Below are 230,686 nucleotides of genomic sequence, written 5' to 3'. Positions count from 1 at the left end.
CATCTGCTTACCCACACCTCCGGCTTCACCTATTCGATCTGGAGCGAGGCGCTGAGCCGCTACGAGCAGGTCACCGGCATGCCCGACATCGCCACCTGCAAGAATGCCGCCTTCACGGCGCCGCTCGAATTCGATCCCGGCGAACGCTGGGAATACGGCATCAGCATGGATTGGGTCGGCAAGCTGGTGGAAGCCGTCTCGGACCAGTCGCTGGAAGTCTATTTCCGCGAAAACATCTTCGCGCCGCTCGGCATGCGGAACTCCGGTTTCCTGATCGGGAGCGAACAGAAGAAGCATGTCGCCACCTTCCAGAACCGGCGCGCAGATGGCGGGTTGGAGCCGGCGCCGTTTGAGATGCCGCAGCGGCCGGAATTCTTCATGGGCGGCGGCGGCGCCTTCTCGACCCCGCGCGACTACATGACGTTCCTGCAGGCCCTGTTGAACGGCGGGACGCTAAATGGCGCGCGTATCCTCCGTCCGGAGACGGTCTCGCTGATGATGCAGAACCAGATCAGCGAACTGAACGTCCACGAGATGCGCTCGGCGCATCCGTCCTATTCGCGCAGCTTCGACCAATTCCCCGGCCAGCCGCACAAATGGGGCCTCTCCTTCGACATCAACACGCAGCCTGGGCCGAACGGCCGCTCTGCGGGCAGCATCTCATGGGCGGGCCTGCTCAACTGCTATTTCTGGCTCGACCCGGTCAAGCATGTCACCGGCGCGCTCTTCACACAGATCCTGCCCTTTTACGACGAGCGGGTCGTCGCCCTCTACGGTGCCTTCGAGCGCGAGCTCTATGCCGGACTCGCCTGAGTCGGCGCGATCCCAACCAAAGGAGAACCGATATGTTTGCAATCACCGGAATCACCGGCAAAGTCGGCGGCGCCTTGGCGCGCAGTTTGCTTGCCGACGGGCTTTCCGTCCGCGCCGTCTTGCGCGACGAGGCTAAGTCTGGGCCATGGATCAGACAGGGCTGTGAGGTCGCCCTTGCCGAGATGAATGATGCGGAGGGTCTCGCAGCTGCCTTCCGCAGTGTCGAGGGCGTCTTCATCCTGCCGCCGTCGGAATTCGATCCCGAGCCAGGCTTTCCCGAGGCGCGGCGCGTGATCGCGGCGCTGGTGGCGGCCCTCATCGCGGCCCGTCCCGGCAAGGTGGTGTGCCTGTCGACCATCGGCGCCGACGCTGCGCACGAGAACCTGCTGACCCAGCGCACCCTGCTTGAGGAAGCGCTCGGCGAGCTCGACTTGCCGGTAACCTTCCTTCGGCCCGCCTGGTTCATGGAGAATGCGCTGTGGGACGTTGCCGCCGCGCGTGATGAAAGCGTGCTGCGCAGCTGCCTGCAGCCAGCCGACAAGGCCTTCCCGATGGTCGCGACGCAGGATGTCGGGCGCACCGCAGCTGCGCTCTTGCGCGAGGACTGGACCGGAACGCGGATCGTCGAGCTGGAAGGGCCTCAGCGCGTGTCGCCAAACGACCTCGCCCATGCCTTCGCCAAGGCGCTGGACCATCCGGTGCGGGTCGAGATCGTGACGCGCGACAGTTGGGAAGCGCTCTTCCGCGGGCAAGGCACGCGCAATCCGCTGCCCCGAATTCGCATGATCGACGGCTTCAACGAGGGTTGGATCGCGTTCCGCGACGACGGCAGGTCGGCGATGAAAGGTACCGTGACACTCGAAGACGTTGTCACGGACCTCGTCGGCCAGAACTGCTCCGAGGCGGCTGGCTGAGATCGATAGCTGCGGGCACGAAACACCGGCGGTGCAGCGTCTCCCCGAAGCATCAACTCAGAAAAGCGAGTTCATGGACACCATCATCACAAGGGGCGTCGCAATCCCTCGGCTCGGCTTCGGTACTTTCCGCGTGCCGGGGGCAGACGCCCAGCCGGTCGTCGAGAGCGTCTCCTTCTCGGGCGGCCCGTCGGTGACAATCAAGTCGCACCACAATGTCGGCGGCCTGCATGGACGTCGGCCCCCGATCGTTGAAGCCGACGAGGGCGCCAACGTCGAGCTTGGGCGAAGCAGACACCCGACTTGCGTTGTCGGGTGCAAAGCCGTAAGACCTGCACGTCGCGAAAAACGACGCCCGCATCACTGGGCTTCGCGCATACGCCGACCGTTTCGCGGTCGGCCAGCGGCTCCAACAGCACGAGCCTGACGACAGATTGGGCTCCCGATTTCGTGCTCCGTCGGCACGGATCGCAAGACATGGAGCGCGCTATGCAGTATCCCATCACGATTGTGGGCGCAGGTTTGGGTGGCCTCACCCTGGCCCGCATTCTCAATCTCAATGGCATCGCTGCCGTGATCTACGAGGCAGAGGCATCGCCCAGCGCCCGCGTGCAGGGCGGGCTGCTCGACATGCATGAAGCTACCGGCCAGCATGCTCTGAGGGTGGCCGGTCTGTTCGAGCAGTTCGAGCGGCTGGTGCGTCCCAGCGAGGACGCGAAGCGCGTCGTCGATCGAGATGGCACAGTGCTGCTCGACAAGCCCGGTAATCCCTTCAGCAAGCGCCCGGAGGTGGACCGCGGTGAGCTGCGGAAGATGCTGATCGATGCCCTGCCGCAGGGCACGATCCATTGGGGACACAAGGTCGCGTCGGTGTCGTCGAGAGGCGACGGCCGAAACGAGCTCCGATTCGTCGACGGCACTGGCACGACGACGTCGCTGCTCGTAGGCGCCGATGGCGCATGGTCGAGGGTGCGGCCGCTCTTGTCCCAGACGAAGCCTGAATATACCGGGACCTGCTTCATCGAGACGCATCTGTCGGCGGACGATCCGCGCAGCGTCGCAAACGCTGAGATCATCGGCACAGGTACGCTGATGGCAGTGGCGTCGGGTAAGGGCATTCTTGCCCATCGCAACGCGGACGGCAGTGTTCACGTCTATGTTGCGATCAACAAGCCGGAAAGCTGGGCATCAAGCATCGACTTCACGGAGGCGCGCGCCGGTCTCGCCCGGGTCGCCGAGCAGTTCGACGGTTGGGCCGCACCGCTGGTCGCGCTGATCACAAACACCGATATCTCGCCCGTGATACGGCCGATCTACGCGCTGCCGGTCGACCATCGCTGGCGCCACGTACCAGGCGCGACGCTGCTCGGCGATGCCGCGCACCTAATGTCTCCCTTCGCTGGTGAAGGCGCCAACTTGGCGATGTATGACGCCGCTGAGCTGGCTGTTGCGATCGCCGTCAAAAACGACAACGAAGCCGCCATCGCCGAATACGAACAGCGTCTGTTCCCTCGCAGCACCAGCGTTGCGCAAGCCAGCGCGCAGAACCTCACTCGGTTCTTCGGACCCGAGGCTCCTCAGAGCGTCGCCGACCTCTTCAGCGCCTTGGGCTGAGAGATATGGCCCAAAACGTTGGCTCGACCCCCCCTCGATCGCCGCTTCGGAAGTTTGGTCGGCACAGCACCTTTCGAGACAATAGGCTGTTTCGATCTTTCCAGCGAATTTCGAGGAGCTGATGTTGGAGCGCGACCTGTCACGAGTGTCTTGATGGTCAATTGGTCTTCAATTGACCGACACGGTTCTCCGCAATCCAGCGGGCAGCCAGCACCAGCGCGCCCATGCTGAAATCCTTACCGTGCCTAGCGACCATTTCTTCCGACAGTTTGGCGAGCCGTTCGAAGAATTCATCCTTGCTCTTGTCCTCAGGGGTAAGTTCGGTCTGCATCCTTCTTCTCCTGTCGCTTGCGGCCCGCATTGGCCTATTTGAACATCTGGGCGGGAAAGGTGATGATCGCGGCGGTACCGTCGACGGCGCCTAGCGCCAGGTGCCGTCCGTCGCCGGACCAAGCAAGCGCGGTCACCGCGCTGCCCAGGGGTCTGACGAGGAGTTCGTCCCGCGTTCCGATCTGGGCGACGGTGATCCGACCGTTGGCATAGCCGGCCGCAATCAGTTTCTTCTGCGGATGGGCGGCCACGGCCTCGACCGGAACCAACCCGGCGCGGCCCGTCTCCAGAGCGCCGGAGGTTTCGCCGTCAAGTGGCGGCGCGGTCATCGACCAGCCGGCAATCCGGAATGCGCCCGACGCAAACAGCGCGTCCCCCGGCGCGCTCCAGCATACCGTCCGGACTGACGATGGAAATCCCGCCACGATTGCAGTTCGGTCATCACTTGCGCTGACCAGAGCAAGGCCTCCGGTTTCGAGCCCACAGGCCAGCCAGGCGCCGTCGCCACTCCAGCAAATTGACATCGGGTGCGCTGAAAAGGCGAAATCGCGCATCGGGGTGGGCTCGCCTTCGACTATCCAGGTCGACAACCCGTGCTCCTGACCACAGGCAAGCCTCCTCCCGGCTGGTGAGAAGGCAAGCGCGTCCGTGGATGGTGGCGCGTCGCGTTGCAGCCTCACTGGCTCGATCCCGCCGCGCGCCAAAAAGATGTCCTGCCCGCTGCTGACGGCCACCATGCCCGTCCGAGGACTATAGTCGATTGCGACGGCAGGTCCGGCGATCTTGACCAGCGTCTCCATCACAGAGCCGTCCGCGTTCAGCCGGGCCACATCGCCGGCCGCCGTCCCGACGAGAAAGTCGGACCCAAGGTAGCTTGCGAGCGGAACATCGCCATCAGCCAGAACGGCGGTCGCTACCAGTGGCACCGGCGGCTTTTCCCTTGGGCGGATCGTCGTTTGGCCGAGATCGCCGCTCACCCTGATCCGCTGCTCCGGCGGTTCCTGGTCCGCGACTGCCGCTATGGCAACCGTTCCGTCGATGCACGTGAAGGCGACGGTCGAGCCATCGGCGCTGAAGCGCAGATCGGCGATCGCCGATGGACGGCACCAGCTTCTCGCCAGCAGGTCGAACAAGGTGAGGTTCTGTATCGCGTGCTGGTTCATGGCCACTCCCTTCGTCAGTTCACGGTCTTCGCCAGGCGACGGTCGACATCGTCAATATCACCTTCGGCGGCCGCGATACGTTCCTCGCACGCCGTGCATGCGTTCCTGAATGCCGCGGCACTCTCCTCGGCTTCATGCAAGTCCTGCACCAGTTGCGCGTTCGTGCCGCGTCTGCCGATCTCGAGTTCCAGGCGCAGCACATCCATCTCGACGCCGGCAAGTTTCTGGTTGAGACGCTGCGCCTCGGCGGTGAGCGCGCAGACGCTCGCGACGAGATCGAGGCGGCGGGCGAGCAGCGCGTCACGGCTTTCGATTTGCCCCATCGGACCCTCCTGTCACTTTTCGTTTCCAGGCACCGGACCTGGCGGTTGCTCGAATGCCGCCAGCAGCCCGGGCAGTGTGCCGGCCTGTGACTGGAACTGCTTTTCGGCCGTCTCGATGTGGCTCTTGAGCTGGTCCCAGATGTCGACGCGCATCATCGCAGTCGTGTCCCCGGTGAGGCGCTCGATTTCTTCGACGCGGAACTGGCGCGACAGCGAAACGCCGGAAAATACGAAGTCGCGCAGCAGGATGGCGTGGCTCTCGATGAACAGATGGATCATCGGATGCGTTTCGGCGGTGACGCCGCCGGCCGCAAGTTCGGCCCGGATGAAGCTCTGGAAGTGGCTCTGCAGGCGCAATTGGCTCTCGCCCATGAAGCGCATGACAAACACCAGATCACGGGGCATCAGCCTTACCAGATCGCCGGCAACGCCGTTGGACAGATCGGATGTTGGCGGCGGACGGCTCCGGTTGTCCCTGTCGTTCGGCATAGCCTCTCTCCTGCTGAGCCGCATGGGCCGTCACGTTGAAATAATAGAGAGACCAGAAGAATTGAATAGATGGCGTGTATTTTTCTGCATGCTGCAGGTGCTAAGTAAATATATTGCGATTGCGAATAGAAGAAAATCATTACAGCCGTAAGTTACAATTGTAAAATAACGTTACAGTTGATGGCGATCTCCGCCGTCGAAATGCGCGTGGGTTGTTCCCAGCGGCCGGATGCGCCCTTATTTCCAGACTGGCACGGCGCTTGCTTTGTCTATTTCCATAAGAAGCCCATCGCGCTCTCGTCGCGGTGCTAAAAGAACGAAGGAACGGAGGAAGCAGGTCCGCTTCGATACGCCATCGCAAGTGCGGTTGGCGTAGCGAGCCGCGCCAGACCCCTCACAAACCTTTGCCGCGATCCACTTGAACAGCCGGCCGTCGGTCGCGCCTGAATGCGCAACCCTTTGTCGTGCCGTTCGCACTCTCACTGGCGGCGCTGTTTGCCGTCTCACGCCCGGATCAAGGGATCCGCGGCTCAAACCTGGTGGAGGCTTATGACGATGTCGTCTTTGACGCTCAACAAGATTACCTCGCAACGCGGCATTTCCGTAGGCGAGGCGACGAAGAAGATTTCCGACCTCGGTTGGAACCCGACCTATGTCCAGGAAGCGATGACGTTTCCGACCGACTACAAGATCGCCAAGGCGCCGCGCGATCCGATGAAGCAGGTGCTGCGCTCTTACTTCCCCATGCAGGAGGAGAAGGACAACCGCGTCTATGGCGCGCTCGATGCCGCTCTTCGCGGCGACATGTTCCGCAATGTCGAGCCGCGCTGGGTGGAATGGATGAAGCTCTTCCTCGCCATCATTCCCTTCCCGGAAATCTCCGCCGCCCGTTCGATGGCGATGGTGGCGCGGCTGGCGCCGGGCGAGGATCTCAGGACCGGCTTCACCATGCAGATGGTCGACGAGTTCCGCCACTCCACGATCCAGATGAACCTGAAGAAGTGGTACATGGAGAACTACATCGATCCGGCGGGCTTCGACATCACCGAGGAAGCCTTCGGCAAGTGCTATGCGACGACCATCGGCCGCCAGTTCGGCGAAGGCTTCATCACCGGCGACACGATGACGGCCGCGTGCATGTACCTGACCGTCGTGGCCGAGACGGCGTTCACCAACACGCTCTTCGTCGCCATGCCCTCGGAGGCCGCCCGCAACGGCGATTACGCGCTGCCGACCGTGTTCCTTTCGGTGCAGTCCGACGAGAGCCGGCACATCGGCAACGGCCACTCGCTGCTGATGGCCGCGCTGAAGGAGCCTGAGAACCACCTGCTGCTCGAGCGCGACATGCGCTACGCCTTCTGGCAGAACCACGCTATCGTCGATGCCGCAATCGGCACCTTCATCGAATACGGCACCACCAATCGCGACAAGTCGAAGGAATCCTATGCGGAGATGTGGCACCGCTGGATCTACGAAGACTACTATCGCACCTACATGCTGCCGCTCGAGAAGTACGGCATCAAGATCCACCATGACGATATCCAGGCAGCCTGGGAGCGCATCACCAAGAAGAACTACGTCCACAAGGTCGGCCAGTTCTTCGCGGTTGGCTGGCCGGTGAACTTCTGGCGCATCGAGGCTCAGACCGACAAGGACTTCGAGTGGTTCGAGCACAAATATCCGGGCTGGTACGCCGAGTTCGGCGACTTCTGGAAATGGTATGCCAAGCTCAGCCACAAGGGCGAGAAGGTGCTCTTGTTCAACAGCGATGTCGGTTACGTCTATCCGCACCGCTGCTGGTCCTGCCTCGTGCCTTGCCTGATCCGCGAGGACATCGTGGTCGACGAGATCGACGGGCAGCTGCATACCTTCGCCCACGAGCTCGACCGCTGGACCGCTGTCGAAGCCTTTGCCGACGAGTATCAAGGCCGTCCGACGCCCGCGATGGGCCGCTTCAGCGGCAAGCGCGAGTGGGAGACGCTCTATGACGGCTGGGATCTCGCCGATGCGATCAAGGACCTCAACTTCGTCCGTTCCGACGGCAAGACGCTGATCCCGCAGCCGCATTTGCGCTTCGGCGCTGACGAGCAGTGGACGCTCGACGACGTGCGCGGCAACATCCTCGGATCGCCGCTCAAGGCGCTTCGCGGCATGTCGCCGGCCGATCGTGAAAAGCACCTGGCCGAGTATCGGGCCGGCTTCACGATCACGCCCTTCAACTGACCATACGAGCGCGGGGGCCGGGTTCCGACCCCCGCGACATTCCAGAGGAAGGCCATCTCCTGTCCTGCGGACGGGCCGGAGAGGAATTGGGAGGTTATCGATGACTGGTGCTCACACCGTGCGCCTGGAGCCGGTCGGCGTCGAGTTCGAGGTCGAAAACGGCGAGACGGTCCTGAACGCGGCATTCCGCCAAGGCATTGCGCTGCCGCATGGCTGCAAGGAAGGGCAATGCTCGGCCTGCAAATGCGTGCTGCTCGAAGGCGAGGTCGACATGCTGAAATACTCGACCTTCGCCCTCAACGACACGGAGAAGGATACCGGGCACATCCTGTTGTGCCGGTCCATCGCCTATTCCGACATGCATGTCGAGCTTCTCAACTACGACGAGGAGGTGCTGGCGAAATCAATCGCGGTGAAGACATTCAAAGGCCGGATCTCAAAATTCGAACATCTGACCCATGACATCCGCGGCATCGAGATCGAGCTCGGCTCGCCGATAAAATTCTGGGCTGGGCAATATGTCGACATCACGGTCACCACGCAAAAAGGGGAGACGATTACGCGCTCGTTCTCCATGGCAAATACGCCGGACCAAACCCAAAAACTTTCCTTCATCATCAAGAAATATCCCGAAGGAAAGTTCTCCGGAGAGCTTGATTCCGGAGGCATCCGCGTCGGAGCCGAAGTCACTGTCGCCGGACCCTATGGAACCTGCTTCCGGCGGGAGGAACGGCAAGGCCCCCTGATCCTGGTCGGCGCCGGCTCCGGCATGTCGCCGGTTTGGTCGATCCTCAACGATCACCTGAAGAGCGGCGAGAAGCGGGACGTGTTCTTCTTCTACGGCGCGCGGACCCCGACCGACCTGTTCTATCTTGACAGGATCGCCGAGCTTGCCGGCCGCCATCCGGAGCTGAACTTCATCCCGGTGCTGTCGCATGTGAATGGCGAGGCGTGGGACGGCGAGCGCGGCTTCGTCCACCAGAGCGTCGATGCCAAGCTCAAGCAACTGGCGGTCGACGGGCAGGGCGACGTCTACGCCTGCGGTCCGCCGCCAATGATCGATGCGCTGCAGCCGGTCCTGTTCATGAATGGCTTCGAGAGCGAACGCATCTTCTTCGACCGGTTCACCACGTCGTCCAGCGCCACCCCGGGCCATTGAGACGGCCCGGAGCCAGCGACACCAAAGCAACTGCAACAAGGGAGTGAAGACAATGGTAGCAACGTCGAGTTCAGTCGGATCGGGAGCCGCGGGAGCCGCGATCTTCGCCGATTCCGACAGCCGCAAATATCGGTATTTCGATCCGAAAGGCCAGCGCGCCACCCATTACGAGGATGTCACGGTCGACGTGCAGCCCGACCCCGAGCGCTACCTGATCCAGGACTGGATCATCTCCTTCTCGAACGGCAAGGGCGCCTACATCAAGGACAATACGGCTGCCAAGAGCTCGAACTGGCATGCCTTCCGGGCTCCCGACCAGGAGTGGGAGCGCACGCATTATCAGCGCCAGTCGAAAATCGAGACGATGGTGCAGAGCGTGATCACCAATGCCCGCCGCGCCGGCGCGCCGAAGACCTTCGACAAGGTGTGGGCCAAGCTCCTGCAGGCGCATCTCGGAGCGTGGAAACATGCCGAGTTCGGCCTAGGCACTTCGCTGATGCAGGCGCAGCGCTACGGCTACACGCAGATGATCAACAACGCCACGCTGACCAATTCGTCCTACAAGCTGAGGCTCGCCCAGGACATCACGCTCTATCTCGCTGAGATCGGCATGGACATCGCCGGCTGGGACGACGAACTCGGCAAGAAGCACTGGCTGGAGGACGGTGTCTGGCAGGGCACCCGCGAGGCGGTCGAAACCATCATGGGCACGACCGACTATCTGGAACAGTACTTCGCCATCAACATCGTGTTCGAACCGCTGGTCGGCGAACTGTTCCGCTCCGGCTTCCTGATGCAGGCCGCGGCCGCCAACCACGACTTCATCACACCGCCGGTGATCTCGGCGGCCGAAGCCGACTACGAGCGCAACCTCGCCAACACCATCGACCTGGCCTACCTGCTTGCCAATGACGAGAAGCATGGCGCGGCGAACAGGAAGCTCTTCCAGGGCTGGGTGAACAAGCACGGCGCGCTTGCCGACAAGGCAGCCACCGGCCTTCAGCCGATCTGGTCGATGCCGCATTCCAAGCCGATTTCCTTCACCGACGTTCGCGCCCAATCCGAGGAACGGATCGGCCAGATCCTCGGCGAACTCGGCCTCAAGCGCTGAACAGGGAGAAGACCAACATGTCAGTAGCAGCACGCGACGCCTCGCAGTCCAACATCTTCAAATCGATGAAGGACATCACCTTTGAGCAGACGATTTCGCACCAGTGCGGCGTCACCATGAACGACTCGGTCGAGGCGCGCGCCATCGCCGAATTCATGGGCAAGAAGCCGGGGGTTATCGTCACCTACCAGCCGGCCATGATCCGCATCGACGGCAATGGCAAGCTGATCTTCAAGATGGACGAAATCAGCGAATATCTCGGCCGCGACATGACCGCCGAGATCTTCGAGGTCAACACCTCCACCCACTACGGCCGCATGGTGCGCGTCGACGACAACACCGTGATCCTGTTCGGAAACATGGACGAGGTCTTCGAATACATCTGAGGAAGCCGGGCACCGGCGCGCCGCCCGATCGCGGCGCGCCCGCTCCATCAACAGGACGGCATCAACGCGACGATTGCGGAGGCAAGAATGTACAGGACACCTGAAGGCAAAGACATTTTCGTGGTCGATGGCCACACCCATTTCTGGGACGGCAGCCCGGAGAATCAGAGGAACATCCACGGCAAGCAGTTCATCGACTGCTTCTACGCCTATCATACGGGGCTGAGCCCGAAGGAGCAGCTTTGGGAGAAGGGCAAGTTCGAGAAATACAGCGCCGACGATCTCTATCGCGACCTGTTCATAGACGGTCCGGACGACGTGGCGATCGTCCAGTCGACCTATCTGAAGGATTTCTACAAGAACGGGTTCAACACGATCGAGCGCAACGCGGAGGTCGCCAAGCGCTACCCGGAGCGCTTCATCATCAATGGGTCCTTCGATCCGCGCGACGGCGAGAAGGCGCTGGAATACATTCACTTCATGAAGGAGACTTATGACGTCAAGGGCGTGAAGATGTACACCGCCGAGTGGAATGGCGCCTCCAAGGGCTGGAAGCTCACCGATCCCGATGCCTACAGGTGCTTCGAGCTCTGTGAAAAACTCGGCATCAAAAACATTCACGTCCACAAGGGCCCGACAATCATCCCGCTCAGCAAGGACGCGTTCGACGTGCATGACGTCGACCACGCAGCGACGGATTTCCAGGGCTTGAACTGGATCATCGAGCATTGCGGCCTGCCGCGCCTCGACGATTTCTGCTGGATCGCGACGCAGGAAACCAATGTCTATGGCGGCCTTGCCGTGGCGCTGCCCTTCATCCATTCGCGCCCGCGCTATTTCGGCGAGGTCATTGCCGAGCTGCTGTTCTGGATCGGGCCGGAAAAGATCCTGTTCGGCTCCGACTATGCGATCTGGACGCCGCGCTGGCTCGTCGAGAAATTCTGGGCGTATCAGATCCCCGAGGACATCGCCGCGGAACGCGGCGTGCAGCTGACCGACGAGATCAAGGAGAAGATCCTCGGGCTGAATGCCGCGCGCCTCTACGAGATCGACGTCGAAGCGAAGAAGAAGGCGCTCGCAAGTTCGCCCTTCAGCATCGCGGCGGAGTAGGGCCATGGCAACCGCCAGCGTTTCTGACAGCCGCGAGAAGGAACTCTGGCGGCGCCTTGGCGAGGTCAATGACCCGGAACTCGACGAACCGATCACCGAGATGGGTTTCGTCGAGCGCGCCGAGATGACGGGCGACGGCAGCGTGGAGGTCGATTTCCGCCTGCCGACCTACTGGTGCTCGCCCAACTTCGCTTTCCTCATGCTCGACGGCGTCCGCAAGGCGCTCGACCAGCTTTCCTGGTCGCCCGCCTATCGCGTGAAACTGCACGATCATATGTTCGCGGAGGAGGTCAATCGCGGCATCGAAGCCGGCAAGGCATTCGGCGACATATTCGCCGAGTTAGCCGCAGACGCGGATCTCGGCGCCGTGCGCGAAACCTTCAGGATGAAGGCATTCAAGCGCCGCCAGGAAGCGGTCCTGCGCGGTCTGCGCCAGCACGGCCTGACGGATGTCGAAATCCTCGGCATGGACCTGCCGTCATACGATGCCGCCAGCTTCGAGCCGGGCGAGGCGGCCATGCAGAAGCCACGGTACCGGGCAGCGCTGCTGCAGCGGTTTCCCGATCGCCGTATGGACGATCCCGTCTTCGTCACCTGGGAAGGGCGGCAAATTCCGCCTGCCGCGCTCAGTGCCCATCTCGCCGAGTTACGCGGCGTGCGTGTCAACATGGAGTTCAACGGTGCGCTTTGCCGTGGGCTCAAGCAGACAAGATACAAGGAACTGAGCGTGGTCGAAGGCGAGCCGACGCTGGTCGACTTCATCATGGATCGCGTGCCGGCGCGAAACGCGCCGGCCGTCTAAGCAGCGTCGAAAGCAACGGCCTCCCTCGCACGAGGCCCCCAACCAACAACCCGCCCGTAAGGCGGAAGGAGGAATCATGCCTAAAATTATGCTTCACAATTCCGAGGCCCGCCGGGCCCTTGCCCGTGGCGTCTTTAGGCTGGCGGCGGCAGTTGAACCGACGCTCGGTCCCAAAGGCATGAACGCCATGATCGACCGGCCGATCGGAACGCCGATGGTGACCCGCGACGGCGTCAGCATCGCTTCCGAGATCGAGCTGCATGACCGTTTCGAGAACATGGGCGCGCAGGTCGTCCGCGAGGTGTCGATGCAGACCAACGAGGTCGCCGGCGACGGCACGACGACCGCCATCGTGCTCGCCAACGCGCTGATCCAGGGCGGCATCGAGGCCAATGAGCGCGGCGCCAAATCAGTCGATCTCTGCAAGGGCATCAACCTTGCCGTGGCGGCGGTCGTGACGGCCCTCAAGGCATCGGCCAAGCCCGCCAAGGGCAATGGCGTCCTCGCCTCGGTTGCCAACATCGCCGCAACCGATGCCAAGCTTGGCGCGCTGGTGGCCCAAGCGCATGAGCGCGTCGGCGCGGAAGGTGTCATTACCACCGATTTCAGCGTGACCACCGAGACCACGCTGGACGTGGTCGAGGGCATGTCCTTCGACCGCGGCTACCTCTCGCATCACATGGTGACGGACCAGGAGAAGATGGAGGCCGTGCTCGAGCGGCCCTTCATCCTGATGACCGATCTCAAGATCAAGGAGCCCACGGCGCTCGAGACTGCGCGCCGTATCGCCGACGAGGCGGGGCGCCCGTTGCTGATCGTGTCCGAGGAAGTGTCGCCGGAAGTTGTGGTCACACTGCTCGGCAAGCAGGGGCCAGGCAAATACCTCGTCGTCCATCCGCCGGAGTATGGCCATTGGCGAAAGGCCATGATGGAGGACCTGGCGATCATCACCGGCGGTAGGGTGATAGCCCGCGACCTCGGCGGCCGGCTGGAGGACATCACAGTCGACGATCTTGGGACCGCTGACCGGGTGAAAACCAGCTCATCCTACACCTCGATCATTCGCGGCGGCGGCGACCATGACGCGATCGCGGCGCGCCGCGCCCAGGTGCAGCGGCAGTATGAGGCCGCGCCGCCGAACATCGAGCAGGACAAGCTGCGCGAGCGCCTGGCCAAGCTCTCCGGCGGTACCGCGATCCTCTATGCCGGCGGCGTCACGCCGGTCGAGCAGAAGCGGACCATCCAGCTGATCGAGGATTCGCTGAATGCGGTGCGCGCGGCGTCCGAGGAGGGCGTGGTTGCCGGTGGCGGCTCGGCGTTGGCCCAGATCGCGCCTCTGCTCGACAAGGTGGCGACCGGTGTCGACGGCGATGTCGCCGAAGGCGTGCGCCTGGTCCGGTCGGTGCTGACACGGCCGCTCTGGCGCATCGCCGCCAATGCCGGCGCCGATCCCGAAGCCGTGGTGGCCGAGGTGACGCGCATCAACGGCGGCTACGGCTATAACGCATCCGCCGGCAGCTACCAGAACATGTTCGAAGCCGGGATCATCGATCCTGTCCGCGTCACCTACACCGCGCTGGCCAATGCCGCCTCCGTGGCGACGCTGATCCTGACCACCGAGACACTCATCGGCGATCTTGCCGAGGATGAGGACCCGACGGCCGGGCCGGCGCTCGGCGGCGGCGCGGAAAAGCTTGGCCGCGCCTGAAACAATTCCGGACCTGAAAGGACACGACGATGAAAGCCGCAAGACTTTACGAATACGACCCGCACATGAACGTCAAGCTCAAGATCGAGGAGGTCAAGGCGCCGACGATCACGGCCCCGGACGAGGTCATCGTGCGGGTAGGTGCCGCCGGCCTCTGCCGCACCGACCTCCATATCATTGAAGGTGTGTGGAAACCGACCATGGACCCCGACGGCAGCCTTCTGCCTTACATCATGGGTCATGAGAACGCCGGCTGGGTCGAGGAGGTCGGCAGCGGCGTCAGATCGGTCAAGCGCGGCGATGCCGTGATCTGCCATCCGTTCCGCTCTTGCGGCATTTGCCTCAACTGCCGGCACGGCGAGGATATGTACTGCGACAATGGCCAGTTCCCTGGGCTGGGCATGAATGGCGGCTTCGCCGAATATTTCATCACTAGTGAACGTTCGCTGATCAAGCTCAATGCCAATGTCACGCCGATCGAAGTGGCGCCGCTGGCAGATGCCGGCATCACCGCTTATCGCGCCGCCAAACGAGCGGCGAAGCTTTTGCGGCCGGGGAGCTACTGCGTCCTGCTCGGCATCGGCGGGCTCGGACACATCGCGCTGCAGTCGCTGCATGCGATTTCAGGCTGCCGGATAATCGCCGTCGATCGTGAGCCTGCCGCGCGCGTGCTGGCCAAGGATCTCGGTGCCGACTTCGTCCTCGATGGCGGGCCGAACGTCGTCGAAGAAGTAAAGGCGATCACCGGCGGCGGCGCCCATGTGGTCATCGATTTCGTCGGCGAGCTTGGCGTGGAAAACATCTGCTGGAAGATGGTGCGCAAGGGCGGCCAGCTGTTCGTGGTAGGCTATGGCGGCGCCGTCAACGTGCCGACCGCGCATCTGGTCATCGAGGAAATCAACATCGGCGGCAGCCTGGTCGGCAATTTCACCGAGCTCGTCGAGCTGATGGAGCTCAACGCCGACGGCAAGGTCAAGATGCACTACACCGAATACAATCTCGCCAGCATCAACACCGCGCTCGATGACTTCAAGAACCGGCGCTTCACCGGCCGCGGCGTCATCGTTCCCTGAAAGCCTTGGGCCCGGATGGCGCGCGGAAAGCTGCGGTATCCGGTCCAGGCGTCACAATCCGGAGAGGAAAAAATGAACAAATACATCTGTGAATTCGTCGGAACCTTCGCGCTGGTCTTCTTCGGCTGCGCTACGGTTCTGTTCATGCGTTCCGAGGTCGGACTGCTCGGTGTTGCAATGGCCTTCGGCCTGTCGGTGATTGCGATGGCCTATTCGATCGGGCCGATTTCCGGCGCGCATCTTAACCCGGCGGTAAGCCTTGGCGTCTTTGTTTCCGGCCGGATGAAGTCCAACGATCTCGCCGGCTACGTGGTCGCGCAATGTCTGGGGGCGATCGCTGCCTCGGCGGTGCTCTACGTGATGGCGCAAGGCAAAGGCGGCGGCTATGACGTCGCGGCGAATGGTTTTGCCCAGAACGGCTGGTCGGCCTATTCGGCGACTTCGGCGTTCTTGTTCGAGGCAGTCGCCACATTCCTCTTTCTGCTCGTCATCTTGCGTGCCACCGCGGAGGACGGCGCGGGTGCTCTGGCCGGCCTGGCGATCGGTTTGACGCTGGTCATGATCCACCTCGCCGGCATTGCCGTGTCAGGGTCTTCGGTCAATCCGGCTCGCTCGCTAGGGCCCGCGTTGTTTGCCGGCGGAAGCGCGCTGTCGCAGCTCTGGCTCTATATCGTGGCGCCTTGCCTGGGCGCTGCCGCGGCCGGACTGGTGCTGCGCACCGGGATGATCGGCGCCGGCGAACCGGCACCGCAGCTCGCCTGATCGGCCGCTGCCTTTTTGTCGGTAAGATTCCCAAGCCCATGGCGGAACGCCATGGGTTTCTTTTTTACTGCGTGTTCAGACGAAGCCGCGCCGGATGCCATATTGCTCGAGCTTGCGGTAGAGCGTTGGCCTGGAAATGCCCAGCCGCTGCGCCACCCGGCTGAGATTGCCGCCCTCCGCGGTCAGCGCATTCTTCAACGCTTGGTGTTCCGCCTCGGCTAGCGTGCCAGCGGGCTCTTCGGGGGAGACTGCCGTGTTGCTGCCCGGCTGCGGCTCGGAACCGCCATCCGTGATTTCCTCGGGAAGGTCGTGCAGTCCGATACCACGGCCGCGCGCCAGGACGTGCAGCCGTCCGACGAGGTTCTTCAGCTCACGCACATTGCCCGGCCACCGATAGGCGAGCAATGCAGCGACAGCTTCCTGCGAGAATTCCAGCGGCTCGTCGCCTGATGCAGCGGCGATCTTCCGGTTGAAATGTTCGATCAGCAGCAGCACGTCCTCGCCGCGATCGCGCAGCGGCGGCACAGTGATCGAGACGGCGCCGATCCGATAATAGAGGTCGCGGCGGAAACGACCCGCAGCGACTTCCTGCTTGAGGTCTCGATTGGTCGAGGCGACGAGCCGGACGTCGACTGGCCGGCCTCGGTTGTCGCCGATACGGTGGACCACGCGCTCTTCAAGGACACGCAACAGAAACGGCTGGATCTCGAGCGGCATCTCGCCGATCTCGTCGAGGCTGAGCACGCCGCCATTGGCAAGCTCGAAGACACCCGGTTTGCCGTCGCGTGATGCGCCGGTGAAGGCGCCGGCGACATGGCCGAACAGCTCGCTGCCGAACAAGTCCTTTGTGATAGCGCCGCAATTCATCGCGATGAACGGGTCGTTGTCCGTACGCCGGCTGCCGGCATGGACGAGCCGCGCGAACAGCTCCTTGCCGACGCCGGTCTCGCCTTCGACCAGCAGCGAGGCGACGCTTTTCGATCGCGCGACGCGGCAGGCGACATCGACTGCGGCAAGCAGTGCCTCGCTCTCGCCGACTATCATTGCGGCTGCGTCTTGAAGATGCTTGTCCGCCTCCCGCTTGATCACGGTCGAAACTGTCGGCGCCGACGGGAACACCAGCGCAGCGCCGCGCAAGTCGCCATCGAGCTTGAGCGGTGTGATGTGGCAGGAACGCAGATGAGCCGGCAGAGCCCTGGCGATATCGGCCTCCGAACCGGACGACGGAAGGTTCATCAGCCAGCGGCCGCGACCCGCGTCTATCGGGCCGCTGGTCATTTCGGCGGCTTCGCCGTCGGGCAGGTTGTTTCGGTAGATCGCGCGCCCGCGATGATCGACGATCACCAGTCCATCTTTTCGGCGATAGCCGGGAGCCGAGGAAATGAAAGCTTCGAGCAGGCGTGTGCGCTGCTCCTGTTGCTGCTCTGCCAATGCTTTTTCGATCTGGCGGGCCGTGGCGGCGACAAGCGCGGTGTTGTGGGGTCGGAAGATCGGCGAGTAGCCTGACAAGTCGACGACCCCGACTATCTTGCCGTCCAGCGGATCGCGGATCGGCGCCCCGGCGCAGGTCCAGGACTTGATGCCGGCGCAGAAGTGCTCCGCCGCATGGACGAAAGTCGGTTCCCCGGTCCACAGCGCCGTGCCGATGCCGTTGGTCCCGACGGCGCCCTCATTCCATTTGCCGCCGATGGCCAGATGAATATCCATGCCGTCATGCAGGGTCTTCTTGTCGCCGATGGCATCGATCAGCACGCCGTCGCTGTCGGCAAGAACCAGCATCGCGCCGGTGCCCTCCAGCAACTGACCGATGGAAGCGAAGGATCGGCGCGCCGCCGAGAGCAGTTCGGCATTGGCCCGGGTCAGGTACTCGATTTCGTCGCGATCGCTGCTCAGCGGCGCTTCGATCCCCTGAGCGTTGATGCCGCCGGTGGCGCTGCGATACCAAGAGTCGTGAATGAGGGAGCGGACGTGGCTTGGGCGGATCGGATCGCGGACACATTTGGGCTCGTCCGCCAGAAAATCTTCCCAAGCGCGCATGGTGGCGCGCTCGTCATAGTCGATGCTGCCCAGAGCGATTTGATTGCTGGCCAACGACGCACGCGTCGGAAGAGCATCGATCTTCATCTGATTAGGTCCAGGATCGCGTTTCATTCAGTCATTACGGAACCTTCGAGGCATGCCAATGCTGTATGCTGTCTTGGATCGGACGTGCCGAAGCCGGTCCAATCGCTTACCGGTCAATTGATGCCTAGTTTCGCGCCGATGTCGGTGGCGAGCTGTTCTTCGGAGTAGGTGGCGGTGAGGCGACGCCCGTCCATTTCGGCAAGCTTCGCGGCGACGGCTTCGTCGACCGGCGCGAAGTAGCCGTTCTGCTTGGTGGCCAATACGAAAATGTGCTCGCCGCCGCGATCGCGGATATCGCCGATATGATGAAGCTGACGGCCTGTGTCTTGATCCTTCGAGATCACACGCCCATTGAGGCTGACATGCACGGACGGGTTGGCCTCGGCCACAGATCCGGTTGCGCCGCCAACGTGAAAGATAAGGCCTTGAGCTTTCGGTTTCTGACGTGGCTGTTTCGAAGCTGAATAACCGCCGGCGCTGAGCTGGTCGGCAAGGCGCACGATGGTTGAGCGGTTCTGCTCAATCAGCCTTTTGACTTGAGCATCCTCGCGCCGCGGGCCATCCCGCTTGGAGATGATCTCGACCATGAATCCTCCCAGATTCGTCGGCAGTGCCGGTATGGCAATTTTTCTTGCTTGCAGCGGACCTTACACTGCCACAGTCGAGTCCGCCATTCATATTAGCTAGTGCCGAAATGGATGTCGTTGGTAGCAGGTGGCTGCTACACCGGGGTATTCGTAGGTTGAGCAATGCCCGTGTCATGCCGCCTTGCTCTTCGATTCCGAGGGCTCGCTGTTGAATGCGTGTGCTGTTGCAGGAGACATTCTATTTCCCGTATCGCTGCTCCAGCGCTTCGGCAATATGCTCGCAAAGCAACTCCCCGGTGACGATGGTGACGTGGAGACGGATGCGTGCGCCCCGCGGATCGACCATCGTGACCACCGCGCCGCGGTCGGAGTATTCGAACGTGTCCAGAACCTTGTGAATGACAAAGTCAGCTACATTGGGTGCCGAGCCGGCGTGATTTTCCACGGCTTTCCTCCATCCCGAAATCAGCGGGTCCCTTTGGCAGCAGTCGCGTGCCTAGGCGGTCTCCTTCGACAGCTGCCCGATCGTTAAATATGTAGCGGATTACCTCAGCGTCCAGAAGAGTATTGACCCGCCATCCCTGTTGAGCGGCGAATATCTCTTTGTTCACAAGCGCAAAGGATAAGTGCCCCGGTCGTCATATCGTTGAAGCAGACAACGACGAAGTGCAGATTACGCTGAACGCCATCTTAAGTCAGCCTTAATACATTTCAGCGCGAGATTGGCGAGGCGCTTCCAATCAGTCCCGCTATTGGCGCCTGCGGGCGGGACTGACCTCATCAGGTCAGCGTTAACATGAAACGGTTCAAGGACATAAGTGTCGGCAGCAAGCTCACGCTGGGCTTTGGATTGGCACTGCTTTGCACCGTGACGGTCGGGGTATTTGGGGTCGCACAGCTGCGGTCGCTCAATAAGGTCACGAGCGAGATCACCGGAGTTTGGTTGCCCCAGGTGCAGATCGTCGACGAGATGAAGCGCAACCTTGCGGAGCACCGGCTCTACGCGACGCTGCGCATGCGTGCCGAAAACTCTCAGCAAATCGCTGACATCGACAAGGAGATGGCGAGAGAGAGCGAAGAAATGCTCCAAGATCGGCGCGCCTACCGCAGGAGCGCCGGATCACCCGCCGAGCAGGAGCTGTTCGATCAATTCGTCAACCTCTGGACGGCGTATCAAGATTCTCTGTCGTCGATCATTCCACTTCTCGATACCGCGGAGCGAACGAAGGCAGCTAACGAGTTCGAGGCGGTGTCGCTCCCCACGATTGCGGCGGCGGCTCAGCGGCTGGATGGCCTCTTGGCACTCACCAATCAGCGCAGCAAGGCTGCCGCAGCCATGGCGGACCGCACCTACACCATCGCGCAGCGGCTCGTTTGGGCCGCGATCGCCTTTGCTGCCGTGTGCCTTGGCGTGCTTGTCGCCTGGATTCGCCATAATGTCAGCAAGCCGATCCTGGCCGTGAGCGAAGCGATGCACCGGTTGACGCGAGGGGAACACCGCTCGACGCTGGTTGCGCTCAGAAAGGATCGGCGCGACGAGGTCGGAATATTGTTCACGGCCTTTGCCGGCTACCGTGCCAGCCTGGAGCGCAGCATCGCCCTGGCTCGTGATGCCGAGTTGGAGCGGCAGAATCTGGCTGCCGCTGCCGCGAACATGCCTGTGGGCCTGTGTATGTTCGATGCCGGCCGACGGCTGGTTTTCTGCAATCAGGCCTATGCCGACTTCTATCGCCTGCCGGAGGCCCTGACCCACCCTGGTTCCCGGTGGGACGATTTGATGCGTTTCCGGATTGCGGCGGGACTTTATGTAGGCCACGACCCGGACAGATATCTGGAAGAGCTCTCGGCGACCATCGACCGCGCCGAGCGCGTCGTGAGCCTGGTGGAGCTCAGGGACGGGCGCACCATCGACCTCATTCATCAGCCGCTGCCGGGCGGCGGATGGCTCGCCACGCATCACGACGTGACCGACTTGCGGCGCAGCGAGGCTCGCATATCGCACATGGCTCGCCATGACGGGCTTACCGATCTTCCAAACCGGATATTGTTTCGCGAACGCGCCGAGGACGCCTTGGCCGAGATGGCTCGCAGAGATGGCAAGGTCGCCTTCCTTTGCCTCGATCTCGATCATTTCAAGACTGTCAACGACACGCTAGGGCATCCGGTCGGCGACGCCTTGCTCAAGGAGGTCGCCGCAAGGCTGAAGTCGATCGTGCGCGAGGACGACACTGTTGCCAGACTAGGTGGCGACGAGTTCGTGATCATTCAAAATGGGGTCGATCAGCCGGTCGAGGCCACCGCCCTTGCGCAACGCGTCATTGATGCGCTGAGCGCGCCTTATATCGCCGACGGCCATGGCGTCACCGTCAGCGCCAGCGTCGGCATCTCGATTGCGCCTGACGACGGCACAAACGCCGACCAGTTGCTCAAGAACGGCGACATGGCGCTCTATCGGGCAAAGGCGGAGGGTCGCAGAACATACAGGTTCTTCGAGCCGGACATGGATGCCCGCATGCAGGCGCGGCGGGTTCTCGAACTCGATCTGCGCGACGCGTTGGGACGGCAGCAGTTCGAGATCTACTACCAGCCGCTCCTCAATCTCGAAAGCGGCGAGGTCAGCTGTTTCGAGGCGCTGTTGCGCTGGCATCACCCGACGCGGGGTATCGTTTCGCCGTCCGAGTTCATCCCCTTGGCCGAAGAGATCGGCTTGATTGTTCCGATTGGGGAATGGGTGATCAAGCAAGCCTGTCTCGACGCAGCAAGCTGGCCCGAAGGCATCAGGGTTGCCGTCAACCTGTCGCCGACGCAGTTTCGCAATGCCCGCTTGCTCTCGACGATTGTCGCAGCGTTGGATGCCTCGGGATTGCTCGCGAGCCGTCTCGAGCTTGAAATCACCGAGACCGTGCTGCTGGCCAACACCCAGGCCACTCTCGCGATGCTGCAACAGATCCACTTGCTGGGTGTCCATATCGCGATGGACGACTTCGGGACCGGATATTCGAGTTTGAGCTATCTGCGCTCGTTTCCGTTCGACAAGATCAAGATTGACCAGTCCTTCGTAAAGGACGCCGAGGATATCGACAGCTCCGTCGCCATCATCCGGGCCGTCACCAGCCTTGGCAACAGCCTTGGGATGCAGACCACCGCCGAAGGGATAGAGACGGCCGAGCAACTGGAACGGGTGCGAAGAGAAGGCTGCACGGAAGCGCAAGGCTTCCTGTTCAGTCGGCCACTACCGGCTCGGGAGATCCCCGCGATGCTGGAGCGCACACGTTCCGTCGTGGCCGGCGACATCAGCGAGCTTGCGCCCGAAACGACAGGCGAGCGGAAGAAAGAACGGGTCTCCGCTGGCCGGCTTGGCAGGAGTGCGTCTGCCCGGGGTTGACTGAAGTCGGCAAGATGACCCGCGCAGAGAACAAACCTGCTCGCGGTACTTGCATAGCCAACGCACTGGCTCATATCGGCGGGTCCTAATGAACGCGCCGGCGCGGCCGTGAGGTCGAAGCCGACGGTGTCATCCGGAATAGGCTCTGACGGGCTGCGGTTCGCAGGTCAGAGGGAAACCGATAGTCCGCCGTCAACCGCCAGCACATGTCCATTGACGTAACCGGCAGCGTCAGAGGCGAGAAACACCACGGCTCCGCCGAGTTCCTCAGGCTTGGCCCAGCGGCCTGCAGGGGTTCGTGCCTCGACCCATTTGGTGAAAGCCTCGTCGTTGATAAGCGCAGTATTGAGCTCGGTGGCGAAATAGCCGGGGGCGATCGCGTTGATTGTTATGCCGTGACGGCCCATCTCGGCGGCGGCGGAGCGCGTCAGCCCATGCAGGCCGGCCTTTGCCGCCACATAGGCGTGAATGGTGGGACGGCCAAGGATCGCCGCAACCGATCCAGTGTTTATGATGCGCCCGAATTTGTTCGGCAGCATCAGACGCACTGCATCACGCATCATGCGAAAGCAGGCCGAAAGATTGACGGCAATCACATGGTCGAAATCCTCGTCCTCCCATTCGACCAAAGGCCTGCGATGCTGGATGCCGGCGTTGTTGATCAGGATATCGAGGCGGCTGTGGCGTTCGACGATTCCTTGGAGCGCCGCCCTTGAGACCGCCGCGTCGGCAACGTCGAACGGCAGGGCTTCGGCCCCGATGCTTTCCGCCGCCGTGGAGAGGGCGTTCGTGCCGCGGGCGTTGACGATTACCGTCGCACCGTTTTCCGCAAGTGCTTTGGCCATGGCAAAGCCGAGGCCGCGCGAAGCACCCGTGACCAATGCGACACGGCCCTTGAGCGAGAACAATTCCGACATTGAAGCCTCTGGAGCGAGATGAGAATGCTTCAATCTAGCCGCATCTCGCTTCAACGAACGGGCGGGAGTTACCTCCCGCCCAAAAAACCCTATTTGGCGACGCAGGTATCCGCCGTCTGCGGAGTGCAGACGTCGAGGCCGGTGTAGGTCGGGTCAGCCGGCGGAGCCTTGCCGTCCTTCATGTCCTTCAATGCCATCATCGTCTTGTAGCCCATTTCGAACGGCCGCTGGCCGACCTGGCCAAGGGAAAGACCTTCCTTCATCTGATCGATCTGGACGGGAAGCGTGTCGGCGACGACAAGGGCCAGGGCCTTCGAGGCGATCTTGTCCTTGTACGGGGCTACCGCAGCTCGGTTGGCATCTGGGATGAACTGCGGGAAGCCACCGGTTGGGATGAATGCGTCGAGGTTCGGGTTTTTCCCCATGATGTCCTCGAATTGCTGCACCGAAAGCGGGAAATCATCGTTGGTATAGAGCGGACAGCCTTCGATTTCGGTCCAGCCATTCTGGCCCGTCAGCCGATCCCCGGGCGAGGCTGCCGATTTGGTGCCCGAAAGCGTATCGCGAATGCCCTGCATGCGCTCGTTGTGGTTGGCCGCCGCCGCGCCGCCCGACTGGATACAGATCGTGCCGCCCTTGGGCTTAATCTGCATGGCAAGCTTGGCAAGGTTCACGCCGATCTCATAATTGTGGGTCCCGATATAGGCGGCGCGAAGATCCTTGTTCTCGGGCAGGAGGTCGGAATCCCAGGTGAGGACCGGGATGCCGGCTTCCTTGGCGGCCTGCAGCGCGACTGCCATCGCCGCGGCATTCGATGGCGACACGGCGATGCCGTCCACCTTCTTGGCAACGAGGTCCTGCACGATCTGTACCTGCTCGTCGCCGCCGCCATGCTCTCCGGGGCCAATATACATGCACTCCAGGGCCCCATTCGATTCGGCTTCGGCTTTCTTGCAGCCGTCGCGTGCCTGGTCGAAGAAAGGATTGTTCATGTTCTTCGGCACCAGGGCGAAGGTGTATTTCGCCTGGGCGCCGGAAACGGCGAGCACCATTGCGCCAAGCGCCACGGCCGCCGTCAACAGATGTTTTCTCATGGGACGTTCTCCTCCTTGGTGTGATCCCGCAGGCCTCCCGCCGGCGGGTTTCTAACGGCTTCGTTTGGGCATCAAGGCTGCCAGCGACGCTGCGAGCATCGATCTGCCGCCGGTTTGCATGCCCAAAAGAACCGCAAGAACGATGAAGGCGCCCACGAAGGCACCCTGCCAATTTGAATCGATGCCGGCCATCAGCAGTGCATTCCTGATCACCTCGAGGAAGGCCGAACCGATTATCGCGCCGAACGCCGTGCCGGCGCCGCCCATGAGGCTGGCTCCGCCGATGACTGTCGCGGCGATCACGCGCAGCTCATAACCTTGGCCCATGGCGTTGATGGCCGAGCCGTTGTAACCAAGCAGCAGCAGCGAGGCGAGCGAGGCGGTGAAAGCCGAGAAGACATAGGCCTGGAATTTGATCCAGTCGACCGGCACGCCGGTAAGCCGGGCGGCCTCCTCGTTACCACCGATGGCGAAGAGATGTCGGGCCCAGGCGGTGAAATTGAACACGAAGCCGACGATCAGGGCCAGAATCACCATAGTCCAAAACTGCGATGACAGTCCCGGTATCCAGTGGGGTGCCCAGTCCTGCGGCCCATGCAGCGGCCATCTCGCCTGACCGATCGCCTTCACGATCGGAGCATCGGGCCCGAACTGGTAGAGCATCTGGTTGGCCGAGAACACGACCGCCAGCGAACGCGCCACGGACAGCATCCCGAGGGTGACCACGAAGGACGGCATTCCGACATAAGCAACAAAGAACCCGTTGACCGCGCCGCAGGCCAGACCGGAGAAAAGGCCGATGGCGAAGGCGACGTACCAAGGATAGTGCCAGGTCAGGAACAGGCCGGCGACGATGGCCACCAGGCCCATGATCGAGCCGACCGACAGATCGATGCCACCGGTGATGATCACCACCGTCATGCCGAGCGCCATGAGGCCGAAAGGTGCGAAGTTGCGCGTGACGTTGGCGACGTTTTCGGAGGTGCCGAAGCTCGGCTCGATGGCTGTCATCAACATGACGAGAGCAATGAGCGCGATTGTCACCCAGAATGGCTGACTTGAAACCACACGCTGCAGCGCCGTCTTCTCCTTGGTCGGGATGAAGTCCGCCATGGCCGGGCGGCCGGTTTCCACGAGCGACTCCCTGACACTAACCGACTGCCGAGCACTATTCGCCACGGATGGCCCCCGTTATTAGTCCGGTGATTTCCTCGGGCGAGGTGTTGTCGACCTGCTTGTCGGCAACCTTCGAACCTCGCCTCAGCACGATGATACGGTCTGCGACGGCGAAAACGTCAGGCATGCGGTGGCTGATCAACATGACCCCGACCCCTTGCGCCTTGAGGCGTCGGATCAGTTCGAGCACTTCCGCCACCTGGCGTACGGAGATTGCGGCGGTCGGCTCGTCCATCAACACCAGCTTGGCGTTCGAAAGCCGGGTTCGTGCGATGGCTACCGCTTGGCGCTGCCCACCCGACATCTTCCTGACCAGGTCGCGCGGTCGGGTTTCCGATTTGAGTTCTTCGAACAGCGCTGCCGAGCGGTCGATCATCGCCTGCTTATTGAGCACCCTGATCGGCCAGAAGCCCTTCTTGATCTCACGGCCAAGAAAGACGTTCTGCGCGGCCGTTAGATTGTCGGCGAGCGCCAGGTCCTGATAGACGACTTCGATTCCTTTGGCACGCGCCTGGACGGGTTTGTGGAATTGACAAACCTCGCCGTCCACTACGATTTCGCCGTCGTTCGGCGGGAAGTTCCCGGCCACTGTCTTGACTATCGTCGACTTGCCGGCGCCGTTGTCCCCCATGAGACCCACGACTTCGCCCCGCTCTACCTGGAAGCTGACGTCGGTCAGGGCCTGAATGGCTCCAAAGTTCTTGGAAACATGGCGAACTTCAAGCACCGGCATCGCGGTCCTCCCCGGACAACATTGCCAACCTTGTCCCGGACTTATGCAAGACAGCTAATCAGCGAAACGCATTCAACACAATCATTATTAGATCAGGATTTTGGGGGGCGTTGGAGCAAGGGTGCGACTTGCGGCGCAATAGGATCTTTGATACCGCCGGCTCGACTCTGCTTTGTGCGCAACGAACGGACTCCGGGCGTGCACCGGCCAGCATGCCGTTGAGAATAGCGCAACCGATGGCAATCTTGGCTTTCGGGCGACAAGGCGCGGACTCGTAGACGTCGGCCGACGTGTCCCTTATAGCGCCGAAGACGAGCACGTCTTCAATCTGCTCGCCTTTTCTTATCTCGAAGGTCGAATGAGCAGTTTTACAACGGTTGCCTGTGTTTGGCGCCCAGCTTTGCGCCTGATGCCGGCCATTCAAGCAGAGCTTTTTGCCTTCGCCCGGAAGCGGGCATCGCAGGGTGAAAATGCCGGATGTCGTACGCCAGAGGCAGACGACGCGAAATCGAATCCGCCACCCTCAGTGCGCTTGGTTCGGCGCCTCCCTACTGGTGACGCGGAGACGGATGCGTGCGCCCTGCGGATCGACCCTCAGGACGGCTTGTCGTCAGGGTGGCCAAGCTCGCAGAACCAGCCTCCGAGATACTTCACCGACGGTTTGGTTGGATCGGGAACTGGTGTCTTCGCCTCGACGGCGGCACGAAATGGTTCGGCGCTGTCCTGCGGGATAAATCCCAGGTGATTGGCGCCGCTGTTGTCGACCATCTTCAGCTTGTTGTTGGAAATGCCGAACGAAATCGTGTGGCCGACGCGCGGCGCGGTCAGCGATGCCTCGACCAGGCGCACGCAGTCGGCGAAGGAGAGATACGACCACAGCATGCGGCGGTCGGCCGGCTCGGGGAAGGACGAGAAGATGCGCAGGCATACCGTCTCGATGCCGAACTTGTCCCAATAGAGCCGGCTGAGACTCTCGACAAAGTTTTTCGACACGCCGTAGAGGCTGTCGGGACGCACCGGCGCGTCGACGCCGATATGCGCCTCGACCTCGTGATAGCCGATAGCATGCACCGATGAGGCATAGATGACACGCTTGACGCCGTGTTTCCGCGCGCCTTCGTAAATGTGGTAGGAGCCCCGGATGCTGGAATCGAGGATGATCTGCCATTCGCATTCGAGCGGCGCGCCGCCGAAATGCACGATCGCGTCGCAGTCTTTGGTCGCCGCGATCGTGGCTTCCATGTCGGCGAGATCGAAAACCGCTTCCTCTTCGTGAGGCGCGAGATCGCCGAACGGGTGGCGCCCCGCCAGGCGAATCGTCTTGGCCAGCGGCACCAGCCCCTTGCGCAGCTCCGATCCAAGCCGGCCGGCGGCGCCGGTGATCAGGATACGTTCGTAATGCGGCATCGTTTACTCCACTTGCGCTACGGCGGTATTGATCCGCGAGATCGCGTCGGCCAGCACCTCTTCGTTGGTCGCGGTCGAGATGCGGAAATAGGGTGACAGTCCGTAGGCGACGCCGGGCACCGACGCCACCCGGCCTTCACTCAGCAGGTAATTCGCAACCGCGGTATCGTCTTCCAGCACGACGCCCTTCGGGGTCTTGCGGCCGATCAGGCTGGCGCAGCCGATATAGGCATAGAAGGCACCTTCCGGCGGCGACAGCGTCAGCCCGTTGATCTTCCCGATGCCGTCCACGACCAGATCGCGGCGCCTCTCGAAAGCCTGGCGGAAGCGCGCGACTTCGTCCTGCGGACCGTTGAGCGCGGCTACGGTCGCGGCCTGCGCGATCGAGCACACCGAGGTGCAGGACTGGCTCTGGATCGTCGACATCGCCTTGACGAGCGGCGCGGGTCCCGCCGCGTAACCGACGCGCCACCCGGTCATCGCGTAGGATTTCGAGACGCCGTTGACGATCAGCGTGCGGTCCTTGAGCTCGGGGCAGGCCTTGCCGAAGGAAACGAACTCGCGCCCGTCGAACAGGATGTGCTCGTAGATCTCGTCGGAGAGGACGAGCACTTGCGGGTGCATGGCTAGAATGGCGCCGAGTGCGCGCAAATCCGACTCCGAATAGACCGCGCCGGATGGATTACCCGGCATGTTGAGGAAGAGCCATTTCGTCCTCGGCGTGATTGCCTTTTCCAAGAGCGCTGGCGTCAGCCGGAAACCGGTGGTCTCCGGGCATTCGACGACGACCGGCGTGCCGCCGAGCAGCTTCACCATTTCGGGATAGGAGACGAAGTAGGGCGCCGGCAGGATTGCTTCGCCGCCCGTCTCCAGCGTTGCCATCAGCGCGTTGAAGATGATCTGCTTGGCGCCGTTGGCCACCACGATGTCATCGGCCGTGTAGTCCAGGCCGTTCTCGCGTCGGAATTTGCCGGCCACAGCCTGGCGTACCTCGGCCGTGCCGGCAGCGGCGGTGTAGAGGGTTTGTCCCGCTTTCGCCGCGAAATGCGCGGCATCGATGATGTGGAGGGGCGTCGGAAAATCGGGCTCGCCCAGGCCGAGATCGATCACGTCCACGCCCCTGGCGCGTAGCGCCTTGGCGGCCTGCGAAGCGGCCATCGAGGCCGAAGGCTTCACCACCGAAAGGCGCGAGGCAATATAGCTCATCAGTCGTTCTCCGTGATGTAACCCTTGGACCGATCATTGGCTCGTGCGGCCGCACGGCGTTTGGCCGGATCGCCATAGCCGCCGCCGCCTGGCAGTTCGAGGATCAGCCGGCGTCCCGCCGGCACATGCTGCCAGCCCTTGGGCCGCATCTTCGTGCCGTCGTCGAGCTTGACCACGCCGGCAGTGCCCGGCTTGCCGCCGTTACGGCCGTGGGCCGGATGATTGACGCGGTCGAACATGGCCGAGAAGTCGAATTCGTGGCCGTCGGTCGCTGCGATCTCGATGATCTGGCCGAGGCCGCCGCGGAATTCGCCGTCGCCGCCGGAGTTCGGCCGCAGCTCCTTGCGCCAGATGACGATCGGGCCGGTATGCTCGGTGGCCTCGATCGGCATGGTGTGGACGCCGGACGGAAAGGCCGTCGCCGATAAGCCGTCGAGTTCGGGGCGGGCGCCCATGCCGCCGGAGTTGAACATCAGCACTTCCGCCCGGCGACCGGACGCGCTTGCGACAGGACGCGCAGAAATGTGGATGTTCCAGAGAGCACCGGCGCCTTCAGCGAGGATCTTGCCAGGCAGCGCCTTGGCGAAGGCGCCCAGCACCAGATCGGGGACCATGTGGCCGAAAATATGCCTGAGGGCCACCGGCGCCGGTCGCACGGCGTTCAGGATGTTGATCGGTGAGGATACGGTGAAGAAGGCGAGCGAGGCGGCATTGTTGGGAATGTCGGGCGCCACCATGCATTTCAGCGCATAGCAGGCATAGGCCTTGCTGTAGATAATCGGGCAGTTGATGCCCCAGCGGCTCATCGGATCTGTGCCGGTGAAATCGACTTCGACATGGTCGTCGCGGACCGAGACGGTGGCCGCGAGCTTGACCGGCTCGTCATAACCGTCGGTCACCAGCTCGTTCGACCAGCTTCCCTTGGGTAGCGCCTCGATGCGCTCGAGCATCGCGTCGCGGGTGCGCGAGAAGATGAAGTCGCCGAGCCCGTCGAGGGAGGTGAGGCCGATCTCCTTCATCATATCGACGAGGCGGCGATGGCCGACCTCGTTGCAGGCTGCAAGCGAATAGAAATCGCCGACCACCTGGTTGGGCTCGCGGACATTGGCGCGCAGGATGCGGACCAAGTCAAGGTTGACCTTGCCCTTCTCGGCAAACTTCATGATCGGGATCTGGATGCCTTCCTCATAGACCGATTTGCCGTCGGCGCCGAAGCCGCGGCCGCCGACATCGACGACATGTGCGGTACAGGCGAAGAAGGCGACGAGCTTGCCATTGAGGAAGGACGGCGAGACCATGGTGATGTCGTGCAGGTGGCCGGTGCCGAGCCAGGGATCGTTGGTGACGTAAGTGTCGCCCTCGAACATTTGATCGCGCGGGATCTCGTTCATGAAATGCAGCACGGCTTCGGCCATGGTGTTGACGTGGCCGGGCGTGCCGGTCACCGCCTGCGCCAGCATCTGGCCGCGCGGATCGAACACGCCGGCCGATAGGTCGCCGGATTCGCGCACCGAGGTCGAGAAGGCGGTGCGCAAAAGCGTGAGCGCCTGCTCCTCGACCACCGAGATCAACCGGTTCCACATGACCTGCATGCGGATTTCGCCAATATCGCTCATGCCTGGCTGCCTTTGCGGGTCAGGAGGATCGCGCCGTCGCTCTGGATGACGGCGTCGAAGCTGGTGGTGACAACGGTCGATGTCTCGCGCTCGACGATGACGGCCGGGCCAGCGATGCGATCGCCGGGGCACAGCGCCTCGCGTTCGACGATGCCGTAGCTCTGCGGCGCCCCCGTTGCCGGATCGAAGACCGCGCGGGTCGTCGTCGGTTGGCTGGTCTTCTTGCCTGCGGCGAGCTCGTGCCTGGTGCCGGCCGGACGAATATCGGTCGCCTTCACCGACCAGGTGACGATCTCAATCTCCAGCCCGTCAAGCCCGTCGATGGCGCGGCCGAAGAAGCGCTGATAGCTGGTCTCGAACAGCGCCTTGAGCTTGGCGGCCGCATCGTCGCCGAACGGCTCGTCCGATACCGGCACGGGGATTTCCCAGCCCTGGCCGGCATAGCGCATGAAGGCGGTGATCTCGCAGACGATCTGGCCACTGGCGCCGGTGCGGACAAAGCCTTCGGCGGAGGCTTTGAGATCGGAGAGCAGGGCGTTGACTTCGGCCGGCTTGAAGCGCGAAAGGCGCGTCAGTTTCGAGGCCAGCGCCTCGTAGCCGAACGGCGCCTTGAGGAAGCCGATCGCCGATCCAACGCCGGCGCCGCGCGGCACGATGCACTGATCGATGCCGAGCTTTTCGCAAAGCCTTGCCGCATGCAGAGGCGCTGCGCCGCCAAAGGCGATCATCAGATTGTCGGAAATGTTCTTGCCGTTCTCAACGGCGTGTACGCGGGCGGCGTTGGCCATGTTCTCGTCCACCACCTCGCAGATGCCGAAGGCGGTCGACATGGCATTCAACGACAGGCGCTCGCCGACATCGCGCAGGATCGCTTGTTCCGATGCGCCCGTATCGAGCTTGATCGCGCCGCCAGCGAAATTGTGCGGATCAAGCTTGCCGAGCACCAAGTCGGCGTCGGTGATCGCCGGGCGTTTGCCGCCGCGGCCGTAGCAGGCCGGGCCGGGTTCCGAGCCCGCGCTTTCCGGCCCGGTCTGGATACGGCCCATAGCGTCCACCCACGCGATCGAGCCGCCGCCGGCGCCGATCTCGATCATCTCGATCACGGGGATCGAGATCGGCATGCCGGAGCCCTTGGAGAAGCGATAGGTGCGCGCCACTTCGAAGGTTCTCGCCGTGCGCGGCGCAAAATCCTCGATCAGGCAGATCTTGGCGGTGGTTCCGCCCATGTCATAGGAGACGACCTTCTCCAGGCCGAAGCGCCGAGCGATGTCGGCGGCAAAAATGGCGCCGCCCGCGGGACCGGACTCGACCAGCCGGACAGGGAATTCAGAAGCAGTTTCCACCGAGATCAGGCCGCCGCCGGAATGGATCATGAAGACCGGGCACTCGGCGCCCATGTCCTTGAGGCGCGTCTGCAGGCGGGCGAGATAGTCGGCCATCTGCGGCCGCACATAGGCGTTGGCGCAGACCGTGTTGAAGCGCTCGAACTCGCGCATCTGCGGCGAGACCTCGGCGCTGATCGAGATCGGGATGGTGAGCTTGCGAGCGAGGATCTGGCGCGCCCGGCGCTCGTGCTCGGGGTTGGCGTAAGCGTGGATGAAGCCGATCGCCACCGAGCCGAAATTGCCGGCCAAGATCCGCTCGGCGATTGCTTCCAGCGCCGCTTCGTCGAGCGGCTGCAGTTCCTGGCCCTCGGCGCCGATGCGGCCCTTGATGGTGAAACGATCTTCACGCGGGATCAGCGGCGTCGGCAGCTGCAGGTTCAGATCGTACTGCTCGAACCGGTTCTCCGTCCGCATCTCGATCACATCGCGAAAGCCTTCCGTCGTGACGAGCGCGGTCCTGGCGCCGCGCCGCTCGATCAGCGCATTGGTGGCGAGCGTGGTGCCGTGGATGATGATGCCGATCTCGGCTGCCGAAATTCCAGCATCGCGGACGACGACGTCGATGCCGTCGAGGATCGCCTGCTCGGGCGCCGAATAATTGGTCAGCACCTTGGTCGAAAACATCGTTCCCCTGACATCGAGGGCGATGTCGGTGAAGGTGCCACCGATGTCCGCGCCGAGGCGGATGTCGTCTGATCTGGAGGTCATGCCGTGGCCTTCTGCGAAGCGAGTGCTGCGTCGCGCATCTGGGAAAGGGTTTGCCGGGGCGTGAGCGCTTCGGGCGAGATGGCGATGTCGAGAACGGCGCCGGTCGCAGACTGCTGGGCCCGCCGGAACGCCGCCGCGAAATGCCCGGTGCTTTCGACGCGCTCGGCGTGAAAACCATAGGCCCTTGCCAGCGCCACGAAGTCCGGGTTTTCCAGCGAGGTGCCGGAGACGCGGGCCGGATAGTTGCGTTCCTGATGCGCGCGGATCGTGCCGTATATGCCGTTGTTGATGATGAGCACGATTGGCTGCGCGCCTGCCTGCATAGCCGTGCCGAGCTCCTGGCAGTTCATCTGGAAGTCGCCGTCGCCGGCAAAGCATACGACGGTGCGCTGCGGAAACGCGACTTTCGCGGCGATGGCTGCAGGCAGGCCATAGCCCATGGCACCGGATTGCGGGGCAAGCAGCCGCGCGTCCGGCCCGAACTTGAAGAACTTGTTCGGCCAGACCGTGAAATTGCCGGCGCCGTTGGTGAGGATGACGTCGGCCGGCAAGGTCTCGCGCAACCAGGCGGTGACCGCGACCATGTCGACCGGGCCGGGCTGGACGGGTGCCGCGAATGTGGCTTCATAGGCCTTGCGCGCCGCCGCGCGCCAGTCGGCCCAGCCACCTTTCACCGGCGTCAGCGCCTTGGCGAAAGCGTTCGGGCCGGCATGGACGCCGATCGCGGGCACGTAGATCTTGCCGATTTCGCGGTCGGAGCCGTGCACGTGGATCAGCTTCTGGCGCGGCACGGGCACGGAGAGAAGCGTGTAGCCGTCGGTGGTCATTTCGCCGAAGCGGACATTGACAGCCAAGATCACGTCAGCATCGCGGATCAGCGTCTTGACATGCGCCACCATGCCGACGCCGGCTTCGCCAACGAAGACTGGCGAATGGTTGTCGAACTGGTCCTGGTAGCGGAAGGCGGCAATGACGGGGATGTCGGAAGCCTCGGCGAAGGCCTGGAGCGCGGCGCGTCCATTTGCCGTCCAGTTGGCCCCGCCTATCAGCAGCACCGGCCTCTCGGCCGCAACCAGCATCTCAAGCGCCGACGAAAGGGCATCCTGCGACGGAGCGGCTTCGAAAATCGAAGCAGGGCCGCTGAGCGGCGCGGCCTCGGTCGCGGTCGTCAGCATGTCTTCGGGCAGCGCGACGACGACGGGGCCGGGCCGGCCGGTCAAGGCGGTGGTCCAAGCGCGCGCCAAGATTTCAGGCAGGCGCTCAACGTCGTCGATCTCGACCGCCCATTTGGCGACGGTGCCGTAGACGGCGCGGTAGTCGATCTCCTGGAAGGCCTCGCGGCCCTTCATATCGGTGCCGACCTGGCCGACGAAGAGGATCATCGGCGAACTATCCTGCATCGCGGTGTGGATGCCGATGCTGGCATTGGTCACGCCTGGGCCGCGGGTCACTAAGCAGATGCCGGGCGATCCCGTCAGCTTGCCGTAGGCCGAGGCCATGAACGCCGCGCCGCCTTCATTGCGGCAAAGCACATAGTCCAGCCTGCCCTTGGTATCGTGCAGCGCGTCGAGAACGGCGAGATAGCTTTCGCCGGGCACGCCAAAGCTCTTGGTCGCGCCCAAGGCGATCAGGCATTCGACAAGAAGGCGACCGCCATTGCGGACCATGCTTCGACATCCTCTTAAGCCGGTGGCAAGCGGACCGAGCCTGCCTTTCGGATTTATACCTGCACTGCGGCCGGTCGACGCGAAATCAAGAAATGCGATCCATACGAAAGTTTTTCTTTCGCTATGAAATCCGTACCAAAACACTGGGGTTCATGATGCCCGACGGATCGAATGCATCCTTCAGCCGTGCCATGAGCTCCCGCTCCACCGGACTTCTATTCCGGTCGGCCATGGCGATCTTGGCGCGGCCGAGCCCATGCTCGGCGGCGAAGCTCCCGCCCATGTCGGTGGCTGAAGCGGCCAGCGCCTCAGCGAATACCGCGGCCTTCCCATCGAAATCGGCGCGGCCCGCCGGCGGCGACAGATTGTAGTGGATGTTGCCGTCGCCGAGATGGCCGAACGGGTTGATCCGCACGCCCGGAAGAATCTCGTGGCATAGTTTCGCGCCCGCCTCGATGAAGCGCGCGATCGCGCCCGGCGGCACGGAGATGTCGTGCTTGAGCTGCTCGCCCTCCAGCCGCTGGCCTTCCGGCTGCTCCTCGCGCAGGCGCCAGAACTGCGCCCGCTGCGCGCCCGAATTGGCCAGCGCGCCATCGACGACCAGGCCTTGCTCCATGCCCCATTCCAGCGCCGAACCCAGGATGTCGTCGAGGGGAACGCGCGTCGAGCCCGACGCCATCTCGACGAGCAGATAGACGTCGCCCCGCGTCTCCAGCTGATAGGCGAGGTCTGGAAGATGCTTGAGCGCGAGCGTCAGGCCGACATCCGAAAAGAACTCAAGGCCGGCCAGGAACTCTCCGGCCTCGCCACGCAGAAACGCACCGAACGACACGGCGGCGGCGAAGTCGGACATCACCAGCAGCGCGCTCGCCCGCTGCTTTGGCGAGGGATAGAGCCTGAGGATTGCTCGCGTCACGATGCCGAGCGTGCCTTCCGAACCGCAGAACAGCTTGCGCAGCTGATAGCCTGCATTGTCCTTCTGTACCGCGCGCATTCCGTCCCACACCGTGCCGTCCGCCATGACGACCTCGAGGCCGAGGACCAGATCCTGCATCATGCCGAAGCGGAAGGCTTGGCTGCCGCCGGCGTTGGTGCCGATCAGACCGCCGATCCTGGCGCTGCCTTCGGCCCCAAGATGCACTGGGAACATCAGGCCATGCGGCTCCAGCGCCTCGTGCAGCGCGGCGAGCACGACGCCTGCCTCAACCGCGATCGAGCCGCTCTCCGGATCCGGCTCGCCGATTGCCGTCATGCGCGACAGCGAGACGATAACCGCGTCGGGCTGCTCGGCGACGGCCCCACCGCACAGGCCGGTATTGCCGCCTTGCGGCACGACTGCCAATCCTGCCTGCCGGCAAGCCTTGACGACCGCGGCCACCTCCGCGGTGTTGGCGGGGCGGGCGACGCCCACGGGCCGGACGCCGTAGCGGTTGAGCCAATCGCGCTGGTAAGGTTGGGCATCATCGCCCGAAAGCCAGCCTTTCGGTCCGAGTATCCCGCGCAGGGCGACTATGGGATCGGTCATTGAAATTCCTGCTGATGTGCGCGCGAACGTTGCATCTCCCGGGATGCTGTTCAATGACCCAGCACCTGCGACAGAAACTGACGAGTTCGCTCATTTCGGGAGGACGTGAAGAACGCCTCCGGCGGCGCCTCTTCCACGATCTCGCCGCCGTCCATGAAGATGACCCGGTCGGCGACGCGACGGGCGAAGCCCATTTCGTGGGTCACGCAGATCATCGTCATGCCTTCGGAAGCGAGCGTCACCATGACATCCAGCACCTCGGCGATCATCTCCGGGTCGAGCGCCGAGGTCGGCTCGTCGAACAGCATGATCTGCGGCTGCATGCAGAGCGCGCGGGCGATCGCGACGCGCTGCTGCTGGCCGCCGGAAAGCTGGCTCGGAAACTTCATCGCCTGCTCAGGGATTCGCACCTTCTCCAGAAAGCGCCTGGCCGTCGTCTCGGCTTCCGCGCGCGGCCGCTTGCGGACGATCATTGGCGCGATCATGCAGTTCTCCAGCACCGTCATGTGCGGGAACAGATTGAAGTGCTGGAACACCATGCCGACTTCGCGCCTGATCCCGTCGATATTGCCGACGTCGTCGTTGAGCTCGGTGCCGAGTACGGCGATGCGGCCGCCGTCATGCTGTTCGAGCCGGTTGATGCAGCGGATCAGGGTGGATTTGCCGGAGCCTGACGGACCGCAGATGACGATCCTTTCGCCGCGCCCGACGGAGAGGTTTATCTTTCGCAGCGCGTGGAACGACCCGTAATGTTTGTCGAGGCCTTCGATATGCACGGCCGGGCCGGACGGGAGCGTGGAATCCATGCGCGCCTCCTACCGCTCGCCGACCGCCATGCGGCGCTCGAGGTAAGCGCCGTAGCGGGACAGGCTGAAGACGAAGACGAAATAGATGAAGGCAATGAAGGCATAGACCTCGACATATGCGAAGCGCCATTCGCCGGTGCCATAGGCGGCGTTGCCGGAGGCCAGGATCTCGAAGAAGCCGACGATGACCACCAGCGAGGTCTCCTTGAACGAGATGACGAACTGGTTGATCGTGGCCGGCAGCGCGTTGCGCATCGCCTGCGGCAGAAGGATGCGGCCGATACGCTGCCAGTAGCTCATGCCGAGCGCCATGGCGGCTTCTTCCTGCCCGGCCGGGACGCCCTGCATGCCGCCTCTGACGATCTCGGCCTGATAGGCGGAGAAGAACAAGGCGGAACCCAGGATCACCCGGTAGAGCTTGTCGCCCGCCAGCCACTGCGGCAAGGCGAAAGGCAGGACGATGGCGAAGGTGAACAGGATCGAGATCAGCGGCAACGACCGGACCCCATCGATGATGAGACCGGTGGTCCTGGATATCCATGGCAGCTCGGAGCGGCGCAGCAGCGCCAGGCAGACCGCCAGTGGAAAGCCGATCAGGCAGGTGGTCACGAAGATGAAGAGGGTGAGCGCCAGCCCGCCCCAGGCTTCCTCGCCGACATAGGAAAGGCCGAGCACGCCGCCCTTCATCAGCACGTAGTACGACGCTGCTCCTGCTCCCCACACCAGCGCGATCCGGCGTCCGGTCCAGAAGGCCGGAATACAGCTCAGCACCGTCATCACCACCACGGTCAGGCAGGCGAGCGCGGAGCGCCATTGCTCCTCGAAGGGATAGAGGCCGAACAGGATGATCCGCCACCGGGCAGCGATGACCGACCAGCAGGCTCCTGCCGCCGCCTGGCACGCCTCTGGCCCGCCACTCGTGGTGAAGACGGCAGAAAAGACTGCCCAGTTGAGCAGTTTCCAGACGATAGAGACCATGATCGCCAGGGAGATCAGCGACAGCAGCGCCTGGAGCGGCGTCGCGAAGAAGCGGCGCTTCAGGTCTTCGAGCCTGCCCGGGGCAGGGGGGGCGACAATGACCATCTCCATCTCTGTCATCCCCTCAGTTGATTGCCCTTGAGGGCAATGGCCTTGTTGATGCGGTTGAAGACGGCGGCGAGGCTGAGATTGATGGCGAGGAAGCCTCCCATCAGGATGCCGATCACTTCCAGGGTCTGGCCGGAATGATTGATGGTCAACGCCACGATCATGAAGAAGTCGGTGAAGCCGACGGCAATGCCCATGGTCGTGGCCTTCATCAGCCAGACATACTGGTTGGCAAGGATCGGCAGCATGGCCCGCAACGCCAGCGGCAGACGCACCAGCGTGAAGACGCGCCATGGGCTCAAACCGAGCGAGCGTGCAGCTTCCATCTGGCCCATGCCGACAGATTTGAAGCCGCCGCGCACGATTTCTGCGATGTAGGAGCCGCCATAGATGGCGATCGCGATAGCCAAGGCGGAGAATTCCGGCGGAACGCGCAGGCCGCCCCTCAGGTTGAGGCCTTCCAGGGCCGGGAAATCGAGCAGCGGTGCGTCAGGCAGACGTCCTACCACCAAAACGATGGCCGCGCAGGCCAGCGCCGCAGCAGCACCGGCAAGCTGAATGGTGGCACGCTGGCCGAACGGCTGGCTGAGCCGTGACGTCCTGCCCAGCCAGACCGGCAGCGCGATGGCGGCGATCACGGCCGATGTGGCCAGCGCCATTGCCATCCCGCCGACATTCGGCGCCGGCACGTAGAGGCCGCGGCTGGTCAGCAGAAAGCCCCAGGCTTCGTGCGCAGCGCGCGGCGTCGGCAGGTGCGTGATCAAAGCGTACCAGAAGAAGACCTGGAGGATCAGCGGGATGTTGCGGAAGATGTCGACATAGGTGCGGCCGAGCAATCGCGCCAGTTCGTTGGATGAGGTCCGCGCCAGGCCGACGATCGTCCCGACGAGCGTTGCCAGGATCAGCCCGGTGCAGCCCAGGAACAGCGTGTTGATGATGCCGATGAGGAAGAACCACCAATAGGGATCGTTGGCCGTGGCCGGCAGCAACGAGAAGTTCACGTCCCAGCCCGTCGACTTGTAGAGGAAATCGAATCCCGAGGTGATCCCTTGCTCCGCGAGATTCCGCCGCGCGATGATGATGCCTGCGAGCACCAGGGCCGCAAGCGAACCGACATAGACGACCTGCAACAGCGCGCTGCGGACCTTCTGATTTCTCAGCAGGCTGACCATTGACCAATCCTTCTCGAATTGCCGCCGGCTCCGCCCGGCCGAAGCCAGGCGGGAGCCTTGAGCGGTAACACCGTCAGACGTGGATCAGTCGATCACCAGCGGGAACAGGACGCCGCCATTGTTCCACAAATTGGTCAGCTCGCGATCCATCTTGTAGGGCGAGTCCTTGCCTAGGTCGCGATCGAAGATCTCGCCGTAATTGCCGACCTTCTTGATCACGTTGTAGGCCCAATCGTCGGAGAGTCCGAGGCCCTTGCCCATGCCGGGCGTCACGCCAAGGAACTTCGCCACCTGCGGCGAGGTCGGCTTGGCCTTGATCTCGTCGACGTTCTTGGAGGTGATGCCTTCCTGCTCGGCGAAGATCAGTGTGCTCAGCGTCCAGTTGGCGATGTCGACCCAATTGTCGTCGCCCTGGCGCATGATCATGACTTCCGGCTCTACCGCGAGCACGTCGGGCAGGATGACATGGTCTTCGACCTTGCTCTTGGCGATGCGGGCGATGGCCAATGTCGGACCCCACTGCGCATAAAGATCGCAACGGCCGGAGAAGTAGGCCTGCTCCAACTCTTCCGTCTTTTCGATCAGCACCGGCTCGAGCTTGATGCCGAGCTTCTGGGCGTAGGCGGCGACCTGCTGTTCCTGCGAGGTGCCGGCGGGAATGCAGATCGTGCCGCCATTGGCATCCTTGAGCGACTTCAGGTTGAGCTCCTTATGCGCCATCACCTTGGTGGTGCCGAGGTAGTAGGACATCGAGAATTGCAGACCGAGCTCGGTGTCACGGCTGAGCGTGCCGCCCGAGGCCTTGATGATGATGTCGACATCGCCCGACTGAAGCGAGGGCCAGCGCTGCGCCCAGCTGATCGGCACGATCTTCAGTTTCGCCGGGTCGCCGAACACAGCGGTCGCCACCGCCTTGCAGAGGTCGATGTCCATGCCCTTCCAGTTGCCCTTGTCGTCCACCTCTGCGAAGCCGAGATAGGAGCCGTCATGGCCGGTGCAGTTGAGCACGCCGCGGGCCTTCACGGTCTCCAGCGTCTTGCCGCCGGCGGCTTCAGCCGGCGCCGCCAGATGCGCGAGGCCCAGGGCCATGGCGGCGGCCCCCCATTTGATCATTTTCATAGTTGTTGTCTCCACTGTTGAGGTTGTTCCGTTTCTTGTTGTTGGAGCCCTGCAAGATGTCTTCGGGACTCGGTCTCGAAGCCGCCTCTCAGTCGGAAAGCGGGGTCGGTTTCGGCAAGGAGAGTTTCAGGTCGCTCCGCCAATCCTCCTGGGCCAGCCACCGATGGAGCGCCGCCACTGCCTTCACGCGCAGATGCCCGCGCGGGACGACGAGATAGAAACCAGGCACTTCCTCCGGCTTCATATCGGCAATAGCGTCGCGGCCGATCGGCGCCACCAGCGCGCCGGAGCGGAAATCTTCCTCGGCATCGATCACGGAAACCAGGCCGACGCCGATGCCTTGCAGGGTCGCCCGGCGCATGGTCGCGGCATCGTCGAAGCTGATGCTGCGGTCTCCATCCGTCAGCTCGACGCCAAGGTGCCGCAGAATATCCGGCCACAGGCGCTTCGACTTGACGGTGTCGAGCAGCGTGAACTTCGTGAGATCGTGCGCCGACTTGATCTTTTCGCCGATCGCCGGCGTGCAGCAAATGATCTTCGGATCCGGCACCAAGAGCGTGGTTTCATAGTCCGGCCAGTTGCCGTAGCCCCACTGCACGGTCATATCGATGTCGTCGCGCCCGAAGTCAGGCAGGTCGACCATCGTCGTCAGGCGCAGATCGGCGCCCGGCAGCATCTCGCGGAAGAGCGAGAGCCTGGGCAGCAAATAGTGCGTGGCGAAGTAGGGGCTGGCATTGAGGTTGATGCGGTCGCGGTAGTTCGACTTGGTGACGCGGCGGACACCTTCGGAAAACTCCTCGAAGCCGGCCTTGACGTAGTGCGAGAGCAAAATGGCGGATTCGGTCAGCTCGATCGAACGACCCTTGCGCTCGAACAGCGTCACCTGGAGCGTGTCCTCCAGCAGCTTGATCTGCTGCCCGACCGCTTGCGGCGTGACCAGCAATTCGTCGGCTGCCTGCCTAAAACTCTTGTGCTGCGCGACGGCGTGGAAAACGCGCAGCGCATTGAGCGATGGGAGGCGAAGCTTGCCGGTCATGGGAATTCCGCCTCCTTTCGTTCGAGACTCCGTCGATCATGCACTGCTGAATGTCAGCCGGGCCGGGCTGATGAAATTGGTTCAGGCGTAGATGTAACCACCTGAGACAATGACGTTTTCACCGGTCATGTAGGTATTCTTGGGTCCGCCCGTCATGAGTACCCACTCGGCGATTTCCGCCGGCTCGGCGCCGCGGCCGAGAGGGCTTGCCTTAGCCAGCTCCTCGAGGAAACCGAGCGCCTTTGCCTTCTCCGTGGCCATGCCGGCGGGTGCGACGGAATTCACCAGGATGCCGTCCTTGGCGACGTGATGGGCAAAGGAGCGCGTCAGGCTGACGACGGCTGCCTTCGTCGCTGCATAATGGGCGTTCTGCGGATGCGCCTTGAAGGCATCGACCGAGGTGAGGTTCACAATCCGCCCGCGGACATGGTTCTTCGGCTCTTGCGCCTGCATGTGGCGAACCGCGGCCACCATCATGTGATAGGTGCCCTTGATGTTGATGCCGTTGGAGGCGTCCCAATCGGCGTCGGTGATTTCGAGCAGCGGACGGCGCGGATAGATGGCGGCGCAATTGATCAGCGTGTCGATGCGCCCGAGCTTCGAAACGATGGCGTCGAAAGCGGCATGGCACTGTGGGCCGACCTGGATGTCGCAAGTCGCCGCTGCGGTCGGCAGGCTCTTGGCCTTTGCCGGATCGAGCGCGCTCTGCGCTGCTTCCTGGTTGATGTCGATGATACCGATCTTTGTCGCTCCGGCCTCCACGGCCATGCGGGCGAGAAGAGCGCCGAGGCCTGCGCCGCCGCCAACGATCAGAACGGAAAGGTCTTTCATCCTGTTTCCCTTACTTGGTGCCGCTCGGCGAGGTTGGCCAGGTCGGCATGATGTCAAAACGGGTAACGTCGGCCCATGCGGGGAGCGCGAGAACCGCGGTCACCATCTTGGCCACGTCATCCGGCTGCACCACTTTGCTGGCGTACATGGCCTCGCGCGCCTTGGCGTCGAGGATGTCTTCATAGAGCTGCGTCTCGACACGGCCGGCGACGATCTCGGTGACGCGTATGCCGGACGCAGAGAGGTCAGCGCGCAGCGCGCCGGCAAAGCCGGAGATCGCCGCCTTGGTGGCCGCGTAGACGGCGATGTTGGAGAATGCCGTGTGGCCGGCGACGGAACCGGTGAACAAGATATGGCCCGACTGCCGCTCGCGCATCTGCGGCACGACGAGGCGGGTGAGCAGGATCGCAGCACTGAGGTTCACCTCGAGCGTGGTGTCGATGTCGGCGATGTTCATATCGGCGAAATTGCCGAGCGGCGGCATGATGCCGGCATTGTTGATCAAGACGTCGACGGTGAGATCGGCCAGCACCGATTCCAGCGCCTCGCGGTCGGTAACGTCGACGGCGATCGGCACGATGCCCGGACGCTCGGCCTGTAGCTCCTTGAGCGCGGCCTGGCTGCGGCCGACGGCATAGACGTCGTAGCCGGCGTCGCTCAGCGCAATTGCCATCGCCCGCCCTATGCCGCTCGTCGCTCCTGTTATGAAGGCTGTCGTCACCTGGGCTTCCCCGATTGCTTGGATTTCAGTTTGCGGCCTGGGCCGATGCCGCGAAACCAAGAAAAGCAGCAAAAAGGAAAGATAAACTTTCGAACGCCTTTCGGCGGCTGGAATATTCCGGCGTGCCTATGCGGCGACAAACGCTGCTATCCCAAGGAAAACAATGTCCTCAACCCGCGAAGGCGGATTTCCGATCGCCAGCTGAAAAAAACATGGCTTTCGTAAACAACCGGCCGCCCGCGCGGCGACAGAGGCAAACGACGTCGAAGTCGGTGAACCTACCCGGCGGTCGGCAAAGGCTTTTTCAGCTTGGTGAAAAGCGAGGCCGCCGCGGCCTTCTGCTCGGCCTCGGTTGCCTCGACGCCCGAGGCTTTGGCAAGTGCGCGCACACGTCCCAAACTGTTCTGCAGATGCTTGCGCATCGCCTGTCGGGCTTTGCTTCCGTCCTGCCTTTCGATGGCATCGACGATGGCTTTGTGCTCGCTGTGGATGCGCGCGTAGTAGCTGTCCTTGAGGGCAGGCTCGACGACATAACCGAGCTGGAATCTCGGCACGATCATCGGCCCGAGATAGGCAAGGAAGCCGTAGATGAATTCGTTGCGCGCCGCCTTGGCGATCGCGAGGTGGAAGTCGTAATCGTAATGGATCTGGACCGCGGCGGGGTCGGCCTGCTGCGCGTCGATGTCATCCATTATGGCGCGGATGCCGCTTGCTTCCTTGTCGGTGCGGCGTTCCGCGCAGAGCCCGGCGGATTCCACCTCGACGCTCAGTCTGAGTTCAAGCAAGGAGATGGTTTCCGGCAGGGTCCTGAGTGCCTCGTCCGGGATCGAGAAACTGCGCGGGGTCGGCGTCTCGCTGACGAACATGCCGCGCCCCTGCTGCGGCACAACCATACCCTCGGAGCGCAGCCGCGCCACTGCTTCGCGCACGACGGTGCGGCTGACGTCGTATTCGGCGCAAAGCTCCGCCTCGGTCGGCAGTTGCGCGCCGGGCTGCAACTGACCGGAGCGGATCTTTTCGGCCAGGCTCTCCGCCACCAGGGTGGAAAGCGGCTTGCGTTTCGTCATTGAGGTCCTTCCGTTCAAGTTCAGATTCGGGATGATGCCCGAACCGGCAGGACCATTCAAACCGCGGCTGTCACGATCAGCTCGACCAGCATGCCGGGCTTGGCCATGCGGCCCTCGCCGGAGGAGCGGGCCGGCGCGTGCTCCTTCGGCATCCAGGCATCCCAGACCGTGTTGACCTCGTCGAAATCGCGCACGTCGTCCAGCCACATTTGCACGTGAAGGATGCGGGTCTTGTCGGTGCCGGCCGTGGCGAGCAAGGCATCGATCTTGCCGAGCACCTCGCGCATCTGGTCGGACGCGGATTGACCCGGTTTGGCGACTTGGCCGGTCAGGTAAAGCGTGCCGTTGTGGATGACGCCGTGATGAACGCGGGTGTCGAAGTCGAAGCGCTGGATGTCGGTCACGGGTTCTCTCTCAGGTAGCCGGCGTCAGCCGGATGGGATTGCCTTGCAGATACTGCGCGTAGGGCGCCTGGACGAGCCAGCCGGCATCGACGGGCAGGGTCACGCCGGTTATCGAGGCGGCGCGGTCGGAGCACAGGAACAGCGCGGCCTCGGCAACGTCGCGCGGCTCGACGAAGCGGCGCAGCGCCGTGGTCGCCTGGATGGCTTCGGGGTTGCGCTCGCCCTTGGCGATCTTTGCTTTCAGCCCGTCCGACAGCGTGTAACCCGGAGCCACGGCATTGACGCGTACCCCATGCGGGCCGAGCTCGGCGGCCAACATCTGGGTGAGGGCCAGCACCGCATGTTTTCCCGGCGTATAGGCCGGCAGCGACAGCGGCGCGAAAGAGGCAAGCGAGCCGACATTGAGGATCGCCCCGCGCCCGGCCGCCGACATCAGCCGGCCGAACACCTGGCAGCCGAGCAGGGTGCCGCGATAGTTGATGCGCCACATCCGCTCGTCTTCGTCGAGATCCTGGTCGAGCACATGCTTGCCGCTCTGCAGGATGCCGGCGCAGTTGACCAGGATGTGCGGCGTGCCGAACGCGCTCACGACTTCCGTCGCCAGAGCCTCGACCGAGGAGGGGTCAGCGACGTCGGTCTGCACGAAGAGCGCACGCGGCGCGCCGGCGCTCTCGCTGGCGCCGGCCACTTCCTTGCCCCGGATGGCATCGCGGCCGGCCACCACCACCCGAAAGCCGTCCTCGGCGAAGCGCTCCGCGATGGCGCGGCCGATGCCGGACGTACCGCCGATTACGACGGCGGTCAGCGCGTCAGCCATGGTGGCGGTCCTTCCGCTCGATGTCGAAGAACGCGGCCATGGCCTCGACCTGGAAATCCATCATCGGGCGTCCGGGTTGGATGCGGCAGCCGATTGCCTTCGCCGCCTTGAGCAGGGCGGTCTCGGCCGGCTCCATGATGATGTCGACCACTGTCATGTTCGGGGTCAGCTTGCTAACATCCATCGGCAGCGGGTCGCCGGCTTTCAGGCCGGACGGCGTCGCGTTGATCGCCATGTCCATGCCGGACGGGTCGGGATCTGCGACCTCGATGCGGCAATCGGGGAAGGACTTGTTGACCAGCAAAGCGAGCTTTTGGGCGCGGACGTTGTCGACATCGGTGAGACGGATCTCGGCCGCGCCTTCTTCAGCAAGGCAATAGGTCAGCGACGACCCCGCGCCGCCGGCGCCGACCTGCAGGATGCGCTTGCCGGCGATCTGGTGTCCGCCTGCCTTCAAGCCATCGATGAAGCCGACGCCGTCGAAATTGTCGGCATACCAGCTGCCGTCCGCCTGCCGGCGCACCGAGTTGGCGCTCTGCACGCGCGCGGCGCGGTCGTGAGCGGCCGCGCATTTGTGGTAGACCGGGACCTTATAGGGCACGGAGATGATCACACCCCTGATGTTCTCGGCCGCCGTGATGCCGGCCCAGAAAGTGTCGAAATCTTCCGGACGGCAGCTCAGCGGCACCATCAGGCTGTCGAGCCCCTTCTGCTCGAAGATCTCGTTGAATATGCCGGGGCTCTTCGCATGGCCCACGGGATGGGCCAGCATGACGAAGATGTCGGCCTTGCCGGTTCCGCGCATCGGTTATTCCTTTCCGTTTGACAGTTCGTGATCACTCAGGATTTCGAGCGCCCGCACGAGTGAAGAATGGTCGGCGTCCGCGCCGGCGGTTCGCGCTGAGCAGGCGTTCATCAGCTGCTGCGCCGTTGCCGTGCCCGGCAATGCAACGCCAAGCGCGCGAGCACTTTCGAGCGCAAGACCGAGATCCTTCTGGTGCAGCCGAATGCGGAAACCCGGGGCGAAGGCGCGGGCGATCATGCGCTCGCCATGCACTTCAAGCACGCGCGATGAGGCGAAGCCGCCCATCAGGGCAGTACGCACCTTCGCCGGATCGCAGCCGGCCTTGCCGGCAAAGACCAGCGCTTCGGCAACCGCCTCGATGTTGAGCGCGACGATGATCTGGTTCGCGATCTTGCAGGTCTGGCCGGCGCCGTTCTTTTCGCCGATCAGCGTGATGTTGTTGCCGAGCTTCTCAAAGATCGGCAGCGCGCGCTCGAACTCAGCCGCCGGTCCGCCGACCATGATGGTAAGCGTGGCCGCCTTGGCGCCGACCTCGCCGCCGGAGACCGGCGCGTCGAGAAAACCCGCTCCGACTTCTCGTAGCTTCGTCGCGAATTCGGCTGTGGCGATCGGGCTGATCGAGCTCATGTCGATCACCAGCTTGCCGGCGGATATCCCTTCAAGCACGCCGTTTTGGCCAAACAGGACGCGCTCCACGTCAGGCGTGTCGGGCAGCATCGTGATGACGATCTCGGCGGTCCGCGCCACCTCAGCGGCGGAGGCGACGACCGATGCTCGCAGATCTGCAGGCAGAGGCGAGCGGTTGAGCACCGTGACGACCTCGTGCCCCGCGTCCGCGAGATGCCCTGCCATCGGCGCCCCCATGACGCCCAGTCCGATAAAGCCAATCTTCATTTGCAACTCCGTTGCGGCCAGAGCCATCTTGCAGGCCAAGCTTGCCATATGATATAGGACATCATATAAATTTCAATGCACCTTCTTCTCATTGGAGACCGATCGCAAAATGCAGGAGCGTGTCAATTCGCTAAAGGCTGCTGTGCAGGCGGGCAAACCCCACATCGGTATCTGGTGCTCGCTGGCTTCGGCGCTGACCACCGAGGTCGTCGCCGGCTCCGGGACGGGCTGGCTGCTGATCGACGGCGAACACAGCCCGAACGATCTGCGCAGCATCATGGCGCAGCTTCAGGTCGCGGCAGCGTTTCCTTGCGAGGCAGTGGTGCGCCTACCGGCGGATGATGCAATTCTCATGAAGCAGGCATTGGATGTCGGCGCCCGCAGTCTGATGATCCCCAATGTGCGCACGGCCGATCAGGCACGCGCCATCGTCGCAGCCATGACCTATGCGCCAGGCGGCTTCCGCGGCTTTTCCGTCGGTCATCGTGCCAATGCGTTTGGCCGCATCGCCAGCTACCACGCCAAGGCACGCGAGCAGCAGCTGCTGGCCGTCCAGATCGAGGACGAATCGGGCGTCGCCAATGCGGGCGAGATCGCCGCTGTCGCGGGCGTCGATGTGCTCTTCGTCGGCCCCGGCGATCTCTCCACCAATATGGGCGCGATGGGCAATCCAGGCGCTGCACATGTGCAGGAGGCGATCGCTTCGGTGCGCAAGGCCGCGGCCGCCGCTGGCAAGGCCAGCGGCATCCTGGCGCCGGTCAAGGCCGACGCCGACCGCTATGTCGCCGACGGCTTCACCATGATTGCGGTGGGCTCGGATCTCGGTTTGCTGGCGCGGGGCTCGGATGCCCTGATCGCTTCGTTCAGGCAGTAGGAAAAGCCATGGCAATTCCTCCTTACAAGGCGCCTTCCCGGAACGCCTACGACATCGTCATCGTCGGTGGCGCGGTGATCGGTTCGTCGACCGCTTACTGGCTGAGCCAGGCGCTGGGCAGCGGCGCGTCGATCCTCGTGGTCGAACGCGACTCAAGCTACGAGTTCTCCTCGACGGCGCTCTCCACCAGCGCAATCCGCCAGCAGTATTCCAACCCGATCAATGTGAAGATCAGCCAGTTCGGCATCGAGATCATCCGCACCTTCCAGGAGCGGATGGCCCCATTCTACCCAAATGAGCAGGCGCCGGATCTCGGCTTCAAGGAACACGGATATCTCTACTGCTGCTCGCCCGAAGGCGTGGACGCGGCGCGTGAGCGGGTTGAGCTGCAGCGCAGCCTCGGGGCTCACACAGTCTTCCTCGGACCGGGCGCGTTGAAAGAACGTTTTCCCTGGCTGAATGTCGACGACCTCGGCGGCGGTTCGTGGGGTTCGCGCGAAGAGGGCTGGTTCGATTCGATGGGCATGCTCAACGGCTTCCGCCGCGCGGCGCGCGCGAGCGGCGTCGAATATATCGACAATGCCGTGACGGCGCTGGACGTCCTTGATGGTCGGGTCGTCGCGGCGCGACTTGCGACCGGCGAGACGGTTGCCTGCGGAACGCTGGTCAATGCGGCCGGCCCACGCGCGCAGCAGGTCGCAGCCATGGCAGGCCTTTCCATCCCGGTCGCGCCCTACAAGCGGTACAGTTTCGTCTTCGCCAGCGCCAATCCGATTCCGGGCAGGATGCCCAATGTCATTGACCTTTCCGGCACCTTCGTGCGTCCGGAAGGCGAGCTCTTCCTCACCGGCAACACGCCGCAGGGCGACGGGCCGGCCGACTATGACGACTTCGAGATGCATTTTGAAGAGTTCGACGACTACATCTGGCCGGCGCTCTGGCACCGCATTCCAGCCTTCGACGCGTTGAAGGTGCAGACCAGTTGGACCGGCCATTACGAATACAACATGCTCGATCACAACGGTATCGTCGGCTTCCACCCGGAGGTGACCAACTTCATGTTCGCCAACGGTTTCTCCGGTCATGGCCTGCAGCAGTCGCCTGCGGTCGGCCGGGCGGTCTCGGAGCTGATTGTCCACGGGGCTTTTCAGACGCTCGACCTGTCGCCGTTCAGCTACGAACGCATACCGCGGAATGAACCGTTTCTCGAAGAAGCGGTGATTTGAGCCGTGTCAAACTGAGCCGACCGGCGCTCCCAATTTGATTTTAGAGAAAACGGAAATGAAGATCCTTGCCCGTGAAGCGGGTTGTGGACGCCAACGTCAAGGTCCGAGTGAAAGCCGACGGACTGGGCGTCGAGCTTGCCAATGTCAAGATGGCGGTGAACCCGTTCGACGAGATCGCGGTCGAAGAAGCCATCCGCATCAAGGAAGCCGGCAAGGCTGAAGAGATCATCGTCGTGTCGATCGGCCCGCAACAGCCGCAGGAGACGCTGCGCACCGCGCTCGCCATGGGCGCCGAACGCGCCATCCTGGTCAAGACCGACGAGCAGACCGAGCCGCTGGGCGTCTTAGCTCCCTTCGATTAGCTCCAAAGAGCGTCGAACAGCTCGAAAAATGGCTTCAATGACAGCGCGGGGCCGATCTGCGTCGACATGTTCCATCGGTGTGTCGCGTCAGGTCAGAGGGTACTCTGGGTCGACCTTCAGGCTTAGAAATCGTTCGATCGATCATGCATTCTTCTGTTGCGTCGCACTGTCAAAGTCGAGCCACCCCATCGTGTCCTCAAGCCGTCTCGCTGCATGAGAAAAGGTCTTCGCCAGCGCTCGAGCTGGCAGGTCGATGACTACAGCTTTCGAAGCGAAGTTGAGCAACTCATCAGTAGACGAGTTGCCGGAACTGCGCCAACGGACACTGCCGTCCAAGTGAGTGGAACCTTCCGATCGATGCTGCCTTATCTTCATGTTTGAAGAAGCAGCGAGAGGAAGCAATTGAGCAGCATTGCCTGGCGGAGTCTGCTTTTACTACCGGTGCTTGCACTGGCGCTTGCCTCCTGCTCCTCATCTGAAACCGTCGAACAGCAATCGAAGCTTGCCGCCTCGACGGGGGAGGCGGCGGTATTGGTGATCAATGCCTGGCTTTCCGGCGCCGCACCGCCGCACTATGCATCTGCGGCCCTGCAATCCTTTGCCGGCACGCTTGGTGACGCCGACCGGCAAGTTCAATCGGCCCCCTCATCCGATATCGCAAAGCGGGACGCGCTGAAGTCGGCGGTCGGCCGGCTGACGATCGCAGCAGCCGCGGCCGAGCGCGCCGTTAAGGCTGAACAGCAGATCCAGGCCAGACAGGCGCGGCAGGATCTTCGCGCCGCGCAAGCGGATCTCGCCGCGGCCTATCGCCAGTATTTTGCGCAGCAGCAATGAAGAAGCTGCTTGAAATTTCACTCGGTGTCGTGACCAGCGTCGGCGGCTTCCTGGAGGTCGGCTCGATGGCGACGGCGGCGCAGGCCGGTGCATTGTTCGGCTACCAGCTCATCTGGGCGGTGGTGCTCGGTACCATCTGCATCATCTTCCTGGTCGAGATGGCCGGCCGCTTCGCCGCGGTCAGCCATCACACCATTGCTGACGGCATCCGCGAGAGGTTCGGCTTCAATGCGTTCATCTGGCCGCTGCTTGCAGTCTTGCTGGTCAACTTCCTGGTGCTTTCCGCCGAGATAGGCGGTGTTGCCGTCGCTGCCGAGCTTGCCACGGGGATCAGCTTCCAGTGGTGGGCCTTGCCGGTCGCTTTCCTGGCGTGGCTGCTGCTGTGGAAGGGCACGTTCGGCCTCATAGAGAAAGGGGTGTCGATGCTTGGCCTCGTCACCCTCTGTTTCGTCGTCGCGGCCTTGATGCTGCGCCCTGAATGGAAAGAGGTGGCGGTCGGGGCCGTGCCCAGCCTGCCGCAGCACGACACGGCGACCTACTGGTTCATGGCCGTCAGCATTCTCGGCGCATCGATCTCGCCTTACCTTTTCATGTTCTATTCGTCGGGCGCGATCGAGGACCAATGGGACAAGAGTTACCTCGGCACCAATCGAGCGATTGCCGGCCTCGGCATGAGCTTCGGTGGCACGATCTCCGTGGGCGTGCTCATCGTGGCCGCGCTCGTGCTGGGCGCTCATGGCGTGAACCAGGTGGATGACTATAACCAGCTTCCGCTGATGCTGATCCCGATATTCGGGTTCTGGGGTTTTGTCCTCTTCGTTGCTTCGCTGGCCATCGCCTGCTTCGGCGCCGCCCTCGAAGTGGCTCTGCAGCAAGCCTATCTCGTCGCCCAGGGGTTCGGCTGGAACTGGGGTGAGGATCTCAAGCCGCGCGACGATCCTGGCTTCAGCCTCGTCTACACGCTGACGCTCTTCCTCGCCGCCGTTCCGATAGCGTTCGGCCTCGACCCGTTGAAGCTCACCATCTTCTCGATGGCGCTGACCGCGGCCAGCCTGCCGCTGACGGTCGTTCCGTTCCTTTTCCTGCTGAACGACGACCGCTATGTCGGCAAGCATCGCAACGGTGTCATTTCGAACGCGGCCGTGATCTTCGTCATCGCGCTCGGCTTCGTGCTGGCGGTGGTGACCATTCCGCTGCAGATATTCGGAGGCACATGATGCAGCTGCTGCGCGATATATTGGACAAGCAGGTCGTCGATCGCGAGCAGGTCAAGATCGGCAAGGTTGATGGCCTGGTCGCCGAGCTGAGGCAAGGCAAGCCGCCCAGGGTCATTGCGATCGAGCTTGGCTCGATCGCGCTGGCGCGTCGGCTTGGCGCGCAGCCAGGCCGATGGACCGCGCGGCTCGCGGCAAAGCTTGGCGGCAAGCGCCAGGCACGGCCGCACCGGATCGCGTGGCACAAGGTGCGCGACATCGGCGTCGACATCGAATTCGATATCGACGTTCGCAGGACGAAGATCTTTGCCTGGCAGCACTGGTTGCGCGATCACGTCGTCGGCCGGATCCCGGGAGCCTGACGATGACGAATGTAAACCTCGAGCATCTGGCCGGTCGGCGCGTGTGCTCAGAAAGCGGCAAGAGCATCGGCTACATCGAGGAGATCATCGCCGAGCAGGATGGTGACGATCTCGTCGTCACCGAATTCCATATCGGCATCTTCGCGGCGTTCGAACGTCTGTCCGCGTCGACCGTCGGCACCGCATTGCTCGATTTTTTCAAGCTGCGTCGCAGGTCGGGCCTCTATCGCATACCTTGGGACAAGCTCGACATTACCGATCCGGCGCACCCGCGGCTGCTCTGCTCCGATAACGAGCTTTCGGGATTAGAAGATATTGGCAATTCTCGCACAAGTCCCGCTCCCCTCCATCAGCGCGACAGTTGAGGCAGCGGTCTCCCGATGTCCTCCGAGACGCTTTGCACCGATCCGCGGGCGCGCCGTCTGTCCAGATGAGCCCGGACTTGCCGACGCCAAGGCCGCTACTCTTGCCATATTGCATTTATGCCCAAGGAAACTCCTCGTATGCGGAACGATCGAGTCCAACTGCCGTTACCGTCAAAAAGACAGGAGCGAGCAATGACTGGACGCACCACCCACGATCAGCAGATACGTGTCATCGAGAAGCGTGAGAATACGAAGAACGCGCCCAAGGAATTCGAGGCCAAAGCGGAGCTGAAGCGGTCGGCGGCGGAGCGCGAGGCACGGCGGAAGGGGTCGAGCCTCAGGGGCGATACGCCTGACCTGGTCGATCCAGACGATCGCAATATCCTTCGCGGCAAAAATCAAGAAAGTGCCCATAACAAGAATCGAGATTCCAAGTAGGACCGCCTTCCGCGGCAACCCCAGGGCCTCCCGGCCGCAATCGGTGCCTTCTCGATAATCTGTGGCAGCAGTCTTTTGCGCAACTTGCCCGGGTCCTTAGAAGGATTCTCGACGAATAACTATGATCGGCTTCGACGTGTTCGACGTGTTCGACTGGAAAAGGTCCCCAGGCTGAATCACCGCCTTCGCTAGCGGTTGGCCACCAAAAGACCGCAGCCCCGGCGCCCGCGGGAATGGAACCTCGCCCATCCTGCAAAGTTAAAGCGCGGGAGCGGTTGTCATGTCAGCAAACGCCGGCCTTCTGGTAGGCTTCGCATTTTGGTTTCTTGCCTATGCCAGCAACTGGGTCGCAGCCGAGGAACTCGGGCATCAACAAGCGAAGGTCGTCAAACCTCCGATCGAGCCCGCGACTTCGGCTGCGCCGCAATTCTCGAACCTAACCGCATCCCAAGACCCGCCGGGCAGCGGGCTGTCGCTGTTCCTGAGCAACGGTTGTGGTGCATGCCATACAATAAGAGGCACCGAGGCCCGCGGGACGATTGGCCCGGACCTTTCCCATGTCGGATCGCGATCAGCGATTGGCGCCGGGGTCCTGCCTAACACCGAGGAAGCCATTGCACGTTTTGTCGCTCGCCCTGATCTGTTTAAGCGAGGCGTGAAAATGCCGGCGTTCGACATGCTGCCGCAAACCGAAATCCAGACGATCGCGCGATATTTGAAAGCCTTGCAATGACGCCTGGTTCTCGTACCGAATTCGGGACAGCGTCGTCCAATGCTACTGCCGAAGAAGACGCCGTTCGCGTGGCGAACCAGCCGATGATGATCCGCGTGAAGCATGTCGTATTCGGCGCCATCGGTTTGCCTGTCGTCTTGTTGCTTGGGGCATGGATCGGCTTTTTCAACGTCGGCGCCAGCAGCGGCCATTGGAAGGTGACGGCCTGGTTCCTTCAACTCGCCATGCGCTCGGCCGTACGCACCTATGCATTGGCCGTGGACGCACCGAAAACGCTCGACCGGCGGGGGCTCCCGGCGGCAGCCGGACATTTCGCGCGAGGCTGCGCGATCTGCCACGGCGCACCTGGCGAGCTCCGCTCGCCGGCAGTGCTGCGGATGCTTCCGCAACCACCGGATCTTGCGCTCACGGTCGGAGATTGGACCGACGCCCAGCTTTTTCGGATCGTCAAGCATGGAATACGGTTCACCGGCATGCCCGCCTGGCCGGCCCGCGACCGCGATGACGAGGTCTGGGCAATGGTTGCTTTCCTGCGGGAACTTCCAAAGCTCAATCCGAATGAATTTCGAGCGCTTGCCTTCAATGGCAGCGATGCTACCAGCAGCGATCGGCAACCCGCCACCCCGGATGTTCTCTCCGACTGCATGCGCTGCCACGCAGGCGACGGCGAGGGCAGGGGTGACGCCGTGCCCGTGCTGGCCGGGCAGAAAGAAGCTTACCTGCTCGCCAGCCTTCAGGCCTATGCCAAAGGCGATCGCACGAGCGGCTTCATGGCTCTGCCGGTGACTGGTGTCGACCCCGCCGATCTGGCTGCGCTTGCCCGGTATTTCGCGGCGCAGCCGCCGGTATCAGCGGACCGCGATCAAGTTTCGGCGGAGGTGATCAACAAGGGACAGCAAATCGCTGAGGCCGGAATTCCGGAGCGGAACGTGCCTGCCTGTTCCGGCTGCCATCTCGGCTCCGACAAAAATCCGATCTATCCGCGCCTCGACGGTCAGCGTGCTGCTTACCTGGAGCGGCAGCTGAAGCTGTTCCGGTCCGAGGACCGAGGCGGCACGCCGTTCTGGCATATCATGGCTACCGCAGCCCAACGCCTCACGGACGACGATATACAAGCGGTATCGGCCTATTTTTCCAGACGTGCTGAAGGTCCTCGGTGAGCACAATGCGCCTGCTGTACAAGGCGCCTCGAAATCGGTTCAAGGAACTTTATCCCATCCTGCCAGTTCCAACTCCGCACAGACGGCCTGAGCAGACAGCCGGCTGAAGCATCCTTTGCGGGTGAACCAGGCTGAATGCACTTCCGGCGGCCTTACGAGACATGGAATTTCGGGACTGCAGCCTGTCCCGGCCTCCTGTCGCAGCTATGGCGCGTAGATGCCGCAGAACAGAAGAACGCCGCCGATCAGGCAGAAGGCGAGGAGTGTCGCAACGTAGAACCCGTGTTCGCGGAAAATCCTGATATCGCGTTTCAGACTCACGGCTCAGCCTCTTCGGCACTTTACGAAGCCCACAACACGGAACGGGACCGGCGAGTTCCGGATCTTGTGTTTCGTCTGTTTCGGAGAGCCTCCAATTGGCGGGCGTTGGCCAGCCTTCCGGCTGCAGCCGGCGCTCTCGCCTCTGGCTGCACCGGTGTGCAGTCGGCCCTCAATCCGCACGGCGAGCAGGCCGACGCTCTTGCTGTTCTGTTCTGGATATTCACGGCCGTGCTCGGACTTGTCTGGCTGGTCACCATGGCCGGGTTGTTCTTCGCGCTGACACGCCGGCGAGATAGTCGCGGCGAACCGGCGCAAGCGCGTCCAGCCGTCAAACGGCAGGTGCGTATCGCCTTTGCTGCGATGCTGGCATCGACAGTCATCATTCTCTCGGGCCTGACCGTGCTCAGCTTCGACGGACAAAGGATGGTTTTCAGGGATGAGGCCGGGGCGGCCGTAACAATATCCGTCATAGGGCACCAATGGTGGTGGCAGGTCCGCTACGAAGGAAAGAATGGTTTCGAGACGGCAAACGAGATTCGCATTCCGGTAGGCAGCGCGGTCGATATCAAGCTCGCCACAGGTGACGTGATCCACTCGTTCTGGATACCGAGCCTTGCCGGCAAGCTCGATCTCATTCCAGGCAAAAGCAATGAACTCCGTATCCAAGCGGATAAGCCCGGCGTGTACCGCGGCCAATGTGCCGAATTCTGCGGTCAGCAGCATGCGCATATGGCGATCTTCGTGGTGGCGCTGGAGCCGAGCGAATTCGAACGCTGGCGCGCAAAACAGGCCGCGCCGGCAAGGCCGATGGCTCATCTTACGAAGCAACAAAATGTCTTTGCTTCCGCTGCATCGTCTCCATCCCCCGCCCTTTCGGAGCATTCGCGATGAGCCAGACGGTCGAAGAACGTCACGAAACCCGTGACACCGATCTGGGTGACGAGGAGCTGCGCGCAAGGCTGAGCAAGACCTGGGGCACGGCGCGTGGTCTGATAGGCATTCTTTCGACAGTCGATCACAAGATCATCGGCATCCGCTATGCCGTCACTGCCTTCGTCTTCCTGTTGGCCGGCGGCATCATGGCGATCATCATGCGGCTGCAGCTCGCACGGCCGGACAGCCACTTCGTCGACGCCGAGCTCTACAACCAGCTTTTCACCATGCATGGCACGACGATGATGTTCCTGTTCGGGGTGCCGGTCGGCGAGGCGTTCGCCGTCTATCTGGTGCCGCTCATGGTCGGCACCCGCAACATCGCCTTTCCGCGTCTCAATGCCTTCTCCTACTACGTCTATCTGTTCGGCGGCCTGATGTTGTGGGGCGCTTTCGCGTTGAGCATCCGCCCTGATGTCGGCTGGTTCTCCTATGTGCCCCTCGCAAATCTGAATTTCACTCCAGGCAAGGGGCCGGACTACTGGGCGCAGATGATCACTTTTACCGAAGTCGCGGCGCTCGCAGTCTCGGTGGAGATCGTCGTCACAGTCCTGAAGCAGCGCGCGCCGGGCATGACGCTCGACCGCATTCCACTCTTCGTATGGACGATGCTCGTCCATTCCTTCATCATCATCTTCGCCATGCCGGCGATCATGCTCGCCTCGTCTATGCTGATCATGGAGCGGCTGGTCGGCACGCAGTTTTTCAATCCGGACGCGGGCGGCGATCCGCTGCTTTGGCAGCACCTTTTCTGGTTCTTTGGTCACCCCGAAGTCTACATCATCTTCCTGCCTGGAACCGCTTTCGTGTCGGCGATCGTGGCGACATTCTCCCGGCGGCCGGTCTTCGGCTATTTGCCGATGGTGCTGTCGCTGATCGCGATCGGCTTTTTGTCCTTTGGCTTGTGGGTTCACCACATGTTCGTGACCGGCCTGCCTGAAATCGGCGCCGCATTCTTCACCGCCTCCAGCATGGCTATAGCCATTCCAAACGGGGTCCAGATATTCTGCTGGATCGCGACGCTGTGGGACGGCAAGCCGGTGCTCAAGACGCCGTTGATCTTCGTGCTCGGTTTCTTCTTCATCTTTGTCGCCGGCGGGCTCTCCGGCGTGATGCTGGCGTCGGTGCCAATCGATACGCAGGTGCACGACACCTATTTCGTCGTCGCTCATTTCCATTACGTGCTTATAGGCGGCACCGTCTTTCCGCTTGTCGCGGCCGTCTACTACTGGTTCCCGAAAGTGACGGGCCGGCTCATGGATGAGCGGCTTGGCAAATGGCAGTTCGTCCTCGCCTTCACTGGTTTCAACGTCACGTTTTTTCCGATGCACCTGCTCGGCCTGCATGGCATGCCGCGCAGGGTCTACACTTACCCTGCGGAGATGGGCTGGGGCGGGCTCAACCTGCTCGCCAGCGCCGGCGCGCTGCTGTTCTTCGCAAGCTTTCTGCTCATGCTCTACAACATGATTGCCAGCGCCCGCTCGGGCGCCCTTGCCGGCGACAATCCTTGGGGTGCCGACACGTTGGAGTGGGCGACCAGCTCGCCACCCCAGCCGCAGAACTTCGATCGCATTCCCTGCGTCACAAGCGGCTCGCCGCTATGGGATCAGGGCGACGACAAGGCGGTGGTCGGCGGCCTCAAGGTTGATGAGCGCGAACTGCTCGTGACGAGCGTCACGGAGGCCCGGCCTGACATTCGCGAGGAATCGCCGGCGCCCTCGATCTGGCCCTTTCTGGCGGCGTTTGCCACAGCCGTCGCGTTCATCGGCTCGATCTACACGCCCTGGGCGGTTACTTGGGGTTCGCCCGTCGTCGCCATCGTGCTGGTCGCCTGGTTCTGGCCGAAAACCATCGAGGAGAATGTCTAGATGGCCCGCAGCGTCATCGATGTCTCGGGTTTGCCGACCTATGCCTTCGGTTCGCGTGTCACCCCCTGGTGGGGGACCTTCTCGTTCTGCCTGCTGGAGGGAACTGGCTTCGCCCTCGGCATCGGAGGCTATCTCTACCTGGCCGTCACCAACAAGGACTGGGCGAAGGACGCGGTGCCTTTGAGCCTGCTCTGGTCGGCGCTCTTCACGCTCGTCCTTGTCGTCAGCGCACTGCCGAATTTCCTGATCAAGCGAGCAGCGATGCGGGAGAGCTTGCGCTCGGTCCGTCTGCTGCTGCTGATCATGAGCGCGATTGGGCTGGTGCTTATCGGGCTGCGCATCATGGAATTCTCGGCCTTGCCGGTACGCTGGAGCGACAATGCCTATGGCTCCTTTGTCTGGCTCCTTCTCGGCCTGCATGGCGTGCACGTGCTCACTGACGTCGCCGACACGTTGGTCCTGGCCGTGCTGATGTTTACGCGGCACGGAACGGGCAAACGCTTCAGCGATGCCGAAGACAATGCTTTCTACTGGTATTTCGTCGTGCTCTCATGGCTGCCCCTCTATGCCGTGCTCTATTGGCTGCCGAGGTTGTGATACGGCCGGGATCGCGCAGTTCTTCCGACGCCACGCGCGACGCCTGATGACCGTCTACCTCCAGCGCTTCGCGCAACAAGTCGAGACCGTCGACATGGAGACGTTTCTCTCGGCCTGGACCTGAAGCTATGCGACGATCCTCACCGGCACCGACTTCGCCGCCGGGACGTGCGCTTTATGAGCCCTGTGCCACAGCGGAATCAAAGGATTGAGTTCGGGATAATAACCGGCGCAGTTGCCGCTTGGTATGGAGTAAGGCGTGACCCGCAGGCCTCCCACCCGCCGCTCGACGCCATCATCGGCATGCGCCTCGAGAGCGACTTCCTGCCCGGCGCTGAGCCCCATCCGTCGGATGTCTTCCTCGTTCATCAGCAGGACCATTCGCGTTCCGATGATGCCGCGCAACCGATCGCGATAACCATACACGGTCGTGTTGAACTGGTCGTTCGACCGTACTGTGATCAGCGTCAGTACGTCCTCGCCCGACACATCGATGTCGGGGTCGGTTTCTAGCGTGGTGGGCAGCTTGAAATTCGCCTTTTTGTTCGGCGTTTCCCAGACGCGCTTCGACGCCTTGATGTCGCGATGGAATCCACCCGGCGTGAGGAAGCGTTTGTTGAAATCCTTGAAATGTGCCGGGAAGCAGCGCTCGATCTCGTCGCGGATGCGGGAATAGTCAGCGACCCAGTCGTCCCAGGGAACCGAACTCATGCCGGCGACGGTCGCCTTGGCGAGTTCCGCCACAATGCTCGGCTCGGACATGAGATGCTCGCTCGGTTTTCGCCGCGACCCGAAGGAGCCGTGAATGCAGGCGGTCGAATCCTCCATCGAGACCCATTGCGGCCCGCTGGCCTGAATGTCCTTCTCCAGCCGAGACAGGCATGGCAGCAGATACGTGGCTTTCCCGGCGATCAAATGGCTGCGGTTGAGCTTGGTCGCGATCTCGACGTGCAGGTCGAGGTTCCGCCAGGCCTTCTCGACCAATCCGGTTTCCGGAACGGCCCGCACGAAATTACCGCCGAGTCCGACAAAACCGCGAACCCGCCCGTCGATCACGCCCTCGCACGTCTCGACGGTATCGAGCCCCTTATCCCGCGGCGGCTCGAAGCCGTAGAAGTCGCGAAATTTGTCGAGCGGAACAAGCTCCGGCTTTTCGGAAATGCCGACCGTTCGCTGTCCCTGCACGTTGGAGTGTCCGCGCAACGGCGATATGCCGGCTCCGGGCTTGCCGACATTGCCGCGCATGAGCAGCAGGTTGCACAGCATCTGCACATTCTCGGTGCCGTGGCGATGCTGAGTGAGCCCCATGCCGTAATTGCCGATGACCGCATTGGCCGAACTGTATATTTCAGCGACATGTTCGAGATCAGCCCGCGAGATGCCGGAACGTCGAACGATGTCTTCCCAATCGGTCGCGCGCAGATAGGCTTCGAAGTCGGCAAAGCCGTATGTATGCTCCTCGATGAAAGCGGTATCGAGGACGCGTTTTCCGCCTCGCTCTCGGGCTGCGTCATCGAGCGCCAGCACAGCCTTGGCGATACCAGTCATGGCCGCAATATCCCCGCCCGCCCGGATCTGGAAGAAATCGCTCGACATCTTCGTCCCTGGCCCTGGCGACAGCATCTCGACCGGGTTCTGTGGGTTCTTGAATCTCACCAAGCCCCGCTCCCGCAGAGGGTTGAAGGTGATCACCGGGACACCGCGCTGGCGAGCGTCCTCGATGGGGTGTAACAGGCGCGGCGCGGTGACACCGGTATTGTGGCCGAAGAAGAACATCATGTCGGATTTGGCGAAGTCCTCCAATTGCACCGTGCCGACAGGAGAGCCGATCGATTCCGGTAGGCCGACCGACGTCGACTCGTGACACATGTTCGAGGAATCGGGCAGGTTCGAAGAGCCGTAGATGCGGGCGAAGAGCTGATACATGAACGAGGCCTCGAGCGAGGCGCGTCCGGACGTGTAGAAGACCACGGACTTCGGGTCGAGGCGCCTAAGTTGAGCGCCCATATCGCTGAACGCGTCCGGCCACGCCACAGGCTCGTATTTGTCGGTGGCGCGGTTATAGCGCATCGGCTCCGTCAGGCGTCCCTGTTTCTCAAGATCGTGATCCGGCCAATCCAGGAGTTCGGTCACTCGATGGGTGGAAAAGAAGGACGGCTCGCAGCGCCTGCTGGTCTGCTCCCACATCGTTGCCTTGGCGCCGTTCTCGCAGAACTCGAAAGGCCGCGGCTCGGCCGGCTTCGCCCATGAGCAGGAGACGCACATGTAGCCGTCCGCCTTGTTCTGCTTCAGCAACGTGCTCCATATGTCGGACAGCAGCAGCCCCTGGTCCCGCGCGTTGCGGATCAGAGACTTGAGCGAGCCCCATCCGCCGGTCGGATGATTGTATTTCTTGATCTCGACGCGATCGGTGACAGCAGGTTCCATGTGAGTCGTCCAAAAAAGAGGAAAGCAAAGAGAAAACCAAAGCGGGCCTCAGTTGTTCCAGCTTGCCTCGTCAGTGACTCATCGTAGGCCGCCAGTGCTCAGGCTCGCTAACGGTAGCGCACGGTCGTGTCGGGTGGCTCAATTGTGTCCACAGAGGCGCTGCCGATCTCCACCAAGAGGGCCGAAGGGCGATTCCAGACAGCCTTGAACCGAGCGGACGATTGAGGTGGTGCCCGTCTATCATCAGCTTCGCGCTGCCCAGGGCAACCGTGGACGTCCGGCCGCCGCTGCGCTGCGCTCGTTGATAGGAGAGATCGTGCTCACGCCCGGCGACAAGCGCGGCGAGGTCCATGCCGAGCTATGCGGCGAGCTGCTCGGCATTCTCAAACTCGTCAACCCTTCATGCGCCAGGGGTATGGTGCGACCTGAGCTCAGATGTCGGGTTATAGCGCCCGGGCGGCGAGCGACACTATGGTTCGAAAGGCTCTCCCAGCGAAGCCACGCCGTTGAGCTTGAGCAGACGCCGGTTCGAAGAAATGATGCCCAGCACGACGATTGTCACGAGATAAGGTAGGCTCGATAGAAGTTGCGAGGAAACGTCGAGCCCAGTTGTCTGGGCCGCGAGGCTTGCGAGGGACACGGCGCCGAAGAGGCAAGCACCAAGGAAGATACGGCTGGCAAGCCAAGTGCCGAAGACGACGAGCGCGATCGCTATCCAGCCGCGCCCGGCGATCATGCCATCGGCCCAGAGCGGAGTGTAGACCACGGCCGCGTAGGCACCGGCAAAACCCGCCAACGCGCCGCCGAAAGCGACCGCGGCGAAGCGCACGGCGATTACCGGATAGCCGAGCGCACGGGCCGCCTTGGGATTCTCGCCAACGGCGCGGATGACGAGGCCGGTCTTGGTGTAGGCGAACACCGCCCAAATGGCGACGGTCGCAGCGAGCGAAAGCCACACGACAATGTCTTGGCTGAACAGGCCGCCGATGACCGGGATATCTGAAAGCCAGGGCAATGAGAGCTTCGGAAGCCCTTTGACCGTGAGGCTCTCAAAACTCTTGCCGAACAGCGCCGACAGGCCCTGGCCGAGGATGCCTATGGCGAGGCCCGTCGCAACCTGGTTCGCCCGGAATCCCAGCGCCACGACCGCAAAGACAAGGGAAAGAGCGGCGCTGGCGATACCAGCGGCGAGGAAACCCAGGAGATGCCCGCCGCCTTGATAGACGATGATGAAGGCGATGACTGCGCCGAGGGCCATCAGGCCCTCCACACCGAGATTGAGGACCCCGGCGCGCTCTGCCACCAGTTCGCCGAGCGCCGCCAGAAGGAACGGCGTAGCCGCCGCCAACATCCCGGCGATGATGAACTCCACGGCGTTCATGGCGTGCTTGCGTGGGCGGCATGGCGCCATTCGAGCCGATAGCGGACGAAGGCGATGGCGACAAGATAGGCAAGCAGCAGGCTGCCCTGGAAGACCCTGACCGCAGCGACCGGCAGATTTGCCGAGACCATGGCGTTATCGCCACCGATATAGAGGGCCGCCATGAGCAACGCGGAAAAGACGATACCGACGGGGTGAAGGCCTCCGAGATAGGCGACGATGATGGCGGCATAGCCGTAGCCGGTCGAGATGGAGCGCTGCAACTGTCCGAGCGGCCCGGCGACCTCGGCCGCTCCGGCGAGGCCTGCCGCGAAGCCACCGACGAGGAGCGAAAGCCAGATCGCGCGTCCTTCGTTGAAGCCAGCGTATCCGGCGGCGCGCGGCGCGAGGCCGCCGACCTGCAGCTTGTACCCCGCGAAACTCCTCTGCATGAACACCCAGGCGCCGAGGGAGAAGGCGCAGGCGACAAGCAGCGAGACGTTGACGCGGGTGCCGGGGATCAGGATCGGCACCATCGCGTCGTACTGGAACATCACCGATTGCGGGAAGTTGAAGCCATTCGGATCCTTCCAGGGGCCGAGAAGCAGATAATTGAGCAATTGCGCGGCAACGAGCGCCAGCATGAGCGACACGAGAATCTCGTTTGCGTTGAGCTTCACGCGCCAGAAGGCCGTTAGCGACGCCCACAGCGCGCCGCCCAGCGCGCCGATGACCAGCATCGATGGCCAGATCCACTGGCCCGTTGCCTGCGGGAACCAGACGGGAATGGCGGATGCGAAGATCGCGCCGAGGATGAACTGGCCCTCGGCGCCGATGTTGAAGACCTTCGCGCGAAAGCCGATCGCAAGCCCCTGCGCGATCAGCAGGAGCGGCCCCGTCTTCAGCAGAACTTCCGAGAACGAGGCCCAGGACAGGAACGGCTCCAGAAGCATCGCGTGGAAAACAGCGACCGGATCGCGGCCCATCAGGAGGTAGAGGCCGAGATTAAGCAGCGTCGCCAGGGCGAGCGCGACCGGCGGGGCGATCAGTTTGACGGGAAGCGAGGCATGCTCCCGGCGAACCAGAAGGGGAAGGAACGGACCGGAGAGAGCGCTCATGCCGGGACCTTCCTGACCATCGAATGCGCGCCGATCATGTAGCGGCCGATCTCCTCGGGTCTGGTATCGCGCGTCACCAGCGGCGGGCTCAGCCGGCCCTGATGGATCACCTGGATCGAATCGCAGAGTTCGAACAGTTCCTCCAGCTCCTCCGAGATGACGAGGATGCCCATGCCTTCGTTGCGCAGGGCGACAAGGCGCCGGCGGATGGCGGAGGCCGCGCCGATGTCCACGCCCCAGGTGGGTTGCGCCACGAACAGCAATTTCGGGGACAGCATGATCTCGCGGCCGACGATGAACTTTTGCAGATTGCCCCCCGAAAGCGCGCCGGCCTCCGCTTCGGAACCGGGCGTGCGCACGTCGTATTGCCGGATGCAGTCCTCGGTGAAAGCCTTCGCCCGGGCTGTGTCGACAAGGCCGCGTTTCAGCAGGCCGAATGGATGGGCGGTCAGAAGGCTGTTGAGGACGAGCGACATTTCCGGCACCGCGCCGCGGCCGAGCCGTTCCTCCGGTACGAAAGCGAAGCCCAGCCGGCGGCGGGCGGCCGTATCGAGCGCGCCGACATCCTTTCCCATCATGTAGATGCAATCGGACTTTTGGCGCGGCAGCACCGTTTCGCCAGAGATCAGCGCCGCGAGTTCGCTCTGCCCGTTGCCCGATATGCCCGCTATCCCGAGGATCTCACCGGCACGCACCGTCAGATTGACGTCGCAAAGCGGCACGGCGAAGGGATCATCGGGCTGATGGTCCAGGCCCACGATTTCGAGGCGCTGTTCGCCGCCGGAATGCGCCAACGCCGGCATGGGCTGCGGCATGTCGCGGCCGATCATCATGCGGGCGAGGTCGTGCGCGTCATGGTCGCGCGGGTCCACGTGGCCGGTGACGCGCCCGCCGCGCAGGATGGTCGCTCGGTCGCAGACCGCCCGGATCTCCTCCAGCTTGTGCGAGATGAACAGGATCGAAACGCCGCCGTCGCGCAGCCGCCGCAAAGTCTCGAACAGCTTGTCCACCGATTGCGGCGGCAGGACAGAGGTCGGTTCGTCGAGGATCAGGAGCTGGGGTTCGGTCATCAGACAGCGAATGATCTCCACCCGCTGCCGTTCTCCTACCGAGAGCGCGTGCACATGGGCAAGCGGATCGATCTCGAGTCCGAAGTCGCGGCCGAGCGCACGGATGTGTTCCGCGAGATCCGATTTGCCCTTGGGCACGACCAGGCGGATGTTCTCCACCACCGTCAGTGTTTCGAACAGGGAGAAATGCTGGAAGACCATGCCGATCCCCTTGCGCCTCGCATCCGCGGGGGAAACGAGGGCCAGGGGGTCTCCTTTCCAGGTCGCCATTCCGGCGTCCGGCTGCTCGACGCCGTAGATCAGCTTCATCAGCGTCGACTTGCCCGCTCCATTTTCCCCGAGGATCGCATGGATCGAGCGTGGAGCCACATCCAGATCGATGTCTCGATTGGCATGGATCTGGCCGTAGCTCTTGGAGATGCCGCGCAGCGACAGGAGCGGGACGGTCACGGTCACTTGGGCAGCGGCGTGGTGACACCCTTGACGTGCCAGTCCATGGCAACGATCTCGGCCCCGGTCATCGTCTTGCCGGCGGGCACGCCCTCGCTGCCGTCGGCCTTGACGATCGGACCGGTAAAGGGCGAGAAGCTGCCGTCGGCGATCTTGGCTTCAACGTCCTTGATTCTGGCCATCATGTCGGCCGGGATTCCCGGGTTCCAGTCAACAACCTCGACCACCTTGTCGCCCACACCCAGGAAAGCGTTTGCGCCCTTGAAGGTGCCGGCGATGTGGGCGTCGACCGAGGCCTTGAAGAAGGGCGACCAGTCGGTCGCCACGCAGCCGAGATAGGTTTTGGGCGCGTATTTCTTCATCGACGAGTTGAGGTTGAAGGCGGGGACGCCGGCCTCTTCGCAGGCCGAGACGACGGAGGGCGTGTCCTGCGCGTTAGAGAAGATCACGTCGCATTTCTGAGCGAGCAGCGCCTTGGCGGCCTCCTGCTCCTTGGCCGGATCGAACCAGGAGTTCACCCATACGACCGAAACCTCGACATCGGGCTTTACCGCCTGCGCTCCCAGCGTGAAAGCGTTGATGGAGGTGATCAGCTCGGGAATGGCGAAGGCAGAGACCGAGCCGAGCTTGCCAGTCTTCGAAAGCGCGGCTGCCGCCATGCCCATAAGGTAGGTACCCTGGGAATATTGGGCCGCGAAGGGCGAGAAGTTCGGCGCCACCTGGAAACCGGAAGCGTGCAGCACGGTTACGTCGGGGTTGCGGCGCGCGATCTGCAGGGCGCCGTTCTGATAGCCGAAGGAGCCGGCGACCAGGAACTTGTTCCCGTCGGCGACCGCCTTGTTCATGATCCGGTCGGCATCGGGTCCTTCCTGTATGTTCTCGATGATGGTCACCTTCACCTTGTCGCCGTAGGCTGCCTTCACAGGCTCAAGCCCGTCGGCGAGCGCACGGCCCCAGCCGACATCGCCGACCGGCGACGGGACCACGAGCACGATGCCCAGAGGCTCGTCGGCGGCAAGCGCGCGACCGCCCATTGCCACGACGAGCCCAGAGGCGGCCGCGCCTTTCATCAATGTTCTGCGGGTAAGATTTGTCAGCATGTCGGTTCCCCTTGTTTTTGGTTTCTAAAATTCCACCGTCGCAAGCGCCGCCTCGGCTTGCGCGAACAGCCTGGCCTCGTCGAGCCCCGGGAATTCGCCTTTGGCCCAGACGATGCGGCCGTTGATCATGGTCATGTCCGTCGGCGCGCCGATGCCCACCTTGGCCAGCAGGCTCAGCGGATCGTGCCGTGTGCCGACATAGTCCATGCGCCGCGTGTCGATGGCGAAAAGGTCGGCGGCCATGCGGGGCGCCAGCCTGCCGATGTCGCCGCGTCCGAGCAATGCCGCGCCTCCGGTCGTCGCATAACCGAGAAAATCGGCCGGCGGCGGCACCGGATGGTCGCGCGTCGACGCCGACAGGCACTGCAGCATGTAGGCGGAATGGATGCAGTGCATCAGGTTGGAATTGTCGTTTGAGGCGGCCCCGTCGCAGCCCAGACCCACACGGAGGCCGAAGGCCGACATCGCCGGAATGTCGGTGATTTCGGCGCCGACGAGATAGACCGGTTCCGGGCAGTGGGCGACGCCGGTGCCGCTCGCGGCCATCTTGCGCAGCTCGTCGTGGGTCAGTTCCCAGCAATGGGCATAGAAGGTATCCGGCCCGCAGAAGCCGATGTCCGCGCAATAGTCCACCGTGCGCATGCCGTGACGGGCCTCGATTACCGGGCTTTCGCCCTCGCCGACATGGGTATGCATGCGCACCCCACGGTCGCGCGCCAGCGCCACCGATTCCACGAAGGTGTCGCGATAGCAGTTGACCGGCTGGCAAGGCGCGACGACGACCTGCCGCATGCCGAAGGGACCGGCCTCATGGTAGGCGTCGATCAGCCGGGCGCAGTCGGCGATGAATTCGTCGGTCGTTTCCAGCATGGCGTCGGGGATGGTCGAGCCTTCCGATTTGGGCAGCGTGTTGCCGCCACGTCCTGCATGGAAGCGCATGCCGAGCAGTTCGGCTGCTTGGAACTGCCGGTCGATCAGCCGCTTGCCCGCCTGCCGCGGAAAGCAATACTGATGGTCGAATGCCGTCGTGCAGCCGTGCTTTATCAGCTCGGCCATCGCCGTGACCGATGCGTGGTAGAAGCATTCCTCAGTCAGCCGCGAGAAAATGGGATAGATGCGGTCGAGCCATTCGATGACCGACAGCTTCGTCCAGTCCAGATCGGCGCGGTTGCGCACGAAGCATTGAAAGAAGTGGTGGTGGGTGTTGACGAGGCCGGGATAGACGAACCAGCCAGCGGCGTCCTGCGTGATTGTTCCAACGGGCAGCTCTGCCTTGTCCAGGCCTGCGCCGATGGCCCGTATTGCCGGGCCGTCGGTCAAGACATCGACATTGCGTCGGATGTCCGGACCGTTGCCCTCGTCCACGATGGCCGCAGCGCAGCCCTTCAGCAAATAGCCCGCCACGTCAGGCCTCGCCGACTTCGAGGACGGGCGCGGGTGTCAGTTCGTGCAGCCGGTGGATGCCCGGCATCTCGATGAAACCCTCGAGACTGCGGACCGCCCGTGACCAGAGCCGGATTGCCGGATAAGGGTCGAGCGAAACGCCGCCGTCCGGCGCCAGCGCAACATAGGGAAAGCAGGCAATGTCTGCGATCGTCGGTCGATCCGACGCGAGGAAGCGCTGGCCGCGGATATGCTGTTCGACGAGGCCGGCTTCCAGCTCCCGCAGGGCCGCTATTCCCTGCTCCCGAAGGGCGGCGATATTGCCCGGACGCAGCAGCATCTCGTGCAAGCGCGCCGCCCCAAGGCTCGCGGTCAGCCGATGCGAGAAGGAGAGCCATTGCTGGACGCGCGCCGCCCGCCCGACCGTATCATTGCCCAGCCATTGGGGTGCCGCCTTCGCGGCGAGATAGACCAGCATGGCCGAGGATTCGGTCAGCACGAGGTCGCCATCCTCCAGGATCGGGATCGAACCGGCCGGATTGAGCGCCATGAGCTCAGGACCGCGATGCTCGCGACCGGGATGGAAGTCGACAGGACGGATGTCGAGCGTCACCCCGATCAGCGCAGCCATGAGGCGCACCTTGTAGCAGCTCGGCGACAGCACGTAGTCGTAGAGCTTCATTGCGCCACCAGTTGCGCGCCGTAGGTGTAGCCGTGGCGTTTCAGCCAGCGCCGGTAGGCAACCGAGGTAACGTCGGCGCGCGTGGGAATCTCCATGCCGGGATCGAGCGGGAGCAGCGTCGGAATTTGGTTTTCGAGGATCGATCGGTCCTGAACGAAGATCGTCTGCTGGAAATGGATCAGGTCGGCCATCGGTGTTTCGTCATCGAACAGCGCCATCCATGGCCAGACGTCGCACAGGTCCTCGGCAAGTGGCTGCACGAAAAGTGTGATGATGTCCCATTCCGCCGGGCGAGGCGGGCAGGTCTTGTAGAGCACCGAGCAGGTCGGCGCGGGCACGCGGTACATGTATTCCGTGGTGATGCCACCTTCCGCCGACTTGGCGGCCTGCGGCTGGTAGAACTTCACCTGAGTGGCCCAAACCTCGTCTTCGTCCTCTCGGATCTCGACCTTATAGTTCTGCACCTCCGTATGCGGCTCGGCCCCCAGTATGTCGGTGTGCACGAAAGGAAAATGCGCGATGTCCAGGAAATTCTCCACCGCACGCAATGGCGAGCAGCGCACGCGTACCACCCCGACATCGACGAGCCGGCGGCCCGGCTGATCGGCCTCGGGGATCGCAAACAGCGGCTTTTGTGGATTACCGAGCGACGACCAGACATGGCCATAGCGGATGCAGGCCGGCAGGTCACGTCCGTTGCCGCCCGTGACCTTCGCGTTTCCATCTTCGCCGCGCCTCACCGCGATCGGCTCGCCCATCAGGGCCGTCCTGCGCCCATGCGCATCGAGCTGGCTAGCAAGGCCGACAGGGTACCATCCGTCGATCATCGTGTTGCGGGTCATCGGGCGATCCCGGCGCGTGCAATATCCTCGGCCGCCCGCCGCAGCGCCTCGGCGGCCCTCGACGCGGCGATACGCTCGTCCGGATTGCTGTCCTCGTCCACCAAAACATGCATCAACGTGCGCGCCTGCCCATCGGGAGCAAGCAGCAGCCGGACGGTCCGGTCATCATAGGTGTAGTCGAGCAGGTCTCCAGCGGCCGTCGTGCCCGCGGCCGCCTCCAGCGCCACGATGCCCGCTTCCACCACCATGGAGCGGAGCGGCGCAAGGCCCTCGAACCGCGGCGGCCCGGCGGCGGGTTCGCCAACCGAAATCCATATGATGCCGCCGCCATCCTCGACGTGCTGCGTTGCGACACGAATCGTGTCCGGCGGCGTCAATGCCGGATGGGCCGGAATGCGCTGGCAGTTTCCCGCCTTGGCGTAGCTCCAGCCGTGATAGATGCAGGCCAGGGTCTCACCGCGTACGAAGCCGTGGGAAAGGCGCATGCCGCGATGAGGGCATCTGTCGGCGAAGGCCGCCGCACGGCCGGAGCGGGTTCGCCAAAGGGCAACCGGTCCGGCCGGGGATTGCGCCGGCATAACGGTTCCCGCCGGCAAGTCCGCGGAGAGGGCAACAGGCATCCATGAGCCGGTGGGATAAGACGGCATGCATCAACTTTCAAAACGGCACCAGCATCTTCCCGAGCGAAGCTTCGCGGTCAAGGATATGCCGATACGCCGGGTTAGGTTTGCACAACATTTCCTCACTGGCAATAATGCCTAAAAAAGGTGCATGACACCTCGGCAAGCAGAGGGCCGCAGGCCCAGAAACCTAGCCCGATTCGCTCTCGATCGGCGCCCGGCGGATGGTCTCGACCCAGACATCGATTGGTCCAAGAGAGCACCCCATCTCCATCATGTCGATGAGTTCGGCCGGACCGGCAATATCGAGTTCAATGCGGTCGGGACCGGCAAAGCATATTTCCTGCGCGAGCCCGAGCTTGGCGGCATGGCGCTCGATCCACGGAAGAAAGGATGCCACCTGGACATCGCCGAGGATCGTCATGCGCTCCCGCCAGGAACATCGATTTTGCTCGCTCATAGAAAACCTCGGCATGAAGCTGATCTGTCTATCTATCTACATCGTGCTCAATCGCTGAAGCATCTGCTTTTGAGAGCGTCGTCAGGCCAGACCGTCGGAGTTGGCCTCCTGCTTTGCAATGCGAGAGACGGTTGAGCAGGTTGAGGGTGATCCTCCCCACGTCGTTCATTGCTTTGCCGGCAGGCAGCGCGCCGCACCAGGCGACCGAACTTGCTGAAAAGATCAGGCCGCCCGCAGCAAGATTTCGTAAGGTCATTTCGGCGCAGCGACGGCCGACGCGTTCTTCATCCCCGCCCGCGTACCAGCGCGAGGGATCCTGGAAGAAGCCGGCCGGAAAGTCCGTCGCGCGGGCGATCACGACGGTGTCGGCCGACGTGCCCAGGGCCGGGTTCGTCGCATCCACCTCGTAACCCGCGGCGGCACCCAATACGATGCCTTCCGAACCGAAGGTTTTGTCCTCGATGCCTTCAAACAGCCATGCGCATTCCGGCGCGTGGCTTTCGGGCGTTCGCGTGAACGGGCGCGCGCCGTCGAAACCCATCAGCGAAATCGCGCCGCCGACCAGTGAAAACTCGCCGCGGCCCCGGGAGCGAAGGTGGCCGCCAGGCTCGTTGGTTATCGACAGATATTGTTCGCTGACCGGACCATCCCAAGTGCGGCCAGGTTCCAGGGGCGAGCGGCGCAATTCCATCAGGTCGTCCTTGAAGGCGACCGTTCCGGCAAAGCCGTTTCCGCCGAGATAGGCGATGCTGCCGCCCTCGGCCGCGAATTGCCGCAGTGCCCCTTCCATCTCGGTCGACATGTATTCCGGATGGCTTCCGGTCACGACGGCCCGATGCCCGCAGAGAACCTCGATCCCCTGCCGATGCAGATCGTGATCGGTGACGATGTCGAGCGCTATGCCGTTCTCGTTGCAGAATCTGAGGAAATGCAGATCGACCGGCAAGTTGTGAGGGCAGCCGCATAGCGGGTAGTTGTAGTCGTCCCGCAATGTCGCCTTGGGTTTGCGATAGGAGCAGATCGACACGCCACTGAGATCGGAGTGATAGTCGTAGAGCGACTTGAGGCTGTTTGCGATGGCAAAGCGGTGTCCGCGATCGTCGCACTTCCATTCATAGAGATGGTCGGGGAGATACTCGTCCGCGTAAGCAAGATAGGTCGCGGTCGGCAGCAGATAAAGCAGCGGTGAGGAAGCACGCGCGGTGGTGACGAAAAACACGATGCGCTCGTAGCCGCCGTCCCATTCCACCTGGAAAGCGTATACGCCCGGCTTCGCATTCTCGGGCACCGCGGCGCGGTGGGAAGCAGGCCAATCGAGCGGTCCCATGTCATCGTCATGGCAATGGACGGCATCGTAGTGCGAAGGCACGAGCCGGGGGTCGAAGCTCGATCCGTCCCAGCGCGCCGATGTCACGCAGAATGTAGGCTGATTTATCACATCGAGCGCCAGCGGAACCGGTCCGCCTGACGACAGGATCGGTCCCGTCGGCAGCAGAGTCGGGAAATTCCAGGCGATTGGCCCCTGAGAAGTCTCCAGCCGAATAGCTGCAAATCTCGCATTGAGAGTCAGCTCGCTTCGAGAGCCGCTCGCGCCGAAGAGGATGTCGCGCCCTTGTGGATGCCATTCGGCGTCGTGCAGGCGCCGCTTGAATTCGTAAGGGGCGAGGAGGTCGTGAGATTTCAGCTTGAAGAACGGCTCGTCCTCATGCAGGCCGAGCTCGACGGTGAGCCAAACCCCTTGCGGAACCGGCGCAGACAACAGACGATCATTCCGCATCTCCAAGGCGATCGCCCCATCGCGAAGGCTCAGCAGAAAGGACCCCGCTTCCAGGATCGTGCGCGGCCCCGTATTGCGGGTGAGAAACAGCTCAAAGCGGATGCCCTTGACGGCAGGCGCTTTTGCAAGCTCCTCGGCACGCAGGCGAAGGTACGATCCATGATCGAAGCTGCGATGCGCGTCGGGCTCGGATGTCGCCTCGATCGGCCAATCCACAAAATCCGCGGCGTGCGTGTCCAGCCGGCATATCCGCACGCTCTCCACCGGCCGGCTGCAGGAGAGGCCAAGCTCCACCCGCTGGCCGGGCCTTACGCTCCAGGGCGTGGCATAACCGGCAGCACTCATCGCTCCATGGTCAACCAAGCGGCGCATCGATCGTGCCTCTCAAATCCATGAATAACGGAGCGACTTCGCGGCCTCGGTTCCAGATCGACCGGTTGTCGCGCATGCCCCTCAACCACTACCGCAACCCAGTTGATTTGTATATGCTTGTATAGGTAAGTTCGATCCATTAGGCTCAAGGCGAGATCGCTAAGCCGGCCGTGCCAAGGAGGATCGCATGCGCAACGCTCCGCTCTTCGACCTGTCGGGCCGGAAAGCGCTTGTCACCGGCGCAAGCCGCGGCATCGGGCGTTCCATTGCCGAGGCGCTGAGCGCGGCCGGCGCCGATGTCGCCGTCACGGCACGCAGCCTTGCCTCGCTTGGGGAGACGACGGCCACCATCCGCGCCGCCGGCGGGGTGGCGCACGCCATCGCCCTGGACGTCACCGATGTCGGCCGCTGCAGGGCGGCGACGGCCGAGGCCGCCGGCCTGCTCGGCGGTCTCGATATTCTCGTCAACAATGCCGGGATGGAGGAAGTCCGCCCCTCGCTCGATGTCGACGAAGCGCTTTGGGACAGGATCGTCGACACGAATCTCAAAGGCGCATTCTTCTGCGCCCAGGCCGCCGCGCAGCACATGAAGGACGCCGGCCGGCCCGGCGTCATCATCAATCTTTGCTCGCTCACCTCCGAAGTCGGGATTCCGACGGCTGTGCCCTATGGCTCGTCGAAGTCGGGCCTGCTCGGCATGACGCGCGCTCTGGCGGCCGAGTGGGCGGATCTGGGGATCAGGGTCAACGCCATCGCCCCCGGCTATTTCAGGACGGCAATGACGGAAGTGTTCTACGGCAATGAGGCATGGCGGCAATCGATGCTCGCCAAAATCCCGCAGCATCGCTTCGGCGACCTGTCGGACCTGTACGGGATTGCGGTATTCCTCGCCTCCGATGCCTCGGCCTACATCACCGGTCAGTCCATCCCGGTCGATGGCGGCTTTCTCGCGTCGATCTGAAGATGGCCTCTCATCAGCTGAGCTCGAGTTGGCGGGACGCAGAAAATGCTGGCAGCCGTTATGTGTACATGTATATACTTTTGCAGGCTGGCAATGTTCCACCTGCGGCCCTTGCCTCGTATTGCCGGTCTCAAAGGTCTTCCAGGCGTGTGACCGGCCATCGCCAACCGCCACTGCGTTCCGGGAGAAGGAGCAGCCATGTCCGATATCAGCTTCCACGACCTGTCGACCCTCGACGCCGACCGGCGGGCCAGCTTGCTGAGGCGCGCCGAAGCCGATCTTTCGGTCTTCGTCGAAAAAGCCCGTCCGATCATCGAGGCGGTCAGGACCGAAGGTGACGCCGCCCTGCTTCGGTTCGCGCGCGAGCTCGACAAGGCCGATGTGGCCGATGGCGGGCTCAAGGTCTCGGAAGCGGAGTTCGACGCGGCATTCGACAAGGTCGAAAAGGATGTCGTGGAGAGCATCCGGTTCGGTATCGAGAACATCCGGCATTTCCACGAGGAGCAGCGTCCGGAAACGATGTGGCTGAAGGAAGTCCGGCCGGGCGCCTATGCAGGTGACAGATACACCCCGATCGCCTCCGTGGCGCTTTACGTTCCGCGCGGCAAGGGCGCCTTCCCGTCGGTGACGATGATGACCTCGGTCCCGGCTGTGATTGCCGGCGTGCCCCAGATAGCGATCGTGACGCCGCCGACTTCCGATGGATCCGTCGATGCCGCGACCCTGGTTGCCGCACGCCTCGCCGGAGTCGAGACTGTATACAAATGCGGTGGCGCCCAGGCGGTCGCTGCTGTCGCCTATGGCACCGAGACAGTGAAGCCCGCCGTCAAGATCGTCGGGCCGGGCAGTCCCTGGGTGGTGGCGGCAAAGAGCCTGCTGTCCTCGGTCATCAACACCGGCCTTCCGGCCGGCCCTTCCGAAGCCATCATCTTTGCCGATGACAGCGTCGATGGCGGCCTTGCCGCGCTGGACCTTTTGATCGAAGCCGAGCACGGACCGGATTCCTCGGCCTATCTGGTGACGCATAGCCGCAAGGTCGCCGAGGCCGCGCTTGCCGCGCTGCCGCAGCATTGGTCCCGCATGAGCGAACAGCGCGTCGAATTCTCGCGCGCTGTGCTGACCGGAACGCGCGGCGGCATCGTGCTGACCGCGTCCCTGGAGGACAGCTATCGCTTCATCAACGACTACGCTCCGGAGCATCTCGAGATCCTGTCGAAGGAACCGTTCGCGCATCTCGGGCACATCACCGAAGCGGCCGAGATCCTCATGGGTCCGCATACGCCGGTGACGCTCGCCAACTTTGTCCTCGGGCCCAATGCCGTGTTGCCGACCAGCCGGTGGGCGCGCACGTATGGGCCGCTGTCGGTCACGGATTTCGTCAAGCGCTCGTCAGTCGGTTATGTGACGTCGGCGGCCTATCCGGAACTCGCCGGGCATGCGCGCAGGCTCGCCCGCTACGAAGGCTTCAGCTCGCATGAAAACGCGGTCTCGGAAATCCGCAGCCGCTATCTCTCGGTCTGAGCGGAAGCGAAGACGATGAAGGCCGCGCGACTTTACGGACCCGGCGACTTGCGCGTTGAGGATATCGCCGCCCCGGGCGTCCCCGATGCGGGCTGGGTGAAGCTCAAGGTGGACGCCGCGGGCATCTGCGGTTCCGACCTGCACAATTTCCGCACCGGTCAATGGATAAGCCGCTCGCCTTCGACGGCCGGCCATGAATTGACGGGCACGGTGGTTGCCGTGGGTGAGGGCGTCGACACCATCGCCATTGGCGACCGGGTGGTCGCCGATTCACGCTTCTGGTGCGGAGAGTGCGCGCAATGCCGTGCCGGCAGGCGCCATCTCTGCACGTCGCTAGGCTTCGTCGGCGAAATATGCGACGGCGGATTTGCCGAACAGGCCGTGCTCCCCGCGCGCCTGTTGCATAGCGTCGATGCCGCGCTTGATGTGCGGGTGGCGGCGATGGCCGAGCCGCTCGCGGTTGCGCTGCATGCGGTGCGACGCCTGCCGAAAGCGGCGGCCTCGGTGCTTGTTCTCGGCTGCGGGACCATCGGCGGCCTTGCCGCGTTGCTGCTGTCGCGGACGCTCGCGGGCACCGTGCTGATCGCCGACCGCAACCAGGCTCGCTGCGCTCGCGTCGCGCGCGTGACCGGCGCCACGATCGTCGATCTAGACCCGCACGCCATCGCCTCAGCGACTGCGAATACCCCCTTGCTCGCGGCCGTCGAGGCGACAGGCAGCGTCGCCGCGCTCAGTCAGTTGCTGGGTGTTCTCGGCCCGGGCGGCACCATTGCGATGGTCGGCATCTTCCACGGCCGGCTCGACATCGACCCCAACATGCTGGTCGAGCGGGAGATCGCGTTGCTGGGCTGCCACGCCTTCGCCGACGAGCTTCCCGATGCCATCCGGATGCTGGGTGAGCTGAGCGAGCCGCTGATCAGCCTGATCGACCGCGAGATCGGCCTGGATGACGTCCCCGCAGCCTATCGGCGGCTGCTGGAAGGCCAGGGCGACGGCTTGAAAACAATCATCCGGATGCGGCAATCCCTTGAGCATTCCTGATTTCCGTGCTTGCCGGAAAGGACATCTGAAATGAACACTCTGCCCGATACGGCCAGCCCCCTCTACGAGAAGGTCAAGGACTACATCCTGACGAACATCGGGACCGGCCGGTGGAGCAAGGACCGCAAGCTGCCGTCCGAAAATGAATTCGTGGCAGCGCTTGGTGTGTCCAGGATGACGATCCACCGCGCCTTGCGGGAACTGACCTCGGCGGGATTTCTGATCCGGCTGCAGGGCGTGGGAACATTCATCGCGCCGCCGCGGCCGCAATCGGCCCTGATCGAGATCAACAATATCGCGGCCGAGATCCTGGCACGCGGCAACAAGCATCGTTCCGAGGTTCTCGTCCTCGAAAAAATCATGCCGGAGAAGGAGCTTGCGCTGTCCTTCGAGTTCGCCAGGCGTTCGTCGGTCTACCACTCCGTCGTCGTCAATTTTGAGAACGATCTGCCTGTGCAACTGGAAGAGCGCTTCGTCAATCCGAGCCTGATACCCGACTACGACAAGCAGGATTTTTCCAAGACCGCGACCTACGACTATCTGATGCAGAAAACACCGGTGACCGAGGTCGAGCACATCATCTCGGCAATCCCGGCCGATGCCGAGACGGCGCGGCATCTGGGCATCGATGCCGGCAGCTGCTGCCTGCTTCTGCACCGCCGGACGTGGACGGGAGCGATCGTCGCCACCATCAGCAAGCTGACCTATGTCGGCAGCCGCTATTCGCTCGGCAGCCGGTACTCTCCTTCCAAAAGCGGCTGATCGCGGCAAGGCCCTGTTCCGGCGCAAATCGCGTGACGGATTCCTGGATGCGATCGGCCCTAACGCTATGCGGCAAACGAATGCGGTCTGATGTTCCGAAAGTTGCGAACCCAACCTGTCCAACTTGTATATGCATGTATGTATTTTAGTCTTGACATTCACCGCCGCCGACGTCGAGTATCCTTGCGCTTCCGTTGAAGCGGCAGGTAAGACGCCGAGGCACAGTGCCGCAAGAGCATAAGCCCGCATTCTCATCCAGGCCGGATATGCAGTTCAAAGAGCGGCGCGATCATAAAGGGGAACAGAGATGATGCGTAACCTAGCAGGACAATTTCGTGCACTCGTCGCGGCTGCTGTCATCGGGTTCGCCCCGGCGGCCTTTGCCGCCGACGCGGCCATTCCCGCGACGCCTGAAGCGGGCACCTTCAAGATCGGCATCGAGCCATGGCTCGGCTATGGCCAGTGGCACGTCGCCGAGGCCAAGGGCCTGTTCAAGGCAAGCGGGTTGTCGGACGTCCAAATCGTCAACTTCGCGGAAGACAAGGACATCAATGCCGCGCTCGCGAGCGGCCAGCTCGATGCCGCCAACATCGCGACCCATACCGCGATGGGTATGGTTGCGGCGGGCCTGCCGGTGAAAATCGTGCTGCTGCTCGATGTCAGCATGACGGCCGACGCCATGATCGCCGGCAAGGATATTTCCTCCGTCGCCGACCTCAAGGGCAAGCAGGTCGCGTTCGAGGAGGGCACGACCAGCGACATCCTGCTCAAATACGCCCTTGCCAAGAACGGCATGTCCATCGCCGATGTGCAGCCGGTGCCGATGCCGGCGGCCGACGCCGGCAGCGCGCTGATTGCCGGACAGGTCCCGGTCGCGGTCACCTACGAACCTTATCTCACCGCGGCCACGGCGCAGAACAAGGACGTCAAGCTGCTCTTCACCGCCGGCGAGGATCCCGGCCTGATCAGCGACGTGCTTGTGGTGCGCGACGAGGTGATCAAGTCGCGACCCGGCCAGGTGCTTGCCATGATCAAGACCTGGGATGCGGCCCTGAAGGACTACAACGGCGATACCGCGGGTGGCCGCGCCATCATTTCCAAGGCCGTCGGTTCCAGTGTCGAGGACCTCAACACGGCCTTCGACGGCGTGCGCTATTATTCTCTCGCCGAGAACAAGAGCGCTCTGACCGGCGAGTTCTCCACCAAGACATTCGCCGATGTCGAAGCCGCCGCCAAGAATGCCGGGCTGCTCCAGGCCGACGTGACACCGGAGCAGATGATAGACCCGTCATTCGTCAAGGCCGCGGAATGATGAAGACTGCCTCTCGGTGGTAGCGCGGATGTCCGAGCAGCGTGCCGCCAAAACGAGCCAGTCCGGCCCCGCGCAAGGACCGGCTGCGCGACCGGTGCCGCGCCGCCGATCCTCCGGAATCGGCGCGCCCATCACGCGGTCGCGTTTCCTGATGATCGCCGTGGCCGTTTTTGCCGGCCTCGGCCTTGCCTGGTGGGCGGCAACGGGCCTGGAGCTGGTGAAGCCCATCTTCCTGCCTTCGCCGGAAAGCGTGGCGGGACAGCTCGGCAAGCTCTGGAGCGACGGCACGCTGTGGCTGGACCTCAAGGCCTCGATATACCGCATCTCCATCGGCTTCCTGATCGCCTCCGCACTGGCGATTCCGATCGGCGTGCTGATCGGCAGCTTCAGGGTCTGGGAAGCCGCCGTCGAGCCGCTGGTGGATTTCATCCGCTATATGCCGGTGGTCGCCTTCGTGCCGCTTTCCATCCTCTGGTCGGGCACCGGCGACGCCCAGAAGTTCCTGATCATCTTCATCGGGACCTTCTTTCAGCAGGTCCTGATGATCATGGACAATGTGAAGCGGGTGCCGACGGATTTCGTCGGCCTCGGCAGGACGCTCGGCCTGCCGGACCGCAAGATCCTGACGCGTATTGTGGTGCCCAGCGCCCTGCCGGGCATCTGGGACACGCTGCGCATCAGCCTGGGCTGGGCGTGGACCTGGCTCGTGCTGGCTGAGCTCGTCGCGGCGACCTCCGGCCTCGGCTACCGCATCACCGTGTCGCAGCGCTATTTCCAGACCAACACCATCATCGGCTACATCCTGCTGTTGGGTGTGCTCGGTCTCATCACCGACCAGGTGATGAAGGCGCTGGGAAAGGTGCTGTTCCGGCAGGAAGGCCACGCGCAATGAGGTTCGGCCGATGAGTTTGCCCAAACTGCGCATCGAAGGCCTGCACAAGAGCTTTGGCACCGGGGAGCGGCGCACCCAGGTGCTGCGTGACATCAATCTCGACCTTGCCGACAACGAGTTCGTCTCGCTGGTGGGCACGTCGGGTTGCGGCAAGAGCACGCTGCTGTCGATCGTGGCTGGGCTGCAGGATTTCGACGCGGGCGAGCTCGACATCGACGGCTCGCCGATCCTCAAGCCCGGCCTCGACCGCGGCGTCGTCTTCCAGTCCTACACGCTGCTGCCTTGGCTGACGGCGCAGCAGAACATAGAATTTGCCCTCAAGGCCGCCGGCTATGATCGCTCGACCTGCCGCAGGATCGCGCGCGAGCACCTCGACCTCGTCAAGCTTCCGCACTGTGCCGACCTCTATCCGTCGGAACTGTCGGGCGGCATGAAGCAGCGCGTCGCCATCGCGCGGGCGCTGTCCTATCGGCCCAAGATGCTGCTCATGGACGAGCCCTTCGGCGCGCTCGACGCCTTGACCAGGCACCAGATGCAGGAGCTGCTGACGCAGATCTGGGAGGAGCACCGGCTGACCGTGCTCTTCGTCACCCATGACGTGGAGGAGGCCGTCTATCTGTCCGACCGCATCGTCGTCATGGGGATCGGCCCGGGACGCATCATGCGAACCTTCAACGTCGACATAGAGCGCCCGCGCCGGGAAGAGGTCATGGAAAGCGCGGAGTTCATGGACCTGCAGCGCAATGTCCACAAGGCGATCCGCGAAGCTTCAAGACGTCCAGAGATGGCATGAGGCGAGCCGGCCTTGCCGGGCCGCCTGCGGAATCGCCCCTCTGCGACTAACATAATCCTTATCCGTCAAAAGCTTACGAAGCGGTTCGCCAAGTTGAAAAGAGCCTGCGGGCGGCGGTGTCGCAGCTTCCGATTGGGCTGAATACGCCAAGCAATTCCAAGGCAAAGCAAGCCAAATAACGGGCGAGCCTTCGCGCTTTTTTAAGCGTTTGCCGGCGTGCGGATGAGATTCGATCTGCGCGTCGGAACAAATTGGCGCCTACCACGTTGTGGAGCTTGCGGTGAATTGTATACCTCGCCGCGAGGGCGGGACTTCATCTGATCATCAGTTCTTCACAAACAGGTGGATTGGGGAGTGGCACTGTGAGCGTGCAGGCATCAAGGGCGCAACTAGATCGTCGTCAAATTCTCAATTCCTTAAAGGCCTTCAGGCGAGGCGACTTTTCCATCCGGATCGACAACATCTATGAGGGAATCGATTCCGATATTGCCGATGCCTTCAATCAGATCGTCGAACTCAACGATCAGGTGACGAAGGAGTTTGAGCGGCTGAGCAGGGTCGTCGGCAAGGACGGCAGAATTGGCGAGCGGGGTCATGTCCGCAATGCTACCGGCAGCTGGGAATCAAGCGTCAGGTCGGTCAACGACCTGATCGAAGACATGGTTCAACCGACCGCCGAAGTGGCCCGCGTCATCGGGGCAGTGGCCAAAGGCGACCTTTCCCAGACAATGATGGTCGAAATCGACGGCCGCCCGCTGCGCGGGGAGTTCCTGCGCATAGGCAAGATCGTCAACACGATGGTGGGGCAACTGGCTTCCTTTGCCTCCGAAGTGACACGTGTCGCGCGTGAGGTTGGAACGGAGGGAAAGCTCGGCGGACAAGCGCGGGTGAAGGGCGTGGCCGGCACGTGGAAGGACCTGACCGACAACGTCAACGCCATGGCCACCAACCTTACCGGCCAGGTGCGCAACATCGCCGAGGTGACCACTGCGGTGGCGTCAGGCGATTTGTCTAAGAAGATCACTGTCGATGTGAAGGGCGAGATACTCGAGCTCAAGAACACCATCAACACGATGGTCGATCAGTTGAACTCGTTCGCATCGGAAGTGACGCGCGTCGCGCGCGAGGTCGGCACGGAAGGCAAGCTCGGGGGCCAGGCGCGGGTCGAAGGCGTCGGCGGCACGTGGAAGGACCTCACCGACAATGTGAACTCGATGGCCGAGAATCTGACCGGCCAGGTTCGCAACATTGCCGAGGTGACGACGGCGGTCGCGCTGGGCGATCTCTCCAAGAAGATCACCGTCGACGTGAAGGGCGAGATCCTGGAACTCAAGAACACCATCAACACGATGGTCGATCAGTTGAACTCGTTCGCATCCGAGGTCACGCGCGTCGCGCGCGAGGTCGGCACCGAGGGCAAGCTCGGCGGCCAGGCCCAGGTTCGCGGCGTCGCCGGCACCTGGAAAGACCTGACCGACAACGTCAATTCCATGGCCGAGAACCTCACCGGCCAAGTGCGCAACATTGCCGAGGTCACGACGGCGGTTGCTTCGGGTGACCTGTCGAAAAAGATCACGGTGGCAGTGCAGGGGGAGATACTCGAGCTCAAGGATACCATCAATACGATGGTCGATCAGCTGAACTCCTTCGCCTCCGAAGTCACGCGCGTTGCGCGCGAAGTGGGCACGGAAGGCAAGCTCGGCGGGCAGGCAGAGGTGAGGGGCGTCGGGGGCACCTGGAAAGACCTGACCGACAACGTCAATCTGATGGCGGCCAACCTGACTGGCCAGGTTCGAAACATCGCCGAGGTTACGACAGCCGTCGCCCGCGGCGACCTTTCCAAGAAGATCACCGTGGACGTCAAAGGCGAGATCCTCGAGCTCAAGGATACCGTCAACACGATGGTCGACCAGCTGAACTCCTTCGCCTCCGAAGTCACGCGCGTGGCGCGCGAGGTCGGTTCGGAAGGCAAGCTCGGCGGCCAGGCCCATGTGGAAGGTGTCGGCGGCACGTGGAAAGACCTGACCGACAACGTCAACGCCATGGCCGGCAATCTGACCGTGCAGTTGCGCGACGTGTCCAAGGTCGCGACCGCGATCGCGACCGGCGATCTGACGCAGAAGATCACCGTCGATGCCTTGGGAGAGATCCTGCAGATCAAGGATGTGATCAACACGATGGTTGATCAGCTGAATTCCTTTGCCTCGGAGGTGACGCGCGTGGCGCGCGAGGTCGGTTCGGACGGCAAGCTCGGCGGCCAAGCGCAGGTCAGAGGCGTGGGCGGCACCTGGAAGGACCTGACCGACAATGTGAATGCGATGGCGGCCAACCTGACGGGCCAGGTGCGCAACATCGCGGAAGTGACCACGGCCGTGGCGCTCGGCGACCTTTCCAAGAAGATCACCGTGGACGTCAAGGGCGAGATCCTTGAGCTCAAGTCGACCATCAACACCATGGTCGATCAGCTGAACTCCTTCGCCGGCGAGGTGACTCGCGTGGCGCGCGAAGTCGGCACCGAAGGAAAGCTCGGCGGCCAAGCCCAGGTGCGAGGCGTGGCCGGTACATGGAAGGATTTGACCGACAACGTGAATTCCATGGCCGAGAATCTGACCGGTCAGGTTCGCAACATCGCCGAAGTGACGACGGCGGTCGCGCGAGGCGATCTTTCGAAGAAGATCACCGTCGACGTGAAGGGCGAAATCCTCGAGCTCAAGTCGACCATCAACACCATGGTCGACCAGCTGAACTCCTTCGCCGGCGAGGTGACACGCGTCGCACGTGAAGTCGGCACGGAAGGAAAGCTTGGCGGTCAGGCCGAAGTGCGCGGCGTGGCCGGCACCTGGAAGGATCTGACCGACAACGTCAACCTGATGGCCACCAATCTGACCAACCAGGTGCGCGGCATCGCCGACGTCGTGACTGCGGTTGCGCAAGGCAATCTCAAACGCAAGTTGACTGTGGACGCGAAGGGCGAAATCGCCTCCCTGGCGGACACCATCAACGGGATGATCGAAACGCTCGCCACCTTTGCCGACCAGGTGACCAATGTCGCGCGCGAAGTCGGCATCGAAGGCAAGCTTGGAGGCCAGGCACGCGTGCCTGGCGCCGCCGGTCTGTGGCGCGATCTTACGGACAACGTCAATCAGTTGGCGGCCAATCTGACCACCCAGGTCCGCGCAATCGCCGAGGTCTCGACAGCGGTGACGAAGGGTGATCTGACGCGCTCGATCAGCGTCGAGGCTTCCGGAGAGGTCGCCGCGCTCAAGGACAACATCAACGAGATGATCCGCAATCTCAAGGATCAGACGTTGAAAAACGCCGAGCAAGATTGGCTGAAGACAAATCTCGCGCGTTTCTCCCGCATGCTGCAGGGAGAGCGCGATCTCGCCACGGTGTCGCGTCTCATCATGTCCGAGCTCGCTCCGCTTGTGAACGCGCAATACGGCGTCTTTTATGTGACCAATCGGGACGAGGAGGAGTCCTATCTGGAACTGGCGGCGTCCTATGGTGCCGAGAGCAAGGCGGCAATCAAGCAACGCCTCGATCTGCGTGAGGGTCTCGTCGGACAAAGTGCTGCCGACAAGCGAGCCATTATGCTCGACAATGTTCCGCCGGACTTTTTGCGCGTCACATCGGGGCTTGGCAGCGCCTCGCCGGCAAACGTCATCATTCTACCTGCCTTGTTCGAAGATGAGGTCAAGGCTGTCATCGAGCTCGCATCTTTCAGCGAGTTCCGCGACACGCACCAATCGTTTCTCAATCAGCTGATGGAATCGGTCGGCATCGTCCTCAACACGATCGCGGCGACGATGCGCACCGAGGGCCTGCTCAAGCAATCGCAATTGCTGACATCCGAGCTGCAGGCGCGTCAGACCGAACTGACGAAAAAGCAGGAGGAACTGCACGCCACGAACGAGGAACTCCAGGAGAAGGCTCAACTTCTGGAGAATGAGAAGAAGCAGGTCGAAAACAAAAATCTCGAAATCGAGATGGCGCGCCGGGCGCTTGAGGAGAAAGCCGAGCAGCTGGCGCTTACCTCCAAGTACAAATCCGAGTTCCTCGCCAACATGAGTCATGAGCTCAGAACCCCGCTCAATTCGCTTCTCATTCTTTCAAATCTGCTTGCCACGAACCAGCAGGGCAACCTCAACGAAAAGCAGGTCGAGTTTGCTCGCACCATCAATTCGGCCGGCACGGATCTTCTCAGCCTGATCAACGACATTCTCGATTTGTCGAAGATCGAGTCCGGCACGGTCTCGATCGACATCAACGATATGCCAGTCGCCCATTTGCGACAGCATATGGAGCGCACGTTCCGCCAGCTTGCAGCCGACAAGGGTCTGGGCTTTACCATCAATGTCGATCCCGCTCTTCCGGAAACCGTGCGTACGGACGAGAAGCGGTTGCAGCAGATCGTGCTCAACCTGCTGTCGAATGCCTTCAAGTTCACCTCCGAAGGCAAGGTCAGCCTGAGTTTCAGAATGGAAAAGGCGGGACGCCGCAACGGCGCCAAGCTGCCCAGGAAAGCACTTGCCATAGCGGTGACCGACACCGGTATCGGCATCCCGGAAGACAAGCAGAAACTGATTTTCGAGGCGTTCCAGCAGGCCGACGGCACGACCAGCCGCAAATATGGAGGAACCGGACTTGGGCTCTCGATCAGCCGTGAGATCGCCCGTTTGCTCGGCGGTGAGCTAAGAGTTGAAAGCATTCCCGGCAAAGGATCGACGTTCACGCTCGTCATTCCGATCGATGGTCCCAGGGTTGCCGCTGCCAGCCAGCCGGAACTGCTTCCGGCCACCGAGGCAATCGCGACGACAGCGGCGCCCAGCGGTTTGCCGTCGGCGGAATTGATGGACGATCGCGACGCTATATCGGCGCAAGATAGGGTCGTTCTGATCGTCGAGGACGACCCGACCTTTGGCGGTCTGCTGCTGGGCCTGGCACGGTCTGCCGGGTTGAAAGGCGTCCTGTCGACCGCAGGCTCCGGAACCTTGGCGCTGGCCCGCAAACTGGTGCCGGACGCGATCACGCTGGACCTCGGCCTTGCGGACATCGATGGATGGGTGCTCTTCGACCTGCTGCGCCATGATCCGAAGACCGCCGGCATTCCCATTCATGTGATTTCCGGAGCGGAAGACATCGATAGCCTGGCTCGCAAAGGGGCATCGAGCATCTCGACCAAACCGGTGTCATCCGAGGAGCTGGTGAAGGTGTTCCAGGAAATTCATTCGAGGAACCTGCGCGTCCAGCGCCGGGTGCTCGTGGCTGACTCCGATCCCGAGCGCCGACTTTCCCTGGTCGAGACGATCCGGGACGGCGTCACCTCGGTCACCGCAATCAGTCGCGCGGCAACCGCGGAGGACATCGACCTCGCCTCATTCGATGCGGTTGTCCTTGGGCTTGGAAAGTCTGCGAGGGATAATGCGCGGGCCCTTGACGAACTCACCAACCAGTTTTCAGACGGCCTTCCGCCGCTGCTGTTTTTTGCCCCTCATTCAGAGGCAGTTGAACAGGTGCTGGCGTTGAATCCCGCTTTGTCCTCAGTCCCGCGAGCTGAGAATTTTGCTCAATTGGCTCTCCATATATCTGCGACGCTTCCGGGAGGATTGCGCGAGGAAAGCGGGGCAGGTGCCGAACGAGCTGACAACAGGTCGAATCTTGCGGGCGCGAAAGTCCTGATCGTCGATGACGATATTCGAAACATCTATTCGCTGACGAGCGTCCTTGAGACCTACGATATCGAAGTCCTTCACGCTGAGCGCGGTCGCGATGGGATAGCGTTGCTGGAGGAGAATGCCGACGTCGACGCAGCCTTGATCGACATCATGATGCCGGAGATGGACGGCTACGAGACGATGAGGAGTATCCGCAACACACCCTCCATCGCGCATATTCCGTTGATATCGGTGACAGCAAAGGCGATGAAAGGCGACCGGCAGAAATGCCTGGAAGCCGGGGCTTCCGACTATATTGCCAAGCCTGTCGATCTCGACCTGCTGTTGGCACTGCTGCGGGTCTGGATCGGTCGCTCTCGGGATCGGGTCGAGACATCCCAAAATCTGCTTAGGTCAGTCAGCTGACGGGATGCCCGATGCAAAGGCTGTCGCGAATCCGTTCGAAGAAACTGGAGATTGTGCAGTTGGCGGACAATCAGTCAAAGGCACGCATCCTGGCAGTCGATGATGACGAACGAAACCTGTTGGCGATCGAAGAAGTTCTCACTCCACTCGCGGAAGTCGTCGCTGTGCAATCCGGCGAGGAGGCTCTGCGCTGCCTCCTAAAGGAGGATTTCGCCGTTATCTTGCTGGATGTTTTGATGCCGGGCCTCGACGGCTACGAAACAGCCGCGTTGATCCGCCAGCGCGAACAGTCCAGACGAACCCCTCTCATCTTCCTCACGGCCATCAATAAGGAAGATGCTCATATGCTGCGTGGCTACGACGCCGGCGCAGTGGACTATATGTTCAAGCCTTTCGACCCCGCCATGCTGCGATCCAAGGTGGCTGTATTCGTCGAGCTTCACGAAAAGACGCTCGAGATCCAGCGCAATGCGGTCGCCGAACAGGCACTTCTGGCGAAAGCCTTGCAGGCCGAAAAACAAAAGCTCGAGGCCGAACGATCGCTGCGCGGCGCCGAAGAACGGCAGGAGGCCATTCTAGGATCCTTGCCCGTCTGTTTTCACGCCAGGGTCGCCGAGCCGCCCTTTGCAGCACGTTTTGTTTCAAAAGGTGTCGAACGTCTGACGGGATTCCCACCTGAGCGACTGACGTCCGAGCCGCGGTTTGGGCTGAGCCGGGTGCATCCGGAAGATCTACCCAGGGTGCGGGAAGCTTTATTGGCGGCAAAGGTGACAGGCTCCTACACATGCGAGTTCCGCTGGCAGTGTGCCGATGGCAAATATCGTATCTTTCTCGACCAAGGAATCCTGTCGAAAGGTGTCGACGGACGCCGACCTGAAATCCTCGGCACTTTGCTTGACGTGACCGAGCGGCGTGAGCTCGAAAATCAACTTCTTCAGTCACAGCGCCTCGAAGCGGTCGGGAAACTCACCGGAGGGCTGGCACACGATTTCAACAATCTGCTTGCCGCGATTCTGAGCGGACTAGGATTGCTCGAGAGGCAGCTTACGCTTGACGAGCAAGCAAAGAAGATCGTTGAACTCACTCGCCGCTCCGCGAAGCAAGGCGCCGAACTTGTCAACCGCATGCTTGCCTTTTCGCGGCGTCAGAATCTGAAGCCGACGGCAGTGCGGCTGGCCGCGCTGGAAGATACGATGAATGGCTTGGTGGCTCCCGTGCTCGGCGGCCTGATCCGCTTTGAGTGGGAGGTCGACAACTCCGTTTGGCCCGCGCATGTCGACGTCGGCCAATTGGAGTTGGCGTTGATGAATCTGGTGTTCAACGCGCGCGACGCGATGCCCTCCGGCGGGACAATTGCCGTGCAGGCGCAAAATCGGGTCATCAAAATACCTTCCGAAGACCTGGCGGCCGGGGAGTATGTAGTCCTCACCGTCAAGGACACCGGTGCCGGCATCCCGAAGGAGATTCTGACCAAGGTCGTCGAACCGTTTTTCACGACGAAGCCCGTCGGGAAAGGCACCGGGCTGGGTCTCAGCACGGTATACGGTTTCATGAAGCAATCGGGCGGCGCGCTCCGCATAGACAGCCTCGTCGGGCGCGGAACATCCATGGAGCTGTGGCTGCCGCGTTCAGCGGAGCAGCCTTCCGACAATGTGGCAGATCTGGATGGAGAGAGAGTCCTGGTCGAGACTGCAGGGAAGGCTTTCCCTTCGCTTCTATTGATTGACGACAGCAGCGGATTGCGGCAGCTGACCGCGGAATCGCTTCGGCAACACGGGTTTACAGTGACATGCGCAGCAGGGGGTGCCGAGGCGCTGGCAATTATTGAACGGACACCGCATGAGTTCGACGTGATTGTCACCGATTTCGCAATGCCGCTCGTGTCCGGAGTCGAGGTAATTCGCTTCGCGCGCAACCTGCGCTCCGATTGGCCAGCGGTTATGATAACCGGCTATGCCGATGCTGAGGCAATTTCAAACCGCCCATCGGACGTGCCATTGGTCAACAAGCCGTTCCGGGAAAAAGATCTCATCGAGAGCATCTTGCGGGTCAGCGCCTTGAAGCCAGTCGGCGGCCGGCCGACAGCCGGTTCCAGTTAGATCAAGACTTGGCAGTGGCCAACCGGTCTTTCGCGCCAGACGACCGCACCCGCTGATACGACTGAGCATTCGAGGGACGGCCGCTCATCCGTTGCCGGCCGCACCTTGGCCGGCATGTGCCGGGCGAGATGAGCGATGGGTCAGCGCCAGAAATCCAGAACCTCCTCCGCAGCGGCGACTTCGACATGATGCGAATATCGCGTCGTGAACAGCTTGAGCATATTTTCGTAGGCTTCGTCCGATGTGCTGCAGATCGCATCCTCGACCAGGATCGTTCTGTAACCGAAGTCGATCGCTCCGAGCAGCGTCGCCAACACGCACATGTCGGCCTCGCCTCCGCTGACGATAAGCTCGGTCACACCTTCCGCCTGAAGGCTCCGGTGGAGCTCGCCGGTCAGCCAGGGAGAGTAAACGGACTTATCGAAAACGCGAGCCGGCGGCACGAAATCACGCAGTTCGGGCAGCAGTTCAAGGCTGCCCGGGCCGGCACATTCGATAGTCATCTGCGACCAGCGCTCATAGTATTGACGCCAATGGCCCTGGCCTTCGCCAGGTCTTCTCGCCGTTATGAACCTGGTGAAAATCGTTCGCTCCGGCCTGCCATCGACAAGCGAAAGCACCTTCGGCAGGATGGCGGGCAGCCACTCAACCGCCCATGGCCCAGGCGGCAAGAACATCATCTGCATGTCAACGCAAATGTGGACGGCTCGTGTTGAGATTGGCGTCATCGCGATCCAAACTTCCCTGCCGTGAAAGCTAAGCCTTTGTGTCACCGAATGCTTGCGCCGTCGGAGCGGTGTCGACGCCCGTTTCGCGGCCGGCCTCGGCGAGGAGCGCGTCGGCGAGGTACTCTTTCAAATCGCCGACCTCATCGCTGATTTCTTCCGCGAGGATGCCTTCCCGCTCCGCGTCCGCGATGCAAGCTCTCGCCAGTCTTTCTGCCGCGGCCTCCGGGGATGCTTCGGCGGCCGGTCTAACCGCATGGCCCTCGATCCACTCCTCGACGAAGTGTCCCGGTTTGTTGACGAGGATATCAACCTGGTCTGGGTTGACTTTAGGCGCAGGGAGAGTGTCGACCTTCATGACTTGAACTCCGGATTTGTGAATTACAAACGCGGACGCTTAAGCAAGGATGCATAGTCTCTGCCCCTCTCGAAGGACTGTGATCGTAATGTGAAGGAGAGCTGATGGCGCATTCGTCTGAAACGGCAAGAGCGTGGCCCGCGCCTTTTTTTGGATTGCGGTTGGTTTCACTTACGCTTGCGGTCGAGACGCTTGAGTGATTCGCGCAGTTTGTCAGGAAGCCAGCGGTTTACGTGAAACAAAGGCAAGCTCCGTAGATATCGACGCATGGTTTCATTCGAGAATTGCCGCCTAAGAAGAGCGGCTGTGGATTTGTTGTCGCGTTTCTCGGCCATGGTTGCAGGTCAGACATGAGGCGGCTTGCTTGATCAAAAACTTGTCCCACACTCCGTTGTTCCCCCCAGTTACAAACAGTGAAGGGTCCACTGCCGATTTGCGCCCCCGATTTTTGACGGCCCATGGGTAGGGATCCCACGTAACCTTGATCAATGGCCGGTCTTCTGATGTGGCGCCGCGACCGCCTTGCTCTGCGGCGATGCCTTCTCCCCGCAGCCCGCGGAGCGTTGCAGGCAATCGAAGGCGGGAAAATCCCATCGCTGCTAGCTTTCGCTATGCTTCGTCAAAACGACTGCCTTCCTTAGAAGGATCCCGCGACAGCACACGCTCTTCCTCGTCGTCAGGCAAAGCTTCGTCGCTCTCCTGATAGGGGTTGTCGTCATCCTCTTCGGGGAGGACGCCTTGTGCTTCGGCATCGTCCTCCGGATCGCCGTTTACGGCGACGCTGCCAGGCGGCACCCGACCATTATCAAGAGCGTCCCAGTCCTGTTGTTCGATGCCGGGAGCTTCGGTTTCATCCCGCCTTGCGGCTCGCTGTTTGTCGCGCGGATCCATTTTCTCGTCTCCAAGATAGGTGCGTCCGTGACGCGGGCTGTTCTAACCATAAACCGTTTGATGGGGTCGGTTGTTCCGGAGGGGCGCTGCTACGAGATCTGCTCGAATGTGCATTGGCGCGGCGCTTTTTCGGGCCGCCAGCGAATGAATCGAGTGCCATGCCGGAACCGCTCGCCGGTGACGTGGTCGAAGCGGACTTCCACGACCAGTTCCGGCCGCAACGGCTCCCATTCGCCGCTGCGCTCGGTGCTCCAGCGGCTCGGCCCGCCCGGCGCCTTGCCGGTGAAGCCGGGCCCGCCACGCAGCGCCTCCAACTTCTTCGTGAGCGTGGCTCGTTCCTCGTTGGCGATTGTCGAGGTGAAGCCGACATGGTCAAGCAAGCCTCGTTCATTATAGAGGCCAAGCAATAGCGATCCGACCTGCGACTTGCCGTTCAGATAACGGAAGCCGCCGACCACGCAGTCGGCAGTGCGCAGCCGCTTGACCTTGATCATCGCGCGCTCGCCCGGCTGATAGGGATCGTTCAGCCGCTTGGCGACGACGCCGTCGGTAGAGCCATGCCCGGCGTCCTCCAGCCATCGCCTGGCGGTCGCGAAACTGGTGGTGCAGGGCGAGAGCTGAAGAGCGTCCGTGTTTGCTTGCGCGACGAAGTCTTCAATTGCCGTGCGTCTTTGGGTCAGCGCGACTTCGAGCAGCGATTTGCCGCCCGGCGCGACCAGCATATCGAACAGGATCAGGCGCGCCGGCGTTTCCGCGCTCAGCTTGCGGATCCGGCTCTCGGCCGGATGAAGCCGCATCTGCAGCGCGTCGAAGGATGCGGCGCCGTCGATCTCGATGACGATTTCGCCGTCGACCACGAAATCCTTGGCTTCGAGGTTTTGCATCATTGCTGTGAGTTCGGGAAAGTAACGCCCAAGCGGCTTGCCCGACTTCGCCCTGAGATCGACCGTTTTGCGATTCTTGAAAGCGAGGCAGCGAAACCCATCCCATTTCGGTTCGAACTGCCAGACGCCTTTGTCCTGCGGCAGTTTTTCGTCGATTCGAGCCTCCATCGGGGATGTATCGAGGGGGAGAGGAAACGCGTCGGTCGCCGCCGCTGCCATCGTCGGCCCTCAGGCGTCGAGATCGATCAAGGCGATGCCAAGGCCGGAACGTTTGGTGCGCCGCAGGTGAACGGGCGATTCCGTCACCGTGACTTCGAGCGTAGGCTTGACGATGCCTTCAACAAGGTGGCCGCCGCGCGTCGATCCGTCGCTTAGACCCAGGACGGCATGGATGTGCAGGCTCGGTCTGCCGCCGTCGTCGACCGCGATGTCGCCAACAGCGCTCAGAACCTCGCATTGCTCGCCGACCGGGATCTTGCGGTAAGATTTCGAGCCGAAGTCGAACCAGCCAACGGTCGCCTTCTCGAATGCGCCGATCGCGGTCAGCGAGGCGCCGGCAATTCCTTGCTCGTCGGCGAAGTCGGACAGGGCAGCAAATGCTTCCTCGCCTGGGTCCAGCACAACCACGAATGTCCTTTGCCCAGAAGTCTGTGCGACCAGTTTCGATTTCATATCGGCCCGCCATCAGCGTTGGTGTTGGCCGTAGAACTCGAACCCGGCATGCATGTTCCCGCACGATGAGCATCTTCGAAGGGCAGGATCACACTTCTGTGAGGCCTAGGATCCCGCGCGGGCCAGGCCGGAACAATGGCCTGCATGAATGGTTAGCCCCCGATGAGCAGCCAGCCAGGAGCGAGCCATGTCCCAGCCTTCCCTCCCATCCACGCTTGGCCTCAGCCGGCGCAATTTCATGACAGGCACAGTCTCGGCTGCCGCGGCACCATTACTCGTTTCGTCGGCGAAAGCCGAAGCGCCTGCCGCCGCTGGCGCGGAACTTCGTGAGCCAGTGGTGACGTCGATGCGGATCAACAAGCAGGCCTATGAGCTGTCGCTCGACACTAGAACCAGCCTGCTTGACGCCTTGCGGGATCATATCGGGCTAACCGGCACCAAGAAGGGTTGCGACCATGGACAGTGCGGGGCGTGCACGGTTCTTGTCGATGGCAAACGCGTGCTCTCCTGTCTCAGTTTCGCGGTGATGAATGCCGGCAAGGATGTGACGACCGTCGAGGGGCTGGCATCCAGCGACGGTAAGCTGCATCCGATGCAGCAGGCCTTCATCGACCACGATGCCTTCCAGTGCGGCTACTGCACGCCGGGCCAAATCCTGTCGGCCATTGGTTGCATCAATGAAGGGCACGCAAAATCCGAAGACGACATCCGCGACTATATGAGCGGTAATATCTGCCGTTGCGCCGCCTATCCAAACATTGTCGCTGCCATCCTGCAGGCACGCGATCAGATGAAGGGAGCCTGATATGCGTCCCTTCGTCTACGAACAGCCGACCGACATTTCCGCGGCCGTCGCGATCGCATCCCGCTTCACGACCGAGGACGACCAGCCGACGCGAGCGAATGTGCAGTTCATCGCCGGGGGCACCAACCTTGCCGATTATATGAAGCTCGGCGTTGCCGAGCCGAACCGGCTGGTTGACCTCAACCGGCTCAAGGATCCAGGCCTCAGGCAAATCCGGGTGACCGACGATGGTATCCGCTTCGGGGCTCTGGTGCGGATGGGTGAGGCGGCAGATCACGCTGAGCTTAAGCGCGGCTATCCCGTTATTGCCGACAGCTTGCGGCTGGCCGCAAGCGGCCAGATCCGCAACATGGCAAGTCTCGCCGGCAATGTCCTGCAGCGCACGCGCTGCGAATATTTTCGCGAGACATCCTGGCACTGCAACAAACGCGTGCCAGGGTCCGGCTGCGCTGCGATGGAGGGTTTCAACCGGCAGCATGCGGTGCTGGGCGGCAGCGATGCCTGCATCGCAACGTATCACGGCGACTTTGCCCAGGCGCTGATCGCGCTCGATGCCGTCGTGCGTGCCGAAGGCTCGCGTGGAGCGCGAAAGATACCGCTCGCCAAGCTGCATCGTCAGCCACGCGATACGCCTGAGATCGAGACCGATCTCGCTGCTGACGAGATCATCACCGCCATAGAAGTGCCGGCTGTGCCATGGGCGCGGCGCTCGCTTTATCTGAAGATCCGAGACCGCGAATCCTACGCGTTCGCGCTGGCTTCGGCGGCCGTTGCGCTCGACCTGGACGGCGACAACGTACGCGAGGCGCGCATTGCCTTGGGCGGCGTGGCGACCGTGCCGTGGCGTGCCAAAGCCGCGGAGGAAGCCCTGGAAGGAAAGACGCTCGACGAGGTTTCAGCGGGGGCGGCGGCGGATGCCGCCTTCGCCGGGGCCGAGCCGCGCCAGCACAACGCATTCAAGATCGAGCTCGGCAAGCGAACGCTGGTGCGCGCGCTGCTCGAAACCCGCGACATGAAGGTATGACCATGGACACTGCCGCTCCGAGACCGAAAGAGAACCAGGGCCAACCGCTGCCGCGCGTCGATGCACGGCTTAAGGTCACCGGGCAGGCGCATTACCCAGCCGACCTGCCGACCGCCAACATCGCCTACGGCGCGCTGGCCATCAGCAGTATTGCCAAGGGCAAGGTAGCCAAGCTTCATCTCGACGACGCCCGTGCCGTGCCCGGGTTGCTCGACATCGTCACTTACGGCGATATGGACATTGTCGAGAAGCCGAAATTCGGCAATTCCGGCGCCACCTCGATCGGGCCGCTGCATGACCGGACGATCTTCCATGACGGCCAGATCATCGCGCTCGCGGTTGCCGAGACATTCGAAGCCGCCGAAGAGGCGGCGCAGTTGATCCGCGCCGAGTATGATGCGGAGACGCCCACGGCGAGCTTCGACAGTCCGGGCACGGCAACCATTCCTGCCGCCGGCAAGAGTCCTCTGTTCAAGGAAGACGTGAAGGCCGGCGACTTCGATGCCGCCTATAGAGAGGCCGCGGTGAAGATCGACGGGCGCTATTCGACGCCCACGCAGCACCACAATCCGATCGAGCTGTTCTCGACCACCGCCTTCTGGCAGGGCGACCAGCTGATCGTCCACGAGCCGTCGCAAAACGTGACCGGCTGGAAGGTCGAGCTTGCCAGGCAGTTGAAGATCGATCCCGCAAAGGTGCGCATCGTCAGCCCCTTCATCGGCGGCGCTTTCGGTTCCAAGGGACCGATGACGCCGCGCACCGCCATCGTCGCGGTTGCCGCCAGGCGGCTCGGCCGACCGGTGCGTTGCGTGACCAGCCGGATGCAGGCCTTCGGCACTCAGACCTATAGGGCGGAGACAAGGCACCGCATCCGGATCGGCGCCGGCAAGGACGGCCGCATCACTGCCTTCGCGCATGAAGGCTGGGAGGTCACCTCGCGGCCGGACTCCTATGTCGTGGGCGGCACGTCGGCAACCGGCCGCATGTATGCTTACGGTTCTGTGCTGACACATGTCTCGCTGGTGCAGGCGGACCGCAACACCCCCGGCTACATGCGCTCGCCGCCCGAGACGCCTTACGTCTATGCGCTGGAAAACGCCATGGACGAAATGGCGGTAGCGCTCGGCATGGACCCGGTGGAATTCCGCCGGATCAATGAACCGAAGACAGAGCCGATCGGCAAGAAGCCGTTCTCCAGCCGCTCGCTGATCCAGTGCTATGACCAGGCGGCCGAGGCTTTTGGCTGGGCGAAGCGGGACCCGAAAGTGGGAGCGATGCGCGACGGCGACTGGCTGGTCGGCATGGGCTGCGCGACGGCGATCTATCCAACCGCAGTCGCGCCATGCGCGGCGCGGGTGCGCCTGACCGTCGATGGCGATGTGCGGCTGCAATGCGGTTCGCACGAGATCGGAACCGGCGTGCGCACCGTCGCCGGTCAGATGGCGTCGGAACGTCTCGGCGTCAGCATCGATCGGATCAGCGTCGAAATGGGCGACAGCAGCCTGCCTCCCGCTCCTGTCTCGGGCGGCTCGATCTCCACCGCGAGCGTTTGCTCGGCAGTGCTGAAGGCCTGCGACGCCATCCGCACCAAGCTCTATGCCGGCGCGATTGCCGAGGGCGGTCCGCTGGCGGGCTCTCACAACGAGGAACTCGACCTCGCCGACGGAAAGATCGTGGCCAAGGGCGGCGCTTCGGCAAAGATCGAAGATGTCCTGAAGACCATGCAGGTCGGCGCGATCGAGGAATACGCCGAGTTCGCGCCCAAGGGTGCGACGCCCGAAGCGCTGAAGAAGCTCTATGCCGGCATGCCGGAATTCCACGGTGGCGAGCAGGATGAGGATTCGGTGAAATACGCCTTCGGCGCCGAGTTCGTCGAAGTCCGCATCAACCGCTACACGAGGGAGATCCGCGTGCCGCGCATCGTCGGCGCGTTCGCGGCCGGCCGCATCATGAACACGCGCACCGCGCGCAGCCAACTGATGGGCGGCATGATCTGGGGCATCGGCCAGGCGCTGCATGAAGCGACGGAAGTCGACAGCCGCTATGCCCGCTACGTCAACCGCGACCTGCAGGACTATCTTGTGCCGGTGAATGCCGACATCAAGGACCTGCAGGTGATCCTGGTTCCGGAAGTCGACCACGCGGTCAACCCGGCCGGCGTGAAGGGCTTGGGCGAACTGGGCAATGTCGGCACGGCCGCGGCTGTTGCCAGCGCAGTCTACCATGCCACCGGCAAACGCATCCGCGATTTGCCGATCAGGATCGAGCAGTTGCTCGCTTGAGCATGCCTGCGATGCATGCGCATTTTCTCTAATAGGGCGAAACCCATGTTTCACCTTGGGGTGTGGATGCTGCCCATCGCGGGTATCCCTCTGATCCTCATTCTGATCTGGATGTATTTCCTCGCCAGGCGCCGAAGCCGGCGGCCGGCGGAGCGGAAGGGCGGTCCGTCACAGCCGACGGGGCGGCGTCGCAACGACCTGAAGCGCTGAAGTCTTTAGCCCGGGTGGCCGATCTCTGTCACCCGGTCGGCAAAGCGTGGGCGATGACTTCGTGCCGACCTTGGTTTCCGTGAAGTGGCGGCCGCCGAACGCCGAACGCATGGGAGCGGCGGTGGTTGCGGATTAAATCCGCGACCTGTTCCCGGTTGCAGTCACCATTCTGTGATTCCGACGCGGGCGCGGAACCTTGGCGGCGAAAGCACCGTTAGGGGGCGTCAACTCTGGGTTTGCCTTCAGCAGAATCGGCGAGGGGATGCCGCAAATCTTCTCGAAAAACGCCAATGGCGTTGCGCGCTTTGTCATCTGGGGAAGTTGTGCGGTTCTGTTGATCGCAGCCGCGATCGGGACAATCCTTCCCCGTTCGGACCTGGTAACGGGAGTAGGTGAGCCATTGGCGCAGCCGGTGCCGTTCAGCCACAAGCACCATGTCGGCCAGCTCGGCATCGACTGCCGCTATTGCCACAATGGCGTCGAGACCTCGTCTTCGGCGGGTTTGCCGGCGACCGAGGTCTGCATGACCTGCCATTCGCAGCTTTTCACCAATGCCGGCATGCTGGCGCCGGTGCGCGCAAGCCTAGCCGGCGGCAAGCCGATCGAATGGCAGCGCGTCAACGGCGTTCCGGATTTTGTCTTCTTCAATCATGCGATCCACATCAACAAAGGCGTCGCCTGCGAGACCTGCCATGGCGAGGTCGACCAGATGCCGCTGACGATGCGGGCGCATACGCTCAGTATGGAGTGGTGCCTTGGGTGCCATCGCAATCCGGAGCCGAATTTACGTCCCCCGCAGGACGTGTTCCTGATGCGCTGGCAGCCGCCCGCCGACATCGCTGAGATCAGGCGGCAGCTGATCGGCGTGCTCGACATCCATCCCGAGACGATGACGGATTGCTATGTCTGCCATCGCTGACAGGCCTGGTTCCGCCATCGACATCAAGGCTCTGCGCAAGCGGCTGGCGCATGGCGGTGAAATGTGGCGCAGCCTCGACGAGATCGCCGGCGCTGCCGATTTCCGCCGCTTCGTCGAGGCCGAGTTCCCGGCAATCGCGGAACGCCTGCCGGCAAAGCCGAACCGGCGCACGCTGCTGAAGCTGATGAGCGCCTCGCTGTCGCTTGCCGGGCTGGCCGCCTGCAGCAGGGCGGAAAACATCGTGCCCTATGTGCGCCAGCCGGAAATCCTGGTCCCCGGCAAGCCTGTCTACTATGCGACGACGCTGTCGAGTGACGGCTTCGGTATCGGCGCCATCGTCGAAAGCCATGAAGGGCGGCCGACCAAGATCGAAGGCAATCCCGACCATCCGGCCTCGCGCGGCGCCACCGACGCGGTGATGCAGGCAGCCGTGCTGACGCTGTTCGACCCGGACCGTTCACGCACGCCGCTCAAGGACGGCCAGCCGGCATCGTACGGCGATTTCCTGAAGACAATGGCGGGGCTCGTTTCGCGATGGACGGCATCGCAAGGGCAGGGCGGGGCGTTGCTGGTTGAAGCGACCACCTCGCCGACGCTCGCGGCGCAGCTGGATGCGCTGCGGACACGCTATCCGAGGTTGAAACTCTATCGCCATGATCCGTTGGCGATGCCGGCCGCGATGGAGGCGTCGCGTACCCTGTTCGGGTCGGCGCTGACGCCGGTCTATCGCTTTGATCGTGCTAAAACGATCGTCAGCCTCGACGCCGATTTCCTCGGCGAAGGACCGGGGCGGCTCGCTTATGCGCGCGACTTTGCTGCGCGGCGACGTGTACGCGATCCGTCCGACCGGATGAGCCGGCTTTATGCGGTGGAGTCGACGCCGACAATCACCGGAGCCGCCGCCGATCACCGGCTTGCGATCAAGCCAAGCGATGTCGAAGCCGTGGCTGCCGGACTGAACGCGGCGTTGACCGGCCAAACCGGAGCTTCCGGCTCGCCGGCCGACCTGGCGTGGATGGCCGCGCTGGTCGACGACCTGATAGCGGCAGGCCGCAACGGCCTTGTCATCGCAGGGACGCAGCAGATAGCCTTCGTTCAAGCGGTCGCGCTTGCCGCCAATGCGAAGCTTGGCGCGCTTGGCAACACGGTCGAGCTGATCGAGCCGCCGGATTCGCTGTCGGTCGACGGCGATCTCGGAGCGCTGCGCGAGGCAATCGGCGATGGGGCTGTGGACACCGTCGTGGCGCTGGGTGCAAACCCGCTGCACACCGGCCCGGCAAACCTCGATATGCGCAAGGCTTTTTCGGGACTGAATCTGCTGGTCCATCACGGCCTCTACCGCGACGAGACGGCGTTCCTGGCGCACTGGCATGTGCCCGCGGCGCACGAGCTCGAAAGCTGGAGCGACATCCGCGCCTATGACGGCAGCACCTCCCTGGTGCAGCCGCTGATCACGCCGCTTTACGACGGCAAGACCGCGCATCAGCTTCTTGCCGTGCTTGGCGGCGGGTTCGAGGCCGATCCGCTTTCGCTTATGCGGCAGCATTGGACGCAACTCGATGATGATGCCTGGAGAAAGGCTCTGCGCGATGGCTTCATAGCGGACAGTGCCGCCAGACCGGTATCCGTCACAGTGCCGCCGGACCTGGCGGGACTGAAGCCGGCAGCCAAGGCAGGCAACGGCATCGATATCCGCTTCGTCGCGGACCCCTGGTTGCGCGACGGCCGTTTTGCCAACGCCTCATGGCTGGAGGAACTGCCGCGACCCTTGACGAAGATTGTGTGGGGCAACGCTGCGCTCGTCTCGCCCGCCACCGCCGAGCGACTGAAGGTCGGAAATGGCGAGGTCGTCAATGTCGCTGCCAATGGGGCGGATGTCGATGCACCTGCCTGGATCGTGCCCGGTCATCCGGACGAGACGATAACGCTGTCCTTCGGCTTCGGGCGAAAGGTCGGTTCCGTTGCTGCGCTATCGCAAGGCTACGATGCCTTCCACTTGCGCCGTGGTTCGGAATGGTTCGCGACCGGCGCGGCCATCGCGCCGCGCGGGAACAGCATGCGGGTCATCACCACGCAGCATCACCAAGCGATGGAAGGCCGCGCCATCGTGCGCCACGCGTCTCTCGATGCATTCCGGCGGAATCCGGATTTCGTGCGCAAGGATGCGCCGCCGGCGCCAACGGAATCGCTCTATCCCGACTGGCCTTACAATCAGGAAGCCTGGGCGATGGCGATCGACCTCTCGGCCTGCATCGGCTGCATGGCCTGCGTCTCGGCCTGCCAGGCGGAGAACAACATCGCGCCGGTCGGGCCTGAGGAATGCGAGCGCGGCCGCGAAATGCACTGGCTGCGCGTCGATCGCTACTATGCCGGACCGCTCGATGCGCCCGACACTTTTTTCCAGCCGGTCCCTTGCATGCATTGCGAGAAGGCGCCTTGCGAAGTGGTGTGCCCGGTCAACGCCACCGTGCACACGCATGATGGGCTGAATGCGCAGGTCTATAACCGCTGCATCGGCACGCGCTACTGCTCGCAGAATTGCCCCTACAAGGTGCGGCGCTTCAACTTCCTCGATCATCAATCCTTCGACAAGGACGACGCAGGTCCGGAGCAGGGCGCCCATAACCCCAATGTCAGCATACGCTCGCGCGGTGTGATGGAGAAATGCACCTATTGCGTCCAGCGCATCAGCGCCAAGCGCATCCAGGCGCAGATCGAGAACCGCGACATCGCCGATGGCGAAGTCGTCACCGCCTGTCAGCAGGCCTGCCCGACCCAGGCTATCACCTTCGGCGACCGCAACAAGAAAGATGCAAAGGTGGTTCGCGAGAAAAGCGCGCCGCAGAATTACGCGCTGCTGGAGGAACTGAACACACGGCCGCGCACCACCTATCTCGGCAAGATTTCCAATCCGAACGGCAAGCTTACCAAGCCGGGCGAGGCGACCGATGGCTGAAGCGAGCGCGAACAGCCCGGCTGTCCTGCGCGGCCGTCACGATTTTCCCGAGATCAGCGGCCGCATCGGCTCCATTGTGCTCAACGGCCGCCTGCCGCGCCATTTCTGGACAGCGTTCCTGCTCTGCTTCTTGCTGGTTTTGCTGCTGCTCTATTCGATCACCTATCTCATCGCGGTCGGCGTCGGCGGCCTCGGTATCAACATGCCGGTGGTCTGGGGCACGATGATCTCCAATTTCGTCTGGTGGATCGGCATCGGTCATGCCGGCACGCTGATCTCGGCGGTGCTGTTGCTGCTGCGCCAACCCTGGCGCGCCTCGATCAACCGCTTCGCCGAGGCCATGACGCTGTTTGCCGTCGCCATGGCCGGCCTGTTTCCCATCCTGCATCTTGGGCGACCGTGGTTCTTCTACTGGCTGCTGCCGCTGCCCAATGTGCATATGCACTGGCCGCAATGGCGAAGCCCGCTGGTCTGGGACTTCGCGGCAATCGCCACCTACGCGACCGTCTCGCTGCTGTTCTGGTATATGGGGCTGCTGCCGGACCTTGCAGTGCTGCGCGACCGTTCCAGGTCGAGACCGGCGCAGCTCTTCTACGGCATATTGGCGCTCGGCTGGCGCGGCTCTGCCTATCATTGGGCGCGCTACCAGGTCGTCTATTTCCTGCTCGCGGCGCTCGCCACGCCGCTGGTCGTTTCGGTTCATTCGATCGTTTCGCTCGACTTCACCTTCGCGATCACGCCGGGCTATCACTCGACGATCTTCCCGCCCTATTTCGTCGCCGGCGCGCTGCTCTCCGGCTTCGCCATGGTGCTCACCATTGCCATCCCCTTGCGGTGGGCCTTCTCGGTCAAGGACCTGATCACGCTCAGGCACATGGACAATGCCGCCAAGCTGATGATCGCCGCGGGCATGGTCGTCGCCTATGGCTATCTCTCGGAAGCATTCTTCGCCTGGTATTCGGGCGAGCCTTACGAACGCACCATGATGGCGCAGCGCGCGCTGGGTCCCTATGCGCCGCTGTTCTGGATAATGCTGAGCCTGAACTGCGGCGTGCTGCAATTGCTGTGGTTCAGACGCATCCGCCGCAACATGCCGCTGCTGTTCGCGATCGCCGTCGCCATCAATGTCGGCATGTGGATCGAGCGCTACATCATCGTCGTGACGGGGCCGAGCCGCGACTACCTGCCGTCTGCCTGGGGCGAGCAGTCGCTGGCCTGGCTCGATTTCGGCATCCTGTTCGGCTCGATCGGCACCTTCTTCGCGCTCGTCTTCCTGTTCATCCGTATCCTGCCGGCGATCACCATCTTCGAGGTCGAGGAACTGGCCGAAGAGGAGGGCAAGATCCGATGAGCCTCTACGGCCTCATGGCGGTGTTTGCCGGTCCCGAAGCGCTCATCGCGGCGGCGCGCGGCATGCGCGAGCGCGGCTATCGGCGCATGGATGCGTTCTCGCCGTTTCCGATGAAGGACCTGGAAGGGATATTGGAGATACCGAAGACGCGCCTGCCCTGGGCCGTGCTCGCCGGCGGCATTGCCGGCGCGGCTCTCGTTTATGCGCTGATCTGGTACTCTGTCGAAGTCGACTATCCCATCAATGTCGGCGGCCGGCCGCTGCATTCCTGGCCGCCTTTCGTCATCATCGCGTTCGAGGCCGGCATTCTCGGCGCCGCCTTCGCGGGTTTCCTGGGCGTGCTCGCGGCCAATGGGCTGCCCCGCTATCATCATCCCGTCTTCAACGCCGAGAGCTTCAGCTACGCGCGCGGCGGCAAGTTCTATCTGCTGATCGAAGCGGCTGATCCCAAATACCGCAAGGGCGTGACCAGGGGCCAACTGACGCGGCTCGGCGCCGAGATGGTCGAGGAGGTCGAGGCGTGAGGCGCCTCGGCCTCACGCTTATGTTGGGTGCGCTGGCCGTCGCCGGCTGCCGGCAGGATATGGAGGACCAGCCGCGCTACGATCCGCTGGAGGCCAGTAACCAGTTCGCCGACGGCATGTCGGCGCGGACGCCCGTTACAGGAACGGTGGCGCGCGACGCCGATCTGACGCCGGTCCCGGACAAAATCCCTTATCCGATCACGATCGAGCTGCTGCAGCGCGGGCAGCAGCGTTTCGACATCTTCTGCTCGCCCTGTCACGGCCGCACCGGCGATGGTCACGGCATGATCGTCCAGCGCGGCTTTCCGGCGCCGCCGAGCTACCACCAGGAAGCCCTGCGCAAGGCCTCGGACCGGCACTTCTACGACGTCATCACCAACGGCTATGGCGCCATGTATTCCTACGCGGCGCGAGTGCCGCCGCAGGACCGCTGGGCGATCGTCGCCTATATCCGCGCGCTGCAATATTCGCGCGACGCTCCAGTCGCCGAACTTCCGCAAAGCATGCGCGCGCGTCTCGAAGCGGAGGCCTCGCCATGAGCCGCCTCAATCAAGGTTTTGCGGTGGTAGGTATCGTGGGACTTGTTCTCTGCGGTCTGGACGCATCTCTCGATACCAAAGCGATGCTGGGCGCCTGGCTTCCCGCAGCTCTCGTCGCGCTCAGCCTGCCGCTCGGGGCGCTGACGATACTGATGGTGCACGGGCTGACCGGTGGACGCTGGGGCGATCCGGTCCGCCAGCCTTTGCGGATCATGATTGCGATGCTGCCATTTGCGCTCATCTTGCTCCTGCCGGTGCTGATGAGGCTCGACCTGATCTTCCCATGGGCCGGCGCCGATAGCGCGATGCGTTCTGAGCAGGTTCGAGAGAAGCTTGCTTATCTCAACGTGCCGTTCTTCCTGCTGCGCTTCGCCTCCTGCGCTGCTATCTGGCTCGTTCTCGCGTGGATGGTGCTCGACGCGACAAGCGAAGAGGTCAGCTCGAACAACCTTAGCGGAAAAAAATACGCGCTGGGCCTCATCCTTCATGCGCTGGCCGTCAGCATCTTTGCCATCGACTGGATGCTGTCGCTCGAGCCGGAATTCACCTCGACCATCTATGCGCTTTGCGAAGCCTCGGCCGAGGTGGTCGGGGCATTCGCGGTTGCCGTCCTGGTGCTGGCGGCAAGGCGGGCGGTGGAGGTCATGCCCGGCGGCGAGGAAGATGTCGCGCTCAGCGAGGATCTTGCCAACATGCTGCTCGGCTTCGTGCTGGCCTGGATCTACCTCATGTTCATGCAGTGGGTCGTCGTCTGGGGCGGCGACTTGCCCGACGAGATCCGCTGGTACGTCGTGCGCTCCGCGGGCGGCTGGCTGTATCTTCTTTGGTTGCTGATTGCCTTGCACGTCGCGGCTTTCACAGGCTTGCTCAGCCGAAGGCTGAAGCGCAGCCATCGCGGCCTTGTCTGGCTCGCCGCTGTCGCTCTGGCCGGCCATTTCATCGACGTCTTCTGGCGAATCCGGCCACCGCTCTTTGCCGGCGGCGTCCTGGCATTGTGGCATGATGCGGCCGTCTGGATGGGATTGGGCGGACTATGGCTCGCGCTGTTCCTTTTCCTGCTCCGCCGGCCGGACAGGATCGTCTGGTGGAAACGGGAGGTCGCCCATGGCTAAGGCGCACCGTCATCCCGAGACGCGCGATGTCCAGCCGCGTGTGCTGCTCGCTTTCGGCGGCGGGCTGTTGCTGTTCATCGCTTTAGCTGCGATCGGCGTGAAGCTCGTCTTCAACACCGCGCCGACCTGGTTGCCGCTGCCAGCCAATACCAATCCCGAGAACCCGGATCTCCAGACCACGCCGCAGCAGGATCTGGCCGCTTTCCGCGCCGAGGAGGATCGTCAGCTCACGACGCTTGGCTGGGTCGACCGCAACGCCGGCATCGCCCGCATCCCGATCGACGACGCCATGTGGGCGGTGGTCAGCCACGGCCTGCCGGATTGGTCGCGACCGACGGCAGCGGCCACGGAGCCTGATTGCGCCCTGCTCACGGCGGCGGTTCCCCGTGCGCTGCGGGCCCGGAATTGCCGACAGCAAGGCGAGACAGGGCGATGAGAAGCTTGTTGGCTGCGCTTTGTCTGTTCATTGCCGGCATGGCGATTGCCGCGGAACGACCGAGCTTCGATCCGAAGCTCGGCGCGCAGCTCAGCCTTGAGCGAGAATTGGTCGATACAAGCGGCCGGAAGCTGACGCTTGGCGAGACGCTTGGCGGACGTCCGGCGCTTGTCATCTTCGGCTACGATAAATGCCCGAACCTTTGTGGCGTCACCCAGCAGGCCGTCGCATCCGACCTGAAGAAGACATCCCTTCGCCCTGCGGATTATCGCGCGCTGTTCATCTCGATCGACCCCGAAGAGACCTCCGCCGATGCCGCAGAAGCGCAAGCTGAAATCGCCTCCGCCGCCGGTCCCGCTGGCGCCTCCGCTTGGCGTTTCCTTACTGGCAGTGATGGCGCCGGTGCGGCGCTGGCCAACGAGGCCGGCATCACTTTCGACCGACGTAAGAGTATCGATCAGTTCGTGCATCCGATCGCGGTCATTGCGCTGACGCCTTCCGGCCGAATTTCGCAGGTATTGCCGGCCTTGACCTTCACGCCGCGCGATCTCCAGCTCGCGCTGGTCGAAGCGTCAGCCAACAAGCTCGGGTCGATTGCCGATCATGTCTTCCTGTTTTGCGCGGGGTTCGACAGTTCGAAAGGCCAGTACACTCCCGTAATCTGGGCGGCGCTGAAAGTGACAAGTTTGGCAACGGCGCTTGGTCTCGCCGCGATCGTGCTCTGGCAAACCCGCCGGAGGGCAAGGTGAGCTTCGGGGTTCCCTTCTTCCCGCACGAAGCCTCGTCCGAAGCCGGCTATGTCGATGCGCTGTTTTACACGCTGCTCGTTTTCTCAGCCGTTCTCGGATTGACACTCACCGGCCTCGTCGTCGGCTACGCGGTGAAATACCGCGTCGGCTCGAAGGCGGATCGCACAGGACAGCGTTCCCGTACCCTGTGGCTGGAAACAAGTTGGACCGTCGCCAGCCTGGTCATCGCCTTCATCTTCTTCGGCTGGGGCGCAGTGCTTTTCGTTCGCCGCGATCATCCGCCGGCGGACGCGCTGGAGATCACGGGGCTTGGCAAACAGTGGATGTGGGAGTTCAGGCAACCCGGCGGCCAGCGCGAGATCAACGAGCTGCACGTTCCGGTCGGCAAACCGGTGGTCGTGTCGCTCGCCTCGCAGGACGTCATCCACTCCTTCTACGTGCCGGCGTTCCGCATCAAGCAGGACGCGGTGCCTGGACGCACGACACATATCTGGTTCATTGCCACCGAGCCCGGCCGCTACCACCTGTTCTGCGCTCAATATTGCGGCACTCAGCATTCCGAAATGGGCGGCTGGGTGACTGTGATGGCGCCCGAGCAATATGCCGCGTGGCTGAACAGCCAGGGCGAAGGCGAGACGCTTGCCGCGAGCGGCGAGAAGCTGTTTCGCGCGCTGGGCTGCTCCGGCTGCCATGGCGCGAGCAGCAAGGTGAGGGCGCCGTCGCTTGACGGCATCTTCGGCCGGCCGGTGGCGCTCGACAATCAGCAGACGGTGATCGCCGACGAGGGCTATTTGCGCGACTCCATCCTCAACCCGAAGAAGGAGATCGCGGCGGGCTACGAGCCGGTCATGCCGAGCTTCGATGGCCTGATCGACGAAGGCGAGCTGCAGATGCTGCTTGCCTATCTGAAGTCGCTTTCGCCTCGACCAACGGCTGGAGCCAGGCCATGACCAACGCGGCGATGCAGGGTACATATCTCGGCCAAGGCAGCGGCCTGCGGGCATGGCTTCTCACCACCGACCATAAGCGCGTTGCGTGGCTCTATCTCATCTCGCTAACGGCCTTCTTCTTCCTCGGCGGCGCGATGGCGGTGCTGATGCGGATCGAGCTGGCGACGCCGGCAGGCGACCTCGTCTCCGACGACGTCTACAACAGGCTGTTCTCGCTGCACGGCATCATCATGGTTTGGTTTTTCCTGGTGCCGTCGATCCCGGCGACCATGGGCAATTTCCTTTTGCCGCTGATGATCGGCGCGCGCGACCTCGCTTTCCCGCGGCTCAACCTCGCCAGTTGGTACGTCTTCATTTTCGGCAGCCTGTTCGCGCTGTTTGCAGTGGTGGCCGGCGGCGTCGATACCGGCTGGACCTTCTACACGCCGCTGTCGACGCTTTATGCCAACGGCTTCGTCTCGACCGCGGCCTTCGGCGTCTTCATCGTCGGCTTCTCGACGATCATGACCGGCATCAATTTCATCGTCACGGTTCACACGCTACGCGCGCCGGGGCTCACCTGGTTCCGACTGCCGATTTTCGTCTGGACGCTTTACGCCACCAGCCTGGTGATGGTGCTGGCAACGCCGGTGCTCGCCGCATCGCTGATCCTGATCGTGCTGGAGCGCGTGTTCGGCATCGGCATCTTCAATCCCGATCTCGGCGGCGATCCGCTGCTCTTCCAGCATCTCTTCTGGTTCTACTCCCACCCGGCCGTCTACATCATGATCCTGCCCGGCATGGGTGTGGTGTCGGAGGTGCTGCCCTGCTTCAGCCGCCGGCCGCTGTTCGGCTACAAGGCGGTGGCGATGTCGTCGATGGCGATCGCCGTCTTCGGCTTCCTGGTCTGGGGCCACCACATGTTCGTCAGCGGGCAGTCGGCCTATGCCGGCGTGGTGTTCTCGTTCCTGTCCTTCTGCGTCGCGATCCCGTCGGCGATCAAGGTTTTCAACTGGAGCCTGACGCTGCGCAAGGGCGAGATCAGCTTCGAGACGCCGATGCTCTATGCGCTGTTCTTCCTGGCGCTGTTCACCTTCGGCGGGCTGGCGGGGCTGTTCCTTGCGGCGTTGGCGGTCGACGTGCATGTCCACGACACCTACTTCGTCATCGCGCATTTCCACTACATCATGGTCGGCGGCATGGTGACGGCCTACATGGCGGGCCTGCATTTCTGGTGGCCGAAATTGACCGGCCGCATGTATTCGGAAACGTCGGGGAGGATTGCGGCGACCGTCACCTTCGTCGGCTTCAATCTGACCTTCTTCCCGCAATATGTGCTGGGCTTCAACGGCATGCCCCGGCGCTATCATACCTATCCGCCGGAGTTCCAGTTCTGGAACGTATTGTCCTCGGGCGGCGCGGTGGTGCTGGCGATCGGCTATCTGATGCCCTTGTTCTACCTCGGCTGGTCGCTGTTTCGCGGCGCCCGCGCGCCAGACAATCCGTGGAACGCCACGGGGCTCGAATGGCAGACGAGCTCGCCGCCGCCGCCGCATAATTTCGAGACCATGCCGGTCGTGACGCGACCGGCCTATGCCTACGACATGAAGGGGCTCGAGCACGAGCGCTTCAGCCCGCACCGGGAGGAAGCGGCGCGATGAGCGGCACCGAAAGCGTCGCTTTCGAAACGCCCCAGCGCGAACGGCGCGCCGACAATTTTGCGATGTGGGTGTTCATTGGCTCCGAGGCGATGCTGTTCGGCGCGATTTTCCTGGTCTTCCTCATCGCGCATATCGATTTCGGCCCGGCCTTCGCGGCGGCTTCCAAGCATCTTTCGCTGCCGCTCGGCACCTTCAACACGGCCGTGCTGATCACCAGCAGCTTCACCATGGCGCTGGCGCATATGCTTGCGCTTCATAGACGTTGGCGCCCGACAATTTGGGCGATGGTCGCGACTGCCGCGCTGGGCGTATCCTTCCTGATCATGAAGGGGATCGAATACGGCAAGGAGATCAGCGAAGGACTGGCCCCGCTTCTCGGCCTGCCGTTCCGCTATGCAGGACCGGATCCCGTGCACGCCGAATTCTTCTTCGGCCTCTATTTCGCGATGACCTCGCTGCATGCGCTGCACCTGATCGGCGGCATCGTCGTCATCGCTGGCATGATTGCGCTCTGGCGGCCCGCCAGCCCTGCCAGCCGCCTGCGCCGGGTGGTTGCCGTCGGCCTCTATTGGCATTTCGTCGACATCATCTGGGTGTTCATGTTCCCCGTCCTTTACCTGATCAACCGATGAGCGAATTGCGCAAACTCACCTTCGGCTATCTCGGGCTGCTCGCGCTGCTGGCGCTGACGGTGGCTTCCTCCTTCCTCGATCTCGGCGGCTTCAATGTCGCCCTCAACCTGGCGATCGCGGCCGCCAAGGCGGTCCTGATCGCCCTGCTGTTCATGCATCTGACAGGCACCTTGCCGCGGCTCGCCGTCGCGGCAGCCGGGCTTTGGCTCGCCATCCTTTTCGGGCTGACGCTGATCGGGCGATAGGAGAGCGGCATCAATCGCCAGCGGGCACGCCGATTGGGACTGAGGTCCTGTCATCAAGGCGCAACAGGCCCAGCATTAACATGTGATCTTGCTCATAGTCTTCGGGCAGCATGATTGCGAATGAGGGACACGTCATTGGAGGTGAGCGATGCCCCTGTCCGCGGCGCTGAATGATGCCGACTTGGAATTCAAGTGCTTGGAATGTGACCATGCCTTCAAAAGAAAAGGGTCGTGGTTCAAGGTGATCTCGACCTTCAAATGTGAGGGCTGCGGAGCTGCGAACCGCATCGGGTATGCCGACAAATTGGCGTTGTTCGAAAAGCACTCAGCGGCGTTTGGCTGATCGCAAGCCGGACCGCGAAGGGCGGCTCGACAACTCGCCCGCTGGAGTGGCGTTGGTTGAACCGCCGCGCCTGGTCGGCCTCTGAGAAATCGGCCCGGTGTTGCGTATTCGCTGCTCAATAAGCGAGCGGCCCGGCACGAGAACGGGGGAGCCCACGGGCCGGGCCTGACCGGCGGGGGCACGGACTAGATACAGGGCGCCGGCTGATGTTGTTATAACAAATCTCGATGGAGCCTCCGCCGTGCGAATGAAGGACCGCTCTCAATAACACCGCCCCTGAATCACGGCCAAGCAAAGTGCCATACGGATTGTCGCGACTTCCGTAGAGCGGCCCAGCCACGCTCAGCATTACCCCTGACCCAGTTATTGCACATTGCATCGCGACGGCATCATAACGGTGCGAAAAATTGCAACTTGTCCCTCGCTTGAATGAAACATTTGCCGCCGATACCCCGTATGCAAAGGAAGCAGGGGGTAAAATATGCTGCATGAAGCCAACGGAGACTGCGCGCTAAAGCTGAGCGAAGACGAAGCGCGCCTCGCTGAGCGCTACCGCTTTCTTTGCGGCCAGCACGATGGGCTTTCCAGATGCGGCATAGCAGCCTGGGTCGGCGCGCTCGCGGGCGGTGTGTTTATCGTCTCGGCGATATTCTTTGGTGGCGGCGAACAGGGCGATCCTCTCTTTATATTCGGCATTGGCGTATGTTGTCTTCTTGCTGGCGGTGTCCTTTGGTTCCATGGGCGCCAAGCTGAGAAGCGTCGCTGGCAAGAGAAGAGGTCAATCGTCCATAAGTTTCGCAGCCGAGGACTCGGCATACAGCTGAACGGCCAAGTTCATCGTCTGTTCGGCTAGTGCGTTTCACCGTTTTCACGGAAACGGCGAAACGCCCTATCTCTTTGTTTTTTAAGCAATTCCGGACGGAAAACCGCTCACACTTTTCCTGGAATTGCTCTAGCTGTTGAATGGCTGATGCGCAGCAATGAGGATCTGCGTTCTGCACAGCTGGGGTATCTTCGGTAAAATGATCGCGGTAGTTGCTACGGCGCCGTGTTGTGCGCTTTGAACGCCAAGCGAAGTTCGAGCGCCTCAGGGCTGGCGCTGCCTAGCTTGGTGTCTCCGTTTTGTGAACCCCAGGCATAGGCAAAGTCGAATACAGGAGCCGGAGAGTAGGTGGCCCAGCGCGCGAAGATCTGCTTCGCCTGGTCCGGTGTCGGCAGTACATAGACGTCCGCAGCCGCTCCGGTACGGGTCTTCCAATTGCCGCCGCCGAAGGCCTGGTATACAGGCACAATCCTGTCGAGAGGGATGCCCGCGGCAACGGCTGCCTCGACCGTTCGATCGATGAAGTCCAAATCGAAAGCTTTGCCGCGGACCGGATATGGATCCAGGCCGAAAAGATCAATCCCCGTGTTGGCGGGATTAAAGGTATTCATGAAGGCGGGGGCTTCGAAAGACCCCATGTCCATCAAAGTAACAAATGTAACCGCCCCGGGGACATTGGCTCTGATCCACTCGGTCTCGGCCTTCAGGGCCGCCGGACTAACTGCTGGAGAATGGTATTTGCCGGTGATGTCCGGCTCATCGCAGAGGCGAAAACCGAACAGCCGCGGATTGCCGATAAATGGCCTCACCTTGGCAATGAAGCGTGGCGTCACGCCGCTGGATTCATTTAGCCATATCAGCCCCTTCATCCCTGGCGGCAAGGCATTGAGTTGCTCTACGGATTGTACATCGGCGAGGTCGAAGCCCGCGCTCGCGATTGCAACGCCCGGCCCACCGGAGGTGTAGTGAAGCGTCTTGCCGCTGCCGCCCGCAGACAGCGCCGATTGGCTGCAGATCAGCATCATGAGCAACGCCGATATGCACAGATTGCCGATGCGTGTGAACTTTGGCGACCAAGCTGTTGGCGCGACGGGTTCCGACTTGATGGATTGCGCGGCTCCAACCGCTGCGCCATACCCGCACGTTGAACTCGTCGGCATGCTCCAACTATCCACCAAAACGCCCCGCATCGTTCTCCTTCTAAGATGTACGGAAAAATTCGGCTTCATCTGTTCGATCGATGGACCAGCTTCGAGGCGGAGCTGCTGCCAAGCCAGTATAGTGGTGGCATCCATGCAATCATCTATGCGCTGCAGATCCAGATGCTGGCTATTTCAGCGCCGTCTTCATGGGCGCCGACGTCGACCAGTCGCGCAATCTGACGAAGTCGGTGACGGTGGAGTAGGCATTACCGGCGAACATTGTCGCCGGTAATGCCCTGCTTTGCGGAGCTTGCAGGCTCCTATCGACGGCGATCTTATGGCAGGTACGCGTCTGCGCTAGACCGCCAGAGCATGCCCGTCCTAGACCACAGCGAACGAGCTCGCCGTAACCGCAAGATGCGGGGAAAGGGCGGCGAACTGAATCTGAGCTGCGCCGCCTGCGCCGTCACTGTCAAAGTAGAGCGCTCCGGTCGTGCTGTTGTAGACGATATGATCGGTGCTGTCGTGAGCGGCGGTACCGGTATAGAAAGCACTGCTTGCGAGCGCCCCAACGCTGAGCCCTTTGAAGACAGCGTCATCCAAGTGGATCTTGTCCACAGACGGGCTGAAGTCGGTAACCGTGGCAACATTGCTCTTGCTGAGGGTGCTGTTGAAAACGAAGGTGTCGTGGCCACCATTGCCGGTCAGCCAATCGCCGCCGCCGCCGCTCTTTATGACGTTGTCGCCGGCATTTCCGATGATGTGCTGACGCAGTTCGTTGCCGGTCAAATTGATTGCCGTCGTGCCGGCATCCTTCTGGGTACCGAGGACCTCAATCGACGAGCCGGCAGCAAGCGCATAACTCACCGACGTCCACACCCTGTCCTGGCCCTGGCCAGCGGCCTCGACCACCTTGCTGGCGGCATTGTTGACATAGAAGTCGTCATTGCCCCCATAGCCCGCCATCGTGTGTGCGGCGTTGTCGGCCGGGCGTATAACGTCGTTGCCGCTGGTGCCTTTTATGTCGGCGATCGGGGCCGTGACGGGAGGTGGGGTTGTCGTGCCGCTACTGGTGCCAGTGCCACTACCAGTACTGGTGCCAGTGTTGGTGCTGGTGCTGGTATGGGTATTGTGATCCAGGAAAAACGCCTGCATCGACGACGTGTTGCCAAGCGAGGTCTCGCCATTTTGCGAGGACCACTTATAGGCCATGTCAAAGGCTGGCGACGGGACGAGCTTTGCCCAATGGTCCATGATGGTCTGTTCCTGGGCGGTGGTAGGCATCACATAAGACCCGCCCGTATTGGTCGACCACCCGCCGCCGCCAAACGTCTGGAACACAGGAATGATCGCACTCTGCGGAATGCCCGCCTTCTCCGCTGCAGCGACGGCTCTGTCGATGTAGTTGAAGTCGACCGCGGTCGAGCGCACGGGGTAGGGATCGAGCCCGTAATAGTCGATCCCCGTGTTGGCGGGATTGTACGTGTTGGTGTAATCGGAGGCCGTGAACGACCCCATGTCCATCAGCGTAATGAAGGTTTTCGCACCCGGGAAATGAGAGTGAATCCAGTCGGATTCAGCCTTCAGATTCGCAGCGCTGACCTGTGTGTGGTATTTGCCCGTGGGGTCAGGCTCGTCAGTGAGATAAAAGCCAAAAACCTTGGAATTGCCGAGGAGGGGCGTCACCTTGTCTATGAAAGACTGGGTCACCCCGCTGCTTTCGTTGAGATATATCAAAGCCTTGGTGCCGTCAGGCAGCGCGTTGACCGATGACGCGTACTGAAGGTCGATCAAGTTGAAGCCATTAGCTATGGCGCCGGAGGCGGGGGCGCCATAGGCGTAATGCATGGTAGCCATGCGAACATCCTTCTTCTGATTGATAAGCGCCCCACCCCCTGCCTAACCGAGAGGGTACATTAGCGCCAAATCAAATACGGAAATATGTTGATAGAATGATTGATCGAGTACTTTACCAGCACCAAAAACGCCTAACCTTACAGTGATTTGCATCGAATTTCGGTGTTCGATGATGCATCAAATTAGCCGGGGATAACACGATTCCGTTACTCAACCTTCAGGCCACAAAGACCGACGATGCGGCGAGCGAAACGCTGCTGGAACCAAAACAACCCGATACCGGTAGAATCATTGATGCTGGGCACAGAACACAGCGATAAGGAAACGGTTGTCAGGATCAATTCCCGGTTTTTTGGGAAAACTTGAAATTTTCTCGGGTGTGCCCAGTGCGAGGCACTCCCTTTTTTCGAGCGAAGGACACTTCGCTTGAGTGCTCTCTTCCTCCAGGCAATTTGCTAGGAACGTATCTTCGTCGATAGCTCGTCAGATCCGGGGTTCTGCGATCAGCCGCGTTCGCCGAACTTGGACTTGAGGAACGGTTGAACCGACGCAATTCAAGCTGAGGCCTTGTCACCGGCTCAGAGGCAGCCGAGCCTCGAATTCCCCTCGCCGAAATGGACATTCAATTCGCGCTCCGACGCAGCCGCGCGCACCCCGAGATCGGTCCGCTCATTCAAACGGACGAGGACATTGGGCAAGCCTGCCCGTACCGTGAACCTTGGCGCAAAACATGTATCTGAGTAGCGAACCAGGATCATGGAAGCACGAAGAAATGCTGACCAGTGCACGCGACCCAAGTCAGGCGGGCGGTCGGGGGAGACAGCATGAATCCGCATCTTGTGTGTGTTGGAGGCGAGGACCACGCCTTCAGGATTCCGTTTTTGCTGTCGCTGCGTCAGAAGGGCTTCCAAGTCACTGCGGTGTCGAGCGGTCCGGATACAGCATTCTCGCAGCACGACATTCCGCATCGTCGCTACGGCTTGGACCGATTTTCCAGCGGGAGTGGAGGCGCCGTAAGGACGATCAGAAAACTGATCTCGGACCTGCGCCCGGACATTGTACAGAGCTTTGATACCAAGCCTAATCTCTTGACGCCGTTGGCGATAAGGGGGGCCGTTCCTGTCATCCGCACCATCAATGGTCTTGGCTGGACGTTTTCTTCCCGTGAGCCGAGGGCTATGGCGCTGCGCCCGATCTTCTCGGGACTGCAGTGGCTTTCGTCGCGCTGGACGGCTGGCACGGTTTTCCAAAATCGTGATGACAAGGCGTTCTTCGAGCGCTACCGGCTCATCGGGCGCGGGACTGGTTGCCTGATCTGCAGTTCCGGCATCGACGTCGACGGCTTTGCCAAGGCAAGACAGAGCGCGCCGTCACCGCAGGCGATGCGCGAGCAGCTTGGGCTGTCATCGGCTGAAGTGATCATTTTTGTCGGCCGGCTGACGCGCGAGAAGGGCATCCCAACGCTGCTTAAGGCAGTACCCCGCGTTCTTGAAAAAAGGCCGAATGCGCGTTTCGTGCTTGTCGGTCCATGGGAATCCGAGGGGCCGTTCGCCGTCGACAAATCGGAAATCGAACGCCATTCCCCTCATGTCATTGCCCTGGGTCCACGGCGCGATGTTCCTGCCCTTCTTGGCATGGCGGATTTGTTTGCCTTTCCGACACAATATCGGGAGGGAGTGCCACGCGTCCTGCTCGAGGCGGGATTGGCTGGGCTGCCTATCGTGGCGTCAGATATGCCGGGCTGCAACGAAGTGATCCAGCCCGGTTGGAATGGATACCTGGTTCCGCCTGGCGATGCCGAGGCATTTGCTTCCAGGATAAATCAAGTCTTGGCAGACCGCCCCACCGGGGCGGCCATGGGCGCTCGTTCCATCGAATTCGTCAAGCAGCATTTCGCGCTGCCGCTGGTGGTCGCCCAGTATTGCGATCTTTACCGGCATATTCTTGATGCCAAAGCCGTTGGCGCCTCAGTTCAGGCCTCGCAGACCGAAAAGAATGCCGCATTTGGTCCGTTGGGCGAGGTGCGCCAATGATCCGAGACGTCCTGTTGGCCGGCGGCGTTGCAATGGCTTATGCATCGCAACTCGAAATTCCAGGCGCGCCGTTCGGAATCAGCGAATTGTTGTTGGCCGTTTGGATACTGATTTCGATTGGCCGCGTACTTGCCGGTGGTCGACTTGAAGCCACGCCGGCCCTGTCGATTTTTGCCGCCCTCTGGGGGATCATGGCATTCGCTCTCGGGCTAGGCATGATTGTCGGCATGCTTACGAGCGTTCAGTACATGGACGCGCCGGTTCACGACATGATTGCCTATCTGTTGCTGGCATTCGTTACATGTCTGCTTGCGGCTGATCCTCAGGCGGATCGCCATCTGCGTCGCACCGCGTGGTGGGTGATCGTCATTGCGAACGCGTGTTTTGTTTTCCAGCTGGCGCTTGGATTCGGCTTACTCCACCAGTCCGGAGTGAACCCTTGGTTTTGGGACAGGTTCACAGGATGGTCGGACAACCCAAACCAACTGGCACTTTATTGCGCTCTGTTCGGTCCCCTTGCACTATACCTTTCAATGACAACAAGTAATAAGATAGCCAGGACATTTGGCATAGTAAGTATTGTTCTCATAGTGTACGTCGGACGATTGACTAAGAGCGATACCTATCTATTGACAATAGTGATAACCGGTTTGGTTTTCCTGATGTTGCGCGTCCGGAGATGGGTCGCGGTTGGCGGAAGGGTCACTCTTGGTCGTCAAATCAGCCTTTTGCTGTTGCTTGCTTTGGTCCCTCTTGCAATCTCCGCAACACCCTATGTGCTTGCGGAAACGAGCACTGTTGAAAATTTCGCCAAGAGCCTGACCAAAGGCGAGGGTGGTGAGGCGACAGCCGAGACAGCCAATCTGCGCATCAATATCTGGACCAATGCTCTGGGCAAGGGGTTGGGGTCTGCTTCGCTGGGCCTCGGCCCGGGACCACATGTCGACAGATCTGTCGTGACCAAGGAGTTTATCGACCTGCCTTTCGAGGCTCACAGCACGCTACTGGACTTGTATACTCAAGGAGGCATTCTAGCGGTTCTCGCCCTGTTGTGGATCCTTGGCCTCGCGGCCATCTCTGCCTGGCGTGCAAGGCTCGACGCTCTGGTGGCACTTGCGTTGTCGATCGGCATCTTCGGCTTCCCGCATTTGGTCATTCGCCACCCGATCGTTTGGTTCTCGATCACACTTTGCCTCGTAGCCGGGCAGCCCAAGTTTATCGCGGCAACTGCAGGAGCGAGGAGCCGTTGATATGTGCGGAATCGCCGGGATCCTTCTTGCGCCAGACTCGCCCAGCACAAGGCCGCTCGCAGCTATAGCGCAGATGACAACAGCCCTCCGTCACAGAGGGCCCGACGGCGAAAGCTTCTGGAAAGATGTGGAGGCTGGTATCGCTTTCGGCCACAGCCGCCTGGCAGTCGTGGATTTGTCGGAAACTGGCGCCCAGCCCATGCGCTCGGACAGCGGCCAGTACGTGATCACCTTCAATGGGGAGATATACAATTTTCGGGACTTGCGCCGAGAGCTTGAGGATGCCGGCCACAGCTTTCGCGGGACATGCGATACGGAAGTTGTGCTTGGGGCCGTGGAGCAGTGGGGGCTCGAAGCTGCGCTTACGCGATTTGTCGGCATGTTCGCGTTCGGATTGTGGGACGCAAAAACGAGAACTCTTCATCTGGCCCGCGACCGGATGGGGGAAAAGCCGATCTACGTCGCTCCGACCCGCCATGCCCTGGTTTTTGGCTCCGAACTCAAGGCCATTCGGTGTTTCCCGGATTTCCGTCCAGAACTCAATCCCAGCGCCGTAAGGGCTATGCTGTCGCAAGGTTGGGTGCCGGACGACAGTTGTATCTGGCGCGGCGTTTTCAAATTGCCGCCGGGATCGGCCCTGTCCTTAACTGCAGCGGATTTCGCAAAAGCGCGCCGTACGGGAACCGTTCGAAACAAAGTTCGATTCTGGTGGTCGTTGGCAGACGTCGCAACGAAGGGCCGGCAAGACCCGATCGTCGGCAGCGACGAGGATTTAACGAATGAACTCGATCGGCTGCTTCGGCTTTCTGTTCGAGAGCGCATGTGCGCGGATGTGCCGCTCGGCGCCTTCCTGTCGGGCGGCGTAGATAGCTCGACCGTAGCCGCGCTAATGCAGGTCCAATCCCGAAAATCTATTCGCACTTTCACGATCGCCTTCGGGGAGCACGGATTCGATGAAGCTCCTCATGCTGCAGCGGTCGCTCAGTACATAGGCAGCGATCATACAGAGCTGCACCTTTCCCCTGCTTCCGCACGCGATGTCATTCCGGAATTGCCGAGTGCCTGGGACGAGCCGTTCGCCGACGAATCGCAAATCCCTACTCTGCTGGTGGCGCGACTTGCTCGCCAGCACGTTACTGTGGCGCTGACGGGCGACGGAGGCGATGAATGTTTCGCCGGTTACGCTCGCCATCTGATGGCGGCGCAAGCAAATCGGCGTCGTCGGTTGCCTTCGTCGCTGCGTGGTTCACTTGCCGCAAGCATCGGGCTTGTGGCGCGCGCCACCCGTTACGATTTTTTTGGCAGGCTGCCACTTTCGGCGCTCTTCGGCCATGCGTTGCGCGGTGATCGGCTGGAGCGATTGGCTCAATTGCTCGCCGCTTCGGATCAGGAAGAACTGTACCAGCGCCTGACAGGGTCATCGAACACAAGCCTGACCCGATTTGGCCACCGGGCGTCAACTCGGCGAACTCCGCGACTCGACGATTTGCTGTCCCGGCTCCTCTACAACGATATGGCAGGATATTTGCCCGGCGACATCCTGGTGAAGCTGGACCGAGCCAGCATGGCGAACGGGCTGGAAGGCCGCTGCCCGCTGCTCGACCATCGCGTCGTTGAATTCGCCTGGCGGCTGCCACCGGATGCAATGGTCCGCCATGGACGAGGCAAGTGGCTGCTTCGACAGTTGTTGCATCGCTACGTTCCCCGGCGGCTGATAGATAGGCCTAAGCAGGGCTTCGATGTTCCGATTGCGGTCTGGTTGACAGGACCGTTGCGTGCATGGGCGAGTGACCTGTTCGCCGACATGCGCCAGTCAGGAGATGGGCTTCTGGACATCGATAAGGTCCAGACGTGCTGGCGCGATCATGTCAACGGAAAGCGGGATCATTCCCGGGATCTTTGGGCAACATTGATGTTCCTGGCATGGCGCGCCGACGCCAACCGGCTTCCAATGCCCGCGAGACAGTCGCGCATGCTTGAAATGACGGGAGTTTAAAATGGAAGGTTCGATAGCTAGGCGAACAAAGCTACCGCGCGCCACAGAGATGCGCGTCGAAGTGCGAGAGCCCAATCCGCGCATGCGGCGTCCGCTACGTGACCCTCGAGAAGACCTGACCCCTTTCGGCCAATTGTTGGTTACCTTGGCGGCGCGCAAATGGTTTTTGGTCGCAATGGTCGTTTTGGGCGGTGCGGTTGCGGGTCTAGCCGGCTTCGCCCGGCCGGCGCTGTATGAAGCCACCACGCAAATCATCGTCGACAATCCGACCAGAAGCGCTCCTCAGCCGACGGGCGGTCAGGATATGCTCGATACCAGCATTGACAACCATCTGACGATGCTGGCCTCGCAATCTCATCTGCGTCGGGTAATTGACGCAATTTACAAGGCAACGCCCGATCGGCAGGCCAACCTCAACGGCCCCGCGGCGCAAAACGCCGCTTCCCCAGCCGAATCGCAATCGTTTGCAGGTGCATTCTTGGCCGGGGTTTGGCCGGATCACGCTGACATGACCCCAGAGGGCAGGGAGGCTGCGAGGCTGAAGGCGTTGAGGCGCTACGTCAGGGTCGGGCAGGAACTGCGATCGCGAGTCATTACCATCGGCTTTACCGATCCGGATCCCGTCCGGGCGGCATTCGTGGCCAACACATTCGCGCAAGTGTATGTCCAGGATCTCGCGCGGACTGCTCAGGCCGCTGATAGGTTGGAGCTCGAATCCGTCGTCGCTGCGCTGCCTGGCGTGCAGTCCGATCTCGCGCAAGCGACGGACCGTCTTGAAAAATACAGGCTAAGTCACGGGACTGTCGACCAGGGTGCCGTTGACAATGCCGTCCGCGACACGGCCGACCTTAATCAGCAACTGTCATTGTCTCGCGCAAACCTCTCCACAGCCGAGGCCCGTGTTCAGCATATACAAGAATTGCAACGCTCCGGCGCCACGAGCGCCACGCTTGCGAGCGCAATCGGATCGCCGACACTGAGCGATCTGATAGCCCGGCAGGGCGGCGCCGCGGCCGATGCGGATCTGAATGTTGCCGTCAAGCGCGAAATCGAACAGAGCATCGAACGCATCAAGTCGGAAGCCGACATCTATCGCGCGCAGGTTTCCGCTCTGGAGGCGCGCAAGAATGTGCTTGACGCGGTCGTAGCCGACACGGCAGGCAGGCTTTCCGGGCTTCACGCATTGGAGCCGGCAGTCACCATATTGACGCAGCGGTACAATGATCTTCTGAACAGGCAACAGGATTTGAGGAACCGCATCGCGGTTCCGTCTGCGGGAGTTTCGATAATTTCGGCGGCATGGCCACCGAGCAACCCGAAGAGCCTTTCACCGATCTTCCTCATCCCGCCGGGTATGGTCGTATTCGGCCTCATCGGGGGCGTCTTGGTTCTCTTGAAAAATCGCATGAGCCGCACAATGCGCGGTGAGGCTGAGACAGAAGCAGCGCTCGGCTTCCCTTCCGTTGGGCTATTGCCCAGGGCATCAAGAGCGAGTGCGAAGCGCTTGCAGACCCTCATTCTAAGCCAGAAAAATTCCGCCTATGGCCGCGCTGCCTTGTCGCTATTGATCAATGTGGCACCCGAACCGGCCCCCGGACGATCGTCGCAGATGGTGCTCGTCACTTCCAGCGATAAAGGTGATGGGAAAACAGAGCTGGCATGGAGCTTGGCGCTCTCGGCCACACGCCTGGGCAGCAATGTCCTGTTCATCGATCTTGACCCGCAGGATAAGCAACTGACCAACGACTTTGTGCGCGAATTCAGCATTTCCAAGCCGCATAAGTCGTTTGCGGATTATGTGAGGGGCCGCTGCGAGTTAGACGAGGCTGTTGTGAGCATGCCCGGTATCGGCATCGATTTCATGGCCTCACCCATAGTTTCGGACGATCTTTTGAAGCTGTTGGTCGACGTCGATGTGCCGCGACACTTCGCGGACAAGCTGGGCGCCGTGTACAATCTCGTCATTCTCAACGGGCCGCCAGGGTTGCACGGTCCGGAATCCCGACTGCTCAGCGGTTGGGCAGATGCCGTTATCTTTGCTGTCCGGTGGGCCAAGACACCGCGCAGTGTCGCGCGCGGTATTCTGGAATCGCTGCAGCCTGATGGTTCGAGATCCGCTCCGGTAGGGATTGCTCTCACTGGAGTAAATCTCAAGCAGCACGCCAAATATCATTTTGGGGACAGTGGCGATCTTCTGCTGTTCGGAAAACGATAAAGCCCTCAAGCCCACTGGGTCGCGAGAAATGATTATCGAACTCTTTGGACCGCCTGGTGCTGGTAAAGCAGTCTTTGCCCATGCGCTTGCCAAATCGTTGCGTGGGCAGGGCTACGCTACGAAGGTGGTCTTCAGTCACAAAGCAAGTAGAAGGTCAAGGAGTGTAGATCTCGGGATATTTATGTTTATCTATAGAGTATTTACTGCAATATTTTCAACTGCAAAACTGTTCTTATATACGTCGGATTTGATAAAATATCTGTCGATCGCGTCGTCGATGCTAAAGGCGATTGAGCCAAGGAAATTTATTTGGCGAGCTCGGGTCTGGCAAAAAATCATAAACCTTTCCAATCGTTGGGACCAAGCGCGACAGTGCAGAGAGATTACAATATTCGACCAGGGATACGTGCAGGCTGTTGCTTCACTGTCGATTTTTCACGGGTGCGTCGACAACGTTGCGATTGCAAGAGCGCTGAAGGTCACTCCTACCGCGGATTTTACCTTGCGAGTGGTATTGCCTCGTGCAGCAGCCGAGGCGCGGTTGCGGGAGCGAATGATGCAAGCGGCTCCGGCCGAACGCATTCTCGATGCGGATTTCGAAGCGAGCATGCGAGCTTTCGGAGTGTTTCAAAATATCAACGACATCCTTGTGGCAACCGACAGGAAAACAATCTCCGTTGAAACCCTCGACGACCGATCGTTGTCGAAAAGCGTTGAACTCGTCAGCCGCAAGATCGCCTTCAAGATGGCCCGCGATCAGGTCACTCCCATGTACCGACATCAAGTTGTCCACTCATCGCAGCCGCTGACGGTAGACAATGCCTACCTTGATGACGGCGTGGATACCATAACAATACAGAACCCCGTAAATTCCGCAGCTGGAAGCGATGCGGTAACGCTCGGGAAGCAAGAAATAAACCGTAGCCTGGGCTATGCCACCGTTTTTGCGCTCATGATCTATGTGACCGGGGCAGGTCTAACCAGCCTGGCGCAATTGCTGATTGCTCGTATCGTAGGCTCTACCAGCTATGGTATCTACTCCTACGTCCTTTCAACCACATCGGTGCTCGCATATCTCGCAACCCTTGGCTTCAACGTATCGTTGTTGCGCTTCGTATCTGCCTATAGGGCCCAGGGGCGCCTGGACCTGGCCCACGGCATAATCAGATTTGCCTTTCAACGCTCGTTGGCAGTGGCGTCTCTATTCGGCTTGGCAGGGGCGACCTACATCTTTCTGTCTTCGTCCTCACACAACAGGGAACTTGAGATCAGCCAGCTGTTGGGTATGGCCGCCGTTCCGCTGGTCACGACTTCAGCCTTGGGCGCGGCTCTCATCCGTGCCTTCGGCGGCGGTGTTTCTGCCCTTCTGCCAGAACGCATTGTGCGTGATGGACTGCTGCTCACATTGCTAAGTGCCGCCGCCTTGTCCGGTTCGTGGACTCTGAATGCACCGTTGGTCATGCAGGCGGTGCTGACGAGTTCGGCCGTCACAGTCGCATTCGTCTTTGTCCTGTTGGCAAGATTTCAGCCGCCGGGTTTACGACATGCTGAACCTGCCGATGCATCCAAGGATTGGTGGTCGGCGGTCCCCCCTATCATGCTGATGGCGGGTCTTGACGTCTTCATCAACAGAGCGGGGGTAATGGTGCTCGGCTGGACCGGCCACATACGCGACGCAGGCATTTTCGCCCTGGGGCTCAATGTCGCGTTGCTTGTCGGTCTCTCGTTGGTGGCCGTCTCTACAATGTTCTCGCCGACGGCAGCTACGCTTTACGCAAAAAACGACCGAAGAGGTTTGCAAGAGCTGTTTTCACGAGCTGCCCTGCTTTCCTCCGGTGCCGCAATAGCAATGGCAATCCCGTTGCTCTTGATTGTTCGGCCGCTTTTAAGCTGGTTCGGTGAGGATTTCGGAACTGGAGCACCGATCGCGCGGGTGCTAATGCTGGGGTACGTATTCGTGGCCCTGTGCGGACCGCAGCTCAATCTCTTGACCATGACCGGAAACGAATGGGCGGCCGCTGTGACGATGATCCTTGGGGCAGCTTTTGGTGTCGTCGGCTGTGCTATCGGAGTAGAGATCTACGGTCCGCTGGGCGCAGCAATAGGGCTGGCGCTTGCCTTGGTCGTATGGAACGTCGCCATGGCGATTTATATTCGCAAGCGACTGAAGATCACGCCCGGACTGATCTACGCGATTACGTCTTTTAACCGCCGCACGGTCGAAAGCACCCAGCGGACTTGGTTCTTGCGCTGACTCGATGCTCTGGGATTGGTGACCGGCGACAGACCCCGGCTGGCGCGATGTGATCCATTCTAACGCAGGCATCAAGGTACGTACGGATTGGCGGGCTTGCGTATCGGCGTCTCGATGAAACGCCAAACGAAAGAGACGCAGAGAATGCCTCGTTCTTGCCGATCAGCGAGGCGAGCGCGTTGAGAGGGGCCGCACCTTCAGGCGACGCCAGTGAGCCGATCGCGCGGGTCTGAGTGAGCAGCGCGAACTGCCGGCAATCTACGCTGACACGAGCGTTTGTTGCTCCGTCTCAGGGTCCGTCGCGCTTCCATGAAAGTGTCGATACCATTCGACGAAACGGGCAACGCCATCCTGGAGCGTGGTCGCCGGCGCGAAGTCTACGGCCCGGCGAAGATCGCCTACATCGGCGCGCGTCTCGAGAACATCACCTGGAGGCAAAGGCACATCCCTCCTGAGAGCTTTGCGACCTACGGCTGTCTCTATAATCGCGATTAGCCTATTGATCTCCTCTGGCCGGTCATTGCCAATGTTGTACAGGCGATATGGGGCTGAGCTGGTGGCTGGATCAGCCGCGTGACCGTCCCAATTCTGGTCGGCACACGGTGGCGTTGCGAGTATTCGAACCACCCCTTCGACGATATCGTCGATGTAGGTAAAATCTCGCCAGACACGGCCGGCATTGGACACCTCGATCACGCGTCCCTCGGCGATGGCGTGGGTAAACGCGTAGACAGCCATGTCGGGCCTGCCCCATGGTCCGTAGACGGTGAAGAACCGCAATCCTGTCACCGGCAAGCGAAATAGATGACTATAGGAATGCGCCATGGCTTCATTCGAGCGCTTGGTGGCGGCATAGAAGCTTATTGGATGGTTAGCGCCGCCATGTTCGGAAAAAGGTATGGTTTGGTTGGCGCCGTAAACCGAACTGGACGAAGCGTAGACCAGATGCTTGATGTCGAAGTGCCGGCAACCCTCAAGAACATTGAGAAACGCCACGATGTTGGAATGAACATAGGCATGCGGGTCGACAAGGGAGTAACGCACGCCCGCCTGCGCAGCCAGGTGGACGACATACGATGGTTGAAAGTCGGAGAACAAAGCTTGCACCAACAATCGATCCGCCAGATCCATACGCATTGGAGTGAAACCTGGCTCGGCGCAGAGGTGCGCAAACCGCGCTTCCTTGAGCTTTAGATCGTAGTAGGGCGTGAAATTATCCACGCCTATGACCCGCGCACCGTGACGCAAAAGCCGCGACGCCACATGAAACCCGATGAAGCCTGCGGCGCCGGTGACTACGACAGGACCTTTTCGTGCCAGCTGCATAACCGCCATGTCCGGACTGGATCGACCGGCTTTCGTTCCTGTTGAACTGGATTTGTCAGGTTGTGCGTCAAGCACGCCCGCGGTCTTGGAATTATGTCCGGCCATGACGAATTGCCCCGCTTCGAAATTTTTGCATCGAGATCGTCGGCTTATATCTGGATCAGGCAGGAACGCGCTCGCACAGACGCAATGCCAAACCAACATACCGGATACGCGCCGCCTCGCGGTCGAGGCGGCATTATCACGGCAATACGGAAATTCGTCCGAGCAGAGCTACCAGCTCACCCTGGCGCTTGGTTTCTGTTTTGGCAAAAAGCGAGGCAAGCTGGGACCGGATCGTGGTGCGGCTGAGATGCCAGCTGCGGGCGATTTCCAATGGTGCGTCCCCTTGAGCTAACCTCATGGCAAGCTGAGTTTCAGCGCTCGTGAGGCCGAACATCTTTTGCAATGTCTGCGGATTAGCCGAGGACCGGGTCTCCCGGTCTAACAACGCGACGATACTTGTTCCGTCGGGCGCAATCACCCCGCCCTCATTGAGTATCACCGGCCGATCGTCAGTGGTGCGGATCACCACCCACGACAACGAACCTGGCAGGAAGTTGGTTGGAACGTTCGCGACCAGCCGCCTCAGCGCAGCCGTAAGCTCCGGAGCCGTGCCGGCCGTCTCACCCTGTCGTTCAAAGGTGCTTTGAGCGGCAATGTTCCACTCCACCACCTTTTTCTCGCGATTGAGGACCAGGAAGCCACAGCCAATGCGGTCCAGCATGCCGGTGACGGATTCCAGGCTCCGACGCTTTGACGCGCATGCTGTGCCCTGCCTGTCCGACGTGTAGCGTGCCAGGCGAGCGACACCGCCGTAAGCAGTGCTCAATTCAATATGGCGCTTATTCGCAACGGTATCGTTGTGCCTATCAATGAAAGACATTGCCTTCCCACCCCTGTTGGCCGAAAACCGCTAAGATCTCCAATCGTTACGCTTGACTCCAAGACAGATTTCTCTGCCAAAAATCTTTGATCTCAGAGGCTTGCATCGGTTTCTTCATGCTCTCTTACAAAGAGTCCAGGCGAACCGGACGCTCTTCGTAAATGATAGTAAGCTTGGATTTGAGGGCCGCAATCCGGCAGTGGTATTAGATCAGGCGGTGGAGTTCTAGGCTCGACGGACTAATCCGAAAGTTGTAGTCTGTGAGGTATGGGGCTGCATCTGCGTAGAACGGTTTCGGCCTTGAAGGGCATCTCGCTAGCTCACATGGCTTCCATGCTGGTGCTAGTTTTCACGCTAATATTCGTAATAACAAACTTAATTCAGACGGAAACTGAAGCAACCTTCATATCATCTATTCCAGCTATAATTGTCGCTGCATATCTTGTTGGCCGTCGCGGTGCAATCATTGCAACTCTCGTGACAGTCGCCGCCAGCCTCGGGGCCGAACGACTTCTGCGCGGTTCGATTCCTGCAGAGGACTGGCCGCGAGCAATCTTTCTCCTGGTTTCCGGCTTCATGATCGCCTTCATGTTCCACCGCTTGCGGCAGGACCTTAGCGAGGCCCTGAAGGTCGCCGAAACTCGACTGGCCGCCGTCGAGGCCACCGAGAGCCGCTTCCGTTCGGTTTTCGAGCGTGCGGCCCTCGGCTTTGCGAACACGAATGAAAAAGGCGAGCTTCTGCAATCCAACAAACGCCTTTGTGAGCTGACAGGATATACCGAAGCCGACCTTGCTCAATTTCCGCTTGCGCAGCTTGTTCATCCCGATGATCGCGATAGCGTTGTTGAAGCGCTTGCCGATCAAGGCAAGTCCGCGATGCCATTCGATATGGAAGTCCGATTGAAGAAGAAGGACGGTTCCACATTCTGGGCTCGCCTGAACCTATCGTCGTACCGTTCCGACGGCCTCCTTTCAGAGAGCGCGATCATCGTTGTCGATGACATCTCGGAACGACGGACGGCGCGCGAAGCGATCCGGGTTCAGAAGGAACGGCTTGATCTGGCGCTTTCGGCGGGGCGGTTGGGAACCTGGCAAGTCGACCTCAAAAGCGGCGTCGTCACGGGTTCCGACAAATTTTGGGAAATCTTAGGCCTGCCGCGCGCCACCAGCCGGCCGATAGACGAGCTAGCTGCCGTCGTCTATCCCGCGGACTGGCCAAAGCTTGCACTCCCCAAAGAATCCGGCGCGACCACGAATTACGACATTGAGATAAGGGTGCGACGTCCGGATGGACCTGTTCGCTGGGTCGCTCTGCGCGGACGGGAGGAGCGGTATCATGATCAGCAGTTGCTGATCGGGATAGCAGCTGACCTGACTGAACGTCGGCAGACCACGCTTTTGCGCGCCACGGTCAGGAGACGGGACCGTATTTTGATCGAACAGCGCCATCGATTCAGCAATCTTTTCGCGGTCGTGATAGCGCTGGTCAAAATGGTTGGTGCTCCGGCGAACAATGTCATGAAGTTCAAGGAGGACCTAATCGATCGGATACGAGCGCTTGAAGTCACGCATATGATGATCTCCGGTCGCACCGACAGTTCGGTATTGCTCCGGGATCTCGTGGTCCAGGAACTGTTGCCCTACATGGAAACGCGAAAGATAAAGACCCATGGCCCTGACGTCATGATGTCAAGCGGCGCTGCCGAAACCTTCGCAATGGTTGTTCACGAGCTTACGACGAACTCTGTCAAACACGGCGCGCTTGGCGGTTCCCGAGGGCGCCTTGAGGTTAGATGGGCCGATAGTGGAGAAAGCGATGACGTCGTCTTCGATTGGATAGAATCGGGAAGGCGCAGGAAGGCCAAGAACATCGGCCATGGCATTGGTTCGATGATATTGGGCGTCAACACCGCGCCGCTTATCGGCCATGCCTCGAAGCTGGAAATATTTGAAGGCGGTCTACGATATTCGCTGCGGCTGTCTCGACGTGAAATCGCGCCCTAGTCGATATATTTCGAACGCCAGTTTTGTAGCGCGACGGCTGCCTCGGTGCGGTTGCGTACTCCCAGCTCACGCATTACCGCAGCGGCGTGGATTTTTGTCGTTGCTTCGGAAATGTCCAAATCGCGAGCTATCTCCTTGTTTGAGAAGCCTTCCGCCATCAGCTTGAGCACGTCACGTTGCCTTGAAGTCAGCTTGCTAAGGCTGGCCGCTCCCATCCGCCGGTGGGTCCATGCCCTTGCCGATTGGGGTGCGTGTGACCCGGGACCCCCGGAAGGTCGAGACAATAGCGCCGGCACATAGATGCGGCCTGCCAGAATCTCGCGCACTGCCGACACCACTTCTTGGTCCGTCTGAGATTTCACGATATAGCCGTGCAGCCCGATCGATAGGGCTTTCAATATTTCCGCCCGTGAATCATTGCCGGAAACGATTGCAAAACGGGTGTCCGGATACGCTGACAAAACGTCGCCGAGCACTTGCTGGTTGAACAGCCCCGGCATGTTCAAATCCAGAATGGCAAGATGGATGTCCCGCTCAGCCAGGACACTGGCAGCGGCATCAAAACATCCAGCTTCGAATATTTCCAGTTCCGGGAGCTCGGCCTTGAGCGCCAAACTTAGCCCACGACGATACAGACCGTGATCGTCCGCAATGACGACTCGATACATTTGCATTCCACCCCAACGCAGGCCCTACAAAGGGGCCCTGAAACGCCTAATGCGGCTAAACGATCAATCGGGGAACGGCCTTGGCGGTGGCCAACCACTCGTCGAACGCCCAGATATCCGCATCACTTGCGCGCCGTATTGCTAATATATTCCTCTATGGTGGAAAAATCTCTTTTTTTTTCCGAGGACCGTTCAACCGGCTTGAATCGCACCGTCTCTGCCTTTGCCAGAAAGCCAATATCGCGATCAGGCGCGTCTATGGCCAACTACCAAATTCCATGTGATATCAGCTGTTTGAGCGGCAGCGAGACGTAAATTCCAGCAGGTGGATGCTGAGGTCCGCACTCGGGCATTTGAAAGTCTCGTGACCAAGCAATTCTGCAGCTGCAGGTCGGCATATTCGGCGCCATCGTGCCTCGCGGCGGACAGGTCGGACCGGCCTAGTCGCTGAACCTGCGGAGGCAATGGATTGGTGCCATTCGATTGCACGACGACATCCTTCGAACGCTCACATACCGTTCTTCATAAGATGCTCGGGACGGACACGTGGCGACTTTTCTATCCGACCCATCATGGTCGGAAGAGGTCTGAACACGTCTGCCCAGGCACCAACCATTGAAGCGGCCTTGAACTATGGAGGATCGGATGAAAGCGGTTATTCAATGCGGTGGGATGGGAACACGACTTCGTCCCTTTACGTCGGTGTTGCCGAAGCCGCTGATGCCAATTGGTGCCCGGCCGGTGCTCGAGCTGCTTCTCAAGTGGCTGCGACGCAATGGCATTGAAGAGGTCTACATCACGACCGGGTATCTCGGCCATCTCATCCGCAGCGTGTGCGGTGATGGTTCGCAATGGAACCTGAAAATACGGTACACTCAGGAGATGGAGCCGCTGGGCACCATCGGGCCACTGTCGCTTATCCGAGATGAACTAACCGAACCCTTTATCGTGCTGAACGGCGACGTTCTCACCGATCTTAGCCTCAGCCGATTCACAGCTGCCCACCGCAAGCACAAGGATCCGGTGACCATCGCTACCGCCAACCGTCTTATCAAGATGGATTTCGGTGTCATCGACGAAGTCGACAATGCAGTGCAGATGTTCCGCGAGAAGCCGACGCTTTCTCATCTCGTTAGCATGGGCATCTACTGCATGAATCCGGATGTTCTGAGTTTTATTCCCTCCGGCATTCCATTCGGATTCGACGACCTGATGCTGCAGATGATGCAGCAAGGCACGGTCGTCCATGTCTACAAGCATGAGGGACTCTGGCTCGATATCGGCCGCGTCGACGATTTCCAGAATGCTCAAGCCATTTCCTGGGAAGAGCAGTCGGCTTCGATCGAAGTCGCGGCAGCGGCTGCCTGACAAACGGCGAGAAACTCAAACACGAATGATGATTTGGGAGTGAGGTCACCATGCTCTTGGTCAGTGCCCCGATTTTGGGTGTTCCGGAGAAGGCGGCTCTATCAAAGGTCATTGATAGCAGCTGGTTGACCATGGGCGAGCAGGTTCGATTGTTCGAAGAGTCGTTTGCCCGCATGCATGGCGCGGACGATTGCGTTGCGGTGAGTTCCTGTACCGCGGCGCTTCATCTCATTTTGCACGGACTTGGCATTGGTCCGGGCGATGAGGTGCTGGTTCCGTCGCTAACCTTCGTGGCGACCGCGAACTCAGTGCTCTATGTCGGTGCAACTCCCGTCTTTGTCGATATTGAGTCAGCCGACTTGCCGTTGATGTCGCTTGCGGAAGCCGAGGCTCGATGCACGCCGCGAACGAAGGCCATTATTCTCGTTCATTTCGCCGGGTATCTGGCCAATCGAGAACAATGGCAAAGGTTCGCTCGTGTTCGGGGACTGCACATCATTGAAGACGCGGCGCATGCTCCTGGCTTGAGAGAAGTAGGGACCTTCGGCGTTGCCGCGGCCTTCAGCTTCTACGGCAACAAGAACATGACAACCGCCGAGGGCGGCGCCGTAATCGCCCAAGACCATGAACTGCTCGAAAGGATTCGCCAAGCGCGCGGGCACGGGATGACCACCGGCACACACCAGCGGCTGAACAGCCGCACGCCGCAGTATGACGTCACCATGCTTGGGTTCAATTACCGTATGGACGAGATGCGGGCCGCAATCGGACTTGTCCAGTTAGGAAACCTGCAAGAATGGAACGAAGTAAGGCGTATCCTCGTCGTCCTTTATCGGCGACTCATTGCAATGCACTGCCCGGCAATAATCGTTCCATTCAGTGAATCGCGGCGATCGGCGCACCACATCATGCCGATACTTTTACCGCGATACGCCGACAGGCAAGCCGTTATCGACGAACTGCGCAACCAGGGAATTCAAACAACGATCCACTATCCGCCCGTGCACCGGATGACGTTGTACCGCGAGCTTTTTCCCGGGACCCAATTGCCGCGAACAGAAGACTTTGCTCAGCGGGAGCTGACGATTCCACTTCACCCGCAGATGACCTCAGCGGTGGTCGAAGCGGTTGTGGAGGCTCTGGCAACTGCGGTGAACGGCTGTACCAAAGCAGGAACGGCCGCATGAATGCGACAGATCAATCCCTCCACCGACACTACGTTGCAGTCTCGGCCCATGGGTCTGTGCGGCGTTTGATCGACATTGCCATTGCGAGCGTTGCTGCGGTCTTGTTTGCGCCACTGATGCTGCTGATCGCCATCGCCCTTCTGGCCGAGGGCGGTAGGCCGGTTTTGTTTGCACAAACCCGCCTGGGCGCCGGGGCTCAGCCTTTTCGCATGTACAAGTTCCGCAAGTTCGATGTGCGATGCGATCCCCACGGCCTCGCGCTGACGGTCGCCGACGACAAGCGCATGACAACGATAGGGCGTGTGCTCGCCGCGACAAAGTTCGATGAATTGCCGCAACTGTGGAATGTGATCATAGGCGACATGGCAATCATTGGACCGCGGCCGGAGAGTCTGGCGTTCGCCGACTGTTTCCACGGCGGCGCCGAGGCTGTTTTGCAGTACAAGCCTGGCTTGCTCGGTCCGAGCCAGGTTCTCTTCCGCAACGAAGCGAATTTCTATCCGAAGTTCACGGATCCGGTGCAGTACTATCGCGAGACCCTGTTTCCCGCCAAGGCCAGGATCGACCTTTCCTATTATCCGCAGCGAACTCTGGTGGCTGACGCCGTCTGGATGGCTCGCGGTTTTCTAGCCGTTGTCGGCCGGGTACCGCCGTCGCCGATCGCGACTAAAGCGCGTTCGGGCTGACACTCCGGTGAGTGTCACCGTCAGAGTGGACATGGCAAGAGGGACGATTGGTCATGGACTACAAAGGCAAAAAGGTACTGGTCACGGGCGCCGATGGATTTATCGGATCGCATCTCACCGAGGCGCTGGTCCGCAACGGAGCGGACGTCACAGCATTGGCGCTCTACAATTCGTTCGACAGTCACGGCTGGCTTGACGATTTGCCGGACAACATCCGAGGCCACCTGAAATCCGTGCGTGGCGACGTGCGCGACAGCGCGTTCCTGAACAGGATCATGCGCGGCCAAGCTGTGGTTTTCCATCTGGCTGCTCTCATCGCGATTCCATATTCGTATGCGGCTGCCCAGTCATACGTAGAAACCAATGTCATGGGCACGATGAATGTTCTCGAGGCAGCGCGTCAGTGGGACACGGAACGCGTCGTGCATACCTCGACCAGCGAGGTTTACGGCACGGCGCTGACCATGCCTATCAAGGAATCTCATCCGCTGCAGGGCCAGTCTCCATATTCGGCATCCAAGATCGGTGCCGACATGATGGCCGAAGCCTACGCCAGGTCATTTGACGTTCCCGTCGTAACTCTGCGCCCATTCAATACCTACGGCCCACGCCAGAGCGAGAGGGCGATAGTGCCGACCATAATCAGGCAGGCCCTCGACAAGAACTGTTCGGCTATCATGGTCGGGGATACGAGCCCTATCCGCGATCTAACCTTTGTTGAAGACACGGCCGCGGCATTCCTCACCGCAGGCGTGGCGGAACTCAAATTCGGCCAGGCCTACAATGCCGGAAGCCAGCGTGCCGCGACGATCGCGGAAGTCCTGGACCTGGTGGTCGAGTTGAGCGGATCGAAGAAGCCTGTCTATCGAGATGAAAGCCGCTTGCGCCCACAGAACTCCGAGGTTCGCGCGCTGCTTGCAGACTCGACGCAATTCGAAATGCAGACCGGATGGCGAGCCCGTACCAATCTGCGAGATGGGTTGGAGCGCACCATATCGTGGTGGAGAGGGCGTCTTAGCGAGGGGCGGGTGCGCCGGGAAATGGGCTACATGACATGACTTGTCGTCGCCGGCATGTGTTGTCTATGATCTTCGCTGTCGCGTGCCTTGGTCCGCATGCTGCCGCAAGCCAGGCGGGCAATACGTCAACGCACTTTGTTGCGACGCCGGCGATGCAGTTGCCCGACTATCTGCGTCCTACGGTCGATCCCGCGTTTGGGGAAACATTCACCCGGATCACAAAATCCGGGCCGCTTGGAAATGGGGTCGCGTGTATAAAAGATTATTGCAGCCACCGTTATTCCAGCGCCCAAGCCTGGAATGCGGACCAGAGCCTTCTCGTTATAACCAACGGCTGCAACGGGATGTGCTTTTTCGACGGACACACATTCCTACCGCTGCTGATGCGCGATCGATCGGGCGAATGTGAATGGCATCCCCAAAATGCGGATCTGATGATCTGCGTTCGAGGCCGGCGAATATCGACCTGGGCGCCGCGGACCAATCACGAGGATGTGCTGTTCGATTCAAAGGACTATCGGGATCTGCACTTCGGACCAGGCAAAGGTAACCCGAGCCGAGACGGTAATCGCCTGGCAGTGCGTGCAATTCGATCGGACGGTGCCGAGGTCGTCTTCGCGTACGATCTCAAGCAGCATAGCAAGTTTGCCGATATCGCACTTGGGCGGCTTGCTGGGGTCAATGAGAACTGTTCGATCTCTCCTCTGGGCGAAAATATTCTTTGCATCCAGGCACTGGCGGACGGCACCGAACAGTCGTTTATTTTTTCGATCGACGGCGCTCCAGGCCAGCAGTGGACAGAGCATCATCGGCCGGGGCATGGCGACATGACGGTCGACGCCGATGGGAGCGAGATCTACGTCGGCATCAGCAAATCCTATCCGGACAGCTATCAGGTGATCAAACGCAGGCTGTCTGACGGGAAAGTAACTTCGCTTATGAAATATGGCGAGGCCTCGCATGCTTCTCTGCGTGCTTTGAACAAACCTGGCTGGGTGTTCCTGAGCTACGGCGGCGACCCGAATGTGGTTTCGGCCCGTCCGGAAATGGCACCCTATGCACGAGAGGTTATCGCGCTGCGCCTCGATGGCAGCGGAGAGGTTCGGCGCATAGCGCAAACGCGCAGCGTTGATTTCGACTACCGCAGCGAGACCCATGCCTCACCGTCGCCCGATGGCTCGCAGGTAATCTGGTCCAGCAACTGGGGTGTGCCCGGCGGACCTGTTTATGACTTCGTCACCCGCGTCGACTGGTCGGAAGAGGCGAAGTCGAACTGAATGGAGATGTCACCGATGGCATTCATGAACCGAAATCTTCTTGCAGCGATAGGTGTGCTGGCTGCGGTTGATGCTGCCTCCGCGGCGGACGACCGGCCAGCCTACCATCTCTCCCCCGGCGACATCGTCGAAATAGGTATCTCTTCAATACCGGAACGAACTCAACGTGCGGTAATCCAGATGGACGGTACGATCGCGCTTCCCCAAGTCGGGAAGATATCCATCGGCGGTCTGACGCCGGCCGAGTTGCAGGCCCGCATGGAAACGATCTTGCCTACCAAGATATTTCAGCAGCGTTTGCCCGATGGGCGAGAGCAGATGATCGTTGTCCAACCTGGCGATGTGACCGCGATCGTCGCGGAATATCGTCCGATCTACGTGACTGGCGAGGTGCTCACTCCCGGCCAGCAGGCATATCGGCCTCTCATGACGGTGAGACAGGCGATTGCGGTGTCTGGCGGTCTCAGTCTTCTGCGCTCACGTGTGAATCAGACCGGTCCTGACCCGGTTGATCTGCAGCGCGACTATGAATCGCTTTGGGGGGAATACACCCGCGACTATTACCACAGTGCTCGCATTCGCGCCGAACTGCAGGACCAGCCAAGTTTCGATACCAAGCCCCCCCAAGGGTCGCCATTGTCTGCCGCCTTCAGCTCGGCCATTGCCGACGCCGAAAGAGAGGCGCTGAAGATCTCTCTCGATAACTTCCAGCAGGAACAAAGCTACGTTGATCAGGGCGCAAAGGATGCCGCGGCGCAGATCGACGTTCTGACCAAGCGCCAGCAGGTCGAGAGCGACGGAGTCAAGGCGGATGAGGATGACCTGGCTCGGGTGACGAAATTGTTTCAAGCAGGCAATCTGACCAACGCCAGGCTGTCTGACGTTAGGCGCTCCGCGCTTCTCTCTTCCAATGGGCAGCTTCAGACATCGGTCGAGCTCATGCGGGCGCGACGCCAGCAGGAAGATTATCTCAGGCAACGCGAGCGCAATGAAAACCTGCGAAGGATCGGCTTGCTGACCGAGTTGAAAGATACCGATGTCCGTCTTGCCGACACCACCGCAAGGCTCCACGCCACCAGCCAGAAATTACAGCCCGCTGGCGCGTCCGCTCTGCCGTTGCCGGTAAGCGGAGAAGCCATTCAGACCCAGATCACCATCGTGCGCAAGATTGGTGAAGAATGGCGCAAACAACTCGTCGAAGAAGATTCAGAAGTGCTTCCGGGAGATACGATCGAGGTGAGGTTCAGCAGCGATCTGGGACGTGCAGCAAGCCAGTAGGGGGCCGCGTTTGCGGTCCCGCTATTGCTTGAAGGCCCGGGAAATCTGATCGGTCAATGGCTTAAGCAAATACGACCAGACGCTGCGCTCCTCGGTGCTTATGTGAACTTCGGCAGGCATGCCTGGCTTTAGGATTTTCTCACCCTTCAGGCAGGTGGCCTGGTTGTCGACGTGGATGCGAGCCGAAAAATAGGAAAGCTGGCGTTCCTGATCCTTGATCAAATCTGCAGAGATACGCTTCACCGAACCCTCGCAGACAGGTGTGGTTCCGACGTCGAAAGAGGGAAAGCGGATTGATACCCGCTGCCCGGGCTGGACATCATCCATCCGGGTCGGCGGAATGAGCGCATCCACGACAAGGTTGTCGGTGTCGGGTACAACCACCATGAGCACCTCTCCCGGTCCAACTACGCCTCCGACGGTGTGGATAGAGGATTCTTGTACCGTCCCGGTCTGGGGAGATCGGATATCCGTCCTTGCCAGCTCGTCGTCCGCCACTATCTTGCGCTCTTCGAGCTCTGTGCGCTTTGCTTCGTTTTCGCGGAGCTCGCTTGTCACGTCGCTGCGCATCTGCTCGTCGAGCTGAAGCACCTGCAAGTCCGTTTCACTGATGTGGGCTTGCACCTCCGCGATTGCTGCAACAAGTCGCCCCGACTCACCGCGAGCACGAGCTTCTTCCAGGCTGACATTGCTCAGTCGCTCTTTGGACACCAATTTCTTGGAGTAAAGAGCTTGGACGTCGGCAAGGCTGCGGGTAAGGAGATCCAAGGAGTCGTTCGTCGCCGCAAGCTGAGCCTTGAGACCGTCAATCTGATGTCGAAGTTGCATCGAGCGGCTCTGCAACTGCGCCTTTTGGCCAGCCAATGCCGTAGCCCGGCTTTCAAACAAGGCACGTTCTCCATTGACAAGAGCAGCCACCCGCGGGTCGCTCATCCTCACGCGCAGACTGGGAGGAACCTGCATTTCCGGCAGCCCTTGCCGCTCTGCCTCGAGCCTGGCCAGGCGGATGGTGACCCGGTCGAGATCTTCACTGACGATCTGCAGGTTTGAGCGTGTGAGCGTGTCGTCAAGCCTGACCAACACGGCGCCGGCACGCACATGATCACCATCCTGGGCGAAGATTCCACCGATGGTGCCGCCGGTCCGATGCTGGACCTTCTTTACACTGCTTTCGACCACAACAGTCGCTGGCGCGATCACAGCGCCGGCGATCTTGGTTAGTCCCAACCACGTCCCTCCGCCAACGAGCAGAAAGGCGGTTGTTGCCAAGCCCAGAACCAGGTTGGCGCGGATGCCATCCGGATCATTGATCAGCCTGGTTCCGAGCCAACGACTTGCGTCGTTGACACGAGCATAAGAAATCGTCGCGTCAGACACGGAATAGGACCTCAAGCGTTGCCGGCATTTTTTTGCAGCGGAACGACTGCCGGCTGGGGGAAGGGGCGGACGACATTTGAGAGAACATCTTCTCGCGGGCCAAATGCGTGGACCATCCCGTTCGACATGACCAATACCTGATCAATATTGACGAGCGCAGAAGGGCGATGCGCCACGACGATCACGATACCGCCACGCTGGCGCACCGCCAGGATCGCCCCCGCCAACGCAACATCGCCGTCTGAATCCAAGTTGGAATTCGGTTCGTCGAGCACGACGAGAAACGGATCGCCGTAAAGTGCCCTGGCCAATCCGACCAGTTGCCTCTGCCCGGCCGACAGGGCCGTCCCGCCTTCGCCGATTCGTGTTTGGAATCCTTGAGGCAATCGCATGATCATCTTGTCGACACCAGCCGCTCGAGCGGCTGCCATGACGCCTTTTGGGTCGCTCTGGCCACCAAATCTCGAAATGTTGTCGGCAACCGTTCCGTCGAACAGTTCGACATCCTGCGGCAAATAGCCGATATGAGCACCGAGCAGTTCCGAACTCCACTGATCGAGAGCAGCGTCGTCCAATCGAACCGTTCCCCGAATTGGCTTCCATACTCCGACCAGGGCACGCACCAGCGTTGTCTTCCCGGAACCGCTAGGGCCGACGACTGCCATCCCAGCGCCGCTCGCCAGGCGAAAGCTTACATTGAGAACCGTCGGCCGTTGTGCGCCTGGAGGGGCTATCGTCAATTCCTCGACGGAGAGTTGCCCCCGCGGGCTGGGAAGCTCCATGGGAGCGCTTTGGCTACCGAAAGCATCCAGCGCTGCAGTCAAGTCGGAGTAGCTTCGGCGTGCGGCCAGAAATCCTCTCCAGTTTGCGATCGCGGCGTCGACCGGCGCCAAAGAGCGGCCAAGCAATATCGAAGATGCGATGATCACACCCGGGGAAGCGTCCCCCCCGATCACCAGATAAGCGCCCAGCCCGAGTACACTCGATTGCAGGGCCATCCTGAGTGTCTTCGACAATGATCCGGTTCCGCCCACGATGTCGGAGAGCCGTTCCTGGTTCTTGAGATAGGCATGGCTGACTTCTCCCCAGCGTCGGCCAAGCCTGGCGGAGAGACCCATCGCCTGAACGACTTCCGCATTGCGGCGGCCTGCATCGGCAAGGATGCGTTGCGCGACCAGTGTCTCGGAAGTTCGGGCTGCGGGGCCGCGGCCGGCAATTTCTGCGACCACGGTCAAAAGCACGACGACAACGGCGCCGACGGTTGCCAGTAGCCCAAGGGAAGGGTGCAACAGGTAGATGACCACCATGTAAAACGGCATCCACGGGGCGTCGAAAAAAACGGTCGGCCCGAGGCCGGAGAGAAAGCCGCGCAGCTGGTCCAAGTCGCGAAGCGGCTGCACCCGGTTCGCCTCCTGCCCGGCGACCAGGGGTACCGACAGCGATATGGTGAAGGCCTTGTGCTGCAGATTTCTGTAAAGGCGATTGCCGATTCGAACCAGCAAGCGAAGCCGCACGAAATCGAGCAGCCCGTATATGGCGTAGAGGCCCAGCATGCCGACCGTAAATCCTACGAGCGTCGGAACGCTCTGCGAGGGAAGCACACGGTCATACACCTGCAGCATGTAGACGGAGCCGGTCAGGGCTAGAATATTTATCACCGCCGAAAAGAGACCAATGCCAACCAGCCCGGACCAACAACCCGACATGGCTGAGAGCAAATGTTGCGTACGATGTTCCCTCACGACGCGCGATCTCTCACTCGAGATTGTCGCACGGCCTCGTGGACGCTGTCAGCGTAGGACAAGATCTTACCTTTCGTTGTGACCCGCCCACCCCGAACATTACATCAAGCTAACATTCGTCAAATTTTATCAAAATGCAGCAAAATCGTGACGCTCAGACGCTAAATCGTGAATCGCCACGCACAAGCTGGGGATAACCGACCCTGGAAAGCGAGTATTTATTGACCATTTGGAGGTCGACGGGGTTTGCCCTTTGTCGGATCACGTTTTGATGTCTGTTGGATGAAGAAAGTGACCTGATCAGACATTCGACGCGCGTGGTTCATCGGGGTTCTTCATATGGGCGACGACGACACGGCCCTCGCCAGCTTCGTTCGAAATCGTGCCAATATTCTCGTAGGCCTTTGCGCGGTTGAGCAGACTCACGACTTGCCGGTCCTGGCCAAGGCCAACCTCGAAGAGCAGCATGCCACCTGGCCGCAGGTATTGCGGCGCGTCTCTTATCACCCGCATGTGGATGCTCAGGCCGTAAGGGCCAGCCGCAAACGCCTCGCGCGGCTCGAGCTCGGTCAAGTGAGAGCGGTCGCCCTCGAGCCGCTTTTCCGAGATGTATGGCGGGTTGCAGACGATCATGTCGATCCTGCCGACAAGTTCCGGGCCGGAGAGAGGCTCAAACAGGTCGCCCTGCAGCACCGAAACGCGCCCTGCCAATCCATGATGGTCGACATTGCGGCGCGCGGCTTTGACGCACCCATCCGTTAGGTCGCTCGCCCAGATCCGCGCGGTGGGGGCATAGTGCGCTATGGCGCATGCCAGATTGCCGGCGCCGCAGCACATATCGATAACGCGGGGTTCCGCAGTCCTCAACTGATCCAAGGCGCCGAGGGCGGCTGTGCCCAGCAGTTCCGTCTCCGGGCGTGGCACAAGCGCGCCAGGTGCCACGAGCAACTCTAGCCCCATGAAGATGGTGCGCCCTTTGCTGTAGGCATCCTCGACGCTGATTTCTTGGCTCACGACAACCCGCTTTTCCCAATGCTGTCGTTCGGGAGACAGCTATGATCAGTTCTTTTTTCGGATGACGTATTGTGCAATCCCTTGGATGGAATCGAGGTTCTCAGGCAGAAGCTCGCTGTCTTCGACGACAATGCCAAAGGTTTCCTCAATGAATCCGATTACCTCCAGGACTCCCGTCGAGTCGACGATACCTTGGTCGAGCAGGGACGTATTGTTTTCCAGAGCCTCAGCGTCAGCAACATAGAAGTTGGACGCCAGAAACCCCCGAATTTTCTCGCTGTAAGCCTCTATCCTGTCTTCGCTGGACAACATTTTGCTTCCCCGATTAAAACAAGAAAATTGACGTCAGGTCTCGTGGAAAACGGCTCATGACAAAGCCGTCTTCTTAAGTTTTCCCGTATCTGTCATTGGCAGGCTGGATACAATGACAATTGATTTTGGGACCATGAAATTTTCCAGCCGCCTCTGACATTCCTTCTGCAGTTGTTTCTCGTCGATGGATTTCCCTTGCTCCATCACGACGAACGCCTTCACCGCCTGCCCAAGAAGTTCGTCCGGAACGCCTATCACGGCGGCCTCCCGCACCCCTGGAATGCCAACAAGCGCGTTCTCAACCTCTTTGGGCGCGACCTTCTCGCCACGGGATTTGATGATCTCATCGCCACGACCTACGAAATAAAGGTACCCTTCCGCGTCGATCCGACAGTAGTCGCCGGTGTAGAGGACCTGTTCACCGGGCAGAGGACCAGGTTTAAGCTTCCTTGCGGTCGCCTCTGGCTTGCCCCAGTAGCCCTTCATCACGGTCGCGCCGCGGATGACGAGCTGGCCGACGACGTCGGGGCCGACCCGCTTGTCGTCGTCGTCGACGATCCACATTTCCGTGTTCGGGATGGCTATCCCGACGCTCGACGGCTTTCGTTCAAGGTCCTCTGGCGGCAGGTAGGTGCAACGCTTGCACTCGGTGAGCCCGTACATTGAATAGATGCGCGCGCTCGGAAAAAGGTCCTGGAGCATGAGAATATGCTTCAACGGCAGGGCGGCCGCGGTATTCGTAACATAGCGAATGCTCGAAAAATCCTGATCCTTCAGCGATTTGAGCTCCGAGAGCGCCGCAAAAATAGTAGGCACGCCGGGGAAACCTGTGACCCGTTCTTGCTTGATCAGTCCAAGGATCTGCGCTGCAAAAGCAAACGAGCGTTCAAGCACCAGACGGGCGCCAGTGCGGAACGCCATGATCATCTGGTACAGGCCGTAATCGAATGCCAAGGGCAGGACATTGAGGATCACTTCGTCTTCGCCGAGCTCAAGATACGATGCGATCGAGGTGCAAGCCGCCATCATGTTTGTGTGCGTCAGCATCACGCCCTTGGGCTCGCCGGTAGAACCTGACGTGTAGATTATGGCGGCGAGATCAATGTCGATGCATCGGCGCGCCGGTGCCTCCCCGTTGCCGGCAATCGCAACATCCCAGCGAACCGCATGAGGCAGTTGCATCAACTCGGCGTCATCTATAGGCCCGGAGACAATCATCCGGCGCAGTGACGGGCAGTTGCGGGCCGGCTCACTGAAGACCGAGGTCAGATGGTTGTCCGTTATCAGCGCGGCTGGCAGGCAATCGTTGAGCAGGTAATGAAGCTTGTCGCTCTTGGTCAGCGGATTGACGATGCACACCACGGAATTCGCCTTGAGCACGGCCCAGAAGCTGACGACCGTCTCGACGGTGTTGTCGGCGAAGATCATCACGCGATCGCCGCGCGTCACTCCGGCGTCAGCCAGGTGTTGCGCAACGTTGTTGGCACGAGTCTCGATCTCGGCATAGGTCACGCGTTGCCCGCCGCAGACCAGCGCCACCTTGTCACCCAGCCGGTCGGCCGAGTGCCTGAGATAGTCGTGCAACAGCGGTATGGCTCCATGCATCATGCCAACACCTCTTCCTTGATCTCATGGTCAACGTCGACGCTGAGCTCGATCTTCTGCCTGCCGATGGGGCGGCTTGCGATAAACTGCTGGTGAAGAAGCTGCGTGGAGAGCACGCCCACCAGCGCCATGTTGTCGGAATTGGAAAGATCTTGGTCCACGGTCCGGGCTCGACACTTGCCCAGCAGGCGCGCGACCGACTCCGCATCGAAGACATTTGCGTCGCGCAACGCTCTTTCCGAAAGTGCCTCGCGCACATAGGCTGGTGCATTGTCGGCAACGAAGCATTGAGCGTTCGGCGCCCTGTAGGGCTGTTTCTTGCGGGCGATGATTTCCGGCGGCAGGATCGGCTCGGCCACCCGCTTCAGCACATGCTTCTCGTCCAGAATGCGCAGCTTGTATTTGGCTGGAAGCGAGTTCGCGAGTTTTACAACGTCATCGTCGAGGAACGGGAAGCGCCCTTCGACAGAGTTGCCCATCAGCATTCGGTCTCCCTGCGAGGAGAGCAGATAGCCGGACATCAAAGTCTGGATTTCGATATACTGGTCCTGTGCCAGAGAGTCCCAGCGCGAAAATTCGTCGGGCAGGCGCGCAAGGAACGCGGCGGCCGCGTTGTACGGTTCCGTCTCGGCTTTCATGTCGGCAGAAAACAACCGCTTGAGAGCGCTGGTCGTGCGCCAACGGGTACCATGTGCGAAGCCTGGCGCATCATGGGCGTGGATATCATGTCCGAAGAACTGACGCGCCATTGCTTGCTGATGCACCGGAGAACGAGTGAGATAGGGGTACAGGCGTTCCAGCAATCGCGCGCGTCTCGTCGAGGACGGTTGATGCCCCCAGAAGCGGCGCACCTTCCCTTCCCGGAACAGGTCGTAGCCAGCGAACATTTCATCCGCGCCTTCGCCCGTCAGCACGACCTTGATTCCGTGCTCGCGTACCAATCTTGAAAGCAGAAGCAGTGGCGCCGGCGCGGTCCTCAGGATCGGACGTTCGGTGTGGTAGATCACCTCTGGAAAGACATCGGCGATATCGCTGCGAGAAACCGTCACCTCGTGGTGCTCGCTGCCGGTCGCGCCTGCCACCAATCGCTGGTAGCTGGTCTCGTCATATTCAGCATCGGCAAACCGCAGCGAAAACGTCTGGAAGCGGTCACCGGCGATGCGGCTTGCCATCATGGCGACAAGCGAACTGTCGAGTCCGCCAGACAGGTAGCAGCCGACAGGCACATCCGCCTGGTCGATCCGCAGCGCCGTCGCCGACTGCAGAGCCTCGCGCACTTCGTCCACGGCGTCATCGAGCGACCCTGGGAATTCTCGGCGTTCGTCGAACGCCTCGGGATAGCTGGGTTTCCAGAATGCCTGCTCACGAACGGTTCCGTTCTCATAGACCCGAATGTGGCCAGGCTTGAGTTCCCGGACCCCCTTGAATACGCCTTGCGGCGGGACCACCGTCCAGAGAGTGAACGTCTGATCAATGCCGGCTGGATCGAAGGCTCGCGGCAAAGCCGCGTCGGCCGCGAAAATGGCCTTCACTTCGCTGGAAAAATAGAGGCGCCCAGCGTGCTCGCAAAAATGCAGGGGGCATATGCCGAACCGATCGCGCGATAGCACGAGGCGGCCGGCCAGCGAATCCCAGATCGCGATTGCCCATTGCCCGTTCATCCGCTCAAAAGCGGAGTCACCCCATTCGCGATATGCATGAACCGCCACCTCGGTGTCGCTGCGGGTGCGGAAGCGATGACCGAGCGCGACCAGCTTTTCGCGAAGCTCAACGTAATTGAAAATCTCGCCGTTGAAGACAATCCAGGTCTTGCCGCTCGTGTCGGCAAGCGGCTGTTGCCCACTCGAAAGGTCGACAATTGAAAGGCGTGCGTGGGCCAGCCCCGCGCGATTGTCGCGGTAGAGGCCGTGTTCGTCCGGACCGCGATGCACGAGCGACCCCGCCATGCGCAGAAGCGCATCGCGCGAAGGCCGCGCCGCGGTAGCGTCCAGTGCCACGATTCCGGCTATGCCGCACACGCTCAGCCCTCGTCCATCTCGACGGCGGGCAGGGGTCTCGCGTGAAGATAACGCGCTGCGCGCCGCTTGCTTTCAATGTCCTTGAAGACTTTCTGAACCTGGTCGGGAGTGAGGCCGGCGACCGCTGCGATCTCGTTGGCAGAAATGCCGTGGTTCAGGCCATAGAGACACAAATCCGTCAGGTGATATGGCAATGCGAAATAGAACTCCTCCTGGCTTTGCGCCATGGAGAACGTATCCGTGGTTGGTGGCCTGCGCCGCACCTCGGGGTCTATCCCGAGATACTCCGCTAGTTGATAGACTTGCGTCTTGTAGAGGTGGACGATCGGCAGCACGTCGGCGATTCCATCGCCCTGTTTGACGAAAAAGCCTTGGTCGTGTTCCAGCCGGTTTGGCGTGCCTGCCACCGCGTAGTTGAGACGGTCCGCGTGATAATACTCCGTCATCTTTCGCACGCGTTGCTTGTAGTTGGTGGCGGCGACGATCTGCAGATAGGTTGCCGGTGGCAGTCTGACCGTGTCGACTTTGCCATCCGGATCCTCGACCGTCAGTCTGGTAATGTTGATGCCGTTGCTTTCCAGAACCGACGCCATCACCAGCTTGCACTTCCAGCCTTGACCGTAGGCGGGAACGACGGTCCGTATCGCCTCGATCTGACGTGAATAGGCACCGATGCCCTCCAGGGCAGGCGTGATGTCTTCAACGATCGAATCGATACCAAGTTGCGCTGCAACCGTTCGGCCAAGCCGCAGCGAGTCGCCGGAAGAATGGGATTCCGGCATGAATAGGCCGAGGACCTTATCTTTCCCGAACGCGCCGACGCAGAGTGCTGCGACAACGGAGCTGTCGATGCCCCCAGAGAGGCCGACAACGACGCCTCGGCGCCGGAGTGTACCAAAGACCTGTCGACGCAAGGCTTCTACGATGCGATCGACCTCGGCACGAGCGTCGAGCACCAGGGCATCCTTGCCAAACCCGGAGATCACGTCGATGACCGTTCCTCCCCCTGGCGAGATTCTTCTGGCAGATAAGTTCGGGCCACGGCCGCCTCGATGAGCGGTCGGTTGAAGGCCACGTTAGGCTCCGAGACCATGTCGATGTGGGTGCCAATGATTGGGATCACATCCAGGTCTGCGAAAGCATTGTCCCACCCGATGGCGCGAGGCATTCCAGGACGGGCGCAGCGAAATAGGGTACCGGTGATCGGCAGTCGGGGTCTTGGCGTCTGGAGCCACTGAAAAAACGCTTTTGCCCTCAAAACTTCCTGAAGCTCCAGCTTGGCCCTAAAGCTGGTCGCGTTGAATTTCTCCTGGGCATAGCGATCAAGCAAGCGGGCCAGTTGCATCTCGTAGCCCATTCGGACCACGACTTTTGCAAGGGCGCGGCAAGCCATTCTGTAGGCGGTAATACGATTGGTTCGGATTCGATGAATTGTGCGGACGACCGTCTCTCGGTAAGTGCTCCGTTCACCGAGCAGGCTGGTGTCGAGAATGCCGAGAAATTTCACATTTCGCCCGGCAGCCAGCAGCCTTGAAGCAACTTCAAAAGCAACGACGCCGCCAAGCGAATGGCCGAGAAGTCGTACGTTACCTTCAGGCTGGGCGCGGCGTATCTGGTCGAGCGCGGCCTCGGCCATATCTGCGACCGAGTTTTTTCCCTGCAATATCATTGCCAGGGCGGGATACCTGATCGGAACAACCCGGGCGGTTCTACCCATGGAGGCCGCGAAGGCGGCAAGGCTAGGACCATAGCCGACGGACCCGGGGAGCAGGAAGAGAATTGGCGGATGCTCTTTGCGCGAGCTGGCCTGCTCGTTACCTGCTTTCGCGGCCGCGACGGCCTTCACCATTTCGTCGAAATTCATTCCGACGGTGAAAGGTTCAAGGTCGATCTCCAGGCCGAGGACGCTTTCGATCTCCATGACACAATGCAGCAGCTTCAGCGAATCGCCGCCGGCGTCATCCCAACGTCCCGCGGCAACGCGCGTGTTCAGAATCTTGGTCCAGGCACGTTGCACGATCTGCTGGATAGTCCGTTCGGGTCCTGTATTCGGAGCCTGGACAATGCGGTCCTGCCTCACGCTTGCGCCGTCCAACTCGGCAAGCCTCGCCATGTCGACCTTCCCGCCCGGCAGGCGTGGAATTTCGGCAATGGCGTGCAGTCTCAACGGGCACAGAGGCGGCGGCAGTGTCGTTCGGGCAAGATGGCGGAGATCGTCCGCGAAGTTGGAAGTGGCCGGCCCGCGAGGTACGGCGAAAGCGATGAGCTCCGTTGACGCCGTCACAATCGCTACAGCGTCCTCAACGGAAGGCGCGCCACGCAAAACCCGCTCCAGCTCCGCGGGCTCAACGCGTCGGCCATTGATTTTTATCTGACGCCCCTTGCGACCCATGATCTGCAGCAGGCCATGGTTGTCCAGTTGAACGAGATCACCCGTTTCAAAGATGCGGACGGACGGGTTTTCGGGGTCTGCAGCCACGGGCACGACGACGCCGTTCTCCCAATGGCCAAGCAAGACATACGGACTTTTTATGACAAGCTCTCCAGTCCCGCCGGCCGGCACCGGGCGTCCTTGCTCGTCGATGATCGCGAAACTAATCCCCGGAAGGAGCCATCCAACGGGAACCGAGGCGGCCTGCTCCGGCCAATCGGTCGGTACAAACCATTGTGATCCTGTCGTCTCGGTTGACGAGTAGCCGATCTGCACCAGGCAGTTGCTTGAAACGGCGTCGCGTAGCAGCTTGATGTCAGACCATGAAACCTTTTCGCCGCCGATCCGAGCCACCCTGAGACTGCGGAATGCGTCTTCTGATTTGTTCGCCATAAGCGCCCGCAGGAGAGCCGGCACCAGGTAAGTGACAGTCACTCCCTCGGCTTGCATCCGGTGTAAAACCGCGCGCAAGCCTACGGCTTCGACCTCAAGAAGATGCAATGTGGCGCCGGTAAGAAGGGCGGCGAGCACCTCTCGACACCCAGCGATAGTGGCCGGTCCCGTGAGAGGCAGAAATACGTCCTGCGCATTGATGTGACAGGCGTTTACATATTGCTGAACACGCCATAGCAGGCTGCGTTGACTGTTAACGATGCCTTTTGGCCGGCCTGTACTGCCCGAAGTGTAAAGGACGATCGCGGGGGCATCCACGGATACCGGATGGAGCTGGGGAACGCGATCGCTCTTCGGTTCGCCGCGGGGCGAGACATTTATCCAGCCGACAGTTCGCGGCAGGCCCGTGGGTCGGACATCTCCATCCCCTATGATGGTCGATAACCGCGCCTCGGACACGATCGCATTGATCCTGGTATCCGGATCCCTCGTGTTCAGGGGTACCAAAGGCCGCCCTGCGGCCATGCTCGCCAGCATCGCCAAAGGAAAGAAGGCCGTATTCGCAAGGAGAATTCCGACGGCGTTTTCGGCGGGAGTGATGGCGAGGATGCGGCTAGCCAGTGCTTCGACAGCCGAGACGAGTTCCGAATAAGTGAAGCGGTTGGTTGCGTCGGTAATCGCCAGCTTTTCGGGATACTGACTGGCCACATTTTTCAAATGATCGACAATGGCGACATCGGCATAATCAGCGTCCATCCGCTGATAGGGGCGCAAGACAGGGCCGCCTTGGTCGAGAGCGTATTCCGGGACGTTCGTCCATTTGTTATTTGCCGCCGATTGAGAATCCGTCCGCGGATATTCAATCGCGAGTTCCGATCCTGAGTAGGCTGGTGACATGACGGGCTCACGCTATGGATAGCGTCAGTTATCGCCGCCCGCCCAAACCATTTCATCGATCATTCTGATGATGCTGGCGACGCTAGAGGTGTACATCGAAAAATTTCGCGCCCGCCTCATGGCGGCGGGGCGTCAGACTAAAGAACAGCCGTGCGACATGGAGAGCTGATGCCGCGGCGCGGGCCGGGGCAGATTTGCATTCTGAATGGCTCGTCTAGCGGCACGGTATGTGTTGCCAAAAGGCATGTCGCGCTCAGCCACTCGCTACACGATATCCACTGAGAAAATTTTGACGATAGTTACAGCGCGCAGCGCGCGATCGACTCGGTTGCTGTCCTTCGGACGGTCCTTTGGAAATACCGCAATCTATACGACCGGCGATACGACCGGTTTTGCATCGACGGCACTTAGCGAGTTCCGCCGGCGATCCTATTTGTCCACGCGGCGGTGGCCAGTCCGCAGATCGCGCCTGCAAAATCAGCAATCCAGTCGAACATATCCATGTCCCGCGCCACCAGCGGGGTGGCCTGAAGAACCTCGATCGCCGCCCCTACAAAAAGGACGAATACAACCAGCCTCAATTTTTGCTTGGGCCAACCGAGACCGCCGAGGACCCCTAAAGTCGTGAAGGCGACCGCATGATTGAGCTTGTCGTGACTGAACGTGAAACCCATGCCCAGCATATCGAGGATACCGCCGGGCAGCAGAGCTAATAAAACAATTCCCACCAACGCGAATGGAAAGGTCATTCTCGCCACCAGCGAGCAGGTGTCCGTTGCCGGCAAACGCGTCAGTCCTTCAATCGAGCCTGCTGAAGCTTTCTCAAGCCGCGGCAATTAACCTCGTCAATTCTCCCGCTTAGAACGTCCGCCATGCCGGCGCATCGGCTAAATGAATGAGCCCCCGAGGTGAAAGCTCATTCGGTCTAATGATACTGGGACATGCCTGCGTTGTCGCAGCGGACCCGCCATGTGAAGAGCTTCACCTAGCCAGGCATTTAGTTGCACTATGTTCGGGAGGAGAGTCGCAACGGTTTGGGGATATTCGTCGAAGAACGGCTGTCGACAATCACTTCACCCTACCAGGGGAGTGTCACTTGGAACGAGGAAGCCGCCTTCTAGCAGGTCCAGAGCGTCCAGCGCTTCTTCGACCCGCAAATGCGCCAAAGGAATTCCGTCAACGAGCAAAACTCTTTGGTCGCCTACGTCGTAGACTTCCCAAAGCCTGTCCATTCCCCGCCGGATGGCATGCCGTCGTTCCATGCGCGAACAATATGAGCCATATGCGAGTTTGAATAGGGAACGATCCCCGCGGTGACAAATTATAGCGTGGAAAACTGGTCAAGCTTGATTGTACGTAATCATGGATACAACCCTGGAATGGTTTTACAGTGAGTGAACGAGGCCTGAAATTCCTTCAGGAGTGGATGGATAGCAATCTGCCGCATCATTCATCATCTGACACGATCTTAGCGCAAGAGCTTGCAAGGCGACTAACCAGCGACGCAAAAAAGGCTGGAATTCGATCAGAAGAGATCTCGGAGGAGGTCGGCAGCATCTTCTCAACGATGCTCGAGGCGCTTGGAAGTAGGGATCCCGTGCCGGATTGAGAGCAGAACGTGGGCTGCGCAACCGAAGAAGCGCTCCGGCCCACAACGATAGGAACTACAGCTGCCCTGTCGGACATGTTGAAGTAAGATGCCTGGTTGGCGCCCTCATGCCGCCATCCTGCCGATCGAGAAGTATTCGATGCCGTAGCGCGCGATCACTTTGGGATCGTAGAGATTGCGGCCGTCGAAGATGACCGGCGTCGTCAGCGCATCCTTGAGCGCATCGAAGGACGGCGCGCGGAAGCTCTTCCATTCGGTGCAGATCAAAAGCGCGTCGGCGCCGCGCAGCGCCGCTTCCTTGGTGCCGCACAAAAGCAGATCCTCGCGCAGGCCGTAGATCGCCTGGCACTCCTGCATCGCCTCGGGATCGTAGGCCTGCACCTTGGCGCCGGCCGCCCACAGCGCTTCCATCAGCGTGCGCGCCGGCGCCTCGCGCATGTCGTCGGTGTTGGGCTTGAAGGCCAGCCCCCAGACGGCAAAGGTCTTGCCCCTGAGCGCGCCCTTGAAATAGTGGTTGACCTTGTCGAACAGGACCGACTTCTGCGCATTGTTGCGCTCCTCGACGGCGCGCAGCAGCTTGGCGTCGAACTTGACGCCCTCGGCGGTCTTGATCAGCGCGCGCACATCCTTCGGGAAGCAGGAGCCGCCATAGCCGAGGCCGGGATAGATGAAGTGGTAGCCGATGCGCGGATCCGAGCCGATGCCCTTGCGCACCTCCTCGATGTCGGCGCCCAGCTGCTCGGCGAGATTGGCCATCTCGTTCATGAAGCTGATCTTGGTCGCCAGCATGCAGTTGGCGGCGTATTTGGTGAATTCGGCGCTGCGCACGTCCATCACGATCATCTTCTCGTGGTTGCGGTTGAACGGCGCGTAGAGCTCGCGCATCACCATCTCGGTGTCCTCGCTGGAGGTGCCGACGATGATGCGGTCCGGCTTCATGCAATCGGCGACCGCCGAGCCTTCCTTGAGGAATTCGGGGTTCGAGGCCACGTCGAAGGCGAGATCCTCGCGGCCGCGCCTCTTCAGCGTTTCGGCAATCCTGGCCTTCACCTTCTCGCAAGTGCCGACCGGCACGGTCGACTTGCCGACGACGATCTTGGCGCTGTCCATCTCACGGCCGATGGTCTCGGCGACGGCCAGCACATATTTCAGGTCGGCCGAGCCATCCTCGCCGGGCGGCGTGCCGACCGCGATCATCTGGATCTGGCCATGCCTGACCGCCGCTGCCGCGTCGGTGGTGAAGCGGATGCGGCCGGCCGCGTGGTTTTCCCTGACGAGAGCCTCGAGGCCCGGTTCGAAAATCGGCACCAAGCCCTGGTTGAGCCGCTCCACCTTCTTCTCGTCGATATCGACGCACACCACCTCATGGCCGACCTCGGCCAGCACAGCGGCCTGCACGAGACCGACATAGCCAATCCCAAATACCGTCAAATTCATTTGGTTCTATTCCTGTCAAAGGCCGGGCCGCGGTCCGGTAAACTGGATGCCGAAAAGGTGGGCTGTTCGACAACACTCCCCGTCATATCCGCTCTTGAGACGCTGCCGACCAGAGCGGCCCGACAGTCCGCCGTTTTGGGGTGGATCGGGATGAACCGCCGGGCCTAACCGACTTTAAAAAAGTCGGCTGGCGGCCTCTATATCAACTCTGGCTAATGGTTACGCCCTTTGAACGAAGGACGTCGGGCAGCTCTTCTACTGCTCGGTGTGCTGCACCATCAGGAGAGGCAATGCTTCCCATGATTAAAATTCGGCGTAACAAAGAGCCCGTGACCGAAGCCGACGGGCCGCTACTGGGTGCCCAGGAATGCGCAAACTGGCAATGTGTGCGGCAAGCGATTTGGCAACGAGGGAGAGCCTGTGCTGTTGCGCGAACAGCTGTGCTTGTCCGTCAGTCGGACCCTGCGTGAGACCAACGTCCTACCCGGCAACTCATAGGTCCCGGCCACGAAACATCTTCCAGAGAAGTCCATTGGTGGGTGCTGGCGAGCATAGTCTCTTCATTGCCAGTTCGTGGATGCCCACCATCACCTGCGATGGGGGATCTGCATCAATCGGGGGTGTTTTGATTGCCGATCCCAGAGAGCTTAAATCACGAATATCTCAGATTTGATTGTCCAAGATGCGAGCATCCAATCATCCGCAAGGGCTCATGGTTCAAGGTCATTGCCACTTTCAGATGCCCCCGCTGCAACACGACGCTGCGGCTAGGATATCCTGAAAAGTTACGCATTTTCGAGACCCACAGGCATCTGACAGACGGACCACCGCCAGCCGGAGCCAGCGGGTGAAGGCGGTTGGCGTCGGTCGGCAGCGCCGACTCGTGGCCTGATCCGACAGTCGGGTGCAGCAACAGCAACGCTGACGCGCCACGGCGTGGCAAGGTCGTCGACTAGATCGGCGACGTGCGCATAGAGCCGGGAACGCTCCTCTTTGGCGCGACTCCCGGTAAAGGCCAAGATCGATCTTCATGGTCACTTCACGCCGATGCCGGCGGTCAGGCCGCCATCTATCTTGTAGTCCGCGCCGGTGCAAAAGCCGGCCTTGGAAGAGCACAAAAAGGCGATCAGCTCCGCCACTTCCTCGGGCTCGCCGATGCGGCCGAGCGGATGGGCCGCGCCGAAGCGCCTGTAGGCTTCCTCGACGTCGGCATCGCTGCCGTTGTCGCCGCGCGCGGCCTTCTCAAGAATCGGCGTGCGGATCGAGCCGGGGCTGACCGAATTGACCCGGATGCCGGCTGCCGCATAGTCGAGCGCCAGCGAACGCGTCAGCGTGTGGATGGCGCCCTTGGTGGTGGCATAGGCGGCGACGTTCTGCTGGCAGGCGAAACCCTGCACCGAGGCGACATTGACGATGGCGCCGCCGCCGCGCTTGATCATTTCCGGAATGCCGAAATGGGCGGTCAGATAGATCGAGCCGACATTGACCGTCATCGCCTTGTTCCAGGTTTCCCAGTCGGTCGTCATCGCGGTTCCATAGGGATGGACCGCCGCCGAATTGACGATCACGTCGAGGCCGCCGAAACGCTCGACGCCGGCCGCGATGGCCCCGCGGACCTGGTCCGGCACGGAGACGTCGGTGTCCACGACCAGCGCGCCGGCCCCGGAGCTTTCCAACTGCGCTCGCATCGCGGCATTGGCCGAACGGTCGATGCCGCAGGCGACGATCGCAGCGCCCCCGGCGGCGAGGCGCCTGGCAGTTGCGAGACCGATCCCGGTCGTTCCGGTCACCAGCGCGACCTTGCCGTCAAAATCCTTCATTGCTGAACTCCTTTGGTCACGTCTCGGAAGCCGGTTCTTTCGGCAGGAAACGCAGGGCGAAATCGAGATGGCGGCTCATCAGATAGACGTAAGCCAGCCTGTCGCGGGCCTATTTGACTCTCGTTGTCGTCCAACAATAAGTTGCCCACCTCGCGGAGGAAAGCGGCAATGGAACAGTGCTGGCGCTGGTATGGCCCGGACGATCCGGTAACACTCGATCATGTCAAGCAGGCGGGTGCGACAGGCGTGGTCTCGGCCCTGCACGACATCTATGACGGGCGTGTCTGGCCGCTGGAAAACATCCTCGAGCGCAAGCGCATCATCGAGGCGGCGGGGCTGACCTGGTCGGTGGTCGAGAGCATTCCGGTCCACAACTCGATCAAGATCGGTTCGCCGGAGCGGCTCCGCTATGTCGGTTTCTACAAGGACACGATCCGCGCCCTGGCGAAGGCCGGTATCGCGACGATCTGCTACAATTTCATGCCGGTGGTCGACTGGACGCGGACGGATCTCGCTTATCGCCTGCCGACGACGGGTTATGCGCTGCGCTTCGATGCGATCGATTTCGCGGCCTACGATCTGTTCGTGCTGAAGCGCCGGAATGCCGAGGCCGGCTACACGCCTGCCCGCATCGCCGAGGCGGAAGCGCGGCTGAAGGAGCTCGGCGACGAGAAGATCGACAGGATCGAGCGCAATCTCATCGCCGGCCTGCCCGCCACCGAGCGCGCCTATAACCGCGACAGCTTTCGCGAGGCCCTGGCTGACTATGATGCAATCGGACCGAAGGAATTGCGCGAGAACCTGGCCTGGTTCCTGCGCGAGATCATTCCGGTGGCCGAGGAGGAGGGGGTGCGCATGTGCATCCATCCCGACGATCCGCCATTCTCGCTCTATGGCCTGCCGCGCATCGTCTCGACCGCCGAGGATGCGCGCTTCATCCTCGATACCGTCGACAGCCCGGCCAACGGGTTGACGTTGTGCACCGGCTCCTACGGCACGCGCGCCGACAACGACATTGTCGCCATGGTCAAGGAGTTCGCCGAGCGCATCCATTTCGTCCATTTGCGCAACGTCACCATCGAGGATGACGGCTCCTTTTATGAGGCCGAGCATCTCGAAGGCGGCACCGACATGGCGCATGTCATCCTCGCGCTGATGCAGGAGGAGGCGCGCCGCTGCAACGAAGGCCGCGCCGATTGGCGTATTCCGATGCGGCCCGATCATGGGCATCTGCTCGCGGACGACATCGGCAAGACAAGGATCAATCCGGGCTATTCGCTGATCGGCCGGCTCAAGGGCCTCGCCGAACTGCGCGGCATCATGCGCGCCGTCGAGCGGTTCGGGCTGGCTTGACTTCCAAACGGGCTCGGCTCGCGCCCGGCTCTTGAAATCCGCAAGGACATAATGGCGCCGCCAAGGCGGGATGGGTATCCTTCGGGCCGCCATCGGCAGGCAGCTCAAGCGCGCGTGTCAGGTCGGGGTTGCGGCGCCGATCCGCCGGAACATGAAACAGGCCGATAGTTACGGCGGACGGGGAGAAAAGCAATGCGCACCAGAACCAGCATCCGCGTCGTCGGCTGCCACGCCGAGGGCGAGATCGGCGATGTCATCGTGGGCGGCGTGCTGCCGCCCGCGGGCCGCACGATGATGGAAAAGATGATCACGATGGAACGCGATCACGACCATGTAAGGCGCATGCTGATCTGCGAGCCGCGCGGCAGCGTTGCCCGTCATGTCAATCTGCTTTTGCCCTCGACGCGCGAGGATTGCGCCGCAGGCGCCATCATCATGGAACCAACCGAATATCCGCCGATGTCCGGCTCCAACACGATCTGCGTGGCCACCGTGCTGCTCGAGACCGGCATGGTGCCGATGCAGGAGCCGGAGACGCGGTTCAAGCTCGATATGCCCGGCGGCGTCATCGAGGTGCGCGCCGAATGCAGCGACGGCAAATGCGTGTCGATCACCTTCCGCAACGCGCCAGCCTTCGCCGAGCGCCTCGATGCCGATATCGAGGTGGAAGGGCTCGGCACGATCAAGGCCGATATCGCCTATGGCGGCATGTTCTACGCGATTGTCGATGCGCCCGCGCTCGGCTTCTCGGTCGCGCCCGACGAGGCTCGCGACTTGGCCGTGGTCGGCGAGAAAGTCCGCCGCGCGGCGCGCGAGCAGCTCGATGTCGTGCATCCGCAGTTCGACAATGTGCGCGGTGTGTCCATCGTGCAATTCGCCATGCCGTTCCAGGGACCGGGCAACGTCACCCGCAACACCTGCATCGTCTCGCCAGGTCGCTCGGACCGCAGCCCGACGGGAACCGGCACCTCGGCCCGCATGGCTGTGCTGCAGGCGCGGGGCCAGATGAAGGAAGGCGAGGTGCTGATCCATGAATCGATCATCGGCTCGCGCTTCACCGGCAAAATCCTCGAACTCACCGAAGTCGCCGGGCGCAAGGCCATCGTGCCGCAGATAACGGGCAGAGCCTGGATCACAGGAGAGCACAATTATTACCTCGATCCGACGGATCCATACCCGCAAGGCTACGTGCTGTCGGACACCTGGGGCACCTCGACTTCGGTGACGCAATAGAATTTCCTGCAACGACGCCGGCTCGAATCATCCGGGCGTCCAGACGCTTTCCAGCTCCCGGCCGGAGCGTTTGCGCTTGCAGAATGTCAGCGGACCTTGCAGGGAGGCGCCTGCTCTGATTCCCTGCGGTTGGTGGGGATCGCCTGATTCGTGTGCTTGTTGTTCCGGTTCCGCACGATCGTGCGACGGAGCAGCAGTACCTACGGTAGAAAGATGAGAACATGACCGCCAAGCCGGAAATCCTGGAGATGAGGCCCAAGATCACCGTTGTCGGGGTCGGCGGCGCCGGCGGCAACGCCGTCAACAACATGATCGCCGAAGGGCTGCAGGGCGTCGAGTTCGTCGTCGCCAACACCGACGCGCAGGCGCTCACCATGTCGAAGTCGTCGCGGCTGATCCAGCTGGGCGCGCATGTGACCGAGGGCCTGGGCGCCGGATCGCTGCCCCAGGTCGGCAGTGCCGCCGCGGAGGAATCCATCGACGAGATCATGGATCACCTTGCGGGAACGCATATGTGCTTCATCACCGCCGGGATGGGAGGCGGCACCGGGACAGGTGCGGCGCCCGTGATTGCGCGTGCGGCGCGCGATGCCGGCATCTTGACGGTGGCCGTGGTCACCAAGCCTTTCGTGTTCGAAGGCAAGCGCAGGACCCAGGCGGCCGAGGAAGGCATAGAACGGCTGCGCGAGAGCGCCGACACCGTGATCGTCATTCCAAACCAGAACCTCTTCAGGGTCGCCGACGCCAGGACAACATTCGCCGACGCCTTCGCCATGGCGGACCGCGTTCTCTACGCGGGTGTCGGCTGCATCACGGACCTGATCGTCAAGGAAGGCCTGATCAATCTCGATTTCGCCGACGTGAAGTCGGTGATGCGCGACATGGGCCGGGCGATGATGGGAACCGGCGAGGCCTCCGGAGAGGGGCGCGCCAAGATCGCGGCCGAGGCGGCGATCGCCAATCCGCTGCTCGATGAAGCCTCCATGTCCGGCGCTAGGGGGCTGCTGGTATCAATCTGCGGCGGCATGGACATGACGCTGTTCGAGGTCGACGAAGCCGCGACGCGGATAAGGGAAGAAGTCGACGCCGATGCCGACATCATCGTTGGCGCTATCTTCGACCACGCACTGGCCGGAAAGTTCCGCGTGTCCGTCGTCGCGACCGGTCTGCGCAAGAGCGCGGACATCGCGCAGTTCGAGCAGCGGATCGCCTGACGTCACGGCGATCTCGCGGCTGCGCTTGTTCCCGACCGCACGACGCGATCGGTCAATATCCGCTTCCGGCCGCGGACAATTCCGGACCGCACGCTGTCGGTCAGCACGCCTCTTCGTCGCGAGCCGTCACGACGGCATCCGGCAAGCATCTGTCCATATTGGACACTAGCATCTGTCCATATGGACACTAATTGACCGATCCGTTCAATGCCGCCAATGTCTGGCAAAGCGTCGGCATCAATCCCTTCCTGCTGCGTGTCGACAATCGCGGCTGACGAAGGAGAGGCTCGATGAAAAGCTTCGTCTATAACGGCAAGCCGGCACGCGTCGTTTTCGGATCTGGCACCATCGCAAGATTGCCGGAAGAGATCGACCGGCTCGGGCTGAAACGCGTGCTCGTGCTGGCAACGCCGCCGCGCGAGGCTGATGTCCGGCGTCTTGCCGGATCGCTGGGCGGCACCGCTGTCGGCGTCTATGCCAAGGCGACGATGCATACGCCGGTATCGGTGACCGAGGACGCGCTGCGAATGGTGGCGGAGCTGCAGGCCGACGGCCTGGTTGCGGTGGGCGGCGGCTCCACGACGGGCCTCGCCAAGGCGATCGCCTTGCGCACCGACCTGCCGCAGATCGTGATGCCCACGACCTATGCCGGCTCGGAAATGACGCCGATCCTCGGCGAGACGAAGGATGGCGTGAAGGTTACCCAGTCGAGCCCGAAGGTGCTGCCGGAAGTGGTGATCTACGACGTCGACCTGACGATGACGCTTCCTGCTTCCTTGTCGGGAACGAGCGGCATGAACGCCATCGCCCATGCCGTCGAGGCGCTCTATGCCAGGGAAAGCAACCCGGTGATAAATCTGATGGCCGTTGAGGCCATCGGCGCGTTGGTGCGCGCCTTGCCGGTCATCGCCGGGAGCCCGCATGACCGCGACGCTCGCTCCGAGGCGCTTTACGGCGCCTGGCTCTGCGGCATCTGCCTCGGCTCGGTCGGCATGGCGCTGCACCACAAGCTCTGCCACACGCTCGGCGGCAGTTTCGATCTGCCGCATGCGGAGACCCATACGATCGTGCTGCCGCATGCGCTGGCCTATAACGCCCCCGCCATTCCGGCCGTCATGGAAACCCTGCGGACCGTGCTGAAGGCGGACGATCCTGCCATGGCTCTCTACGATCTCGCCGGCAGGATCGGCGCTACGCGCGCTCTGTCGCAGATTGGCATGCCGCCAGACGGGATCGACATCGCCACGGACCGTGCGCTGGCCAATCCGTACTGGAATCCGCGGGCGCTGGAGCGGGAACCGATCCGGGCTCTTATCGCGCGCGCCTATGCCGGCGAGCCGCCGCAGGCCTGAGAAACCGAGCGTCCCAGGTGGCCGCATCTGAATATCAGTCGGTCTGGATCCAAATCGCCTTCGTTTCCAGATATTCGTGCAGATGCTCGATGCCGCCTTCGCGGCCGTAGCCGGACATCTTCATACCGCCGAACGGCACGGCCGGGTCGATGGCGTGATACATGTTGACCCAGACCGAGCCGGCCTTGACGCGACGTGCGAGCTTGTGCGCGGCGCCGAGATTGGTGGTGAAGATGCCGGCCGCGAGGCCGTAAGGCGTCGCGTTGGCACGCGCGACAACCTCATCCAGCGTGTCGAAGGGCATCGCGGAGATGACCGGCCCGAAAATTTCTTCGCGCGCGATCGTCATCTTGTCCGACACCGCGCCGAAGACGGTCGGGGCGATGAAGTTGCCGCCGTCATAGAGCTCGCCCGTCAGCCGCGAGCCGCCGGCGACCAGTTTGGCGCCTTCGTCGCTGCCCGCCTTGATGTAGCCTTCCACCTTGCCGGCCTGCCTTGCATTGATCAGCGGCCCGATTTCCGTCTCCGCCTCGATGCCGTGGCCGACGCGAAGCTTGCCGGCAAACTCGGCGACCCGGCGCACGAACTCGTCATGGATCTCGCGCGCCACGAACAGGCGCGAGCCGGCAATGCAGATCTGGCCCGAATGCACGAAAACCGCCATCGCCGCGACCGGCACGGCCTTATCGATATCGGCGTCGCGGCAGACGATGATCGGCGACTTGCCGCCGAGCTCGAGCGAAACGCGGTTGAGGTTGGCGACGCCGGCGCGGGCGATCGCCTGGCCGGTCAGCGTCGAGCCGGTGAAGGCGATCTTGTTGACATCCGGGTGCTCGGCAAGGCGCGCGCCGGCCTCGGCGCCCGTCCCGCTGACGATGTTGACGACGCCGTCGGGGAGGCCGGCCTCCTGCATCAGCTTCGCGATCAAGAGCGGCGTCAGCGATGCCTCCTCCGACGGCTTCAGCACGATGGTGCAGCCGGTGGCCAGAGCCGGCGCGATCTTCCAGATCGAGGCGGCGGTGGGCGCATTCCAGGGAATGATCGCGCCGACGACGCCGACCGGCTCGCGCCGGGTGAAGGTGACGATCTCGCCGGGGATGGAATTGTCGATCGTCTCGCCATGCAGCGCGGTCGCCATGCCGCCATAGAAGCGCAGCATGCCGATGACCCGGCGCCGGTTGGCCAGCGTGCGGGTGATCGGCAACCCCATGTCGAGCGTGTCGGATACGCTGAGCTCTTCCCAATGCTTCTCGAACAGGTCGGCGATCCGCAGAAGCACGCATTGCCGCTCATAAGGCGAGAATTTCGACCAGAGGCCCTCGAAGGCCGCGCGTGCCGCGGCCACCGCCGCGTCGATATCGGCGGCTCCGCCGCGCGGCACCGTCGCCAGCACTTCGCCGGTTGCCGGGTTCAGCGCCTGCATCTGCTGGCCGGATTGCGCCGCGACCCACTTGCCGCCGATGAACATCGGCCGGAATTCGCCATGGTAGAGCATGGCGGCCTTCGCCCTCGGGTCGAAGTTCAGCGTCACTGTCTCCTCCTCATGAATTCCGACGCGACTATTACTCCCGCGGCCGGCGACCTCAAACAAGGAAAGCCAAAAGGGCGTTCAGATAATCGGACGTGCAACGCGTGTCTTCCCTTCAGCGATGCATCGATGGGCGGCTTCTGGCGGCACAGGCAGTGTTTGTTCCGGCAGGCGAACCGGCGCCGGGCTGTTCCATCCCCTCGACAGTTTTGCCAAGCGTACGGTTGCGCAGGCTCCGGCCGGCGGTTATGCCGGATTGAGATTTTCCCGCGAGAGGCAGGGCTGATGAAGGTCGTTTCCATCTCCAAATCGCATGGCGGAATCCAGGGCGTCTATTCGCACGCTTCCGAAGTCTGCGCCTGCGACATGACCTTTGCGGTATTCGTGCCGCCGCGGGCCAAGGACGGGCGGCTCCCGGTCCTGTGGTATCTGTCCGGCCTTACCTGCACGCACGCAAATGTCATGGACAAGGGCGAGTACCGGCGGATGGCGTCCGAGCTCGGGCTGGTCGTCGTGTGTCCCGACACCAGCCCGCGCGGACCCGACGTTCCGGACGAAAAGGACAATTGGCAGTTCGGCTGCGGCGCCGGCTTCTATCTCGACGCGACGCAAGAGCCCTATGCGAAGAACTACCGGATGTATTCCTATATCGCCGAGGAATTGCCGGCGCTCGTCGCCGCCAACTTCCCCGCCGACATGTCACGCCAGGCCATCTTCGGCCATTCGATGGGCGGACATGGCGCGCTGACGATCGCGCTCAAGAATCCGCAGCGCTACCGGAGCTGCTCGGCCTTCGCGCCGATCGTGCAGCCGTCGACGGCCGGCTGGTCGCGGCCGGCCTTCGAAAAATATCTCGGAGCGGACGAAAAGAGCTGGCGCCCCTATGACGCGACGCTGCTGATCGAGGATGGCAAGCGATATCCGGAATTTCTCGTCGACCAGGGCACGGCGGACGGCTTCCTGCACGATGGCCTGCGCCCATGGCTGCTCGAAGAAGCTTGCAAGAAGGCAGGGATCGACCTCACCCTGCGCATGCAGGAAGGCTACGACCATTCCTACAACTTCATCTCGACCTTCATGGACGATCACCTGAAATGGCATGCCCGCTGCCTTGGGTGATTTTCGGCGTCAGGATGCGCGCCACATGGTCGGCGATCGCCAGGCTGGAGGTCAGGCCGGGACTTTCGATGCCGAACAGGTTGACCAGGCCGTCGATGCCATGCGTTGCGGCATCCTGGATCACGAAGTCGCTGTTGGCGTCGCCCGGCCCTGACAATTTCGGCCGGATGCCGCTATAGGCTGCCTGGAGGCTGTCGTCGGCCAGATCGGGCCAGTATTTGCGGATTTGGGCATAGAAGCGCTCGCCGCGCGCCGGGTCCACGCGATAGTCGATTGTGTCCGTCCACTCGACGTCAGGCCCAAAACGGGCGATGCCGGCAAGGTCGAGGGTCAGATGGACGCCGAGGCCGCCAGGCTCGGGCACGGGATAGACCAGATGTGAAAACGGCGCCCGCCCGGCGATCGAGAAATAATTGCCTTTGGCGTAGCGAAGCGCCGGCAGGAATTGCCGGCCGAAGCCTTCGATCGAGCCGGCAAGCGCGACCGCGCCGAGACCGGCCGCGTTGATGACACGCGGTGCGGCGACCTCGAACTCTGCGCCGCTCGCGGAATCCATCGTCCGCAGCACGATGCGGCCGGGCTCGGCGCGGCCGGAGACGATGCGGGTGTTGAGCGAGAGCATTGCGCCGCTCCCCTCGGCATCGCCGAGCAGGGCAAGCATCAGCCCGTGACTGTCGACAATGCCGGTCGAGGGCGAGAGCAGTGCTGCGGTGCAATGCAGCGCCGGCTCAAGCGCTTGCGCCTCCTCGGCGGTGAGGAAGCGCAGGTCATCGACACCGCAGGCGTCGGCGTTGGCGCGAATGGCGGCCAGCACCGGCTCCTGCGTCTCGTCGGTTGCAACAATCAGCTTGCCGCAGCGGCGATGAGGGACCGAATGGCCGGCGCAGTAGCGATAGAGCATATCGCGTCCCGCGACGCAGAGCCGGGCTTTCAGCGAACCCTGCGGGTAATAGATGCCGGCGTGGATGACTTCGGAGTTGCGCGAACTCGTTTCGGTGCCGATGGCGTCCGCCGCTTCGACGATCAGGGTTTCGAGGCCAAGCGCCGCCAATTTGCGCGCAATCGCCAGACCGATCACGCCGGCGCCCGCGATGATGCAATCGACCTGCTCCACGTCCTGATCCTGCTGCGCGTCACTTATATCATTGCCGAGACAGGCCGAAGCTTGTTGGCGCTATCGATCCCGACGTCGCGGCTCTTGCGATCAGCCAGCGCGATGAGGCATCAACCGCCACAATGCAAGGCGGAATCTTCGGACTTTTCGATCAGAGGAGCGGTCCGATTTCCGCTTTGACGCCTGCACACAGGAGCCATCACGATGGACGCCACACCGAATTCGCCTGAAGCCCGCGACATCCGCTATCACATGCATGGCTATACCAACGCCCGCAAGCATCAGGAAACCGGTCCGCTGATCATCGAAAAGGGCGACGGCATCTATGTCGAGGACATTGCCGGCAACCGCTACATCGAGGCGATGGCGGGCCTGTGGAGCGTCGCCGTCGGTTTCTCGGAAAAGCGGCTGGTCGAAGCGGCGACAAAACAGATGTCGAAGCTGCCCTTCTATCACGACTTCGGCTCCAAGGCGCATTCGCCGCTGATCGATCTCGCGGAGAAGCTGGTGCAGATGGCGCCGGTGCCGATGAACAAGGCCTATTTCACCAATTCCGGCTCCGAGGCCAACGACACTGCGATCAAGATGATCTGGTATCGATCGAACGCGCTTGGACAGCCGGCGCGCAAGAAGATCATCAGCCGCAAGCGCGGCTATCATGGCGTCACCATCGCGTCGGCAAGCCTGACCGGCCTGCCCAACAACCATCTCTCCTTCGACCTGCCGATCGCCAATATCCTGCACACGTCGACACCGCACCACTGGCGCGACGCCGAGCCTGGCGAGAGCGAGGAGCAGTTTTCCGCGCGACTCGCCAAGGAGCTGGAAAAGCTTATCCTTGCCGAGGGTCCCGAGACGATCGCCGCCTTCATCGGCGAGCCGATCATGGGCGCCGGCGGGGTCGTCGTGCCGCCCGCCGGCTATTGGGAAAAGATCCAGGCGGTGCTGGCGAAATACGACATCCTGCTGGTGGCCGACGAGGTGATCTGCGGCTTCGGCCGTACCGGCGAGATGTTCGGTTCGCAGACCTTCGGCATCAAGCCCGACATCATGGTGCTGTCGAAGCAGATTTCGTCATCGTACCTGCCGATCTCGGCGCTGCTGATCAACGATCGTGTGTTCGAGCCGATCGCCGACGAGAGCGACCGCATCGGCACGTTCGGCCACGGCTTCACCGGCGGCGGTCATCCGGTCGCAGCCGCCGTCGCGCTGGAGAACATCAAGCTGATCGAGGAGCGCGACCTGGTCGGCAATGCGCGCAAGGTCGGCGCGCATCTGCAGGCGCGACTCAGCCGACTCGCCTCGCATCCGCTGGTAGGCGAGGTGCGCGGCGTCGGTCTCATCGCCGCCGTCGAGCTCGTCGCCGACAAGGCAACCAAGGCTCCCTGGGGCAAGCCGGCAGCGCTCGGCGCGCTGGTCAATGGCTTGCTGCAGCGGAACGGCGTCATCTCGCGCAATATGGGCGACGCGATCGCCTTCTGTCCGCCGTTGATCATCACCGAGGCGCAGGTCGACGCTTTGGTCGATGCGTTCGAGCGCTCGCTCAACGAGGCGATACCGCAGGTCCACCCGCGGAGCTGACCAAGCCGCGAAGGCCTAGCCAGCGGTAGCCTGCGGGCTGACATCGGACGTTCACCTTCCGGTGAGCGCGAGAAATTCCGGCGGAACATTCGCGTTTTTGCGCTGTTACATCCAAGCTGCAGCGCGGAAAGGAGCTTCCGCATGGAAAATCCGCAATCCACGGCAAGCATTGCCGGCCATCCCATACATCCGATGCTTGTCACCATCCCGATCGCCTGTTTCGTCGGGACCTTGCTCACCGATATTGCCTACTGGCGGACAGCGGAAATGACTTGGGCCAATTTCTCGGCCTGGCTGCTGACCGTGGGTGTCATTGTCGCCATCTTGGCCGCCATTGCAGGGCTTACCGATTTTCTTGGGGACCGCAGGATACGCGCTCAGCCGACTGCATGGCTGCATATGGGGGGTAACCTCGTCGTGCTCGTGCTGTCCTTCTTCAACATGCTCGTCCACACGCGCGATGCCTGGACGTCCGTGGTACCGACCGGGCTGATCTTGTCGGCGCTGGTGGTGATCATCCTGATCTTCACCGGCTGGCTCGGCTGGGCTCTGGTCTATCGCCATCATGTAGGAGTGGCCGATGAGGCGACTTGACAGCGCAATCAAATGGACGACCGCGGCGCTTTGCTGCGCAATGGCCCTGGGCGTTGCCGGCTGCAGCGACGACAACACCGACCCGAACGCACAGATCGGCCCGAATCCGAAACTGCCGGAGATAAAGCAATACCTATTCCCGCCGATGCATCTTGCCTCGGTGGTCGGCTGGAAGAACGATGAAAAGCCGACGGTCGCGCAAGGCCTGCAGATCGAGGCGATGGCCAAGGGGCTTCAGCATCCGCGTTCGGTTTACATGCTGCCCAATGGCGACATCCTGGTGGTGGAGTCCAAGGCGCCGAAAGAAGCGTCGGTCAAGCGGCCGAAGGACATCGTCATGGGTCTGGTCGAAAGCTGGGTCACCTCTGGCGGCGACACCGGCCCGAGCAACCGCATCACGATCTTGCGCGACACCAATGGCGACGGCAAGCCGGATTACCAGGGCGTGTTCCTCGACCATCTCAACGCGCCCTTCGGCGTGGCGCTGGTCGGCAACGACTTCTATGTCGCCAACACCGATGCCATCATGCGCTATCCCTATCAGCCGGGCGACACGAAGATCACGGCGCCGGGCAAGGTGCTGACGGAACTGCCGGGCGGGCCGATCGATCACCACTGGACGAAGAGCCTGGTGGCGAGCCCAGACGGTTCGCTGCTCTATGTCGGCGTCGGCTCGAACTCCAACATTACCGAGAACGGCATCCAGGCCGAGAAGGACCGCGCTGCGATCTGGGAGGTCGACCGCGCCACCGGCCGCTCGCGCATTTTCGCCAGCGGGCTGCGCAATCCCAACGGCCTGACGTTCGAACCTGAAAGCAAGGCGCTTTGGACGGTGGTCAACGAGCGCGACGAGCTCGGGCCGAACCTGGTGCCGGACTATATGACCTCGGTGAAGGACGGCGCCTTCTATGGCTGGCCCTACAGCTACTATGGCCAGCATGTCGATCCGCGCGTGATGCCGCAGCGGCCGGACATGGTGGCGAAGGCCATCCCGCCGGATTACGCGCTGAGCTCGCATGTCGCGCCGCTCGGGCTTGCCTTCTATACCGCGAACAACCTGCCGCAATCCTATCGCGGCGGCGCCTTTGTCGGCGAGCATGGCAGCTGGAACCGCTCCCGCTTCAACGGCTACAAGGTCGTCTTCGTGCCGTTCAGCGGCGGGCATCCCAACGGCATGGCGCAGGATGTCGTCACCGGCTTCCTCAACGACAAGGGCGAGGCGAGGGGCCGCCCGGTCGGTGTTGCCGTTGATAAATCCGGCGCGCTGCTGATCGCCGACGATGTCGGCAACACGGTGTGGCGGGTGACCGCTGCGGCACCCGGCTCCTCGTAGGAACCTGGCTCAACGCCGACGTATCAGCCAAACGGCTTCTGCAGCACGTCGAATTGCGGGTTGGTTTCTGAGAAGATCGGCAGGGCCGCTGCGCCGAGGACGGATGTGTCCTTTCCCGCGGCGCCGACCACGACGCGCGGCGTGGTACGGGCGCTGGTCGAGCTCACCGAGAGATGGAGCGGTTCCAGCCGGCCGGCCAGTGCCTCGATCACCGGCAGCGGCATGAAGCCGCCGAGCACGACGGTCTCGGGGTCGAGCGCCATTTCAAGGACGTCGATCGCCTGCCGCAACGGCTCGACCGCCTCGGCGAGCCATGCTTCGAACCGGCTGTCGCCGCTTGCCAAAAGCTCTTCCAGCAGGTCGGGTGAGGCATGGTCCGGATCCGGCAGGTCGAGCTTGTCATAGGCGGCGCGCAGCGAGACGTAGCGCTCCAGGCAGCCGCGCTTGCCGCAGTCGCAGGGCAGGCCGCCGGGCCGCACGATGATGTGGCCGATCTCGCCGGCATTGTGGCGGCTGCCCTTGTAGAGATGGCCGTCGAGGAAGAGGCCGGCGCCGAGGCCTGTTCCGATGAAGAGATAGACGAAGCTGTCGAGCTTGCGGGCAACGCCATAAAGCCGCTCGCCTACTGCCGCCGCTGTGGCGTCGTTCTCGACCATCACGGCGATGCCGGTCAGGCGCTCCAGTTCTTCGGCCACCGGAAAGTCCTGCCAGCCGGGAAGGGCGGTCGGGCCGACCGAAGTCATGCCTTCGACGCCGAACGGCCCGGGCATCGCCATCCCTATGCCGAGCAGTCTCGTGCGGTCCAGCCGGCTGGTTGCGATCAGGTCGCTCGAGATCGCGGCTAGCAGCGGCATGGCCTGCGTGGGAGTCGGTCGGTCGACATCTCTCTCGATGCGCGCGTGCACGATGCCGGAGAGATCGGTGACGACGCCGACGGCCAATTGGTGGTCGAGCTGCAGGCCGATCGAATAACCGCCATCGGGGTTGATCGAGTAGGGGACGGCGGGTTGGCCGCGCGCGCCTTTCAGCGTTGCTTCAGGTTGCAGCAGCCCGGCCGCTTCCAATTCCTCGACGATGTTGGAAATGGTCTGCGACGACAGCGCCGTCAGCCTCGCGATCGCCGCCCGCGACAGCGCGCCGTTGATGCGGATCGCTTCGATCACCACACGTCGATTGTGCGATTTCGCCTGCTCGAGATTGGTGCCGGAGATGGCTTTCTTGGGGATCATGAGATAGTTACCAGCCGCGGCAACCCTAGAGTGCCGCTTTAGAAAATCAAGTTGATTTGATTATCGGCTGGCCAAAAGCTTAGGCCGGTCCACAGGCTCGCATTTCACATATCGGAATCGATTGCCAGGCTCGGCCGTTCAGCCGAAACGGGCCGCGGAAAAATCGGCGGCCGATGGCAGGGATCGGCCGGCGATTAAGCTGGCGACCCAGCGTGCTGTCACCGGGGCCAGCGTCAGCCCCAGATGACCATGGCCGAAGGCATAGATCACATCAGGCGATTTCGTCGAGGGTCCGATCACCGGGCGAGAGTCCGGCAGCGACGGCCTGAAGCCCAGCCATTGCGACGAAGGCTTGCCGATGTCGGGGAAAAACTGCCGCACGCCGCGACCGAGCAGCGCCAGCCGGCGCGGATTGGGCGGCGCATTGAGCCCGCCGAGCTCGACAGTGCCGGCAACCCGGAGCCTGCCGTCCATCGGCGTCATATAGAAGCCGAGATCGACCGGGCAGACCGGGCGGTTGAGCAAAGGTGCCGTGGTCGGAAACTCCAGATGGTAGCCGCGCTCGGTGTCCAGTGGGATGCGGTCGCCGGCCTGGGCCGCGAGCGGGCGGGATCGCGCGCCAGCCGCAATCACCACCTTTTGCGCCGCGATGACAAGCCCTGGGCCGCTCAGCCGCACGCAGCCGGCACCCGCTGCGAGGCCGGTCACGCTCGCGCGCATGAATTGAGCGCCCTTGGCGGCAGCGGCTGCCGCCAGCCGCGCCATCACCGTCCTGGGATCGCTGACATTGATCGAATCCGGGAAATAGAGGCCTTTGGCCTCGAACGCCGCGAGCCGCGGCTCCAGCGCGGCCACCTCATCGGCGGTCAGATCCTGCTGATGGACGCCGAGTTCGGCCCGCAAAGCCCGTCCGCCCTCGGAGGCGGCAAAATCGCTGTCGCGGCGGTAGACATAGAGGCAGCCGTTTCGGCGCATCAGATCCTGAAGCCCGGCCTCCTGCACCATTTCGCCCCAGGCCGGCAGGGCTTCGGCGAGGAGGCCGGCTAGCGCCAGCGCATTGGCTCGGGTTGCCGCCGGCAGCGATTGGCGAACAAAGCGAACCAGCCATGGCGCGAGCTGGAAAAGTGCTGCCCAGCGCAGCGAGAACGGGCTGTCGGGATCGAGCAGCAGTTTCGGCAGCGCGCGCAGCACACCAGGATTACCGACCGGCATGCAGGCATATTCGGCGATCGTGCCGGCATTGCCGAACGAAGCGCCCGAGCCGGGCTCGTTCGGGTCGATGACCAGGACCTCGCGTCCTTCGCCGGCAAGGCGCAAGGCCGTAGCCAGCCCGACGACGCCGGCGCCGATGATGGCGATCTCGACTGATTTCGGCGCGGAGGTCATGGCCTCAGACGAAGCCCGGCAATTGCAGATGGCCAGCGGCGAGCAGCTCGGCCATGATGGTCAGCGCCGAACGCAGGTCCTCCTGCGATCGCGCCGCGCCGACATTGATGCGCACGCCGTGCTGCACCGGCTCGCGCCCGACGGCGAAAGCGTCGCCCGGCAGCACGGCGACGCCGCGCTCCAGGCAGGTGCGGGCAAAGCCGGCGCCACGCCAGGGCTCGGGCAGGCGCAGCCAGGCATGCGTCGAGATCGGGTTGCTTTGAACGTCGAAACGGCCGAGGATTTCGCTCAAGATCGCCTGGCGCTGGCGCAACTCCTGCTTCTGGATGTCGATGATGCGGGCGGCAGTGCCTTCCTCGATCAGCCTGGCGCCGATCAACGCCGTGAGCGGGCTGATGCTCCAGCAATTGATGCGGAGCGCCGCGGCGACCTGGCCGGCGATCGGGCGCGGGGCGATGACGAAGCCGAGGCGCAGGCCGGGCGCTAGGCATTTCGACAATGCGCCGAGATGGATCGTCAGCTCCGGCTCGAGGCTGGCGAAGGAGGGCGGCGGATCGTCGGCCAATGGACGGTAGACGTCGTCCTCGATGATCAGCACGTTGTGACGGCGTGCGACGGCCGCCAATTCATGCCGGCGCTCCTCGCTCAGCGTGATCGTCGTCGGATTGTGCAGTGTCGGCACCAGAAAAACGGCACGGGGGCGGAGCTGAACGCAAGCTGCCTCGAAGGCATCCGGACGCATGCCGCCGCGATCCATCGCGACGCCACGCAGATCGAGACCATGGACGCGACACAGCGCGTTGATGCCCTGATAGGTCACCTCGTCGGCAAGTATCACTTCGCCATCCCTGGTGACGGCGCCGAGCACGCAGTCGAGGCCGTGTTGGGCGCCGGCTGCGAGCACGACGCGGCCGGGATCGCCATCGCCGGCGACCGATTTCAGCCAATCGGCGACCGCGACACGGCCCCAAAGCGGCCCCTCTGGCGGATGATAATCCTGCAGCGAGGCGTAGTGACGATCCTTGGAAAGGCGCGGCATCAGCGCCGCGACGGCGTCGAGATAGGCTGACGTGGGCGGCCTGTTGACGGAAAGATCGACGATGCCGCTCTGGTCGCTCGGCGCCGACACGAAGCCCGGACTCTCGACAATGTCGCGGGCGGCGACCGTGGTGCCGCGCCCGGGGCGCGCCTCGAGCAAGCCTTGCTCCTGCAAGGTGGACAGTGCCCGCGTCACGGTCGTGACATTGATGCCCAATGCACGGGCGATCTCGCGTTGCGGCGGCAGCCGGTCGCCGACGGCAAGGGTGCCCGCGGCAATGCGTTCGGCGATCGCGTCGGCAAGACGGCGATAGACCGGACTTTCATCCTCGGTGAGGCGAAGATTTTCGAGCATGAGGGATTCGAACTGTGGCTGACGTCTCACTTGTCGGGCATCTAGCATAAGACAACGATCCATACAATAGAGATTGTACGGCACTCAATCCGATCAAAATTATCACACAACGTCGCATTTTTGCGCTTGACGATGAAAGTTGTCCGCATCTATGGTCACTTTCAGCCTTATTGTGTGACCATACAAGCCGGACGCTTCCTGTTCAGCGGGCCGGTTCCGGGAGGACGAGGCATGGATCGCAAGCAGCAGACCGAATCGCCCCGCGGCAGCCGGGAAGGCGCGCGATGAGCGCCGGCCAGACCGTCGTGTCGGCAAGCGCCAACCAAGGCTTTGTCGAATTCGCCGACGTCGAGAAGTCCTATGACGGACGCAGCTTCGCGGTGACGCGGATGAACCTTGCCGTCGCGCGCGGCGAGTTCCTGACGCTGCTCGGCCCATCCGGCTCCGGCAAGACCACCACGCTCAATATGCTCGCCGGCTTCGAGCGACCGACGCATGGCACGATCACGCTAGAGGGCCAGCCGGTCGATCGGCTGCCGCCTTACCAGCGCAATATCGGCATGGTGTTTCAGAACTATGCGCTGTTCCCGCATATGACGGTAGAGGAGAATGTCGGCTTTCCGCTTTCCGTCCGCCAGGTGAGCAAGGCTGACATCGCGGCCCGTGTGGGTCGCGCGCTCGACATGGTGCGGCTGAAGCAATTCGGCGACCGCCGCCCGACGCAGCTTTCCGGCGGCCAGCAGCAGCGCGTGGCGCTGGCTCGCGCGCTGGTCTTTCAGCCGAACCTGGTGCTGATGGACGAGCCGCTCGGCGCGCTCGACAAGAAATTGCGCGAGCATATGCAGCTCGAAATCAAGCAGATCCACACCATGCTCGGCGTCACCATCGTCTATGTCACGCACGACCAGAGCGAGGCGCTGACGATGTCGGACCGCGTCGCGGTGTTCAACAATGGCGGCATCGCCCAATTGGGCTCGCCAGACGATCTCTACAACACCCCGCAAAGCTCATTCGTGGCGAGCTTCATCGGCGAGAACAACACGCTGGAAGGCGTGGTCGAACGCGTCTCGGGTGGAGAGTGCCGCGTCAGGCTGAATGGCGGCGGCGAGATCACCGCGCTGGCGGTCGGGGTGACGCAAGGCGCCGCCTGCCACGTCGCCGTCCGGCCCGAGCGGCTCAGCCTGTCGGCTGCCGCCAGTGGCGGCAACGCGCTGGCGGCGACCGTCGATGGGCGCATCTATCTCGGCGATCACCTGCGCCTGCTGGCGAGGCTCGCCAACGACCAGGTGCTGACCGTCAAGGTCGGCCCCGAAGCGACGATGGCGAACGGCGAGACCGTGACGGTCTCCTGCGCGCCCAACGATTGCCGCGCCTTCCCGGCCGATGCCGGAACGGGCGGCGCCATTCCAAAACAGGGGAAAATGCAATGACACAGTTGAGAACACGCCTATTCGCGCTCGCGGCCGCCACAGCCTGCATGGCTATGACCGGCGCCGCCTTCGCAGACGAATTGTCGATCATGGCGAGCGGCGGCGCCTGGCAGGACGCGCAGCGCAAGGCCTGGTTCGAGCCGTTCAGCAAGGAGACCGGCGCGAAAATCCTGGAGCAGGAGTATCTCGGCGATCTCGGCAAGGTCAAAGCGATGGTTGAAACCGGCAATGTGCCGATCGACCTGGTGACGGTCGAGACCGCGACGGTGCTGCAGGGTTGCGACGCCGGCATCCTCGAGCGGCTCGACTATTCCAAGATCGGGCCGCGCGACAAATTCATCGAAGGCTCGGCGCTGGATTGTGGAGTCGGTCTCGATGCTTACGGCGATATCCTTGCTTATGACCCCACCGTGCTGAAGGAAGCTCCGACCTCGGTCCTCGACCTCTTCGACACGACGAAATTCCCGGGAAAGCGCGCCATGCGCAAGTTCCCGGCGCAGAACCTCGAATGGGCGCTGATGGCGGACGGCGTCGCACCCGCCGAGGTCTATAAGGTGCTGGCCACGCCGGAAGGCGTCGACCGTGCGTTCAAGAAGCTCGACACCATCAAGAAGGACATCGTCTGGTGGGACGCCGGCGCGCAGCCGGCACAGCTTCTCGCTTCCAGGGAAGTGGTGATGACCACCGCCTGGAACGGCCGCATCCAGAACGCGATCGACACCGACAAGAAGCCGTTCAAGATCGTCTGGAACAACCAGATCCTCGAATACGACATGATCAGCATTCCGAAGGGCGCGCGCAATCCGGAGCTTGCCTACAAATATCTCGCGTATATCAGCAAGCCCGAGAACAACGCCAAGCTCGCAAGCTACATCACCTATGGGCCGGTGCGCACCGACGCGGCGTCCTTCGTCGCACCCGACGCGCTGCCGAAACTACCCAATGCTCCCGATCATCTCGCCGGCGCCTATCTCGTCGCCGACACCGAGTTCTGGGGCGACTATGGCGAGGACCTTGTCAAGCGCTTCAACGCCTGGCTTGCTCAGTAGGAAGGCGGGATGTCGGCGCTCCAGCCCAGCGAAATCGACCGGCCGACGCTGGCCCGCGACCGGTCAGCCGCCGACGCGGATCTGAAATCCGTGTCGGCGGCGCTCCGGCGCGCCGAATTCGGCGACCGGATGCGCTCGCTGCTGCTGGCGGCGCCGCTGCTGGTCCTTCTGGCGCTGAGCTTCGGCATACCGATCGTGCTGCTCTTATCGCGCGCGGTCTATGATCCGACAATCGCGGATGCATTGCCCAAGACGACCGAGGCCCTGGCCGGCTGGAACGGCCAGGGCCTACCCGGCGACGAAGCCTTCGCCGCGTTGGCGGCGGACCTCAAGGAAAACCAGGCCAAGGGCACGGCCTATGAACTGGCCAAGAGCCTGAACGCGCGGCTGCCTGGGGCCCGCAGCCAGGTGTTGAAGACGGTGCGCAAGCTCGAAAGCGCCGATGGCCAGGCCGCGCTCGACGCCATGAAATCGGTGCCGTTCTGGTCGGCGCCATCGACCTGGCCGGCGATCCGGAGCGGCACAAGCAGCCTCACCTCGTTCTACCTGCTCAGCGCGCTCGACCTGCGCTGGAACGCCGATGGCGGCATCGAGCGGGAGCCGCCCGAGCAGGCGATCTTCATCCAGGTGTTCCTGCGCACCTTCTTCGTCGCGGCGTCGGTGACGTTAGCAACGTTGATCCTCGGCTTTCCGCTCGCCTATCTCATCGCCAACGTGCCGAAGGGGCTAGCCGCCATCCTGATCGTCGCGGTGCTGTTGCCGTTCTGGACATCGATCCTGGTGCGTACCGCGGCCTGGACGGTGCTTTTGCAGAAGTTCGGCCTGGTTAATGATTTCCTGCTCCTGATCGGCATCACCAGCGACCGGCTAGACCTGATGTACAGCCGCGTCGGCCTGATCATCGCCATGACGCATATCCAGCTGCCGTTCACATTGCTGCCGATCTACAGCGTCATGCGCACCATTCCGGCCTCGCAGATGAAGGCCGCCTACTCGCTGGGCGCCAGGCCTTTCACCGCCTTCCGTCGCGTCTATATCCCACAGGTGTTCCCTGGCGTAATGGCCGGTTGCATGCTCACCTTCATCCTGTGCCTGGGCTACTACATCACGCCGGCGCTGATAGGCGGGGCAAGCGACCAGTTGATCAGCAATTTCATTGCCAATTACGTCAATGTCGAACTGAACTGGGAGATGGCGGCGGCGCTGTCCTTCATCCTGCTCGTCTTCACCTTGGCGCTGTTCGGCATTTTTGCCCGCGTCCTCGGCCTCGACCGCCTGAAGCTGGTGTAGCCCATGCTGCTCTCTCCCTATCCCACAACAGGCGAACGCATCCGCATCACGCTGCTGTGGATTTGGTGCGGGCTGGTCATCCTGTTCCTGTTGGTGCCGATCCTCATCCCGGTGCCGCTCTCCTTCAACAGCGGCGCCTTCTTCATCTTCCCGCTGGAGGGCATCTCGACGCGCTGGTACGAGGTCGTGCTCGGCACCCAGCGCTGGCAGTCGGCGATCGGCAATAGCCTGATCATCGCCCTCGGGACGACGGTGATCGCGACGACGCTCGGGACACTAACGGCGATCGCGCTTTCCGACGAGAAGTTTCCGGGTCGGCGCATTATCATGCCGCTGCTTCTTTCGCCGCTGATCGTGCCAGTGGTGATCACAGCCGTCGGTTCCTATCTATTCTATGCCCGCGTTGGGCTCGCCAGCACTTATGCCGGCATCATCCTGGCGCATACCGCCTTGGCCAGCCCCTTCGTGGTGGTGACGGTAGGCGCTAGCCTGACCGGCTTCGACCGCAACCTGATGCGAGCCGCGGCGATCTCCGGCGCCAAACCCCTGACGTCGTTCTTCCGCGTCATGCTGCCGCTGATTCTGCCCGGCGTGCTTTCGGGCGCGGCCTTCGCCTTCGTCACCTCCTTCGACGAAGTGGTCGTCGTGCAGTTCCTGGCCAGCGCCAGCCAGCGCACCATGCCGCTCGAAATGTTCATCGGCCTGCGCGAAAAACTCTCGCCCGCCATCACTGCCGCGGCGACCCTAATGATGGCGCTATCCATCCTGCTTTTGCTGGTGGCGAACATTTTGGCACGGCGCAGCCGTAAGTCCTGAGGCTAACCCGCGACCAATTGGGCAGGAACGATCTCGCGGCTGACGCATTTTGCCTCGCGTCAACAGCTGAGGCAACAGATGCGCATAGCCCATGTCGCGCCGCTTTATGAATCCGTGCCGCCGAAACTTTACGGCGGCACGGAACGGATCGTCTTCTACATCACCGAGGCACTCGTCGAGCTCGGGCATGACGTCACGCTGTTCGCGAGCGGTGACAGCGAGACATCGGCGCGACTGGTGCCAGGCCGCGACCAGGCGATACGCCTCGATCCGCGGCCGAAGAAATCGGAAATCGCCGCGCATCTGGCGATGCTTGCCGATGTGCGCGAACGCGCCGGCGAATTCGACGTCATTCATTTCCATCTCAGCCATTTCCTGCATTTTCCGTTCTTCGAGCAGATCGCGGGTCGCACGGTGACGACGCCGCATGGCAGGCTCGACTATGTCGACCTGGCGCCTGCCTACAAACGTTTCCCGCGTTTCCCCATGATCTCGATCTCGCACAGCCAGAAGCGCGGTTTGCCGGATGCGAACTGGCTGGCCACGATCCATCACGGACTGCCGCTCGATGCCTACCGGCCGACCTATGAACCACATGGGGAAGAGCCGTATCTCGCCTTCCTCGGCCGCCTGTCGCGCGACAAGCGGCCGGACCGCGCCATCGAGATCGCGCGCCGGGCCGGGTTGAAGCTGAAGCTGGCGGCCAAGATCGGCGACGACGACCGCGCCTATTTCCGCGATAATATCGAGGCGCTCATCGATGGCGACCGTATCGACTATGTCGGCGAGATCACGGAAGACGAGAAGGCCGAATTCCTGGGCAACGCGGCAGGCCTGCTGTTCCCGATCGACTGGCCGGAACCGTTCGGCCTCGTCGCGATCGAGGCCATGGCCTGCGGCACACCGGTGATCGCCTGGAACAACGGCGCCCTGCCGGAGATAGTCGACAACAGCGTCACCGGCTTCGTCGTTGACAATATCGACGATGCGGTCGCATCGATGCCGGCGCTTCTCGAACTAGACCGGCGGCAGGTGAGGGCGGTCTTCGAGAAAAGGTTCTCGGCGACAAGAATGGCGCGCGACTACCTTTCTGCCTATATGCGTCTGACCGGCATGCCGGAGGCCAGGGCCTCCTGACCGACTGCCTAGAGCCGGATGATTTCAGGTCTGTTCGACCTGAAATCTGAATCCGGCTCCAAATCAAAGAGATAGAGCATGATGTCGTCCGAAAACCGCCTCACACTTTTCGGCATCATGCTCTAGGGTGGGGCAACCGAAGAGGTGACGAATGACGGAGCTCGACGAGCGCAAGCTCGATCCTGCCGTGGCCCTTTCCTCGCTCGACGAGACGGCGCCGCGAGAACCGCACCGGCTTTTTGCCCTCAAGCAGGGCGACTGCTTCGCCGTCGCCGACGCCTATGGCGACATCAGGGGTTCGGGCGACGGGTTCTTCCGCGACGACACGCGCGTGCTGTCCGAATTCCGGCTGACCATCGGCGGCAGGCCGATGTCGCTGCTCGGTGCATCGCTCAGCCAGGACAATGTGCTGTTCACGTCCAACCTGACCAACCTGCCTATTCAAAGCGCTGCCGGCCGCGATATGCCGCAGGGCGCGATCCATATCGAGCGCGTCAGGCTGATCTGGCAGGACAGGCTGTTCGAGCGCATCACGCTTTCCAACTACAGCCGCGAGCATTCCACCATAACCGCGTCGCTGCATTTCGCCGCCGACTTTCGCGACATGTTCGAGGTGCGCGGCTCGACCCGGGTGAAGCGGGGCACCACGCATATCGCCAAGACCGACAAGACCACGGTCCTGCTCGGCTATGACGGCCTGGACGGCTTGCCGCGACTTTCGGCAATCTCCTTTTCGCAGGCGCCAGACCAGTTGAGCGACAATCGCGCCGATTTCCTCATCGCCGTGACCAAGCGCAGTCGAAAAGTGCTTTATGTCGAGGTCGGCCCCGCGATCGCCGACCCGCCCGATCGCGACCGCTTCCGCGCCGCGGCGGCGCGCGCGCGGTTCGGCATGCGCGCCAAGCGCAGGCACGGCGCCACGGTGCACAGCTCGGGGCGCGTGTTCAACGATTGGGTCGAGCGCGCCCGCGCCGACGTGGCGCTGCTTACCACCGAGCTTCCGACCGGCCCCTATCCCTATGCCGGCATCCCGTGGTTTTCGACCGCATTCGGGCGCGACGGCGTGATCTCAAGCCTGCAGATGCTTTGGCTCAATCCCGGCCTGGCGCGCGGGGTGCTTGCTTTTCTGGCCGAGCACCAGGCGACCGAAACGTCGCCCTTTTCGGATTCGCAGCCAGGCAAGATCATGCATGAGACGCGCAAGGGCGAGATGGCGGCGCTGCGCGAGCTTCCTTTCGGCCGCTATTACGGAGGCGTCGACACCACGCCGCTCTATATCCATCTGGCTTCCGCCTATGCCGACCGCACCGGCGACATGGCCTTCATCGACAAGCTTTGGCCTTCGCTGAAAGCCGCTGCCGACTGGACGGAGGAGGCGAGCCGCGCCACCGGTTTCGTCACCTACCAGCGTGCCGCCGAGTCCGGCCTCGCCAACCAGGGGTGGAAGGACAGCTTCGATTCGGTCTTTCACGCCGATGGGCGCATCCCAAAGGGACCGATCGCGCTGGTCGAGGTGCAGGGCTATGTCTTTGCCGCCTTCCGCGGCATGGCGGCGCTCGCACGCCGCCGCGGCGAATTCGCGGATGCCGAGCACTGGGAGGGCCGTGCCGAGGAAATGCGGATCGCCGTGGAACGCGATTTCTGGCTGGACGACCTGAATTTCTACGCCTTGGCCATTGATGGCGAGGGCCAGCCCTGCAAGGTTCGAACGACAAATGCCGGGCACCTGCTTTTTGTCGGGCTGCCGCAGCCCGACCGCGCCAAGCTGGTCGCCGAGCAGCTGCTGTCGGCCGCCTTCCATTCCGGCTGGGGGCTGCGGACGCTCGCCGACGATGCGGTTTTCTTCAACCCGATGTCCTACCACAACGGCTCGATTTGGCCGCACGACACTGCGCTTTGCGGCGTGGGCCTCGCGCGCTACGGCGAACGCGACAGCGTTGTGCGGCTGATGAGCGGCACTTTCGAATCGGCCGTTCATTTCAATATGCGGCTGCCCGAATTGTTCTGCGGTTTCGCCCGGGCGCCGGGCGAAGCGCCGATCGCCTATCCGGTGGCCTGCCTGCCGCAAGCCTGGTCGGCAGGCTCAACCTTCATGCTGATGCAGGCCTGTCTGGGCCTGGAAATCGATGGCTGGAAAGGCGAATTGCATGTCACGCGCCCGAGGCTGCCGATCGGTATCGACACCCTGATGCTCCGGCATCTGAGTGTCGGGGATAAGGTCGTCGACGTGACCTTCCAGCGGGTCGGCGACCGTGTCGCCGCCTTCCTTTCCGATCGTCATGAAGGCCAGGTGCCGCTTATCGTGCGGACTTAGAAGAAGGCGTCGCAAGCCCGCGTTCACCAATCGAAAAATGTCGGAACCCATGGCCGGCTTGTGCGTTGCACAGGTGGACCGGTCTGCCGTCCGCAGCCGGCAAGAACGAAAATAATGAGCGGACAGCCGGAGGCAGCCTGGCATTTCAATGACACAATACAGCGTTCTGTTACTGGTCCTTATTCTCGTAAGCCTTGGACTTTCCGCATTTGCCATTTTCGTTTCGATATCCCGGTACCGTCGCAATCACCCGAGGATTTCGGCTGTGGCAGGCCCCGGCGACGACTTCGCCACAGAGGCCGCGCGCAAGGTGCTGCGCGAATTCGAAAAGAACGGGCAGTCGGTCGACGCGGCCCTGGTCACATGGTCGCCGGAGACGTTGCGAAAGATCCTCGCTGACGAGTTGCCGGATGCGCAGGTCATCATCGTCTCCAATCGCGAGCCTTATATCCACAACGAAACCAGGAACGGCGACGTCGAGCTTGTCGTGCCGGCGAGCGGACTGGTCTCGGCGCTGGAACCGATCACGCGCGCTTGCGCCGGCACCTGGATCGCCTATGGCGGCGGCACTGCCGACCGGACGGTGGTTGACAGGAACGACCGCGTGCAAGTGCCGCCCGGCAATCCTTCCTACACGCTGCGCCGCGTCTGGCTGAGCGACGACGAATATCAGGGCTACTATCTTGGCTTCGCCAATGAGGGCCTGTGGCCGCTCTGCCATATCGCGTTCACGCGCCCGATCTTCCGCGAATCCGACTGGGAGGCCTATGAGGCCGTCAACCGCAAATTCGCCGAGACGGTGGTTGCCGAGGCGCGCAACGAGCGGCCGATCGTGCTGGTCCAGGACTACCACTTCGCGCTTCTGCCGCGCATGATCCGCGAGCGCCTGCCGGAGGCGATCGTCATCACCTTCTGGCACATACCGTGGCCGAACTCGGAAGTGTTCAGCATCTGCCCGTGGCGCGAGCGTATCCTCGACGGCCTGCTCGGCAGCTCGATCGTGGGCTTCCACACCCAGTTCCACGCCAACAACTTCACCGAAAGCGTCGACCGTTTCATGGAAAGCCGGATCGAGCGAGCCGACGCGGCCATCTCCTATGGCGGCCAGGTGACGCTGGTGCATTCCTATCCGATCTCGATCGAGTGGCCGGTCGAGCTGCTGAAAACTCTTCCGAGCGTCGAAGAGTGCCGGGCGCGCGTGCGCAAGCGGTTCAGAATTCCAACTGGCGCCAAGCTTTGCGTCGGCGTCGAACGGCTCGACTACACCAAAGGCATCCTCGATCGCTTCCATGCGCTTGAGGAACTGTTCATCCGTCATCCAGAAACGATCGGTAACGTCGTATTCCTGCAGATCGCTGCACCAAGTCGGGGCACGCTGCCTGCCTACAAGCAGCTTCACGAAGAATGCCTGCGCTATGCCGACGAGCTCAACCAGCGCTACGGCAGCAAATCCTATCAGCCGGTCGTCATGGTGGCCGAGCACCATTCACAAGCCGCGGTCTATGAGCTTTATCGCGCCGCCGACATCTGCCTCGTGACCAGCCTGCATGACGGCATGAATCTCGTTGCCAAGGAGTTCGTGGCGTCGCGCGACGACGAGCAGGGCGTGCTGCTGCTCAGCACCTTCGCGGGCGCCTCGCGCGAATTGCTGGAGGCGCTGATCGTCAATCCGTACGACGCAGCGATGATGAGCGAGGCGATGCTGCAGGCGATGACCATGGGGCCGGACGAGCAGCACGAGCGCATGCGGCGCATGCGCGACATCGTGCGCGACAACAATGTCTATCGTTGGGCCGGCAGCATGCTGCTCGACGCGGCGCGGCTCAGGAAGCGCGGCGACCTCGACCGGGTCACGGCCCTATACGACCGGCCGGCAGGTCCCACCGGCGACAATGTCGTTTCCATGTTCGAACGCAAGCAGGCAGTCGGATTTCGATGAATAGTCAGGCAGACCTTACCCCGCCGCTTCCCGAAGGCCGGTGGGCGCTTTTCCTCGACATCGACGGCACCTTGCTGGAGCACGCGGCGCATCCCGACAGCGTGTCGGTCAGCGCCGAGTTGCGGCAATTGCTGCAGACGATCGAACGGCGGCTGGACGGAGCGCTCGCCTTCATCACCGGCCGCTCGATCGCGGCCGTGGACCATCTGTTCGATCCCTTGAAGCTCAGGATCGCCGGCCTCTATGGGTTGGAACACAGGCTTGCGCCGGATGGCCGGATCGAGGCCGCCGACGAGCCGGCGGACATGGCGGCGCTCGCCGACGAGATCGAACTGGAGCTGGCAAGCAAGGCGGTCTATGTCGAGCGCAAGGGACCTGTGCTCGCCATCCATACGAGAGCAGCGCCCCAGCTTCTGGCACGGGCGACGGAACTGGTCGAGGCAGCGCTTCAGCGCCTGCCCAAAGGCTACCGTGTGATCGCCGGCAATGCCGGCGTCGAGCTGATGCCGCTTGAGGCAGCCAAGGGCGCTGCGATCCGGCGCTTCATGCAGACTGGTCCGTTCAGCGGCAGGCGTCCTGTGTTCCTTGGCGACGACACGTCCGACGAGAACGGCTTCGAAACGGTCAATGCCGCGGGCGGAATCTCGATCCGCGTGAAGCCGCAGGACGAGACGGCTGCCCGCTTCGTCATCGAGGATGTTGCAAGCGCGATCGCCTGGCTAGAAGCCAATTTCGGCGAGCCGGTCGCACCAACGGTGAGCCGCAACCTCGTCGCCTAAATCGGCAAAAGGTGCTCCACAGCTGCTGCTGCAGGCCCGGATCATGGCGATGATCCCGTCCTTGTCGGTCTTCTTCGACTCGCGCACGCTCGCCCGGGCGTTCAACTTTGATCGGGACCGTTAATACGTCACCTCCTTGCCCGGGGTTTTGCTCGAGGCAGGAAATAGGAAGGCGCCGGCAGGATCGAAGAATATCTGCCGCCTGCCCAGCGAGGCATCATGCGTTGCCGCTGCCGAAGATGTCGGCCGGATGTCGATTTCCTGTCCAGCGCTCGTGCGCGCGACAATACGCCGGCGCTCGCCGTAGAAGGCGACATCGACGATCTCGACCGAAAGCTCCGCATTGTTCGGCGAGCGCTCCAGGCGAAATGCTTCGGGCCTGATCATCAGCCTGGTTTTCTGTCCGGGCGCGAAGCTGCCATTGGCATTTATGCCGGAGACAAGCGCGCCGTCGGCGAGGCGAATGGTCGAGGCGCCGCCCACCGTTTCCAGATGCTCGGCGGCGAGGAAATTCGAGTTGCCGATAAAGCCGGCAACAAAATCGGTTGCGGGTCTAAGGTAGAGGTCTTCGCCGGTGCCGATCTGTTCGATGCGGCCATCCCTGAAGAGGGCGATGCGGTCCGACAGATGCAGCGCTTCTTCCTGATCGTGGGTGACGTAAAGGATGGTGACGCCGGTTTCGCGATGGATGCGTCGGATCTCGGCCTGGATCTCCTCGCGCAGCTTCTTGTCCAGTGCCGACAATGGTTCGTCCATCAGCAGGATCGGCGGATCATACGCCAGCGCACGGGCAAGCGCGACGCGCTGCTGCTGACCGCCCGAGAGAGCCGCGGGCAGACGCTCGGCGAAGCTTTCCAGCCGCACCAGGGAGAGCATGTCGGCGACCTTGCGCCTGACCTCGGTCTCAGGCCGGCGGCGGACGCGAAGCGGGAAGGCGACGTTTTCGGCGACGCTCAGATGCGGGAACAGCGTGTAGCGCTGAAAAACCATGCCGATGTTGCGCTTGTGCGAAGGCACTGAAAGCAGCGACTTGCCCTGCAGCAGCACGTCGCCGGAGGTCGGATCCTGGAAGCCGGCGATGGCATAGAGCGTGGTCGACTTGCCGGAACCGGACGGCCCGAGGAAGGTCAGGAATTCGCCCTTCGGAATATCCAGCGTCAAATCATGAACGGCGGTGAAGGCACCGAACGCCTTGCGCAATTTGCGGATCGAGAGAAAGGGTTGGGTCATGTCTGCAGCTTTCGGCGCAAGAGTGCCGTCACGATCATCAGGGCCAGCGTGAGCGCGACCAGCAGACTGGAGGCGGCGGCGATGACGGGGGTGAGGTCGGAGCGGAGACTCCCCCAGATCTTGACCGGCAAGGTCTGCAAAGTGGGGCTCGCCATGAAGATCGCCACCACCACCTCGTCCCATGAAGCGAGGAAGGAAAAGATCGCGGCGGAGAAGATGCCGATGCGGATCGACGGCAGAGTGATCCTGAGCTTGGCCTGCAGCGGGCTGGCGCCGCAGACGATGGCCGCATCCTCGATCGACTTGTCGAAGCCTTCCAGAGCGGTCGCGATCGGAATGATCGCGAAGGGCAGCGCCAATACGGTGTGGGCGACGACGAAGCCGATGGTGGTGCCGCCGAGGCCAAGCCGCAGGAAGAAGGCGTAGATGGCGATGGCGAAAACGACAACCGGCAGCACCATTGGCGTGAGCAGCAGCCCGCGCAGGACTTCGCGGCCGCGGAACGTGCCGCGGACCAGCGCGAAGGAGGCGAGCAGGCCGATGGTGACGGCCAGGATAGCGGTCATCGTGGCGATGCGGGCGCTCGTCAGCGCGGCCTCGATCCACGACGGATCTGCAAACAGTTCGTGATACCATTTCAATGTCCAGCCGGGCGGCGGGAAGGCAAGCCAGCGTGACGAGCCGAAGGACAGCAGCACGATGAACACCACGGGCAGCAGCAGGAAGGCGGCGACCAGCGCGGTGAAGGCGAGCAGTGCTGCCTTCAACCAGCCGAGGCGGTCGTAGTCGAGCAGCATCTCAGGTGCCTCCCGCCGCGCGTTTTGACCCGACCAGGCGCAGTTGCAATGCATAAAGCGCCATGGTGACGACGAGCAGGATGAAGGCGGCAGCACTCCCCAGGCCCCAGTTGAGCAGTGACTGGATCATCTGCGCGATCATTTCAGCGAGCATCATGTTCGACGTGCCGCCGAGCAGCGCCGGCGTGACGAAATAGCCGAGCGACATGACGAAGACCATCAGGCCGCCGGCGGCGATGCCGGGCAGAGACAGCGGCAACAGGATGCGCCTGAAGGCGGCGAGCGGGCTGGCACCACAAAGGGCGGCTGCGCGCAAAGTCATCGGATCGATGGCGCGCAAGGTGCCGACCAGCGGCAGGATCATGAAGGGCAGCATGATGTAGACCATGCCGATGGTGACGCCGGTGAGATTGTTGATGAGCGGCAGCGGCTGGTCGATGATGCCGGCCCCCATCAGCGCCCGGTTGATGACGCCGGTGCGCTGCAACAGCACCATCCAAGCATAGGTGCGGGTCAAGAGGTTCGTCCACATCGAAAGGATGATGATGCCGAACAGGATCGAGGCGAGCGCCGGCGGCATGATCGCCAGCATCCAGGCAACCGGAAAAGCGACGACCACGGTGACGAGGGTGACGACGAAGGCGACGAGGAAAGTGTTGAAGAAGACGCGCGCGTATGTGCCGTCGCCAAGCAACGCCGCATAGTTCTGCAGGCCCGGAGCGGGGTCGGTGACACTGCGCAGCAGGAGCGCCAGCACCGGCACTCCGAAAAAGAGCCCGATCAGGATCAACGCCGGAAGCAGGCCGCCGAGGCCTGCCGGTATTCGAGGGCTTGCGACCCCTTGCTGTGCTTCCACCGACATGACGGTAATCCCGGATTGGGATCGGGACGGCGAGCGCCGTCCCGATCCTTGTCACGAAAGGACGGCGTCTACTTTGCCTGCCAGGCGTACCAGCGTGTGGCGATCTCGTCGCGATGCTCGGCCCAGTAGTTCATGTCGAGATTGATCTGTCCGTCGACATGCGCGTCGGGCAAGCCCTTGACCACGTCGGCGGGCATTTCGGCCTTGGCCTTGGTATTGATCGGCGCGTAGCCGCTCGCCTCGGCAAATTTCGCCTGGCCGGTCGGGCTGGTCGCGGCGGCGAGGAACTTCATGGCGCCGTCCTTGTTCTTGGCGCCCTTCGGCACCACTAGGACGTCGGCGGCGGTGAGGTTCTGGTTCCAGGACACGCCGACATCGGCGCCGTCCTTCTCGAGCGCGAAGACGCGGCCGTTCCAGAGCTGGCCGAAGGCGGCCTCGCCGGAGGCGATCAGCTGCTGCGATTCGGCGCCGCCGCCCCACCAGACGATGTCCGACTTGATGGTGTCGAGCTTCTTGAAGGCGCGGTCGAGGTCGAGCGGATAGAGCTTGTCGGCCGGCACGCCGTCGGCGAGCAGCGCGATCTCGATCACGCCCGGCGCCGACCATTTGTAAAAGGTGCGCTTGCCCGGAAACTTCTTGGTGTCGAACATGTCCGCCCAGCTTGCCGGCTCACCGGAGACGGCGCCCTTGTTCCAGGCGAGCACGAAGGAATAGTAAAAGCTGCCGACGGCGTTCTCATTGCTGAAGCGGGGGTCGAGATCGGCCTTCGGCACGACGGCGAAGTCGATCGGCTCGAGCAACCCGTCCTTGGCCGCCTTGATGGCGAAATCCATCTCGACGTCGACGACGTCCCAGGTGACGTTCTTGGCGTCGACCATCGCCTTCAGCTTGCCGTAGTCGGTCGGTCCGTCCTGCAGCACCTTGATGCCCGAAGAGGCGGTGAAAGGCTCGGCCCAGGATTTGGTCTGGGCTTCCTGCGTCGTCCCGCCCCAGCTGGTGAACACCATTTCATCGGCCTTCGCGGCCGTGGTCGCCATCAGTCCGGCAAGGATGCCGGCGAAAATCAGTTTCATGTCGTTCTCCTCTGATTGGTTGTTCCGTTTCTTGTTCTTGTCTGCACCTCGCCATGCCTTCTCAGCGCATGACGAACGGATCGGGGATCGGGTCGTCGGAGGTGCGTATCCACACCGATTTCGAGCGCGTGTAATCGCGGATGGCGTCGATGCCGCCTTCGCGACCGAGACCCGAAAGGCCGTAGCCGCCGAAGGGGACCAGCGGCGAGACGGCCCGGTAGGTGTTGACCCAGACGACGCCGGCATGGACGCCGCGGGCCATGCGATGCGCCTTGGCGAGATTCGAGGTGAAGACGCCGGAGGCGAGCCCGAATTGCGTGTCGTTGGCCAAAGCCAGCGCTTCAGCCTCGCTGTCGAAGGCAAGCACGCTCAGCACCGGACCGAACAGCTCTTCGCGCACGCAGGCGAGAGCCTGGTCCTGCGCCTCTATGATGGTCGGCGCGTAGTAGTATCCGTCAGTCTTGCCCTTCGGCCGCGCGCCGCCGGTGACCAGTCGGCCGCCTGCTGCCACGCTCTCCGCCACGATTGCCTCGATCCTTTCGCGCTGGCGCGCGGTCGCCAGCGGACCCATCTCGGTTGCGGGATCCTGCGGGTCGCCGATGACGATGGCTTCCGCCTTGCGCTTCAGCCGCGCGAGGAATTCGTCCTTGACCGAGCGCTCGACCAGCAGCCGCGAGCCCGCGACGCAGCTCTGGCCGGTAGCCGCGAAGATGCCGGCGACGACCGCATTGGCGGCGCTGTCGAGATCGGCGTCGGCGAAGACGACGACCGGGCTTTTGCCACCGAGCTCGAGCGTGGTGTAAGCGAGATTGTCGGCGGTGTTGGCGACGATCCGCCGGGCGGTCGAAGGGCCGCCGGTGAAGGCGACACGGGCGACGAGCGGATGGCTGGTCAGGCGGTGTCCGCAATCATGGCCGAAGCCGGTGAGGATGTTGACCGCGCCGGCTGGAAAGCCGGCTTCGCTAACCAACTCCGCGAAAGCGAGCAGCGGCGCCGGCCCATCCTCGGAGGCCTTGAGCACGACGGTGCAGCCGGCGGCCAGCGCCGGGCCGAGCTTGACCGCCGACAGGAAGAGTTGCGAGTTCCAGGGTACGACGGCGGCAACGACGCCGATCGGCGCGGGCCGCACCGTCACTTCCATGTCAGCCTTGTCGATCGGGATGAAGGCACCTTCGTGCTTGTCGGCCAGTCCGCCATAATAGCGGTAGTAATCGCCGACATAGGCGATCTGTGCGCGCGTCTCGCGGATGATCTTGCCGGTGTCGCGCGTTTCAAGCTCGGCGAGACGGCCGGCATTGGCGGCGACGAGATCGCCGAGATTCACCAGCAGTTTTCCACGCGCCGTTGCGGTCAGCGTCGACCATGGGCCGGAGCGCAACGCCCGGTGCGCGGCCTCCACCGCGCGGTCGACATCGGCAACGGAAGCGGCGGGCATCGTCGCCCAGGGCAGGCCCGTCGACGGATCGATGCTGTCGAAAGTGGAGGACGCCTCGGCGAACTGGCCGTCTATGTAGTTCCTGAAGGCGGTGCTGCTCATCGCGACCCCATCTCCTGGAAGGCCGGCATCACCTTGTCGATGAACAGCCGCAGCGACTTCTTCTTGCGCTCATGCGAGAGGCCGCTGTCGATCCAGATCGAGTACTGGTCATAGCCTTGCGCCTCGTAGCTCTTCAGCCTCGCGATCACCTCGTCGGCCTCGCCGATGACGAGGTTCTGCCGGATCTTGTCGGGCGCGTATTGGGGCATCGCCGCGATCTCATCCTCGGTCAGTTGCTCGAGAACGCCCTGGCGGACGGGTTTCTTGTTCTGGAACCAGGCGCCGAACTGGCAGTAGAACTGCGAGAGGTCCTGGGTCAGGCGGTCGGCGTCGGCGGCGTCCTCGGCGACGAACGTGTGCATCAGGAGCATGATCTGTGGCCGCGCTATGTCCGGATGCGCCTGGCATGCGGCATTGAAGCGTTCCATCAGGCTTGCGACCTCGCCGTCGCCGGAGGCCAGGGGCGTCACCTGGACTTGGCATTGGTTGGCCACTGCGAAGTCGTGGGAGTTCGGATCGCGCGCGGCCACCCAGATCGGCGGGTAGGGTTTTTGCAAAGGCTTGGGCGAGGAGGTCGTCGGCGGGAACTGCCAGAACTCGCCGGAATGCTCGTAATCGCCGTCCCAGAGGCCGCGGATCGCCGGTATGATCTCGCGCATGCGCTGGCCGGCGCCCCAGGCATCCAGCCCCGGGAAGACGCGCTGATACTCGTAGCTGTAGGCGCCGCGGGCGATGCCCAGATCCAGCCGGCCGCCGGTGATGACATCGGCCATCGCCGCTTCGCCGGCGAGTTTGATCGGGTGCCAGAAGGGGGCGATGATCGTGCCAGTGCCGAGACGGATAGTATTCGTCTTTGCGGCGAGATAGGCGATGTTGATGAACGGGTTCGGCGAGATAGTAAATTCCATCCCGTGATGCTCGCCGATCCAGGCGGTCTCGAAGCCGGCCTGCTCCGCCAACAGAACCAGTTCTTCCAGTTCAGCCAGCAATTCGGAATGCGGCTTGGCGAGATCCGAGCGCTCCATATGGACGAAAAGCGAAAACTTCATCGATCTCACCGCTGGCCGGAATGGATTGGGCCGGAATGGATTGGCGCCGACGGCGCCGGCTTGGCAAGCGGCCGGACTTCGCCTTCGACCTCGTTTCCGACATAGACGCCGAAAGTGTCCTCGGCGCGCTCGCGCGCATAGCGGGCGAGCATCGAGCTGACAGCCGGGTCGGCGATCTTCAATTCGGAGATGCGTTCGATTTCGACAAACCGGATCTGGCCGTCGCCGTAGACGGGGGCGTCCACAGTCCCGCGATAATAGACGTACGTGCGTGCGGCGTCCGCCGCGTCATCCCACACTGCGTAGAGGAAGCCGAGCTCGGCATCGATCGCCTTGGCGGCAAGTTTTCCCCTGAGGCTGCGAGCATCGTTCGCGGCACCGAGGCCGCGGCCGGCCGGCAATTGGTAGGATCCCTCGGCGGTCTCGAAAAAGAGGACGCGGCCTTCGTTCTCGAGGATCGCGCCGACCTCGGTTCCGGGCGGAGCGGCGGCAGCCAACGCCTCCTGACTCAGGCCCGGCGTGACATAGGCGCCGCGGCAATAGCCGAGCGGCTGGGCGCCATTGTGGCTGAAGTCATGGACGCGGCCGATGAGGATCGAATGGTCGCCGGCATCGACCAATTGCTCCATACCGCAATCGAACACCGCGACCGATCCCCCGATCAGCGGATTGCCGGTCTGTCCGGACTGCCATGCCACGGAGGCGAATTTATCCGCGGCCTTCGAGGCGAAGATGCCGGATGCGGATTTCTGGGCTTCCGACAGGATGTTGACGGCAAAGCCCCTGGAGGTCGAGAAGACCTGATGCCCCAGAGCCTTCTTGGCGATGCAGACCAGCACCAGCGGTGGCTCGAGCGAGACGGAGGTGAAGGAGTTGGCGGTGAAGCCGCGCGGATCGCCAGACTCGTCGATCGTGGTGACGATGGTGACGCCGGTCAGGAAGGAGCCAAGCGCGCGTCGGAACTCCATGGCGTCGAATGCGGTGCCGTCTTCCACCGCCGGTCCGCCAACAGCCGCGACCTGGTCGAGGAAACCTATGATGCGCTGATTCACTTTTTGCGGGGAAGCGATTGTCATCATGTGCTTTTCGTCGTTCAGCACCACACATCGCCCAGCTGGCGCTAGTCGTGCCATCGCGGCCGACATGGCGGCTGTCGAGTTGCGATCTTCCGAGCCGGTCATGAACAGCGCGGGTACTGTGAGATTGGGCAGACGATCGGCGTGCGCGGTATCGGCGCTGGCAAAGAGGCGGTAGGTGCGGGCATAGCCTTGCCGATCGACGCCTTCGAGCGCCGCGCGGGCCGTCGCGGCCGCGTCCGAAAGAGCCGGCGGGATCGGATCGCCGAACCAGCGGGCGATCGTGGCGGCGATGGCCGATGGGTCGCCGGGTCCGCCAAGCGCTGCCGCCCGTTCGCGCACCGCCTGCGCGAGCTCGGGCGGGCGCCGGAAAACGGCGTTGAGGCAGATGAGGGCGCTGATGCGCGACGGGGCGCGAAGTGCGATTTCCTGTGCGACAAGCGCGCCCATCGAGTGGCCGATGACAGCGACGCGGGCAAGGCCGAGATGATCCAACAGACGGATCGCCTGATCGGCGAAGTCCGACAGGCGGGCGTTCTCCGGCGGCAGGGGCGAAGAACCGTGGCCGAGCATGTCGATGGCGATCACGTCGAAGCGGTCCTGCATAGCGGCGATCTGGGGCTGCCAGATCGCGGCATCCATGCCGACGCCGTGGATGAGCAGGACCGGCGCGCCCGAACCGGCGCGGATGAAACCGGTGCCGTCGGGCGCCTTGCTGCGGATCGTCGCGGCGTCAGCCATGCAGATCTCCGAGCTCCTTCAGATCCTGGTAGCGGTCGCCGATCCGGTGATGCGGGCGGCCGCCGATGGACGCGCCGAGCGCCACCACCAGCTCGTCCGGCGCGGGCGCGTCGCCGATCTGGAAATGCACGGTCAGGTAATGCGAGCGGCGGCCTTCGTCGTTCTTGTCCATCAGCGGGATCATGATCGGCGTGTTCGGACCGCCACGCAGATTGGTGAAGGCGAGATAGGTCTTGGCGCCGACGGCGCGGCGATAGTGGTTGCCGAAATGCAGCGTGTGGATCAGCGCCGACGCATGCTCGACCTCACCCGACGTGCCGCAAATGGCGGCCTTGCCATAGCCTTCGATCGCCTCGCCCGAACCCGCCACGCCGATGATCTCATTGGTCAGCTTTTCGCCGAGCACCGGCGCGTAAGCGCGGATCTCGGGCGAGAGATCCTCGGTGAAACCGCGGCCTGCCCACGGATTGGTGAGCACCGCGGCGACGCCGATCAGACGCAGCGGCCGCGGGGCCGTCTTGCCGCCCTCGATCAAGGTGTTCTCGGTATAGGTCACGATCTTGCGGATGGCCGGCTGCATGAAATTCCTCGGGATGGAGCACCTCGCGGCAGCACCAATTTCTGTATCATCTTATGGTATACCATGCTATGGAGTGCCGGACGCCTTGTCAACCGATCATGGAATCTGTTTTTGTGATGAGGCTAGGGATTCAGGAAAATGGCTGCCGACACGCTTCGCATCGACCGCTCCGCCAAGACGTTGAGGACGCTGGCGCTGGAGCGCATGCGCGAGGCGATCATGGATTTCCATTTCCAGCCCGGCGAAAGGCTGGTCGAGCGGCCGTTATGCGATCAGCTCGGCGTCAGCCGTTCAGTTGTGCGCGAGGTGTTGCGGCAGCTGGAGGCCGAAGGCCTGGTGCAGATGATACCTGGGCACGGGCCAGCCGTGGCGAAGCCCGATCTTGGCCGGACCGACGAGATCTACGAGTTGCGCGCGCTGCTGGAGGGCATCGCGGCGAAGGCCTGCGCCACGTCGGCCACCGACGGTCAGATCGCCTTGCTTGATGCGGCGCTGGCGAAGCTGCTCGAGGCGTGGGCGTCGGGAGTGCCGGCCGAGGTGATGCGGGCGACGGCGAGCTTCTACGAAGTGCTGTTCGAAGCCGCCGACAAGCGCATCGCTTGGGAGATCGTCACCGGCCTCAATGTCCGCATCAACCAGCTGCGTTCAATGACGATCCTGTCGCAGAACCGCCGCGAGCCTGCGATCGCCGAAATGCATGCGATCATGGATGCGATCCGCTCACGCAAGCCGGAAGCGGCGGAGGCGGCGGCGCGGCGGCATGTGGAGACGGCCTGGCAAATCGCGCGCGACGCGCTTCGGCTGGGTTCGCTCTAGACAGCCTGTTCGAACTTAGTTCCTGTCGACCGGTTTGGAGCGCATGCGCGAAACCGTCTCGCGCTCGGCGCGCTTGGAGCGCAGGGGCGGCAGGCCGCGGTCGATAAGGTCCATATCCTCCAGCACCATGTCGCCCATGCGCTTGAAGGCGATATCGAGCGCGCCGGCGCGATGCGCCGAACGCAGGAAGCCGGGCAGGGTGCGGACGGGATGGTCCTTTGCCAGCGGCTCCTCCGGGAAGACATCGCTCGCGGCGACGATGTGGCCGCTCTTCACCGCTTGCATCAATGCCGGGAAATCGACGACGCCGGCGCGGCTGAGCAGGATGAAGGCCACTCCCTTGCGCATCCTGGCAAAGGCGTCGGCGCCCAGGAAACCCTCATTCTCGCTGGTGACGGAAGCGACGACGAAGACGAAATCGCTTTGCGACAGCACCTCGTCCAGCGAGGCCGGCTCGACGCCATTGTCGATCAGGATCGATGGCGGCAGCCATGGATCAAAAACTTTCGTGCGGGTGCGGAAGCCGGTCAGCAGGCGGTTGAGTGCGCGGCCGAGATCGCCGAAGCCGATGATGCCCACATCCGCGCCGGAAAGCAGGCGCGCCGTCTGGTTGCCGTCGCCGCCCCACAACTCCTTGCCCTGCCGGAAAGCGAGGTCGGCGTCGACGATGTTTCTGGCGAGGTTCAGCGCCATGGCAAGGCCGAGTTCCGCGACCGGTTCGGCAAAGACCAGGCCGGTGGTGACGACATGGATGCCGCGCGCAAACAGCGTCTCATAAGGCATGTTGTTGAGCAGGTTGGTCTCCACGTTGAAGATGCAGCGCAGCGCCTTCAGCTTCTCCAGCGTCTCAGCTGAAATCGGCGGCTGACCGATGATAAAACGCGCCTCGGCCAGGGTTTCGGCGGGGAGGGCGGCGACGCCTTCCGGGGTGGTCTCGACAATGCGATAGTATTTGCGCAGGCGCGCCAGCTGTGGCGGCGTGAAGATGAGCTCCAATGTGCGCGGTTCGGGCGCGCTGATGACCAGCGGCAAGGCTTTGTCGGGCATGTTTTTCCTCCGGGCGCGATTGGATCGCGTCAATCATGCATTCAAGTCTTACTCCCGATGAAACGATTTACAAGAACGAAAAATCGATTTATCGATTACGATAGCGAGGCAGAAAATCGGCTGCCTGCCCTCGGGAGGAGGTCAATGGCACAACACCAAACCCGGCAGCGGCGTCCGTCGATCCACGACGTGGCAAGCCATGCCGGCGTGTCCGCGGCCACCGTCTCCAAGGTGCTGGCCGGCGTCACCACGGTCAAGCCCGAAAACGCGCAGCGTGTGTTCGATGCCGTCGAGCATCTGGGCTATCGCGTCGATCCTTTAGCTTCCGATATGCGCAGGGCCAAGCGCCGCATCATCGGCGCCATCATGCCCGAGTTCGAGAGCGAGTTCTTTGGCCAGATGGTCACCGAGCTCGAAGGCCTTGCCGAGCAGCGCGGCTACACACTAGTCGCCGCATCGAGCCGTGAATCGGAGGCGCGCGAGAAGGAAATCCTTGCCCGCATGCATGACTGGCGCGTTGCCGGCGTCGTGCTGGCGCCTGTGCGCAACGAGCATGGTCCGGCGGCCGCCTTCATGAAAGCCCACGGCATGACCGGCGTGCTGATCGACCGCGTCTTGTCCGACGACGCTTTCGACACGGTCTCGGCCGACAGCGCTGCAGCCAGCGCCGAGGTCGCGCGGATGCTGATCGGCAATGGGCACAGCCACATTCTGGTCATCGGCCTTGCGGAGCAGGCGGCGACGGTGCGCGCGCGTCTGGAAGGTTTTCGCAGCCAGGCGCTGGCGCTCAACCCATTGGTGCGCATCGACGTCATCACCTCGGAAGTCAGCGTCGAGCCGCTGCGATCCTCGCTGCGCGATTACTTTGCCAGGGGAGAGCGGCCGACCGCCGTCTATTCGCTGCTTTTGAAGGGCACGCTCGTCGCGCTGTCCGAGTTCCGCCGGCGTGGCTGGCATTGCCCGAACGACATCTCGCTGGTCGGCTTCGACGATGCCGAATGGATGCAGGTGACATGGCCGGCGATCGCCGCCGTGGTGCAGCCGGTGCACCGGATCGCCAGCGAGGCGATGAACCTTTTGTTTCGCAGGGTCGAGGGTGATGTGGGACCACCCACGGCGCGGCTCGAGCCCTGCCAGGTGTTGATGCGGGAATCCGTTGGCTCGCCAGGCAGCGGTCCGCATTCCGGGGGAGGAGACCGACAACAGCCCCCATTGTCGTGAGCGGAAGCATGCGCCGGCCCTGGCCGTGGCATCCGGCGCCAAAGGATCAACGGAGGATAGAATGATATCGCATTTCCCAAGGATAAATCGATTTACCCTTGCTGTCGGCGTCGCGCTCGCGTTCTCCGCCGTCGGCGTCGCCAAGGCCGAGGACGGCGAATATGGCGTGCTGATGAAGACGCTGGCCAACCCGTTCTGGGGCGCGATGGCGCAGGGCGTCGCGGACGGCGCCAAGGAAGCCGGGGTGAAATATTTCCAGCAGGCGGCCGAGAGCGACCAGGCGGCCGAGCCGCAGCTCAACCTCTGCAACACCATGCTCGAGCGCAAGCCGGTGGCGATGATCACCGCGGCCATCAACTCGACCAACCTTTTGCCTTGCCTGAAGTCGGCGCAGGACGCCGGCATCAAGATCGTCGACCTCGACAACAATCTCGACCAGGCGGTGCTCGACAAGGAAGGCGTCAAGGTCACCTTCCATATCGGCTCCGACAACATCGCCGCCGGCGCGCAGGGCGCGGAGTATCTCGCCAACAAGCTCGGCAAGGATGCCAAGGGTCCGGTGCTGGTGATCGAAGGCCTGTCCGGCAACATCACCGGCGAGAAGCGTGCCAAGGGTTTTGCCGACAAGCTGAAGGAGCTGGCGCCCGGCCTCGAAATCGTCGCTTCGCTGCCGGGCGACTGGGACCGCGGCAAGGCCGCCTCGATCGCCACCGACACGCTGACGGCACATCCCGATCTCGTCGCCATCTTCTGCGCCAATGACGGCATGGCGCTTGGTGCAGTGGAATCGGTCTATGCGGCAGGCAAGGGTTCGCAGGTGACGATCATCGGCGTCGACGGAAATGTCGATGCGGTGAAATCGATCAAGGAGGGCCGCCTCAATGCCTCGGTGGCGCAGCTTCCCTATCTGGTCGGCAAACAGGCGGTGGAGAACGTCAAGAAAGCACTCGGCGGCGAGAAGGTTCCGGAAAGCATTGCCGTGCCGACTTTGGTGCTGACCAAGGACGTGCTCGACGCCGGCAAGGAACCGATGCTGCAATATGTGAAGTGAGGAAGGAAGGGAGTAGGGGAGTAAGGCAGTAGGGGAGTAGGGGAGCGCGGTTTGCATTTCGCCCATCTTTCCCTACTCCCCTACTAACCTACTCCCCTTCTCCCTTACCCGAAGGGTAGAAAACATGGCTTCTGAACAGCCCGGCTTCTGGGCTCGGGTGCAGCGCGCATCCGTCGAAAGGCTCCACATCCGGCTGGAGTCGCTGGTGGTGCTTCTGGCGCTGAGCACGGCGATGGCGCTCCTGTCGCCCTATTTCCTGTCGCTCAGCAATTTCCTCAACATCCTGCTCGCGACCTCGACGATCGGCGTGCTGGCGATCGCCGCCACTTTCGTCATCGGTGCCGGCGGGCTCGACCTGTCGCTCGGATCGGTCATGGGGCTTGCGGGCGTCGCAGGCGCTTTCGTGGCGGTCAATCTCGGCTGGCCGTCGGTCTTCGCAGTGATCGCCTGCATCTTGGCCGGCGGGATCGCCGGCTACATCAACGGCCAGCTGGTCACCCGCGCCTTCGTGCCGGCCTTCATCGTCACGCTCGGCATGCTGGGCTTGGCGCGCGGTCTGGCGCTGGTCATCTCGAAGGGCAGGGCGATCTACGGCCTGCCGCCCGAGATCGTCTATATCGGGCAGGGGCGGCCGTTCGGCGTCCCGATGCCGGTGATCATCCTGGTGCTGACGGCCATCGTCGCGCATGCGGTGCTCGCCTATACGCGTTTCGGCCGCCACACGCTGGCGCTGGGCGATAGCGAAGGTGCAGCACGAGCCGCGGGCATCCGCGTCGAGCATCACCGCCGCATCATCTACACGCTGTCGGGCGCGCTCGCCGGGCTTGCCGGCCTGCTGTTCACAGCCCGCGTCAATGCCGGCGATCCGACCGCCGGCATCAATTACGAGCTCACCGCCATCACGGCTGCGATCATCGGCGGCACCAATCTGTTCGGCGGCCGCGCCTCGATCCTCGGCACCATGATCGGCGCGCTGATCATGGGCGTCTTGCAGAACGGGCTGACGCTGCTTGCCGTGCAATCCTATTACCAGCAGATGGCGATCGGCGCGGTGCTGATCCTCGCGGTTTTCATCGACCAGTACCAGGTGCGGAAGGAGTCGCGGGTATGACCCTGCTTTCGCTGCGCGGCATCCGCAAAAGCTTCGGCGCGGTCGACGTGCTGCATGGCGTCGATCTTTCGGTCGCGGCTGGCGAGGTGGTCGGACTGGTCGGCGACAATGGCGCCGGCAAGTCGACGCTGATGAAGACCATCACCGGCATCTACCGTGCCGACACCGGCTCGATCGAGTTCGATGGCAAGGATATCCTGGCGCTGGACCCCGGTCAGCGGCGGCGCCTCGGCATCGAAATGATTTACCAGGATCTGTCTTTGGCCAAGCAACAGGACGTGGCGTCGAATATCTTCCTCGGACGCGAACCGACGAAAAAGTTGCTCGGCCTGTTCCCCGGCTTCGTCGACAAAAGCGAGATGGATCGCCAAGCGTCGAAAATGATCGAGCGGCTGGGCGCGCATTTGCCGTCGATAAACCGGTCGGTCGGTTCGTTCTCCGGCGGCCAGCAGCAGACGGTGGCGATCGCGCGCGCGCTCACCTTCAATCCGAAGCTCGTCATCATGGACGAACCGACTGCGGCGCTTGCCGTGCGCGAGGTGCAGAGCGTGCTCGATCTCATCCGGCGGCTGAAGTCCGAAGGCATCGCCGTCATCCTGATCTCGCACCGGCTGAACGACGTGCTGTCAGTCACCGACCGCATCGTCGTGCTGCGCCACGGCAGGGCGGACGCCGATCTCGTCACCGCCAGGACCAACATGAACGAAGTCGTCAGCCGCATCGTCGGCGGCGGCGATACGGCCGCAGCGGCGGCGCATGAGCAACGAGGCTGACATGAACACGTTCGGACTGCATACTTTCGCCATCGCACCGGTCTGGGACCTTGCCCGCATCGAGCCGCAGATGGACAGGCTCAAGGAATACGGCATCGGGCTGATGGAGATCCCTTTGCTTCGGCCTGAGGAGATCGACACCAAGCGGACGCGCAGCTTTGCCAATCACTATCGTGTTGAACTGGTCCCCTCGCTCGGCCTGCCGCGCGCGCTCGATGTGGTCGAACGGCCGGACGAGGCGCTGGATTTCCTCGAACCGGCTTTCCGGGTCTGCAATGAGGTCGGCGCCGAAGCGCTCGGCGGCGTCACCTACGGCACGATCGGCAAGACCACCGGCCGCGCGCCGACGCAAAGGGAAATCGACGGTATGTGCCGTTTCCTCGAACGCGCGGCGAAGGCGGCGAAGTCGCGCGGCCTGAAGCTCGGCATCGAGCCCTGCAACCGCTATGAGACGCACCTGATCAACCGCGGCATCGACGCGGCAAAGATCATCGAGCGCATCGGCGCGCCCAACATCTTCATTCATCTCGACACCTACCACATGCATATCGAGGAAGAGAGCTTTGCTTCCGGTTTCGAGGCGGCGGCGCCCTATCTCGGCTATGTGCATGTGTCGGAAGCCAACCGCGGCGTGCCGGGGCGTGGCATGCTGAACTGGGCGGCCTGCATGAAGGCCATCGCCGACATCGGCTATCAGGGCGCGATCACGCTCGAAAGCATGAACCATGTCGATGTCGACATCGCCGGCGGGCTCGCCGTGTGGCGGCCGGTGGCCGAGAATCCGCGCGACGTCATCGAGGTCGGACTGCCGTTCTTGCGCGAGGAGGCGAGGAAGGCCGGGCTGACGCTGGGGTGAGGGCATTTCTTCCTTCCCCCTTGTGGGGGAGGGCGGCCTCGCGAAGCGAGGTCGGATGAGGGGTGCTCCAGGGAAAGCCAGCGTCTCACTCCGCTGGAACGCCCCTCATCCATCTCGGCGCTGCGCGCCGATCTACCTTCTCCCACAGGGGAGAAGGAAGAAGCGGCCAATCAGAACGGGTAGTGCTGGCCTGGGTCCTCGATCGTCACCCAGCGCAGGTCGGTGAATTCGGCGATCGAGGCCTTGCCGCCGAAGCGGCCATAGCCCGAACCCTTGACGCCGCCGAAAGGCATCTGCGCCTCGTCGCCGACGGTCGGGCCATTGATGTGGCAGATGCCGGCGTGGATGCGCGCGGCTATCGCCATGGCGCGGCGGATGTCGCGGCTGAAGACGGCCGACGACAGGCCGTATTCGGTGTCGTTGGCGACGCGCACCGCTTCGTCCTCGCCTTTCACGCGAATGACCGGCTTCACCGGACCGAACGACTCTTCCGAATAGACGCGCATCGCGGGCGTCACGTGGTCGAGGAGCGTCGCTTCCACCACCGTTCCTGTCCGCTTGCCGCCGGCCGCGAGCGTTGCACCCTTCGCGGTCGCGTCGGCAATCAGCTCCTCCATCTTATCCGCCGACTGGCTGCTGATCAGCGAGCCGAGCACGACATGGCCGCGCGGGTCGCCGGCCGGCAGTTTGGAGGCACGCGCGGCAAGCTTGGCGACGAACTCGTCGGCGATCTTCTCGTCGACGATCAGGCGTTCGGTCGACATGCAGATCTGGCCCTGATGCATGAAGGCGCCGAAGGTCGCGGCATTCACGGCAGCGTCGATGTCGGCGTCGTCCAGCACGACCAGTGGCGCCTTGCCGCCGAGCTCGAGCAGCGCCGGCTTGAGGTGCCGCCCCGAGAGCTCGGCGATGATGCGGCCGACCTTGGTCGAGCCGGTGAAATTGACGCGCTTCACCGCCGGATGCGCGATCAGCGCCTCGACGATTGCCGCCGCGTCCTTCGGGTCGTTGGTGACGACATTGACGACGCCCTTGGGCAGGCCGGCCTCGACCAGCACCTGACCGATCAGGCGATGCGTGCCGGGGCATAGTTCGGAGGCCTTCAGCACCACCGTGTTGCCGCAGGCGAGCGGCATTGCGAGTGCGCGCGTGCCGAGGATGACCGGCGCGTTCCACGGCGCGATGCCGAGGCACACACCAGCCGGCTGGCGGATCGCCATGGCGAGCGTGCCCGGCTTGTCGGATGGAATAACCTCGCCGGAAATCTGCGTGGTCATCGCCGCCGCCTCGCGCAGCATGTTGGACGCCAGCATGACGTTGAAGCCCGCCCAGGGTCCGGTGGCGCCGGTCTCTTCCATCATCAGCTTGGTGAATTCCCCGACCTTCGAGGCCATGACGTCGGCCGCCTTCAGAAGCAGCATCCGGCGCTCGCCAGGTCCGGTCTTCGACCAGGCGTCGAAGGCTGCCGCCGCCGCATCTGCCGCGGCGTTGGCGTCGGCAATGCTTGCGGCGGCGGCGCGCGTCGCGAGCTTGCCGGTGAAGGGGTCCAGGCGCTCGTAAGAGGCTTTGCCGGTCGCCGCCCTTTCGTCGCCGTCAATCAGAAGTCCGATGTCCATGGGTTTCTCCCTCGCTTTCGCTGGAGCGTTGCAAAATTAGAAGCCAAGCACTTCCGCGTTGATCGACGCTTCGAGGCCGCCGTCGACCGGCACGTTGGCGCCGTTGATCCAGCGCGCGCCGTCGGAGCACAGGAACAGCACGACGGGCGCAATGTCGCCCGATGTGCCGGCGCGGCCGACGCGCGCGATATCGCTGTCGACCTTGGCGTCACCGAGGACCGAGCGGAACTGTTTCAGGATCGGCGTCTCGACCGGACCGGGGCTGACCGCGTTGACGCGAATGCCGCGGCTCTTGAACAGGTCCTGATGCGCCGCGCGGAAGGTCCACAGGAGCAAAAGCTCCTTCGAGACCGGATAGCCTTCCTCGTTCTTGACCGCGTGGTCGGCGATCACTCTGGCGACATCGGGAAAGCCCTCGACGCCAACCATCGAGGCGGCTCGGTTGAGATTGGCGCGCCAGCCGAAGCCGGCGATGGAGGCGACATTGACGATGGCGCCGCCTTCGCGAAGCCTTGGCGCCATCGCTTCCGAGAGCGCGCGCAGGCCGTAGAAATTGACGGCGAGCGTCGGCGCCGCGCCCATATTGCCGGAAAGGCCGGCGACGTTGCAGAGCGCGTCGATGCGCTGCGGCAACCGCGCCACGAGGTCGTCGACGCCGGCTTTGGACGAGATGTCGGACTTGACGAAGACGCCCTGATGTCCGGCCGGCTCGCGCAGGTCGACGCCGATGACGTCGGCGCCGAGTTGGCCCGCGAGTTCCGCCGTGCGGGCGCCGATGCCCGAGGCGACGCCGGTGATGAGGATCGTCTTGCCGAACAGCATGCTCATGCCTTCTCGCTGTGTGCCGCAGTGGGTGCTGGTGAAATGGCCTCGCCGGTCGGATCCGCCACGCTGGCGGGAAGCCTGACGCGGTAGCCGACCGACAGCAGGCGCCAACCAAAACGCTCTTCGAGCGTGCCCCAGAGGCCGCGCGGCAAGAGCAGCGAGAAGACCAGTGCCGTGGCGGCGAGCCCAATCAGGTACCAGACGCCGGTGCCGCCGAACCAGGTCTCGATGAGGAAGAAGAGCAGCGCGCCGAGGATGGCGCCCTCGAAGGTGCCAATACCGCCGACCAGCACCATGAAGATCATGTAAGCGGTCCACTGCACGTTGAAATAGGTCTTCGGCTGGAAGGTGATCGCGGTGGCCAGCCACAGCGCGCCGGCGACGCCGATGCCGAAGGCGGCGAGCACGAAGAGCTGCCGCTTGGTATCGGTGACGCGCACGCCGACGGAGGCCGCCGCATCCTCATTGTCGCGGATGGCGCGAATGGCGGCGCCGGTGCTGCCGCGCAGCAGGCTGAACAGGATCGCGAGCAGGGCGGTCATCGACGCCAACGCCAGCCAATAGATGGTCAGCCGGCGTGTCGATGCATCGTAGACGTTGAGCGAGATCAGCGACGTGCCGGTCTCGCCCTGGATCAGCCGGTCGAGATTGACGAGCAGGTGGGTGAGCGCTGCGATCACCCACATGCCGATGGCGAATTCGCCGTTCCTCAAGCGTAGCATGAACAACGAGATCGGCCAGGACACGGCGCCGACGATGACCGCCGAAACGAAGAGCGAGACAAACGGATTGAGCCCGGCATTGGCGAGGCGGATGGCGAAGTAGGCGCCAAGGCCGAAGAACACCTGCTGGCCGACCGAGACCAGCCCGCCGAAACCGGCCAGCGCATTCCACATGGCGGCGAGGATCACATAGATGAACAGCGCCGTCATGCGATCGACCGCGCCGGCCGACAGGAATTGCGGCGCTATGGCGAGTAGCAGAATGATGGTTAAAACGCCGATGCCGGCGGTGCGCGAAGCGGCCGTGCCGCGCTCGATGACCGGGGAGGCGGTGCTCATGAGGCTTTCCGCGTGGAGAGGCGCAGCAAGCTGTGCAGGCCGAGGCCGGAAGTGTAGAGCCGGATGAACAGCACGATCAGGAAAGCGACGTGGCCGCCGATGAGGAAACCTTGCGGATGGATCCTGGCGCCGAGCGTCTGGGCGAGCGCCAGCACGATGCCGCCGATCAGCGTTCCCCAGAGCGAGCCGGCGCCGCCGATGACGGCGGCTTCGAAGGCGAACAGCAGTTGCGTTGCGCCGGCATAGGGATCGAAGGTGGCGCGCATGCCGAGGAAGGCGCCGGCGAGACCGACCGTGACCATGGCGATTGCCGCGGCTATTGCCATGGAGCGGCGCGCGTCGACACCGACGATGCCGGCGGTATCAGGGTCTTCCGAGGTCGCGCGGATCGAGCGGCCTAACCCGGTGCGGGTGAGGAACAGTTGTAGTCCACCAAGCAGGACGACGGCGGTGATGAAGATGATCACCGCGAGCTTGCCGACATAGAGGCTGCCCGGCCATTCCCAGGAATCGTAGGACAGGCTGCCGATGAAGGGCGCCAGCGAGCGCGTGTCGGCGCCGAACTGTTCGAACAGCACATTGTCGATGACGATGGCGAGGCCGAAGGTTGTGAGGATCGGCAGCAGCGCGCCGCCGCGCGCGCTGCGCTCGAGCAGGAAGCGCTGCAGGGCCCAGCCAATCGCGGCCATCAGCGGCAGCACGACGAGCAGGCCCAGAAATGGCGAGATGTGGAAGCGCGAGGCGAGCAGCCACAGCGCGAAGGCCGACAGCACGGCGAGGCTGCCATGCGCCAGGTTGATGATGCGCATCACCGAGAACATGAAGGAGAGGCCGCAGGCGATCAGCGCGTAATAGCCGCCGAGCAGGACGCCCTGGACGATCTGGTTCATCATGCCGGCATGCCTCCGGCGCCCTTCCGGTGCAGGCCGAAATAGGCCTTGGTCACCTCGTCGCGCGACACGCTCTTGCTGTCGCCGGCAAGGACGATCCGGCCCTCCAGCATGCAGATCACCTTGTCGGAGACGGAGAGCGCGCGGTTGAGGTCCTGCTCGACCAGGATGATCGTCGTGCCGGAGCCGATCAGCCCCTGCAGGGAGGCATAGACGCGGTCGACGACCAGCGGCGACAGGCCGAGCGAGACCTCGTCGAGCAGGAGCAGGTCGGGATTGCTCATCAGCGCACGGCCGATTGCGGTCGCCTGCTGCTCGCCGCCGGAAAGATGCCCGGCCTTGGCATGGCGGCGCGGCTTCAAGTTGGGGAAGGTGTCGAGCACGCGTTCGACGCTCCAGTCGCCGGGGCGGCCGGCAGTGCGGCCAAGCAGAAGGTTTTCCTCGACCGTCATCTGCACGAACAGCCGCCGGCCTTCGGGAACCAGGGCGATGCCCTTGCGGACGCGTTCATGCGAAGGCACACCGGAGAGATCGTCGCCGTCGAAGACCACACGGCCCGAGGCCGCCTGGTGCGCGCCGGCGATTGCGCGCAGCAGCGTCGTCTTGCCCGCGCCGTTGGCGCCGACCAGCGCCAGCGTCTCGCCGCGCTCGAGGCTGAAGCTGACGCCGCGCACCGCCTGCAGCAGGCCGTGGCGGACAACGAGATCCTCGGCCGACAGCAGGCTCATTTCGGGCCTCCGCCGAGATAGGCGCTGATCACCTGCGGGTCGGCCATCACCGCCTGCGGCTCGCCGTCGGCGATAATCTTGCCGGCGTCCATGCAGATCAGCCGTTCGGCCACTTGCAAAAGCACGTGGACGATGTGCTCGATCCAGACGATGCCTATCCCGCGGCGGCGCAATTCGCGGATGGTCTCGACGAGCTCGCCCGCCTCGCCGTCGGTCAGGCCGCCGCCGATCTCGTCGAGCAGAAGCAGCGTCGGTTTCGCGGCGAGCGCGCGGGCGAGCTCCAGCCGCTTGCGGTCGAGCAGGCCGAGCGTTTCGGCGCGGCGGTTGCCTATGCTGAGCATGCCGCAGAGCTTCAGCGAGCCGAGCGCCTCCTCATAAGCCTCGTCGCGGCCGAGTCCGGCGCCGTGCGAGGCGGCGACGAAGACATTCTCGAAGACGGTCATGCCGCCGAAGGGTTTCGGCACCTGATGAGTGCGCACCAGACCCAGCCGGCAGCGCTGCGTGGCCGGCAGCGTGGTCACGTCATCGCCCTTGAAGGCGATGGTTCCGGCGCCCGGCGGATAGGCGCCGGAAAGCACGCTGAGCAGCGTCGTCTTGCCGGCGCCGTTCGGGCCGACGATGCCGACCGCTTCCTCGGCGCCCATGGCGAAGTCGATGTCGTCGAGCACCACAAGCGCGCCGAAGCGCTTGTGGATGCCGGTGGCGCTGAGGACGGCACCGTTGGGCGTGGCGTTCACGATGCGGTCCCCGACTTTATCAGCCGTTGTAAGGCTGGAGCTTGGCCCCGACCGGCACGTTCGGGTCGGTGGCGTTCTCGGTCACGACATAGTCGAGCGGGAATTTCGAGCCTTCCTTGGCGGCGACCCATTGCGTGCCGATGATCGGGCCGGGGGATACGTTCGCGACCGGGCCGCTGGTGAAGTCGACCTTGCCGATCATGGTCTCGGTCTTCAGCACGCTCAGTGCCTTGGCGACCGCCGCCTTGTCCTTGGCGTTGGAACTCGCCTTCAGGGCTTCGAAGCCGGCGTCGAGCAGCGACATCGAGGCGCCGAGCTGCTGTGTCCACTGCTTGCCGCTCGCCGCCTCGTAACCGTCGGCAAGCTCGGTGCCGGAGACGCCGGTCAGCGGCGACTTGTAGGGGAAGGCCTTGTGCCAATAGGCGGCGCTCGAGATCTTCATGCCGAGATCGCCGAGCGCCTCGATGTCGGAGGGGAACAGGCCGGTCTTGGCGACCTGGGCGATCTTGATCTGCCGGGTCAGCCCCTGCTGCGCGGCCTGGCGCCAGAAGGCGGCGAAGTCCGGCGGGATCGGGAAGGAGTTGAAGATCTCGACGCCTTCCTGCTTGAACAGCGCGATCTGCGAGGAATAGTCGGTTGTGCCGGTCTCATAGGCGCCGGGATCGACGATCGTAAAACCCTGCTTGGCCAGGAGCGGCGCGAGGTTGGCGCGAATGGCGTTGCCGTCGGCGTCGTTCGGATACATGACGCCGACCTTCTTGTTGGTCTCGATCAGGTTCCACTGCGAAATATAGGTCTTGAAGAATTCGCCGACGCCGAAGCCGAAATGATAGGTCCATTTGAAAGGCGAGGGCGCGCCCGGCTTGGCGCCGCGGCCGAAATACCACGCCTCCCACGGCATGACGGTGGAGAGGCACGGCACGCCGGCCGCCTCGCAGGCATCGGCGACCGGGTTGATCACCTCGGGCGTGGAAACGGCCAGCATCAGGTCGATGGCCTGGTTGTTGATCAGGTCTTTTGCCAACTGGCCGGCGCGCGACGGATCCGACTGGGTGTCCTGGTCGAGGATCTCGACGCTGTATTTCTTGCCGCCGAGCTCGATGCCGTTGGCCAGGGCCTTGCGGGCGAGGTCAAGCACATAGCCGTCGGTTTCGCCGAAGCCGGCGAGCGGGCCGGTGCGCGGGCTGACGAAGCCGACCTTGAGCGTGTCGGCGGCCTGCGCGAAAGCCTTGCCGCGGCCGAACGCAAGTGCTGCGCCACCGGCCATCGATGTGGCGATGAACTGGCGTCGTGAAATGCCCGATATGGCGGGCTTGCTGCCGATATTATGAGACATCTGCTCCTCCCTCAGTCGCCGTTCGACACGACGGCAAACGGGTCTTCCGCTTGCGGCCGGACGGCACGGCTTTCGATCCTCCGGAGATCACATTGCACTAGCGGTTTGGTTCGGTAAAATGATATTTTACGGTGTTTTATTAACCGCTGGGTTAGCGAAATTCGAACTGCTAGCTCGATCGTCAGGCGTGGTGCCGCGCGGCTTCGCGGATCGTCTGCAGCAGGATGGTGAAGGCGGGCGAGGGCGCGGTGTCGGTGCGCATGGTCAAACCCACCGGCCCTTTGGTCTCCTCGGTATCCACCGGCAGCGCGACGAAAGCGCCGCTGGCGATCTCATTGGCAACGACGCCGGCCGAGATGATCCATACCGCATTGCTCTGGCGCATGAAGGAACGACCGAAGGAATCGGAAACGGTTTCGATCTCCGTGGCGGGTGCGGTCATGCCGTTGGTGATGAAGAGCCGGTCGACGAAGGGGCGTATGACGGATTCCCGCGTCGGCATCAGGACGGGGAAGTCGTCGAGCCGCGCGAAGATGTCTGCCCCGGGTTCCGACAGGGGATGCCCGGCCCGCACCACGAACAGCACCTGCTCGGAATAGAGATGTTCGAAGAAGAAGCCGGTCATGTGCTCCGGCGCCGCGAGCCGGCCGACGACGAGGTCGAGCGCGCCGACGCGCAACTGTTCGAGCAGCACGGCGTTCTCGCCGGTGACGATCTTGAGCGCGGCGCCGGTGTCTTCCTCGAGGAACAGGTTCATGGCGAACGGCATCACGCGCGCCGACACCGTCGGCAGCGCGCCGATGCGGATCGGGTCGCGATGGAGAGCGCCGTCCTGGCGCACGGAATCGACGCCGCGCTTCAGCGCCGAGATCGCCGAGCCGGCATGGCCGAGGAAGATCTCGCCGAGACGCGTGACCCGGATGCCGCGCCCGTCGCGCTCGACCACGGCGACGCCGAGCGCCTCTTCCAGCTCACGCAAGGTCTTGGTCACGGCCGGCGCACTGACATGCAGGAAGTCGGCCGCGCGCGCCACGCTGCCTTGCCGAGCGACTTCGAGAAAGGCCTGCAGATGGCGGAAGCGGATTCGGCTTTCGGCCATGGTTCGATAACCTCAGAGTTAATGAAACGCCGCAAAATATCATTTTACCGAACCAAACCGCTGGTGCAATGTGGCTTTGGAGGATCGAAATCGTGCCATTCGTCAGCATAGGCGGCGTGACGCTGCATCACCGCTACATCGAGGCGACGGGCACGTCGCGTCCGATCATCTTCATCAATTCGCTGGGCACCGATTTCCGGATCTGGGACGACGTCGTCGCGCGGCTTGCCGGCGAAATACCGATGCTCGTCTACGACAAGCGCGGGCATGGGTTGTCGGATATCGGCGGCGGCGTGCGCTCGATCGACGACCATGTCGACGACCTGCTGGGCCTCATCGATCATTTCGGTTTCGGGAAGGTCGTGCTGTGCGGCCTGTCGGTCGGCGGCCTGATCGCGCAGCGGCTCTATACCCGCCACCCCAAATGTGTCGAGGCTCTGATCCTCAGCGACACCGCGCACAAGATCGGCACGGATGAGAGCTGGAACACGCGCATCGCGACCGTCGAGCGCGACGGCATAGAGGCGATCGCCGACGGCGTGCTGAAAGTGTGGTTCACGCAGGATTTCCATGCAGCGCGCGCCGCCGAGCTGGCCGGCTGCCGCAACATGCTGACCAGGCAGGCGCTGCCTGGTTATATCGGGACATGCGCGGCGGTGCGCGATGCCGATCTTACCGACGCGGCGCGGCGTATCACTGCGCCGACGCTCTGCATCGTCGGCGATCAGGACGGCTCGACGCCACCCGACCTTGTTCGCTCGCTGGCGGATCTGATCCCAGGCGCCCGCTTCGAAATGATCCGCGATGCCGCGCACATCCCGTGCATCGAGCAGCCCGACGCGCTCGTCACCTTGATCCGCGATTTCGCCGCCTCATTGCCTGAGGAAACGTCTGCCCATGGATGATGTCACGAAGAACCGCTACCGGACCGGACTCGAGGTCCGTCGCGCCGTTCTCGGCGATCCGCATGTCGACCGCGCCGAGGATGCCGCGACCGATTTCGACCGGCCGTTCCAGCAATTGATCACCGAGGCTGCCTGGGGAACGGTGTGGGCGCGGCCCGGCTGGTCGAAGCGCGAACGCTCGATCGTGACGCTGGCGCTGCTTGCAGCGCTCGGCCATGACGAGGAGGTCGCCATGCATGTGCGGGCCACCGCCAACACCGGCGCCTCACGCGACGACATCTGCGAAGCCTTCCTGCATGTCGCGATCTATGCAGGGGTGCCGGCCGCCAACCGCGCCTTCAAGATCGCCAAGCAGGTGTTCGCTCAGATGGACGGGGCCGCTCATGGCTGAGACCGGCTCCAACCGGGCGCCGGAAACCGGCGCCTTCTTCCAGCGCGACCGCCAATGGCATCCGCCGGCGTTGACGCCGAATTACAAAAGCTCGGTGCTGCGCTCGCCGCAGAAGGCATTGGTGTCGTTCGACAACACGCTGTCGGAATCGGCCGGTCCGGTATTCGGGCATGCGATGCTCGGCGAGCTCGACAACGACCTGATCCACAATTTCGCCAAGGCCGGCGAGAGCGCCATCGGCGAGCGCATCATCGTTCATGGGCGGGTGCTCGATGAGTGCGGCAAGGGCGTGCCCGGCGTGCTGCTCGAATTCTGGCAGGCCAATGCAGGCGGCCGCTACCGGCACAAGAGGGACGGGTATCTTGCGCCGCTCGATCCGAATTTCGGCGGCTGCGGACGCGCGATCACCGGCGAGGACGGCGGCTACGCCTTGCGCACCATCAGGCCCGGACCGTATCCCTGGCCGAACGGTCCGAACGACTGGCGGCCGGCGCATATCCATTTTTCCGTGTTCGGCCATGGCTTCGCGCAGCGGCTGATCACACAGATGTATTTCGAGGGCGATCCGCTGATCTGGCGTTGTCCGATCGTCGGCGGTATTTCCAACAGGGAAGCTATCGAGGCGCTGATCGCCGCGCTCGACATGCAGTCGACCATCCCGATGGATGCGCTCGCCTACAAGTTCGACATCGTGCTGCGCGGGCGCCGCTCGACATTGTTCGAGAACAGGCCGGAGGGCAATTGATGGCGCAGTCGCTCGACCGGTTGAAGGAGAGCCCTTCGCAGACCGCCGGACCCTATGTTCATATCGGGCTGACGCCCAATTTCTGCGGCATCGGCGGCGTCTATGCGAGCGACCTCGGCTCGTCGATGATCAACGACCAGACCATGGGCGAGCGGATCGAGTTGCGCATCCGCGTGCTCGACGGCACCGGCACGCCGCTGAGGGAGGCGCTGGTCGAGATCTGGCAAGCGGATGCCCAAGGCCTCTACAATTCGCCGACGGAATTGCGCGGCGCAGCCGACCCGAACTTTTCGGGCTGGGGCCGGCAGCCGACCGACACGGAAACGGGCGTCTGCCTGTTCCGGACGATCAAGCCGGGCCGCGTGCCGTTCCGCGACGGGCGCCTGATGGCGCCCCACATCACGCTTTGGATCGTGGCGCGCGGCATCAATGTGGGCCTGCACACCAGGCTCTATTTTTCGGACGAGGAAAAGGCCAATGCCGAGGACCCGATCCTCGCCCGCATCGAGCACCGCCTGCGTGTGCCGACGCTGATCGCCGAGCGCCGGGGCGATACTTGCGTTTTCGACATCCACCTGCAGGGCGAAAAGGAGACGGTCTTCTTCGACAGCTGACCGTGGCCGCCATGACCGTTTCGCCCTTTGATCACCCGCTGCTTTCCGGCCTGCTCGGCGACGAAGAGGCGGCCAGACATTTTTCCGTCGAAGCCGACATCGCCGCGATGCTCAGCTTCGAGCGGGCGCTGGCCGAGGCGGAGGCCGAGTGCGGCGCGATTTCCCGCGATGCGGCGACGGCGATCTCGAAGGCGCTGGCGGCGTTCCGGCCGGATACGGCGAAGCTGCGCGCCGGCGTCGCCGCCGACGGCATCGTGGTGCCGGAACTGGTGCGACAGATCAAGGCTGCTGTTGGCGTGCCGCATGATGCATTCGTTCATTTCGGCGCCACCAGCCAGGATGTGATCGATACATCGCTGGTGCTGCGCCTGAGCGGGGCGGTCGAGCATGTCGGCCTGCTGCTCAGCGAGAATGTCGTGCGGCTCGCCGGACTCGAACAGGATTTCGAGGGCAGGGCGATGATGGCGGTGACGCGCATGCAGCCGGCGATACCGATCGTCGTGACCGACCGGATCGCTTCCTGGCGAGCGCCGCTCCAGCGTCACCAGGAACGGTTGAAGGAGCTCTCCGGCCGACTGCTTGTCGTGCAGTTCGGCGGCGCCGCCGGCACGCTGGAAAAGCTCGGCGACAAGGCCGCCGCAGTGCGCGCCGCGCTTGCCGCGAAGCTTGGCCTCGCTGACGTGCCGCAATGGCACAATCAGCGCGACGCGCTCGCCGAGTTCGCCGGCTGGCTGTCGCTGGTGACCGGCAGCCTCGGCAAGTTCGGGAAGGACGTTGCGCTGATGGCGCAGGCGGGCACTGACATCAAGCTGTCCGGCGGCGGCGGTTCATCTACCATGCCGCACAAGCAGAATCCCGTGAAGGCGGAAGCCCTGGTGGCCCTCGCCCGCTTCAATGCCGTGCAGCTTTCCGGCATGCACCAGGCGCTGGTGCATGAGCAGGAGCGCTCGGGTTCGGCCTGGACGCTGGAATGGCTCATCCTGCCGCAAATGGTCATGGCGACGGCGGCCGCGCTCAGGCTTGCAGCCGAGTTGGCCGGACAGATCGAGAGCCTCGGTCATTGATGCGCACGCAAGTCGCCATCATTGGCTCGGGGCCGTCCGGGCTGCTGCTCGGCCAATTGCTTGCCACGATTGGCGTCGAGACAGTCATCCTCGAGCGGTCGAGCCGCGAGCATGTGCTTGGCCGGGTGCGCGCGGGCGTGCTCGAACAGGGCACGGTGGACCTGCTCGGCGAAGCGGGCGCGGCGGAGAGGCTCTATGAACAGGGCCTGCCGCATGCCGGCATCTCGCTCGCGTTTGACGGCCGCGCGCATCGCATCGACATGACGGCGCTCACCGGCGGCAAGCATGTAACCATCTATGGCCAGACCGAGGTGACGCTCGATCTGATGCAGAAGCGGGAAGCGGCGGGCCTTCCGACCGTCTTCGAAACGTCGAATGTCGCGCCGCATGATTTCGGCGGCGCGTCGCCCTTCGTCACCTACGACAAGGACGGCCTCATGCATCGCATCGATTGCGACTTCATCGCCGGTTGCGACGGCTATCACGGCGTCAGCCGCAGATCAGTGCCGGAGGGCGCGCTGAAGACGTTCGAGCGGCAATATCCGTTCGGCTGGCTGGGCATGCTGGCCGAGGTGCCGCCGGCCGACCGCGAGCTGGTCTATGCCAATCACGAGCGCGGCTTCGCGCTCTGTTCGATGCGCTCGCCGCAGCGCAGCCGCTACTATGTGCAGGTTCCAGCCGAGGAGCGCGTCGAGGCCTGGTCGGACGACCGCTTCTGGGACGAGTTGCGCCGCCGCCTGCCGCCGGCGACCGCTGCCGCCGTCACCACCGGCCCATCGTTCGAGAAGTCGATCGCGCCGCTGCGCTCCTTCGTCGCCGAGCCGATGCGCTTCGGCCGGCTGTTCCTGGTTGGAGACGCCGCCCATATCGTGCCGCCGACCGGCGCCAAGGGCCTCAACCTCGCTGCCAGCGACGTGCGCTATCTGTTTGCGGGACTTCGTGAATTCTACCGCGAGAGTTCGGAAGTAGGGCTCGACGCCTATTCGGCCAAGGCGCTGTCGCGGGTGTGGAAAGCGGTGCGCTTTTCCTGGTGGATGACGACGATGCTGCACCGCTTTCCCGAGACCGGTGAATTCGGCCAACGCATCCAGGAAGCCGAGCTCGACTATCTCGTGCATTCCAAGGCCGCTTCCACGGCGCTGGCCGAAAACTACGTCGGTCTGCCTTATTGATCCGACCGGTCAGACCCGCTCCAGGACAATTGCTATGCCCTGGCCGACGCCTATGCACATGGTGGCCAAAGCCAGCTTGCCGCCGCGCTCGCTGAGCTCGAGCGCCGCCGTGCCGGTGATGCGCGCGCCCGACATGCCGAGCGGGTGACCGAGCGCGATCGCGCCGCCATTCGGATTGACGTGCGCGGCATCCTCGGCGATGCCAAGCTGGCGCAGCACGGCAATGCCTTGCGAGGCGAAAGCTTCGTTCAATTCGACGACATCGAATTGCTCGGGCGTCAGACCGAGGCGGGCGCAAAGCTTCTCGGTGGCCGGGGCCGGACCGATGCCCATGATGCGCGGCGCCACACCGGCGACGGCGCCGCCGAGGATGCGGGCGATCGGCGTCAGGCCATACTTCTTCGCCGCCGCTTCCGACGCGATGATGAGGGCCGCCGCACCGTCATTGACGCCGGAAGCGTTGCCGGCGGTGACGCTGCCGCCCTGGCGGAATGGCGCCGGCAGTTTGGCCAGGGTCTCGACGGTGGTGCCGGCGCGTGGATGCTCGTCCTTCGAGACGACGACCGGATCGCCTTTCTTCTGCGGGATCGTCACGGACGTGATCTCTTTCGCCAGCCGGCCGCTGCCTTGAGCGGCAACGGCCTTGTCCTGGCTGCGCACCGCGAAGGCGTCCTGGTCCGCGCGGGAAACGGAAAAATCCTCGGCGACGTTCTCCCCGGTCTCCGGCATGGACTCGATGCCATATTGCTTCTTCATCAGCGGGTTGACGAAGCGCCAGCCGATGGTGGTGTCGTAGATCTCGGCGTTGCGCGAAAAGGCGGCGTCGGCTTTCGGCATGACGAAAGGCGCGCGGCTCATCGATTCGACGCCGCCGGCAATCATCAGCTCGGCCTCGCCCGATTTGATGGCGCGCGCGGCGATGGTGACGGCATCCATGCCCGAGCCGCACAGGCGGTTGACTGTCGAACCGGGGATGTCCTGCGGCAGGCCGGCAAGCAGCAGCGCCATGCGCGCTACATTGCGATTGTCCTCGCCGGCCTGGTTGGCGCAGCCATAGACGACATCATCGACGGCCGCCCAGTCGACGCCCTGATTGCGCTCGACCAAGGCCCTCAACGGGATGGCGCCGAGGTCGTCGGCGCGGACGGAGGACAACGAGCCGCCGAAGCGGCCGATGGGCGTGCGGATGTAGTCGCAAATGAAGGCTTCAGTCATCTAGGCAGCTTTCCCCTCGGCGATCCCTTGATGCGCCGCCTTGGTGCGGACATGCAGGTCGCGCAATGTGTTCAGCTCGAGTTCCGTCGGCGCCGGCGTCTCGTCAAGAGCCTCCGTGAACTTGACCGTCCAGCCACAGGTCTCCTGTACCTGCTCGCGCGAGACGCCGGGATGCAGCGACACCACTGTGAATTCCTTGGTCACCGGGTCCGGCTTCCAGATGGCGAGGTCCGTGATTAAAAGCGTTGGCCCGGCGGTATCGATGCCGAGCCGCTTGCGATGATCGCCGCCATCGCCATGGCCGAAGGAGGTGAAGAAGTCGACCTTTTCGACCATGCCGCGCTTCGACTGCGCCATGGTGATGTAGACCTGCTTTGACGAAGTGGCGATCTCCGGCGCGCCGCCGCCGCCGGGCAGGCGGGTCTTGGGATGCGCATAGTCGCCGATGACGGTGGTGTTGATATTGCCGAATTTGTCGAGCTGGGCGGCGCCCAGAAAGCCGATCGAGATGCGGCCGCCCTGCAGCCAATAGCGGAACATCTCCGGCACCGCGACGGTGGTGACCGCCGTCTCGCACAATTCGCCGTCGCCGATCGACAGCGGCAGCACGTCGGGCGCCGTGCCGATGGTGCCGCTCTCATAGATCAAGGTGATATCCGGCGCATGCGTCAGCCGCGCGACGTTGCAGGCGGCCGACGGCGCGCCGATGCCGACGAAGCAGACATCGTCGCTCTTCAAGGCGCGGCTGGCGGCGATCGTCATCATCTCGTTCGGGGTGAAACCAATCTCCTTCGCGTCGCTCATGCGGCTTTCCTCAGATGTTCGATGCGGCCGGCAAAGTCATCCGGGCTGCTCTCGATGACGTTCTGCTGCATCCACGCCTGGAAGCGACCGCGGTCGGCGGCGATCTCGTCCCATTCGAGATAGGCGGCGTTGTCGCGCTCGTAATAGCCATGCGTGTAGGAGGGATGCGAGCCACCGGGCACGACCGAAATCGCAGCGATCGTCCAGCTGGGCAGCACGGTGAGATTGGGGTGGAGTTCGTCGAAGCTGTCGACCATTTCCTCGACCGTCACCACTGCGCGCTTTGCGGCAAGAACAGCCTCCTTCTGGATGCCGATAATGCCCTCGACCAGCACGTTGCCTTTGCGGTCCGCCTTCTGCGCGTGGATGAAGGTGACGTCCGGCCTTATCGCCGGAACGGCCGCCAACACCTCGCCCGTGAAAGGGCAGGTGACGGATTTGATGTTTGGATTGACCACGGCAAGACCGGCGCCGCGATAGCCGCGGAACACCGCACAAGGCAGGCCGGCGGCGCCCGCCTCATAGGCATTGGCCATGCCGGCGTGGCTGTGCTCCTCGATCTCGATGGCGCGGGGAAAGCCGTTCTCGATGGCGTCGCGGGCGCGTCTGAGCAGGCCGACGCCGGGATTGCCGACATAGGAGAAGACGATTTTCCTAGCCATGCCCATGCCGATCATCTGGTCATAGATCAGGTCGGGCGTCATGCGGATAAGCGTCAGGTCGCGAAAGCCCTGGCGGATCGCCTCATGCGCGGCGGCGGTCGGGATCAGATGAGTGAAGCCCTCGAAGGCGACCGTATCGCCGTCATGCAGGTTTTCCGCGACCGCCTCTTTCAGCGGCAGGAACTTGACCATCTCCAGACCCCACGAAAAAAGTTCGCATTGCGAACATCTGTTTTGTATGAGATATTTCTAACTCCGAGCTCTGCATTGAGTCAACGCCGGCATGGAGGCGCTCGTGGGAGAGGAAGTAATTTCGCGCGACCACGTCGGCTCGCTGGAACGTGGCCTGGCAGTGATGGAAATCCTTGCGCGCCATCCGGCCGGCATGACGCTGACCGAGATGGCCGAAGAGGCCGACCTCACCCGCGCGGGCGCCCGCCGCTTTCTGCTGACATTGGTCGCCACGGGCTATGCGACGCAGTCCGGCCGGCTGTTCTCGCTGTCGCCGCGCCTTTTGACCGTCGCGCGGACCTGGCTCGGCGGCGCATCGCTCTGGACGTTCGCGGCGCCGATCATGCGCGAGGTGGCGGGCAAATTCGACGAGGCCTGCAACGCGGCGGTGCTATCGGGTGAGGACGTCGTCTATGTTGCGCGCATCCCCGGACGGCGGATCTTAAGCGTCGCGCTCGATGTAGGCACGCGGCTGCCGGCCTATTGCACCTCGATGGGGCGGGTGCTGCTTTCCGGTCTGGAGGCGGACGACTTGAAGACCTTCCTGGCGCAAGCGACCATCGAGCGGCGGACGCCGAAGACGATCACCGGCCGCAACGCGCTCGGCAAGGCCATCGACAGGGCGAGGGCGGAGGGCTTCGCCATCGTCGACGAGGAACTGGAACTCGGCCTGCGCTCGATCGCGGTGCCGATCGTCGATCGCGCCGGCCGCACCGTCGCCGCCATCAACGTCTCGACGCAGTCGGCGCGTTTCTCGGTCGAGGCGATGGAGCGCGACATCCTGCCGGTGCTGCGCCAGGCCAAGCAGCGCGTCGAGGAGTTCTTCTTCGCTTGAGCGGCGCGTCTCCGGTTGCCGCACGCTCATTCTGCGCCCGGTCCGCCTTCCGTTCTTGAATGGTGATGAAGGTTCGTTGACGGGGGAATTCAAATCCGATATTGAACAGGATTATACAGGTTCACTGAACAGGTATCGATATGGCCCGTCGCGCGACGCAGATCACTCCCGGCACGGGCAAGCCCGAGCAGATCGCGACGGTTCTGGAGCATGAGATACGCTCCGGCCTGCTCGGCTTCGGCGACCGCCTGCAGAGCGAAAACGAGCTCGTCCAGCGCTTTTCCGTCAGCCGCAACACGGTCCGCAAGGGGCTCGAGGAATTGTCGAGCCGCGGGCTGATCACCACCAAGGTCGGCATCGGCTCCTTCGTCACCTTTGACGGCATGCCCGTCGACGACGCGATCGGCTGGTCGCGCGCGCTTGCCAATGCGGGCGCCAATGCAGAGACACGCACGTTGCGGCTCGAGATCATCGAGGACGCCGAACTGGCGGCCAGGCTCGGTGTCGAGAGTCCATCCTTCATCGCCGTCGATCGTGCCCGCACCAACGCCGACGACGGCCATGCCATCTCGATCGAGCGCAGCCGGCTGCCGTTGTCGCCGGAGTTGGAAGACATACCGCTGCGCGGCCTGCGCGAAGGCTCGCTGCACCAGACGCTGCGCGGGGCAGGGCTTGTTCCCGATCACGGCGAGGAATGGGTCGACATCGAGATGCTGAGCGCTTCCGATGCAGCCATCCTCGCCTGCGCGCCCGGCACGCCGTTCCTGCGCACACGCCGCCTGACGCGCGCCGCCGACGGGCGCGCCATCGAATTCGTCACCAGCCTGCTCAATCCGGCGCATTTCGCGCTGCACCTGGAGTTCTGAGCATGGCGGCCGACGCGATGGACCGGGCTATGGGCGCGCTGATCGGCGGGGCGCTGGGCGATGCGCTGGGCATGCCGACGCAGCTTCTGTCGCCGACCCGCATCGCCGAGCTCTATGGCCATGTCGAGGAGTTCGTCGCGCCTGCCGCCGATCACCCGGTGTCGAAAGGGCTGCCCGCCGGCGCGATCACCGACGATACCGAACAGGCGCTGCTGCTTGGCCGCATCCTCGTCGAATCCGGCGAGCGTTTCGATCATGCGCGCTGGGTCAACGCGCTGCTCGACTGGGAGCGCGAGGTCAAGGCGCGCGGCAGCTACGACCTGCTTGGGCCGTCGACCAAGCGCGCTATCGATGCCATCAACAGCGGCGTGCCCGCGGAGGAGGCCGGCCGCGGCGGCGACACCAATGGCGCTGCGATGCGCATCGCGCCGGTCGGCATTATGATGCCGCCGGAGCCGCTCGACGTTCTGGTCTCCAAGGTGGCGGAAACCTGCCGGGCCACGCACAACACCTCGATCGCCATTGCATCGGCTGCGGCGGTCGCAGCCGCCATCAGCCTCGGTGTCTCGGGCGGCGACTGGCGTGGCGCTTCCGGCCATGCGGTCGCCGCCGCAAGGCTAGGTGCTGCGCTCGGCCATTGGGTCACCGGCGGCGACATCGCCGCGCGCATCGTCTGGGCGCAGGAGCTTGTCCGCTGCAAGGCGGAGAAGCAAGCCATCAAGCTGATCGTTGACCTGGTCGGCACCGGCGTCGCCAGCCAGGAATCGGTGCCGGCGGCCTTCGCCGTGCTGGAGGTCGCGCAAGGCGATCCGTGGCGGGCAGCCGTCATCGGCGCCAATCTCGGTGGCGACACCGACACGATCGGGGCGATTGCCGCCGGCATGGCGGGCGCCTGCGCCGGCCTGTCGAGGCTGCCGCAGGACCGCATCGCCCAACTGCATGGCATCGACATCGCGGACGTCCGTGCGCTGGCTGGCGACCTGGTCGCCGCACGCGGCTCCAAGGCCGGCCCAGGCAAGGAGGTTGCCTGATGAGCGGGCGCCTCGTTCATGTCGGCAGCGCCGTGGTCGACTATGTCTACCGCATCGACGCCCTGCCGGCGGCCGGCACGGAAAAGACCGCGTCAGCTTACGCGCGGGTCGCCGGCGGCGGCTTCAATATGATGGTGGCGGCAAGCCGCACCGGCATGAAGGTGGTGTTCGGCGGCCAGCTCGGCACCGGGCCGGACGGAGACTTCCTGCGCGAAGCCTTCGCGGCCGAAGGCATCGAGACGCTGACGCCGTCATCGCCTTCGATGGACAGCGGCAATTGCGTCGCCATGATCAGCGGCGACGCGGAGCGCACCTTCGTTTCGTGGCCAGGCGCCGAGAGCCGGCTCACGCCGGACATGATGAAGCCGATCCAAGTCGTTCCGGGTGATTGGGTTTTCACCTCCGGCTACACGCTGAGCTATCCCGGCAGTCGCGACGCGCTTGCCGGTTGGATCGAAGCGCTGCCGGCCGGCATTCCTTTCGTCTTCGATCCGACGCCGGTGATCGCCGACATTCCACGGCCGATCCTGGACAGGGTTCTGGCGCGTACGACCTGGTTGAGCTGCAACACCAATGAGGCTGCCGAGATTGCCGGTGCCGGCGATGCCCAGACCGTCGCGATCCGATTGCTCGCCGAGCATTGCCCCAGGGCGGAAGGCGTCGTCATCCGCGCCGGCGCGCATGGCTGCTTGGTGCGCATGGCCGATGGCGGCACCCGTGCGGTGCCGGGCTTCAAGGTGGAAGCCGTCGACACCAACGGGGCCGGCGACACGCATATCGGCGCCTTCGTCAGCGGCCTTTCTCGCGGCATGGGCGCTTGCGAGGCGGCACGCTATGCCAATGCGGCGGCTGCGCTTTCGGTCACCCGCCATGGCGGATCTTCGGCGCCGACCGACACGGAAATCCGGGAGTTCCTGACTGAGCGCGGCGAAACGACGACCGCGCTCGGCCGGGCGGAAGCGACTGCAACTTAACAAGCCCGTCAATCGGGCAAACAATGAGAGGAAAAAAACATGCGCATGCCCAGACTGACCGCTTTCCTGACGGCCACCGCCGTCTTTGTCTCCGCCTTTACGCTGGCCGCACAGGCCGCCGAGGAAGTGCATGTGCTCAACTGGAAGGGCTATGGCGCCGACGAGCCGTGGGCGGTCGCCAATTTCGAGAAGGCGACCGGCTTCAAGGTGGTCAACGACTTCTTCAATTCCGAACAGGAGATGCTGACCAAGATCCGCACCAATCCCGGCCTCTACGACGTCGTCATGATCAATGCCGCCTTCAACGACCAGGCAATGGCCGGCAAGCTGATCCAGCCGATCGACGTCTCGAAGCTTTCCAACTATGCCGACATCGCCAAGGACAAGGCCAGCTCGCCGATGCTCAACCATGACGGCAAGGTCTATGGCGTGCCGTGGGTGTGGGGCCTGACGGCTCTGGCGATCAACGACAAATCCTTCGACAAGCCGCCGACGAGCATCGCCGAGATGTGGAACCCGGCGCATAAGGGCCGCGTCATCATCCGCGACGACGCCGTCGAGGCGGTGCAGTTCGGCGCGATCGCGTCGGGGCAGGACATCAACGACATCAAGGATATGGACGCGGTCAAGGCGAAGCTCACCTCGCTGATGCCGCAGATCAAGACCTTCTGGAGCTCGGAGAACGACTGGAACCAGATGGTCGCCTCCAACCAGATCGACATCGGCACCTATTGGAGCGGCTCGGCTGACCGCGCCAAGACGCATTTCAAGCTGCCGGTCTCGCTGGTCATCCCGCAGGAAGGCGCCGTCGCCTGGCTCGACGCCTTTTCGATCCCGGTCGGCTCGAAGAATGTCGCGGGCGCCGAGGCCTTCATCAACTATATGATCGACCCGAAATTCTACGTCGAATGGGTCACCAAGGTCGGCGCACCGGTTTCGGCCAACACCAAGGCTGTCGACGCGCTGCCCGAGGACGCCTTCAACCGCAAGGTCATGGGCAGCCCCGAGGTCGCAAAGCGCATCCAGTTCCAGGCGCCGATCACCGACGCGCAGCGCGAGAAATACCTGGCGCTGTGGCAGGAGCTGAAAGTCAACGTGAAATAATCACGTCTTTCGGGGAGGAGAGGCAGATGGCTGACCAGCTTGCGATCGGTTCGCGCCGCGGACTGAAGCCGGCCCTGCCGCTTCTCCTTCCCGCCTATCTCTGGCTGACGATCGCGATCTTCCTACCCCTGTCGGCCATGGTGTTCTTCTCCTTCATGACCGACCTGCCGCTGGCCGGAAAGGAATGGTCGTTCACGCTCGGCAATTACGCAGCTTTCTTCTCGCAGAGCCTCTATTCGACGCTGTTGTTTTCATCGCTGCGGCTCGGGCTGGAGGTGACGCTGTGGTGCGTCGTCATCGGCTACCCGGCGGCCTATGTGCTTGCGAAGGTGCTGAAAGGGCGCAGCCGCGAGGCGATCTTCCTGCTCGTTATCCTGCCCTTCTGGTCGAACGGGCTGGTGCGCATCTTCTCCTGGGCGATGGTGCTGCGCGAAGGCGGCATCCTCGACACCGCGCTCAATGCGGTGCTGCCGTTCAAGATCAACATTGATCTCATGTATTCCTACCCAGCCGTCATCATCGGCCTGGTGCACTCCTATGTGCCCTATATGGTGCTGACCTGCTATCTCACGCTGCAGGCCATCGATGATTCGCTGATCGAGGCGGGCCGCTCGCTGGGCGCATCGCGGCGGCAGGTGCTGTGGCGGGTGATCATCCCGCTGTCGATGCCGGGCCTGATCGCGGGTGCCGCGCTGATCTTCGTACCGGTGGTCGGCTCCTTCATGGAGCCGCGCATCCTCGGCGGCCGCACCGGTACCTTCTACGGCACCATCATCGAGGACCAGTTCGTCGCCGTCTTCAACTGGCCGCTGGGCGCGGCACTCTCCTTTATCCTGCTCGCGGTCGTGCTGATCATCCTGGCGCTGGCGGCGCCTGTCCTGCGGAGGGCTGCGTGATGGCGACGACGCGCATCCTCGAATGGCTCGGGCGCTTCTACATCGTGCTTTTGCTCGGCTTCCTTTACCTACCGATCATCATCATGGCGGCGATGTCCTTCAACGCTTCGCCCTTCTACCAATTGCCGTTCGAGTGGACGACGGACTGGTATTCATCGCTCTGGCAGAACGACCAGTTGATCGCGGCGACCTGGAACAGCATCGAGATCGCCGTCATCACCACTTTGATCTCGACGGTGCTGGGCTCGATGGCCTCGCTGGCGCTCTACCGTTACGACTTCCGCGGCAAGAAAGTCCTGCAGGCGCTGCTGTTCCCACCGATCGCCATCCCGTGGCTAATCACCGGCACGGCAATGCTGATCTTCTTCTTCGGCGTCGGCATCGGCCGCGGGCTGGTGGCAATCCTGCTCGGCCATGTCGCGCTGGCGCTGCCTTATGTGATCGTCGTCGTGTCGGCCCGGCTGCAGACCTTCGCGCCAGAGCTGGAGGAAGCGGCGCGCTCGCTCGGCGCCAACCAGTGGCAGGTGACCATGCGGGTTACTTTGCCGTGGATCATGCCTGGGGTGATCGCCGGCGGGCTGTTCGCCTTCGCCGTGTCGTTCGACCAGTTCGTGGTCTCGTATTTCCTGTCGACGCCCGGCCAGACGACATTGCCGGTCGAAATCTATGCCGCGATCCGCAAGGGTTTCACGCCCGAGATCAACGCGGTCTCGACGATCATCATTGTCGTGTCGATGGCGCTGATGCTGCTCACGGCGCGCTTCTTCAAGTTTGGTGGAGAGAAATAATGGCTGGCGTCCAGGTCGCGAACGTCTCGCGCAGCTTCGGCGCGCACAAGGCGCTGGACGATGTCTCGATCGATTTTGCCGATGGCGGCTTCTACGCGCTGCTCGGACCTTCGGGCAGCGGGAAGACCACGCTGCTCCGCCAGATCGCCGGCTTCGATTTTCCGGATTCCGGCCGCATTGCGATCGGCGGCGAGAGCGTCGAGCGCGTGCCGGTCGAAAAGCGGCGCATCGGCATGGTGTTCCAGAACTATGCGCTGTTTCCCAATATGAGCGTCGCCGACAATATCGCCTTCGGCCTGTCGGTGCGCGGCGAGCCGAAAGCGACAATCGCTGCGGAAGTGCAACGCGCGCTCGATCTCGTGCAGCTCGGCAAGCTCGGCGGGCGAAAGCCGCACCAGCTCTCCGGCGGCCAGCGCCAGCGCGTGGCGCTGGCGCGGGCCATCGTTACCAAGCCGCGCGTGCTCTTGCTCGACGAGCCGCTCGGCGCGCTCGACAAGGCATTGCGCGTCGACATGCAGATCGAGCTGAAGCGCATCCAGCGCGAGATCGGCATCACGACCATTTTCGTCACCCACGACCAGGAAGAGGCGCTGACGATGAGCGACCGCATCGGCATATTGCGCGACGGCAGGCTGGTGCAGGAAGGACCGCCGGAAGAGATCTACGACAGGCCGCAAAGCGAGTTCGCCGCGACTTTCCTCGGCGACGCCAATATCTTTCACGGCAACGCGACCGGCTCAGGGATCAGGCTGCCCGACGGCACGACGATCGCGGCTTCGACAGGCGCATCGGTGCCGGCCGGCGCCAAGGCGAGCTGCGCCGTTCGGCCCGAGCGCATCCGGATTTCGCCCGGCGCGGCAAAGCCCGATCCAGCCAATGTCAACACGCTCACGGGGCAGGTCTCGAAACGCATCTTTGCCGGCAACAACAGCACCTATTTCGTCGACCGCTTCGGCCAGACGCTGAAGGTGATCGTCCAGAACACCGGCGCCGAGCGCCTCGCAGAGGGTCAGCCCGTCGTGCTGAGCTGGTCGCCGGACAGCACGGTGCTGATCGCGGCCTGACTGATGGGAAATGATGGCGCGGGCCTTGGCTGAGGTCCGGACCATGGCGTTATATCCATCCTCCAAGGGAGGAATGGATGGCGAGTATAGGCTTCGAACCGGACGTGACAGTTCGGGTCAGGGAATATCGGATCGGCTGTATCGGCGCCGGCATGATCATGGCCGAATGCCATCTCGCCGCCTATCACGAAGCCGGTTTTCCGGCGGTCGCCATAGCATCGCGCACCAAAGCCAATGCGCAGAAGGTCGCCGATCGCTGGAATATTGCGACCGTCCACGAGACACCGGAGCAATTGATCGAGGACAGCCAGGTCGAGATCGTCGATCTGGCCTTTCCGCCCGATCAGCAACCGGCTTTGATCCGCCATGCGTTGAAGCAGCCGCACGTCAAAGCGATCTTGGCGCAGAAGCCGCTAGCGCTTTCGGTCGAGGAAGCTGTGAAGCTGCGCGACGAAACGGCTGCGTCCGGCAAGATCCTCTCGGTCAATCAGAACATGCGCTATGATCAGTCGATGCGCGTCTTGAAGCAGATCATAGACAGCGGCGCGCTTGGCGACATCGTCTTTGCCGAGATCGACATGCACGCGATCCCGCACTGGCAGACCTTCCTTGCCGATTACGACCGACTGACGCTCGCCAATATGAGCGTGCATCACCTCGACGTGCTGCGTTTCCTTTTTGGCGAACCGGAGGAGATAACCACGCTGACGCGCAAGGATCCGCGCACGGCGTTCGAGCACTCGGACGGCATCACCGTGTCGACGCTGCGCTTCCCCTCGGGCGTGCTTGCCGTTTTGCTGGAGGACGTCTGGTCCGGCCCGCGCCAGGAGGGTTACGAGGACGATCAGCACATCAATTGGCGGGTCGACGGCATCAAGGGCGTCGCCAAGGGCACGATTGGATGGCCGAAGGGCGTCGCGTCGACGTTGACCCATGCCTCGAGCGAAACGACGGGCGGCAAATGGGTCAGCCCAAGCTGGGAGACGATGTGGTTCCCGCATGCATTCATCGGCGTCATGGAGCAGTTGCAATACGCGCTGAAGACCGGCACGCCGCCGGCGCTGTCGGTCGCCGACAACGTCAAGACCATGGCGCTGGTCGAGGCCGGCTACCGATCGATGGCGGAAGGTCGCACGATCAGGCTGTCCGAAATCTCTGTCGACTAGGCGACTAAAAGGCAGGGCAACTGAATCGCTTACCCAGAGGACTTCACCTCATGATGCAGGCAGGTATCTTCACAGGCTATTTTCCCTACGAGCTGGAAGAGTCCGCCAGGCGCATCCGTGCGCTCGGCTTCAACACCGTGCAGCTCGACCTGCATTTCAAGGATATCGACCTGTCGGCCGGGCAGATCTCCACGGAAAAGGCGCGGAAAGTGCGCGACACTTTTCGCGATCATAACCTGCCAGTCTGCTGCGTGTCCGGCTACACCAACATCATTCATCCGGACAAGACCGAGCGCGACAGGCGACTGGCGTATCTGAAGGAGATTATCCGCAATGCGCGCCATTTCGGCTCGCCTTACGTGATCTCGGAAACCGGCACCTACAACACCGAGTCCGACTGGGTGCATCACCCGAAGAATAAGACCGAGGAGGGGTTCGAGGAATGCCGCAAAGTGATTTCCGACCTTGCCCGGACGGCTTACGACCACGGCGCCGTGTTTCTGCTTGAGACCTATGTCAACAACGTCGTCGGTTCGGTCGAGGAGACGGTCAGGATGTTCGCACAGGTCGACCACCCCGGTCTCGGCCTGTTGATGGATCCGACCAATTACTTCGAGGCGCACAACATCGACCGCATGGACCATGTGCTGAACCAGGTGTTCGACACGCTGAGCGACAAGATCAGGATCGCGCATGCCAAGGACGTCAAGCGCTCGGGCGACGACAAGTCCGAGAAGCATGCCGATATCGGCGATGCGGACGCGCATGAGGGGCTTACCTTCCGCGGCGTCGGCGAGATCGAGCTGCCGGCGCCGGGCCTCGGCGCGCTGAACTACGACCTCTATCTGAAGCGGCTCAGCGAGAAGCATCCGAACATCCCGGTGATCATCGAGCACCTGACCGAGGACGACGTGCCGCGCGCGAAAAAATTCCTCGATGAGAAATTCTGCGCCAACGGAGTTTGACGGCTGGGGAATATGACGATGGCGATGGCCGGCAGCACCAAGCGCGACTACAGCCTTGTCGGCGAAAGCACTCGGCTTGCGATCGAGACCGGGCTCGCCTCGGCCGAGTGGTACCATACCGACGTGCCGCGCAAGACCATGAAGGAATTGATGCAGCGCTCCGATGGGCCGGCGATCCGCGACACCATCATCTGGATCGTCGCGATCCTGGGCTCGGCGGCCGGCATCGTCTGGTTCTGGGGCAGTTGGTGGGTCGTGCCGTTCCTGTTCGTCTACGGCGTGCTCTACGGCTCGTCGAGCGACTCGCGCTGGCACGAATGCGGCCACGGCACTGCCTTCCGCACGCGCTGGATGAACGACGTCGTCTACCACATCGCTTCCTTCATGCTGATGCGCAACCCGGTGCAGTGGCGCTGGAGCCATGCGCGCCACCACACCGACACGATCATCGTCGGCCGCGACGCCGAGATCGCGGTGATGCGGCCGCCCGACCTTATCAAGGCGGCTTTGGCCTTTACCGGCATCCTCGATTTCCGTTATTCGCTGCCGACGCTGGTGCGCCAGGCCTTCGGCACATTGTCGGACGACGAGAAGAGCTACATTCCTGAGATGGAGCAGCCCAAAGCGGTGACCGCGGCGCGCTGGCACATGGTCGTCTACGCCGCGACGATCGCTGTCGCGATCGCGCTTGGGTCATGGACACCGCTCGTATTGGTCGGCCTGCCGCGCCTCTACGGCACCTGGCACATGGTGCTGACGGGGCTGTTGCAGCATATCGGGCTGGCCGACAACGTCACCGATCACCGGCTGAACACGCGCACCGTCTACATGAACCCGGTCAGCCGCTTCATCTACTGGAACATGAACTACCATGTGGAGCACCACATGTTCCCGATGGTGCCGTACCACGCCCTGCCGAAACTGCATGAGCTCATCAAGCACGATCTGCCGGTGCCGAACCCGTCGATGTGGCACGCCTATCGCGAGGTCTGGCCGGTGCTGCTCAGGCAGCTGAAATACGAGGACTATTATCTCAAGCGCGAATTGCCGCCGACGGCCAAGCCTTATCGCGGCGAGTTCCACGATCTCGACATAACGGCCGCGGCCGCCGAATAGGCGCAGCTTGGGCAAATTGGAGGCAGTCGATGGCGGAATGGGTCGAAGCATGCGCGGTCGACGACGTGGACGAGGAGGATGTGATCCGCTTCGATCATGGCGGCCGCACTTTCGCGATCTATCGCTCGCCGGACGACGCCTTCTTCGCGACCGACGGGTACTGCACGCATGAAAAGGCCCATCTCGCCGACGGCCTTGTGATGGACGACATAATCGAATGCCCCAAGCACAATGGCCGCTTCAATTACAAGACCGGCCAGGCCAAGGGCGCGCCGGTCTGCGTCAACCTCAAGACCTATCCGGTCAAGGTCGAGGCCGGTAAGGTGATGATCGATATCGGCTGAAAGCCGCCAGACAAAACAGGATGTACCGATGAGCCGAAAGAGACCGACCGTTGCCGACCTGCGCGCCATGAAGGGCAAGCGGCAGCTGACCATGCTGCGCGTGCTGACGCTGGAGGAAGCCGAGGCTGCCGAGCGGGCAGGGGTCGACATCGTCTCGGTGCCGCCGGAACTGGTTCTCAACCCGCAATATCGCGACGCCGCGCCCAGCCTCTTCACCATGCCGGGCGACAATTTCTTCGAGATCGGCACGGCCGACGATTTCGTGCGCTGGTCGTTCCGGCTCTACAAAGCCGGCGCCGACGCGGTCTATTGCAGCGCCGGATACGCCACGATCAAGCGCATGGCCGACGATGCCATTCCGGTGATCGGCCATGTGGGCCTCATTCCTTCCCGCGCGACCTGGACCGGCGGCTTCAAGGCTGTCGGCAAGACAGCCGATACAGCCATGCAGGTGTTCGAGGCGGTCAAGCAGCTCGAGGCGGCCGGCGCCATCGGCGCCGAGATCGAGGTGGTGCCGGTGGAAGTGGCGAAGGCGATCTCGGAGCGCACCCCGCTGATCATGCTGTCGATGGGCGCGGGCACGGGCTGCGACGCGCAATATCTGTTCGCCGAGGATATTCTCGGCACAAATCGCGGTCACATGCCGCGCCACTCGAAAGTCTATCGCAACTTCGCCGCCGAATATGACCGGCTTCAGCAGGAGCGCATTGCGGCGTTTTCCGAATATGTCGCCGACGTCAACAGCGGCGCCTATCCCGAAGACAGGCATGTCGTGCAAATGGATCCGGACGAGCTCACCCTCTTCATGAAGAAGGTGGACGCAAAGCCCTGAACCAAGAGTCGAAAAGCGTCAGCCCGTGGCCGGAGGGCCTTGCCAGATTCCGCTGACAAGGACGGCATAAAGCGCCTCGGCGTCGATGCCGAGCGGCCTGTCTTCCTTGAGCGTCGCCACATGCGAACGCACGGCCGCGTGGATCGCGCCGGTGGCCGGCGCGAGCGCCATGCCCTCGCGCAAGTCGACGGCCTGCGCCGCGGCCATCAGCTCGAAGGCGATCAGCCGCCGCCACAGCAGGATCATCTCGGCGCATTTGGCGACGGCGAGCGGCGTCTGCGTGGCGTGATCCTCGACGCCCTCGGACACGGGCAGGAAATCGAGCATCACCGGATTGGCCTTGTGGCGGATCGCGGCCAGGATCGCCGTCACCGTCTTCTGCAGCGGCACGAAGCCGGCAGAGGCACCGCCGACCGGCGACAAATATTTCGGCAGGCCGTGGCGGGTTGAGCCGGTGAGCTGGACGAAGCGCGCCGCGGACGCTGCCGCGCATTGCGCGATCGCTAGGCCAAGCGTCTCGAAGGCGAGCGCCAGCGACGCTGTGTGGAAATTGCCGGTCGACATGACCAGTTCATCATCGGCCAGCACCAGCGGATTGTCGGCGGCGGCGTTGAGCTCGATCTCGACAGCAAGCCTGGCATGGTCGATCGCCTGGATCAGCGCGCCGTGGATCGAGGGCATGCAGCGGATCGACAGCGGGTCCTGGATGGTGGTCGGCGCCGGCGCCTCATCGCGCGCCAAGAGGTCGCGCAGCGCCTTCGCCGCAAGCTGCTGGCAGGCGCCCGGGCGTGCCTGATGCTGGCGCGGATCGAGGATGGTGCGGTTGGCGCCGATGCCTTCCATCGTCAGCGCGCCGGCCTGCTGCTGCTGTTCGAGCGCCGACAGCGCATCGGTCAGCGCCAGCGCTCCGATCCCGACGGAAACGGCCGAGGCGTTGATCAGGGAAAGACCGTCCTTCGGCGAGAGAGTGACGGGTGCAAGCCGCGCCATCATCAGCGCCTTGGCGGCAGGCATGCGGCGGCCCTGATATTCGGCTTCGCCATCGCCGATCAGCACGCGGGCGACCGCCGTCATCAGCAGAAGATCGCCGGCGCCGATCGAGCCGAGCGACGGCATCACGGGATGCACGCCGGCATTGAGCGCTTCGGCCAGCGCGCTGAACACGCGCGGCGACAGGCCCGAGCCGCCGGCGGCGAGCATCGCAAGGCGGGCGAACATCGCCGCCCGCACCACCGGAACCGGCAGAGCATCGCCAACGGCGGCGCTGCGGCCTTCGATCAGCTGGCGCTGGAAGGCGCCGGCGTCGCCTTCGACAGCCGTGACGAGATTGGCGCCGAGCCCGGTGTTCAGCCCGTAGATCTGCTGGCCGCCCGCCGCGGCTGCATCGAGGACCTGGCGAGCCTTGTCGAGCTTTTCAAGCACGGCAGGCGTGGGCTCGACCTTGCAGGCGTTGCGCGCGGCGGCAACCACATCCTCGATGCTGACGCCGGCGCCGGTGAGAACGAGCGGGTTCATGTGAAGCGCAGCCTCTGGCCGATGCCGTTTTCGCCGGCCTTGGCGAGCATGGCCTTGCCCAGCGCAATGTCGGACAACGAGAGGCCGCGATGCCAGAACAGGATCGTCTCGCCATCGCTTTGCCGGCCGGCTTTGAGGCCGGCCGCGATCTGGCCGAGTTCGGCATGCAGCGTCGCCTCGCTCAGCCGTCCCGTCTCGACATGGGCGCGCAGCGAGCCGAACTTGCCGCCCTTGCACTGGCCCCAGTCGTCGACGACGATCTTCTGCATGATATCGGTCAATGACAGCTCGACCGCGCTCATCGTGCCATAGGGCACGACCAACGCGCCGCGCTTGATCCATTCGGTCTTGAGCAGCGGCTGCGGTTCCGGCAGCCGCGAGGCTTCGACGACGATGTCGGCGCCTTCGACGCAGCTTTTCCAGTCAGCCACGGCCATGACCGGCTTGCCGAGGTCGGCCGCCAGCCTGGCGACAAAGCTATCGCGGCTTTCGGGGCGGCGTGAGTGGACGCGGATCTCGTCGAAGTCGAAGAGATGGTCGAGGAGGCGCACGTTCCAATAGGCGGTGCCGCGCGCGCCGATATGGCCGAGCACCTTGGACGACCTCTTCGCCAGATGCCTGGCGCCGATGGCAGTGACCGCGCCGGTGCGCATGTCGGTGATGACGGTGGCGTCGAGGATGGCGCGCGGCGTGCCGGTGCGCGGATCGAAAAGATTGAGGATGCCGAATTCCGACGGCAGGCCGTGCCTGTAGTTGTCGACATAGTCTCCGACGATCTTCACGCCGGCGGCATCGAGCGGCGCCACATAGCCGCGCAGCACGTTGAAGTGGCCGTGAAAGGACGGGTCGGGCTCGAGATGGACGCGCGGCTCGATAACAGTCTGGCCGTTGCCCTGCGCGACGAGCCCGGCTTCGACGGCGCCGATGATCTCGGCGTCCGTCATGGCAAGCGCTTCGATATCGAGAGCATTGAGGTAGTCGATATAAATCGGCTTCATGCGTTTTCCTCGGCCCACCCCCCGGGCTCATCCATAACAGGCGAGACGGCGACACGGAAGTTTGTTGGATAAGCTCTGGACTGGGCCGGCGCCACGGCGGTGTGTGCATGCTCCTGCCGCCAATGCCGGCGCAGAGGTTTCGGGCCATTCAGCGAAGAATTGACGTCGTGCCGGGCGCATTTTGCGGACTCGAATTGCGCCGGTCCCGCGGGGTCCGAACAGGTTCTTCCGCGCGCCGTGCGATCACGGCAACGAACCGCCAAAAATCCAAGAGTTTCCAGCTATTGCGCCAGTTGCGGCAATCGATGCGTCCACTCGGAAAATAGTCGGAGAGGCGCGGTTCTTGAACGCGGATTCATTTGACGAGCCGCTGTTGAGCCGATTAGCTTTCATGCGGGGTGAGGGCCGGCAAGGCCTTGCCCTCGGGGCGAAAGACACAAGCGATGAATGCGACCGGCTGGCCGAACTGGAGGCGCCTTAATCAGGAAGGCATCGTCTTTGCCATCGCCATCCTGTTGTTCGCCGCCGCTGCGCTGGGCCTGCCCGGTTTCCTGACCGCCGACAATCTGGTGGCCATCGTGCGCTCGGTCTCGGTGCTCGGCATTCTGGCGCTTGGCATGGCGGTCGTCATCATCGGCCGCGGCATCGACCTGTCGGCGGTGGCGATCATGGCGATGTCGGTCGCCTGGTACCTGCAACTGCTCAACACCGGAACTTCGGACGGACTCGCCTTCGTCTATGTGCTGGCGGGCGTTTTAGCCATCGGCCTGCTCAACGGCTTTCTCGTCGCCTATGCCGACGTGCCGGCGATCTTCGTGACCTTGGCCACCGGCTCCTTCGTGTTCGGCTATGTGCGCTCGCAACTGATCACGCAGGATGCCGTGCCGGTGCCCGGCGGACACTGGGTCGAGCTGCTCGGCGGCGTCCGCTTCCTCGATATTCCTGTCGAGGTGTTCGTCTTCGCCGGGCTGGCCTTCCTGGTGTTCCTGTTCCTGCGCTACACCAAATGGGGCCGCTTCATCTATTTCGCCGGCGACAATCCGGTCGCGGCCCGCAACATCGGCGTTCCGGTACGGCCCATGCTGGTGCTGCGCTACGTGCTCTCGGCGTTCGTGGCGCTGGTCGCCGGGCTTTTGACGGCAGCCAGCCTGCATTCGATCAACACCCGCATCGTCAACTCGACGCTGCTCTACGACATCGTCCTGGTGGCGGTGATCGGGGGCATCGGCCTTTCGGGCGGCAGGGGCGGGGTGCGCAACGTGCTGGTGGGGGCGGCGCTGATCGGCATCCTGCTCAACGCCATGACCATTATCGACATTCCGCTGCTCTACCAGAACCTGATCAAGGCGGCGATCCTGCTCGGGGCCATCATCGTCGACGGCATCATGAATCCGCGCGACGAGCAGACGGCGCAACAAGGCGACATTTAGAGCAGATGGCAAGGCCATCTTGCTCTCGGGTACCCGGCGCGATCGTGACGATCGGCCGGCAATGAAAACCGAACCAGAGGTGTGACATGAAACTAATCAGGACATTGATGGCCGCCGCCACGGCGCTCGCCGTTACCGCCTTCGCGGCGCCGGGCTTCGCCGCCGACGATCCAGGCCCCGCCGCCTATGCCAAGGCGCTCAACGGCAAGCGCGTCATGCTGGTGCCGCTGGCGATGGGCTTCGACCTGGCGCAGGGCTGGGCGCATTATCTGAAGAAGGAAGTCGAGGCCTGGGGCGGGACGTTCGAGACCCGTGACCCGAACTGGGTGGTCGATGCCGGCGCGCAGGCGATCACCGACGCCATCGCTTCCGACACCAGGCCGGACGTGCTAATCATCCATGCGCCGGACCTCAACTCCTACTCGAAGCTGATGAAGAAGGCGCAGGCCGCCGGCACCTATGTGCTGCTGGTCGACAATCCAGCGAACTTCCCGGCCGACGCCTTCGTCGGCAGCGATTGGGACAAGCTCGGCCAGCTCGAGGCCGAAGCGGCGATCAAGGGCTGCGGCGAGAATTCGTCCAAGAAGATCGGGCTGGTGCAGGGCGACCAGGCGAACTCGTCGAGCCTCTACCAGTATGCCGGCATCATGAAGGTGCTGGAGAAGCATCCCGACTTCCAGGTCGTGGCCAAGCCCGACTCGAATTGGGACGCGACCACCTCGCGCAACGTGACGACGACGATGCTGCAGCAGCATCCGGACATCTGCTCGATCATCGACTTCTGGGACGGCGACGCCACCGGCGCCTCGGCCGCGATCCGCGACGCCAAGCTTGAGGGCAAGGTGTTCCTGGTCACCACGGGCGGCGGCGAGAAGGCGGCCGATTGCGACAAGCTGAACGACGGCACCTATGGCGCCGTGGTGATGACGGATCTTGCCCGCCAGTCGGGCGACATGAACGCCATCATCAAGTTCCTGCTGCAAAGCGGCCAGCCGGCTGGCACCTCGCACACCTATATCTACACACTGGAGAAGGCGACGACCAAGGCCGACCTCAAGCCCGACAGCTGCTGGGACCTGAAGGCGCTGCAGGCCGAAGCGGCGGCGAAATAAACCGCGCCGCCCAAGAGCATCCCGTGAGGTGGCCGGATAGTTCCGGCCACCTCTTTCCCGTTTTAATGACAGCGGCAGCCGATGAATTTCCGTGAACGCCTCCAGGCCTGGCGCTACAACCTCGTGCCCGACCATCTGGTCGGCGAGATCCTGACCAAGCGCTGGACCGACAACGCCATACCTTTCCTGGCGCTGGTGGCGACGCTCGGGGTGTTCGGCTCGATCATTCCGGGCTTCTTCAAGCTCACCTCGCTGCAGGAATCCACTCGACAGCTCGGCGAGTTCTCGCTGGTCGTCATCGGCATGACCGTGGTCATGCTGGGCGGCGGCATCGATCTTTCGGTGGGCTCAATCTTCGCGCTGTCCTGCTTCTCCGCCGTCTACGTCTTCTTCATCCTCGAACAGTCGATCTGGCTGGCCTTGGCCGCCGCCCTCGTGGCCGGGCTCGTCTTCGGCGCCATCAACGGCTACCTCGTCGGCTATCTCAGGCTGCGTGCCTTCCTGACAACGCTGGTCACCTTCATTTTCGGGCGGGCGTTGTTCGACATCCTTGTCACCACCTATGCCGCCGACGTGCAGCTTTCGCAGGCAAGCTCCGATGTGCTCGACTTCATCGGCGACGGCACGTTCTGGGGCCTGTCGGTTTCGGTCTGGCTGGCCACTATCCTGGCCATCGTCACGCATATCGCGCTGACGCGATCGCGCCCGGGCTGGCATGTGCTGGCGGTCGGCGGCTCCCGGCGCTCGGCGCATAATGCCGGCATCCGGGTGCGGCGCACCGTGTTCATGACCTACGTCTTTTCCGGCTTCTGCGCCTCGATCGGCGGCTTCCTGATCGCCTGCCGGTTGAGCGGGGCAGGGCCGGGCACCGGCCTCAATCTGGAAATCATGGCGCTGACGGCGGCGGTGGTCGGCGGCGTCAGCCTGGGTGGCGGACGCGGCTCGGTGGTCAAGGGCCTGATGGGCGCCATCATCGTTCTGACCATGACCAACGGCCTGATCCGGCTCGGCTACGGCACCGGCACCAACCAGATGGTGCTCGGCATCCTTCTGGCGGTCGCCGTCACCATCGACATCCGCTGGCTGAAGAACCGCCACAAGGTGCTGAACGAGGTCTATGTCGCGCCGGTCTACCTCAAGATGGGCGAGGCGCAATCTGCGGCGCCCGGTTCGGGCACGTCCTACGAGCTCGACAACCGGCTCTCGGCCGCGGACCATATCGGGCTCGGCGAGCTGGAAGGACCCGAGGACGTCATCCTCGACCGCGACGACCATCTCTATTGCGGCACCCGCCACGGCGAGATCGTCCGCTTCTTCGCACCGGACTACCGGCGTTCCGAAGTCTTTGCCCATATAGGCGGCTTTCCGCTGGGGCTCGCCTTCGACCGGGACGGTAATCTGATCAGCTGCGTCGGCGCCATGGGGCTCTATTCGGTCTCGCCGGACCGGGAGGTGAAGCGCCTCTCGGCAGAGACGGCGCGCTCCTGGACCTCGATCGTCGACGATGCGCGTCTGCGGGACCCGAACGATTGCGACATCGCGCCTGACGGCCGCATCTATTTTACGGATTCGACCAAGCGCTATGACGCCCATGATTGGGCGCTGGACTCGATCGAGAACCGCGCCACGGGCCGGCTGCTCGTCTATGATCCCAAGGACGGCTCGACCAGAACGCTGCTGGACGGCTACCGCTACACCAACGGCGTGTGCATGGCGCATGACGGCAAGTCGCTGTTCTTCGCCGAAAGCTGGGCCTGCCGCGTGCATCGCTACTGGCTGGAGGGACCGAAGGCCGGCACGGCCGAATGCGTCATCCGCGACATGCCGGGCTACCCCGACAACATCAACCGTGCCTCGGACGGCAATTACTGGATGGCCTGGCTCGGCATGCGCACGCCGAGCTTCGACCTGTCGCTGCGCCATCCCGACATGCGCAAGCGCATGACGCGCCGCCTGCCGCAGGACGAATGGCTGTTCCCCAACATCAACACCGGCGGCGTGGTGAAGTTCAACGAGAAGGGCGGCATCGTCGAGACGCTCGGCGACCTTTCCGGCAACGCGCATCCGATGGTCACCTCGATGCGCGAGCACAAGGGCTATCTCTTCGTCGGCGGCATCCTCAACAACCGCATCGGGCGCTACAAAATCAGTGACGCGGACCCGAACTGGACGAGCCCCGCTTCCTATTGGGGGGCGAAACCATGATCCTCGATCCGATCCTGGATGTCTTTCGCGGCAAGGCGGTCACCATACCGCCGCTCGACGGCGCGTTCCGTCCCAACACGCGGCTGGACGACGCGGCGGTTTTCGCCGAACTGAGCGAGCCGGACAATCTGCTGGTGTCTGACGGGCGGCTGCTTGTCTCCAGCGGCAACGCTATCCTGGCGGTTGCGGCCGGTTCCGAGCCTGTCGCGGTCGAGACCTTTCAATCCCCCATCACCGCGCTGGCGCTGTCGCCATCGGGCGAGCTGACGGTCGGCCTGGAGAGCGGCAAGCTGCTGATCGCCGGCAAGGAGGTTTCGCTGCCGGCCGAAATCCGTTGCATCACCGCGCTTGCCTATGCGGACGACGGCACGCTGTGGCTGGCCAATGGCTCCAGCGCGCATGCGCCGTCACAATGGGCGGCCGACCTGATGAAGAAGGGCGCGTCCGGCTCGCTGGGGCGGTGCGGGCCGGGGGGCATCGGTTTTCAGAAGATCGCCGGCGACATCGCCTTTCCCTATGGACTTCACCCGGTCGGAGCCGACGTGCTGGTGAGCGAAAGCTGGCGCCACCAGCTCGTGCGCTTTGACGGCACGACTGGCAACCGCTCGACGGTGCTGACGCATCTACCCGGCTATCCCGCGCGGCTGGCGCCGGCGGGCGACGGCGGGCCGTGGTTGACGCTGTTTGCACCGCGCAACCGGCTGATCGAATTCGTGCTGCAGGAAACGCATTATCGCCGCGACATGATCGACCAGGTGCCGCCGGCCTACTGGATCGCGCCGGCGCTGGCTTCCAACCGCAGCTTCCTCGAGCCGCTGCAATGCGGCGGCATCCGTACCATGGGCATCCACAAGCCGTGGTCGCCCAGCCGCTCCTATGGGCTCGTCGTGAAACTCGACCGGACCATGCAGCCGCAATTCAGTTTGCACAGCCGCGCCAACGGCACGCGGCACGGCATCTGCAGCGTGGCCGAAAAGGACGGCCGCCTGTTCGTCGCCTCGAAGGGCGGCGATTGCGTGCTGGCGCTTGACCCCGCGCTGGGAGGCTTCTGATGGACCCGATCGTGCGCCTGGACAACGTGACGAAAACCTATCGCGGTGTGCCGGCGGTGAAGAACGTCAGCTTCGATTTGAGGAAGGGCGAGATCCATGCCCTGCTCGGCGAGAACGGCGCCGGCAAGTCAACGCTGACCAAAATCATCGCCGGCGTCGTCGACGCGACTTCGGGCAAGATGTTCCACAAGGGCGTTGAGACGGCCTACGCCTCGCCGCACGCCGCGCTGGAGGCGGGCATCGCCATGGTGTTCCAGGAGACCAGCCTGGTGCCGTCGATGACCGTGGCGCAGAACCTTTATCTCGGCACGGAGAAATTCCTCAACCGGCTGCGCGGCACCTACATCTCGGCGCAGCAATTCCTGCAGTCGCTGAATTTTCCGGTCGATCCCAATGCGATGGTGGCGACGCTGGGTGCTGCCAAGCGGCAGATGGTCGAGATCGCGCGCGCCGTCCACCATAATGCCGAGATCATCATCTTCGACGAACCGACGGCGACGCTGACGCCGGAAGAGAAACGCCACTTCTTCGCGCTGATCCGGAGGCTCAAAGCGCGCGGCGTGTCGATCGTCTTCATCAGCCACGCGCTGGAAGAGGCGCTGATGATCGCCGACCGCATCACCATCCTGCGCGACGGCGAACTGGTGATCACCGACGAGACATCGGCCTTCGACCGCGACAGGATCGTCGCCGCCATGGTCGGGCGCTCGCTGTCAGGACAGATCTACCGCCAGCGCGACGAGACGAAATTGCGCAAGGCCGGCAAGAAAGTGCTCTCGGTGCAGGACATCTCGATGAGCAACATCGTGCGCAACAATTCATTCTCGATCTTCGAAGGCCAGATCACCGGCGTGTTCGGGCTGATCGGCTCCGGCCGCACCGAGACCTTCAAGATCGTCTCGGGCATCTACAAGCGCGACTTTTTGCGCGGCGGCGCGATCGAGCTCGACGATAAGCCGGTGCGCTACGTCGTGCCGAGCGAGGCGGTGGCCGACGGCATCGTCTACGTCACCGAGGACCGCAAGAGCGAAGGCATCTTCGAGACAATGGGCATCGCCGAGAACCTGTTCGGCGGCCTGCTTGCGGCGGGCCGCGAGAAGGCCTGGGTGATCAACCAGCAGGAGATGCGGCAGCTCTCGGCCGAATGGACGAAGACGCTCAACATCAAGGCGATCAACGACAATGCCCGCGTGGTCGAGCTTTCCGGCGGCAATCAGCAGAAGGTGGTGATCGGCAAAGGGCTGGTGCAGCAGCCTCGCATCGTCATCCTCGACGAGCCGACCCGCGGCGTCGATGTCGGCGCCATCGCCGAGATCCACCAGATCATCAACCGGCTGGCCGACGAGGGCCTCGCCGTGGTCGTCATCTCGTCCTACCTGCCGGAGATCATGAACCTGTCCGACCGCATCCTGGTCTGCCGCCAAGGCCGCATCGTGGAGGAGTTCTCGCCGGCGGAGGCGACGGAGGAGAAGATCATGTATGCGGCGGTGCACTAGGGTAGCGAGGCGACGGCGGATGATCGCGCGATTGGATCGAGCACCCCTGGAGATTAGCCGAGGCGCTTGTCATGTCGTCATCCACGGGCGGAGCAAGGAGCGAAGCGACGCGCGCAGACCCGAGGATCCATTCCGTTACCTTGCCGTGGGATGCAGCGGTCCAGAATTCTGCTCCGCTGCACCCTTCGCGCGAAGTCACGGAATGGATTCTAGGGTCTGCGCGCGTCGCTTCGCTCCTTGCTCCGCCCTAGAATGACGAGGCTGAAGTGCTTCGCCCAACCTCGCTGCAGTGTGCTGTTCCGAGCCAAGAAATTGAATCGGACAAACCGTTTAGCCGCCTATGCGCAACACTTGATTCAACGACGTCTTCCATCAGTTCATTGAAAGGACCACACCATGGCCACCACAAAACTGCTCAGCGATGCCGAGGTCGAAAAGATCCCGGCGGTGAAGGCGGTGTTCGACGATATCCGGGCGACGCGAAAATCCGACTTCGTCAACAATTTCTGGCGCGGGCTGGCCAATGATCCGGCGGCGCTGAAACGGGCGTGGGAGCAGCTCAAGGCGGTGATGGTCACCGACGGCGCGATCGATCCGCTGACCAAGGAAATGATCTATATCGCGGTCTCGACCGCCAATGGCTGCTCCTACTGCGTCCACTCGCACACGGCCGCAGCGCGGGCCAAGGGCATGACGGAGGCGCAGCATGGCGAGTTGGTGTCGATCATCGGGCTTGCGGGACAGACCAACCATCTGGTGACGGCAATGCAAATCCCACTCGATCCGCAATTCGAGGTGAAGTGAAGCGCCAGCTTCTCCTTCTCCCCTTGTGAGGGCTTTGCACGGGAGAGTGAATTCTGTTTGTTGGGCTAATGAGGCGTTTTTTGAAGGCCATGGGAGGCGGTTTTG

Annotated in this window: 198 protein-coding genes and 2 pseudogenes (1 of these 200 cut by a window edge); 112 read left to right on the top strand and 88 right to left on the bottom strand. The window is 62.6% G+C overall.

Annotated features, from left to right (window positions below; all coding sequences use genetic code 11):
- The 3 genes from LB538_RS11420 to LB538_RS11410 form a co-directional block, all read left to right on the top strand.
- Positions 1-813 carry the 3' portion of a serine hydrolase domain-containing protein gene (locus LB538_RS11420; RefSeq protein ID WP_224523102.1) on the top strand. The gene continues 468 nt to the left of window position 1, outside the view, so only the last 813 of its 1,281 coding nucleotides appear in the window; its start codon lies beyond the left edge, outside the window; its stop codon occupies positions 811-813.
- A 32-nt stretch (positions 814-845) separates the two neighbouring features.
- Complete coding sequence (locus LB538_RS11415; protein WP_224523099.1) at positions 846-1,727, top strand: NmrA family NAD(P)-binding protein; 882 nt, start codon at positions 846-848, stop codon at positions 1,725-1,727.
- Positions 1,728-2,216: 489 nt separating this feature from the next.
- Complete coding sequence (locus LB538_RS11410; protein ID WP_224523097.1) at positions 2,217-3,341, top strand: FAD-dependent oxidoreductase; 1,125 nt, start codon at positions 2,217-2,219, stop codon at positions 3,339-3,341.
- Positions 3,342-3,498: 157 nt separating this feature from the next.
- On the opposite strand, the gene LB538_RS11405 is transcribed toward LB538_RS11410, so the two are convergent.
- Genes LB538_RS11405 through LB538_RS11390 form a run of 4 tightly spaced genes read right to left on the bottom strand, consistent with a single transcriptional unit; the run spans position 3,499 to position 5,646 of the window.
- Positions 3,499-3,672 carry a hypothetical protein gene (locus LB538_RS11405; RefSeq protein ID WP_224523095.1) on the bottom strand — a complete coding sequence of 58 codons (174 nt, stop codon included), beginning with the start codon at positions 3,670-3,672 and terminating at the stop codon, positions 3,499-3,501.
- A 34-nt stretch (positions 3,673-3,706) separates the two neighbouring features.
- Positions 3,707-4,834, bottom strand: coding sequence for a WD40 repeat domain-containing protein (locus tag LB538_RS11400; RefSeq protein ID WP_224523093.1), 1,128 nt, complete (start codon positions 4,832-4,834; stop codon positions 3,707-3,709).
- A 14-nt stretch (positions 4,835-4,848) separates the two neighbouring features.
- Positions 4,849-5,157, bottom strand: a complete 309-nt coding sequence (locus LB538_RS11395) for a hypothetical protein (protein ID WP_224523091.1) — start codon at positions 5,155-5,157, stop codon at positions 4,849-4,851.
- Positions 5,158-5,169: 12 nt separating this feature from the next.
- The gene (locus tag LB538_RS11390) at positions 5,170-5,646 is read right to left on the bottom strand and encodes a hypothetical protein (protein WP_224523088.1); all 477 of its coding nucleotides are present in this window, start codon (positions 5,644-5,646) and stop codon (positions 5,170-5,172) included.
- Positions 5,647-6,195: 549 nt separating this feature from the next.
- Here LB538_RS11390 and LB538_RS11385 point away from each other — a divergent pair.
- The 9 genes from LB538_RS11385 to LB538_RS11345 all read left to right on the top strand — a co-directional run bounded on the left by LB538_RS11385 (position 6,196) and on the right by LB538_RS11345 (position 15,980).
- Positions 6,196-7,869 carry an aromatic/alkene/methane monooxygenase hydroxylase/oxygenase subunit alpha gene (locus LB538_RS11385; protein ID WP_224523079.1) on the top strand — a complete coding sequence of 558 codons (1,674 nt, stop codon included), beginning with the start codon at positions 6,196-6,198 and terminating at the stop codon, positions 7,867-7,869.
- 100 nt (positions 7,870-7,969) lie between these two features.
- On the top strand, positions 7,970-9,028 hold the full coding sequence (locus tag LB538_RS11380) for an NADH:ubiquinone reductase (Na(+)-transporting) subunit F (protein WP_224523078.1): 1,059 nt from the start codon (positions 7,970-7,972) through the stop codon (positions 9,026-9,028).
- Between the two features lie 52 nt (positions 9,029-9,080).
- Positions 9,081-10,139 (top strand): aromatic/alkene monooxygenase hydroxylase subunit beta, encoded by a 1,059-nt coding sequence (locus tag LB538_RS11375; RefSeq protein WP_224523075.1) that lies wholly within the window; start codon positions 9,081-9,083, stop codon positions 10,137-10,139.
- 17 nt (positions 10,140-10,156) lie between these two features.
- The gene (locus LB538_RS11370; protein ID WP_112097527.1) at positions 10,157-10,525 is read left to right on the top strand and encodes an MmoB/DmpM family protein; all 369 of its coding nucleotides are present in this window, start codon (positions 10,157-10,159) and stop codon (positions 10,523-10,525) included.
- 87 nt (positions 10,526-10,612) lie between these two features.
- Positions 10,613-11,635 (top strand): amidohydrolase family protein, encoded by a 1,023-nt coding sequence (locus LB538_RS11365; RefSeq protein ID WP_224523074.1) that lies wholly within the window; start codon positions 10,613-10,615, stop codon positions 11,633-11,635.
- A gap of 4 nt (positions 11,636-11,639) precedes the next feature.
- Positions 11,640-12,437, top strand: a complete 798-nt coding sequence (locus LB538_RS11360; RefSeq protein ID WP_224523073.1) for an iron-sulfur cluster assembly protein — start codon at positions 11,640-11,642, stop codon at positions 12,435-12,437.
- A 76-nt stretch (positions 12,438-12,513) separates the two neighbouring features.
- Positions 12,514-14,145, top strand: coding sequence for a molecular chaperone GroEL (locus LB538_RS11355; RefSeq protein ID WP_140839148.1), 1,632 nt, complete (start codon positions 12,514-12,516; stop codon positions 14,143-14,145).
- Positions 14,146-14,174: 29 nt separating this feature from the next.
- Entirely contained in the window at positions 14,175-15,218 is a 1,044-nt protein-coding gene (locus LB538_RS11350) for an NAD(P)-dependent alcohol dehydrogenase (RefSeq protein ID WP_140535659.1), read from the top strand.
- A gap of 72 nt (positions 15,219-15,290) precedes the next feature.
- On the top strand, positions 15,291-15,980 hold the full coding sequence (locus LB538_RS11345; protein ID WP_224523072.1) for an MIP family channel protein: 690 nt from the start codon (positions 15,291-15,293) through the stop codon (positions 15,978-15,980).
- Between the two features lie 75 nt (positions 15,981-16,055).
- Here the strand turns inward: LB538_RS11345 and LB538_RS11340 are convergent, their stop codons facing one another.
- The 3 genes from LB538_RS11340 to LB538_RS11330 form a co-directional block, all read right to left on the bottom strand.
- On the bottom strand, positions 16,056-18,104 hold the full coding sequence (locus LB538_RS11340; RefSeq protein WP_224523071.1) for a sigma-54-dependent Fis family transcriptional regulator: 2,049 nt from the start codon (positions 18,102-18,104) through the stop codon (positions 16,056-16,058).
- A gap of 113 nt (positions 18,105-18,217) precedes the next feature.
- Positions 18,218-18,691: a hypothetical protein gene (locus tag LB538_RS11335; protein WP_224523070.1), complete on the bottom strand. Its 474-nt coding sequence runs from the start codon at positions 18,689-18,691 to the stop codon at positions 18,218-18,220.
- A gap of 238 nt (positions 18,692-18,929) precedes the next feature.
- Positions 18,930-19,136, bottom strand: coding sequence for a hypothetical protein (locus tag LB538_RS11330; protein ID WP_140839140.1), 207 nt, complete (start codon positions 19,134-19,136; stop codon positions 18,930-18,932).
- Between the two features lie 351 nt (positions 19,137-19,487).
- On the opposite strand from LB538_RS11330, the gene LB538_RS11325 reads away from it, so the two are divergent.
- A complete protein-coding gene (locus LB538_RS11325) occupies positions 19,488-22,076 on the top strand; it encodes an EAL domain-containing protein (RefSeq protein ID WP_224523069.1) in 2,589 nt (862 codons plus the stop codon).
- A 167-nt stretch (positions 22,077-22,243) separates the two neighbouring features.
- On the opposite strand, the gene LB538_RS11320 is transcribed toward LB538_RS11325, so the two are convergent.
- The 22 genes from LB538_RS11320 to LB538_RS11215 form a co-directional block, all read right to left on the bottom strand.
- The gene (locus LB538_RS11320; protein ID WP_224523068.1) at positions 22,244-22,993 is read right to left on the bottom strand and encodes a glucose 1-dehydrogenase; all 750 of its coding nucleotides are present in this window, start codon (positions 22,991-22,993) and stop codon (positions 22,244-22,246) included.
- A gap of 89 nt (positions 22,994-23,082) precedes the next feature.
- Positions 23,083-24,087 (bottom strand): sugar-binding protein, encoded by a 1,005-nt coding sequence (locus tag LB538_RS11315; protein ID WP_224523067.1) that lies wholly within the window; start codon positions 24,085-24,087, stop codon positions 23,083-23,085.
- Positions 24,088-24,138: 51 nt separating this feature from the next.
- Positions 24,139-25,221, bottom strand: coding sequence for an ABC transporter permease (locus LB538_RS11310; protein ID WP_224523066.1), 1,083 nt, complete (start codon positions 25,219-25,221; stop codon positions 24,139-24,141).
- A gap of 34 nt (positions 25,222-25,255) precedes the next feature.
- Positions 25,256-25,996 carry an ATP-binding cassette domain-containing protein gene (locus LB538_RS11305; RefSeq protein WP_140839132.1) on the bottom strand — a complete coding sequence of 247 codons (741 nt, stop codon included), beginning with the start codon at positions 25,994-25,996 and terminating at the stop codon, positions 25,256-25,258.
- Positions 25,997-26,590: 594 nt separating this feature from the next.
- Positions 26,591-27,403 (bottom strand): NAD-dependent epimerase/dehydratase family protein, encoded by an 813-nt coding sequence (locus LB538_RS11300; RefSeq protein WP_224523065.1) that lies wholly within the window; start codon positions 27,401-27,403, stop codon positions 26,591-26,593.
- Between the two features lie 3 nt (positions 27,404-27,406).
- A complete protein-coding gene (locus tag LB538_RS11295) occupies positions 27,407-28,609 on the bottom strand; it encodes a pyridoxal phosphate-dependent aminotransferase (protein ID WP_224523063.1) in 1,203 nt (400 codons plus the stop codon).
- A complete protein-coding gene (locus LB538_RS11290) occupies positions 28,609-30,225 on the bottom strand; it encodes a hydantoinase B/oxoprolinase family protein (RefSeq protein WP_224523061.1) in 1,617 nt (538 codons plus the stop codon). Before LB538_RS11290 ends, LB538_RS11295 begins: the two co-directional genes overlap by 1 nt.
- Complete coding sequence (locus LB538_RS11285) at positions 30,222-32,318, bottom strand: hydantoinase/oxoprolinase family protein (RefSeq protein WP_224523059.1); 2,097 nt, start codon at positions 32,316-32,318, stop codon at positions 30,222-30,224. Before LB538_RS11285 ends, LB538_RS11290 begins: the two co-directional genes overlap by 4 nt.
- Complete coding sequence (locus tag LB538_RS11280; protein ID WP_224523057.1) at positions 32,315-33,985, bottom strand: thiamine pyrophosphate-binding protein; 1,671 nt, start codon at positions 33,983-33,985, stop codon at positions 32,315-32,317. Before LB538_RS11280 ends, LB538_RS11285 begins: the two co-directional genes overlap by 4 nt.
- A 121-nt stretch (positions 33,986-34,106) precedes the next feature.
- Complete coding sequence (locus LB538_RS11275; RefSeq protein WP_224523055.1) at positions 34,107-35,510, bottom strand: FAD-binding oxidoreductase; 1,404 nt, start codon at positions 35,508-35,510, stop codon at positions 34,107-34,109.
- Positions 35,511-35,560: 50 nt separating this feature from the next.
- On the bottom strand, positions 35,561-36,316 hold the full coding sequence (locus tag LB538_RS11270) for an amino acid ABC transporter ATP-binding protein (protein WP_224523053.1): 756 nt from the start codon (positions 36,314-36,316) through the stop codon (positions 35,561-35,563).
- 9 nt (positions 36,317-36,325) lie between these two features.
- Positions 36,326-37,399, bottom strand: a complete 1,074-nt coding sequence (locus LB538_RS11265; protein ID WP_224523051.1) for an amino acid ABC transporter permease — start codon at positions 37,397-37,399, stop codon at positions 36,326-36,328.
- An 11-nt stretch (positions 37,400-37,410) separates the two neighbouring features.
- Positions 37,411-38,574 (bottom strand): amino acid ABC transporter permease, encoded by a 1,164-nt coding sequence (locus tag LB538_RS11260; RefSeq protein ID WP_224523049.1) that lies wholly within the window; start codon positions 38,572-38,574, stop codon positions 37,411-37,413.
- Positions 38,575-38,658: 84 nt separating this feature from the next.
- Complete coding sequence (locus LB538_RS11255) at positions 38,659-39,693, bottom strand: amino acid ABC transporter substrate-binding protein (protein ID WP_224523047.1); 1,035 nt, start codon at positions 39,691-39,693, stop codon at positions 38,659-38,661.
- A gap of 88 nt (positions 39,694-39,781) precedes the next feature.
- Entirely contained in the window at positions 39,782-40,729 is a 948-nt protein-coding gene (locus LB538_RS11250) for a LysR substrate-binding domain-containing protein (RefSeq protein ID WP_224523045.1), read from the bottom strand.
- A gap of 81 nt (positions 40,730-40,810) precedes the next feature.
- Positions 40,811-41,560, bottom strand: a complete 750-nt coding sequence (locus tag LB538_RS11245) for an SDR family NAD(P)-dependent oxidoreductase (RefSeq protein ID WP_224523026.1) — start codon at positions 41,558-41,560, stop codon at positions 40,811-40,813.
- Between the two features lie 10 nt (positions 41,561-41,570).
- Positions 41,571-42,281 carry an SDR family oxidoreductase gene (locus LB538_RS11240; RefSeq protein WP_140630300.1) on the bottom strand — a complete coding sequence of 237 codons (711 nt, stop codon included), beginning with the start codon at positions 42,279-42,281 and terminating at the stop codon, positions 41,571-41,573.
- A 278-nt stretch (positions 42,282-42,559) separates the two neighbouring features.
- Entirely contained in the window at positions 42,560-43,348 is a 789-nt protein-coding gene (locus LB538_RS11235; protein ID WP_224523025.1) for a FadR/GntR family transcriptional regulator, read from the bottom strand.
- 56 nt (positions 43,349-43,404) lie between these two features.
- Positions 43,405-43,752 (bottom strand): RidA family protein, encoded by a 348-nt coding sequence (locus LB538_RS11230; RefSeq protein ID WP_140543967.1) that lies wholly within the window; start codon positions 43,750-43,752, stop codon positions 43,405-43,407.
- A 10-nt stretch (positions 43,753-43,762) separates the two neighbouring features.
- On the bottom strand, positions 43,763-44,569 hold the full coding sequence (locus tag LB538_RS11225) for an SDR family NAD(P)-dependent oxidoreductase (protein WP_224523024.1): 807 nt from the start codon (positions 44,567-44,569) through the stop codon (positions 43,763-43,765).
- Positions 44,562-45,374 (bottom strand): shikimate dehydrogenase family protein, encoded by an 813-nt coding sequence (locus LB538_RS11220; protein WP_224523023.1) that lies wholly within the window; start codon positions 45,372-45,374, stop codon positions 44,562-44,564. The genes LB538_RS11225 and LB538_RS11220 overlap by 8 nt, the downstream gene beginning before the upstream one ends.
- A 3-nt stretch (positions 45,375-45,377) precedes the next feature.
- Positions 45,378-46,268, bottom strand: a complete 891-nt coding sequence (locus LB538_RS11215; RefSeq protein WP_224523022.1) for a 2-hydroxy-3-oxopropionate reductase — start codon at positions 46,266-46,268, stop codon at positions 45,378-45,380.
- A 109-nt stretch (positions 46,269-46,377) separates the two neighbouring features.
- Between LB538_RS11215 and LB538_RS11210 the strand changes: the two genes are divergently transcribed.
- The 14 genes and pseudogenes from LB538_RS11210 to LB538_RS11145 all read left to right on the top strand — a co-directional run.
- On the top strand, positions 46,378-47,142 hold the full coding sequence (locus LB538_RS11210) for an HpcH/HpaI aldolase family protein (protein ID WP_224523021.1): 765 nt from the start codon (positions 46,378-46,380) through the stop codon (positions 47,140-47,142).
- An 8-nt stretch (positions 47,143-47,150) separates the two neighbouring features.
- Entirely contained in the window at positions 47,151-48,368 is a 1,218-nt protein-coding gene (locus LB538_RS11205) for an NAD(P)/FAD-dependent oxidoreductase (protein ID WP_224523020.1), read from the top strand.
- 65 nt (positions 48,369-48,433) lie between these two features.
- Positions 48,434-48,712 (top strand): annotated as a pseudogene (locus tag LB538_RS11200) (electron transfer flavoprotein subunit beta/FixA family protein); the annotation flags it as partial.
- A gap of 420 nt (positions 48,713-49,132) precedes the next feature.
- Positions 49,133-49,564, top strand: coding sequence for a hypothetical protein (locus tag LB538_RS11195; RefSeq protein ID WP_224523019.1), 432 nt, complete (start codon positions 49,133-49,135; stop codon positions 49,562-49,564).
- The gene (locus LB538_RS11190; RefSeq protein ID WP_224523018.1) at positions 49,561-50,781 is read left to right on the top strand and encodes an NRAMP family divalent metal transporter; all 1,221 of its coding nucleotides are present in this window, start codon (positions 49,561-49,563) and stop codon (positions 50,779-50,781) included. Before LB538_RS11195 ends, LB538_RS11190 begins: the two co-directional genes overlap by 4 nt.
- Entirely contained in the window at positions 50,781-51,140 is a 360-nt protein-coding gene (locus LB538_RS11185; protein ID WP_224523017.1) for a hypothetical protein, read from the top strand. Before LB538_RS11190 ends, LB538_RS11185 begins: the two co-directional genes overlap by 1 nt.
- A 2-nt stretch (positions 51,141-51,142) precedes the next feature.
- Positions 51,143-51,505, top strand: a complete 363-nt coding sequence (locus LB538_RS11180; RefSeq protein WP_224523016.1) for a hypothetical protein — start codon at positions 51,143-51,145, stop codon at positions 51,503-51,505.
- Between the two features lie 192 nt (positions 51,506-51,697).
- A complete protein-coding gene (locus LB538_RS11175) occupies positions 51,698-51,943 on the top strand; it encodes a hypothetical protein (protein ID WP_224523015.1) in 246 nt (81 codons plus the stop codon).
- A gap of 280 nt (positions 51,944-52,223) precedes the next feature.
- Positions 52,224-52,676 (top strand): c-type cytochrome, encoded by a 453-nt coding sequence (locus LB538_RS11170; RefSeq protein ID WP_224523014.1) that lies wholly within the window; start codon positions 52,224-52,226, stop codon positions 52,674-52,676.
- Entirely contained in the window at positions 52,673-53,836 is a 1,164-nt protein-coding gene (locus tag LB538_RS11165) for a c-type cytochrome (RefSeq protein ID WP_224523013.1), read from the top strand. The genes LB538_RS11170 and LB538_RS11165 overlap by 4 nt, the downstream gene beginning before the upstream one ends.
- A gap of 426 nt (positions 53,837-54,262) precedes the next feature.
- Positions 54,263-55,048 carry a cytochrome c oxidase subunit II gene (gene coxB, locus LB538_RS11160; protein WP_224523012.1) on the top strand — a complete coding sequence of 262 codons (786 nt, stop codon included), beginning with the start codon at positions 54,263-54,265 and terminating at the stop codon, positions 55,046-55,048.
- Entirely contained in the window at positions 55,045-56,958 is a 1,914-nt protein-coding gene (ctaD, locus tag LB538_RS11155; RefSeq protein ID WP_224523011.1) for a cytochrome c oxidase subunit I, read from the top strand. The genes coxB (LB538_RS11160) and ctaD (LB538_RS11155) overlap by 4 nt, the downstream gene beginning before the upstream one ends.
- Positions 56,959-57,555, top strand: a complete 597-nt coding sequence (locus LB538_RS11150) for a heme-copper oxidase subunit III (RefSeq protein WP_095768617.1) — start codon at positions 56,959-56,961, stop codon at positions 57,553-57,555. It abuts the gene before it with no gap.
- A gap of 14 nt (positions 57,556-57,569) precedes the next feature.
- Positions 57,570-57,679 (top strand): annotated as a pseudogene (locus LB538_RS11145) (cysteine hydrolase); the annotation flags it as partial.
- A 2-nt stretch (positions 57,680-57,681) separates the two neighbouring features.
- Here LB538_RS11145 and LB538_RS11140 read toward each other — a convergent pair.
- The 11 genes from LB538_RS11140 to LB538_RS11090 all read right to left on the bottom strand — a co-directional run bounded on the left by LB538_RS11140 (position 57,682) and on the right by LB538_RS11090 (position 71,216).
- A complete protein-coding gene (locus tag LB538_RS11140) occupies positions 57,682-59,982 on the bottom strand; it encodes an FdhF/YdeP family oxidoreductase (RefSeq protein WP_224523010.1) in 2,301 nt (766 codons plus the stop codon).
- Positions 59,983-60,451: 469 nt separating this feature from the next.
- A complete protein-coding gene (locus LB538_RS11135) occupies positions 60,452-61,363 on the bottom strand; it encodes an ABC transporter permease (protein ID WP_224523009.1) in 912 nt (303 codons plus the stop codon).
- The gene (locus LB538_RS11130) at positions 61,360-62,460 is read right to left on the bottom strand and encodes an ABC transporter permease (RefSeq protein WP_224523008.1); all 1,101 of its coding nucleotides are present in this window, start codon (positions 62,458-62,460) and stop codon (positions 61,360-61,362) included. Before LB538_RS11130 ends, LB538_RS11135 begins: the two co-directional genes overlap by 4 nt.
- A complete protein-coding gene (locus LB538_RS11125; RefSeq protein ID WP_224523353.1) occupies positions 62,457-63,980 on the bottom strand; it encodes an ABC transporter ATP-binding protein in 1,524 nt (507 codons plus the stop codon). The genes LB538_RS11130 and LB538_RS11125 overlap by 4 nt, the downstream gene beginning before the upstream one ends.
- 2 nt (positions 63,981-63,982) lie before the next feature.
- Positions 63,983-65,077, bottom strand: coding sequence for a BMP family ABC transporter substrate-binding protein (locus tag LB538_RS11120; protein ID WP_224523351.1), 1,095 nt, complete (start codon positions 65,075-65,077; stop codon positions 63,983-63,985).
- A gap of 27 nt (positions 65,078-65,104) precedes the next feature.
- The gene (locus LB538_RS11115) at positions 65,105-66,484 is read right to left on the bottom strand and encodes an amidohydrolase (RefSeq protein ID WP_224523007.1); all 1,380 of its coding nucleotides are present in this window, start codon (positions 66,482-66,484) and stop codon (positions 65,105-65,107) included.
- 1 nt (position 66,485) lies between these two features.
- The gene (locus LB538_RS11110; RefSeq protein ID WP_224523006.1) at positions 66,486-67,145 is read right to left on the bottom strand and encodes a glutathione S-transferase family protein; all 660 of its coding nucleotides are present in this window, start codon (positions 67,143-67,145) and stop codon (positions 66,486-66,488) included.
- On the bottom strand, positions 67,142-67,987 hold the full coding sequence (locus tag LB538_RS11105) for an aromatic ring-hydroxylating oxygenase subunit alpha (protein ID WP_224523005.1): 846 nt from the start codon (positions 67,985-67,987) through the stop codon (positions 67,142-67,144). Before LB538_RS11105 ends, LB538_RS11110 begins: the two co-directional genes overlap by 4 nt.
- Positions 67,984-68,634, bottom strand: coding sequence for a Rieske 2Fe-2S domain-containing protein (locus tag LB538_RS11100; RefSeq protein WP_224523004.1), 651 nt, complete (start codon positions 68,632-68,634; stop codon positions 67,984-67,986). The genes LB538_RS11105 and LB538_RS11100 overlap by 4 nt, the downstream gene beginning before the upstream one ends.
- 163 nt (positions 68,635-68,797) lie before the next feature.
- A complete protein-coding gene (locus tag LB538_RS11095; protein ID WP_224523003.1) occupies positions 68,798-69,067 on the bottom strand; it encodes an acylphosphatase in 270 nt (89 codons plus the stop codon).
- 28 nt (positions 69,068-69,095) lie between these two features.
- On the bottom strand, positions 69,096-71,216 hold the full coding sequence (locus tag LB538_RS11090) for a N,N-dimethylformamidase beta subunit family domain-containing protein (RefSeq protein WP_224523002.1): 2,121 nt from the start codon (positions 71,214-71,216) through the stop codon (positions 69,096-69,098).
- A 187-nt stretch (positions 71,217-71,403) separates the two neighbouring features.
- On the opposite strand from LB538_RS11090, the gene LB538_RS11085 reads away from it, so the two are divergent.
- From LB538_RS11085 to LB538_RS11040, 9 genes are all read left to right on the top strand, one after another.
- Positions 71,404-72,177 carry an SDR family NAD(P)-dependent oxidoreductase gene (locus LB538_RS11085; protein WP_224523001.1) on the top strand — a complete coding sequence of 258 codons (774 nt, stop codon included), beginning with the start codon at positions 71,404-71,406 and terminating at the stop codon, positions 72,175-72,177.
- A gap of 198 nt (positions 72,178-72,375) precedes the next feature.
- Positions 72,376-73,698, top strand: a complete 1,323-nt coding sequence (hisD, locus tag LB538_RS11080) for a histidinol dehydrogenase (protein ID WP_224523000.1) — start codon at positions 72,376-72,378, stop codon at positions 73,696-73,698.
- Between the two features lie 15 nt (positions 73,699-73,713).
- Positions 73,714-74,739 carry a zinc-dependent alcohol dehydrogenase gene (locus LB538_RS11075; RefSeq protein ID WP_224522999.1) on the top strand — a complete coding sequence of 342 codons (1,026 nt, stop codon included), beginning with the start codon at positions 73,714-73,716 and terminating at the stop codon, positions 74,737-74,739.
- Between the two features lie 30 nt (positions 74,740-74,769).
- Entirely contained in the window at positions 74,770-75,501 is a 732-nt protein-coding gene (gene hutC, locus LB538_RS11070) for a histidine utilization repressor (RefSeq protein WP_095768633.1), read from the top strand.
- Between the two features lie 310 nt (positions 75,502-75,811).
- Positions 75,812-76,813 carry an ABC transporter substrate-binding protein gene (locus tag LB538_RS11065; protein ID WP_224523349.1) on the top strand — a complete coding sequence of 334 codons (1,002 nt, stop codon included), beginning with the start codon at positions 75,812-75,814 and terminating at the stop codon, positions 76,811-76,813.
- 28 nt (positions 76,814-76,841) lie between these two features.
- Positions 76,842-77,705: an ABC transporter permease gene (locus LB538_RS11060; protein ID WP_411909008.1), complete on the top strand. Its 864-nt coding sequence runs from the start codon at positions 76,842-76,844 to the stop codon at positions 77,703-77,705.
- A 10-nt stretch (positions 77,706-77,715) separates the two neighbouring features.
- Positions 77,716-78,498: an ABC transporter ATP-binding protein gene (locus LB538_RS11055; RefSeq protein WP_224522998.1), complete on the top strand. Its 783-nt coding sequence runs from the start codon at positions 77,716-77,718 to the stop codon at positions 78,496-78,498.
- A gap of 368 nt (positions 78,499-78,866) precedes the next feature.
- On the top strand, positions 78,867-84,581 hold the full coding sequence (locus LB538_RS11045) for a HAMP domain-containing protein (protein ID WP_318011855.1): 5,715 nt from the start codon (positions 78,867-78,869) through the stop codon (positions 84,579-84,581).
- Between the two features lie 11 nt (positions 84,582-84,592).
- Positions 84,593-86,680: a response regulator gene (locus LB538_RS11040; protein ID WP_224522997.1), complete on the top strand. Its 2,088-nt coding sequence runs from the start codon at positions 84,593-84,595 to the stop codon at positions 86,678-86,680.
- Positions 86,681-86,820: 140 nt separating this feature from the next.
- Here LB538_RS11040 and LB538_RS11035 read toward each other — a convergent pair whose 3' ends face one another.
- The 5 genes from LB538_RS11035 to LB538_RS11015 form a co-directional block, all read right to left on the bottom strand.
- A complete protein-coding gene (locus LB538_RS11035) occupies positions 86,821-87,408 on the bottom strand; it encodes a cysteine hydrolase family protein (RefSeq protein ID WP_224522996.1) in 588 nt (195 codons plus the stop codon).
- Between the two features lie 28 nt (positions 87,409-87,436).
- Positions 87,437-87,763 carry a DUF768 domain-containing protein gene (locus LB538_RS11030; RefSeq protein ID WP_140839081.1) on the bottom strand — a complete coding sequence of 109 codons (327 nt, stop codon included), beginning with the start codon at positions 87,761-87,763 and terminating at the stop codon, positions 87,437-87,439.
- A 609-nt stretch (positions 87,764-88,372) separates the two neighbouring features.
- The gene (locus LB538_RS11025) at positions 88,373-88,654 is read right to left on the bottom strand and encodes a hypothetical protein (protein ID WP_095768638.1); all 282 of its coding nucleotides are present in this window, start codon (positions 88,652-88,654) and stop codon (positions 88,373-88,375) included.
- Between the two features lie 89 nt (positions 88,655-88,743).
- On the bottom strand, positions 88,744-89,757 hold the full coding sequence (locus LB538_RS11020; RefSeq protein WP_140839077.1) for an ATP-dependent DNA ligase: 1,014 nt from the start codon (positions 89,755-89,757) through the stop codon (positions 88,744-88,746).
- A 9-nt stretch (positions 89,758-89,766) separates the two neighbouring features.
- Positions 89,767-90,210: a PPC domain-containing DNA-binding protein gene (locus tag LB538_RS11015; RefSeq protein ID WP_140839075.1), complete on the bottom strand. Its 444-nt coding sequence runs from the start codon at positions 90,208-90,210 to the stop codon at positions 89,767-89,769.
- Between the two features lie 187 nt (positions 90,211-90,397).
- Here LB538_RS11015 and LB538_RS11010 point away from each other — a divergent pair, with 187 nt between their 5' ends.
- The 17 genes from LB538_RS11010 to LB538_RS10930 all read left to right on the top strand — a co-directional run bounded on the left by LB538_RS11010 (position 90,398) and on the right by LB538_RS10930 (position 107,780).
- Entirely contained in the window at positions 90,398-91,015 is a 618-nt protein-coding gene (locus tag LB538_RS11010) for a (2Fe-2S)-binding protein (protein ID WP_140839073.1), read from the top strand.
- A 1-nt stretch (position 91,016) separates the two neighbouring features.
- Entirely contained in the window at positions 91,017-92,039 is a 1,023-nt protein-coding gene (locus tag LB538_RS11005) for an FAD binding domain-containing protein (protein ID WP_224522995.1), read from the top strand.
- A gap of 2 nt (positions 92,040-92,041) precedes the next feature.
- Positions 92,042-94,321, top strand: a complete 2,280-nt coding sequence (locus LB538_RS11000; RefSeq protein WP_140839071.1) for a xanthine dehydrogenase family protein molybdopterin-binding subunit — start codon at positions 92,042-92,044, stop codon at positions 94,319-94,321.
- Positions 94,322-94,931: 610 nt separating this feature from the next.
- A complete protein-coding gene (locus tag LB538_RS10995; protein WP_263482418.1) occupies positions 94,932-95,450 on the top strand; it encodes a cytochrome c3 family protein in 519 nt (172 codons plus the stop codon).
- Positions 95,434-98,406: a TAT-variant-translocated molybdopterin oxidoreductase gene (locus LB538_RS10990; RefSeq protein ID WP_224522993.1), complete on the top strand. Its 2,973-nt coding sequence runs from the start codon at positions 95,434-95,436 to the stop codon at positions 98,404-98,406. The genes LB538_RS10995 and LB538_RS10990 overlap by 17 nt, the downstream gene beginning before the upstream one ends.
- Positions 98,399-99,757 carry an NrfD/PsrC family molybdoenzyme membrane anchor subunit gene (gene nrfD / locus LB538_RS10985; protein ID WP_224522992.1) on the top strand — a complete coding sequence of 453 codons (1,359 nt, stop codon included), beginning with the start codon at positions 98,399-98,401 and terminating at the stop codon, positions 99,755-99,757. The genes LB538_RS10990 and nrfD overlap by 8 nt, the downstream gene beginning before the upstream one ends.
- Complete coding sequence (locus LB538_RS10980) at positions 99,754-100,281, top strand: DUF3341 domain-containing protein (protein ID WP_224522991.1); 528 nt, start codon at positions 99,754-99,756, stop codon at positions 100,279-100,281. Before nrfD ends, LB538_RS10980 begins: the two co-directional genes overlap by 4 nt.
- Positions 100,278-100,820, top strand: coding sequence for a c-type cytochrome (locus tag LB538_RS10975; RefSeq protein WP_224522990.1), 543 nt, complete (start codon positions 100,278-100,280; stop codon positions 100,818-100,820). Before LB538_RS10980 ends, LB538_RS10975 begins: the two co-directional genes overlap by 4 nt.
- Entirely contained in the window at positions 100,817-101,932 is a 1,116-nt protein-coding gene (locus LB538_RS10970; protein ID WP_224522989.1) for a hypothetical protein, read from the top strand. Before LB538_RS10975 ends, LB538_RS10970 begins: the two co-directional genes overlap by 4 nt.
- The gene (locus LB538_RS10965; protein ID WP_224522988.1) at positions 101,925-102,368 is read left to right on the top strand and encodes a hypothetical protein; all 444 of its coding nucleotides are present in this window, start codon (positions 101,925-101,927) and stop codon (positions 102,366-102,368) included. Before LB538_RS10970 ends, LB538_RS10965 begins: the two co-directional genes overlap by 8 nt.
- 8 nt (positions 102,369-102,376) lie before the next feature.
- Positions 102,377-103,117 (top strand): SCO family protein, encoded by a 741-nt coding sequence (locus LB538_RS10960; RefSeq protein ID WP_224522987.1) that lies wholly within the window; start codon positions 102,377-102,379, stop codon positions 103,115-103,117.
- Complete coding sequence (gene coxB / locus LB538_RS10955) at positions 103,114-104,067, top strand: cytochrome c oxidase subunit II (RefSeq protein WP_224522986.1); 954 nt, start codon at positions 103,114-103,116, stop codon at positions 104,065-104,067. The genes LB538_RS10960 and coxB (LB538_RS10955) overlap by 4 nt, the downstream gene beginning before the upstream one ends.
- The gene (ctaD, locus tag LB538_RS10950; RefSeq protein WP_224522985.1) at positions 104,064-105,707 is read left to right on the top strand and encodes a cytochrome c oxidase subunit I; all 1,644 of its coding nucleotides are present in this window, start codon (positions 104,064-104,066) and stop codon (positions 105,705-105,707) included. The genes coxB (LB538_RS10955) and ctaD (LB538_RS10950) overlap by 4 nt, the downstream gene beginning before the upstream one ends.
- Positions 105,704-106,339 carry a cytochrome c oxidase subunit 3 gene (locus LB538_RS10945; RefSeq protein WP_224522984.1) on the top strand — a complete coding sequence of 212 codons (636 nt, stop codon included), beginning with the start codon at positions 105,704-105,706 and terminating at the stop codon, positions 106,337-106,339. Before ctaD (LB538_RS10950) ends, LB538_RS10945 begins: the two co-directional genes overlap by 4 nt.
- The gene (locus tag LB538_RS10940) at positions 106,336-106,584 is read left to right on the top strand and encodes a cytochrome C oxidase subunit IV family protein (RefSeq protein ID WP_140839051.1); all 249 of its coding nucleotides are present in this window, start codon (positions 106,336-106,338) and stop codon (positions 106,582-106,584) included. Before LB538_RS10945 ends, LB538_RS10940 begins: the two co-directional genes overlap by 4 nt.
- A gap of 148 nt (positions 106,585-106,732) precedes the next feature.
- Positions 106,733-106,927, top strand: coding sequence for a hypothetical protein (locus LB538_RS10935; RefSeq protein ID WP_095768656.1), 195 nt, complete (start codon positions 106,733-106,735; stop codon positions 106,925-106,927).
- Positions 106,928-107,408: 481 nt separating this feature from the next.
- Positions 107,409-107,780, top strand: coding sequence for a hypothetical protein (locus tag LB538_RS10930; RefSeq protein WP_224522983.1), 372 nt, complete (start codon positions 107,409-107,411; stop codon positions 107,778-107,780).
- Positions 107,781-107,965: 185 nt separating this feature from the next.
- On the opposite strand, the gene LB538_RS10925 is transcribed toward LB538_RS10930, so the two are convergent.
- Positions 107,966-109,045, bottom strand: a complete 1,080-nt coding sequence (locus LB538_RS10925) for a hypothetical protein (protein ID WP_224522982.1) — start codon at positions 109,043-109,045, stop codon at positions 107,966-107,968.
- Positions 109,046-109,273: 228 nt separating this feature from the next.
- Entirely contained in the window at positions 109,274-110,749 is a 1,476-nt protein-coding gene (locus LB538_RS10920; RefSeq protein ID WP_224522981.1) for a calcium-binding protein, read from the bottom strand.
- An 824-nt stretch (positions 110,750-111,573) separates the two neighbouring features.
- Here LB538_RS10920 and LB538_RS10915 point away from each other — a divergent pair.
- The 5 genes from LB538_RS10915 to LB538_RS10895 are packed head-to-tail and all read left to right on the top strand — an operon-like array spanning position 111,574 to position 120,497.
- A complete protein-coding gene (locus tag LB538_RS10915; RefSeq protein WP_224522980.1) occupies positions 111,574-112,782 on the top strand; it encodes a glycosyltransferase family 4 protein in 1,209 nt (402 codons plus the stop codon).
- Positions 112,779-114,032, top strand: a complete 1,254-nt coding sequence (locus LB538_RS10910; RefSeq protein WP_224522979.1) for an O-antigen ligase family protein — start codon at positions 112,779-112,781, stop codon at positions 114,030-114,032. The genes LB538_RS10915 and LB538_RS10910 overlap by 4 nt, the downstream gene beginning before the upstream one ends.
- Before the next feature lies 1 nt (position 114,033).
- Positions 114,034-116,028, top strand: a complete 1,995-nt coding sequence (gene asnB / locus LB538_RS10905; protein WP_224522978.1) for an asparagine synthase (glutamine-hydrolyzing) — start codon at positions 114,034-114,036, stop codon at positions 116,026-116,028.
- 1 nt (position 116,029) lies between these two features.
- Positions 116,030-118,243, top strand: coding sequence for a GumC family protein (locus LB538_RS10900; protein ID WP_224522977.1), 2,214 nt, complete (start codon positions 116,030-116,032; stop codon positions 118,241-118,243).
- Positions 118,244-118,271: 28 nt separating this feature from the next.
- Positions 118,272-120,497: a lipopolysaccharide biosynthesis protein gene (locus LB538_RS10895; RefSeq protein WP_224522976.1), complete on the top strand. Its 2,226-nt coding sequence runs from the start codon at positions 118,272-118,274 to the stop codon at positions 120,495-120,497.
- A 258-nt stretch (positions 120,498-120,755) separates the two neighbouring features.
- On the opposite strand, the gene LB538_RS10890 is transcribed toward LB538_RS10895, so the two are convergent.
- A complete protein-coding gene (locus tag LB538_RS10890; RefSeq protein WP_224523344.1) occupies positions 120,756-121,823 on the bottom strand; it encodes an NAD-dependent epimerase/dehydratase family protein in 1,068 nt (355 codons plus the stop codon).
- Positions 121,824-122,064: 241 nt separating this feature from the next.
- Positions 122,065-122,748: a helix-turn-helix transcriptional regulator gene (locus LB538_RS10885; RefSeq protein WP_224522975.1), complete on the bottom strand. Its 684-nt coding sequence runs from the start codon at positions 122,746-122,748 to the stop codon at positions 122,065-122,067.
- A gap of 324 nt (positions 122,749-123,072) precedes the next feature.
- Between LB538_RS10885 and LB538_RS10880 the strand changes: the two genes are divergently transcribed.
- The gene (locus LB538_RS10880) at positions 123,073-124,752 is read left to right on the top strand and encodes a PAS domain S-box protein (protein WP_224522974.1); all 1,680 of its coding nucleotides are present in this window, start codon (positions 123,073-123,075) and stop codon (positions 124,750-124,752) included.
- Here LB538_RS10880 and LB538_RS10875 read toward each other — a convergent pair.
- Positions 124,749-125,420, bottom strand: a complete 672-nt coding sequence (locus tag LB538_RS10875; RefSeq protein ID WP_224522973.1) for a LuxR C-terminal-related transcriptional regulator — start codon at positions 125,418-125,420, stop codon at positions 124,749-124,751. The two genes, LB538_RS10880 and LB538_RS10875, sit on opposite strands and share 4 nt — an antisense overlap.
- 645 nt (positions 125,421-126,065) lie before the next feature.
- Here LB538_RS10875 and LB538_RS10870 point away from each other — a divergent pair.
- From LB538_RS10870 to LB538_RS10845, 6 genes are read left to right on the top strand one after another with little or no spacing between them, the layout of a single operon-like run.
- Positions 126,066-126,788, top strand: a complete 723-nt coding sequence (locus LB538_RS10870) for an NDP-sugar synthase (protein ID WP_095768666.1) — start codon at positions 126,066-126,068, stop codon at positions 126,786-126,788.
- Positions 126,789-126,838: 50 nt separating this feature from the next.
- Positions 126,839-127,975: a DegT/DnrJ/EryC1/StrS family aminotransferase gene (locus tag LB538_RS10865; protein ID WP_095768667.1), complete on the top strand. Its 1,137-nt coding sequence runs from the start codon at positions 126,839-126,841 to the stop codon at positions 127,973-127,975.
- Positions 127,972-128,661 carry a sugar transferase gene (locus tag LB538_RS10860; protein WP_224522972.1) on the top strand — a complete coding sequence of 230 codons (690 nt, stop codon included), beginning with the start codon at positions 127,972-127,974 and terminating at the stop codon, positions 128,659-128,661. Before LB538_RS10865 ends, LB538_RS10860 begins: the two co-directional genes overlap by 4 nt.
- Positions 128,662-128,714: 53 nt before the next feature.
- Positions 128,715-129,719 carry an SDR family NAD(P)-dependent oxidoreductase gene (locus LB538_RS10855; RefSeq protein WP_224522971.1) on the top strand — a complete coding sequence of 335 codons (1,005 nt, stop codon included), beginning with the start codon at positions 128,715-128,717 and terminating at the stop codon, positions 129,717-129,719.
- Between the two features lie 26 nt (positions 129,720-129,745).
- Positions 129,746-130,957, top strand: coding sequence for a hypothetical protein (locus LB538_RS10850; RefSeq protein WP_224522970.1), 1,212 nt, complete (start codon positions 129,746-129,748; stop codon positions 130,955-130,957).
- A 15-nt stretch (positions 130,958-130,972) separates the two neighbouring features.
- Positions 130,973-132,235, top strand: coding sequence for a polysaccharide biosynthesis/export family protein (locus tag LB538_RS10845; protein WP_224522969.1), 1,263 nt, complete (start codon positions 130,973-130,975; stop codon positions 132,233-132,235).
- 21 nt (positions 132,236-132,256) lie between these two features.
- On the opposite strand, the gene LB538_RS10840 is transcribed toward LB538_RS10845, so the two are convergent.
- The 11 genes from LB538_RS10840 to LB538_RS10790 all read right to left on the bottom strand — a co-directional run bounded on the left by LB538_RS10840 (position 132,257) and on the right by LB538_RS10790 (position 148,890).
- On the bottom strand, positions 132,257-133,612 hold the full coding sequence (locus LB538_RS10840; RefSeq protein WP_224522968.1) for an HlyD family type I secretion periplasmic adaptor subunit: 1,356 nt from the start codon (positions 133,610-133,612) through the stop codon (positions 132,257-132,259).
- 11 nt (positions 133,613-133,623) lie between these two features.
- Positions 133,624-135,318 (bottom strand): type I secretion system permease/ATPase, encoded by a 1,695-nt coding sequence (locus LB538_RS10835; RefSeq protein WP_224523343.1) that lies wholly within the window; start codon positions 135,316-135,318, stop codon positions 133,624-133,626.
- Between the two features lie 336 nt (positions 135,319-135,654).
- Positions 135,655-136,368 (bottom strand): N5-glutamine methyltransferase family protein, encoded by a 714-nt coding sequence (locus LB538_RS10830; RefSeq protein ID WP_140545345.1) that lies wholly within the window; start codon positions 136,366-136,368, stop codon positions 135,655-135,657.
- 45 nt (positions 136,369-136,413) lie between these two features.
- A complete protein-coding gene (locus LB538_RS10825; protein ID WP_224522967.1) occupies positions 136,414-136,680 on the bottom strand; it encodes an acyl carrier protein in 267 nt (88 codons plus the stop codon).
- Positions 136,681-136,734: 54 nt separating this feature from the next.
- A complete protein-coding gene (locus tag LB538_RS10820; protein ID WP_224522966.1) occupies positions 136,735-138,288 on the bottom strand; it encodes a class I adenylate-forming enzyme family protein in 1,554 nt (517 codons plus the stop codon).
- Positions 138,285-140,303, bottom strand: a complete 2,019-nt coding sequence (gene asnB, locus LB538_RS10815; protein WP_224522965.1) for an asparagine synthase (glutamine-hydrolyzing) — start codon at positions 140,301-140,303, stop codon at positions 138,285-138,287. The genes LB538_RS10820 and asnB (LB538_RS10815) overlap by 4 nt, the downstream gene beginning before the upstream one ends.
- A gap of 2 nt (positions 140,304-140,305) precedes the next feature.
- Positions 140,306-141,289, bottom strand: a complete 984-nt coding sequence (gene nadE, locus LB538_RS10810) for an NAD(+) synthase (protein WP_224522964.1) — start codon at positions 141,287-141,289, stop codon at positions 140,306-140,308.
- Entirely contained in the window at positions 141,286-144,024 is a 2,739-nt protein-coding gene (locus tag LB538_RS10805) for a non-ribosomal peptide synthetase (RefSeq protein WP_224522963.1), read from the bottom strand. The genes nadE and LB538_RS10805 overlap by 4 nt, the downstream gene beginning before the upstream one ends.
- A 407-nt stretch (positions 144,025-144,431) precedes the next feature.
- Positions 144,432-144,860 (bottom strand): hypothetical protein, encoded by a 429-nt coding sequence (locus tag LB538_RS10800; RefSeq protein ID WP_224522962.1) that lies wholly within the window; start codon positions 144,858-144,860, stop codon positions 144,432-144,434.
- 878 nt (positions 144,861-145,738) lie between these two features.
- Positions 145,739-147,070 (bottom strand): UDP-glucose dehydrogenase family protein, encoded by a 1,332-nt coding sequence (locus LB538_RS10795; protein WP_224522961.1) that lies wholly within the window; start codon positions 147,068-147,070, stop codon positions 145,739-145,741.
- Between the two features lie 1,034 nt (positions 147,071-148,104).
- The gene (locus LB538_RS10790; protein WP_224522960.1) at positions 148,105-148,890 is read right to left on the bottom strand and encodes an SDR family NAD(P)-dependent oxidoreductase; all 786 of its coding nucleotides are present in this window, start codon (positions 148,888-148,890) and stop codon (positions 148,105-148,107) included.
- 168 nt (positions 148,891-149,058) lie between these two features.
- Between LB538_RS10790 and uxuA the strand changes: the two genes are divergently transcribed.
- The 4 genes from uxuA (at position 149,059) to LB538_RS10770 (ending at position 154,042) form a co-directional block, all read left to right on the top strand.
- Complete coding sequence (gene uxuA, locus LB538_RS10785; RefSeq protein WP_224522959.1) at positions 149,059-150,243, top strand: mannonate dehydratase; 1,185 nt, start codon at positions 149,059-149,061, stop codon at positions 150,241-150,243.
- Between the two features lie 192 nt (positions 150,244-150,435).
- Entirely contained in the window at positions 150,436-151,476 is a 1,041-nt protein-coding gene (locus LB538_RS10780) for a proline racemase family protein (protein ID WP_224522958.1), read from the top strand.
- Between the two features lie 221 nt (positions 151,477-151,697).
- Complete coding sequence (ftsZ, locus tag LB538_RS10775; protein ID WP_095769817.1) at positions 151,698-152,690, top strand: cell division protein FtsZ; 993 nt, start codon at positions 151,698-151,700, stop codon at positions 152,688-152,690.
- Between the two features lie 290 nt (positions 152,691-152,980).
- The gene (locus LB538_RS10770) at positions 152,981-154,042 is read left to right on the top strand and encodes a maleylacetate reductase (protein WP_224522957.1); all 1,062 of its coding nucleotides are present in this window, start codon (positions 152,981-152,983) and stop codon (positions 154,040-154,042) included.
- 34 nt (positions 154,043-154,076) lie between these two features.
- Here the strand turns inward: LB538_RS10770 and LB538_RS10765 are convergent, their stop codons facing one another.
- Positions 154,077-155,573, bottom strand: coding sequence for an aldehyde dehydrogenase family protein (locus LB538_RS10765; protein ID WP_224522956.1), 1,497 nt, complete (start codon positions 155,571-155,573; stop codon positions 154,077-154,079).
- 282 nt (positions 155,574-155,855) lie between these two features.
- Here LB538_RS10765 and fghA point away from each other — a divergent pair, with 282 nt between their 5' ends.
- Complete coding sequence (fghA, locus tag LB538_RS10760; RefSeq protein WP_224522955.1) at positions 155,856-156,689, top strand: S-formylglutathione hydrolase; 834 nt, start codon at positions 155,856-155,858, stop codon at positions 156,687-156,689.
- On the opposite strand, the gene LB538_RS10755 is transcribed toward fghA, so the two are convergent.
- Entirely contained in the window at positions 156,646-157,803 is a 1,158-nt protein-coding gene (locus LB538_RS10755; RefSeq protein WP_224522954.1) for an NAD(P)/FAD-dependent oxidoreductase, read from the bottom strand. The two genes, fghA and LB538_RS10755, sit on opposite strands and share 44 nt — an antisense overlap.
- A gap of 204 nt (positions 157,804-158,007) precedes the next feature.
- On the opposite strand from LB538_RS10755, the gene LB538_RS10750 reads away from it, so the two are divergent.
- From LB538_RS10750 to LB538_RS10740, 3 genes are all read left to right on the top strand, one after another.
- Positions 158,008-159,384, top strand: coding sequence for an aspartate aminotransferase family protein (locus LB538_RS10750; RefSeq protein WP_224522953.1), 1,377 nt, complete (start codon positions 158,008-158,010; stop codon positions 159,382-159,384).
- A gap of 141 nt (positions 159,385-159,525) precedes the next feature.
- Positions 159,526-159,978 (top strand): DUF2231 domain-containing protein, encoded by a 453-nt coding sequence (locus LB538_RS10745; protein ID WP_224522952.1) that lies wholly within the window; start codon positions 159,526-159,528, stop codon positions 159,976-159,978.
- 40 nt (positions 159,979-160,018) lie between these two features.
- Positions 160,019-161,311, top strand: coding sequence for a PQQ-dependent sugar dehydrogenase (locus LB538_RS10740; protein WP_224523341.1), 1,293 nt, complete (start codon positions 160,019-160,021; stop codon positions 161,309-161,311).
- A gap of 23 nt (positions 161,312-161,334) precedes the next feature.
- Here LB538_RS10740 and LB538_RS10735 read toward each other — a convergent pair whose 3' ends face one another.
- The 3 genes from LB538_RS10735 to LB538_RS10725 form a co-directional block, all read right to left on the bottom strand.
- Complete coding sequence (locus tag LB538_RS10735; protein WP_224522951.1) at positions 161,335-162,540, bottom strand: ROK family transcriptional regulator; 1,206 nt, start codon at positions 162,538-162,540, stop codon at positions 161,335-161,337.
- Between the two features lie 138 nt (positions 162,541-162,678).
- A complete protein-coding gene (locus LB538_RS10730) occupies positions 162,679-163,926 on the bottom strand; it encodes an NAD(P)/FAD-dependent oxidoreductase (protein ID WP_224522950.1) in 1,248 nt (415 codons plus the stop codon).
- A 4-nt stretch (positions 163,927-163,930) separates the two neighbouring features.
- A complete protein-coding gene (locus LB538_RS10725) occupies positions 163,931-165,319 on the bottom strand; it encodes a PLP-dependent aminotransferase family protein (protein WP_224522949.1) in 1,389 nt (462 codons plus the stop codon).
- Between the two features lie 284 nt (positions 165,320-165,603).
- Here LB538_RS10725 and LB538_RS10720 point away from each other — a divergent pair, with 284 nt between their 5' ends.
- The 8 genes from LB538_RS10720 (at position 165,604) to otsB (ending at position 176,073) form a co-directional block, all read left to right on the top strand.
- Positions 165,604-166,749, top strand: a complete 1,146-nt coding sequence (locus LB538_RS10720; protein ID WP_140838990.1) for an ABC transporter ATP-binding protein — start codon at positions 165,604-165,606, stop codon at positions 166,747-166,749.
- Complete coding sequence (locus LB538_RS10715) at positions 166,746-167,798, top strand: ABC transporter substrate-binding protein (protein WP_224522948.1); 1,053 nt, start codon at positions 166,746-166,748, stop codon at positions 167,796-167,798. The genes LB538_RS10720 and LB538_RS10715 overlap by 4 nt, the downstream gene beginning before the upstream one ends.
- A 9-nt stretch (positions 167,799-167,807) precedes the next feature.
- Complete coding sequence (locus tag LB538_RS10710; RefSeq protein WP_224522947.1) at positions 167,808-169,088, top strand: ABC transporter permease; 1,281 nt, start codon at positions 167,808-167,810, stop codon at positions 169,086-169,088.
- A gap of 3 nt (positions 169,089-169,091) precedes the next feature.
- A complete protein-coding gene (locus LB538_RS10705; protein ID WP_140838984.1) occupies positions 169,092-169,904 on the top strand; it encodes an ABC transporter permease in 813 nt (270 codons plus the stop codon).
- A gap of 78 nt (positions 169,905-169,982) precedes the next feature.
- The gene (locus LB538_RS10700; protein WP_224522946.1) at positions 169,983-171,041 is read left to right on the top strand and encodes a glycosyltransferase family 4 protein; all 1,059 of its coding nucleotides are present in this window, start codon (positions 169,983-169,985) and stop codon (positions 171,039-171,041) included.
- Positions 171,042-171,192: 151 nt separating this feature from the next.
- On the top strand, positions 171,193-173,355 hold the full coding sequence (locus LB538_RS10695) for an amylo-alpha-1,6-glucosidase (protein WP_095769803.1): 2,163 nt from the start codon (positions 171,193-171,195) through the stop codon (positions 173,353-173,355).
- A gap of 148 nt (positions 173,356-173,503) precedes the next feature.
- Entirely contained in the window at positions 173,504-175,294 is a 1,791-nt protein-coding gene (locus LB538_RS10690) for a trehalose-6-phosphate synthase (protein ID WP_224522945.1), read from the top strand.
- Entirely contained in the window at positions 175,291-176,073 is a 783-nt protein-coding gene (gene otsB / locus LB538_RS10685) for a trehalose-phosphatase (RefSeq protein ID WP_224522944.1), read from the top strand. The genes LB538_RS10690 and otsB overlap by 4 nt, the downstream gene beginning before the upstream one ends.
- A gap of 120 nt (positions 176,074-176,193) precedes the next feature.
- Here the strand turns inward: otsB and LB538_RS10680 are convergent, their stop codons facing one another.
- From LB538_RS10680 to LB538_RS10645, 8 genes are all read right to left on the bottom strand, one after another.
- Complete coding sequence (locus tag LB538_RS10680) at positions 176,194-177,303, bottom strand: ABC transporter ATP-binding protein (RefSeq protein ID WP_224522943.1); 1,110 nt, start codon at positions 177,301-177,303, stop codon at positions 176,194-176,196.
- On the bottom strand, positions 177,300-178,100 hold the full coding sequence (locus LB538_RS10675; protein ID WP_224522942.1) for an ABC transporter permease: 801 nt from the start codon (positions 178,098-178,100) through the stop codon (positions 177,300-177,302). Before LB538_RS10675 ends, LB538_RS10680 begins: the two co-directional genes overlap by 4 nt.
- Before the next feature lies 1 nt (position 178,101).
- Complete coding sequence (locus LB538_RS10670) at positions 178,102-178,962, bottom strand: ABC transporter permease (RefSeq protein ID WP_224522941.1); 861 nt, start codon at positions 178,960-178,962, stop codon at positions 178,102-178,104.
- 68 nt (positions 178,963-179,030) lie between these two features.
- Complete coding sequence (locus tag LB538_RS10665) at positions 179,031-180,035, bottom strand: ABC transporter substrate-binding protein (protein ID WP_224522940.1); 1,005 nt, start codon at positions 180,033-180,035, stop codon at positions 179,031-179,033.
- A gap of 61 nt (positions 180,036-180,096) precedes the next feature.
- Entirely contained in the window at positions 180,097-181,572 is a 1,476-nt protein-coding gene (locus tag LB538_RS10660; protein WP_224522939.1) for an aldehyde dehydrogenase, read from the bottom strand.
- The gene (locus LB538_RS10655) at positions 181,569-182,621 is read right to left on the bottom strand and encodes an LLM class flavin-dependent oxidoreductase (RefSeq protein ID WP_224522938.1); all 1,053 of its coding nucleotides are present in this window, start codon (positions 182,619-182,621) and stop codon (positions 181,569-181,571) included. Before LB538_RS10655 ends, LB538_RS10660 begins: the two co-directional genes overlap by 4 nt.
- A gap of 5 nt (positions 182,622-182,626) precedes the next feature.
- On the bottom strand, positions 182,627-184,438 hold the full coding sequence (locus tag LB538_RS10650) for an alpha/beta fold hydrolase (RefSeq protein ID WP_224522937.1): 1,812 nt from the start codon (positions 184,436-184,438) through the stop codon (positions 182,627-182,629).
- On the bottom strand, positions 184,431-185,018 hold the full coding sequence (locus tag LB538_RS10645; protein WP_224522936.1) for an amino acid synthesis family protein: 588 nt from the start codon (positions 185,016-185,018) through the stop codon (positions 184,431-184,433). Before LB538_RS10645 ends, LB538_RS10650 begins: the two co-directional genes overlap by 8 nt.
- Before the next feature lie 138 nt (positions 185,019-185,156).
- Here LB538_RS10645 and LB538_RS10640 point away from each other — a divergent pair, with 138 nt between their 5' ends.
- Positions 185,157-185,834: a GntR family transcriptional regulator gene (locus tag LB538_RS10640; RefSeq protein WP_224522935.1), complete on the top strand. Its 678-nt coding sequence runs from the start codon at positions 185,157-185,159 to the stop codon at positions 185,832-185,834.
- Positions 185,835-185,849: 15 nt separating this feature from the next.
- Here the strand turns inward: LB538_RS10640 and LB538_RS10635 are convergent, their stop codons facing one another.
- Positions 185,850-186,881 carry a hydroxyacid dehydrogenase gene (locus tag LB538_RS10635; RefSeq protein ID WP_224522934.1) on the bottom strand — a complete coding sequence of 344 codons (1,032 nt, stop codon included), beginning with the start codon at positions 186,879-186,881 and terminating at the stop codon, positions 185,850-185,852.
- Positions 186,882-187,025: 144 nt separating this feature from the next.
- On the opposite strand from LB538_RS10635, the gene LB538_RS10630 reads away from it, so the two are divergent.
- From LB538_RS10630 to LB538_RS10610, 5 genes are all read left to right on the top strand, one after another.
- The gene (locus tag LB538_RS10630) at positions 187,026-188,102 is read left to right on the top strand and encodes a LacI family DNA-binding transcriptional regulator (RefSeq protein WP_224522933.1); all 1,077 of its coding nucleotides are present in this window, start codon (positions 187,026-187,028) and stop codon (positions 188,100-188,102) included.
- Between the two features lie 61 nt (positions 188,103-188,163).
- A complete protein-coding gene (locus LB538_RS10625; protein WP_224522932.1) occupies positions 188,164-189,153 on the top strand; it encodes a substrate-binding domain-containing protein in 990 nt (329 codons plus the stop codon).
- 124 nt (positions 189,154-189,277) lie between these two features.
- Positions 189,278-190,264 carry an ABC transporter permease gene (locus tag LB538_RS10620; protein ID WP_224522931.1) on the top strand — a complete coding sequence of 329 codons (987 nt, stop codon included), beginning with the start codon at positions 189,278-189,280 and terminating at the stop codon, positions 190,262-190,264.
- Complete coding sequence (locus LB538_RS10615; RefSeq protein ID WP_140546490.1) at positions 190,261-191,037, top strand: ATP-binding cassette domain-containing protein; 777 nt, start codon at positions 190,261-190,263, stop codon at positions 191,035-191,037. The genes LB538_RS10620 and LB538_RS10615 overlap by 4 nt, the downstream gene beginning before the upstream one ends.
- A 1-nt stretch (position 191,038) precedes the next feature.
- The gene (locus LB538_RS10610; protein ID WP_140838949.1) at positions 191,039-191,893 is read left to right on the top strand and encodes a sugar phosphate isomerase/epimerase family protein; all 855 of its coding nucleotides are present in this window, start codon (positions 191,039-191,041) and stop codon (positions 191,891-191,893) included.
- 170 nt (positions 191,894-192,063) lie between these two features.
- On the opposite strand, the gene LB538_RS10605 is transcribed toward LB538_RS10610, so the two are convergent.
- The 8 genes from LB538_RS10605 to pcaQ all read right to left on the bottom strand — a co-directional run bounded on the left by LB538_RS10605 (position 192,064) and on the right by pcaQ (position 200,185).
- Positions 192,064-193,509 carry an aldehyde dehydrogenase gene (locus tag LB538_RS10605; RefSeq protein WP_224522930.1) on the bottom strand — a complete coding sequence of 482 codons (1,446 nt, stop codon included), beginning with the start codon at positions 193,507-193,509 and terminating at the stop codon, positions 192,064-192,066.
- Between the two features lie 36 nt (positions 193,510-193,545).
- Positions 193,546-194,331: a coniferyl-alcohol dehydrogenase gene (locus tag LB538_RS10600; protein WP_224523338.1), complete on the bottom strand. Its 786-nt coding sequence runs from the start codon at positions 194,329-194,331 to the stop codon at positions 193,546-193,548.
- Positions 194,332-194,333: 2 nt separating this feature from the next.
- Positions 194,334-195,395, bottom strand: a complete 1,062-nt coding sequence (locus LB538_RS10595) for a branched-chain amino acid ABC transporter permease (protein WP_224522929.1) — start codon at positions 195,393-195,395, stop codon at positions 194,334-194,336.
- Complete coding sequence (locus LB538_RS10590; RefSeq protein WP_224522928.1) at positions 195,392-196,288, bottom strand: branched-chain amino acid ABC transporter permease; 897 nt, start codon at positions 196,286-196,288, stop codon at positions 195,392-195,394. The genes LB538_RS10595 and LB538_RS10590 overlap by 4 nt, the downstream gene beginning before the upstream one ends.
- Positions 196,285-197,013, bottom strand: a complete 729-nt coding sequence (locus tag LB538_RS10585; RefSeq protein ID WP_224522927.1) for an ABC transporter ATP-binding protein — start codon at positions 197,011-197,013, stop codon at positions 196,285-196,287. Before LB538_RS10585 ends, LB538_RS10590 begins: the two co-directional genes overlap by 4 nt.
- Positions 197,010-197,684, bottom strand: coding sequence for an ABC transporter ATP-binding protein (locus tag LB538_RS10580; protein ID WP_224523336.1), 675 nt, complete (start codon positions 197,682-197,684; stop codon positions 197,010-197,012). The genes LB538_RS10585 and LB538_RS10580 overlap by 4 nt, the downstream gene beginning before the upstream one ends.
- Before the next feature lie 85 nt (positions 197,685-197,769).
- Positions 197,770-199,086 (bottom strand): ABC transporter substrate-binding protein, encoded by a 1,317-nt coding sequence (locus LB538_RS10575; RefSeq protein ID WP_224522926.1) that lies wholly within the window; start codon positions 199,084-199,086, stop codon positions 197,770-197,772.
- Between the two features lie 181 nt (positions 199,087-199,267).
- Complete coding sequence (gene pcaQ, locus LB538_RS10570) at positions 199,268-200,185, bottom strand: pca operon transcription factor PcaQ (protein ID WP_224522925.1); 918 nt, start codon at positions 200,183-200,185, stop codon at positions 199,268-199,270.
- 92 nt (positions 200,186-200,277) lie between these two features.
- On the opposite strand from pcaQ, the gene pcaD reads away from it, so the two are divergent.
- From pcaD to pobA, 6 genes are read left to right on the top strand one after another with little or no spacing between them, the layout of a single operon-like run.
- Positions 200,278-201,090, top strand: coding sequence for a 3-oxoadipate enol-lactonase (pcaD, locus tag LB538_RS10565; protein ID WP_224522924.1), 813 nt, complete (start codon positions 200,278-200,280; stop codon positions 201,088-201,090).
- A complete protein-coding gene (pcaC, locus tag LB538_RS10560) occupies positions 201,083-201,481 on the top strand; it encodes a 4-carboxymuconolactone decarboxylase (protein WP_224522923.1) in 399 nt (132 codons plus the stop codon). The genes pcaD and pcaC overlap by 8 nt, the downstream gene beginning before the upstream one ends.
- A complete protein-coding gene (pcaH, locus tag LB538_RS10555) occupies positions 201,474-202,226 on the top strand; it encodes a protocatechuate 3,4-dioxygenase subunit beta (protein WP_224522922.1) in 753 nt (250 codons plus the stop codon). Before pcaC ends, pcaH begins: the two co-directional genes overlap by 8 nt.
- Positions 202,226-202,840: a protocatechuate 3,4-dioxygenase subunit alpha gene (gene pcaG / locus LB538_RS10550; RefSeq protein ID WP_224522921.1), complete on the top strand. Its 615-nt coding sequence runs from the start codon at positions 202,226-202,228 to the stop codon at positions 202,838-202,840. Before pcaH ends, pcaG begins: the two co-directional genes overlap by 1 nt.
- Before the next feature lie 11 nt (positions 202,841-202,851).
- Positions 202,852-203,904, top strand: a complete 1,053-nt coding sequence (locus LB538_RS10545) for a 3-carboxy-cis,cis-muconate cycloisomerase (RefSeq protein WP_224522920.1) — start codon at positions 202,852-202,854, stop codon at positions 203,902-203,904.
- Entirely contained in the window at positions 203,904-205,076 is a 1,173-nt protein-coding gene (gene pobA, locus LB538_RS10540; RefSeq protein WP_224522919.1) for a 4-hydroxybenzoate 3-monooxygenase, read from the top strand. Before LB538_RS10545 ends, pobA begins: the two co-directional genes overlap by 1 nt.
- 9 nt (positions 205,077-205,085) lie before the next feature.
- Here the strand turns inward: pobA and pcaF are convergent, their stop codons facing one another.
- Genes pcaF through LB538_RS10525 form a run of 3 tightly spaced genes read right to left on the bottom strand, consistent with a single transcriptional unit; the run spans position 205,086 to position 207,949 of the window.
- Positions 205,086-206,291, bottom strand: a complete 1,206-nt coding sequence (gene pcaF / locus LB538_RS10535) for a 3-oxoadipyl-CoA thiolase (protein WP_224522918.1) — start codon at positions 206,289-206,291, stop codon at positions 205,086-205,088.
- Positions 206,292-207,095, bottom strand: a complete 804-nt coding sequence (locus LB538_RS10530; protein WP_224522917.1) for a CoA-transferase subunit beta — start codon at positions 207,093-207,095, stop codon at positions 206,292-206,294. It lies immediately after the preceding gene.
- Positions 207,092-207,949, bottom strand: coding sequence for a CoA transferase subunit A (locus tag LB538_RS10525; RefSeq protein WP_224522916.1), 858 nt, complete (start codon positions 207,947-207,949; stop codon positions 207,092-207,094). The genes LB538_RS10530 and LB538_RS10525 overlap by 4 nt, the downstream gene beginning before the upstream one ends.
- A gap of 103 nt (positions 207,950-208,052) precedes the next feature.
- Between LB538_RS10525 and LB538_RS10520 the strand changes: the two genes are divergently transcribed.
- From LB538_RS10520 to LB538_RS10460, 13 genes are all read left to right on the top strand, one after another.
- Entirely contained in the window at positions 208,053-208,823 is a 771-nt protein-coding gene (locus tag LB538_RS10520; protein ID WP_224522915.1) for an IclR family transcriptional regulator C-terminal domain-containing protein, read from the top strand.
- 140 nt (positions 208,824-208,963) lie between these two features.
- Positions 208,964-209,689, top strand: a complete 726-nt coding sequence (locus LB538_RS10515; RefSeq protein ID WP_224522914.1) for a GntR family transcriptional regulator — start codon at positions 208,964-208,966, stop codon at positions 209,687-209,689.
- Positions 209,690-209,691: 2 nt separating this feature from the next.
- On the top strand, positions 209,692-210,720 hold the full coding sequence (locus tag LB538_RS10510; RefSeq protein ID WP_224522913.1) for an ADP-ribosylglycohydrolase family protein: 1,029 nt from the start codon (positions 209,692-209,694) through the stop codon (positions 210,718-210,720).
- Positions 210,720-211,694 (top strand): PfkB family carbohydrate kinase, encoded by a 975-nt coding sequence (locus tag LB538_RS10505; RefSeq protein ID WP_224522912.1) that lies wholly within the window; start codon positions 210,720-210,722, stop codon positions 211,692-211,694. The genes LB538_RS10510 and LB538_RS10505 overlap by 1 nt, the downstream gene beginning before the upstream one ends.
- A 39-nt stretch (positions 211,695-211,733) precedes the next feature.
- A complete protein-coding gene (locus tag LB538_RS10500; protein ID WP_224522911.1) occupies positions 211,734-212,798 on the top strand; it encodes an ABC transporter substrate-binding protein in 1,065 nt (354 codons plus the stop codon).
- 26 nt (positions 212,799-212,824) lie between these two features.
- On the top strand, positions 212,825-213,694 hold the full coding sequence (locus LB538_RS10495; protein WP_224522910.1) for an ABC transporter permease: 870 nt from the start codon (positions 212,825-212,827) through the stop codon (positions 213,692-213,694).
- On the top strand, positions 213,694-214,482 hold the full coding sequence (locus LB538_RS10490; RefSeq protein WP_224522909.1) for an ABC transporter permease: 789 nt from the start codon (positions 213,694-213,696) through the stop codon (positions 214,480-214,482). The genes LB538_RS10495 and LB538_RS10490 overlap by 1 nt, the downstream gene beginning before the upstream one ends.
- Entirely contained in the window at positions 214,482-215,546 is a 1,065-nt protein-coding gene (locus LB538_RS10485; protein ID WP_095769774.1) for an ABC transporter ATP-binding protein, read from the top strand. The genes LB538_RS10490 and LB538_RS10485 overlap by 1 nt, the downstream gene beginning before the upstream one ends.
- Positions 215,547-215,623: 77 nt before the next feature.
- A complete protein-coding gene (locus tag LB538_RS10480) occupies positions 215,624-216,712 on the top strand; it encodes a Gfo/Idh/MocA family protein (RefSeq protein ID WP_224522908.1) in 1,089 nt (362 codons plus the stop codon).
- Positions 216,713-216,762: 50 nt separating this feature from the next.
- Complete coding sequence (locus LB538_RS10475; RefSeq protein ID WP_140838907.1) at positions 216,763-217,677, top strand: sugar phosphate isomerase/epimerase family protein; 915 nt, start codon at positions 216,763-216,765, stop codon at positions 217,675-217,677.
- A gap of 24 nt (positions 217,678-217,701) precedes the next feature.
- On the top strand, positions 217,702-218,793 hold the full coding sequence (locus LB538_RS10470) for a fatty acid desaturase family protein (RefSeq protein WP_224523334.1): 1,092 nt from the start codon (positions 217,702-217,704) through the stop codon (positions 218,791-218,793).
- A 29-nt stretch (positions 218,794-218,822) separates the two neighbouring features.
- Positions 218,823-219,137, top strand: a complete 315-nt coding sequence (locus LB538_RS10465; RefSeq protein WP_224522907.1) for a MocE family 2Fe-2S type ferredoxin — start codon at positions 218,823-218,825, stop codon at positions 219,135-219,137.
- Positions 219,138-219,165: 28 nt separating this feature from the next.
- On the top strand, positions 219,166-219,969 hold the full coding sequence (locus LB538_RS10460; protein WP_224522906.1) for a 3-methyl-2-oxobutanoate hydroxymethyltransferase: 804 nt from the start codon (positions 219,166-219,168) through the stop codon (positions 219,967-219,969).
- Positions 219,970-219,987: 18 nt separating this feature from the next.
- On the opposite strand, the gene hutH is transcribed toward LB538_RS10460, so the two are convergent.
- Positions 219,988-221,484 (bottom strand): histidine ammonia-lyase, encoded by a 1,497-nt coding sequence (gene hutH / locus LB538_RS10455; RefSeq protein WP_224522905.1) that lies wholly within the window; start codon positions 221,482-221,484, stop codon positions 219,988-219,990.
- Positions 221,481-222,482 (bottom strand): ornithine cyclodeaminase family protein, encoded by a 1,002-nt coding sequence (locus LB538_RS10450; protein WP_224522904.1) that lies wholly within the window; start codon positions 222,480-222,482, stop codon positions 221,481-221,483. The genes hutH and LB538_RS10450 overlap by 4 nt, the downstream gene beginning before the upstream one ends.
- Before the next feature lie 443 nt (positions 222,483-222,925).
- On the opposite strand from LB538_RS10450, the gene LB538_RS10445 reads away from it, so the two are divergent.
- The 6 genes from LB538_RS10445 (at position 222,926) to LB538_RS10420 (ending at position 230,581) form a co-directional block, all read left to right on the top strand.
- Positions 222,926-223,912, top strand: a complete 987-nt coding sequence (locus LB538_RS10445) for an ABC transporter permease (protein ID WP_224522903.1) — start codon at positions 222,926-222,928, stop codon at positions 223,910-223,912.
- A gap of 86 nt (positions 223,913-223,998) precedes the next feature.
- Entirely contained in the window at positions 223,999-225,024 is a 1,026-nt protein-coding gene (locus LB538_RS10440; RefSeq protein WP_224522902.1) for a sugar ABC transporter substrate-binding protein, read from the top strand.
- An 81-nt stretch (positions 225,025-225,105) separates the two neighbouring features.
- A complete protein-coding gene (locus tag LB538_RS10435) occupies positions 225,106-227,229 on the top strand; it encodes an ABC transporter permease (RefSeq protein ID WP_224522901.1) in 2,124 nt (707 codons plus the stop codon).
- Positions 227,226-228,281, top strand: coding sequence for a hypothetical protein (locus LB538_RS10430; protein ID WP_224522900.1), 1,056 nt, complete (start codon positions 227,226-227,228; stop codon positions 228,279-228,281). The genes LB538_RS10435 and LB538_RS10430 overlap by 4 nt, the downstream gene beginning before the upstream one ends.
- Positions 228,281-229,777, top strand: a complete 1,497-nt coding sequence (locus LB538_RS10425) for a sugar ABC transporter ATP-binding protein (protein ID WP_224522899.1) — start codon at positions 228,281-228,283, stop codon at positions 229,775-229,777. The genes LB538_RS10430 and LB538_RS10425 overlap by 1 nt, the downstream gene beginning before the upstream one ends.
- Positions 229,778-230,173: 396 nt before the next feature.
- The gene (locus tag LB538_RS10420) at positions 230,174-230,581 is read left to right on the top strand and encodes a carboxymuconolactone decarboxylase family protein (protein ID WP_224522898.1); all 408 of its coding nucleotides are present in this window, start codon (positions 230,174-230,176) and stop codon (positions 230,579-230,581) included.
- Positions 230,582-230,686: the final 105 nt, after the last annotated feature.

Source organism: Mesorhizobium sp. Ca11, assembly GCF_020165275.1.
GTDB lineage: Bacteria > Pseudomonadota > Alphaproteobacteria > Rhizobiales > Rhizobiaceae > Mesorhizobium.
The sequence above is the reverse complement of the archived record's forward strand: the minus strand, read 5'-3'. Positions and strand labels throughout refer to the sequence as shown.

Excerpts from the sequence above, each read along its gene's own strand:
- LB538_RS10780 (WP_224522958.1), top strand. The coding sequence starts at position 150,436 with ATGCGCACCAGAACCAGCATCCGCGTCGTCGGCTGCCACGCCGAGGGC.
- LB538_RS10930 (WP_224522983.1), top strand. The coding sequence starts at position 107,409 with ATGCTGCATGAAGCCAACGGAGACTGCGCGCTAAAGCTGAGCGAAGAC.
- LB538_RS10680 (WP_224522943.1), bottom strand. The coding sequence starts at position 177,303 with ATGACCCAACCCTTTCTCTCGATCCGCAAATTGCGCAAGGCGTTCGGT.
- LB538_RS10865 (WP_095768667.1), top strand. The coding sequence starts at position 126,839 with ATGCTCTTGGTCAGTGCCCCGATTTTGGGTGTTCCGGAGAAGGCGGCT.
- LB538_RS11130 (WP_224523008.1), bottom strand. The coding sequence starts at position 62,460 with ATGAGCGCTCTCTCCGGTCCGTTCCTTCCCCTTCTGGTTCGCCGGGAG.
- LB538_RS11190 (WP_224523018.1), top strand. The coding sequence starts at position 49,561 with ATGAAGAAGCTGCTTGAAATTTCACTCGGTGTCGTGACCAGCGTCGGC.
- LB538_RS10805 (WP_224522963.1), bottom strand. The coding sequence starts at position 144,024 with ATGTCACCAGCCTACTCAGGATCGGAACTCGCGATTGAATATCCGCGG.
- LB538_RS10820 (WP_224522966.1), bottom strand. The coding sequence starts at position 138,288 with ATGATGCATGGAGCCATACCGCTGTTGCACGACTATCTCAGGCACTCG.
- LB538_RS11285 (WP_224523059.1), bottom strand. The coding sequence starts at position 32,318 with ATGACCTCCAGATCAGACGACATCCGCCTCGGCGCGGACATCGGTGGC.
- LB538_RS10970 (WP_224522989.1), top strand. The coding sequence starts at position 100,817 with ATGAGCCGCCTCAATCAAGGTTTTGCGGTGGTAGGTATCGTGGGACTT.
- LB538_RS10925 (WP_224522982.1), bottom strand. The coding sequence starts at position 109,045 with ATGGATGCCACCACTATACTGGCTTGGCAGCAGCTCCGCCTCGAAGCT.
- LB538_RS10850 (WP_224522970.1), top strand. The coding sequence starts at position 129,746 with ATGATCTTCGCTGTCGCGTGCCTTGGTCCGCATGCTGCCGCAAGCCAG.
- LB538_RS10730 (WP_224522950.1), bottom strand. The coding sequence starts at position 163,926 with ATGACCTCCGCGCCGAAATCAGTCGAGATCGCCATCATCGGCGCCGGC.
- LB538_RS10630 (WP_224522933.1), top strand. The coding sequence starts at position 187,026 with ATGGCACAACACCAAACCCGGCAGCGGCGTCCGTCGATCCACGACGTG.
- asnB (WP_224522978.1), top strand. The coding sequence starts at position 114,034 with ATGTGCGGAATCGCCGGGATCCTTCTTGCGCCAGACTCGCCCAGCACA.
- LB538_RS10935 (WP_095768656.1), top strand. The coding sequence starts at position 106,733 with ATGCCCCTGTCCGCGGCGCTGAATGATGCCGACTTGGAATTCAAGTGC.
- LB538_RS11095 (WP_224523003.1), bottom strand. The coding sequence starts at position 69,067 with ATGAGCGAGCAAAATCGATGTTCCTGGCGGGAGCGCATGACGATCCTC.
- LB538_RS10510 (WP_224522913.1), top strand. The coding sequence starts at position 209,692 with ATGGCGGCCGACGCGATGGACCGGGCTATGGGCGCGCTGATCGGCGGG.
- LB538_RS11030 (WP_140839081.1), bottom strand. The coding sequence starts at position 87,763 with ATGAAGGTCGACACTCTCCCTGCGCCTAAAGTCAACCCAGACCAGGTT.
- LB538_RS10835 (WP_224523343.1), bottom strand. The coding sequence starts at position 135,318 with ATGTCGGGTTGTTGGTCCGGGCTGGTTGGCATTGGTCTCTTTTCGGCG.
- LB538_RS10465 (WP_224522907.1), top strand. The coding sequence starts at position 218,823 with ATGGCGGAATGGGTCGAAGCATGCGCGGTCGACGACGTGGACGAGGAG.
- fghA (WP_224522955.1), top strand. The coding sequence starts at position 155,856 with ATGAAGGTCGTTTCCATCTCCAAATCGCATGGCGGAATCCAGGGCGTC.
- LB538_RS11165 (WP_224523013.1), top strand. The coding sequence starts at position 52,673 with ATGACGCCTGGTTCTCGTACCGAATTCGGGACAGCGTCGTCCAATGCT.
- LB538_RS10475 (WP_140838907.1), top strand. The coding sequence starts at position 216,763 with ATGATGCAGGCAGGTATCTTCACAGGCTATTTTCCCTACGAGCTGGAA.
- LB538_RS11300 (WP_224523065.1), bottom strand. The coding sequence starts at position 27,403 with ATGCCGCATTACGAACGTATCCTGATCACCGGCGCCGCCGGCCGGCTT.
- LB538_RS10790 (WP_224522960.1), bottom strand. The coding sequence starts at position 148,890 with ATGAAGGATTTTGACGGCAAGGTCGCGCTGGTGACCGGAACGACCGGG.
- hutH (WP_224522905.1), bottom strand. The coding sequence starts at position 221,484 with ATGAACCCGCTCGTTCTCACCGGCGCCGGCGTCAGCATCGAGGATGTG.
- LB538_RS11170 (WP_224523014.1), top strand. The coding sequence starts at position 52,224 with ATGTCAGCAAACGCCGGCCTTCTGGTAGGCTTCGCATTTTGGTTTCTT.
- hutC (WP_095768633.1), top strand. The coding sequence starts at position 74,770 with ATGAACACTCTGCCCGATACGGCCAGCCCCCTCTACGAGAAGGTCAAG.
- LB538_RS10590 (WP_224522928.1), bottom strand. The coding sequence starts at position 196,288 with ATGATGAACCAGATCGTCCAGGGCGTCCTGCTCGGCGGCTATTACGCG.
- LB538_RS11250 (WP_224523045.1), bottom strand. The coding sequence starts at position 40,729 with ATGACCGGCAAGCTTCGCCTCCCATCGCTCAATGCGCTGCGCGTTTTC.
- LB538_RS11135 (WP_224523009.1), bottom strand. The coding sequence starts at position 61,363 with ATGAACGCCGTGGAGTTCATCATCGCCGGGATGTTGGCGGCGGCTACG.
- ftsZ (WP_095769817.1), top strand. The coding sequence starts at position 151,698 with ATGACCGCCAAGCCGGAAATCCTGGAGATGAGGCCCAAGATCACCGTT.
- LB538_RS11085 (WP_224523001.1), top strand. The coding sequence starts at position 71,404 with ATGCGCAACGCTCCGCTCTTCGACCTGTCGGGCCGGAAAGCGCTTGTC.
- LB538_RS11340 (WP_224523071.1), bottom strand. The coding sequence starts at position 18,104 with ATGAAGATCGATGCTCTTCCGACGCGTGCGTCGTTGGCCAGCAATCAA.
- LB538_RS11055 (WP_224522998.1), top strand. The coding sequence starts at position 77,716 with ATGAGTTTGCCCAAACTGCGCATCGAAGGCCTGCACAAGAGCTTTGGC.
- LB538_RS10855 (WP_224522971.1), top strand. The coding sequence starts at position 128,715 with ATGGACTACAAAGGCAAAAAGGTACTGGTCACGGGCGCCGATGGATTT.
- LB538_RS11295 (WP_224523063.1), bottom strand. The coding sequence starts at position 28,609 with ATGAGCTATATTGCCTCGCGCCTTTCGGTGGTGAAGCCTTCGGCCTCG.
- LB538_RS10670 (WP_224522941.1), bottom strand. The coding sequence starts at position 178,962 with ATGTCGGTGGAAGCACAGCAAGGGGTCGCAAGCCCTCGAATACCGGCA.
- LB538_RS10500 (WP_224522911.1), top strand. The coding sequence starts at position 211,734 with ATGCGCATGCCCAGACTGACCGCTTTCCTGACGGCCACCGCCGTCTTT.
- LB538_RS10665 (WP_224522940.1), bottom strand. The coding sequence starts at position 180,035 with ATGAAACTGATTTTCGCCGGCATCCTTGCCGGACTGATGGCGACCACG.
- LB538_RS11265 (WP_224523051.1), bottom strand. The coding sequence starts at position 37,399 with ATGGTCATTGTCGCCCCCCCTGCCCCGGGCAGGCTCGAAGACCTGAAG.
- LB538_RS10615 (WP_140546490.1), top strand. The coding sequence starts at position 190,261 with ATGACCCTGCTTTCGCTGCGCGGCATCCGCAAAAGCTTCGGCGCGGTC.
- LB538_RS11315 (WP_224523067.1), bottom strand. The coding sequence starts at position 24,087 with ATGAGAAAACATCTGTTGACGGCGGCCGTGGCGCTTGGCGCAATGGTG.
- LB538_RS10910 (WP_224522979.1), top strand. The coding sequence starts at position 112,779 with ATGATCCGAGACGTCCTGTTGGCCGGCGGCGTTGCAATGGCTTATGCA.
- hisD (WP_224523000.1), top strand. The coding sequence starts at position 72,376 with ATGTCCGATATCAGCTTCCACGACCTGTCGACCCTCGACGCCGACCGG.
- LB538_RS10885 (WP_224522975.1), bottom strand. The coding sequence starts at position 122,748 with ATGTCTTTCATTGATAGGCACAACGATACCGTTGCGAATAAGCGCCAT.
- LB538_RS10920 (WP_224522981.1), bottom strand. The coding sequence starts at position 110,749 with ATGGCTACCATGCATTACGCCTATGGCGCCCCCGCCTCCGGCGCCATA.
- LB538_RS11390 (WP_224523088.1), bottom strand. The coding sequence starts at position 5,646 with ATGCCGAACGACAGGGACAACCGGAGCCGTCCGCCGCCAACATCCGAT.
- LB538_RS10770 (WP_224522957.1), top strand. The coding sequence starts at position 152,981 with ATGAAAAGCTTCGTCTATAACGGCAAGCCGGCACGCGTCGTTTTCGGA.
- LB538_RS10430 (WP_224522900.1), top strand. The coding sequence starts at position 227,226 with ATGATCCTCGATCCGATCCTGGATGTCTTTCGCGGCAAGGCGGTCACC.
- LB538_RS11410 (WP_224523097.1), top strand. The coding sequence starts at position 2,217 with ATGCAGTATCCCATCACGATTGTGGGCGCAGGTTTGGGTGGCCTCACC.
- LB538_RS10675 (WP_224522942.1), bottom strand. The coding sequence starts at position 178,100 with ATGCTGCTCGACTACGACCGCCTCGGCTGGTTGAAGGCAGCACTGCTC.
- LB538_RS11270 (WP_224523053.1), bottom strand. The coding sequence starts at position 36,316 with ATGGATTCCACGCTCCCGTCCGGCCCGGCCGTGCATATCGAAGGCCTC.
- LB538_RS11105 (WP_224523005.1), bottom strand. The coding sequence starts at position 67,987 with ATGACCCGCAACACGATGATCGACGGATGGTACCCTGTCGGCCTTGCT.
- LB538_RS10795 (WP_224522961.1), bottom strand. The coding sequence starts at position 147,070 with ATGAATTTGACGGTATTTGGGATTGGCTATGTCGGTCTCGTGCAGGCC.
- LB538_RS10750 (WP_224522953.1), top strand. The coding sequence starts at position 158,008 with ATGGACGCCACACCGAATTCGCCTGAAGCCCGCGACATCCGCTATCAC.
- LB538_RS11185 (WP_224523017.1), top strand. The coding sequence starts at position 50,781 with ATGCAGCTGCTGCGCGATATATTGGACAAGCAGGTCGTCGATCGCGAG.
- LB538_RS11075 (WP_224522999.1), top strand. The coding sequence starts at position 73,714 with ATGAAGGCCGCGCGACTTTACGGACCCGGCGACTTGCGCGTTGAGGAT.
- LB538_RS10870 (WP_095768666.1), top strand. The coding sequence starts at position 126,066 with ATGAAAGCGGTTATTCAATGCGGTGGGATGGGAACACGACTTCGTCCC.
- LB538_RS10695 (WP_095769803.1), top strand. The coding sequence starts at position 171,193 with ATGACGGAGCTCGACGAGCGCAAGCTCGATCCTGCCGTGGCCCTTTCC.
- LB538_RS11360 (WP_224523073.1), top strand. The coding sequence starts at position 11,640 with ATGGCAACCGCCAGCGTTTCTGACAGCCGCGAGAAGGAACTCTGGCGG.
- LB538_RS10645 (WP_224522936.1), bottom strand. The coding sequence starts at position 185,018 with ATGCAGCCGGCCATCCGCAAGATCGTGACCTATACCGAGAACACCTTG.
- ctaD (WP_224523011.1), top strand. The coding sequence starts at position 55,045 with ATGAGCCAGACGGTCGAAGAACGTCACGAAACCCGTGACACCGATCTG.
- LB538_RS11110 (WP_224523006.1), bottom strand. The coding sequence starts at position 67,145 with ATGAAGCTCTACGACTACGTGCTGTCGCCGAGCTGCTACAAGGTGCGC.
- LB538_RS11040 (WP_224522997.1), top strand. The coding sequence starts at position 84,593 with ATGCAAAGGCTGTCGCGAATCCGTTCGAAGAAACTGGAGATTGTGCAG.
- LB538_RS11325 (WP_224523069.1), top strand. The coding sequence starts at position 19,488 with ATGAAACGGTTCAAGGACATAAGTGTCGGCAGCAAGCTCACGCTGGGC.
- LB538_RS10690 (WP_224522945.1), top strand. The coding sequence starts at position 173,504 with ATGACACAATACAGCGTTCTGTTACTGGTCCTTATTCTCGTAAGCCTT.
- LB538_RS10635 (WP_224522934.1), bottom strand. The coding sequence starts at position 186,881 with ATGCCCGACAAAGCCTTGCCGCTGGTCATCAGCGCGCCCGAACCGCGC.
- LB538_RS10965 (WP_224522988.1), top strand. The coding sequence starts at position 101,925 with ATGGCTAAGGCGCACCGTCATCCCGAGACGCGCGATGTCCAGCCGCGT.
- pcaQ (WP_224522925.1), bottom strand. The coding sequence starts at position 200,185 with ATGGCCGAAAGCCGAATCCGCTTCCGCCATCTGCAGGCCTTTCTCGAA.
- LB538_RS10595 (WP_224522929.1), bottom strand. The coding sequence starts at position 195,395 with ATGAGCACCGCCTCCCCGGTCATCGAGCGCGGCACGGCCGCTTCGCGC.
- LB538_RS10490 (WP_224522909.1), top strand. The coding sequence starts at position 213,694 with ATGGCGACGACGCGCATCCTCGAATGGCTCGGGCGCTTCTACATCGTG.
- LB538_RS11375 (WP_224523075.1), top strand. The coding sequence starts at position 9,081 with ATGGTAGCAACGTCGAGTTCAGTCGGATCGGGAGCCGCGGGAGCCGCG.
- LB538_RS10435 (WP_224522901.1), top strand. The coding sequence starts at position 225,106 with ATGAATTTCCGTGAACGCCTCCAGGCCTGGCGCTACAACCTCGTGCCC.
- LB538_RS10610 (WP_140838949.1), top strand. The coding sequence starts at position 191,039 with ATGAACACGTTCGGACTGCATACTTTCGCCATCGCACCGGTCTGGGAC.
- LB538_RS11205 (WP_224523020.1), top strand. The coding sequence starts at position 47,151 with ATGGCAATTCCTCCTTACAAGGCGCCTTCCCGGAACGCCTACGACATC.
- LB538_RS10720 (WP_140838990.1), top strand. The coding sequence starts at position 165,604 with ATGAGCGCCGGCCAGACCGTCGTGTCGGCAAGCGCCAACCAAGGCTTT.
- LB538_RS11280 (WP_224523057.1), bottom strand. The coding sequence starts at position 33,985 with ATGGTCCGCAATGGCGGTCGCCTTCTTGTCGAATGCCTGATCGCCTTG.
- LB538_RS10825 (WP_224522967.1), bottom strand. The coding sequence starts at position 136,680 with ATGTTGTCCAGCGAAGACAGGATAGAGGCTTACAGCGAGAAAATTCGG.
- LB538_RS11320 (WP_224523068.1), bottom strand. The coding sequence starts at position 22,993 with ATGTCGGAATTGTTCTCGCTCAAGGGCCGTGTCGCATTGGTCACGGGT.
- LB538_RS10620 (WP_224522931.1), top strand. The coding sequence starts at position 189,278 with ATGGCTTCTGAACAGCCCGGCTTCTGGGCTCGGGTGCAGCGCGCATCC.
- LB538_RS10860 (WP_224522972.1), top strand. The coding sequence starts at position 127,972 with ATGAATGCGACAGATCAATCCCTCCACCGACACTACGTTGCAGTCTCG.
- LB538_RS11180 (WP_224523016.1), top strand. The coding sequence starts at position 51,143 with ATGACGAATGTAAACCTCGAGCATCTGGCCGGTCGGCGCGTGTGCTCA.
- LB538_RS10585 (WP_224522927.1), bottom strand. The coding sequence starts at position 197,013 with ATGAGCCTGCTGTCGGCCGAGGATCTCGTTGTCCGCCACGGCCTGCTG.
- pcaH (WP_224522922.1), top strand. The coding sequence starts at position 201,474 with ATGGCTGAGACCGGCTCCAACCGGGCGCCGGAAACCGGCGCCTTCTTC.
- LB538_RS11400 (WP_224523093.1), bottom strand. The coding sequence starts at position 4,834 with ATGAACCAGCACGCGATACAGAACCTCACCTTGTTCGACCTGCTGGCG.
- LB538_RS10915 (WP_224522980.1), top strand. The coding sequence starts at position 111,574 with ATGAATCCGCATCTTGTGTGTGTTGGAGGCGAGGACCACGCCTTCAGG.
- pcaC (WP_224522923.1), top strand. The coding sequence starts at position 201,083 with ATGGATGATGTCACGAAGAACCGCTACCGGACCGGACTCGAGGTCCGT.
- LB538_RS11355 (WP_140839148.1), top strand. The coding sequence starts at position 12,514 with ATGCCTAAAATTATGCTTCACAATTCCGAGGCCCGCCGGGCCCTTGCC.
- LB538_RS10980 (WP_224522991.1), top strand. The coding sequence starts at position 99,754 with ATGAGCCTCTACGGCCTCATGGCGGTGTTTGCCGGTCCCGAAGCGCTC.
- LB538_RS10575 (WP_224522926.1), bottom strand. The coding sequence starts at position 199,086 with ATGTCTCATAATATCGGCAGCAAGCCCGCCATATCGGGCATTTCACGA.
- LB538_RS11000 (WP_140839071.1), top strand. The coding sequence starts at position 92,042 with ATGGACACTGCCGCTCCGAGACCGAAAGAGAACCAGGGCCAACCGCTG.
- LB538_RS11025 (WP_095768638.1), bottom strand. The coding sequence starts at position 88,654 with ATGGATCCGCGCGACAAACAGCGAGCCGCAAGGCGGGATGAAACCGAA.
- LB538_RS10450 (WP_224522904.1), bottom strand. The coding sequence starts at position 222,482 with ATGAAGCCGATTTATATCGACTACCTCAATGCTCTCGATATCGAAGCG.
- LB538_RS11290 (WP_224523061.1), bottom strand. The coding sequence starts at position 30,225 with ATGAGCGATATTGGCGAAATCCGCATGCAGGTCATGTGGAACCGGTTG.
- LB538_RS10895 (WP_224522976.1), top strand. The coding sequence starts at position 118,272 with ATGATTATCGAACTCTTTGGACCGCCTGGTGCTGGTAAAGCAGTCTTT.
- LB538_RS11215 (WP_224523022.1), bottom strand. The coding sequence starts at position 46,268 with ATGAAGATTGGCTTTATCGGACTGGGCGTCATGGGGGCGCCGATGGCA.
- LB538_RS11220 (WP_224523023.1), bottom strand. The coding sequence starts at position 45,374 with ATGCGCGGAACCGGCAAGGCCGACATCTTCGTCATGCTGGCCCATCCC.
- LB538_RS10700 (WP_224522946.1), top strand. The coding sequence starts at position 169,983 with ATGCGCATAGCCCATGTCGCGCCGCTTTATGAATCCGTGCCGCCGAAA.
- LB538_RS10485 (WP_095769774.1), top strand. The coding sequence starts at position 214,482 with ATGGCTGGCGTCCAGGTCGCGAACGTCTCGCGCAGCTTCGGCGCGCAC.
- LB538_RS11010 (WP_140839073.1), top strand. The coding sequence starts at position 90,398 with ATGTCCCAGCCTTCCCTCCCATCCACGCTTGGCCTCAGCCGGCGCAAT.
- LB538_RS11260 (WP_224523049.1), bottom strand. The coding sequence starts at position 38,574 with ATGGTCAGCCTGCTGAGAAATCAGAAGGTCCGCAGCGCGCTGTTGCAG.
- LB538_RS11140 (WP_224523010.1), bottom strand. The coding sequence starts at position 59,982 with ATGGAACCTGCTGTCACCGATCGCGTCGAGATCAAGAAATACAATCAT.
- LB538_RS11090 (WP_224523002.1), bottom strand. The coding sequence starts at position 71,216 with ATGCGCCGCTTGGTTGACCATGGAGCGATGAGTGCTGCCGGTTATGCC.
- LB538_RS10440 (WP_224522902.1), top strand. The coding sequence starts at position 223,999 with ATGAAACTAATCAGGACATTGATGGCCGCCGCCACGGCGCTCGCCGTT.
- LB538_RS10470 (WP_224523334.1), top strand. The coding sequence starts at position 217,702 with ATGGCCGGCAGCACCAAGCGCGACTACAGCCTTGTCGGCGAAAGCACT.
- LB538_RS10515 (WP_224522914.1), top strand. The coding sequence starts at position 208,964 with ATGGCCCGTCGCGCGACGCAGATCACTCCCGGCACGGGCAAGCCCGAG.
- LB538_RS11005 (WP_224522995.1), top strand. The coding sequence starts at position 91,017 with ATGCGTCCCTTCGTCTACGAACAGCCGACCGACATTTCCGCGGCCGTC.
- LB538_RS10890 (WP_224523344.1), bottom strand. The coding sequence starts at position 121,823 with ATGCAGCTGGCACGAAAAGGTCCTGTCGTAGTCACCGGCGCCGCAGGC.
- LB538_RS11210 (WP_224523021.1), top strand. The coding sequence starts at position 46,378 with ATGCAGGAGCGTGTCAATTCGCTAAAGGCTGCTGTGCAGGCGGGCAAA.
- LB538_RS10845 (WP_224522969.1), top strand. The coding sequence starts at position 130,973 with ATGGCATTCATGAACCGAAATCTTCTTGCAGCGATAGGTGTGCTGGCT.
- LB538_RS11245 (WP_224523026.1), bottom strand. The coding sequence starts at position 41,560 with ATGAAAGACCTTTCCGTTCTGATCGTTGGCGGCGGCGCAGGCCTCGGC.
- ctaD (WP_224522985.1), top strand. The coding sequence starts at position 104,064 with ATGACCAACGCGGCGATGCAGGGTACATATCTCGGCCAAGGCAGCGGC.
- LB538_RS10740 (WP_224523341.1), top strand. The coding sequence starts at position 160,019 with ATGGCCCTGGGCGTTGCCGGCTGCAGCGACGACAACACCGACCCGAAC.
- LB538_RS11275 (WP_224523055.1), bottom strand. The coding sequence starts at position 35,510 with ATGACCGATCCCATAGTCGCCCTGCGCGGGATACTCGGACCGAAAGGC.
- LB538_RS11385 (WP_224523079.1), top strand. The coding sequence starts at position 6,196 with ATGACGATGTCGTCTTTGACGCTCAACAAGATTACCTCGCAACGCGGC.
- LB538_RS10900 (WP_224522977.1), top strand. The coding sequence starts at position 116,030 with ATGGAAGGTTCGATAGCTAGGCGAACAAAGCTACCGCGCGCCACAGAG.
- nrfD (WP_224522992.1), top strand. The coding sequence starts at position 98,399 with ATGGCTGAAGCGAGCGCGAACAGCCCGGCTGTCCTGCGCGGCCGTCAC.
- LB538_RS10640 (WP_224522935.1), top strand. The coding sequence starts at position 185,157 with ATGGCTGCCGACACGCTTCGCATCGACCGCTCCGCCAAGACGTTGAGG.
- LB538_RS11370 (WP_112097527.1), top strand. The coding sequence starts at position 10,157 with ATGTCAGTAGCAGCACGCGACGCCTCGCAGTCCAACATCTTCAAATCG.
- LB538_RS11015 (WP_140839075.1), bottom strand. The coding sequence starts at position 90,210 with ATGAAATCGAAACTGGTCGCACAGACTTCTGGGCAAAGGACATTCGTG.
- LB538_RS10605 (WP_224522930.1), bottom strand. The coding sequence starts at position 193,509 with ATGGACATCGGACTTCTGATTGACGGCGACGAAAGGGCGGCGACCGGC.
- LB538_RS11380 (WP_224523078.1), top strand. The coding sequence starts at position 7,970 with ATGACTGGTGCTCACACCGTGCGCCTGGAGCCGGTCGGCGTCGAGTTC.
- LB538_RS10420 (WP_224522898.1), top strand. The coding sequence starts at position 230,174 with ATGGCCACCACAAAACTGCTCAGCGATGCCGAGGTCGAAAAGATCCCG.
- LB538_RS11335 (WP_224523070.1), bottom strand. The coding sequence starts at position 18,691 with ATGGTCGAGATCATCTCCAAGCGGGATGGCCCGCGGCGCGAGGATGCT.
- LB538_RS10425 (WP_224522899.1), top strand. The coding sequence starts at position 228,281 with ATGGACCCGATCGTGCGCCTGGACAACGTGACGAAAACCTATCGCGGT.
- LB538_RS10945 (WP_224522984.1), top strand. The coding sequence starts at position 105,704 with ATGAGCGGCACCGAAAGCGTCGCTTTCGAAACGCCCCAGCGCGAACGG.
- LB538_RS10875 (WP_224522973.1), bottom strand. The coding sequence starts at position 125,420 with ATGTATCGAGTCGTCATTGCGGACGATCACGGTCTGTATCGTCGTGGG.
- LB538_RS10715 (WP_224522948.1), top strand. The coding sequence starts at position 166,746 with ATGACACAGTTGAGAACACGCCTATTCGCGCTCGCGGCCGCCACAGCC.
- LB538_RS10625 (WP_224522932.1), top strand. The coding sequence starts at position 188,164 with ATGATATCGCATTTCCCAAGGATAAATCGATTTACCCTTGCTGTCGGC.
- LB538_RS10505 (WP_224522912.1), top strand. The coding sequence starts at position 210,720 with ATGAGCGGGCGCCTCGTTCATGTCGGCAGCGCCGTGGTCGACTATGTC.
- LB538_RS11175 (WP_224523015.1), top strand. The coding sequence starts at position 51,698 with ATGACTGGACGCACCACCCACGATCAGCAGATACGTGTCATCGAGAAG.
- LB538_RS10525 (WP_224522916.1), bottom strand. The coding sequence starts at position 207,949 with ATGGTCAAGTTCCTGCCGCTGAAAGAGGCGGTCGCGGAAAACCTGCAT.
- LB538_RS10445 (WP_224522903.1), top strand. The coding sequence starts at position 222,926 with ATGAATGCGACCGGCTGGCCGAACTGGAGGCGCCTTAATCAGGAAGGC.
- LB538_RS11365 (WP_224523074.1), top strand. The coding sequence starts at position 10,613 with ATGTACAGGACACCTGAAGGCAAAGACATTTTCGTGGTCGATGGCCAC.
- pcaF (WP_224522918.1), bottom strand. The coding sequence starts at position 206,291 with ATGACTGAAGCCTTCATTTGCGACTACATCCGCACGCCCATCGGCCGC.
- LB538_RS11405 (WP_224523095.1), bottom strand. The coding sequence starts at position 3,672 with ATGCAGACCGAACTTACCCCTGAGGACAAGAGCAAGGATGAATTCTTC.
- LB538_RS10650 (WP_224522937.1), bottom strand. The coding sequence starts at position 184,438 with ATGGCTGACGCCGCGACGATCCGCAGCAAGGCGCCCGACGGCACCGGT.
- LB538_RS10495 (WP_224522910.1), top strand. The coding sequence starts at position 212,825 with ATGGCTGACCAGCTTGCGATCGGTTCGCGCCGCGGACTGAAGCCGGCC.
- LB538_RS10725 (WP_224522949.1), bottom strand. The coding sequence starts at position 165,319 with ATGCTCGAAAATCTTCGCCTCACCGAGGATGAAAGTCCGGTCTATCGC.
- LB538_RS10705 (WP_140838984.1), top strand. The coding sequence starts at position 169,092 with ATGCTGCTCTCTCCCTATCCCACAACAGGCGAACGCATCCGCATCACG.
- LB538_RS10990 (WP_224522993.1), top strand. The coding sequence starts at position 95,434 with ATGTCTGCCATCGCTGACAGGCCTGGTTCCGCCATCGACATCAAGGCT.
- pcaG (WP_224522921.1), top strand. The coding sequence starts at position 202,226 with ATGGCGCAGTCGCTCGACCGGTTGAAGGAGAGCCCTTCGCAGACCGCC.
- LB538_RS11345 (WP_224523072.1), top strand. The coding sequence starts at position 15,291 with ATGAACAAATACATCTGTGAATTCGTCGGAACCTTCGCGCTGGTCTTC.
- LB538_RS11035 (WP_224522996.1), bottom strand. The coding sequence starts at position 87,408 with ATGACGCCAATCTCAACACGAGCCGTCCACATTTGCGTTGACATGCAG.
- LB538_RS11255 (WP_224523047.1), bottom strand. The coding sequence starts at position 39,693 with ATGAAAATGATCAAATGGGGGGCCGCCGCCATGGCCCTGGGCCTCGCG.
- LB538_RS10745 (WP_224522952.1), top strand. The coding sequence starts at position 159,526 with ATGGAAAATCCGCAATCCACGGCAAGCATTGCCGGCCATCCCATACAT.
- LB538_RS11350 (WP_140535659.1), top strand. The coding sequence starts at position 14,175 with ATGAAAGCCGCAAGACTTTACGAATACGACCCGCACATGAACGTCAAG.
- LB538_RS11060 (WP_411909008.1), top strand. The coding sequence starts at position 76,842 with ATGTCCGAGCAGCGTGCCGCCAAAACGAGCCAGTCCGGCCCCGCGCAA.
- LB538_RS10480 (WP_224522908.1), top strand. The coding sequence starts at position 215,624 with ATGGCGAGTATAGGCTTCGAACCGGACGTGACAGTTCGGGTCAGGGAA.
- LB538_RS10460 (WP_224522906.1), top strand. The coding sequence starts at position 219,166 with ATGAGCCGAAAGAGACCGACCGTTGCCGACCTGCGCGCCATGAAGGGC.
- uxuA (WP_224522959.1), top strand. The coding sequence starts at position 149,059 with ATGGAACAGTGCTGGCGCTGGTATGGCCCGGACGATCCGGTAACACTC.
- LB538_RS10880 (WP_224522974.1), top strand. The coding sequence starts at position 123,073 with ATGGCTTCCATGCTGGTGCTAGTTTTCACGCTAATATTCGTAATAACA.
- LB538_RS11150 (WP_095768617.1), top strand. The coding sequence starts at position 56,959 with ATGGCCCGCAGCGTCATCGATGTCTCGGGTTTGCCGACCTATGCCTTC.
- LB538_RS10600 (WP_224523338.1), bottom strand. The coding sequence starts at position 194,331 with ATGCTGTTCGGCAAGACGATCCTCATCACCGGCGTCGCCTCGGGCATC.
- LB538_RS11100 (WP_224523004.1), bottom strand. The coding sequence starts at position 68,634 with ATGCCGTCTTATCCCACCGGCTCATGGATGCCTGTTGCCCTCTCCGCG.
- LB538_RS10710 (WP_224522947.1), top strand. The coding sequence starts at position 167,808 with ATGTCGGCGCTCCAGCCCAGCGAAATCGACCGGCCGACGCTGGCCCGC.
- LB538_RS11225 (WP_224523024.1), bottom strand. The coding sequence starts at position 44,569 with ATGGCTGACGCGCTGACCGCCGTCGTAATCGGCGGTACGTCCGGCATC.
- LB538_RS10545 (WP_224522920.1), top strand. The coding sequence starts at position 202,852 with ATGACCGTTTCGCCCTTTGATCACCCGCTGCTTTCCGGCCTGCTCGGC.
- LB538_RS10940 (WP_140839051.1), top strand. The coding sequence starts at position 106,336 with ATGAGCGAATTGCGCAAACTCACCTTCGGCTATCTCGGGCTGCTCGCG.
- LB538_RS11020 (WP_140839077.1), bottom strand. The coding sequence starts at position 89,757 with ATGGCAGCGGCGGCGACCGACGCGTTTCCTCTCCCCCTCGATACATCC.
- LB538_RS11395 (WP_224523091.1), bottom strand. The coding sequence starts at position 5,157 with ATGGGGCAAATCGAAAGCCGTGACGCGCTGCTCGCCCGCCGCCTCGAT.
- LB538_RS11415 (WP_224523099.1), top strand. The coding sequence starts at position 846 with ATGTTTGCAATCACCGGAATCACCGGCAAAGTCGGCGGCGCCTTGGCG.
- LB538_RS10655 (WP_224522938.1), bottom strand. The coding sequence starts at position 182,621 with ATGAAGTTTTCGCTTTTCGTCCATATGGAGCGCTCGGATCTCGCCAAG.
- otsB (WP_224522944.1), top strand. The coding sequence starts at position 175,291 with ATGAATAGTCAGGCAGACCTTACCCCGCCGCTTCCCGAAGGCCGGTGG.
- LB538_RS10660 (WP_224522939.1), bottom strand. The coding sequence starts at position 181,572 with ATGAGCAGCACCGCCTTCAGGAACTACATAGACGGCCAGTTCGCCGAG.
- LB538_RS11305 (WP_140839132.1), bottom strand. The coding sequence starts at position 25,996 with ATGCCGGTGCTTGAAGTTCGCCATGTTTCCAAGAACTTTGGAGCCATT.
- LB538_RS10530 (WP_224522917.1), bottom strand. The coding sequence starts at position 207,095 with ATGAGCGACGCGAAGGAGATTGGTTTCACCCCGAACGAGATGATGACG.
- pobA (WP_224522919.1), top strand. The coding sequence starts at position 203,904 with ATGCGCACGCAAGTCGCCATCATTGGCTCGGGGCCGTCCGGGCTGCTG.
- LB538_RS11235 (WP_224523025.1), bottom strand. The coding sequence starts at position 43,348 with ATGACGAAACGCAAGCCGCTTTCCACCCTGGTGGCGGAGAGCCTGGCC.
- LB538_RS10735 (WP_224522951.1), bottom strand. The coding sequence starts at position 162,540 with ATGATCCCCAAGAAAGCCATCTCCGGCACCAATCTCGAGCAGGCGAAA.
- LB538_RS11065 (WP_224523349.1), top strand. The coding sequence starts at position 75,812 with ATGCGTAACCTAGCAGGACAATTTCGTGCACTCGTCGCGGCTGCTGTC.